Below are 224721 nucleotides of genomic sequence, written 5' to 3' on the forward strand. Positions count from 1 at the left end.
GGAACAACCGGCCGGAATAGGGCCGATCGTTCACAGCGTCCTCGCTGATGCGCCTGCCGGACAGTGCCCGGCAGGACTTTTTCAAAGGAACCTCCACCCACCACGATGTGGTGGACGGGGTATCAACATATCTGGCGTTGATTTTTGGCACGCTGTTGAGTTCTCAAGGAACGGACGCTTCCTTTGTACTCACCCTCTCGGGCTTTCCTCCGGGCGCTTCCCTTCGGTCTTGCGTTTCCGACTCTATCAGACCGTTTCCGGCTCCGATTTCCTCGGTGCTTTCCAGGTTTCCGCTTTCGCGTTTCCCTTTCCGGCGGTTCCGACTCTACCAGATCCTTTCGGGCCTGATTCCCAGTCAGTGGGGGTTGCCTTCACGGCTGTTGGGCCGTTCCGACGAGTGAGACTTTAGCGGAATCCTCGCCCCCGAGCTAATCGGGGTCGCGCCCTTTCGAACGCGGATTCCTCATTTCGCAAACGCGCATGAAAACCGACCGACGACGGATCGTCGATCAGTGTCTGCTTGTTGCGGAATGGCTGTCCGGGGACCAACCGAAGTCGGCGCTCACGTCGGACAACTCGGAGAACACTACGTATCGGCGTGGGACGTGTCAACCTCCGGCCGGGAGCCACCCGGGAGGCGTACGCTCGGTGCCATGACTACGCACGCGTGCACCCAGCTGTGGTGGGCCGCCTGACGGCGGCCGTACATACGCGTGTACACGACGGCCGCCGCCTCGGCGGCCGTTCTCGTATCTCCCTCCTGGAGACCCGGCCGGCCTCGGTGGCGGCCCCGACCAGGAGGTAGAGGGATGAAGAGGGTCTTCAGCGGGGTCAAGCCGACCGGGCATCTGACACTGGGGAACTACCTGGGTGCCATGCGGCGGTGGAGCACGGTCGACCAGCACCGGGCCGACTCGCTGTTCTGCGTCGTCGACCTGCACGCGCTCACCGTGGAGCACGATCCCGGGCGGGTGCGCAGACTCAGTCACCAGGCGGCCACGCTGCTGCTGGCCGCCGGACTCGATCCACAGGTGTGCACCGTCTTCGTCCAGAGCCATGTGGACGAGCACGCGCGGCTGTCGTACCTGCTGGAGTGCGTGGCCACCGACGGCGAGATGCGGCGGATGATCCAGTACAAGGAGAAGGCCTCGGCGGAACGGGACCGGGGCGGGTCGGTGCGGCTGTCCCTGCTGACCTATCCCGTACTGATGGCGGCCGACATCCTGGCGTACGGGACCGACGAGGTGCCGGTGGGGGACGACCAGGCGCAGCACGTGGAGCTGACCCGGGACCTGGCGGTGCGGTTCAACCAGCGGTACGGGCACACCTTCGTGGTGCCCCGCGCCACGCATCCGGAGGTGGCGGCCCGGGTCATGAACCTCCAGGAGCCGACGTCGAAGATGGGGAAGTCCGACGACGTGGGGCCCGGGATCGTCTATCTGCTCGACGAACCCGCTGTGGTCCGGAAGAAGATCATGCGCGCGGTGACGGACAGCGGGCAGGACGTGGAGTACGACCGTGAGGCGCGGCCGGGCGTCTCGAACCTGCTGGAGATCCTCGCCGCCTGTGAGGGTGGGAACCCCGAGGCCCTGGCCGGTGTATACGAGTCGTACGGATCTTTGAAGAAGGACACCGCCGAGGCCGTGGTGGAGCTCCTCCGACCCGTACAGCAGAGGCACAAGGAGTTGTGCGCGGATCCTGCGTACGTGGAAGGGGTGTTGCGGGACGGAGCGGCGAGGGCAAGGGAGATGGCGAGGCCGACCGTGGACGGGGCGTACCGGGCGATCGGGCTGCTGCCGCCCGCGTGAGGGGCGGGCGTTCCGGCGCCACACCGTGGCGCCGGCCGGCGTCAGCTGTTGCCCGAGGCGAGTTCGCGGCTGCGGTCGCGGGCCGCTTCCAGGGCTGCGATGAGGGCAGCCCGTACGCCGTGGTTCTCGAGTTCGCGGATGGCGTTGATCGTGGTGCCCGCGGGGGAGGTGACGTTCTCCCGGAGCTTCACGGGGTGCTCGCCGCTGTCGCGGAGCATCACGGCGGCGCCGATCGCGGACTGGACGATGAGTTCGTGGGCCTTGTCGCGGGGCAGCCCGAGCAGGATGCCAGCGTCCGTCATGGCCTCGACCAGATAGAAGAAGTACGCCGGACCCGAGCCGGAGAGGGCGGTGCAGGCGTCCTGCTGGGACTCGGGGACGCGGAGCGTCTTGCCGACCGCGCCGAAGATCTCCTCGGCGTGGGCCAGGTGCTCGGCGGTGGCATGGCTGCCGGCGGAGATGACGGACATGGCCTCGTCGACGAGGGCCGGCGTGTTCGTCATGACGCGGACGACGGGGGTCCGCCGGGCCAGGCGCTCCTCGAAGAAGGAGGTGGGGATGCCCGCCGCGCCGCTGATGACCAGGCGGTCGGCGGGGATGTGCGGAGCCAGTTCGTCGAGGAGGGTGCCCATGTCCTGGGGCTTCACCGTGAGGATCAGGGTGTCGGCGCTCTTGGCCGCCTCGGCGTTGCCGACGGGTGTCACGCCGTGGCGCTCGTGCAGTTCCCTGGCGCGTTCGGGGCGGCGGGCCGTGACCAGCAGATCGGCGGGGGCCCAGCCGGCTCGGATCATTCCGCTGAGCAGGGCTTCGCCGATCTTGCCGGTGCCGAGCACTGCGACTTTCTGGGTCATGTTCGGTTGCCCTCCGGGGGTGCGTCGTCCAGGAGCCATCCTCGCACCGGGGGCACGACGACGGGCCGCGTTGTCCGGTGGGCGGGACGGGATGGTGGACCGGGCCGTCCGGGTCGGGCTGTCCGGTCGGGCTGTCCGGTCGGGCTGTCCGGTCGGGCTGTCCGGACGGGGCCGCCGTCCGGAGCGGGCGTCCGTCAGGTGGTGCGGCGGCGGAGGGTCGCCGCGCCGAGGGTGAGGACGAGCAGGGCGCAGGCCGCGACGATCAGCGCGTCACGGATGAACTGGGCCGTGACGTCGGTGTGCACGAGCACTTCGTTCATGCCGTCGACCGCGTACGACATCGGGAGGACGTTGGAGATGCCTTCGAGGACGGGGTGCATGTTCGGGCGCGGGGTGAACAGGCCGCACAGCAGGAGCTGGGGAAAGATCACGGCCGGCATGAACTGGACGGCCTGGAACTCCGAGGAGGCGAAGGCCGAGACGAACAGTCCCAGAGCGGTGCCCAGCAGGGCGTCGAGCAGCGCCACGAGCAGCAGGAGCCACGCCGAGCCCGTGACGTCGAGGCCGAGGAACCAGACGGCGAGACCCGTGGCGAGGACCGACTGGACGATCGCGAGCGCGCCGAAGGCGAGGGCGTAGCCGGCGATCAGGTCCCCCTTGCCGAGAGGCATGGCGAGGAGGCGTTCCAGGGTGCCCGAGGTGCGTTCGCGCAGGGTCGCGATCGAGGTCACCAGGAACATCGTGATCAACGGGAAGATGCCGAGCAGCGAGGCGCCGATGGAGTCGAAGGTGCGCGGGCTGCCGTCGAAGACGTAGCGGAGCAGCAGGAGCATCACGCACGGGATCAGGATCATCAGCGCGATGGTGCGCGGGTCGTGGCGGAGCTGGCGCAGGACCCGGCTCGCGGTGGCCGTGGTCCGGGCGGGGCTGAGCGCCCTCGGCCTCGGGGGCGCGACCGGGCTCGTACGCGCGGTGGTGGCGGTGGTGCTCATCGGACGGACTCCTTGCGTGACTGGTCCCCGGCCGCGATCGCCTCGTCGACCAGGTGGAGGAAGGCGGCTTCGACGGTCTCCGAGGCGGTCTGCTCGCGCAGGGCGTCCGGGGTGTCGTCGGCGAGGATCTCGCCCTCGCGCATCAGGAGCAGGCGGTGGCAGCGCTCGGCCTCGTCCATCACGTGGGAGGAGACGAGGAGCGTGGCGCCGCGTTCGGCGGCGATGGTGTGGAAGAGGTTCCACAGGTCGCGGCGGAGTACGGGGTCGAGCCCGACCGTTGGTTCGTCGAGGACGAGCAGTTCGGGGGTGCCGAGGAGGGCCACGGCGAGCGAGACGCGGCTGCGCTGGCCGCCGGAGAGGTTGCCGGCGAGGGCGTCGGCGCGGGAGCCGAGGTCGACGTCGGCGATCGCGCGGGTGACCGCTTCGCGGCGGCGGTCCGCGGCGGAGCGGCCGGGGTCGAGGATCGCCGCGAAGTAGTCCAGGTTCTGGCGGACGCTGAGGTCGTCGTAGACGGAGGGCGCCTGGGTGACGTAGCCGATGCGGGAGCGGAGGGTGGCGTGTCCCGCGGGGAGTCCGAGGACGTCGAGGGTGCCGGTGACCTTCGCCTGGGTGCCGACGATCGACCGCATAAGGGTCGACTTGCCGCACCCCGACGGGCCGAGCAGGCCGGTGATCCGGCCGCGGGGGACGTCGAAGCCGAGTCCTCGCAGGACGGGGCGGGTGCCGCGGACGACGGTGAGTCCGTCGGCGTGCACGGCCGGTGCGTCAGGGGTCCGCTGCGGGGTTTCGGACGGACCCGGAGAGTAATTCATCATGTGATGAATAATGCTCCTGTGAGGTGGGGTCGTCAAGCCTGTTCGCGTTGCCACGACGGTCGTGATTACGGCGGGATGGGCAGCGGGTGGCGGGCAGCGGTGGGCGCCGCGGCGGGATGCGGCGGGCGCTGCGCGGGATGCCGTGGAGTGCGGTGGGGCGAGCGTTCCGGAGTGCCGGGCGCCGGATTGCCGGGCGTCGTGATGCCCGGCCTCGGGCGTCACCCCTCGGGCCTCTCATCTCACCCCTCGCGGCTCGGGCGTACGGGACTCACCGGGGGCGGGATGTACGGGCGCACTCGGGCCCGTGACTTGCGGGCGCGCTCTCCGGCCCCTGACTTGCGGGCGCGCTCGGGCGTACGGCCGGGGCGGGGCCGTGGTGGCAGCGGGGCGGGGCGGGCGCGGCGAGGGGCAGCCGCGCATGCGGGCGCCCGGACCGGACGGAGGGCGGGGGCGGGGGCGGGGCGCCGACACCGGGCGGCCGGACGGCGGCGCGGTGTGTCCTTCGCAGGGGGCGAGGGGGCCTCGGAGCCCCGGGCCCCGGGGGACGCGCGAGGTCCCGGGGCCGGGGTCAGGGGCGGAGCAGCACGAGGAGGTCGGCGTCGTAGGTCTCCTCGACCATCCCGTCGGGGAACACCTCCAGCAGGTGTCCGCGCTCCTCGGACAGGAAGGACGCCGTGCCCTCCTCCCCGTGGACGAGGAAGATCGAGTGGCTGCCGATGTTCGCGAGGTGGGTGTCCAGGGAGACGGTGCGGCTCCAGCGGACACTGCGCGCCACGACCTCCGGGACGACGCCCGCGTCGGTGAGGGCGACGGCCGCGCGCTGCGTGGCGCCGCCCTTCCTGCCGACGGCGTCGCCGCCGAAGTACCGGGCGACGCGGGCTTCCTGCCGGGCGATCCAGGGGATGTCGAGGGCGTCCATGTTCCACCAGAGGGCGAGCGCTCCGCCCGGGCGCAGGACCCGCATCGCCTCCGGGACCGCGCGGGCGGGGTCGGTCCAGTGCCAGGCCTGTGCGTACGTCACGAAGTCGGCGGTGGAGTCGGCGAACGGCAGGGCGTTGCCGTCGCCGCGCACGAGCGGGGTGTGCGGCAGCGCGGTGCGGAACTGCCGCGCCATGCCGTCGCCGGGCTCGACCGCCACGACGTGGGCGCCCCGGTCGCGCAGGAGGGCGGTGGCCATTCCGGTGCCGGCTCCCACGTCGATCGCCCGGGCTCCGACGAGCGGGCGGCCCGCCGTCTCCTCCAGCGCGTCGAGGAGTGCCGGCGGATAGGAGGGGCGGTTGGCGGCGTACTGGGCCGCCGCCGCGTTGAAGGAGTGTGCCCGGACCTGGTGACGCGTGCGGGAGGAGGCGGTCATACGGCCATGGTGGCCGGGGCGGGGCGGGGAGCGACAGGGGGCACCGGGGATCGGGCCCGGTGCCCGGGTGTCGAGAGGTGCCCGGCCGGTGGATCGGCCGGAAGGGCCCGGCGCCGTCGCCGGACTGGAGGACGGCTCAGCGGGAGCGCTTGCGGGACGGGTTGCCCGTACGGCGTGAGGTGCGGCGCGTGTACTGCTCGCGGGCCGTCTCGAACTCCTGGCGGCGCAGCTTCTCGCCGGGGGCCTCGGTGAGGGAGCGGAAGAAGTACGCGAGGAGGGCGCCGATGAAGCCGATCGTCAGCAGGCCCCGCAGGGAGGCCTGGGTCTCGGGGTCGGGGCGGCTGCCGAAGCCCTCCCAGGTGCGGCGGAAGGCGATCGCGCTGCACACCGCGAACATCACGACGACGAGCAGGCTGACGAAGCCGCCCACGGCCGCGATCTCCAGGCCCTCGTAGCCGAAGCGCAGGACCAGGCAGCTCGCGGCGGCGGCCGCGAGCGAGCCCACGGCGACGCCCACGCGGCGGGCCGCGTAGCCGTTGTCGTGGTTCACCCAGGTCGTCCCGAAGAAGCGGATCGGTTCGGGGCGGGGGCCTGCGGGGGTACCGGTCTCTTCGCTCACGGCTCGATTATCACCCCGGACGGCGCGGGCACGAAGAGTCGCGGGCCCGCCGGCCGTCCGGCCCACCGTCGGCGGGCCCGCCGACCGGCGGCCTGCCGAGTCGTCCGCCACCGGGCGGTGGCGGACGGTGGCGGACGGACGGGTCCGAGCGGGTCGGGGGTCAGGTGCAGCGGGCCGCCACATAGCCGTCACTGCCCGTGTTCACGTACGCGTCCGAGACGTACTGCCCGTTGGCGATGTTGTCCCAGAGGTTGGTCGTGCCGTAGGTGCCGGTCACCCACTCGCCGGGCTTCTGGCAGTTGATCGGCACGCGGGAGCCGAGCGGCAGCACCTTGACCAGCGCGTACTGCGTGCCGGGTCCGCTGCGGACCTTCAGCCGGACCCCCGGGGCCACCGGGTAGCGGACAGCGAGGGCCTCCGCGCTCCCGGCCTCCGCCGCCTCCCCGGCCGCCTCGTGCTCCGCGACGTCCTCGACCGTGTTCGTTCCGTCCCCAACAGCCATTCGGATCTCCCCCGTTGAAGTCTTCATGTCCTGTGCGCGTCTTTCCCACGCGACTCGCGAAGGCTAGCAAGCACGTCCGACATCGCACGCACCATCGACTAGGCTCCGTGCGTCGCGCTCGCGGACACAGACACGGGGGTGGGCCATGGCCCCGATGCGCAGTTTCGGTCCCGGCAAGGAAGCGGAACACCCGGAGTACGCCGGGCAGTACCGCCTTGAGTCATGCCTGGGCGCGGGCGGCATGGGCGTGGTGCACCTCGCCACCTCCGCCTCCGGACTCCGCCTCGCGATCAAGGTGGTGCACGCCGAGTACGCGGCCGACCCGGAGTTCAGGGCACGCTTCCGCCAGGAGGTGAGCGCCGCCCGCCGAGTGAGCGGGGCGTTCACCGCGCCCGTCGTGGACGCGGACCCGGACGCCGAACTGCCCTGGATGGCAACGCTGTTCATACCCGGGCCCACACTCGCCGAGCAGGTGAAGCGGAACGGCGCGATGCGGGCGGCCGAGATACGCAGGCTCGGGGCGGGACTGGCCGAGGCCCTGCGCGACATCCACCGCGTCGGCGTGGTCCACCGGGACCTCAAGCCGAGCAATGTGCTGCTCGCACCGGACGGGCCCAAGGTCATCGACTTCGGCATATCCCGTCCGACGGACAGCGATCTGCGCACGGAGACGGGCAAGTTGATCGGTTCGCCGCCGTTCATGGCACCCGAGCAGTTCCAGCGTCCGCGGGAGGTCGGACCGGCTGCCGACGTGTTCGCCATGGGCGCCGTGCTCGCCCACGCCGCCACGGGACGCGGCCCGTTCGACTCCAACAGCCCCTACATCGTCGCGTACCAGGTGGTGCACAACGAACCCGACCTGGCGGGTGTGCCCGACGACCTGGTGCCGCTGATCCTGCGCTGCCTCGCGAAGGATCCCGACGAACGTCCCCTGCCCGCCGAGGTGATGGACGCCCTCCGGCAGCCCTCGACCGACTCGGCTCCCCGCATCCCCGCCCAGCGCGGGTCCTCCGACCGGACGCACGTCGCCGAGAGACCGGTGCCGGCGCCGGACAGTGGCGGACAGTCCCGTCGCCGGCTCCGCCGCGTCGCGACCGTCGGCGCCGCGCTGGTCGTGGCGGCCGGAGGCGGCCTGTGGGCATGGGAGTTGGCCTCCTCCGCCGTACCGTCGGCCGCCCCCCGCACCGCTCCCGGCACCGGAGGCGAAACGGGTACCGGAACCGACGGGCCCCGGCCCCTGCGGCCCTGGACCACGACCTTCGGCGGCGGCCGCGTCTCGGACGCGCTCCCGGCCTGCACGTCGGGCAAGGGCGCCCTCTACTGCTCGGCGCCCGGCATCTCGGCCGCGCGGCTCGCCCCCTCCGACGGCCGTGTCGTCTGGACGCACAAGGCCCGGGCGGGCGCCGGCAGGCCCGCCGGGGACGGGGCCGCGGACGCGAACCCGGCGCCCGAGCTGTCCGGCGGTCTGCTGCACACCGAGTCCGGCGGCAGGCTCAGCGCCCTCGATCCCGCGACGGGGAAGCGGCGTTGGGACGTCGACGTGTCGAAGTACGGGGCCGTCGTGCACAGCGGGGACACCACCCTGCTCGCCGAGGAGCAGGGCACGGTACGGGCGCTGGACAGCGCGACGGGCGACGAACTCTGGAGCGAGCGCGTCGGGCGTCTGGGCACGCAGTGGACCGGCGGCTCGGGCCGGACCGGCGTGTTCTACGCGGCGACGCCCTCGGCCGACGGGTCCGCCACCCGTGTGAGCGCGGTGTCGGCGGAGAAGGGGTCCGTGCTGTGGACGCGTACCGCGACCGGCACCCTGAGCCCCTTCGCCGCACCCGACGGGGCCGTGTACCTCACGTCGACGAACACGGACCAGCTCGTCGACGCGATCGTCCGGATCGACGGCGGGGACCGGAAGGTCCACCGGATTCCCCTGGCGACACCGCTCGACCGGGCCTCGGCCGCGGAGAGCGGGGGGATCACCTATCTGAGCGACGTCGCCGGTTCGCTCGTGGCCGTGGACACCCGCCGGGCCGGGAAGGGCGTACAGCTCTGGCGTCTGGAGACCTCGGTCAGCCGACCGTCGCAGCCGCTCGTGTCCGGCGGCCGGGTGTACCTGGGCGCGCCCGACGGCCGCCTCCTCGCCGCGGACGCCCGCAGCGGCGAGGCACTGGGCCAGACCCGGCCGCGGCTGGGCGGCAACCCGGCGCGGGTCGTGGGCCTGCTGCCCGCGCCCGTCGCACTCGGCGACCGCGTCCACGCGAGCGCGCCCGACGGCAGCGTCTTCGCCGTGGACGCCCGCGACCCCGCCGACTGGTGACGGGCGGGTCCCGGACCCCGGGCCCGCGAACCCGGCCGTAGGCGCGACCGCACGCCGAAGCCCGGCGAGGGGCGCCCGAAGGCGGAGGCCCACGCACAGCGCTTGCGCGCAGGTCCACACACAACCCGTGCGCGAAGGCCCACACACAGCCCTTGCACGCTGGTCCACGCAGGACCCCGTACGCACGGTCCCGAGCTGCGCCCGTACGCGCGGGGGCGGAATCGCGGGGCGAGCCCGTGCCGACGAAGGGACTGGCGGCGCCCGCACGCGCGGGGGACGGAAGTCTGCGGCTGCTCCGGCCAAGCCGTGCCGACCGGGGCGCCCGTACGCGCGGGGGACGGGAACGGCGAACCCGCCCGGTGGTGAGGACCGGGCGGGTCCATGTCCCGTGTTCCGTCGCCGCGTCGGGCGGACGGGTGGGGTCAGCCGAGCTTCGAGACGTCCCGGACCGCGCCCTTGTCCGCGCTCGTCGCCATCGCGGCGTACGCGCGCAGCGCGGCCGAGACCTTGCGCTCGCGGCCGACGGGCGCGTACACACCGCCGAGGGCCTCGCGCCGGGTCGCCAACTCCTCGTCGGAGACCAGGAGTTCGATGCTCCGGTTCGGGATGTCGATACGGATGCGGTCGCCGTCGCGGACGAGCGCGATGGTCCCGCCCGAGGCCGCCTCCGGGGACGCGTGGCCGATGGACAGCCCGGACGTGCCGCCGGAGAAGCGGCCGTCGGTGATCAGGGCGCAGGTCTTGCCCAGGCCCCGGCCCTTCAGGAAGGAGGTCGGGTAGAGCATCTCCTGCATGCCGGGGCCGCCCTTGGGGCCCTCGTAGCGGATGACGACGACGTCGCCGTGCGTGATCTCCTTCTTGAGGATCTTGTCGACGGCCTCGTCCTGCGACTCGCAGACGACCGCGGGTCCTTCGAAGGTCCAGATCGACTCGTCCACACCGGCCGTCTTCACGACGCATCCGTCGACCGCGAGGTTGCCCGTCAGGACCGCGAGTCCGCCGTCCTGCGAGTACGCGTGCTCCGCCGAGCGGATGCAGCCGCCCTCGGCGTCCACGTCGAGGGCCTCCCAGCGCTCGGACTGGGAGAACGCCTCGGCCGAGCGCACGCAGCCGGGCGCCGCGTGCCACAGCTCGACCGCCTCCGGGGAAGGCGATCCCGCGCGCACGTCCCAGGTCTTCAGCCAGTCGGACAGGGACGGGCTGTGCACCGAGTGGACGTCCTCGTTCAGGAGGCCCGCGCGGTGGAGTTCGCCGAGCAGGGCGGGGATGCCGCCGGCCCGGTGGACGTCCTCCATGTAGTACGTGCGGTCCTTCGCCACGTTCGGCGCGACCTTGGCGAGGCAGGGCACCCTGCGCGAGACCTCGTTGATCTCCTCCAGGCCGAACGGGACGCCGGCCTCCTGGGCCGCGGCCAGCAGGTGCAGGATCGTGTTGGTCGAGCCGCCCATGGCGATGTCCAGGGCCATGGCGTTCTGGAAGGCCGCGAACGTGGCGACGTTGCGGGGCAGGACCGTCTCGTCGTCCTGCTCGTAGTAGCGCCGGGTGACGTCCATGACCGTGCGCGCCGCGTCCTCGTACAGCCCCTTGCGGGCCGTGTGGGTGGCGAGCAGCGAGCCGTTGCCGGGGAGGGAGAGGCCGATGGCCTCCGTCAGGCAGTTCATCGAGTTGGCGGTGAACATGCCGGAACAGGAGCCGCAGGTCGGACAGGCGTTCTCCTCGATGCGGAGGATGTCCTCGTCCGAGATCTTGTCGTTCACCGCGTCGGAGATCGCGTCGACCAGGTCGAGCGTGCGGACCGTGCCGTCGACGAGCGTGGCGCGGCCGGACTCCATGGGTCCGCCGGAGACGAAGACCGTCGGGATGTTCAGGCGCAGCGCCGCCATCAGCATGCCGGGGGTGATCTTGTCGCAGTTCGAGATGCAGATCAGGGCGTCGGCGCAGTGGGCCTCGACCATGTACTCGACGCTGTCGGCGATCAGGTCGCGGGACGGCAGGGAGTAGAGCATCCCGCCGTGGCCCATGGCGATGCCGTCGTCCACCGCGATCGTGTTGAACTCGCGCGGGATGCCGCCGGCGGCCGTGATGGCCTCGCTCACGATCCGGCCGACCGGCTGGAGGTGGGTGTGTCCGGGCACGAACTCCGTGAAGGAGTTGGCGACGGCGATGATCGGCTTGCGGCCGATGTCCGCGCCCGGTACACCGGAGGCGCGCATAAGGGCGCGTGCGCCCGCCATGTTGCGGCCGTGGGTGACTGTGCGGGACCTCAGCTCGGGCATCGTCGCTCGCTCCTTCGGAGAGTACTGACTTCTGTCGAGCGTACGCCGCCCCTCCAGGATCCGGACAGACCGTCCGGAATGCGGGACGGATGTCTCGGTGAGCGGCCGTCCGCCCCGCCGCCGCGCTTCGGCCGCCGAGGGCGTCGGGCCCTCGGGAGGGAGCCGCGTCGAGCCCCGGGAGGGAGGTGCGTCGAGCCCCGGGAGGGAGGAGCGTCGGGCCCCGGGGCAGGGCCCCGTCAAGGACCCGTCAGATGCTCCTGGACCACCGGAGCGACCCGTGCGACGAGCAGTTCCGCGTCCTCCGAGGCCAGCGGCTCCACCTTGATCACGTAGCGCAGCATGGCGACCCCGACGAGCTGGGCGGCCGCGAGTTCGGCGCGCAGCTCGGCGTCCGGGCGGTCGAGCTGTCCGGCGACGCGGCTCAGCACCTGTGTGAAGACGAGCCGCCGGAAGACCGTGGCGGCCGTCTCGTTGGTCACGGCCGAGCGGAGGATCGCGAGCAGCGCCCTGCGGGTCCCCGGGGCCTCCCAGACGCCGAAGAAGAAGCGGGCCAGACGCTCGCCGACCCCGTCCATCGGGCCGTCGGTGATCGAGCCGGGCGCCTCCAGGACGGGCGCGAAGGCACCTTGGACGGCCGCCTCGAAGACCTGCTCCTTGGTGCCGAAGTAGTGGTGCACGAGAGCGGGGTCGACGTCCGCGGACTTCGCGATGCCGCGCATGGAGGTCTTCTCGTAGCCGCGCTCGGAGAACTCCTCGCCGGCCGCCGCGAGAATGCGGTCGCGGGCGGCCGGACCGGCTGCGGAGTCCGTACGGGAGGGGCGTCCCCTGCGGCGGGGCGCGGCGGCGGTCATGACCGGGGGACCCGGAGCGCCGAGGCCAGGTGGAGCCGGGTGAAGGCGAGCGCCTCCGCGAGGTCGGCCTCGCGTTCGGCGCTCGACATCGCGCGGCGGGTGTTGACCTCGATCACGACATGGCCGTCGAAGCCGGACCGCGCGAGCCGTTCGAGGAGTTCGGCGCAGGGCTGGGTGCCGCGGCCGGGGACGAGGTGCTCGTCCTTGCTGGAACCGTTGCCGTCGGCGAGGTGGACGTGGCCGAGGCGGTCACCCATGCGGTCGATCATCGCCGTCGCGTCCGTACGGGCCGTCGCGGTGTGGCTGAGGTCGATCGTGAAGTGCCGGTAGTCGTCCTTCGTGACGTCCCACTCGGGGGCGTACGCCAGCATCTCCCGGTCCCGGTAGCGCCAGGGGTACATGTTCTCGACGGCGAATCGCACGTCCGTCTCCTCGGCCATCCGCCAGATCCCGGTGACGAAGTCCCGGGCGTACTGGCGCTGCCACCGGAAGGGGGGATGGACGACCACGGTGCTCGCGCCGAGCTTCTCGGCCGCCGCGCGGGCCCGCTGGAGCTTCACCCACGGGTCGGTGGACCAGACGCGCTGCGTGATCAGCAGACACGGGGCGTGGATCGCGAGGATCGGGACCCGGTGGTAGTCGCTGAGCCGGCGGAGTGCCTCTATGTCCTGGCTCACCGGGTCGGTCCAGACCATGACTTCCACGCCGTCGTAGCCGAGGCGCGCGGCGATCTCGAAGGCCGTCGCCGTCGACTCCGGGTACACGGAGGCCGTGGACAGTGCGACCTTCGCATCCGGGATGCGCACCACTGGTTCTGCCACGGGGACAGGTTACGGGGTGCCTCTGCCTGTTGTGTCGGGGTGGTGGCCTTTGGCCGGGGGGCGCCCTCCGGCCGCCGTGCCCCTCGACCGGGGGTACGGGGTGGCCTCCGGCCGGGTCGCGGAGGCGGGGGCTCGGGCGCCGGGAGGGGCCCGACGGGGTCACCGCGGCGGGGAGCGACGGGGGCCGGGAGTCGTCCCGGCGGGGTCACTGTGGCCGGGAGCGACGGGCGCCGGGAGGCGTCCCGCCGGGGTCACTGTGGCCGGGGTCACTGTGGCCGGGAGTCACGGGGGCCGGGAGTCACGGGGGCCGGAGGCGTCCGGCGGGTGCAGGGGGTGCGCGGGTTACGGGCGGGGCAGGCCTGGTGGCGGGTCGCACGCCGTCCGGCGATAGCCGGAGTACGGCCCCCGGCCCGTGACTCCGTACTCCCGTGCCCCCGGCGCGGGCGGCACGGGAAAGCCCCGTACCCGGGCGGACGGGACCTCGCCGGTGGCGGGCGCCCCCGGACCCCGGGCACGGCGGCCCGTACCGATCGGCCGGCGCGCCCCGGACCGTACCGACAGCCCGTACCGGCGGGCCCGCACGCGGCGGACCGTACCGGCGGCCCGAGCTCCGTGGCCCGCACCGACAACCCGAACCGGCGGGGTCCGGGCCCGCGCGGAGGTGCGGGACCCACCGGCGCGGGGCTGGCCCCTACGCCGGTGCCATCTGGTCCAGGCGGCGCAGGATGACGCCCTCCCGCAGGGCCCACGGGCAGATCTCCAGGGTCTCGACGCCGAAGAGGTCCATCGCGCCCTCGGCGACGATCGCACCCGCGAGGAGTTGCCCGGCACGGCCTTCGGACACCCCGGGGAGTTCCGCGCGTTCGGCCGCGGTCATCGAGCCGAGGCGGGGCACCCAGTCCTCCAGGGAGCGGCGCTTGAGCTCGCGCTGCACATAGAGGCCCTCCGTGGAACGGGCGGCGCCGGCCAGCCGGGCGAGCTGCTTGAACGTCTTGGACGTGGCGACCACATGGTCGGGCGGGCCGAACCGGCTGAACTCCCCGACCGTACGGGCGATCTGCGCCCGCACATGGCGGCGCAGCGCCCTGATGTCCCCCGGGTCCGCCGGGTCGGCGGCCAGCCAGCCGGCGGTCAGCCGTCCCGCGCCCAGCGGCAGGGAGGCCGCCGCGTCCGGCTCCTCGTCGATGCCGTACGCGATCTCCAGGGAACCGCCGCCGATGTCGAGGACGAGGAGCTTCCCGGCCGACCAGCCGAACCAGCGGCGGGCTGCCAGGAACGTGAGCCGCGCCTCCTCGGCCCCGGTCAGCACCTGGAGCTCGACACCCGTCTCGGCCCGCACCCGGGCCAGCACGTCGTCGGCGTTGCCGGCCTCACGCACCGCGGAGGTCGCGAACGGCAGCAGCTCCTCCACGCCCTTGTCCTCGGCTGCCTCCAGGGCGTCCTGGACGACTGCGATCAGCCTGTCGACCCCTTCGGTGTCGATCGCGCCGCTCTCGTCGAGGAGTTGGGCGAGCCGCAGCTCCGCCTTGTGCGAATGCGCGGGCAGCGGGCGCGCGCCGGGATGTGCATCCACCACCAGCAGATGCACCGTGTTCGAACCCACGTCCAGGACACCGAGTCTCATGTACGGCACGCTACTGCGCGCGGGCCGCCCGGCCGGTCCCGGAGTGGTCTCGGGCGACTTACCCTGGACCCGTGCCAAAGACGAAAAAGGCGAAGAGCGACAAATCCGCCACGGGTTCCGTACAGGGTTCTTCGCAGGCGAAGGCCTCCCGGTCCAAGAAGTCCCCGGAGCGGGGGGACGAGAAGGGGCTGGACTTCGCGCGTGCCTGGGTGGAGTTCCCTGACCCGTCCGACGACGAGCAGGTCTTCCGCTGCGATCTGACATGGCTGACCTCTCGCTGGAACTGCATCTTCGGAAGCGGCTGCCAGGGGATCCAGGCGGGCCGGGCGGACGACGGGTGCTGCACGCTCGGCGCCCACTTCTCGGACGAGGACGACGAGAAGCGCGTGGCGGGCCATGTGGCCAGACTCACGCCCGAGATCTGGCAGCACCACGACGTGGGCACGGAGACCGGCTGGGTCTCCGAGGACGAGGACGGCGACCGCCAGACGCGTCCGTACGAGGGTTCGTGCATCTTCCAGAACCGCCCCGGCTTCGCGGGCGGCGCGGGCTGCTCGCTGCACATCCTGGCGGTCAAGGAGGGGCGCGAGCCCCTGGAGACCAAGCCGGACGTCTGCTGGCAGCTGCCGGTCCGGCGCACGTACGAGTGGATCGACCGGCCCGACGACACCCGGGTGCTCCAGGTCTCGATCGGCGAGTACGACAGGCGCGGCTGGGGGCCGGGCGGGCACGACCTGCACTGGTGGTGCACCTCGGCGACCTCGGCGCACGGCGCCGGCGACCCGGTGTACGTGTCGTACCGGCCCGAGCTGGTCGAGCTGATGGGCAAGGCCGGGTACGACCGGCTGGCCGAGCTGTGCGAGGAGCGGCTGGCCTCGCAGCTCCCCCTGCTGGCACCGCACCCGGCGGACCCCGCGCGCTGACGGGCGCCCGGCGCTCGGGGCCGGTGGCGGGGCCGCCCCTGTGACGGCTCGGCCCTGCGACCGGCCGTCCGGCGGCGGGGGTTCTCCGGCCGAGGCACGGGGTCCGGAGCGAGGGACCCGGTTCGGGCGAGGGGCGGGGTCCGGGGCGGGGCGATCGGTCCCGCCGGGTGCGCGGCCGGGCGCGAGGGACCCGGTTCGGACGGCCCGGTTCGGACGGGCCGGTGCGGACGGCTCGGTGCGGACGGGCCGGTGCGGGCAGCCCGGTGCGGACGGGCCAGTGCGGACGGCCCGGTCCAGGGCGGTGTGCGGTCCAGGGACGCGTCCCGGTCTCCGGGCGGGCCGCGTCGCGGTCTTCGGCAGGGCTCCGGCCCTGGGACACCCCCGCCTCGTGGCCCGCCGGCGGCGAGTCCTCCGTACGCGGTCCCCGTGCGCCCCGCCCCGTCCGGGGTGCCCGTACGGGGCGGTCGGACGCCGGTATGGAGTGGTGGACGGCTGCCGCGAGGTGGACGACGGCTGCCGCGAGGTGGACGACGGCTGCCGCGGGGTGGACGACGGCTGCCGCGGGGTGGACGACGGCTGCCGCGGGGGCGCCGGGAACCGCCGCGGGACGGCCGGTGGCACCGGCGGGGCGGCCGTGGGATTCCGCGTGGGATGCCGGGGGTCGGCAGGCGGCAGGGCACGGCCGGTGCGGGCGGACTGGTGCGGTGGCGCGTGAGGTACGGGCCGAGAGCAGGCCGTGCCGGCCGGTGGTGCGTGAGGTGCCGACCGGGGGCGGACCGTGCGGGCCGGTGGTGGCAGGGGCGTTCTTCACGCCGGGTCCGCGGGCCGGTCCCCCGAGTCGCTCGGGGCTCCGCTGCCGGTGGGCGGCGTCGGGTCCCCGGAACTCCCGGAGTCAGTGGAGTCAGTGGAGTCAGTGGGGTCCGCGCGATCGGGTGGGGGCTCCGGTTCCGCCGGGGTCGGGTTCCCCTGGGTGGGGTCCGGATCGGGTGTCGGGGTGGCCGGGTCGCTCGGTGTGGGCTCCGGTTCGGAGGGCCCCGGGTCCGGGGTGCCCGAGTCGGACGGCGTGGGGTCCGACGGAGCCGGCGGATCGGGTCGGGGACCGGGATGCGTCGGACCCGCCGAGCCGTAGCCGTCGATCGTGACCACCGCGCCCGCGGGCGCGATCGCCACCCGCGCGCTCCAGGGCCCGATCGGCTCGCGCAGATGGTCCACGAACACCTTGACCGTCACGGACTCCCCCGGTTCGAGCGTTCCCGAGGAACGGCTCAGGTAGAGCCAGGACGCCCCGGTGCGCGCGGACCAGGCGACCGGTGAACTCCCCGACGCGGTGAGCGTGACGAGCGTCGTGTCGCCGCTGGAGTCCGCGGTGACGGCGAGGGCTCCCTTGCGTCCCCCCGAGGTGACGTCGACCACTTCCACGGACACGTCGGGCGAGTCTCCGCGCTCCGGGGAGCGGGGTCCGGGCCGTGTACTGGCGTTGCCGGCGTTCTCGTAGCCGGGGGCCTCGCCGCCGAGCGCGTCCGGGTCCTGCGTCTCGCTCGCGGTGACGGGACGGCCGTCGGTGCCCTCACCGATGAGGGGCGCGCCCCGGTAGGCGGCCCACAGGGCGAGCACCGGGGCCGCGACGACGGTGGCGACGACCGTCGTGGTGACGGCACGCGCGCGCAGCCGGTCACGACGGGCCGCACGGTCCTTCGGGTCCATCGGGAAACCCCGCCGGTCGAACCGCGGACCGCCGCCCCGCGCGCGGGACAGCCGTGCCATCGCCGTGTGCAGCGCGGGGCGCGGCGCCTCGAGGACGGGCAGCGCCGCGGGCGTGACGCTGGTGCCGGGCCAGGAGCCGGGGACCGCGCGCTCGGCGGTACGGCGGCAGCGCGGGCAGTCGTCGACGTGCCGGACCAGCTCGCGGCGCAGGGCCGTGCTGAGGACGAGGTGGTTGTCCCCGGTCAGCCGGGCGACACCGGGGCAGGCGCCGGTCCCGACGACGGCGAGGGCGGCCCGGGTGCGCTCGACCTCGCAGGCCGCCGTCGCGAGCAGTTCACGTGCCGCTGCCGGGTCCATGCCGAGCACTGCGGCCACCTCGTGGGCGTCGAGCTGGTGCCGCACGGCGAGTTCGAGCGCCTCGCGCTGCTCGGGGGTCGTACCGGCGGCCTCCGGCCAGGCCAGCAGGGCGAGTTCGCGGCGGCGCCGGTCCTCGTCCGCGGCTGTGGCTGCCGCTGTGGCTGCGGGTGCCGCTGCGGCTGCGGCTGCGGCTGCGGCTGCCGGGAGGTCGCCGGCGGACACCGCGGCGGGCACGCCCGCGTGGCGTTCGGGCGCCGGACCGGCGGGACGCCCGGCGATCGGGCCGGCCCCTCCGGTGGCCGGGGACGGACCGCCCTGATCGGCACCGGACGGCGCCCGGCCCCCGGTGTCGGTGCCGGACGGGCGCTCCCCGGCGTGCGCGCCCCCGGAGCGGCCCTGCGCGTGCGCGCCATGGCGCTTCTGCCTCGCCTCGGCCAGCTTGCGCAGACAGGCCCAGCGCGCGAGGGCGTACAGCCATGCCCGGCGGTCGCCGGACGACTCCGGGCCGCGCCGGCCGCGCCGCTCGGCGAGCGCGAGGACGTCCGCGAGGGCGGCGGTCGCGGTGTCGTGGTCGCACAGGACGGACAGACAGTAGGTGAACAGCCCGTCCAGGTAGGGCTCGTGGCGCGCGGACGGGCGCTGCGCCAGCGTGCGCGCCGCCGCCCGGTCGCGCGCCTCGCTGTGCGCCCGGTGTGCGCCGGTGGTGCGGGTCGAGGTCTCGGGACTGCGGCTCTTCACCCGTGCGACCGTAGGGGCCGGGCGGTGGCCCCTTCTTCCTGCTTGAGCACATTTAATCCGTACGGGTGAAACGATCCCTCAAAAGGGGACGGCAGGTCGGAGCCCTTCCGGCGCGTCCCCGGCGAACCCCGGTGCGGTCCGACCGATTTGCGGCCAGTGCCCCACTACGCGCACGGGGCGCGCGGCGGCCCGGCGACGGCCCGGCCCGGGCCCGGCACCGGGCTGTCAGTGGCGCCGGTTACGGTTCGTGTCATGGCTGCCCGTACGAAGACCGCGAAGGACCGTCCGTCCTACCGCTGCACCGAGTGCGGCTGGCAGACGGCCAAGTGGCTCGGCCGCTGCCCCGAGTGCCAGGCGTGGGGGACGGTCGACGAGTACGGCGGGGCGCCCGCGGTGCGCACGACGGCCCCGGGCAGGGTCACCACCTCGGCGCTGCCCATCGGCCAGGTCGACGGACGGCAGGCGACCGCCCGCTCCACCGGCGTGCCCGAGCTGGACCGGGTGCTCGGCGGCGGCCTGGTGCCGGGCGCGGTCGTGCTCGTCGCGGGCGAGCCGGGCGTCGGCAAGTCCACCCTGCTGCTGGACGTGGCGGCCAAGGCGGCGGACGAGGAGCACCGCACTCTCTACATCACGGGCGAGGAGTCGGCGAGCCAGGTCCGGATGCGCGCCGACCGCATCAAGGCGATCCACGACCATCTGTACCTGGCGGCCGAGACGGACCTGTCGGCCGTCCTCGGCCACCTGGACGCGGTGAAGCCGTCGCTGCTCGTCCTCGACTCCGTGCAGACGGTGGCCTCCCCCGAGATCGACGGGGCGCCCGGCGGCATGTCCCAGGTCCGCGAGGTGGCCGGCGCCCTCATCCGCGCCTCCAAGGAGCGGGGGATGTCCACCCTGCTCGTGGGCCATGTCACCAAGGACGGCGCCATCGCGGGCCCGCGGCTGCTCGAGCACCTCGTGGACGTCGTGCTGAGCTTCGAGGGCGACCGTCACGCGCGGCTGCGGCTGGTCCGCGGCGTGAAGAACCGGTACGGGACGACCGACGAGGTCGGCTGCTTCGAGCTCCACGACGAGGGCATCACCGGGCTCACCGACCCCTCCGGCCTCTTCCTCACGCGCCGCGCCGAACCCGTCCCCGGCACCTGCCTGACCGTCACCCTCGAAGGCCGGCGGCCCCTGGTGGCCGAGGTCCAGGCGCTGACCGTGGACACCCAGATCCCCACCCCCAGGCGCACGACCTCCGGCCTGGAGACCTCCCGCGTGCAGATGATGCTCGCCGTCCTGGAGCAGCGCGGGCGGATCAGCGCCCTCGGGAAGCGGGACATCTACACCGCGACGGTCGGCGGTGTGAAGCTCTCCGAGCCCGCCGCGGACCTCGCCGTCGCGCTCGCGCTGGCCAGTGCCGCGAGCGACACCCCCCTCCCCAAGAACCTCGTCGCGATCGGCGAAGTGGGCCTGGCGGGCGAGGTCAGACGGGTCACGGGCGTCCAGCGGAGGCTCGCCGAGGCGCACCGGCTGGGCTTCACCCACGCCCTGGTACCGGCCGATCCCGGCAAGGTCCCGCCGGGCATGAAGGTGATCGAAGTCGCGGACATGGGGGACGCCCTGCGGGTCCTTCCGAAGTCGCGTCGGCGAGAGGCCCCACGGGAGGACGGAGAGCGCCGGTAGACTTTGCCCAGGTCTCGCCCGTCCGTACGAACCCAGGGCGCCCCAAACACCTGCGACCGGAGGAGTGCAGTGGCAGCCAACGACCGGGCAGCAGCTCCCGGAAAGTCCGGCGGGAGTTCCGGTGCCGATGGCCTGATGCGCACGTCCCTCAGCGCCGTGGCCCCCGGCACAGGACTGCGTGACGGCCTGGAGCGCATCCTCCGCGGCAACACGGGCGGGCTCATCGTGCTCGGCTGGGACAAGACCGTCGAGGCGATGTGCAGCGGCGGTTTCGTGCTGGACGTCGAGTTCACCGCGACGCGGCTGCGCGAGCTGTGCAAGCTCGACGGCGGCATCGTCCTGGACAAGGACATCACCAAGATCCTGCGGGCCGGTGTGCAACTGGTGCCCGACCCGACGATCCCCACCGAGGAGACGGGCACCCGGCACCGCACGGCGGACCGGGTCAGCAAGCAGGTCGGGTTCCCCGTCGTCTCCGTCTCCCAGTCCATGCGTCTGATCGCGCTGTACGTGGACGGGCAGCGCCGCGTCCTGGAGGACTCGGCCGCGATCCTGTCCCGCGCCAACCAGGCGCTGGCCACGCTGGAGCGCTACAAGCTCCGCCTCGACGAGGTCGCGGGCACGCTGTCCGCGCTGGAGATCGAGGACCTGGTCACCGTGCGGGACGTCTCGGCGGTGGCCCAGCGGCTGGAGATGGTGCGCCGGATCGCGACGGAGATCGCCGAATACGTGGTGGAGCTCGGCACCGACGGGCGTCTGCTCGCCCTCCAGCTCGACGAGTTGATCGCGGGCGTGGAGCCCGAGCGCGAGCTGGTCGTCCGGGACTACGTTCCCGAGCCGACCGCGAAGCGGTCCCGCACGGTCGACGAGGCGCTCTTCGAGCTGGACGCGCTCAGCCATGCGGAGCTTCTCGAAATGCCCACGGTGGCGAGGGCGTTGGGCTACACGGGCTCGCCCGAGGCGCTCGACTCGGCGGTGTCGCCCCGCGGGTTCCGGCTGCTCGCCAAGGTGCCGCGGCTGCCCGGTGCGATCATCGACCGGCTCGTGGAGCACTTCGGTGGGCTGCAGAAGCTGCTCGCTGCCAGCGTGGACGACCTCCAGACCGTCGACGGCGTCGGGGAGGCGCGGGCCCGCAGTGTGCGGGAGGGGCTTTCCCGGCTGGCGGAGTCTTCGATTCTGGAGCGGTACGTGTAGCCTCCGGCGGTTTGGCGGGGGTGTGTTCGGTTCCTTTGCCGTGGCGGGTGGCTGCGTGCCTGGGTTCTCGTGCGCGGTTCCTCGCGCCCCCTGTTCGTGGGGGTGGCTCGGCAGCCGTGCCGCTTGCCCGGGGTCTCGTGCGCGGTTCCTCGCGCCCCCGCAGTTCGTGGGCGTGACTTGGCTCCCTCGCCGCTTGCCCGGGGTCTCGTGCGCGGTTCCTCGCGCCCCCGCAGTTCGTGGGGGTGGCTCGGCTCCCGTGCCGCGTGCCTGGGATCTCGTGCGCGGTTCCTCGCGCCCCCCTGTTCGTGGGCGTGACTTGGCTCCCGTGCCGCTTGCCCGGGGTCTCGGTGGGTGGGGGTCAGTCTGTTTTGAGGACGAAGGATGTCTGGGCCTTGGGGAGGCCCGGGGTCTTTGCTTCCACCAGGTAGGTTCCCGCGGCGGCCGGGCCGGGCGGCGGGGTCGCGCACTTGGCGGCGCTGGGCTCGCGGTCCCACCCGACGGTACGGGTGACCTGGTCGTTCGCCGGGACGCGGAAGACGAAGCCGGTGGCACGCTTCGGGCAGTGGTCCGAGGACCAGATCTCGTCGTCACTGCCGGCCTGAGTGATCGTCAGAACCGTGTGCTTCGGACCCAGATCGAGCTTGCAGTCGCTCCCCGAGGAGTTCTTGGCGGTGAGGACGAGCGAGGGGTCCTCGTCGGGCGCGTAGGAGTTCTCGACGCTGCGCAGCGTCAACTTCACAGCGCCCGAGGTGCAGTTGGGGACCTTGGAGCCCGCGGGAAGCGTGTCGCCCGTGTACGAGCCCGCACCGGAGCCGCCCGCTCCCGCGCCACCCGAGCCACCGCCCGCGCCGCCGTCGGAACCCGAGCCACCGGAACCCGAACCGGCGGAGCCTGCCGAGTCGCCCGAGCCCGACGAGTCGCCGGAGTCCCCTGACGCGCCGTCGTCCCCGCCGCCCCCGTCGCTCGACTCGTCGCGTCCGCCCGGGGCTTCACTGATCGCCGACTCGGAACCGGAGGGGCCCGGTGTGATCGACGCGGTGGGATTCTTGTCGTTGGAACCGTCGGAGCCGTTCCTGCCGCCTCCTCCACCCCCGGAGGTGATCACCCAGGTGATCAGCAGCGCCATCAGGGCGACCATGGACAGCAGAACAGCCCTCCGTCGCCAGTAGATGGAGGAGGGAAGCGGCCCGACCGGATTGCGCATAGATCCCACGGCGCAAACTGTACGAGAGATCCGGTGCTTCTCCGGCCCCACCCGCCGCCCTGGGCACCATCTTTTCCGGATCATCATTCCGGGAGGCGCGCGCCCCGCCCCGCCGCTCGCCGCACCGGCCCTCCCTCGGTCGCTGCACGTGACGAACGGGGCCAGTCAGCCACCCTCCGTGACCGCCTCCACGAACGTCCCGCAGCGGACGCACGGCACGCGGACAGGGCGTACGGGCGCGTGGACGGAGCCCGGGCCCGCCGCGTCCTCCCGGCACACCGGCGCGCGACGGCCTCCCCCACCACCCAGGCGCACAACCTGCGCACCACGGCCTCCCGCACCCGACCCGCCCCGCCGCTGCCCGCACGACACCCCGCCCGCATGGCAGGATCGGACGTGCCATGACTGTGCCCACGAAGCCCACATCCAGCGCCCAGGCCGACGCACTCGGCGCCCTCGGCGCCGACCTGCACGCCCCCGTCATCGACTGGTTCGAGGAGAACGCGCGCGACCTGCCGTGGCGGCGGGCCGAAGCGGGGTCGTGGGGGGTGATGGTCAGCGAATTCATGCTCCAGCAGACGCCGGTGAACCGGGTGCTCCCGGTGTACGAGCAGTGGCTGGCCCGCTGGCCGCGCCCTGCCGACCTCGCCGCGGAGGCTCCGGGCGAGGCCGTGCGCGCCTGGGGCCGGCTCGGCTACCCCCGCCGCGCCCTGCGGCTGCACGGGGCGGCGGTCGCCATAACGGAACGGCACGGCGGGGACGTACCCGCGGAGCACGCGCAGTTGCTCGCGCTGCCGGGCATCGGCGAGTACACGGCCGCCGCCGTGGCCTCGTTCGCGTACGGGCAGCGGCACGCGGTCCTCGACACGAACGTGCGGCGCGTCTTCGCGCGGGCCGCCTCGGGAGTCCAGTACCCGCCGAACGCCACGACCGCCGCCGAACGCAAGCTCGCGCGGGCCCTGTTGCCCGACGACGAGCGCACCGCCTCGCTCTGGGCCGCCGCGTCCATGGAGCTCGGCGCCCTCATCTGCACGGCGAAGAACGAGAGTTGCGTACGCTGCCCGATCGCGTCCCGGTGCGCCTGGCGGCTCGCGGGGAAGCCCGCGCACGAGGGCCCGCCGCGCCGCGGCCAGACGTACGCCGGAACGGACCGGCAGGTGCGCGGGCGGCTCCTCGCCGTACTGCGCGAGGCGGTCGCCCCCGTACCGCAGTCGGTCCTGGACCGCGTCTGGGAGGAGCCCGTGCAGCGCGCCCGCGCACTGGACGGGCTGGTCGCCGACGGCCTGGCCGAACCCCTCGCGGGCGGCCTCTACCGGCTCCCGCTGGCCTGACCCGCCGCACCGGCCCACCGCACCGGCCCTCCACGCCGGCCTTGTGCGCCGGCCTTGTGCGACGGCCTTGTGCGACGGCCTTGTGCGACGGCCTTGTGCGACAGCCGTCCGCGACGGCTTCCACGACAGCTCCCGGACCCGGTCCGGGCCGGCCGCTCCGGACCCGCCCGCCGGGGCTCCCCCCGGCGGGCGCCGCGCGCCACGGGGCTCGTACGTCACGAGGGCTCGTACGTCACGGGCGCCGCACCTCGCGGACGCGTCCGCCGGGAACGCGCGCCCTCCCGGCGGACGCGCCCTCCCGGCGGACGCGCCCTCCCGGCGGACGCCGGAACGGGCGGATGCCACGCGGCCGGATGTCACAGCGGGCGGACAGGCGGCGCCCCGGTCCGTCACAGGGCCGCGGCGCCTTCCGCGGCCGCCAAAGCACCCATAACCGCCCCAGCCGCCCCAGGGCTTTACTCGTCTCCTACTTCCGTTACACAACCGACGGACAGCCGAGCGTTCGCCGCAGGCTCGCTCGGACAACCCCGTGACAACAGCTCCGTAGCTTCAGTGCCGTACCGCGCGGCAGTGGTACGGCAGGCAACGGACAACCGGCAGCACTCGGGTCGGAACGGGGACGGAGGCGGTTGGCATGGCGGACGGCGAGGTGCTCGAGTTCGAGGAGTACGTACGGACCCGGCAGGACGCGCTGCTGCGCAGCGCCCGCCGATTGGTCCCCGACCCGGTCGACGCCCAGGACCTCCTGCAGACCGCGCTGGTGCGTACGTACGGCCGCTGGGACGGCATAGCGGACAAGCGCCTCGCCGACGCCTATCTGCGCCGCGTCATGATCAACACGCGGACGGAGTGGTGGCGGGCCCGCAAGCTGGAGGAGGTCCCGACCGAGCAGCTCCCGGACGCGAGCGTCGCCGACTCCACCGAACAGCACGCGGACCGCGCGCTGCTGATGGACATCATGAAGGTGCTGGCTCCCAAGCAGCGCAGTGTCGTCGTGCTGCGACACTGGGAGCAGATGTCCACGGAGGAGACGGCCGCGGCCCTCGGCATGTCGGCCGGAACGGTCAAGAGCACCCTGCACCGGGCGCTCGCCCGGCTCCGTGAGGAGCTGGAGCGCCGCCGCCTGGAGGAGTCGGGCGCCGGGGCACCGGAGCGTGAGGAGCGGGAGCGTTGCGCGGCGTAGACACAGGGGGCCCGCGGCCCCGCGGCGCACGGCAGGCGGTGATCACGGCGGGGGCCGTGCTCACCGCCCTCGGCCTTTCCGTGTCCGCCTGCGGTACCGGCGGCACCGGCGCCCGGGACGAGGGGCCTGCCTCCGGTTCGGTGGCCGGCGGCGCCGCGACCACCGCCTCCCCCACGGGTGCCGCACCCCCGACGAGCCGGCAGCGGGTGGACGCGATCTCCCTCGTCAGGACCGACCCCGAGGTCAGCGCCGCGGTCAAGCGCGACCTGAAGCCCTGCGTCGGCGACGAGTACCCGGTCGACGTGTCCTACGGCAATCTGACCGGCGGCTCCGCGAACGACGTCGTGATCAACGTGATGACCTGCGGCGACGCGGTCGGGGTCGGTTCGTACGTCTACCGCGAGAACGGCGGCCGGTACTCGAACGTCTTCCGCGCCGAGGAGCCCCCGGTGTACGCGGAGATCGACCGGGGCGACCTGGTCGTCACCCAGCAGGTGTACGAGAAGGGCGACTCGGTGGCGTACCCGTCCGGCGAGGAAGTGATCACGTACCGCTGGGCGGGGGGCCATTTCGCCGAGCAGGCCCGCACGCGCAACGACTACAGCAAGGTCGTGGGCGGCGGGACGCCCGCCCCCGCCGAGGGGTAGCCGGGAGCGGCACCCGGCGGCGGCGCGGGCCGCACCTCCCGGTCAGGAACCCACCGCCCACAGCCCGATCGGACAACCCGGCCGATCGTCCGACCGACCGAACTGAGAGCACCGGATGGCAGAGCAGACCCATGTCCTGTTCGTCGAGGACGACGACGTCATCCGCGAGGCCACCCAACTCGCGCTGGAGCGCGACGGCTTCGTGGTCACCGCCATGCCCGACGGCCTGTCCGGCCTGGAGGCGTTCCGCGCGGACCGGCCCGACATCGCGCTCCTCGACGTGATGGTGCCGGGGCTCGACGGTGTGTCCTTGTGCCGCCGCATCCGCGACGAGTCGACCGTGCCCGTGATCATGCTGTCGGCCCGGGCCGACTCGATCGACGTCGTGCTGGGTCTCGAGGCGGGCGCGGACGACTACGTCACGAAGCCCTTCGACGGAGCCGTGCTGGTCGCGCGCATCCGGGCCGTGCTGCGGCGGTTCGGCCACGCGAGCGGTCCGCGCGGCGCCTCCGAGCCCGAGCCCGCGCGGTCGGCGGCGGGCGGCGGTGTGCTGTCCTTCGGCGACGGCGAACTGGAGATCGACACCGAGGGCATGGAGGTGCGCAGGGGCGGCGCGCAGGTGGCGCTGACGCCCACCGAGATGCGGCTGCTCCTGGAGTTCTCGGCCGCGCCCGGCACGGTCCTGTCGCGCGACAGGCTCCTGGAGCGGGTGTGGGACTACGGCTGGGGCGGTGACACCCGCGTCGTCGACGTCCATGTGCAGCGGCTGCGTACGAAGATCGGCCAGGACCGCATCGAGACGGTCCGCGGCTTCGGCTACAAGTTGAAGGCCTGAGCGGACCATGCGGGGGACGAATCGGAAGCCGGTGGACGGCGGCGGGACCGCGGGGCCCGGCACCGGCGGGCAGGGCGGTCGGGGCGGTCAGGACGGTCGCGGCGGTCGCGGCCAGCACGGGGAGTCCGACCGGCCCGGGGCGTTCCGGGGCCGGCCCGGGGCGTTCCGGGGCCGGGGCGGGGCGTTCCGGGGCCGGGGCGGGGCGGACGCGTTCCCGGAGCAGCGCGGACTGCGGGACGGACGCGGCGGGCGGGAGCGGCTCGAACGCCTCGTGCCGCGTACGGGACTGAGGTGGAAGCTCAGTGCCGCGATCGCGGCGGTCGGCGCGCTGGTCGCCGTCGCGCTGAGCCTCGTGGTGCACAACGCCGCGCGGGTGTCGATGCTCGACAACGCGCGCGACCTCGCGGACGAGCGCGTCCAGATCGCTCAGCGCAACTACGAGACGTCGGGGCGGCCGAACTTCCCGGGCATCCGGATCGACGACCCCGGGCTGCCGAAGGACCTGCTGGTGAAGGCCACGGCCGGGCGCCGCGCGACCTATGTGACGGAACGCCCGAACGGCGTTCCCGACATCTGGGCCGCCGTGCCGCTCAAGGACGGGCGGATCCTGTCGCTGCACACGAACTTCACCGACCGCAGCACCACCGTCCTCAAGGATCTCGACGAGGCGCTGCTCATCGGCTCGATCGCGGTGGTCTTCGGCGGCTGCGCGCTCGGCGTGCTCATCGGGGGCCAGCTGTCCCGGCGGCTGCGCAAGGCGGCCACGGCGGCCCGGCGGGTCGCGCAGGGCGAGACCGAGGTGCGGGTGCGGGACTCCATCGGCGGTGTCGTACGCGACGAGACCGACGACCTCGCGCGGGCCGTGGACGCCATGGCGGACGCGCTCCAGCAGCGGCTGGAGGCCGAGCGGCGGGTGACCGCCGACATCGCGCACGAGCTGCGCACCCCGGTGACCGGGCTGCTCACCGCGGCCGAACTCCTGCCGCCCGGACGGCCGACGGAACTCGTACGGGACCGGGCGCAGGCCATGCGCCAACTGGTCGAGGACGTCCTGGAGGTGGCCCGGCTGGACAGCGCGTCCGAGCGGGCGGAGCTCCAGGACATCATGCTGGGCGAGTTCGTGACCCGGCGGGTGGCGGTGCGGGACGCGGGGATCGTCGTGCGTGTCGTGCACGAGTCCGAGGTCACCACGGACCCGCGCCGACTGGAGCGGGTGCTCATCAACCTGCTCCTGAACGCGGCCAAGCACGGCAGGCCGCCGGTCGAGGTCACGGTCGAGGGCCGGGTCGTCCGGGTCCGCGACCACGGGCCGGGCTTCCCCGAGGCGCTGCTCGCCGACGGACCGAGCCGGTTCCGCACCGGCAGCAGCGACCGGGCGGGGCACGGGCACGGCCTGGGGCTGACCATCGCCGCCGGGCAGGCCCGGGTGATGGGCGCGCGGCTCACCTTCCGCAACGTACGGCCCGCGGGGGCGCCCGAGGGTGTACCGGCGGAGGGGGCGGTCGCCGTGCTGTGGCTGCCGGAGCACGCGCCCACGAGCACGGGAAGCCATCCGATGCTCCCGGCGTAGGCCCCCTCCGGAGGCCCCGGGCTCACCGACGCAGCACCCTCCGGAGGCCCCGGGCTCCCGGCCCGCGCGTGCCGCGCCTGCCTGCCTGCCTGCCGCACGAGGTGCCGGTCCGGGGCACCGCGCGCCCCGCCCCGGACCGGACCGGTTGCACGGGGAGCCCGGCTCCCCGGCGACGCCCCGCACCGGCCCTACCGGGAGGTCCGGCTTCCCGGTGGCGGCGCCCCGCACCGCCCGAACCCGGTGGCAGGCCTCCCCACGACCGCAGCCCGGCCCCGCCGTACCCGGGGGGCGGGATTGCGGTCACCGCGCGCCGGACCGCCCGTACCCGAGGGCAAGGCCCCACGACCACCCGAACCGGGAGGCGGGACCGGGCAGGGCAAGCCAGGGATGGGCCCCCGGACCTCTGTCGGCCGGGACCGGACCGGGTCCCCGCGGGGTTCCGGAGCCCCGCGGGCGGGAGCCGGGGGAGAGGTGCCGCCGGGACGCCGAAAGAGGCCCCCGGCCTCGGACGGTGTCCGGGACCGGGGGCCTCTCGGCCCGGGGAATCAGGGCGGATTCGGCGGCCTCTGCAACCGCCTACACCGCGCCCGCGGCGTCCCCAGCCGCATCCCCGGCCGTCTTCTCCCCGCCGGGACCGCCGGAGGCCTCCGGGGCCCCGCGCAGGGGAACCTCCTTGACGAACAGCGCCGCGACGAGAGCCACCACGGCGACGACGGACCCGAGCAGGAACGCCCCGTGCGTGCCCGAGGCGACCGCGTGCTGGTACGCCTCCCGCGCGGCCTCCGGCAGCTTCGCCAGGCTCGCCGCGTCCAGTTGCGCGGACCGCTCGGTGACGCCGGCCCCGAGGGCGCCGGCCCGCTCGGCCATCACGTCCTGGACCCGGTGGTTGAACAGCGCGCCCATGATCGCGACACCGAAGGACGAGCCGAGCGTGCGGAAGAGCGTGCTGCTGGACGAGGCGACGCCCATGTCCTTCATCTCGACGCTGTTCTGCGAGACGAGCATCGTGACCTGCATCAGGCAGCCCATGCCGGCGCCGACCACGGCCATGTACACGCCGGACATCAGCCGCGTGGTCTCCGTGTCCATGGTGGAGAGCAGGAACAGCCCGATCACCATGAGCACGCTGCCCACGATCGGGAAGACCTTGTACCGTCCGCTGCTGGTGGTGATCCGCCCGGCGACCATCGAGGTGACGAGCATCGCGAGCAGCATCGGCAGCAGCAGGAGCCCGGAGTTGGTCGCGGACGCGCCCTGCACGGACTGCTGGTAGAGCGGCAGGAACAGCACCGCTCCGAACATCACGAACCCGGCGATGAAGCCGACGACGGACATCAGCGTGAAGTTGCGGCTCCGGAAGATGTGCAGCGGCATGACGGGCGCGGCGGCCCTGGTCTGCACGAACACGAAGCCGACGAGCGCGGCGACGCCCACCCCGACCAGCTCCATGATCATGGCGGAGCCCCAGGCGTACTCGGTGCCGCCCCAGGTGGTGACGAGCACGATCGAGGTGATGCCGACGGTGAGCAGTGCGGCGCCGAGGTAGTCGATGCGCCCCTGCGCCCGCTTCTTCGGCAGGTGCAGTACGGCGGTGACGGCGATCAGTGCCACGATGCCGAGCGGCAGGTTGATGTAGAAGGACCAGCGCCAGCCCCAGTGGTCGGTGATGGTGCCGCCGACGAGCGGTCCGCCGATCATGGCGAGCGCCATGACGCCGGCCATCATGCCCTGGTACTTGCCCCGCTCACGCGGCGGGATCAGGTCGCCGATGATCGCCATGACGCCGACCATCAGGCCGCCCGCGCCGAGCCCCTGGACGGCCCGGAACCCGATGAGCTGCCCCATGTCCTGGGCCATGCCGCTGAGTGCCGACCCGATCAGGAAGATCACGATCGAGGTCAGGAAGACGCCCTTGCGCCCGTACATGTCGCCGAGCTTGCCCCAGATCGGGGTCGAGGCCGCGGTCGCGAGCGTGTACGCGGTGACCACCCACGACAGGTGCTCCAGCCCGCCGAGCTCTCCCACGATGGTCGGCATCGCGGTGCCGATGATCATGTTGTCGAGCATCGCGAGCAGCATCGCGATCATCAGTGCCAGCAGGACGACGCGCACGCTCCTGGGCTGCGCGCCCCCGTCCGCGGCCGCTCCGGACTGCGCGCCCGCGTCCTCCACCGGGACGTCGGGCCCCTCCCCCACCTGCACTGCTCCGGCCGCATCGGCCGTCCTGGCGTCCGCCACTGTCCCTACTCCCCTGGGTACCGCGTTGCTACTTACTTGCCGACCGGCAAGCTGACTACACTTGGGGAAAGTAGACCCGTAACTAGCCGGGCGTCAAGTAAGTAATTCTTTACCCGCGCCCGGGTGCGTACGGCGAGAAGCGAGGAGCGGCGAGGATGGACGGCAGCAGGCAGCGGCGGCGCGGGGACACCCGCCAGCGCATCCAGGACGTGGCCGTCGAACTCTTCGCGGAGCAGGGGTACGAGAAGACGTCGTTGCGGGAGATCGCGGAGCGGCTGGACGTCACGAAGGCGGCCCTCTACTACCACTTCAAGACGAAGGAAGACATCCTCATCAGCCTCTTCGAGGACCTGACGAGGCCCATGGACGAGCTGATCGAGTGGGGCAGGGGGCGGCCGCACACGCTCGACACGAAGCGTGAACTGCTGGGCCGCTACAGCGTGGCGCTCACGAACGCGGCCCCGCTCTTCCGCTTCATGCAGGAGAACCAGGCGACGATGCGGGAGCTGAGCATCGGCGAGTCCTTCAAGGACCGCATGCTCTCCATGCTGGAGATCATCAAGGAGCCGGACGCCCCGCTCACGGACCAGGTCCGGTGCGTGAGCGCCCTGTTCACGATGCACGCCGGGATGTTCGCCCTCAAGGACATCGAAGGCGACCCCGAGGACAAGCGCAAGGCCGTCCTGGAGGTCGCCGTCGAACTGGTCACGCGGGCGCACGGCGGAGCCGGCGGCCGCGAGTCCTGAGCCCGGACCCCGGGCGCGGGACGCCCCGGTGCGAACCCTGGCACGGGTCCGGGCCGGTGGTCCGGTACTAGACCGTCACGCCCTTGCCGCGCAGGAAGGAGACCGGGTCGATCGCGGTGCCGTAGTTCGGCGAGGTGCGGATCTCGAAGTGCAGGTGCGGGCCGCTGGAGTTGCCGGTGTTGCCGGACAGCGCGATCTGCTGGCCGGTCTTGACGACCTGGCCTATCTTCACCTCGACGCGGGACAGGTGGGCGTACTGCGAGTACGTGCCGTTGCCGTGCTTGATGACGACGGCGTTGCCGTACGCGGGACCGTCACCGGCGCCGTTGCCGCCGGCCTTGACGACGGTGCCGCCGTGGGCGGCGACGACCTTGGTGCCGGAGGGGACGGCGAAGTCCTGGCCGGAGTGGTTGTGCGTCCACATGCCGCCGGCCTGGGCGAAGCTGGCGGAGAGCTTGTAGCTCTTGACCGGGTCGACCCACGAGGCGGCCTTCTTGGCGACCGTCTTCTTGACCGCGGCCTTCTGCGCCGCCTTCTTCGCCGCGGCGGCCTTGGCGGCGGTCGCCTTCTGCGCGGCCGCGGCCTTGGCCTGGCTCGCGGCCTTCGCCTGAGCGACGGCCTGCGCCTGGACGGAACCGGCGGCGGTCGCGCCGGCGGCGGTGTCGAGACCGGTGCTTGCGGCGACCGCTGCCCCGGTTCCGAGGACGGCCGTCGCACCCAGGCCGACGGCCAGGACGGCCGCACGGTTACGGAGCGGGGACGTACGGAACTTCAGGGACTTGGTGCGCTGCGACATGCGTACAACCTCCGGGGGGGGCGGGTATCGGCACACCCGGCACGTGGTCGGTGCACCGGGGTGATGCATCAGTGGTAACCCGCCGCCCCGCTGTCGCACAAAGTCCCCATCTACGACCCGAAGTCGTACTTGAGCACCAGACATCCAGGTTCTTGACAGATAAACCATCAAGGCCGAAATGCTCCGGGTTTTTTCCGTGAAGTCGGGTTTACCCCCACTTCAAGGCCGCCCACCAAGGCCTCCGCCCTCTCGGCCCCGCCCGCTGCCGAGGTCCCGGGACCCGGCCTCCACCCCCAGGGCCAAAGGTCCCGTTTGTCCGATTCGCCACATCCACTATGCGCCCTAGTAGGGCTCGGAGGGCCTGTGCGGCTTGTCACCGGAGGGCATGATCCAAAGGGTCCCGAATGTGGCGCGGGCTACACGGGGAAGCGGCTCGGAAAGCCTCCCGAACCGCCCTTCGGAGGTCACCTCGAACCGCCCAACGGCCCCTCGCCCCAAGCGAAGTGACCTGGCTCACCCGCGACTGCGCGCCACTACGCCTCCAACGGCAGAGCGCCGAACACGTGCCCCTCCCAGAGCCGCCGCGAAGCCTCCTCCGGATACGGGACGACCTCCGGCACCACGTCGAACAGCCGCACCTCCCTGCGCCCGGCCTCGTAGGCCCCCCAGCCGGGCCCACGCCCCGCCGCGAACCCGGTCCAGGCCGCCCGGAACGACTCCGACAGCGCCTCGGCCTCGGCGGGCGGCTCCTCCCCCAGCAGGATGGACGGCAGCCCGCCCCGGAGGTTCCCGAACACCAGTGGCACATCGAGCCCGTGGCAGGCCCCGAGCGCCCCGCCCATGGCCGGCGCGGGCCACGTCAGCTCGTAGAAGTGGGCACGGCCGCCACCCGAGAGCTGCGCCTCGGCCAGGTGGAGCGACGGCATGCGGAACAGCCAGTCGGAGCGCACGAGCCCGTAGACCTCCTCGGGGCCCGCGTCCGTGAACGCCTCGCGGTAGGAACCGGGCGCGAACACCCGCACCGCCTCGTCGGCCTGCTCCGGCGTGACCGCGCCCAGGGTCCCGGCGAACGCCATGAACAGCCGGTACTCGTCCCGGGTGTGCCCGACCAGGAGGTCGACGTCCCGGGCCGCTCCCGAGGACAGCGCCTCCCAAGGGGCGACCGGCAGCACCTCCCCGTCGACCACGGGCGAGATCGCGACCGACGTGTGCGCGAGCACCCCCCACCGGTCCGCGTACCCGCCCAGCCGTGCCCCGACCGAGTCCGCCGCCGAGGGCAGCCGGGCCGGGGCCACGGTGGCCAGGTCGGCGGCCGTCGGCCGCAGCGCCAGTTCCGCCGCGAACTCCACCGCGACCTCAGCCGCCAGTTCCGCGGACAGGAACGGCGCCGGGACGCTCTGCGCCACGGCCCGCCGGAAGAGCCCCCGGGCGCGCGGCATCGCCAGCAGCGCGGCCACGCACCCCGCACCGGCCGACTCGCCGAACAGCGTGACCCGCCCGGGGTCGCCGCCGAAGGCGCGGATGTTGTCCCGCACCCACTCCAGGGCGGCGACCTGGTCGAGCAGCCCGCGATTGGCCGGAGCGCCCTCGATGAGCGCGAACCCCTCCACGCCGAGGCGCTGGTTGAGCGTCACGACGACGACCCCCTCCCGGGCCAGCCGTCCGCCGTCGTACTCCGGAAGCCCGGACGTCCCGATCGTGTACGCGCCGCCATGGAGCCACACCATCACCGGCAGCCCGGCGCCGGGGCCCGGGTCGGGCGTCCAGACGTTGAGGGTCAGCCAGTCGCCGCTGGTGTCCCCTGCCGACAGCGCGTCCATGCCGAAGGCCGAGGACTGCGGCGGAGGGGGCCCGAACTCCAGCGCCGGGCGCACGCCGTCCCAGCTCCTGGCGGGCCTGGGCGCCGCGAACCGCAGTGCGCCGACCGGGGGTTCGGCGAAGGGGATGCCCCGGAAGACGGCCGCTCCGCCCGCCGCCGCTCCTCGTACCGCTCCCGCCTTCGTCCGGACCTCGGGCTCCTCGGCGCTCATCACGGCTCCCTCCGCGGGCAGTTCGGGACACCGCGGATCGTCCCGCCCCCGGGGCCGAACGGCCAGACGCCCTACGGCCACACGGCAATAGGGCGATACGGCGATACGGCCACCGATACGGCGAGCGGTCCGGCGGGCGATACGCGGCCCCTGGGACCCGGCGACCCTCGCGGCCTGTGCGCCCGCGACGAAGGCAGGTACCGCATCTAGCCCAACCCCGCCTGGGCACCCTACAGTTACCAGCCAGTAATCCCTTCGCCTCCCGGCAGCCCCACCCGCCCAGGAGCATGTGCCACGACCCATGTCCCGCAGCGCTCCGATGCGAGAGGAACCCCCCACCCATGACCGGAAGCAGACTGCAGCGCCTGTTCGGCGTGACCGCCGTCGCCACCGCCGCCATCGCCGCCCTGATGACCCCCGCCTCGGCGGCGCCCGCCGCCGCGCCGGCCGCCGTCGCCTTCTCGTCCGCCGTGACCGTGTCCGCCGCGGCGGACGTGGGCTACGAGACGTGGCAGAAGGACTGCCGGGCCGTGATGGCCGAGGCACTCCCCCAGGTGAAGGCACGCATCGACGCCGCCGTCCCGGGCGAGAAGCAGGCCATCGTGCTCGACATCGACAACACCGCGCTGGAGACCGACTTCGGCTTCAGCTTCCCGCAGCCCGCCAACGCGCCCGTCCGCGATCTCGCCACGTACGCCCAGGGCCGCGGCGTCGCCCTGTTCTTCGTCACCGCCCGCCCCGGCATCATCAAGTCGGTGACCGACTTCAACCTCAAGCACGTCGGCTACAAGGTGTCGGGGCTGCACGTCCGCAGCTTCATCGACCTCTTCGCCGACGTGGCCGACTACAAGACGGCGCAGCGCGCGTCCATCGAGGCCAAGGGCTACACGATCATCGCGAACATCGGCAACAGCTCCACCGACCTGTCGGGCGGGCACGCCGAGAAGACGTACAAGCTCCCGGACTACGACGGCCAGCTCTCCTGACGGACGCGGCGTCCCGGCGCGCACGTGCCGGTCCGCCGACGAGGTCCGGACACACCGATGGGGCCGGTGCTCGAAAGCACCGGCCCCATCGGTTCACCGCTCAGGCGTACCCGAAGGTCACGCCTCCTTGCTCAGGTTCGGACCGGCGCCGCCGGCAGCCTGCTCGATCGGCGGGACGTCCGGCAGGGCCGACTTCTCCTCGCCGCGGAAGGTGAAGGTCTTCGCCTCGCCCTCGCCCTCGGTGTCCACGACCACGATGTGACCGGGGCGCAGCTCGCCGAAGAGGATCTTCTCCGACAGCGTGTCCTCGATCTCGCGCTGGATGGTGCGACGCAGCGGACGCGCGCCCAGCACCGGGTCGTAGCCCTTCTGGGACAGCAGCTCCTTGGCCGACTGGGAGAGCTCGATGCCCATGTCCCGGTCCTTCAGGCGCTCGTCGACCTTGCCGACCATCAGGTCGACGATCCGCAGGATGTCCTCCTGCGTGAGCTGCGGGAAGACGACGACGTCGTCGACACGGTTGAGGAACTCGGGCCGGAAGTGCTGCTTGAGCTCGTCCGAGACCTTGTTCTTCATGCGCTCGTAGTTGGTCTTCTTGTCGCCCGAGGCCGCGAAGCCCAGGTTGAAGCCCTTGGAGATGTCCCGCGTGCCGAGGTTGGTCGTCATGATGATGACCGTGTTCTTGAAGTCCACGACCCGGCCCTGGGAGTCGGTCAGGCGACCGTCCTCCAGGATCTGCAGCAGCGAGTTGAAGATGTCCGGGTGTGCCTTCTCGACCTCGTCGAAGAGCACGACGGAGAACGGCTTGCGGCGGACCTTCTCGGTCAGCTGGCCGCCCTCCTCGTAGCCCACGTAGCCGGGGGGCGAACCGAAGAGGCGCGAGACCGTGTGCTTCTCGCTGAACTCCGACATGTCGAGGGAGATCAGCGCGTCCTCATCGCCGAAGAGGAACTCGGCGAGCGCCTTGGACAGCTCGGTCTTACCGACGCCGGACGGACCGGCGAAGATGAACGAGCCACCAGGACGCTTCGGGTCCTTCAGACCGGCGCGCGTACGGCGGATCGCCTTCGACAGCGCCTTGACGGCGTCGACCTGGCCGATGACCCGCTTGTGGAGCTCGTCCTCCATGCGCAGCAGGCGCGAGGACTCCTCCTCGGTCAGCTTGAAGACCGGGATGCCGGTGGCGGTCGCGAGGACCTCGGCGATCAGCTCGCCGTCGACCTCGGCCACGACGTCCATGTCGCCGGCCTTCCACTCCTTCTCCCGCTTGGCCTTGGCGGCCAGGAGCTGCTTCTCCTTGTCGCGGAGGGAGGCGGCCTTCTCGAAGTCCTGCGAGTCGATCGCGGACTCCTTGTCGCGGCGGACGCCGGCGATCTTCTCGTCGAACTCGCGCAGGTCCGGCGGCGCGGTCATCCGGCGGATGCGCATCCGGGAGCCGGCCTCGTCGATCAGGTCGATCGCCTTGTCCGGCAGGAAGCGGTCCGAGATGTACCGGTCGGCGAGCGTGGCCGCCTGCACCAGGGCCTCGTCCGTGATGGACACCCGGTGGTGCGCCTCGTACCGGTCGCGCAGACCCTTGAGGATCTCGATGGTGTGCGGCAGCGACGGCTCCGCGACCTGGATGGGCTGGAAGCGGCGCTCCAGCGCGGCGTCCTTCTCCAGGTGCTTGCGGTACTCGTCGAGCGTCGTGGCACCGATCGTCTGCAGCTCACCGCGGGCCAGCATCGGCTTCAGGATGGAGGCCGCGTCGATGGCGCCCTCGGCGGCACCCGCACCGACCAGCGTGTGGAGCTCGTCGATGAACAGGATGATGTCGCCGCGGGTGCGGATCTCCTTGAGGACCTTCTTCAGGCGCTCCTCGAAGTCACCGCGGTAGCGGGAGCCGGCGACCAGCGCACCGAGGTCCAGGGTGTAGAGGTGCTTGTCCTTGAGGGTCTCGGGCACCTCGCCCTTGACGATCGCCTGCGCGAGGCCCTCGACGACGGCGGTCTTGCCGACGCCGGGCTCACCGATCAGGACCGGGTTGTTCTTGGTGCGGCGGGACAGCACCTGCATGACCCGCTCGATCTCCTTCTCGCGCCCGATGACCGGGTCGAGCTTGGACTCGCGAGCGGCCTGGGTGAGGTTCCGGCCGAACTGGTCGAGGACCAGCGACGTGGAGGGAGTGCCCTCGGCAGGACCGCCGCTTGCGCCGGCGGTCTCCTTGCCCTGGTAACCGGAGAGCAGCTGGATGACCTGCTGCCGCACCCGGTTGAGGTCTGCGCCCAGCTTGACCAGGACCTGGGCGGCGACGCCCTCGCCCTCGCGGATCAGGCCGAGCAGGATGTGCTCCGTGCCGATGTAGTTGTGGCCCAGCTGAAGGGCCTCGCGGAGCGACAGCTCCAGGACCTTCTTGGCACGGGGGGTGAAGGGGATGTGGCCGGAGGGCGCCTGCTGGCCCTGGCCGATGATCTCCTCCACCTGCTGGCGGACCGCCTCGAGCGAAATCCCGAGGCTCTCCAGGGCCTTAGCGGCGACACCCTCACCCTCGTGGATCAGGCCCAGGAGGATGTGCTCGGTGCCGATGTAGTTGTGGTTGAGCATCCGGGCTTCTTCCTGAGCCAGGACGACAACCCGCCGCGCGCGGTCGGTGAACCTCTCGAACATCGTTAATCGCTCCTCAGAGCGGTCAGGCAGTAAGGGGACGCTCCCCTCCCTGTCCTTCCGCAGCTTAGTCCCGCAAGCGGGGACCGCTCATTCCAACTGCCGACACCGGACCGACAACCGGCACTGCCTCCGGGCGCCGAACGCCGACATCTGCTCCAACCTGATGGTGCGAGACGATGTTCCCGCAGGCCAGGCAGATACCCCCACCATCTGTACGCCGATGGCGAACGTGAGATGCCCGAGCCTTGCGTGTCGCCCCTCCCACTAGGGATGTCTTACCCGCACGCGGTGACACTCCATGCCGAGCGCACCGGTTCCCTCCGCTATGGGCGAACACCCCTGCCCCGCCGGCCGCCCGCGGACGCACCGATTCCGGGCACCCGTCGCACACGCCGGACCACCCAGCGTAACTCCGGCGCCCTCGGGACGGTTGGTCCTGCATGGTTCCCACGGTCCCCTTTCCCCGCCGGCCGTCCGGGGCGGACGACCCGAGCGACACGATCCGGCGTTGGTACGAGAACGAACTGGACTGGCCCACGGTGCCCGGTCCGCCGGTGGAACTGCCGACGGGGCGGCGTTTCGACGTCCTGGACGTGCCCGCCGAGGCGGGGTACGCGGCGATGCGCCACCTGGGACCCGCGTCCCCGGTGTCCATGTGGGGCGGCCGCATGCGGCTCTTCGTCGCCGCGGGGAGCGCGGACGAGCTGCCGGGGCTGCTCGACTGGCTGGAGTGGGGAGGCATCCCGCTGGACCTCGGGGCGATCGGCGCGGGCGGACGCGTCGTGGCGCCACTGCCGCCGGGCCTGGCCCGTGCGCGCGGAAGGCGGACCCGCGAGGGTGCCGAGCGTGCCGAGGGCGCCGAAGGCGCCGAAGGCACCGGGAACGCCACGAGCGCCGAGGGCACAGCCCACGGGATCAAAGACCGGGGCGACCGGGGCGGCACGGGTGGCACGGACCCCAGCGACCGCGAGGGCCGGGGGCCCTGCCGGGAGGACCGGGGCGCGGGCCGGGACGGCGCCGGCGCTCCCCTGATCCGCCGCGCCTACGGCCCGCAGGGGGCCGCCGTGTGGCTGCGGCCCCCCGTGCCGGGCCGCGAGGTGGAACCGTCGCTGCCGACGCTGTCGGCACTCGGTGGGGGCGGTGGGGGCGCCCCCGATCTCGTACGACTCGTGGACACGATGGCCGCGGAGTGCCACCGGATCCGGCTGCGCCGTTCCTGCGCTCAGCCGTTGGCCTTCTCGTAGGCCTCGCGAATGGACGCCGGAACACGGCCGCGGTCATTGACGTCGTGGCCGTTCTCCTTGGCCCACGCGCGGATCAGAGCGGTGTCCTGGCTGCCGCCGGACGCCGCACGGGCCTTTCCGCGGCTCCCCGAGGCACGGCCACCGGTACGACGACCGCCCTTGACGTACGGGTCGAGAAGTCCACGAAGCTTGTCCGCATTGGAAGTCGTGAGGTCGATCTCGTACGTCTTGCCGTCCAGCGCGAACGTCACGGTCTCGTCAGCCTCGCCACCGTCGAGGTCATCGACAAGAAGGACCTGAACCTTCTGTGCCACCGGATTTCCTTTCATCGATATCTACGGGCCGAGGGTCCGCGGCATCCGCCACTGTTTCACGCCCCTGTTATATGCAGTACTGCAGTACGTCGGAAAGCAAACCGCTTTTGCCGGAAAAACACAAACCCCTGGCGGAGACCGATGGGAGACGGGAAGCCCGGAAACATGCGCGTTTCGGACATAGGACCCCTGGGCAAGGGCGAGCGGTGCACTTCGGGGGTTTTACCCGCCGGCGATCACAGATGCAGAAGCATCCGGCTGTTGCCCAAGGTGTTGGGTTTCACCCGTTCGAGACCCAGGAACTCGGCCACGCCCTCGTCATAGGAACGCAACAGCTCCGCGTAGACATCGGTGTCGACCGGCGTCTCACCGATCTCCACGAAGCCGTGCTTGGCGAAGAAGTCCACTTCGAAGGTCAGGCAGAATACGCGGCGAACGCCCAGCCAGCGGGCGGTCTCCAGCAACTTCCCCAGCAACTGGTGGCCGACGCCCGCGCCCTTCATGGCCGGGTCCACGGCGAGAGTGCGGACTTCCGCGAGGTCTTCCCACATCACGTGCAGAGCGCCGCAGCCCACGACCTCCGCACCCGGACCCGTGCCGCGTTCCGCGACCCAGAACTCCTGGATGTCCTCGTAAAGGGTCACCGTCGCTTTGTCGAGCAGGATCGAGCCGCGGACGTACGCGTCGAGGAGACGGCGAACGGCCGGGACATCGCCGGTCCTGGCCCGGCGGACGGTGACGGCATTAGTGCTGACTTCGGGCTGCTCTGCTGGCATGACCGGACGCTATCGCCCGGTCTCGCCCCCGTCGGCGGCGGGGTTCTCGCGGGGCGGGTTCTCGGCGGGGTTCTGCTCCGGGTTCTGCGCGGGAGGCGTTTCCGGTCCTTGGACCATACGCACGGCATCGCTCAGCGCTTCACGCTGTTCCGGCGACATCATGCCGAAGAACGCGACGAGAGCGGCCGCCTGGTTGTCGCTCTGCGACCAGGCCTCGTTCATCAGCGCGGCCGAGTACGCCGCCCGCGTGGAGACCGCCTCATATCGATAGGCCCGGCCTTCCGCCTCGCGGCGCACCCAGCCCTTCTGATGGAGATTGTCCAAAACGGTCATCACCGTGGTGTAGGCGATGGTCCGCTCCTGCTGAAGGTCTTCCAGGACTTCCCGAACGGTCACCGGGCGGTTCCACTTCCACACCCGCGTCATGACCGAGTCTTCGAGTTCTCCCAATGGGCGAGGCACAGTTCAGAACAATAGGGGGAGATGTCGCCAATCACGTGGTGGACGTGGCTTTGAGTGGCAAACGGCAACAAAAAGGGCGTACGACTCGGAAATCCGATGAGTCGTACGCCGGTGCGGGGCGTCCGCCGCCGGGGTCCGGGCCCTCCGTTCGGGGCGCCCGGGTCCCGGGGCTCAGGCGGTGCCGTCGCGGGGGGCCTGGCGGGTGTTCTCGGCACGGGCGAGGGCCGCGTCCACGGCGGCGTCCTCCTTGGCCTTGTTGGCGCCGCCCTGGGTCTTCACGATCGTCACGATCAGACCGCCGAAGAACACGGCCATCACTACCGGGGGCACGAGCGCGGAGACGTATTCCATGCCGTCCAGGGTAGCCAGGCCCCCTCCGCGGTCCCGTACGCGGGTCGGGTCAGACCGCGGCGAGCTGCTGCGGGGGGCCCGCGGGCGGGGCCGCGGGTTTGCGCCTCGGCGGGAACACCTCTCCGGGGGTGGGGATGGGGCGCTCCCTGCGCGGGGTGTCCGGGCGCGGTTCGGGAGCCGGCTTCTGCGCGGGCTTCCCGTCGGGTCCGGGGTTCCCGGTGGCGTCGGCCGCGGCCGCGAGGCCGCCCCGGATCGCCGTCAGGCGCGTACGGGAGCGGGAGGCGGGGACGCTGCGCAGGGCGAGGCGGGTGCGGACCTCGCGTTCCGCCAGGTCCTGGCAACGGGCGAGGAGCGCGGCGGCGACGGGGTTGCCGCTCAGCGCGCGCAGCGCGGACAGGTCGTCGGCGCCCGGCAGGTAGCCGGAGGCGAGGGCCTCCTCCAGCAGCGTCAGGAAGCCGGCCGCCGTCCCGGGCAGGGCCGCGCGGTAGCGGGCGAGGTCGGCCAGCAGGAAGGCGCGCAGCCGGGCGCCCTCCCGGGACGCCTCGTCCACCGACTCGGCGAGACGGAGGCAGTCCTGGACATCCTCGGGCGGGGCGGGGCTGGGCTGAAGGGCGAGGGCGAGCGCGCGTCGGAGCACGCGCAGCTCCTCCGCACCGAACGCCATGCCGCCGCGGGATCCATAGGGCGTGGGCATGATCGTGACGATACGCGCTAATCAGACAAAATCCGCAGATTGCCGTTCGGCGGTTTGGTTGCCGGGGCCCTCCGGGGGTGGGGCCGGGGGCGGGGGTGCGGGCTCTGACCCGGGTGCGCGTGGGTCGTGGTTGCGCGCGCCGTTCCCCGCGCCCCTGACGGGGCGGGGGCCGCAGGACTTGACTCGGGTGCGCGTGCGCTGTGGTTGCGCGCGCCGTTCCCCGCGCCCCTGACGGGGCGGGGGCCGCAGGACATGACTCGGGTGCGCGTGCGCTGTGGTTGCGCGCGCCGTTCCCCGCGCCCCTGACGGGGCGAGGACTGCGGGCCTTGACCCGAGTGCGCGTGCGTCGTGGCTTGGCGCGCCGTTCCCCGCGCCCCTGGCGGGGCGGGGGCCGCAGGGTTGCGCGCGCCGTTCCCCGCGCCGCTGGCGGGGCGGGGGCCGGGGGTCAGGTTCGGGAGATGTTGCGTTCGTAGACCAGGCGGAGGCCGATCAGGGTGAGCCACGGCTCGTGCTCGTCGATGACCGAGGACTCGCCGAGCACCATCGGGGCCAGACCACCGGTGGCGATGACCGTGACGTCCTCGGGGTCGTCCGCCAGCTCCCGGGCCATCCGGCCCACCACTCCGTCGACCTGTCCCGCGAAGCCGTACAGGATGCCCGCCTGCATGGCCTCCACCGTGTTGCGGCCGATGACGCTGCGGGGGCGGACGAGTTCGATCTTGCGGAGCTGGGCGCCGCGCACCCCGAGGGCCTCGACGGAGATCTCGATGCCGGGGGCGATCGCGCCGCCCGCGTACTCCCCCCGAGCGGACACGGCGTCGAAGGTCGTCGCCGTACCGAAGTCCACGACGATCGCGGGGCCTCCGTACAGCTCCACGGCGGCGACCGCGTTGATGATGCGGTCGGCGCCGACCTCCTTGGGGTTGTCCGTGAGGATCGGGACGCCCGTCTTGATGCCCGGCTCGACGAGGACGGCGGGTACGTCGCCGTAGTGGCGGCGGGTCACCTCGCGCAGCTCGTGGAGGACCGAGGGGACGGTCGAGCAGATCGCGATGCCGTCGATGCCGTCGCCCAGCTCGTCGCCGAGGAGCGGGTGCATGCCCATCAGCCCCTGGAGGAGGACGGCCAGCTCGTCCGCGGTGCGGCGCGCGTCCGTGGAGATGCGCCAGTGCTCGACGATGTCCTCGCCGTCGAAGAGGCCCAGGACGGTGTGGGTGTTGCCGACGTCGATGGTGAGCAGCATGCCTACTCAGCCCCGCTCGTGGACGCCTCGGAGGCGTCGCGGAGGTCGAGGCCGATGTCCAGGATGGGCGCGGAGTGCGTGAGGGCGCCCACCGCCAGGAAGTCGACGCCCGTCTTCGCGTACGACTGCGCGCTCTCCAGCGTGAGGCGGCCGGAGGCCTCCAGGAGCGCGCGGCCGGCCACGAGGGCCACGGCCTCCTCGCACTCGGCGGGCGTGAAGTTGTCCAGAAGGATCAGGTCGGCGCCGGCGTCCACGACCTCGCGGAGCTGGTGCAGGGTGTCGACCTCCACCTCGATCGGCACGTCCGGGAAGGCTTCCCGGACGGCCTCGAAGGCCTGGGTGACGCCGCCCGCGGCGACCACGTGGTTGTCCTTGACGAGCGCCGCGTCCGAGAGGGACATGCGGTGGTTGACGCCGCCGCCCGCGCGGACCGCGAACTTCTCCAGGGAACGCAGCCCGGGCGTCGTCTTGCGGGTGTCGCGCACCCGCGCGCCGGTGCCCTCCAGGACGTCCGCCCACGCGCGCGTGGCGGTGGCGATGCCGGACAGGCGGCACAGCAGGTTGAGCGCGCTGCGCTCGGCGGTCAGCAGGTCGCGGGTGCGCGTGGTGACGCTCAGCAGCTTCTGGCCCGCCTCGACGCGGTCGCCGTCCTCGACATGCCGCTCGACCTCGAACTCGTCCGTGCAGACCACCGAGACGACCGCCTCGGCGACCCGCAGGCCCGCCACGACCCCGGCCTCGCGGGCCGTGAAGTCGGCGGTGGAGACGGCCTCCTCCGGGATCGTCGCGACCGTGGTCACGTCCACGCCGTGGTCAAGGTCCTCCTCGACGGCCAGGTTCGCGATGTCCTCCACCTCTACGGGGTCGAGCCCGGCGTCCGTGAGGAGCTGCGCGAGGGCGGGGTCGAGCCCGCACTCGGCGTAGGCCGCGTACTCGTCGGGGGTGATGCCGTACTCCCCTTCGGCGCCGCAGCCGCAGCCGTCGCCGCAGCCACCGCCTGAGAGGAGGGGAAGGTCGGGGGTGCTCACGTCTGTCACTGCTCCTGGGGACGGGGCTGCTGGGTCGAGGGGAAGTCTGGGGTGTCGGTGGTGTGCACGGCGAGCGTCCGGTCGGGATTCAGCCGTACGACGATGTGGCGCCGCCAGTTCACGTCGTCCCGGTCGCCGTGGTCCTCGCGCCAGTGGCAGCCGCGGGTCTCCTCGCGCAGCCTGGCGGCGGCGACCAGCACGCGGGCGACGCACAGGAGGTTGGTGGCCTCCCAGGTGTCGACACCCGGTTCGGCCGTCTTGCCGTTCTCGTCGAGGGCGTCGCGTGCCTCGCTGTGCAGCCGCTGGAGGCGGTCGGCGGCGGCCTCCAGGGAGGACGCGGAGCGCAGCACCCCCGCGCCGTCCGTCATGATCCGCTGGATCGCGAACCGGGCCTCGGGGGCGAGCAGCGGGTGCGCGGGCCTGTCGGGCCGCGCGACCGGCGCGGGCACGCGCGCGTGGAGGCCGTCCTCCGCGTGGCGGCCGGTGATGTCGGCGGCGATGCGCTCGGCGTAGACCAGCCCTTCCAGGAGCGAGTTGGAGGCGAGCCGGTTGGCGCCGTGGACGCCGGTGCAGGCGACCTCGCCGCACGCGTACAGGCCGGGGACCGTGGTGCGCCCGCGGGAGTCCGTACGGACGCCGCCGGAGGCGTAGTGCGCGGCCGGGGCGACGGGGACCGGCTCGGTGACCGGGTCGATGCCGTGGGCGCGGCAGGCGGCCAGGATCGTCGGGAAGCGGTGCTCCCACATATCGGCGCCGAAGTGCCGGGCGTCTAGGTACATGTGCTCGGCGTCCTGCTCCTGCATGCGCCGCATGATGCCCTTGGCGACGATGTCGCGGGGCGCGAGTTCGGCGAGCTCGTGCTGTCCGACCATGAAGCGCGTTCCGTCGGCGTCGACGAGGTGGGCGCCCTCGCCGCGGACGGCCTCGGAGACCAGCGGCTGCTGGCCCTCGGCGTCCGCGCCGAGGAAGAGCACGGTCGGGTGGAACTGGACGAACTCCAGGTCGCTGACCTCGGCCCCGGCACGCAGCGCGAGCGCGACGCCGTCGCCGGTGGACACGGACGGGTTGGTCGTCGCGGAGAAGACCTGGCCCATGCCACCGGTCGCCAGGACCACCGCGGGCGCGTGGACGGCTCCCACGCCGTCGTGCTGGCCCTCGCCCATGACGTGCAGGGTCACTCCGGCCGTACGCCCCTCGGCGTCCGTGAGCAGGTCGAGGACGAGTGCGTTCTCGACGGTGCGCAGGCCGCGGGCGCGGACCGCCTCGACCAGGGCCCGGGAGATCTCGGCGCCGGTGGCGTCGCCGCCGGCGTGCGCGATGCGGCGGCGGTGGTGGCCGCCCTCCCGGGTCAGCTCCAGGAGGCCCTCTTCGGACTCGTCGAAGTGCGCGCCGGTCTCGATGAGGCGGCGTACGGCGTCCGGGCCCTCGGTGACGAGGATGCGGACCGCCTCCTCGTCGCACAGGCCCGCGCCCGCCACCAGGGTGTCGTCGAGGTGCTGCTCGGGGGTGTCGCCCTCGCCGAGGGCCGCGGCTATGCCGCCCTGCGCCCAGCGGGTCGAGCCGTCGTCGAGGCGGGCCTTGGTGACGACGACGGTCCGCAGGCCGGCCGCGTCGCAGCGCAGGGCCGCGGTGAGTCCGGCGACTCCGGAGCCGACGACCACGACGTCCGCGGCGACGGACCAGCCGGCCGCGGGCGCGTGCAGACGTATGCCTGTGCTGGTCACGAGGCGGCTCCGAAGGTGAGAGGAATGTTGTCGATCAGCCGGGTCGTCCCGACCCGGGCGGCGACGGCGAGGACCGCCTCGCCGGTGAAGTCTTCCGGGACCTCGGTGAAGTCGGACGGATCGACCAGCGCCAGGTAGTCCAGGGCGAGCGGGGGCACGAGGCGGGCCGCCTCGTCCAGGACCAGGCGGGCGGCGGCACGGACCGCGGCGGGGCCGCCGGGAGCGGCCTTGGCCACGGCGTGCGCGTCGGCCGCCGCACGGGACTCGCCGATGGCGCTGAGGGCCTGGGCGCGGGCGTGCGTGGCGGGCACCTCGCGGGCCCGCGCGCGCAGCGCCTCCTGCGCCGCGTGCCGGTCGCCGCCCGCGAACAGGGCCCGCGAGAGGGCGAGGGCCGTGCGGCGCTCGGCGGCCGACAGGTAGCGGTTGCGGCTGGACAGGGCGAGGCCGTCGGCCTCGCGCACGGTCGGGACCCCGAGGATCTCGACGCCGAAGTTCAGGTCGCGTGCCATGCGGCGGATGAGGGCGAGCTGCTGGGCGTCCTTCTGCCCGAACAGCGCCACGTCGGGGCGGGTCAGGTGCAGCAGCTTGGCGACGACGGTGAGCATCCCGTCGAAGTGGCCGGGCCGGACCGAGCCCTCCAGTCGCCCGCCCATGGGGCCCGCGGAGATCCGCACCTGCGGCTCGCCGCCCGGGTAGACCTCGTCCGTGGACGGGGCGAGGACGACGTCGGCGCCGGACTGCTCGGCGAGCTTGACGTCGGCGTCCAGGGTGCGCGGATAACGGTCGAGGTCCTCGCCCGCTCCGAACTGGAGGGGGTTCACGAAGACGGTGACGACGACCTCGCCGTCGTCCCCCGCGATCTCGCGGGCGGTGCGGATCAGAGTCGCGTGGCCCTCGTGCAGGGCGCCCATCGTCATCACGACGGCTCGGCGGCCCGTGGGCACGCGCGCGTGGAGCCCGTCGGCGGTGTGCAGCAGGACGGGGGTCATCGGACGGCTCCGTTCTCCGGGGCGCGCGTCATCGGGCGTCCCCCTCGGTCCCGTTGGCGAGCACTCCGAGCAGGTCCTCGGCCAGCTCCGGCTTGAGGAGCCCGTGGGCCAGCGCGCGGTCGGCGGTGGCGCGGGCCATCGCGAGGTAGCCGGCGACGGTCTGCGGCGCGTGCTTGCGCAGCTCGGCCACGTGCGCGGCGACCGTGCCCGCGTCGCCGCGCGCCACCGGGCCGGTGAGGGCGGCGTCGCCCGACCTGAGGGCGTTGTCCAGGGCGGCGCCCAGGAGCGGGCCCAGCATCCTGTCGGGGGCCTCGACGCCCGCGGCGCGCAGCAGCTCCATGGACTCGGCGACCAGGGTCACCAGGTGGTTGGCGCCGAGGGCGAGGGCCGCGTGGTAGAGCGGGCGGGCGGCCTCCTCGATCCACTCGGGCTCGCCGCCCATCTCGATGACCAGCGCCTCGGCGGCCAGCCGCAGCTCCTCGGGCGCCGTGACCCCGAAGGAGCACCCGGCGAGCCGCTGGACGTCCACGGCCGTCCCGGTGAAGGTCATCGCGGGGTGCAGCGCGAGGGGCAGCCCCCCGGCCCGCAGCGCGGGGTCGAGGACCCTCGCGCCGTACCGGCCGGAAGTGTGCGCGATCAGCTGTCCCGGCCGTACGGAACCGGTGTCGGCGAGTCCCTCCACGAGGCCAGGCAGGGCGTCGTCCGGGACGGTCAGGAGCACCAGGTCGGCCCTCTCCAGCACCTGCGCGGGGGTGACCAGCGGCACGTCGGGCAGGAGCTGCGCGGCGCGGCGCCTGGAGGCGTCGGAGACGCCGGACACGGCCACCGGACGGTGTCCGGCGAGCTGGAGCGCGGCGGCGAGCGCGGGGCCGACACGGCCGGCGCCGACCACCCCCACGGTGAGGCGTGCGGGGCGGTCCTTCGGGTCTGGCTGGGGGAATGTACTCACTCGACGGCGGCCTTCCGTTCCAGTCCGCTCGGGGTACCGGACGCTTTCTCGTCATGTTAACGCGATTGGTACGAGGGGCGTTTTCCCGTCCACAGGCTGTGGGGAATTCGTATGACCGGCCGGTCCCGCGTCCTGCATGATCCGGGCATGAGCGATACGACCGGGCAGGGTGCGCAGGAGCCGGCGGGCGAGCCGTCGGCGGAGGAGCGGTGGGCACGGCGCAGAGCGGCCTGGCGGGCGGCGGAGCGCACGCTGTGGCGGCCGTGCTTCACCTCCACCGTCGGCGAGCGGCTGGCCCGGCTGACGGCCGCGGCACCGCACGTGTACGACCTGGACCAGCCGACGGACATGTACGGGGACCGGATCGTCGAGACGCTGGAGGAGCGGGTCGCCGGCCTGCTCGGCACCGAGGCCGCCGCGTTCTTCCCCACCGGCACGATGGCCCAGCAGGTCGCCCTGCGCTGCTGGGCGGGCCGTACGGGCAGTACGACGGTGGCGACGCACCCCCTCTCGCACCCCGAGGTGCACGAGCGGGACGCCCTCTCGACCCTCGGGGGGCTGCGGACCGTGCACCCGACGAAGGCGCCCCGCATGCCGTCCGCCGCCGAGGTCCGGGACCTGGACGAGCCCTTCGGGACGCTCATGGTCGAGCTCCCCCTGCGCGAGGCCGGCTTCCTGCTGCCCTCGTGGGAGGAGCTGGTGGCGGTGACGGACGCGGCGCGCGAACGCGACGCCGTGGTGCACTTCGACGGGGCCCGCCTGTGGGAGTGCGCCACGCACCTCGGCCGGCCCCTCGACGGGATCGCCGGCCTCGCGGACAGCGTCTACGTGTCGTTCTACAAGTCCCTCGACGGGCTCGGCGGCGCCGCGCTCGCCGGACCGCGGACCCTGGTCGACGAGGCGAAGGCCTGGCGCCACCGGTACGGCGGCCAGGTCCTCCAGCAGTTCCCCACGGCCCTGTCCGCGCTGATCGGCCTGGAGCAGGAGCTCCCAGGCTGCCGGAGTACGTGGCCCACGCGCGCGTGGTCGCGGCGGCGCTGCGCGAGGGTTTCGCCGCGGCCGGTGTGCCCTGGGCGCGGGTCCACCCCGAGGAACCGCACACCCACCAGTTCCAGGTCTGGCTGCCGTACGACGCCGAGCTGCTGACCGACACGGGGACCCTGCACGCCGAGGGGACCGGCACCTCGCTGTTCCCCCAGAGCTGGGCCGCGGGCGGACCCGGACTCGCGTTCACCGAGGTCACGGTGGGCGCGCCGGGGCTGGAGTGGACGGCCCGGGACGTCCGCGAGGCGGTCGCCGGGTTCGTGGCGCTGCTCCCGGACCGAACCGGCTGAACCGGCTGAACCGGGCGGGGCGGCCGGCGCAGCCGCTCCGCGGTCGCGGTCGCGCGCCCTGGTCGGCGCCCCCGGGCAGCCCGGCCGGTGCCGCCCGCGACCGTCCCCGGGCGGGGCGGCCGGCCGGGACCGCGCGAAGCGCCGGTGGCCGCGCGGCTCGCGCACCACGAGCCGGTCGTGGATGCCCGGGGCGTCGTTGTCGGTGGCGGGGTGCACCATGAGGGCATGAGCGTGGACATCGACATCACCGGGCTGCGGCGGGAGAGGATCGCCGTCGTGCCCTCCCCCCTGGCCGAGCTCGGGATGGCGCTGCACACGCTCGCCGAGCCGGGGCACCACCCCGGGCTCCAGGGCTGGGCGACCGGGGTGACCGCCGGGCTCGACGCCCTGCTCGCGGACCGGATGTGCGAGGCCGACTTCCTGTGGCGCACGACGTTCTCGGACCTCTTCCTGCCCTGCTCGGGCATCGCCGGCGGGGTGCTCCCGGCCGCGACGCTCACCGAGGAGCTGGACCTGTTGGACAGGCTGTCCGACGAGCAGTTCGTGGACGCCGCGCTGGAGTTCACGTGCGCGCTCACGTACGACTCCCAGGGGCCGCAGGCGCTCTCCGATCCCGCGGTGCGCGTGCGGGCCCTGGAGCTGGCCGCCTCCCGGGGACCCCAGCAGGTGCGCTTCACCAAGCGGCTGCTGGAGGACCCGCCGAGCGTACGGACCTGGTTCCGGCAGTTCCTGGAGGACTGCGACGAGGCGTTCTTCGCGGAGACCTGGGCGCGGCTGCGCCACCAGCTCGCGGCGGACGCCCGGCACAAGACGGACCTGCTGCGGCAGAAGGGGCTCGCGGAGGCGCTCGCCGCGGTGTCCCCGATGGTGACGCTGGACGAGGAGGCCGGGCGGATCACGGTCGACAAGCTCACCACCGGGCGCACCGCCACGGCGGACGGCGGCCTGCTGCTCGTGCCCACGAGCCTGGGCCGCCCGCACCTGATGGTGCTGCACCGGTACCGGTGGCAGCCCGTGCTCCACTACCCCGTCGGTTCACCGGAGTGGGCCGCGCCGCCCTCGGTCGAGCAGCTCACGCTCCGCATGTCCGCGCTGTCGCATCCGGTCCGGATGCGGTTGTGCCGGCATCTGGCGCGCAGCGCGTTCACGACGGGCGAGCTGGCGAAGGTGCAGGGGATGACGGCACCGGAGATATCCCGGCACCTGGGCGTCCTGAAGAAGGCGGGCCTGATCACCACGCGGCGCCGCGGCCGGTACGTGCTGCACCAGCTCGACGTGTCGATGGTGGCCCGGCTCGGCAGCGACTTCCTGGAGGGAATCCTGCGCTGAGCCGGGCGGCCCCGCGTCGCCGGTCAGTCGAGGCGGATGTGCCGGGCTCCCGTCCAGGCCCGCCGCAGCCGTCCCCTGAGCGGGCCGTCCCGGTTCGGCACGAGCTGGAGGCCGGCCAGGACCGCGATGCGGTCGGCGGTCTTCGCGACGGTCGTGTGGTCCGTCCACAGGTGCTCGGCGAACTCCGGTTCGCGCAGCCGCTCCAGGCAGTGGTCCAGCCGCCCGACCGCCCAACTCTCCCTGCGCAAAGGGGTGTCCCTGCCCGCGACGTACCGCAGGAGGCGTCCGAAGCCGCGCTCCCGCAGCCGTCCCAGCACGGTCTCCCGCTCGGCGAGCAGGGTGAAGTGGCGTACGTCGTGGCCCTTTTCGCGCAGGATGCCGACCGTCTCGTCGAAGTGGCCGAAGTCCGTGACCGTCATGGGCGCGATCACCACGCCGTCGTGCCGGGTGAGGGCGAGGTCGAGCACCTCGACCACGCCCTGCCGCCACGACACCAGGTCCTGGAAGTCCCCGCGCAGTTCGGGCGGAAGCATGCGGCGCAGGCCGAAGCCGACGTGTTCCGGGTCGCACACGACGCTGCCCGGCAGCCGCCGCCGGATCTCGTGTGCGGTCTGTGTCTTGCCGCCCCCGAAGGGGCCGTTGATCCACAGGAGCATGCGCAGACCCTAGTGGTCGCCGGTCACGCCGCGGTCACGCACCGGCACCGCCTGATGACACGTCACGTACGGTCCTTCCGGGCTCGGGCAGTAGGCCTGCGCCGGGCCCCGGGCCCCGCCCGCGCACCGAGTCCGCCGGCCCCCCGAGCCCGCCAGCGCCCCGAGCCCGTCCGCGGGCCCCGAGCCCGTCCGCGGGCCCCGCACCTCCGCGGGCACCGGAGCCCGGTGTGCCGGAAGCCCGGCCGGCGGATCTGCCGGAAGCCCGGTGCCCGGCCTCGGTCGCACCCCGGAACCCCCGCCTCGGTCGCACCCCGGAACCCCGGCCTCGGTCGCACCCCAGGACCCGCGAAGAGGGGGGCGCCGCGGGTCAGCCCTGTCCGCCCGCCCGTACGAGGCCCGTCTCGTAGGCGAGGACGACGACCTGGACGCGGTCGCGCAGGCCCAGCTTGGTGAGGATGCGGCCCACATGGGTCTTGACCGTCGCCTCGGAGAGCACCAGCCGGGCCGCGATCTCGCCGTTCGACAGCCCCTGGGCGACCAGGAGCATCACCTCGCGCTCGCGGTCGGTGAGCCGCCCCAGCTCCTTGTGCCTCGGCTCCTTGCCCGCGTTGGGCAGCAGCGGCGCGAACCGGTCCAGGAGGCGGCGGGTCGTCGAGGGCGCCACCACCGCGTCGCCGCTGTGCACGGAACGGATCGCGGCGAGGAGCTCCCCCGGGGGCACGTCCTTGAGCATGAAGCCGGAGGCACCCGCCTTGAGGCCCGAGAAGGCGTACTCGTCGAGGTCGAAGGTGGTCAGGATCAGCACCTTCGGCGGGTTCGGGTCCGAGCAGATGCGGCGGGTGGTCTCGACGCCGTCCAGCTTCGGCATCCGGACGTCCATGAGGACCACGTCGACCTCCGCCGCCCGCAGCACCTCCAGGGCCTCCACCCCGTCGCCCGCCTCAGCCACGACCTGCATGTCCGGCTGGGCGTCGAGCACCATCCGGAACCCGGTGCGCAGCAGCACCTGGTCGTCGACGAGCATCACGCGGATCGGCATGGGGAGGTCCTCCGGTCGGTTCATGGGACGTGCACGTGTCAGTGGGCGGGCTTGAGCGGAAGCAGGGCGCTGATGCGGAAGCCGCCGCCCGGACGCGGCCCCGCGTCCAGGGTGCCGCCGACCATGCCGACGCGCTCGCGCATCCCGATCAGGCCGTGGCCGCGGCCGTCGGCGCCGCCCTCCTCGTACAGCTCGTGCGGCGCGCCCTTGCCGTCGTCCTCGACGAGCAGCCCGAGGCCGTCGTCGAAGTAGACCAGGCGCACGCTCGCCCCCGTGTTCGGCCCACCGTGCTTGCGGGTGTTCGTCAGCGCCTCCTGCACGATGCGGTACGCCGTGAGCTCCACCCCGCTGGGCAGCGGACGCGGAGTGCCCTCGATCTTGTAGTCGACGGGCAGCCCGGAGGTGCGGCACTGCTCGATGAGGTCGTCGAGCTGCTCCACGTCGGGCTGCGGCACGTACTCGCCGGACTCCTGGTGCTCTCCGGTGCGCAGCACGCCGAGCAGGCGGCGCATCTCGGCGAGGGCCTGGCGGCCCGTGCCGGAGATCGTCTCCAGGGCCCTCCTGGCCTGGTCGGGCGCGGAGTCGAGGACGTACGCGGCGCCGTCGGCCTGCACCACCATCACGGAGACGTTGTGCGCGACCACGTCGTGCAGTTCGCGGGCGATCCGGGCGCGTTCGGCGGCGACGGCCACCTTGGACTGCGCCTCGCGCTCCCTCTCCAGACGGGCCGCGCGCTCCTCCAGCTGGGCGAAGTAGGCGCGGCGGGTCCGCAGGGAGTCGCCGAGCACCCAGGCGAGGGCGAAGGGAACCGTCTGGAAGACCACTATGGCGACGTTGCCCGCGGCGCTCGCCTCATTGTTGGGCCACCGGAGCTGGGCCAGCGGAGCCGCGCACAGGCCGGCGGTCAGGGCGGTCCTGGACGCCCACCGGGTGCCGTTCGCCGCCACCGTGTAGGTGATCACCAGCAGGGCGAAGTCGGCCGGGACCACCGCCACGTCGAGCACGAGCTGCGCCATCCCCGTGGCGACGGCCAGCAGCAGCATCTTCTCGGGCATGCGCCGGCGCAGCGCGACGACCAGGCACAGCAGGAGCATGACCGGGACGGTGACGAGCGGGACATCGGTCCCGTCGTCGACCTGCCCGGTCGTTCCGCTCACCACCGAGAGCCCGAACAGGACGACGGCCCAGAAGCTGTCGAACCACGTCGGGTGCCTGCGGAGAAAGTCATAGAGGCGCTGCACGTGACCCAGCGTAGGGAAGCGTGCTGTGTGCAGGGGTCAACCGGAGGACCGATCCGTAACCCGTGCTCGTACTCCCCAAGGTGGAGACCGCCCCGCGATCGGCGCCTAGCCTGGCGCGACGGGTTCGGCGGGCGACAGGGGTGAGCGCAGTGGGGCGTGAGGCGGCGGACGAGGGGCGGGGGTGGCGCCCGGCGACCGAGGAGGCGCTGTACGGGCCCTGCGGCTTCTACCGCAGGGCCGAGGGTCCGGCGGGTCATTTCCGTACGTCGGTGCACGCGTCGGCGCTCTTCGCGCGGGCCGTGGCACGGCTCCTCTGCCTGGTCGACGAGTCGCTCGGCCGCCCCGCCGAACTGGCCTTCGTCGACATGGGCGCGGGCCGCGGCGAGCTGGTCACCGGCGTCCTCGGAGCGCTTCCCGCCGAGGTGGCGTCCCGCGTGCGCCCGTACGCGGTCGAGCGGGCCGCGCGGCCCCCGGGACTCGACCACCGGATCGAATGGCTGGCGGAGCCCCCGGCCGGGGTCACGGGGCTGCTGTTCGCCAACGAGTGGCTGGACAACGTGCCCGTGGACGTGGCCGAGGCCGACTCGGACGGGGTGGTGCGGCTGGTGAGGGTGCGCGCGGACGGGAGCGAGTTCCTCGGGGCGCCGGTGACGGGTGCGGACGCCCGCTGGCTGGCGCGTTGGTGGCCGCTCACGGCGCCCGGCGGCCCGGCCGCCCCCACCGGACCGACACCGGCCGCCCCCTCCGACCTGGGCGGGCCCGGCGACTCCGGCGACTCGGGCGGCCCGGGCGCCCTCGGCAGATCCGCCGTCCCGGGCGGCCCCGGGGACCTCGACGGACCCGGCACCGCCCATGAGACCGACGTCCTCGGCGCTTCGGGCGGCCCCGGCGATCCCGAGCACGGCGGGGGCGCCGGACACGGCGGGGGAGCCGGAGGGCCCGGAGGCGTCGGCCGCGTCGGACGCGTCGGACACGGCAGGGAAATCGGCGCCGGCGGACGCGACGGGGGCGGCGGCCTCGGGGGCGGGCACCCCTCCGAAGGGTTGCGGGCCGAGATCGGGCTGCCCAGGGACGTGGCCTGGGCAGCCGCCGTCGCCTGCCTCGACCGGGGCCTGGCGGTCGCCGTCGACTACGCGCACTCGGCCGGCGCCCGGCCGCCCTTCGGGACGCTGACGGGCTTCCGGGACGGCCGGGAGACGGCCCCCGTGCCGGACGGCTCCTGCGACATCACCGCCCACGTGGCGCTCGACGCGTGCGCGCTGCCCGGTGCCCGGCTGCTGAGCCAGCGCGAGGCGCTGCGCGCGCTCGGCGTGCACGGCGGGCGGCCACCGCTCCGGCTGGCCTCCACGGACCCGGCGGCGTACGTACGGGCCCTCGCGGGGGCGGGCGAGGCGGCCGAGCTGACCGCCCCGGGCGGACTGGGCGGGTTCGGGTGGCTGCTCCAGCCGGTGGGCATCGCAGACCCCCTCGCCCACGACCTCGGCCACGACTCGGACCCGTCGCTCCCGGACGCGCCGGACGCCCGCCGGAACGGGCCGGCCGGTCCGTGAGCCGAGGGAGACGACTACGGGCCGGCGGGTCCGTGAGCCGAGGGAGACGGCTCCGGCCCCCGGGTCACTTGTCGATGTCGCCGACCACGAAGAAGAGCGACCCGAGGATCGCCACCATGTCCGCGACCAGGGTGCCCGGCAGCAGCTCGGTGAGCGCCTGGATGTTGTTGAACGAGGCCGAGCGCAGCTTCAGCCGGTACGGGGTCTTCTCGCCCTTGCTGACGAGGTAGTACCCGTTGATGCCGAGCGGGTTCTCGGTCCACGCGTACGTGTGGCCCTCCGGGGCCTTGAGGACCTTGGGGAGCCGCTGGTTGATGGGCCCCGGCGGCAGCTCCGCGAGCCGGTCGAGGCAGGCCTCGGCGAGGTCGAGGGCGTTGTGCGTCTGCTCCAGGAGGCATTCGAAGCGGGCCAGGCAGTCGCCCTCGCTGCGCGTGACGACCCTCAGCGTGTCCTGGAGCTCCCCGTAGGCGAGATAGGGCTCGTCCCGCCGCAGGTCGAAGTCGACACCGGAGGCGCGGGCGATGGGGCCGCTCACGCCGTACGCGTGCACGGCCTCGGCCGCGAGGACGCCGACACCGCGCGTGCGCCCGCGGAAGATCTCGTTGCCGAGCACCAGGTCGTCGAACCGGTCCATCCGGGAGCGCACGCCCGAGACGGCGGCGCGCACGCGTGCGGTCCAGCCCGCCGGGAGGTCCTCCTTGAGCCCGCCGACCCGGTTGAACATGTAGTGCATGCGCCCGCCGGAGACCTCCTCCATGACGTGCTGGAGTTCCTCGCGCTCGGTGAAGGCGTAGAAGATCGGGGTGATACCGCCCAGTTCGAGGGGGTACGAACCCAGGAACATCAGGTGGTTCAGGACGCGGTTCAGTTCCGCGAGAAGGGTGCGGGTCCACACCGCGCGCTCGGGCACCTCCATGCCGAGCATCCGCTCCACACCGAGGACCACCCCCAGCTCGTTCGAGAACGCGGAGAGCCAGTCGTGGCGGTTGGCCAGCATGATGATCTGACGGTAGTCCCGCGCCTCGAACAGCTTCTCCGCACCGCGGTGCATGTAGCCGATCACCGGCTCCGCGTGCTGGATCCGCTCGCCGTCCAGGACGAGCCGCAGCCGCAGCACACCGTGCGTCGACGGGTGCTGCGGACCGATGTTGAGCACCATGTCGGTGCTCTCCGCGGCGCCGCCGATCCCGACCGTGGTCTCCGTCTGGGGAGTCATGGGAACAGTGTGTCGTACGTACGCTTGCCGCATGGAGACGGGGACCTCGGAGGACTCGGGGCGGACGACGGACAGGGCAGCGGGCGGACCGGCGTGGATCAGCCTTCCGCCGGGACTGCTGAGAATGCGACGGCTGCTGCTGGTGGTGTGGATGGGGCTGCTGACCGTTGCCACGGGACTGCTGACCGGGCTGCTCGCGGGACCCGGCTGGGCCGCGTTCGCGCTGCTCCCGCTCGCGGTGCTGCTGTGGGGGTGGCCGATGCTGGGCCGCAACTGGCGGTCCTGGCGGTACGCCGAGCGTTCGGACGACCTGCTGATCAGCAAGGGTGTCCTGTGGCACGAGGAGACCGTCGTGCCGTACGGGCGGATGCAGCTGGTCGAGGTGACCTCCGGTCCCGTGGAGCGCCACTTCGGGCTGGCGAGCGTCCAGCTGCACACCGCGGCGGCGGCCACCGACGCCCGCATCCCGGGGCTCGACCCCGCCGAGGCGGAACGTCTGCGCGACCGGCTCACGGAGCTGGGCGAGGCCCGATCGGCCGGACTGTGACACCGCCGGGCGCCCCGGAGGGCGTACGGGACGACGGCGTACGGGACGACGGCCTGCGGGACCGGGCCGCGGACGTGTCGCGCGGGATGCCGGACGGGCGCGCCGCCGCGCCGGCGCCGGACGAGCGGCGGCTGCATCCCGTGACACCGCTGCGCCGCGCGTGGGCCCCGGTCGCCGTGATCGCCGGCTGGGCCGTGCACGACCCCGACCAGGCGCAGCGGCACCTGACCCGGCTGACCATGACGACGCTGCTGGTCGCACTGGCCGTGCTGATCCCGGCCGCGGCCCTCTACGGCTTCCTGAGCTGGTGGTTCACCCACTTCTCGGTGACCGGGACGGAGTTGCGGATCCGTACGGGCCTGGTGTTCCGGCGCACCGCGCACATCCGGCTCGAACGCCTCCAGGCCGTGGACGTCACCCAGCCGCTGCTGGCCCGGGTCGCCGGAGTCGCCAAACTCAAACTGGACGTCGTCGGGGCCGACAAGAAGGACGAGCTGGCCTACCTGGGCCAGGACGAGGCCCGCGCGCTGCGGGCTGAACTCCTCGCCAGGGCGGCCGGTTTCGCCCCCGAGACGGCCCACGAGGTGGGCGAGGCGCCGGTCCGGCGGCTGCTGCACGTCCCGGCGGGCGTCCTCGCCGTCTCGCTCCTGCTCACCGGGGCCACCTGGGGGACGCTGGCCGCCGCCCTCGTCGTACCCACCCTGCTGTGGTTCGCCACCCACAGCCTGTGGACGGTGCTCGCCACGGCCGTGCCGCTGATCGGCGCGGCGGGCGCCGGCAGTGTGGGCCGGTTCGTCGGCGAGTACGACTGGACCGTGGGCGAGTCGCCCGACGGCCTGCGCATCGACCACGGCCTGCTCGACCGCGCGCACGAGACCGTGCCGCCCGGACGCGTGCAGACCGTGCGCGTCGTGGAACCCCTGCTCTGGCGGCGGCGCGGCTGGGTCCGGGTCGAACTGGACGTGGCCGGGTCCGCCAACTCCGTACTGCTGCCGGTGGCTCCCCGCGAGGTCGCGGAGTCGGTGATCGCCCGGGTGCTGCCGGGGGTGACCGTGCCGGGGACGGTCCGCCCGCCGCGCCGGGCCGGCTGGTGCCTGCCCCTGTGGTGGCGGGGCCAGGGACTGGCCGTGACGGACAGCGTCTTCGTGGCGGGGCACGGGCTGCTGCGCCGCAGCGTCGCGCTCGTCCCGCACGCGAAGGTGCAGAGCGTGCGCCTGGAGCAGGGGCCCTGGATGCGCCGCCGGGGGCTGGCCCACGTGCGGGTCGACACCGGGGCGAACAAGACGGTGACGGCCCGGCTGCGGGACGCCTCGGAGGCCGCGGAGCTGTTGTACGCGCAGGCGGACCGGTCCGACACGGGACGGCGGGAGGCCCGGCCGGACCGCTGGATGGCCTGACCCGCCGCCGGGACGGCCGGCCGCCGGGTGGCCCGTGCGACGTACGAGAGGGCAGTGGCACACCGCCACTGCCCTCTCGTACGTCGCACGGGCCTCTCCCGGCTACCACCACGCCCAATCCGGGGTCCGGGATCCCCGGGGTCAGGGTTCGGTGCGGCTAGGAGACCGCGCTCCGGAGCTGCTTCAGGTCGACGTGCTCCGTCTCGTCGTGCTCGGTGAGGTCGATGACCTGGCCGACGGCACGGGACTCCTCGGTCGCGGGCTTGAACTCCGCCTCGGCCTCGGCCTTGTGGACGGCCAGCGCCTCCTCGCCCACCACGTCGGCGAGGTCCTCGTTCTGCACGGCCTCCAGCGGCTCCTCCTCCTGGGTGCCGAAGAAGTCGAACCCGCCCTGTACGGAGGGGCGCCGCGAGGGGGAGGCCGGTACGACCGCCACGGCCGTGGGCACCGTGAAGTGCCCGGAGGGCCGCGAAGCACGCGGTGCGGGGCCCGGAGCGGCCGTGCCGCCCGCCGCGGGCTCGTCCCCGGCGGGCCGTCGCCGTACGCGCGCGACCTCCGACGGAGTGGGCCTCGCGAGAGCGGTGCCGGGCGACCGGGTCGGGGCGCCACCGGGCCTTACGGCGCCGGGGCCTTCCTCGCCGGACCCTTCGGGAGCTGCGTCGGCCGCGTCCGCCGCGGCCGTACGGGTGCGTACCCGGGCGGTCCCGGTGGACCGCCTGGGCGTCGCGGCGGTGGCGGCCGTGCGCTCGTGTCCGCCGACCGCCTCGGAATTCCCCCGCGGGCCGTCCTCCTGCCCGGCGTCCTCCGTGACGGTGACGCCCGCCGCGGACGTGCTCTTCGGGGACGCGCTCTTCGCGGGTGTGCTCTTCGCGGACGAGCCGCGGGCGGGCGCTCCGCCCGGACCGCCGGACGTGGACGAACCGCCGAGGGTGCCGCCCTTCGCGGTCCGCCCGGCGGTGCCCCCCTTCGGGGAACGGTCTGCGCCGGAGCCGTCCTCGGACGCCCCCGTGTGCCCCGCGGCCCCGTCGGCGGAGTCCGACCCGGCCCTGCCGGTGCCGCCCCTCGGCGGGTCGCCCTCACCGGTCGGGTGGCCGTCCGGCCCGGGAATGTCAGTGGCGGAGGGGCCGGCCCCGTCGGTCCCCTCCGGGGTGTCCTCACCGGAACCGCCGTGGGAGGAGTCGTGCGCCGGGCCCGTCCCGCGGGACCCGGGGGCACCGCCGGTGAGCCGGTCCAGTGCCGCGTTGGCCCTCACGTAGAGGACCGAGGCCGCGGAGGACGCCGCCAGGGCGGCCTGCACGGTGGCCGCGGTCGCCTCGGGAACGGCGGGCGGCTCGGGCGTGGTCTCGACGGCTCCGGCGGGCACCGTCTCCTCGACCGCCGAACGGGCCGGCGGCAGGGCAGGACGCACCGGAGCCGTCGCCTCTATCTCCAGGAGCCGGCGGCCCTCCAGCGCGGTGGCCCGCTCGGTCTCCGCCGTGGCGTACCGGCGCAGCAGCGAGGCGTGCTCGTTGCGCAGTCCTGCCAGCTCGGCGCGCTTGGCACGGAGCTTCTGCTCCAGCTTCGTACGCAGTTCGCGCGACTCGTCCAGATCGGACTCGAGTTCGGCGACGCGTTCCTCGAAACGCCACTCGTCGCTCGCCCGCGCGCGCGTCAGGTCGGCGACGCGCCTGCCCGCCGAGGCGTCCCAGCGGCGCATGACGACCGCGCCCAGGACAGCCGTCCCCGCGGCGGCCGCGGCCAGCCCCCGGAGCACGAGCATGTCGGAGAACAGCCATGGCCCCGTGGCGCAGACGACGGACACGCCTGCGATCGTCGAGGCGGGCAGCAGCCGGTGCAGAGGCGGGGAATGACGGTGACGTCCTCGTGGCATGGCCAGAAACTTACCGCGCGTAGGCGAATGATGGTGCCCCCCACGGTAAAAACACAGCCACACCGAAACCTTCTCACCGCCCCAACACCGGGCATTCCACGCACCGGCCGCTTTCGGGTCACCACTTCACCCCGTCATCGCCCGCCTCACCGGCCCCACACCGTCCGCCGATTCACGGCGACCGGACCGCGGCGGCATCCGTCACTTCTTGATCGATCCCTTCTTCTCCGGATACACCGCAAGCGTCATCCGGTCCCTTTTCCGGCGCCTGTCACCCGCCTTCGGCACGGAGTTCCGCGGGACCGTCCACGGCGACGGCTGCGGCTGAAGTGCCCCGAGCGAGGGCCGTCCTCCCGGCACGGGTCCCGCGCGTGCGCCACGGGCCGTCGGGCGTACCTCCCGCCCCCCTCCGGGGAGCGCCGCGCCCCGTCCCCCCGCGGCACGCCGGCGGGACCGCCGGCGCCCGCCCGGCGCCACCTCGCAACGCCCGTCCCCCCAACGCCCGCTTGGCCCGCGCCGTACGGGACCCGGCGGACCGCTTCCGGTGCGGGCGGCACCGTACGGCTCCCGCAGCGCCGAGGCGGAGGGGCCCGGTGGAAGCTGCGTCCGCCGAAAGGGCGTTCGCGCCCGGACCGCCGTCGGCAATGGCCCCGGCGTGCGGCTCCCGGCGAATTCGGCGCCCACGGCGAACGCCTTCCCCCCGGACCTCCGCACCGGTCCGGGAGACCTTCGCCTCCGCCGGGTCCTTCGGTCGCACCGGCTCCGCGAAACATCCCGGGGATCGTCACCGTGACGCACCCGTCATCGGAAGAGCCGGCCTTCGCCTTCGGGCCGTTCCACCGCCTGGCCGGGGAATTCCGCGAACGCCGCCGAGTAATTCGGGCGCGGCGCCGAACCCGTCCTTCTCCTCATGCCCTTCACCGGTCGCGGTTCGTGGATCTCCCGGTTCACGGCGGACCGGGCCGCCGCACCGCGACCGGCTTCCGCGCAAACCCGCTTGTAGCGCACACCGAGTGCCTCCCGCCGGTGAATCCGGCACGCCCTCGCGCACCGCGGCCCGGCGAACCGGGAATCCGGCCCGGAACACGGCCCGGACGTCCGGCGACCACCCGGCAGACACCCCGCCGGCGCACCCCTGCGCCCGGCACCCGGTCCCCGGCGCCGGACTGCCAGGATGTGCCGTCCGCCGCACGGCACGGGGACCCGCGCCCGGCGCGCCCGGCGCTCCGTCCCGGACGCCCCGTCAGCCGTCGGCGATCCGGCCGCTCATCCACCTCAGGGCCGCCGGGATCTCACGGCGCCAGGTGTTGAAGTTGTGACCGCCGCTGCCGAGGATGATCGACGAGATCCGGGTCGGCTTCCTGTCCCGTACGAGTTCGATGAACCGCAGCGTCTCCCGGTAGTTGCCCTCGCCCCTCCGGCTGCTCGTGACCAGCAGGGACGTGTCGGGCGCGGGCCGGTGCTCCAGATACCACACCAGGTCGGCACCGCTGCGGAGTTCCTCGTCCCCGTGGAAGAGATCGCCCGTCGTGGGATCGACCGGGGCCCGGTAGTACGGCGAGAGACCCGCCCCCGCGGCGTACGTGCCGGGGTGGTGGATCGCCAGCTTCAGCGCGCAGTAGCCGCCCGTGGAGTCACCGATGACGCCCCAGCCGCGCGGACCTCCGGCCGCCCGGTAGTGCCGCGAGACGGCGTACGGCAGGTCCTCGGCGAAGAACGTCTCGGCCTGCGGGCCGCCGGGCACGTCCACGCACTCCGTGTCGCGCGGCGGCGCCACGGTCGGCCGGAGCATGACGAGGATCATCGGCCGCATCCTGCCCCCGGCGGCCAGCGCGTGCGCGGTCTGCGGGTAGCGCAGGCCCTTGACGAGCGCCTCGGCCGTGCCGGGGTAGCCGGTGAGCACGACGGCCACCGGGAAGGCGCGGGCACGGTGCCCGGGCTGGAAGTACTCCGGCGGCAGGTACACGTACGCCGGTGTCACGAGGTGTGTCCGGCGGCCCACGATCTCGACCTTCTGCAGCCGGCCGCCGATCTGGGGCCGCTCCCCTCCCGGCACCTCGATCCGCCCGGTGGAGACGACCTGGACCGGACCGCGCGGGCCGCCGCCTCCCGCGGTGTCGTGGTCGACCACGACACCGCGCGCCGACTCCCGTCCGAACAGGTCGGCCCAGCCGGCGTAGAAGCCGAAGGTCTGGTTCGCGGCGAGGCAGACCGCCGTGAGGACCGCGCACTGAGTGGCCGTCAGGAGGACGACGCGACCGGCCACGAAGCGCGGTCCGCGGGACGCCAGGCGCGGCCAGCACACCACCGTCCCGCCGAACAGCAGCGCCCCGAGGACGATGACGAGAGCCAGCGGACCGCCGCTCGTGAGACCCATGGGCCGCTCCTGCCTGCGCTGTCCGGCCGGCGCCCGACGCCCGGTCCTTCACGGCGCCTTGCCCCGGTCTTTCCTTGATCTTTGAATCGGTTTTCCGGAAGGGAGTGAACCTGGCCTCCCAGGACACCGTCCTAGAGGGCGCAATGTCGCCGGATGCCGGATTGGCACCGGATTCACGGTCTCTCGCAGAACCACGGGATGCGATGCCTGTCAGGATAGATGCGGAAAAGTCCGACGAGGCTCCGTACCGGACGCGGCGGCTGCGGGGCGTACTCCGGGGCCCGCGGCCGGAGGCCGTCCCCGCCCTGGTCGCCAGGGCCTGCACACTCGTCGGACTCCTCGACATCGCCGCGGGTGTCTTCCCGCGCTTCCGGCACAGCCGGGTGCACACGCTCGCCGAGGTGCTGCCGGGCGCCCTCGGCCCGTTCGCCGCCGCGCTGTCGCTCAGCACCGGCGTCCTGCTGCTGCTCCTCGCCCACGGCCTCGGCCGCCGCAAACGGCGGGCCTGGCGGGCCGCCGTGGTGCTGCTCCCGGCCGGTGCCCTCGCCCAGTTGACCTACCGTCACTCCCTCGTCGGCGCAGTGGTCTCGCTGGCGCTGCTCGCCCCGCTGCTGCGCCACCGGCGGGAGTTCGCCGCGCTGCCCGACCCCGGCAGCCGCTGGCGCGCGCTCGCCAACTTCGTCCTGATGGGCGCCGGTTCCCTCGTTCTCGGCCTGGTCGTCGTCAGCGTCCACCCGGACCGGATGGTCGGCGACCCGAGCCTCGCCGACCGCATCGGCCATGTCCTGTACGGCCTGTTCGGCTTCGAGGGGCCGGTCGAGTACCGGGGCACGACCTCCTGGACGGTCTCCTTCTCCCTGGGCGCGCTCGGCCTGCTGACCGCCGTGACGACGATCCACCTGGCGTTGCGCCCCGAACACCCCGCCGCCCGGCTCACGGAGGAGGACGAGGCGAGGCTGCGGGCCCTGCTGGACAAGCACGGCGGCCGCGACTCGCTCGGCCACTTCGCCCTCCGGCGCGACAAGGGCGTGGTCTTCTCACCGAGCGGCAAGGCGGCCGTGACCTACCGCGTCGTCTCCGGAGTGATGCTGGCCGGCGGCGACCCGATCGGTGACGTCGAGGCGTGGCCCGGCGCGATCGAGCGCTTCATGGACGAGGCGAACGCCCACTCCTGGACCCCGGCCGTCATGGGCTGCTCGGAGAGGGGCGGTGAGGTCTGGACGCGGGAGACGGGCCTGGACGCGCTCGAACTGGGCGACGAGGCGGTGGTGCACACCTCGGATTTCTCCCTGGCCGGGCGGGCGATGCGGAACGTGCGCCAGATGGTGCGGCGCATCGAGCGGTCCGGCTACGAGACCCGGGTACGGCGCGTCCGTGACCTGGGCGAGGGCGAGCTGGACCGGATACGGACCGCCGCCGACGCGTGGCGGGGCACCGACACCGAACGCGGCTTCTCCATGGCCCTCGGCCGCATCGGCGATCCGGCCGACGGCGACTGCCTGCTCGCGACGGCCCACCTGGTGGACGCCGTACCGGGACCCCACGGCGACCTGAGGGCCGTACTCCACTTCGTCCCCTGGGGCGCCGACGGCGTCTCCCTCGACCTGATGCGCCGCGACCGCTCGGCGGACCCGGGGATGAACGAACTCCTCATCGTGGCCGCCCTCCTCGCGGCCCCCCGGCTGGGCATCACCCGCGTCTCCCTGAACTTCGCGATGTTCCGCTCCGCCCTGGCCCGGGGCGAACGGCTCGGCGCCGGCCCGGTGCTGCGCGCGTGGCGCGGACTGCTGGTCTTCCTCTCGCGGTGGTTCCAGATCGAGTCGCTCTACCGCTTCAACGCAAAGTTCCGCCCCCGCTGGGAACCACGCTTCGTCGTCTACCGCTCCTCCCGCGACCTGCCGCGCGTCGGCCTGGCCGCCCTGCGCGCCGAGGGATTCCTCACCCTCGGCCTGCCCCGTGCCCTGCGCCTGCGCACGACGGCGCCCCTGCCCTGCCCGCACCGGGTCCCGGACCACGCTGTGCGCACGGCGTGACGACGCAGCCCGCACACCGTGCCCGGTACGCCCCGACCGGCACCCCGTACCCCGTACCCCGTACCCGGCGAACCGCATCCCCTCCCCACCGGCGCCGACCACCCCACCGACACCGGCCGCCCCGCGACGCACACCCCCGCGCCGCGCGGCGGCCGGCCCCGCTCCGCGGGGGCGGCGCCCGCGGGCCCGCGGAACCGCTCGGGCCCGTCCCCTGAGGGCGGCCGACCATGAACCGCGGTGGGCCTAGGCTGGACGCATGAGCAAGAAGAGCGGGCGAGGCCAGGTGGCAGGACTCCCGGCGTGGGACCGCTGCGCGGTCATGGGCGTGGTGAACGTGACCCCCGATTCCTTCTCCGACGGCGGCCACTGGTTCGACACGACGGCCGCGATCAAGCACGGCCTCGACCTGGTCGCCGAGGGCGCCGACCTGGTCGACGTGGGCGGCGAGTCCACCCGCCCCGGCGCCACCCGCGTCGACGAGGCGGAGGAGCTCAGGCGGGTCGTCCCCGTCGTGCGCGGCCTCGCCTCCGAGGGCGTCACCGTCTCCGTGGACACCATGCGCGCCTCCGTCGCCGAGCGCTCGCTCGCCGCGGGCGCCGCCCTCGTCAACGACGTCAGCGGAGGGCTCGCCGACCCGGACATGGTCCCGGCCGTCGCGGCGGCCGGCGCCCCCTTCGTGGTCATGCACTGGCGCGGCTTCCTGGAGGGCGGGAACGTACGCGGCTCGTACGAGGACGTCGTCTCCGAGGTCGTCGACGAGTTGCACGCGCGCGTGGAGGCCGTTCTGGCGGGCGGCATCGCGGCGGACCGCGTCGTCGTCGACCCCGGCCTCGGCTTCTCCAAGGAGGCCGAGCACGACCTGACCCTCCTCGCCCACCTCGACCGGCTCAGCGCGATCGGCCACCCCGTACTGGTCGCCGCCTCCCGCAAGCGGTTCCTCGGGCGGGTGCTGGCGGGGCCCGAGGGCGCGCCGCCGCCGGCCCGTGAGCGCGACGCCGCCACCGCCGCCGTCTCCGCGCTCGCCGCCCACCAGGGCGCCTGGGCCGTCCGGGTCCACGAGGTCCGCGCCACCGCCGACGCCGTCCGGGTCGCCCGGGCCGTCGAGGGCGCGCGGACCGTCGAGGGCGCGCGGACCGCAGAGGGGACCCGGTGAGCGCGCCCCACACGGACGTCGAGCAGGTCGAGCTGGCCAACACCTCCTTCTACGAGGCGCTGGAACGGGGCGACTTCGAGGAGTTGTCGTCGCTCTGGCTGACCCCCGCCGACCTGGGCCACGACGAGGAGGTCCACGACCCGGCCGACGCCGGGGTGGTGTCCTGCGTGCACCCCGGCTGGCCGGTCCTCAACGGCCGCGGCGAGGTCCTCAGGTCGTACGCGCTGATCATGGCGAACACCGAGTACATCCAGTTCTTCCTCACCGATGTGCACGTCTCCGTCACCGGTGACACCGCCCTGGTGACCTGCACGGAGAACATCCTCAGCGGCGGCCCGGCGCCCGCGGAGGGCGACGAGCTCGGCCCCCTCATGGGCCAGCTCGTCGTCGCCACGAACGTGTTCCGCCGCACCCCGGTGGGCTGGAAGCTGTGGTCGCACCACGCCTCGCCCGTCCTGGCCGAGTCCACCGAGGACGAGGACGACGAATCGCCCGCATGAGTGGGCGGGGGCCCGACGTGGATTGAGATCACCGGACTGGGGTATGGGCCGCTACCAACCCGAGAGCCGCCGCGTTCCCCCAGGGAAACACTCGATGAATCCTCCTGATCCCACCGCGCCCTCCCCCCTGCGGGCGAGTGCTGTCAGTGCGCGCAGGTAGATTCCATGGAGGCTGGTGTGCCGACCGCACTCGGGACGACCCCGCCGTTACCGACAATTGCAGGAGTGATTCGCGTGGATCGTGTCGCGCTGCGCGGCCTCAAGGCCCGCGGGCACCACGGTGTCTTCCCCAAGGAACGCGAGGAGGGCCAGACCTTCATCGTGGACCTCACACTGGGCCTCGACACCCGGCCGGCCGCGGCCGACGACGACCTCACGAAGACCGTGCACTACGGCATCGTGGCCGAGGAGGTCGTCGCCGTGGTCGAGGGCGAGCCGGTGAACCTCATCGAGACGCTCGCCGAGCGGATCGCCCAGACGTGCCTCAAGCACGACGGGGTCCAGGAGGTCGAGGTCTGCGTCCACAAGCCGGACGCCCCGATCACGGTCCCCTTCGACGACGTGACCGTGACGATCATCCGGAGCCGAGTATGACCGCCTACACCGAGGGCCAGAGCGACCCGACCGTCCAGCCGGTTCCCGCCTCCGTGGTGGAGCGCGTGGACGCAGCCGACACGACCCTGCAGAACCCGCGCCGCGCCGTGCTCTCGCTGGGCTCGAACCTCGGCAACCGCCTCGAGACGCTCCAGGGGGCCATCGACGCCCTGGAGGACACCCCGGGAGTGCGCGTCAAAGCGGTCTCCCCGGTGTACGAGACGGAGCCGTGGGGCGTCGAGCCCGGCAGCCAGCCGACGTACTTCAACGCGGTGATCGTCCTCAGGACCACCCTCCCGCCCTCCTCGCTCCTGGAGCGGGCGCACGCGGTCGAGGAGGCCTTCCACCGCGTGCGGGACGAGCGGTGGGGCCCGCGCACCATCGACGTGGACATCGTGGCGTACGCCGACGTGGTCTCCGACGACCCGGTCCTGACCCTCCCCCACCCCCGCGCCCACGAGCGCGCCTTCGTCCTCGCCCCCTGGCACGACGTGGAGCCCGAGGCGCAGTTGCCCGGGCACGGTTCCGTGGCGCAGCTGCTCGCAGCCGTCCCCGACGAAGGTGTCGCGCCCCGCGCCGACCTGGAACTCCGACTGCCCGAGTAGTCGTTAAGGTCGAGACGCCCCCGGGGGCCCGGTCCGGTCCACGGGCCGGACCCACACGGGCCGGGGACACTCAAGCGCGAGGGGAACAGAGTGAAAGAGCTGCGCATCAGGACGCTGGCCGCGGTGTTCGCCGTCGCAGGTGTGCTGTCCTGGGCGGGCGCCCGCCTGTGGAACTCGGTGGGCACGCTCCCGAGCGTCCCGTTGGCCGCCCCCATCGTGCTGGCCCTGATCGCCGTGGTCCTGCTGGCCACGGCACTGTCCTTGCGGGCCCGTCTCAAGGCCCAGCGCGAGCGCCGCCCCGGTGCCAAGGGCGTCGACCCCCTGATGGCCGCCCGCGCGGTCGTCTTCGGCCACGCCAGCGCCCTGGTGGCCGCCCTCGTGGCCGGTCTGTACGGCGGCACCGGCATCTTCCTGCTGGAGTCGCTGGACATCCCGGCCCGCCGCGACCAGGCCATCTACGCGGGCTTCTCGGTCCTGGCCGGCATCGCCGTCATAGCGGCGGCCTTCTTCCTGGAGCGCGTCTGCAAGCTCCCCGAGGACGACGACACGAACGGCGGCACGGCCCCGGCCTCCTGACCCCCGCCACGGCCGCGCGAGGCGCCCCGATCCGCGATCCGCGCCCCCGGTCCCACGACCGGAGATCCGCGCCCCGCGGCGCGTTTCCCACCACCGGGTCCGACGCGACCCGCCCCGACACGACCGCACCCCGGCGGAGGCACCCCGACGGAGGCCGACCGCGGCGCGGGTCCGGGCACGGCAGGACGAACGAGCCGCGCCCCGGTGGACCGGCGGGGTCCCGGCACCGGCCCGATCCCGTGGCGCGCTAGCGCGCCATGATGAGGCTCATCGCCTCGTTCCGGGTGGCCGCGTCGCGCAGCTGACCGCGCACCGCCGACGTGATGGTCTTCGCCCCCGGCTTGCGGATGCCGCGCATCGACATGCACATGTGCTCGCACTCGACGACGACGATCACGCCCCGGGGCTCCAGGATCTCCATGAGCGAGTCGGCGATCTGGGTGGTGAGACGTTCCTGCACCTGCGGACGACGGGCGTACACGTCCACGAGCCGGGCCAGCTTGGAGAGTCCGGTGATCTTTCCGGTGAGCGCCGGGATGTAGCCGACGTGCGCGACCCCCCTGAACGGGACCAGGTGGTGCTCACAGGTAGAGAACACCTCGATGTCCTTCACCAGGACCATCTCGTCGTGCCCGAGGTCGAACGTCGTCGTCAGCACCTCCTCGGGCTTCTGGTACAGCCCCGCGAAGATCTCCTTGTAGGCACGGGCCACCCGACCGGGGGTCTCCCTCAGCCCCTCCCTGTCCGGGTCCTCCCCGACCGCGATCAGCAGCTCCCGTACGGCGTTCTCGGCGCGCTTCTCGTCGAATTCGCCTATCGAGCCCTCGCCGTCCAGCGTCACAGGGTCGGTCATCTGGTGCCTCGTTTCTGTGCCTCTCACGCGTACGGACCGCGCGTGCGTGTACGGGCATACGAAGATGCCGCGCCCCCCAGGCTAGAACCTGGGGGGCGCGGCAGTCATTCCGGGCCTGGTGAGGCCGCCGGAGGTCAGCTCTCGGAGCGGTCCTCGGGGGCGGTCTCGGTCACCGGCAGCGCCTCGGTGGAGGCGCCGGCCTTGGCGGTGACGGCCGAGCCGATTCCGTTGGCCCCGTTCGTCAGCGACAGCTCCTTGGGGGAGAGCACCGGCGGACGGGTGGACGGGGTGCGGCGGGAGGAGCCGGTCCACGCGGGGCGGGCCGGGCGCTTGATGATCGGAGCGAAGACCTCGGCGATCTGCTCCTTGTTCAGCGTCTCCTTCTCCAGCAGCTGGAGGACCAGCGCGTCGAGCACGTCACGGTTCTCGACCAGGATCTCCCAGGCCTCGTTGTGCGCGTTCTCGATGAGCTTCTTGACCTCTTCGTCGACGAGCGCGGCGACCTCTTCCGAGTAGTCGCGCGGGTGCGACATCTCCCGGCCCAGGAAGGGCTCGGTGTTGTCGCCGCCGAACTTGATCGCGCCGAGGCGCTCGGTCATGCCGTACTGCGTGACCATCGCGCGGGCCGTGGTGGTGGCCTTCTCGATGTCGTTCGCGGCACCGGTGGTCGGGTCGTGGAAGACGAGCTCCTCGGCCGCGCGCCCGCCCAGCATGTACGCGAGCTGGTCGAGCATCTCGTTGCGGGTCGTGGAGTACTTGTCCTCGTCCGGCAGGACCATCGTGTAGCCCAGAGCACGGCCCCTGGAGAGGATCGTGATCTTGTGCACCGGGTCGGAGTTCGGTGAGGCCGCCGCGACCAGGGCGTGTCCGCCCTCGTGGTACGCGGTGATCTTCTTCTCCTTGTCCGACATGATCCGGGTCCGCTTCTGCGGGCCCGCGACCACACGGTCGATCGCCTCGTCCAGCATGTGGTTGTCGATCAGCTTCTGGTTGCTGCGCGCGGTGAGCAGCGCGGCTTCGTTCAGCACGTTCGACAGGTCGGCACCGGTGAAACCGGGGGTCCGACGCGCCACAGCGGAGAGGTCGACGTCCGGGGCGACCGGCTTGCCCTTCTGGTGGACCTTGAGGATCTCCAGACGGCCCTGCATGTCCGGGCGGTCGACCGCGATCTGGCGGTCGAAGCGGCCGGGGCGCAGGAGGGCCGGGTCGAGGATGTCGGGACGGTTCGTGGCGGCGATCAGGATGACGCCGCCCTTCACGTCGAATCCGTCCATCTCGACGAGCAGCTGGTTCAGCGTCTGCTCGCGCTCGTCGTGACCGCCGCCCAGTCCGGCGCCGCGATGGCGGCCGACCGCGTCGATCTCGTCGACGAAGACGATCGCCGGGGCGTTCGCCTTGGCCTGCTCGAAGAGGTCGCGGACACGGGAGGCACCGACACCGACGAACATCTCGACGAAGTCGGATCCGGAGATCGAGTAGAACGGGACGCCCGCTTCTCCCGCGACAGCGCGCGCGAGGAGCGTCTTGCCCGTACCGGGAGGCCCGTAGAGGAGCACGCCCTTGGGGATCTTCGCTCCGACGGCCTGGAACTTCGCCGGCTCCTGGAGGAACTCCTTGATCTCGTGGAGTTCCTCGACCGCCTCGTCCGAGCCCGCCACGTCGGCGAAGGTCGTCTTCGGGGTGTCCTTGGTGATGAGCTTCGCCTTGGACTTCCCGAAGTTCATGACCCGGGAGCCGCCGCCCTGCATCTGATTCATCAGGAACAGGAAGACGACGACGATGAGGACGAAAGGAAGCAGGGACAGCAGGATGCCGACGAAAGCGTTCTGCTTGGTCGGCGAGACCGTGTAGCCGTCCGGGATCTGCTTGTTCTGGTACTTCTCCTGGAGGGTGGAGGCCAGGTTGACGCCCTGGTCGCCGATGTAGCTCGCCTGGATCTTCGAGCTGCCCTCGATCTTTTCGCCGTCCTTGAGCTCGACCTTGATGATCTGCTCGTCGCCGGTGGTGATCTTGGCTTGTTGGACCTTGTTGTCACTGATCGCCTGGACGACCTGGCCGGTGTCCACCGTCTTGTAGCCGCCGGACGAGCCGACGACCTGCATCAACACGACCACGGCAAGGACGGCCAGCACGATCCACATGACCGGCCCACGGAAGTATCGCTTCACGTCCATCCATACGGAGCGATGCCGCCCCGTCCCTCCTGCCATAGTGAGTTTGATAAGACTGTTCTTCGGACGGTACCCCAGCATTGTCACCCGAAGCCGCACGGTCCGGCTGACAACTCCGCCTTCGTATGCTCCAACGGCGCGAACCCTGCTGGGGTTCCCGGTCGTCGCCCCCGTCCTGTGTGGGCGGGGCCACTCGTGGCGGGCCGCTGCCCCGACTGGGCGTCAGCCGCCGTACACGTGGGGCGCGAGCGTACCGACGAACGGGAGGTTCCGGTACTTCTCGGCGTAGTCGAGGCCGTACCCGATGACGAACTCGTTCGGGATGTCGAAGCCGACCCACTCCACCTCGATCGCGACCTTCGCCGCCTCCGGCTTGCGCAGCAGCGTGCACACCTTCAGGGAGGCGGGCTCGCGCGAGCCGAGGTTGGAGATGAGCCAGGAAAGCGTCAGCCCCGAGTCGATGATGTCCTCGACGATCAGGACGTGCTTGCCCTTGATGTCGGTGTCGAGGTCCTTGAGGATCCGCACCACTCCGGACGACTGGGTGCCCGCGCCGTACGACGACACGGCCATCCAGTCCATGGTGACGGGGGTGGACAGGGCGCGAGCCAGGTCCGCCATGACCATGACGGCGCCCTTGAGGACACCGACGATCAGCAGGTCCTTGCCCGCGTATTCCGCGTCGATCTTCGCCGCCAGCTCAGCCAGCTTCGCGTCGATCTCTTCCTTGGTGATGAGCACCGACTTGAGGTCGGTGCCCATGTCTTTCGCGTCCACCCGCATCACTTTCGGTCGTCCCACCGGCTGCGTCCCGGACCTCCGCGACAGGAGCCGCTCCCCGGAGTACCTGCCTCCGGTGGAGTCGCTCCCCGAAGGAGGGACCCTTTTTCAGCCTTGCCGGATCACCAGTCTGCCACCCTGCCGCTGAGCCACGACTTTGCCCGGGAGATTGATGGCGCCCTGGCCCCGCCAGCCGGTGATCAACCGGTCGACCTCTTCGATGTGCCGGGCGAACAGCGAACCTGCGGGCGCACCGGCGTCGATGGCGGCGCGGCGCAGGATGCGGCGGCGCACGGCGGGCGGCAGGGCGTGGAGCTTCGCGCACTCCAGGAGGCCCGCCGCGTCGCGCACGGTGGCCTCGGCCTGACCGGCCCAGGCGTCGAGGGCGTCGGCGTCGTCGCGGGACAGTTGGGCCGTACGGGCGAGGGCCTCGACCACCCCTTTGCCGAGCGCCTTCTCCAGCGCGGGCAGGCCTTCGTGACGCAGCCGGGAACGTGTGTACGCCGGGTCCGCGTTGTGCGGGTCGTCCCACACGGGCAGCGACTGGACCATGCAGGCCTTGCGGGCGGTCTGCCGGTCGAGGTGCAGGAACGGCCGGCGGTAGCGTCGGGCGGCCCCCGCGCCCCCGGACACGGCGGCCATGCCGGACAGGGAGCGGATGCCGGAGCCGCGGGCCAGCCCGAGCAGGACGGTCTCGGCCTGGTCGTCCCGGGTGTGGCCGAGCAGCACCGCGGCGGCGCCGTGCCGCTCGGCGGCGCCGTCCAGCGCGGCGTACCGGGCGTCGCGGGCGGCGGCCTCGGGGCCGCCCTCGCGGCCGACGGTGACGGTGACGGACTCCGCCGGACGGAGTCCGAGTTCGGTGAGGCGCAGCACGACCTCGCCGGCGCGCAGGTCGGAGCCGGGCTGGAGCCCGTGGTCGACGGTGATGCCGCCGGCGCGGATGCCGAGTTTGGGGGCTTCGAAGGCGAGGGCGGAGGCGAGCGCCATGGAGTCGGCGCCGCCGGAGCACGCGACCAGCACGAGCGGCGGCGTCGCGGGCACGCGCGTGCCCGAGGGGGCGCGCGAGCCGGGAGCGGGCTCGTACGGGGACTGCTCGGGGGCGTGGTCGGTGAGGACGTCGTGGAGTACGCGGCGGACCGCCAGGCGTATCGCCGCGACCGCAGGATGGGGACCCATGTCCGGTTCCCTTCATGAAATTGTCGGGGGCTGAGCCCGAGGTCGGTCACTCAGAGTGTGTAGATGGTGACAGAACCGGGCCGTTCCCCGAGCATTGCACGCCTACCCATCGCTCACGGTCCCTCGGACGGGTGATTGGAGGGGCGTTCACCTGCCGTCGGCCGGATTCGTTTCACGACTCTGCCTTACGGTGCACCCGCGCGACCCAGTCCGCCGGTTTGGAGATCTCCGCCTTGGTGGGCAGCGTGTTCGGTGAGGTCCACACGCGGTTGAAGCCGTCCATGCCGACCTGGTCGACGACCCCGCGCACGAACCGCTCCCCGTCCCGGTACTGACGGAGCTTGGCGTCGAGGCCCAGCAGCTTGCGCAGGGCCAGGTCGAGCCGGGAGGCGCCCTTGGCGCGGCGCTGCTGGAACTTCTCGCGGATCTCCGCGACGGACGGGACCACGGAGGGGCCGACACCGTCCATCACGAAGTCGGCGTGTCCCTCCAGAAGGGACATCACGGCGGTGAGCCGGCCGAGGATCTCGCGCTGGGCGGGTGTCTGCACGATCTCGACGAGGGAGCGCGTGTCGTCGCCCTCCTCGCCCTCGGGGCGGCTGCCGGCCAGCGACTGGGCGGCCTCGCGAATACGTTCGAGGACGGTCATCGGGTCGACCTCGGTCTCCGCCAAGAACGACTGGATTTCGCCCTCCAGGTGGTCGCGCAGCCAGGGCACGGCCGTGAACTGGGTGCGGTGGGTCTCCTCGTGGAGGCAGACCCAGAGCCGGAAGTCGTGGGGCTGGACGTCGAGTTCCCGCTCCACGTGCACGATGTTCGGCGCGACGAGCAGGAGCCTGCCGCCGCCGTCGGCGCCGGCCGGGAGTTCGCGGGTGGCCGGGGCGAAGGTCTCGTACTGGCCGAGCACCCTGGAGGACAGGAAGCTGAGCAGCATGCCCAGTTCGACGCCGGTGACCTTGCCGCCGACGGCGCCGAGGACGGCTCCGCCCGGGGTGCCGCCGCGACGTTCCTGCATCTTGTCGAGCAGGGGTTTCAGGATCTCCCGGAACCCGGCGACGTTCGCGCGGACCCAGCCCGGGCGGTCGACGACGAGGACGGGCGTGTCGCGGAGGCCGTCCCCGCCCATCCGTGTGAAGCCGCGGACGTGCTCCTCGGAGGCCTTGGCGTGGCGGCGCAGTTCGGCGACGACGGCCCTGGCCTCGTCACGGCTCACCTCCGGGCCCGGCCGTACGAGCCGGGTCGCGGTCGCCACCGCGAGATTCCAGTCGACCATCCCAGCAGATGCGGCACCACCGATGCTCGTCATGCGTCAACCGTACGTGAGCGCTGCCGCTTGGGGCAGGGAGCGCGGGGGCGGGAGGTTCCGCCGTGCGGCGGCCCACGGGTACCGGCGGGAGTCCGGGGCCCGGGAGCGCGGGGCCCGGGAGCGCGGCGCTCCGCGCCCCAGCGGGCGGCACCCGCGCTCAGCGGCAGCCGCAGCCCGCGAGGGCCGACGCCAGGCGGTCCAGGGCCCGCTGGGTGGCCGTGGGTTCGGTGGGCGGGTCGGAGAACGACAGGAAGGCGAAGGCCAGGAGGCGGCCGTCGCTGTCGACGACGGTGCCGGCGAGGGCGTGCACGCCGGTCAGGGTGCCGGTCTTGGCCCGTACGACTCCGGTGCCCGACTGGCCGGCGTACCGCTTCGTCAGGGTGCCGGTGAAGCCGGCGACGGGGAGTCCCGTGAGGGCGGGGCGCAGTTCGGGGTGGTCGGGGTCGGCGGCCTTCGCCAGCAGGGCGGTGAGCAGGTCCGCGGTGAGTTTGTCGGCACGGTCCAGGCCGCTGCCGTCCGCGAACTTCGCTCCCTTGAGGGGGAGTTCGAGCTTCTTGAGTTGTTCGCGGACGGCGGCCGAGCCGCCCTGGAAGCTGGCGGGTCCGCCGCCGACGACGGCGGTCCGGCGGGCGAGGGCCTCGGCGATGTCGTTGTCGCTGCTGGTCAGCATGCGCTCGACGAGCGCCGACAGGGGCGGGGACGTGACGGCGGCGAGTTCCTTCGCCCGGCCGGTGGCCTTGGAGGGGCCCGGGACCGTCGTACGGACGCCGCGGTCCTTCAGGAACCCGGCGAACGCGCGGGCCGCGTCGGCCGCGGGGTCCGTGCTGCGCGCCGCCGGTCCGGCGGTCGAGTCGTTCTTGCGGCCCTCGTCGGCCATCAGGGCGACGACGGGGGCCAGGTTGGGGTTCGGGCCGATGGGGTGCACGGTGGGGCCCTCGTACAGCGAGGTGTCGTAGGAGAGCGTCACCTCGCCGGACGTGCGGCCCCGCAGTGCGCGGGCGGTGGCGTCGGCGAGGTCGCGCAGGCTGGCGTTGCCGTCGGCGTCCTTGCGGGCGGTCAGCGTGGGGTCGCCGCCGCCGACCAGGACGACCTCGTCGGTGCCGGGTTCGAGGACGACCCGGGTCTCGATGCGGTGGTCGGGGCCCGCCGCGGCGAGGACCGCGACGGCCGTGGCGATCTTCGTGGTGGACGCGGGTGTCAGCGCGTCGCCCGCGCCCTTGCCGTACAGGCGCTCGCCGGTGGCCATGTCGACGACGGCGGCCGACCGCGAGGAGCCCAGGGACGGGTCGGCCAGGAGAGGGCCGAGCGCGTCGGCGAGGGCACGTTCGGTGGGTGCCGTGCCGGCGCCCGCGAGGCCGGCGAGAACGGACGCGGCGCTCGGCGCGGGCGCCGGCGCCTTTCCGGACGTACCGGACACATGGCCGTGATCTGCGCCACCTGAGTCCTCACGCGATGCGGCCCAGTCCCGCTCCGCCGTACGCTGACCGGTGGAGTCCCAGGGTCCGGCCGCCGTCACCACAGTGGCCGCCACGATGAGTCCGAGGGTGGCGGCCCCCGTCGTGAACTGCACGGTCGAAGGCCGTGTGACCAGCGGTTTCACGGCTCCGGCGGCCCGGACGAGCGGTGACTTCACGGCTCCCACGGCCCGCACGAGTTGCGGTCCCACGGATCGCGCGACCCGCATCACCTGCGGTCTCGCGGACCGCCAGGCCTTCAGCTCCGGCACGACCCACCAGCCCCTTTCGCGATCACCCACCTGCGTGAGGGACACTTAACCACCAGAACTATGTGCTGATCATGGAGGAGCCACCGGTGGAGTTCGACGTCACGATCGAGATTCCGAAGGGTTCGCGGAACAAGTACGAGGTGGACCACGAGACCGGTCGGATCCGCTTGGACCGTCGCCTCTTCACCTCGACCAGTTACCCGGCCGACTACGGATTCGTCGAGAACACCCTCGGCGAGGACGGCGACCCGCTGGACGCGCTGGTCATCCTGGACGAGCCGACCTTCCCGGGCTGCCTCATCCAGTGCCGCACCATCGGCATGTTCCGGATGACGGACGAGGCCGGCGGCGACGACAAGCTGCTGTGCGTGCCCGCGCACGACCCGCGTGTGGAGCACCTGCGCGACATCCACCACGTGTCGGAGTTCGACCGCCTGGAGATCCAGCACTTCTTCGAGGTCTACAAGGACCTGGAGCCCGGCAAGTCCGTCGAGGGCGCCAACTGGGTCGGGCGCACCGACGCCGAGGCCGAGATCGAGCGCTCGTACAAGCGATTCAAGGAGACCGGCGGTCACTGACCCCCGCTCCGGCTCCGAACGGGCCGCGTGACCCCCAGGGTCACGCGGCCCGTTCGTGTATCCGTACGCATACTGAGGCATACGGAAGGTACGGGGGAGACGCAGGGGAACAGGAAAGGCGAGGCAGGCACTGGTGGCGCAGCCGGAAGCGGAAGACCGCAAACCGCAGTCGGACGACGCGCGGAGCGCGTTCGTCCAGCCGACGGGCGTGGTGGCGCCACCGCCGGCGGTCGAGGACGAGTCGTCGACGACGTCGGAGTTCCTGGTCCCCGACGGGCTGGACGTCACGCCGATGCCCGCGGAGGGCGAGGGCTCCGCGTTCAGCACCCCGCGGACCTACAGCGCCCGGCACGCGCCTCCCGCGTTCACCCCGCCGGCCGGGATACCCAGGGTCGACCTCACCAAGGACGCCCCCTGGCAGGACCGGATGCGCACGATGCTGCGCATGCCGGTCGCCGAGCGGCCGGTTCCCGAGACCGTGCAGAAGTCCGAGGACGAGGGCCCGGCCGTACCGCGCGTGCTCGACCTGACCCTGCGCATCGGCGAGTTGCTGCTCGCGGGCGGGGAGGGCGCCGAGGACGTGGAGGCGGCGATGTTCGCCGTGTGCCGCTCCTACGGCCTTGACCGCTGCGAGCCCAACGTCACCTTCACCCTGCTGTCGATCTCCTACCAGCCGTCCCTGGTGGACGACCCGGTGACCGCCTCCCGGACGGTGCGCCGCCGCGGGACGGACTACACGCGGCTCTCGGCGGTGTTCCGGCTCGTCGACGACATCAGCGACGACGAGACCGAGGTCTCGCTGGAGGAGGCCTACCGGCGGCTCGCGGAGATCCGCCGCAACCGGCACCCGTACAACGGCTGGGTGCTGACCGCGGCCACCGGGCTGCTCGCCGGCGCGGCCTCCGTGCTCGTCGGCGGCGACCTGGTCGTGTTCCTGGCCGCGGCCGTCAGCGCCGTGCTGGGCGACCGTCTGGCGTGGCTGTGCGCGGGGCGCGGGCTGCCGGAGTTCTACCAGTTCACGGTGGCCGCGATGCCGGCGGCCGCGATGGGGGTGGCGCTCACGCTCGCCGACGTAGACGTGCGCGCGTCCGCGGTGATCACCGGTGGGCTCTTCGCGCTGCTGCCCGGGCGGGCGCTGGTGGCGGGGGTCCAGGACGGCCTGACCGGCTACTACATCACCGCCGCGGCCCGCCTCCTGGAGGTCATGTACTTCTTCGTGGGCATCGTCGTCGGCGTGCTCGTCGTCCTGTACTTCGGCGTGAAGCTGGGCGCCGAGCTGAACCCGGACGCGGCCCTTCAGTTCGCCGAGCGGCCGGTGTGGCAGATCGGCGCGTCGATGCTGCTGTCGCTCACCTTCGCGGTGCTGCTCCAGCAGGAGCGGTCCACCGTGCTGATGGTGACCCTCAACGGCGGCGTCGCGTGGAGCGTGTACGGCGCGATGCACTACGCGGGCGGGATCTCGCCGGTCGCCTCGACGGCCGTGGCCGCCGGCCTGGTGGGCCTGTTCGGGCAGTTGATGTCGCGCTACCGGTTCGCGTCCGCGCTGCCCTACACGACGGCCGCGATCGGGCCGCTGCTGCCCGGTTCCGCCACGTACTTCGGACTGCTGGCGATCGCCCAGAACAACGTCGACGGGGGGCTGGTGTCGCTCACGAAGGCGGCCGCCCTGGCGATGGCCATCGCGATCGGGGTGAATCTCGGGTCCGAGATCTCCCGGCTGTTCCTGCGGATTCCGGGCGGCTCCTCGGGGGCCCGCCGCGCCGCCAAGCGGACCCGCGGCTTCTGACCGACCCGCCCCGGTCGGGACGCGCGCCGGGCGGCCCCGGGGCCCGACACACGGACGCGCCCGCACCCGCGTCCCCGGTGGGGTGCGGGTGCGGGCGCGACCGACGGTTCAGCCCTGCGGGTAGTCCTGGCCGTACGGGTACTGCTGGTGCTGGGGGTTCTGCGGGTGCTGGGGGTTCTGCGGGTGCTGGGGGTTCTGCGGGTGCTGGGGGTTCTGCGGGTGCTGGGGCTGCGCGGGGCCCTGCTGCTGCGGGTTCTGCGGGTACTGCTGGTGCTGCGGGTACGGCTGGGTCTGCGGGTACTGGTCGGCCTGCGGGTACGGCCGGTCCTCCTGGTAGCCCTGCGGGTACTGCTGCGCGTACGGCCGGCCCTGCGGCTGCGGGTGGCCGTAGGGCTGGTCCCCGTAGGGCTGGTCCCCGTAGGGCTGCGGGTGGCCCTGGCCGCCGTACTGCTGGTTGCCGTCGCCCCTGCCGCCGTACTGCTGGTTGCCGCCCTGCTCCCCGCCGTTGCCATTGCCGTCGCCGTACCGCTGGGTGTCGCCGTAGGGGCGGCCGTGTCCGCCGCCGTCGCCGTACTGCTGGTCCCGGCCGTACTGCTGGTCCTGCGGGACGCGGCGGAGCTGGGCCGTGCGGTCGTCCATGACGGGGGCCGCCGGGGGCGTGTGGGCGTCCGGGGTCCGCGGCTCGGTGTCCCCGCCCTTGCTCCTGCCGCCCTTACGGGCCCGCAGGAACTCGATGAGGATCGGGACCACGGAGATGAAGACGATCAGCAGCAGGATCGGCTCGATGTTCTTCGCGACGAAGTCGATCCGCCCGAGCCAGGAGCCCAGCAGGGTCACACCGGCGCCCCAGAGGATGCCTCCGAGGACGTTGAAGATGACGAAGGAGCGGTACTTCATGCCGCTGACGCCCGCGATGATCGGCGTGAACGTGCGCACGATCGGTACGAAACGGGCCAGCACCAGCGACTTCGGGCCGTACTTCTCGAAGAACTCGTGGGCCTTGACCACGTTCTCCTGTTTGAAGAGGCGGGAGTCCGGGCGGGTGAAGAGGGAGGGGCCCACCTTCTTGCCGAACATGTAGCCCGCCTGGTCGCCCAGGATGGCGGCCACGCAGATCAGCAGGATCGCCCCCCACAGCGGGAAGTCCAGCTGGCCCGAGGTGATCAGCAGACCCGCCGTGAACAGCAGGGAGTCACCCGGCAGGAAGAAGCCGATGAGCAGGCCCGACTCGGCGAAGACGATCAGGAGCAGGCCCCAGATGCCGAACGAGTCGAGAAGGTAGTCCGGATCCAACCAGCTTGGACCGAGGGCAAGCGTCGTCACGGTTCCGGGCTCCTGAGGGGTGGTGGATTCGGTGGCGGGCGAGGTGTGGCCGACCAAAGTTACCAACGCGGCACGACGCGCCCAGGTTCCACCGGCTCCTCCAGGATGCACTGTGCCCCGACTGGGACAAAGCTGTGGGCCATGGGAATCGAAGAGTACGGCGGGGGTCAGAGCCCCCGGCCCGATGTGCTGGTCGTGACGACGAACGACGTGCCGGGCCATCGCGTCGAACAGGTCATCGGTGAGGTCTTCGGGCTCACGGTGCGCTCCCGGCATCTGGGCAGCCAGATCGGCGCGGGTCTGAAGTCGATGATCGGCGGCGAGCTGAAGGGCCTCACCAAGACGCTCGTGGAGACCCGCAACCAGGCGATGGAACGCCTGGTCGACCAGGCGAAGGCGCGCGGCGCCAACGCCGTCCTGATGTTCCGCTTCGACGTGAGCGAGGCGGCCGACGTGGGCACGGAGGTGTGCGCCTACGGTACGGCCGTGGTGATCGTCAAGGAGTAGCGCGACCCGGGTGGGGCCGCCCGTCACCGCGGGCGGCCCCACCGGACTTCGACGCCGTCAGGCCCCGTGGCGGGCCGCGTTCGCCGTGATCGCCTCCCTGAGGTGCTCGGCCAGGCCGGGCCGCACGGACTCGTAGAACTCCTTGAACCGCCCGTCCGCCACGTACATGTCGCCGAGCCCCCGGTGGATCTCGTACGAGCAGTCGTAGAACCACCGGGTGATGTGCAGCCGGTGCTCCTCGGCCAGGTCCATGGCCCTCTCCCCCGCCGCCGGTTCGCCGGCCGCCATCAGGGAGCCGTAGCGCTCGCCCCAGGCGGTGGTCTCGGCCCGCATGCGCTGCCAGTCGTCCTTGCCGTAGCGCGCGACGCGGCGCTGCGACTCGGCGTAGGCGTCCGTGCCGCCCCAGCGGCGCTCGGCCTCCCGCGCGTGCTCCTCGGGGTCCTGGTCCCCGAAGACCTCGAACTTCTCCTCGGGTGTGAGATCGATACCCATCGTGCGTGCCTCCATCGCGTGTTCCACGGCCTCGGCCATCTTCCGCAGCTTCTCGATCCGGTCGGTCAGCAGTTCGTGCTGGCGGCGCAGGTGCGCGCGCGGGTCCGTGTCCGGGTCGTCGAGCAGGGCCGCGACCTCGTCGAGCGGGAAGCCCAGCTCCCGGTAGAACAGGATCTGCTGCAGCCGGTCGAGGTCGCCGTCCTCGTAGCGCCGGTGCCCCGCGTGGCTGCGTCCGCCCGGTACGAGCAGCCCGATCTCGTCGTAGTGGTGCAGCGCGCGCACCGTCACACCGGCGAAACCGGCGACCTGTCCCACGGTGTAGCTCATCGCCCCCGCTCCCTTCCTTCCGTTGCGCACCCAGGCTGAGGCCTTACGCCACGTGAGGTGCAAGCGCGAATCCACGGGGCGCGCGATGTCTGTTTTATCCGCTTATGGTGATTCAGGGCCCGCGCATGGAGGCCCGACCCCACCGACCGGAGGCGCCATGCCGCTCCACACCGGCCACCAGGAGCCCGACGATCACCCTGTGACCGTCAACCCCTTCTACGCGGGTGCGAACCCGGTCGGCGGAATGACCGAGGCCCCGCCGAAGCACCGGCTGCCCGACGGTCCGCTGCCGCCGGCCACCGCCTACCAGCTCGTGCACGACGAGCTGATGCTCGACGGCAACTCGCGTCTGAACCTGGCGACGTTCGTCACCACCTGGATGGAACCGCACGCCGCGATGCTGATGGGCGAGTGCCGCGACAAGAACATGATCGACAAGGACGAGTACCCGCGCACGGCCGAGCTGGAACGGCGCTGCGTGGCGATGCTCGCCGACCTGTGGAACGCGCCGGACCCGTCCGCCGCCGTGGGCTGCTCGACGACGGGGTCCAGTGAGGCGTGCATGCTGGCCGGCATGGCGCTGAAGCGCCGCTGGGCCCAGCGCAACGCCGACCGGTACCCGGGCGCCCGGCCCAATCTGGTCATGGGCGTCAACGTGCAGGTCTGCTGGGACAAGTTCTGCACGTTCTGGGAGGTCGAGGCCCGCCAGGTGCCCATGGAGGGCGACCGCTTCCACCTCGATCCGCAGGCCGCCGCCGAGTTGTGCGACGAGAACACCATCGGGGTCGTGGGCATCCTCGGCTCCACCTTCGACGGCTCGTACGAGCCGATCGCCGAACTCTGCGCCGCGCTCGACGCGTTGCAGGAGCGCACCGGGCTGGACATCCCCGTCCACGTCGACGGCGCGTCCGGCGCGATGGTCGCCCCCTTCGTGGACGAGGAGCTGGTCTGGGACTTCCGGCTGCCGCGGGTCTCCTCCATCAACACCTCGGGGCACAAGTTCGGGCTGGTCTACCCGGGCGTGGGCTGGGCACTGTGGCGCACGGCCGCCGAACTGCCGGAGGAGCTGGTCTTCCGCGTCAACTACCTGGGCGGCGACATGCCGACCTTCGCGCTCAACTTCTCCCGCCCCGGGGCCCAGGTGGTGGCGCAGTACTACACCTTCCTGCGCCTCGGCCGCGAGGGCTACCGGGCCGTGCAGCAGACGACACGGCAGGTGGCGACGGGGCTCGCCCGGCGGATCGAGGCGCTCGGCGACTTCCGGCTCATCACCCGGGGCGACGAACTGCCGGTGTTCGCCTTCACCACCGCGCCCGGGGTCGAGGCGTACGACGTCTTCGACGTGTCCCGGCGCATGCGGGAGAACGGCTGGCTGCTGCCCGCGTACACCTTCCCCGCGAACCGCGAGGACCTGTCGGTGCTGCGCGTGGTGTGCCGCAACGGCTTCTCCTCCGACCTCGGCGACCTCTTCCTCGACGACCTGGGCCGCCTGCTGCCCGAGCTGCGCCAGCAGCCGCACCCGCTGACCAGGGACAAGTCGGCGGCGACCGGTTTCCACCACTGACGGCGCCCCTGCCGCCCGCGGCGGGTCCACGGATGGGCCGGGCCCCGCCCGGGCCCGGCACCGGCGGACCGGCCGCGGACGACGGCGGAACGCCCCGCCGGGCCCGGCCTACTTCGCCGGGGCCGCGAACCTCCGTACGGCGAGCGGGAAGAACACCGCGAGCAGCGCCAGGGGCCAGGCCACCGCGGCCCAGACGTGCCCGGCCTCGCCGCCAGGACCGCCGAACAGCTCGCGTACGGCCGTGGCGGTCTGCGACATCGGGTTCCACTCGACGACGGGGCCGAGCCAGCCGGGCATGGAGTCCGGCGTCGCGAAGGCGTTGGACAGGAAGCCGACCGGCCAGACCAGGATCTGCACGGCCTGCACCATCTCGGGCCGGCCTGCGACCAGCGCCAGGTGGATTCCGATCCACAGCATCGCGAAGCGGAGCAGCAGAAGCAGCCCCACCGCGCCCGCGAAGGCCCCGGCGCTCCCCCGCGGACTCCAGCCGATCGCGAGGGAGACCCCGATCAGCACCGCGAGGCCGAGCGCCGACTGGAGCATGTCCGCGGCCGAACGGCCCACCAGCACCGCCCCGTTGGCCATCGGCATCGACCGGAACCGGTCGATCACCCCCTTGTTGAGGTCCTGGGTGACGGCCAGCATCGTGCCCTCCAGGCCGAACGCCATGGTCAGCGCGAGCATGCCGGGGACCAGGAAGTCGACGTACTCCCCGTCGACGCCCCGGCCGCCGCCGATCAGGAAGCCGAACATCAGCAGCAGCATCACGGGGAAGACCAGACCGACCACGACCTGCACCGGTTGCCGTGCCCAGTGGGCGAGTTCACGGCGGGTCATGGTCCAGGAGTCACTCAGCGCGTACGTGTTCACAGCGCCTCCTTCACACGGTCGCCGCCCTCGGTGAGGCGCAGGAACACCTCGTCCAGCGTGGGCCGCCGCAGCGCGACGTCCTCCGCCACTATCCCGGCCTCCTCCAGGGCCCGTACGACCCCGGAGAGCGCCGCCATGCGATCGGTGACCGGAGCGCTCAGCAGCCGCCGGTCGGCGTCGACGGAGATCTCCGAGCGGGCGAGCGGCAGCAGGACGACGGCCGCGCCGAGCTGCCCCGCGTCCCGCAGCACCACGTCGATGCGGTCGCCGCCCGACCGGGCCTTGAGTTCGTCCGCCGTGCCGTCCGCGACCATCCGCCCCCGGTCCACCACCGAGATCCGGTGGGCGAGCTGGTCGGCCTCCTCCAGGTACTGCGTGGTCAGCAGCACGGTCGTACCGCCCCCCACCAGGGAGCGCACCGCGCCCCAGACCTCCGCGCGGCCGCGCGGGTCGAGGCCCGTGGTCGGCTCGTCCAGGAACAGCACCTCCGGTTCGGTGATGAGCGAGGCGGCGAGGTCCAGCCTGCGCCGCATGCCGCCGCTGTACCGCTTCACGGCCTTGCGGCCCGTGTCCGCGAGGCCGAAGCGCTCCAGCAGTTCGTCGGCCCTGGCTCCCGCCCGGCGCGCGCCCAGGTGGTGGAGCCGGCCGAACATCTCCAGGTTCTGCCGTCCGCCGAGCTCCTCGTCGAGCGCCGCGTGCTGGCCGAGCAGGCCGATGCGCGGGCGCACCTCGCGGGCGGCCGTGAGCACGTCGTGCCCGGCGACCTCGACGCGGCCCCCGTCGGGCCGCAGCAGGGTGGCGAGGACCCTCACCAGGGTCGTCTTGCCCGAGCCGTTGGGGCCGAGCACCCCGTGCACCGTGCCGCGCCGGACCGTCAGGTCGAGCCCGTCCAGGGCGGGCCTGTCCCCGTACCGCTTCCGTACGCCCTCGACCACGATCGCGTCGGTCATCGAGCTCCCTCCATATCTAGGTAATCAAACTTGACTACCAACAGGAAGGCGGAGGGTACACCCGCGTCGGGGGTTGGTCAAACTTGATTACTGCCAGAGTCCGGACAGCCGTTCAGCGGGCGTCGCCGGGGTGCCGCTCCTGGGTGGCGTACGGATTCTCGGCGCCCTCGGCGAGGACCCCGACGAACGGCTCGCCCTCGCCCGCGAAGGTGTAGGCACCGCCCCTGATCCGCTCGATGAGCCCGCGGGTCCACCGGGCGCCGGTGTCGGCCGAGGTGACCCAGAAGTTCATAATCTCGCCGATGTGGCCGAGCTGACCGGGGCCCTCCTCGGGCGTGTAGCTCTCGGTGACGGCCGTACGCCACTGCTCGATGACCCGCACCCGCTCCTCCAGGAGCCGGACCGCCTCGGAGCGCTCAAGGTCCACCAGGAATCCGAGCGCCGCGGAGAGGACGTCCGGCTTCTGGTCGTACGCGGTCAGCGACTCGCGGAGCAGGGCGAAGAACTCCTCGGTGCCCTTCTCGGTGATCTCGTACTCGGTGCGCGGCGGACCGCCGACCGTGGAGGGCGCGATCTCGTGGGCCACCAGCAGTTCCTGCTTCGCCATCTGCTTGAGCGCGTGGTAGATCGAACCCGGCTTGGCATTGGACCACTCGTGGGCGCCCCAGAACTCCAGGTCGTTGCGCACCTGGTAGCCGTGGGCCCGGCCGTGCTGGCGCACGGCACCCAGGACGAGGAGACGAATCGCTGACATACGGACCAGCGTAGGACGCGCCGGCCCGCCCCGGGCACCTGCCCCGGACGGCGCCTCAGCCCCAGCCCTGCGCCTGGGCCACCAGCTCGAAGGCGGTCCGCCCGTCCAGGGACTCCCGGACGATGTCGGCGTGGCCCGCGTGCCGGGCCATCTCCGCGATCAGGCGGAGCATCAGCCACCGCATCGACACGGCCTCGTCGTCCGGGAACCAGGGCTGGTCGGGGAGCGGGAAGGTGTCGTTCAGGCTGGGCACGGACCGGATGAACTCCTCGGTCCCGCGGGCCACCTCGTCCCAGTACGCGAGCACGGACTCGACCGTCTCGTCGCCGGTCAGCCGGAAGCTGTCACCCCAGTTCTCCTCGGAGCGCTGGGTGTCCGGCGCCACCTGGCGGGCCCGCGACAGCCAGCCCTGCTCGGTCTCCGCCACATGCTTGAGCAGCCCCGAGAGCGACAGCTCGCTGGCGCTCGGACGGCTCGCGGCCTGCTCGTCGGTCAGCCCGAGGAGGGTCCGGCGGATTCCTCCGCGCTGTTCGTCCAGGAAGGCGAGCAGCGCGCCGCGCTCGTCGCCGTGGGCCTCTGCGTGCACGTGCATGACCATGGGGGGGCCGCCTTTCGTGGGTGCCGCTTGCCTGACACCGACGAAGCTACGGGCCCTTGCGGACAGCTGCTGTCCGCAAGGGCCCGACACGACGCGAGGAGAACCGGGAAGGCTCAGAACGGGAAGAAGCTGCGGCCGTGCTGCACCGAGATCCACTTCTGGGTGGTGAACGCCTCGACCGTCGCCTCGCCGTTCAGCCGACCGATGCCGGAGGACTTCTCGCCGCCGAATGCGACCAGCGGCTCGTCGTGCACCGTGCCGTCGTTCACGTGGAACATGCCCGTGTCGATCTGCTTGGCGAAGGAGACACCGCGCTCGACGTCGGCGGTGTGCACGGCCCCGCTCAGTCCGTACGGGGTGTCGTTGACGAGCCGTACGGCCTCCTCCTCCCCGTCGAACGGGACGAGGAGGGCGACCGGGCCGAAGATCTCCTGGCGCAGCACGGCCGAGTCGGCGGGCAGGCCTGTCAGTACGACCGGCTCGATGAGGTTGTCGCGGACGGTGCCGCGCACCAGGGCGGTGGCGCCCTCCGCGAGCGCCTGCTCCACGGTGGCCGAAAGCGCGTCCGCCTGGCTGGAGTTGATGACCGGACCGATCACGGTCTCCGGGTCCCGCGGGTCGCCCGTCTTCAGCGTCCTGACCTTGGCGACGAACTTCTCGGTGAACTCCGCCTCGACCGACCGGTCCACGAGGATGCGGTTCGCGGCCATGCACACCTGGCCCTGGTGGACGTACCGGCTGAACACGGCGGCGTCCACGGCGTAGTCGACGTCCGCGTCGTCCAGGACCACCAGCGCGCTGTTGCCGCCGAGTTCGAGGACGGAGCGCTTGAACTGCGCGGCGCACACGGTCGCGACATGGCGGCCGACCTTGTCGGACCCGGTGAAGGAGATGACCTTCGGGACCGGGTGCTCCAGGAAGGCGTCGCCGATCTCCGCGATGTCGGTGATCACGACGTTGAGCAGTCCGCCCGGCAGGCCGGCGTCCTCGAAGATCTTGGCGACCAGCGAACCGCCGACGATCGGGGTGTTCTGGTGCGGCTTGAGGACCACGCCGTTGCCGAGGGCCAGCGCGGGCGCCACGGACTTCAGCGACAGCAGGAACGGGAAGTTGAAGGGGCTGATGACCCCGACGACACCGACCGGGACGAGGTAGAGGCGGTTCTCCTTGCCGTCGACCGGCGACGGGATGATCTTCCCCTCGGGCCGCAGCGCCAGGTTCACCGACTCGCGCAGGAACTCCTTGGCGAGGTGCAGTTCGAAGGCGGCCTTCAGGCGCGTCCCGCCGAGCTCCGCGATGATCACCTCGGCGATCTCCTGCTCGCGCTCCTCGATGATCCGAAGCGCCTTCTCGAAGACGCCCCGACGCGTGTACGGGTTCGTCGCGGCCCATTCCTTCTGGGCTCCGGCGGCGGCCCGGTAGGCCTGATCCACCTCGTCGACCGTGGCTATCGTGATCGAGGCGAGCTTCTCACCGTCGTACGGGTTGAAGTCGATGATGTCCCAGGAACCGGTGCCCGGACGCCACTCGCCGCCGATGTACTGCTGAGCCAGGTCGGTGAAGTAGGACGACATGTGATCCCTCAATCCCTTGCTGCCGAAGCAGAGACACGATCGTCTTCACGGTCTGATCACGCGTCATCGTACTTGTGTTTCAAGAGAGTTGGAGCAGTCCCCTGAGCAAGTCACGGCTCTCGTCGGGACCCGGACTGTCGTCCTGGAGCTGCTTCATCGCCTTCTCGTACTGGGTGACGTCCTCGCGCTTGTCCAGATACAGCGCACTGGTCAGCTGCTCCAGGTACACCACGTCGGACAGATCGGACTCGGGGAAGCTGAGGACCGTGAAGGCCCCGCTCTCGCCGGCGTGCCCGCCGAAGCTGAACGGCATGACCTGAAGACGTACGTTGGACCTCTGGGACACGTCGATCAGATGCTGCAACTGCCCCCGCATCACGCCGCGGTCGCCGTAGGGGCGCCGGAGCGCCGCCTCGTCCAGCACGACGTGGAAATCGGGGGCGTTCTCGGACACCAGGTACTTCTGGCGCTCCAGGCGCAGCGCCACGCGCCGCTCGATGTCGGCGGCGCTCGCACCCTTCATGCCCCGCGCGACGACCGCGTGCGCGTACGCCTCGGTCTGCAGCAGGCCGTGCACGAACTGGACCTCGTAGGAGCGGATCAGGGCCGCGGCGCCTTCGAGGCCGACGTAGGTCGGGAACCAGCTGGGCAGGACGTCCGAGTAACTGTGCCACCAGCCGGCGACGTTGGCCTCCTTGGCAAGGGAGAGCAGCGAGGTGCGCTCCGCCTCGTCGGAGATCCCGTAGAGCGTCAGCAGATCCTCGACGTCCCGCGTCTTGAAGCTCACCCGGCCCAACTCCATACGGCTGATCTTCGACTCGGAGGCTCGGATCGAGTAGCCGGCCCGCTCTCTGGTGATGCCGCGCGACTCGCGGAGCCGCCTCAGTTGAGAGCCGAGCAGCATGCGCCGTACCACCGATCCCGACTCCTGCGCGCTCACGTTCGTCCGCCTCCCCAACCTGTCCTCAAGGGCCGCAGTCTGCCACTAAAACACTTCAAGCAGTACTCGTTCGATTACAGAAACAGCAAGCTTTCAACGTAGACACACAGGAAGAGGCAAGGAGAAGACAAGCCAGACCCTGAAAGGTGGCAGGAAGACGGCGGAAAAAATGACCCAGAAGCGGTATGGGAAGGTCCAATTCGGGCGCGTGCACGTGCATCTGCCCTTGCATCTGGTGAATGCATTCGGAACGATGGTCTCGCGCCACCGCTGCATCGCCACGACCGCGAACCCCGGGAGTGCCTCGCATGGGGACGAATGGATCGACCATGCTCGAGCCGTTACGGCAGGGGCTTCCGCCACTGGACCCCGCGGCAGTGTCCAACGCCGCCTCCTGCGCCCTGCCGCCCCGCTACGAAGCGGTGCGCGACGCGCGGCAGTTCACCCGTCGCACGCTGGACCAGTGGGACACCGGCGACCGCTTCGACGACGTCTGCCTCGTGGTCTCGGAACTCGTCACCAACGCGCTCCGGCACGCGCTGCCCGCGGACACCCCGCGCGCGGCGGAGCAGGACCCGCCGGTGCGGCTGCACCTGATGCGCTGGACCGACAGGGTCGTGTGCGCGGTACGGGACCCCAGCCACGACAGCCCGGTCGCCGGCGACTCCGAGGACTTCTCGGCGGAGTCGGGGCGGGGCCTCTTCCTGGTGGACTCGTTCGCCGACAGCTGGGGGTGGCACCCGCTCGCCGGCACGCTCAACGGCAAGGTCGTCTGGGCGCTGTTCCGTCTGCAGTCCGGCACGTGAGAACCGCGGCGCTCTTTTCGCGCCGCGGTTCTACGCGCGTTACGTTCCGTCCTCCCCCCGAATGCCGAGCGTGACCGGCGGACCTCGGGGGTGCCGCCGCGGGGCGCGCGCCGGGGAGACCGGGGGCAGGGAGCGCCCCGTGGTCCGCGGGCGCCGCGAACGGCCCCGGTCAGCCCGCGATCAGGTGGTCGAACTCGCCGTCCTTGATCCCCAGGAGCATGGCCTCGATCTCGGCGCGCGTGTAGACGAGGGCGGGTCCGTCGGGAAACCGGGAGTTGCGGACCGCCACCTCACCGCCGGGCAGCCGGGCGAACTCCACACAGGATCCTTGCGAGTTGCTGTGTCTGCTCTTCTGCCAGGCCGCCTCGTGCAGCTCCGTGGCAGCCATGCCGTTGTACACGTCGTGGTCCACAGGTCGCTCCCCGGTGGTGCATTGGCTTCTGTTGCCATTGATGCAGTGGTCAACTGATCCGGATCATAGCTGTCTTCACATGCAGATGCATGGGCAGATGCACGTGCACGGGGGGTGGTCCTGCGATTACACCTTCGACGGACACGCCGTCCCAATCGTTCCGATCGGTCCACAGTCTTCCCCCGTTTGAGGGAGAGACGCTCGCCGGGCCCTTCCTGTTCCCTTCAACCACCTTGCCCTGCCCGCGAATTGGGCCGGAGGCCCGAGTCGTGGTGGCCGAGGGGCCAAGGCGCCGCACGGGACGGAACGGGGGTGGGAGCCGGGCGGGGGTGCACTCCGGTGGGGCCGGGAGCGACTCCGGTGGGACGGGGGGACTCCGGTGGGACGGGGGGACTCCGGCGGGACGGGGGGACTCCGGTGGGACCAGTGGGACCCGGGAGCGGCTCGGGTGGGACGGGAGCACTCCGCCGGGGACCCGGAGGAGTCCCGTGGGACCGGGGAGACGGAAGCCGACCGCACGGGACAGAGGGCGGCGGACCGCACGGGACAGAGGGCGGCGGACCGCACGGGACAGAGGGCGGCGGACCGCACGGGACAGAGCGTGGCGGACCGGACGGAAGCACCGCAAGGGCCCGGTATGCCGTTCGTACCGCCTGGTAGCTTGCTGCCGTCGTTCCGGTGTCACCGGCGGCACCGGCGGTACCCGCGGGGTACCGGCGACTCGTCCGGCCAGACCCTTGGGGGGCTTCAGTGACTTCGGCGACCTTCTCCCGCAGGCAGGTGCGGATCTCGGCCGCGGCGGCGGGGCTCGCGGCCGCGCTCGTCCTCACCGGCTGCAGCGGCGACGACGGCGACGGCCCGCCCTCCTCGGCGACCGCGAAGCCCACGGGCTCGGCGGACACCGGCGGCGGCTCCGGGGACCCGTCGGGCGGCAGCGCGTCCAAGGCCGGCCCCCTGGAGGGCAGTTGGCTGGCCACCAAGGAGGGCAAGGCCGTGGCACTCGTGATCACCGACGGCCGGGCCGCGCTCTTCTCCACCGGCGGCTCCGTGTGCAGCGGTACGGCGGGCGAGAAGTCCGGCATGCGGATGATCGAGCTGAAGTGCTCCGACAAGAACAAGGACCGGTCCGAGGGAATGGTGGACTCCGTCGACGCCACGACCCTGAAGGTCACCTGGGAGGGCTTCGGCGAGGAGACGTATACGAAGTCGGAGGGCGGGAAGTTCCCGACCGGGCTGCCGACGGCGGACCTGGGCTCCTGACGTTCTCGGGGGGCGCGCACGGCCCGGCTCGGGGGCGCGCACGGCCCGGCTCGCGGGTGATCCTCGGCGCCGGGCTCCGCGAGGATTCGCCGATCGTCCGCCCGTGGGCGGAACCACGGCGCGCAAGGACGCATGATGATTCTTGAGCCGTCGTCCCCGAGGGACGACCCCGAGGCCAGAGGACACCCATGCGCACCCTGCCCGTAGCCGCCACCGCACTCGCGGCGGCCCTCGCCCTGACCCTGACCGCCTGTGACAGCGGCGGCAGTGGCACCGGCAAGAACAGGAAGAGGTCCGGCTCCGACTCGGCCGACTCCGGCAACGGCTCGAACGGCACCGGCGGCGGCTCGGCCGCCGGCGGTTCGTCGGCCCGTGCCTGCAAGCCCGGCCAGTTCACCCAGGAGGTCGCCGCCAACGAGGCGCCGGCCGCCGGCGACACCGGGAACGTCTCCGTCACCCTGACCAACACGTCGAACGCCGGCTGCACCCTGAACGGCTTCCCGGAGGTCGGCCTGACGGGCGGCGGCGGCTCCTGGACGGTCGGGCGCGAGCAGTCCGCCCAGCCGGAGAAGCTGACCGTCAGGCCCGCCGAGGCGGCGACCTTCACGCTCACGTACGTCCGGGGGCCGAAGGGCGACGCGCAGAAGGGCGCCGCCGTCCAGGACGCGGCGTTCAAGCTGCCCGGCGCGGGCACCGAGCTGTCCTTCCCGTGGAAGTTCGGCGAGGTCGCCCTGCGTGCCGCGGGCGAGCCCGACGCGACCGTGACGCCCTTCCAGCGCGCCGGCGACTGAGCCCGGCCGGGGAGGTCGCCGCGGCGCCGGCCGGGGCGGCCCGCCGACCCGCGGACGTCACCGCAGCGGTGGCCGCGCCCTCACCTGGGCCCGGTCCGCAGCGGCGGACCCCTCCTGCCATCCGGCCTCGTCGGTGATCCCCCGCATCCGGGTCGTGACCGTGTCGGGGAACATCCGCTCGGCCCGGTCCGTCACCGCGACGTCCCGGGCCGCGAGCACCGGCAGCAGCGCCCCCTCCGCGACCGCGCCGGGGTCCCGCGCCGCGGACGCCTCGGCCGCGGCGGCCACCTCGGCGAGCCGGTCGCCGATCCGGTGCGCGTACGCGGCGAGGAAGGACTGCCGGAAGGACTTCGTGCGCTTCCTGCCGCCGGCCCGCTGGGCCGCCTCGGCCTTCGTCATCGCCGCCGTGGCCTGCACGAGCAGCGAGGTGTAGAGGAGTTCGACCGCCTCCAGGTCGGGGTCGAAGCCGACGACCGTGGAGAAGCCGAGGGCCTCGTTCCACACCGCGCGGCACCGGTTCGCCCCGGCCACGGCGTCCAGGAGCACCGCCTTCGCCGTCTCGTACGGCGGCTCGACACCGATCCGGCAGGCTCCGGGCGCGTCCGCGGCGTGCGTACGGGCGGCGAGCAGCGCCTCGTCGATGCTGTGCCGGGCCATCAGCTCCTGCGCCTTCGCGCTGAGCGCCTCCGCCTCCTCCGGGAAACCGGTCGCCTCCGCCTTGGCGAGCAGCGCGCGGATCCGGGAGAGCATGCGGGTGTCGTGCGGGGCCGCGGCGGCCCGGGGCCCGTTCCGGTCGTCCGGTGCGTCCAGCGGCTCGATGGAGGGCAGACGCAGCAGCAGCCGGTACAGCTCCAGCACGGCGGTGGCGTACGAGAAGCGGTCCGTGCGGGGTGCCCGCTCCCCCGCGCCGGCCTCCGCGAGCTCCGCCAGCTGCGCGGTCCAGCGGCGGTCGCGCGGCCGGCGGTCCCGGCGGCTCTCGTCGAGGACCAGTCCGCCGGCCAGTCGTACGTGGACGTCCTCCAGCTCGCGCCGCACCACGCGCACGAGGTCCGCGGGCTGCCAGCCGCGGCGCCAGGCAGCGGCCACGAACTCCTCGCCGCGCCGGGCGAGTTCGGTGTCGGAACCGGGGTCGGCGGCGAGCAGCGAGGCGCCCGTGTCGAGGGCGGAGTCGGAGGCGGCGTAGAGGGCCGCGGCGAAGGCGCGCTCCACGGCGCCGGACGTACTGCTCATCCTCCGATCGTGCCACGGACGGGCGGCGGGCCACGGGGGTGGGGCGGGCCCCACCCCCGGGACACCCCCTGGTGGTCGTGTGCGCGCCGGCCCGCGACGGTTCGCTGGTACGCATGACCACCACAGCCGTACGCATCCGATCCCTGCGCCGCCGCTACGGCGCCGTCACCGCCCTGGACGGGGTCGACCTCGACTGCGCCGCCGGCACCTTCACGGCGGTGATGGGCCCCTCCGGCTCGGGCAAGTCCACCCTGCTCCAGTGCGCCGCGGGTCTGGAGCGGCCGACGTCCGGCAGCGTGGCGATCGGCGGGACCGAGCTGACCGGGCTGGGCGAGCGCGGGCTGACGCTGCTGCGCCGCGAGCGTGTGGGGTTCGTGTTCCAGTCGTACAACCTGCTGCCCTCCCTGACGGCCGCGCGCAATGTGGCGCTGCCGCTGCGGCTGGCGGGCCGCGGGCCGTCGCGGCAGGCGGTGCGGGAGGCGCTGGAGCGGGTCGGGCTGGCGGACCGCGCCGGGCACCGGCCCGCGCAGTTGTCGGGCGGCCAGCAGCAGCGGGTCGCGCTGGCCCGGGCGCTCGTCACCCGGCCCGCGGTGCTGTTCGCCGACGAGCCGACAGGTGCCCTCGACACCTCGACCGGCCGCCATGTGCTGGGCCTACTGCGGGAGTTGGTGGACCGGGACGGCCGTACGACGGTCATGGTGACGCATGATCCGGTGGCGGCCTCGTACGCGGACCGGGTCGTCTTCCTCGTCGACGGCGCGGTGAGCGGCGAGCTGGCCTCGCCGTCGGCCGAGCGGGTCGCCTCACGCATGACCGAGCTGGAGGGCGTGCCGTGCTGACCCTCTCCTCGTTGCGCACGCGGTGGGCGTCCTTCGCCGGGTCCTTCGTCGCCGTCGCGCTGGGGGTGGGCGTGATGACGGCGATGGCCCTCGGGCTCGCCGCCTCGCTGGAGGCGCCGGAGCGGCCGCCGGAGCGGTTCGCCGCGTCGTCCGTGGTGGTCACGGGCCGGGACACGCTCACCATGGAGGTGCGGCGGGGCCCCGGGACCGCCGAGGCCTCCGAGCCGCTCGCCCATCCACAGCCTGTGGACAACGAACTGCTCGCCCGGCTCCGGGCGCTCGGTCCCGTGCGTCTGGACGGCGGACGACGGGACGCGGTCGGAGTGACCGCCCCCGTCGCGGCGGTACGGGAGGCCGTGCGCGAGGTGACCGGTGACGGAGCGCGGGTCCTGACCGGCGACGCGCGGCGACTCGTCGACCCCGCGACCGCCCGTGACGCCGAGGCGCTGGTCGCGGTGAACGCGCTCCTCGGGACGGCCGCCGGGGTCGCGGCCTTCGTCTCGGCCTTCGTGACGGCTTCGACCTTCGCCTTCGTCGTGGCGCTGCGCAGAAGGGAGTTCGGGCTGCTGCGGACGGCCGGGGCCACGCCCGGCCAGGTGCGCCGGCTGCTGCTCGGGGAGGCGGCCGCGGTCGGTCTCACGGCGTCGGCGGCGGGCGGTGCGCTGGGCTCGTGGGCTGCGCCCCTGCTCGGGCGCGCCCTGGTGGACGGCGGGGTGGCCCCGGCGTGGTTCGCCGTGCAGGAGCGGCCGTTGGGGCACTGGAGCTGCCAACTCGCCTTCTGGACAGGCGTGTCGGTCGCCCTCGCGGGCGCCTGGACGGCCGCGGGGCGTGCGGGGCGCACCGGCCCCGCCGAGGTTCTGCGCGATGCGTCCGCGGACACCGGGGTGATGCCGCGGGCGCGGTGGATCGCGGGCGGGGTGCTGCTGGCCTGCGGGCTGGGGCTGCTCGGCTGGACGCTGGTGTCGGACCCCTCGGACCTGCTGGGGCGCAAGTCGTACACGACCCGGCCGATGGTCCTGGTCACGGCGGTCGCGGTGCTCGCTCCCGCCCTCGTCCGCCCGCTCGTGCGGCTGCTGCGGCTGCCCGGCGCGGGCGGGATGCTGGTCCGAGAGAACGCGGCCGCCTCGGTGCGGCGCACGGCGGCCGTGGCCGCGCCCGTGCTGCTGACGGTCGGGCTGGCCGGGTCGCTGCTGGGCGCGGCCGGGACGGTGGCGGCGGCGAAGGGGGCCGAGGTCCGGGAGCGGACCCGGGCCGACCTCGTGGTGACGGACCTGCCGGACGGCGGGGCGGGTGCGCGGCGCGCCGCCCGCGCGGCGGGGGCCGCCGCGACCGGGTCCGCCCCGACGGCGGTGTTCGTCCGCGAGGACGGCACCGCGCTCGTACGGTCCGCGGCCCGGGCCGTGACGGACGTGGCGGGCTTCGCCGCCGTGACCCGGCTGCCGGTCGTGGCGGGGGACGTGCGCGGTCTCGACGACCGGTCGATCGTCGTGAACGAGGAGTGGGCGCGGCACGAGGTCGGCTCGGTCGTACCGGTCGTGCTGGGCGACGGACGGCGGGCCCGGCTGCGCGTCGCGGCCGTGCTGGCGCGCGGGACCGGGGACAACGGGGCGTACGTGACCATGGCGAACGCCCGGGGCGCGGTCGTCGACCGGGTGGACGTACGCGCCCCCCGGGCGGCCGGACGGGCCGGGCGGGACCGGTTGGCGGCGGCCCTCGAAGCCTCGGGCGGGACCGTGCTGCCGGCCTCGGAGTGGGTCTCCTCGACACGGCCGCGCGCCGGTGCGCAGACCCGGCTCGGCCTGTTCGTGGTGCTCGGCATCGCCTTGGCGTACGCCGCGATCTCGCTGGCCGGGACCCTGCTGATGGCCACGTCGGCGCGGTCGGCGGAGCTGCGGTCGCTGCGGCTGGCGGGGGCGACGCGCGGACAGGTGCTGCGGGTGGTGGTCGGGGAGTCGGTGGCGGCGGTCTGCCTGGGCGTCCTGCTCGGCGGGGCGGTCGCGGCGGTGAACCTGGCCGGACTGGGCGCCGCGCTCGGCCGGCTCTCGGCCCCGGTGGCCGTCGCCGTGCCGTGGGAGGCGCTCGGGATCTGCGCGGCGGCTTGCGTGGCCGTGGGTGCGGCGGCCTCGGCGGCCGGGTGCCTGCGACAGCTCGGGACGGGGCACGGGGGTGTGCGGACAGCCGCCTCCCGACTGTCAACTGACGGTTGACAGTGTCGCAGTGTCAACTTACGGTTGACACATGACCTCGAACCCTTCCGTGAGCACCTCCATCCGTCTCGACGACCTCATCGACGCCATCAAGAAGGTGCACTCCAACGAACTGGACCAGCTGGAGAACGCGGTGATCGCCGCGGACCACCTCGGTGACGTGGCCGACCACCTCATCGGCCACTTCGTGGACCAGGCCCGCCGTTCCGGCGCCTCCTGGACCGACATCGGCAGGAGCATGGGAGTCACCCGGCAGGCGGCCCAGAAGCGGTTCGTGCCGAAGGCCGAATCGGACCTCGACCCCAGCCAGGGGTTCGCCCGCTACACCCCGCGGGCCAGGAACGTCGTGGTCATCGCCCACAACGAGGCGAAGACCGCCGGCAACGACCGGACGCGGACCGAGCACCTGGTCCTCGGCCTCGCCGCGGAGGCCGACGGCCTCGGGGCGAAGGCGGTCGTCGCGCAGGGCGTGACCCTGGACGCCCTGCGCGAGGCGGCGACCGCCGCCCTGCCGCCGCGCGCGGAGTCGGTCCCCGAGCTGATCCCCTTCGACGCGGCGGCGAAGAAGGTCCTCGAACTCACCTTCCGCGAGGCCCTGCGCCTGGGGCACAACTACATCGGCACGGAGCACGTCCTGCTCGCCCTGCTGGAGCACGAGGCCGGTACGGGACTGCTCGCCGGACTCGGCATCGACAAGGCGGCGGCCGAGCAGAACATCGAGAAGGCGCTGGCCGGACTGGCGGCGGCGCGGGAGGCGGCGGCGGGAGCGGCGGGAGCGGCGGAGGCCGAGGAGGAGGAGGGGAAGGGCTAGGTCCCGGGGGTCCGGGACCCGACCCCCGGCCCGCCCGCGTCGCGCTTGTCCGAGTCGCGCCGCCCCATCCCGAGCCACGCCGCCCCGCGCCGTGCCGACCCGCTTCGGGGAGGGCTCCGGCGGGAGGGGCGCCCGCCCCGCCCGTGGAGGCACGCACACGCGGCTCCGCCGGCGCGGGTGCGCAGGTCACGGCCGTTGTCCGACCCTCCTGCGAGACTCGGGGCATGACCGGAAGGTGGGCTCTCGCGCCGACCGAGGACGGCGGCGCCGAGCTCGCCCCCCTCGGGTCCGACGGGCTGCCCGCCGGACCCGTCCTGCGCGAGCCCGACCTGGCCGGGGCCGTCCGCTCCCGGCCCGACGTGACCCGCTGGGTGTGGCGGGCGACCGCCGAGGTCCACCCGCGGCTGCACGCCGCGGGTGTCCACGTGGAGCGGTGCTACGACGTGGAGGCCGCCGAGACCCTGCTCCTCGGCCACGAGGGCCGGCTCGGCGAACCCCGTTCGGCCGCCGCCGCGCTGGCGAGGCTGCGCGGCGGGCCCGTACCGCCCGATCCCCGACAGCGCGCCGCCGAGCCCGGCTCCCAGTCCTCCCTCTTCGAACCGCGCCCCGTCCACGTACCGCTGGAACAGATCATCGAGGTGTACGCGGACCAGCAGCGGCGGCACGACGCGAGCGCGCACCCCGGGCGGATGCGGCTGCTGACGGCCGCCGAGTCCGCGGGCATGCTGGTGGCGACCGAGATGAACGCGTCCGGGCTGCCCTGGAGCACCGACGTGCACCGCGAGGTGCTGCACGAACTGCTCGGCGAGCGGTACACGGGCGGCGGTGAGCCCCGCCGGCTGGCCGAGCTGACCGACGAGGTGTCCGCGGCCTTCGGACGCCGGGTCCGGCCGGATCTGCCCGCCGACGTCGTCAAGGCCTTCGGGCAGGCCGGCATCAAGGTGCGGTCCACGCGCCGGTGGGAGATCGAGACCGTCGACCACCCGGCCGTGAAACCCCTCCTCGAATACAAGAGGCTCTACCGCATCTGGGTGGCCCACGGCTGGTCATGGCTCCAGGACTGGGTGCGGGACGGACGCTTCAGACCCGAGTACCTGCCGGGCGGCACGGTCACCGGACGCTGGGTGACCAACGGGGGCGGGGCGCTGCAGATCCCCAAGGTCGTGCGCCGCGCCGCGGTCGCCGACCCCGGCTGGCGGCTCGTCGTGGCCGACGCCGACCAGATGGAGCCTCGCGTGCTGGCCGCGATCTCCCGCGACCCCGGCCTGATGGAGGTCGCCGGCCGGGAGACCGACCTCTACCAGGAGGTCTCCGACCGCGCCTTCTCCGGCGACCGCGCGCAGGCCAAGCTCGCCGTGCTCGGCGCGATCTACGGACAGACCTCGGGCGACGGCCTGAAGAACCTCGCGCTGCTGCGCCGCCGCTTCCCCCTGGCGGTGGCGTACGTGGACGACGCGGCGCGGGCGGGCGAGGAGGGCCGTCTCGTACGGACCTGGCTGGGGCGCACCTGCCCGCCCGCGGTCGGGTCGGAGGCCTCGGGGGAGGAAGCGGGGATTCCGCAGGACGGACCGGCCGGGAGCGGCGAGAACGGCACCCCCGCGACGGACGGCGACGAGTGGGTCCCGGGCTACGCCTCCACCAACTCCCGTGCCCGCGGCCGCTTCGCGCGCAACTTCGTCGTGCAGGGCAGTGCCGCCGACTGGACGCTGCTCGTCCTCGCCGCGCTCCGCCGCTCCTGCCGGGACCTCGCCGCCGAACTGGTCTTCTTCCAGCACGACGAGGTGATGGTGCACTGCCCGGCCGAGGAGGCCGAGGTGGTGGTGGAGGCGATCCGGGAGGCCGCCGAGCTGGCGGGGCGGCTGACGTTCGGCCCCACGCCGGTGCGGTTCCCCTTCACGACGGCGGTGGTGGAGTGCTACGCGGACGCGAAGTGAGCGGCGGCCGGGCGCGGCCCAGGAGGTTCCGCAGCTCCTCCACGACCGGGGTGTCGGTCCCCTCCAGTGCGTCGAGAGCCAGCCGCCACTGCTCGTGGGCGTCGTCGGCGCGGCCCGCGGACCGGTGGAGGAGTCCCCTCTGGTGCCGGGCGAGACCGGTCGTGTAGCGGTCGGCGAGCCGCTCGGCACGCTCCAGCAGCAGGGCGCACTCCCGCTCCGCCCGCTCGGTGCGGCCGAGCCCGCGCAGCGCCCTGACCAGGCCGAGCCGGGTCTGCGAGCCGCTCTGCCAGTCCACCCCGTCGGACACGCTCAGCGCGCGGTCGAAGTGCTCCAGCGCTCCGCCCGGCTCCCCGAGCGACAGGTGGGCGAACCCGATGTTGCAGTGCCCCGACTCACGGATCCGGGAGTCGCCCATGACCTCGCCCAGGGCGAGACTGCGCTCGTGCCACGCGACGGCGGCCCGCGGATCGCTGTGCTCGTACAGGTTGCCCAGGTTGCTGTAGGCGATGGCCTCGCCGTCCATGTCACCGAGTTCCCGGGCGAGTTCCAGGCTCTCCCGCAGCGCTGACTCGCACTCCGCGTACCGGCCGAGGCTCTCCAGGAGCAGGCCGCGGTTGTTCAGGCAGCGCTGGATGCGCGACACCACGCCGAGACCGCGCCAGCGCGCGAGAGCCTGGTCGGTCAGGGCGAGCGCCTCGCCGGCCCGCCCCTGCATGAAGTGCAGGCCCGCCAGGTCGGAGAGCGCGATCGCCTCGGCGGCGTCGTCCCCCAGCCGCCGCGCGACCGTCAGGGCCTGCCGTCCCAGCGCCGCCAACTCACGCAACCTGCCCCGGCGTTGCAGGTAGGGGAAGAGCGAGCGCACGAGGACCGGGACAAGAGGGGACCCGCCCGCGGGCCCCTCGACGAGCGCGAGGACGTTCGCCACCTCCCGGTCGCCCCACGCGACGGCCTCCGCGGCCGAGCCGAACGGGGGCGCCTCCTCGCGTCCCGCGTACGCCCGCTCCCGCTCGATCGGTGTCGCGCCGAGCCGGTTGTCCCGGTCCACGCCGGAGGGGGTGAGGGCGAGTACGCACTGCCGGGCCGAGGCGATGTACCAGTGGAGGGCGGTCTCCGTGGGATCGCAGGCACCGGAGCGGGTGCCACCGCCCGCGCCCACCTCCGCGCCTGCCTGTCCTGCCGCCGCGCCTGCCTGTCCTGCCTCCGTGCCTGCCGTTCCTGCCGCCGCGCCGGGAGCCGGGGCGGGCTCCTCGGTGTACGAGTGCGGGTGCGGGGGCCGCGAGGAGTGCGCGGGCTCCCGGGGGCCCGTCCCGTCGCCCGCCTCCCGGGCGACCTCGCGCGCGAAGTCCCGTACGAGGTCGTGCGGGGCGTACCGGCCGAACGCCGTCTCGTCGAGCAGCGCGACGTCGACCAGCCTGTCGAGGGCGGCCTCGGCCCGCCGTTCCCTCGTGCCCAGCAGCCTGGCGAGGAGCGGCACCCCGTAGGTCGGCAGATCGAGCGCGCCGATCCGGCGCAGCGCGAGCGCCGCGTCCCGGTCCGCCTCCCGGTCCGAGGCGCGCAGGGCGTCCAGGGCGACCGCGAGCGAACGCCGCACGCTGAGGTCGTCGTACTCCAGGTGGTGCAGACGTTCGCCGCAGCGGGCCAGCTGACCGGCGAGGGCGTCCGGGGTGAGCACCCGCCGGGCTGCGAGACGGGCGGCGACGATCCGCAGCGCCAGGGGCAGCCGCCCGGTGAGCCCGACCAGGGGGTGGGCGCCGTCGAGCCCGTCCCGCCCGGACACGGCCCGGAGCAACGCGGCGCTCTCCTCCCCGGAGAGCGGCGCCAGCGGGAAGCGCGTCACCCCGTCGAGGGCGGTGAGGGGCGAGCGGCTGGTCACGATCACCGCGCACCCGGGTCCCGCCGGGAGCAGCGGCCGCACCTGCGCGGCACTCGCGGCGTCGTCGAGCACCAGCAGGGTGCGGGTGGGCGCTAGGAGCGAGCGGAGCAACGCGCTTGCCGCGTCGGGGTGTTCGGGCACACCGCAGGACTCCACGCCCAGATCGCGCAACAGCGAGGCGAGGGCCTGCCCGGGGGCGAGCGGCGGTACGCCGGGCGTGGCACCGTGCAGCCGTACGTAGAGCTGCCCGTCCGGGAACTCCGCCCGCAGGCCGTGCGCCACGTGCACGCCCAGCGCGCTCTTGCCCACCCCGGCCATGCCGCTGACGACGGCCGCACGGGGGGCGCCGGGCCCGCCGCCGCTTCCCTCGGGGGCGAGCGCGGCCCGCAGGTCGCGGACGGTCGCGGCGCGCCCGGTGAAGCAGACGGGGGCGGGGGGAAGTTGGGCGGGCCGGGGCGGTGAGGTGTCCCGCCCGGCCGCGGCGTCCCCCGGCCCGGCCAGGTCGGCCCCCGGCTGATCGGGACCCGCCCGATCGGGACCTGCCCGATCGGCGACAGCCGGTTTCGGGGCCGGGCCGGACTGACCCGTGTGGGGCCGACGCGTGTGGGACTCAGCCGTAGGTGACTGACCCGTGCGGGCCGAGTCCAGTTCGGTCGACTCCGGGCCGGCCGCCTCCGAACCGGCCGCCTCCGGACCGGCCGAGTCCCGTTCGGTCGACTCCGGGCCGGCCGAGTCTGCGCAGGGGTACGGGTCCGGTTCCGCACCCGGCGGCTCGACGGACGCCTGACCGGCCCCGATCGACCGTGCGGCAGGGTCCACGTCCGCACCGCGCGGCTCGGCGGACGCCGCCGCAGTCCGGGACGAGCCGGAAGCCGTACCGGCCCCGGGCGAACCGGTCGAGCCACCGCCGACGGACGGCGGACCGGCGGGCAGGGACTCGTCCCCGCGCGACCGTGCGGCAGGCGCGGCGAGTCCGGTGGACAGGGCAGCCGGGGCGGTCGGCGCGGGCGGAGCGACCGGCGTCCGCCCGTACGGCGTCCCGGGGCCCCGGCCCACGGCTCCCGCCCCGGTCCCCGGCTCCCGCAGGATCTCCAGGTGCGCCTCCCGTACCGCGAGCCCGGGTTCGACACCGAGTTCGCGTACGAGCGTGCGCCGCAGGTCGCGATGGACGGCCAGCGCCTCCGCCTGGCGGCCCGTCCGGTACAGGACCAGCATCAGCTGCCGGTGGAAGGCCTCCCGGAGCGGGAACTCCGCGGTCAGGGCCGCAAGCCCGGGGGCGAGCCCGGCGAGGCGTACGACCCGTTCGGGGTCCCGGCGGCCCAGCTCCAGTTCCGCGTCGTAGCGGCACTCCAGCGCGAACAGCCGCGCCTCCTTGAGCCGCTGCGCGAGGGCGTGCCCGCCGGCCTCCGGCGGCAGGCCGCTCAACGGGGTGCCGCGCCACAGCGCCAGCGCCGACGCGGCCCCGGCCCCGGCCCGCTCCCAGTCGCGCCGCGCGTGCGCCGCGCGCGCCGACTCGACCCGGCTCTCGAAGACCCGTACGTCCAACTCGCTCTCGGCGACCCGCAACCGGTAGCCGGGCGGCACCGACCGCAGCCGGTCCGGGTCGTCCAGGAGCCGCCGCAGCCGGGTCACGTGGTTGTGCAGGGAGGCGTGCGCGGAAGCGGGCGGCGACCCGCCCCAGAGCGCGTCCTTGAGCAGATCGACGGAGACGACCCGCCCCGGTTCCAGAAGCAAAGCGGCGAGCAGCACCCGCGCCTTGGCGCTGCCGACGGGCCTTGGCGTGCCCCCCGCGTCGTACAGGACGGTCGGCCCGAGCAACCCGAATCGCAGCCCGTCCCCGGGCTCCGACCGCCTACCGCCGACCACTCGTCCGCCTCTTCCCACCAGCGGCTACGACGGCCTGATCCAGTCGCTCCGCGGCCTTTCAGGCGAAACTCCGTGCCCCGCCACACCGTTCGTCCCATGTTAGCGATCCGTTGGTGTGGCCTGATTTGATCACTGCGTCGGACCCGGTCGCTCCGGTACGCGGTTGGCGTCCACGGTCGCCGCGACTCGGGGGAGTGTCGCCGTCGTGACCGGGTCCGAGAACACCTACTGGCGCGCGCGCGGCACGCGCGGTGAAGAACGCCTCCCCGCGACGTCCCCCCTTCGCCTTCACGCGGTGTACGGACTCGGTTCACCTGGAATTTCCCCAGAGTTCCCGTCAGCAAAAGCGCCGCGCGGCCCGGCGTCCCGGACCGGACGGCGCCACGCCGGACCGCCGGACTCAGAGGACGGGCGGCCGCCCGAGGCGCGTCAGCCGCCACACCGTCCGCCACCGCATCGGACGCCGCTCCCCCGCCGGGGCCCGCAGCCCCTCGGCGAAACCGCCGAACCACGCCCGCAGCCCGGCTCCGGACCTCGTCCGTACGAGCGTCAGGGCGATCCACACCGCGAGGTGCACCGGGATCAGCGGGAGCGGCAGCCGGCGCCGCACCAGCCAGACGCGGTTGCGCGCCGTGACGCGGTGGTAGATGGCGTGCCGGGCGGGCGAGGTCTTGGGGTGCTGGAGCAGCAGTCCCGGCTCGTAGCGGATCGTCCAGCCGGCGTCGGCGGCACGCCACGCCAGGTCGGTCTCCTCGTGTGCGAAGAAGAACTCGGCGGGCCAGTCGCCGGTACCGGCGAGCATCTCCATGGACAGCGCGTGGCCGCCGCCGAGGAAGTACGTCACCTCACCACCCCGCATGGGGTCCTTGGCACCGAGCCGGGGCACGTGCCGCCGCTGGGTCTCGCCGCTCTCGTCGGCGATCCTGAATCCGACGATGCCGAGGCGCGGTTCGGCGGCGTAGAGGCCGCGCACCTGCCGCAGTACGTCCGGGTCCACGAGCAGTCCGTCGTCGTCGAGTTCGACCACGACGTCCACGTCGCCGAACTCGCGCAGCCGCCGCAGCGCGACGTTCCGGCCGCCCGGGCAGCCCAGGTTCTCGTCGACCTCGATCGCGGTGACCTCGCCGGGCAGTCCCAGCCGCTCGGCGAACTCCGGGAGCGGGCAGCCGTTCCCGACGATCACGATGCGTTCGGGCGCCACGTCCTGCTTGGCGACCGACGCGAGCAGCGCGTCCACTTCCTCCGGCCGGTTCCCCATGGTCACCACGGCGACCGCGATGCGTGGCTCCTGCGGCACGACGCCCACCCCACCCACTCGACGACAAGGCTCGACAACAAGGGGCGATGCTAGCCGTTCACGGCGGGGTCGCCCTGCGTCCACCAATTCTCTTTGCCGCATACGGACTTCGGCGGAGTTCGGCGGCTCTCCGGCGTCCGCCCCGCACGGTCCGCACCGCACAGTCCGCCCCGCACGGTCCGCACCACGCCGGGCCCGGCACGCGGGGGTCCGTCAGGGCGGGGGGGTCCGTCAGGGCGGGGGCCTCGCGGGTGCGCGCCCTGCGCGTCGGAGGGGAACGCGTACACGCGGACCGCCCCATATCCCGGGCCGCACCGCCCACCTCCCGGGCCACACCGGCCACCGCCCACCGGCCACCTCCCACCGCCCGCCGCTCACTGCCGCGTGGGCCCCGACGGCGGGTAGCGTGTTCACCGCCACACCCCGCCCCACTTCCCGCCCGGCACCCGCACCGGCTCAGCGCGAACCCGGCCGACGTGCCGGAATCGCGGAGAGGGGGCCGGAGCGCCGGAGAGCCCGCCGGGGACAGAGCCGCCGAGGAGAAGGAGCCCCGAATGACCGTGTCCGTCTCCCTCCTGCTGATGGCGGCCGTCGCCCTGACCGCCGCGGTCGCGGCCCCGCGCGTCCTGACGGCCGCCGCCTGGCCCGACCGGGAACCCGTGCTCGCTCTGTGGGTGTGGCAGTGCCTGGTCGCCACCGTCCTGCTGTGCTGCCTGACCTCACTCGTACTGAGCGCCTCGGCGGTCTTCCACACGGTCCGCGTCCGCGTCTTCGCGCCCGCGCCGCCGTCCGTGACCAGGGCGTACGACCTGACGGCCGCCCCGCCCTGGACGACGGCACTGGCCCTTCTGCTGGCCGGCGGCGCGGCCTGGACGACGGCCATGCTCGCCCGCGAGCTGACGGAGGCGCACCGGCGCGGTCGCGCGCGCAGGGCGCACCTGCGCGAACGCGCACCCGAGCTGCCGGCGGGCCTGCCCGCCTCGCGCGGCCCGCTCCTGGTGCTCGAGGAGGAGTACCCGGACGCCTGGTGGATGCCGGGCCACCCGCCCCGGCTGGTCGTCACGACGGGTGCGCTGCGACGCCTCACCGGCCGCCAACTCGACGCCATCCACGCCCACGAACTGGGTCACGCGCGCGCCCGGCACGACTGGCTGCTGCACCTCTCCCAGGCGCTGGCCGCCGGCTTCCCCGGCATTCCGCTGTTCACGCACTTCCGCGACCAGACGCACCGCCTGGTCGAGCTCTCCGCCGACGACACGGCCTCCCGCCGCTGCGGGCACCTCACCACCGCGCTTGCGCTGATCGAGCTGAACCAGCACCGGGGCGTCCTGTCCTGCGCGACACCGCGGCCGCTGCTCCACCAGCGGGTGGAACGCCTGCTGGACCCGCCGCCCCGCCTCCCGCGAACCCACCGCCGCGGCACCACCACGGCCGCCGCCCTGGCCCCGCTGCTCCCCCTGCTGATCGCGTTCGCCCCGGCGCTGACGACCCTGACCGCGTAGCGCGACCGCCCGCCGCCGGGGCACGGGCCGCACCGGCGCGGGCGTGGGACGGGTGTTCGCGACGCGCAACCGACGCCGACACCGACACGGCCGCGTACGACCTCGTCCAGCCGCGTCCGGACAAAGCAAAAGCCCCAGATCACGGCGAGTGAGTTCTGGGGCTTCCACAGAGCCGCCTTCGGGATTCGAACCCGAGACCTACGCATTACGAGTGCGTTGCTCTGGCCATCTGAGCTAAGGCGGCACGCTGCCGACACCATGGTGCGATCGGCAACGTCGGTAAGTCTACACAGTTTCCGGGGGTGCTCCGCGCACACCTCGGGAGCACCCCCGGAGGGGCCCGCCATCAGGCCTCCGAGCAGCGCTTTCCGTCCTTCGGAGGGGTGCCCGCGACGAGGTACTGGTTGATCGCGGAGTCGATGCACGCGCTGCCTCGCCCGTACGCCGTGTGGCCGTCGCCCTCATGGGTGAGAAGCGTGCCGGAGGAGAGCTGGGACGCGAGCGACTCCGCCCAGCGGTAGGGGGTCGCCGGGTCGCGGGTGGTGCCCACGACCACGATCGGGGCCGCACCCCTCGCCTCGATGCGGTGGGGTCCGCCACTCGGGGCCACAGGCCAGTACGCGCAGTTCAGGGAGGCCCACGCGAGGCCCTCGCCGAAGACCGGGGACGCCTTCTCGAAGGCGGGCAGGCCGTCCTCGACTGCTTCCGGGGAGGAGAAGGCGGCGGGCAGGTCGAGGCAGTTGACGGCCGCGTTCGCGAACATCAGGTTCGAGTACTTCCCCTCGGCGTCCCGCTCGTAGTAGCTGTCGGACAGGACGAGCAGCCCGGCGCCGTCCTTGTCCTTCATCGCCGAGGTCAGCGCCTCGCGCAGTTGCGGCCAGGCGCCCTCGTCGTACATCGCCGCGATGACACCCGTCGTGGCCAGCGCCTCGCCCAGCCTGCGGCCGTCCGCGTCGCCCGCGTCGATGGGGTCCGCGTCCAGCTTGCGGAAGAAGGCCTTGAGGTTCTTCCCGACCTGTTCCGGCGAGGTGCCCCTGCCGCCCAGCGGGCAGTCGGCACGCCGCACGCAGTCCTTCGCGAAGGACTGGAACGCCGTCTCGAACCCGGCCGTCTGGTCCCGGTTCAGGGTCCGCGCGGGCAGCGAGGGGTCCAGCGCGCCGTCCAGCACCAGCCGGCCCACCCGGTCCGGGTACAGACCCGCGTACGTCGCCCCGAGGAACGTGCCGTACGAGGCGCCCACGTACGTCAGCTTCTCGTCGCCGAGCGCGGCGCGCACGAGGTCCATGTCCCGGGCGGCCTCGACCGTGGAGACGTGCGGCAGCAGCTTCGCCGAGTGCCGGCCGCAGCCCTCCGCGAACGTCTTGAAGGCGTCGACCAGTTCCCCGGTCTCACGCGCGTTGTCCGGAGTGGTGTCCGTCTGCGTGTACGCGTCCATCTCGCGTCCGGAGAGGCACTCGACCGGCTCGCTGCGGGCGACCCCGCGCGGGTCCACCGCCACCATGTCGTAGCGGGCGCGGACCTCCGCCGGGTAGCCGATCCCCGCGTAGGACTGGAGGTAGCCGACCGCCGAGCCGCCCGGTCCGCCCGGGTTGACGAGCAGTGATCCGAGCCGCTCGCCGGGGCCCGTGGCCTTCTTCCGTGAGACCGCCAGCCGGATGTCGCCCTTGGCGGGGTCCCCGTAGTCGAGCGGCGCCTTGAGCGTGGCGCACTCGAAGCCGGGGACACCGCAGGGCCGCCAGTTCGGCCGCTGGCCGTAGTAGGGGAGCAGCGCCGAGGGCGTGGGCCCGGGCAGCGCGCTCAGTCCCGCCGACCCCGCCGGGCTCGCGGAGCTCGTGGAACTCCCCGCGGAGCAGGCGGAGACGAGCAGTCCCGCGACGGCGAGCAGCGTGCCGCACGCCCGAAGGGATCGGTGGGCCCGGGATGCCCCGGGCCGGCGCCTGATGTACATCGGGCGAGCGTAACCCTGTGCGATGCGATGATCGCGCAGAGTTGTCGACACGCCTCGTACGAGTGATGCCGTCAATCGAGCGCGCCCCGCCCGGGCGCCCGCTCGGCCACCCGCCGCCCCCGCCGGGTCGCGCGGCGCCCGCCGGTTCCGCTCGACACCAGTCGGGTGCTCGCGCCCGGCACTCGTCGGGACGCCCGCCGGTCTCACCGCCATCGGCCCCCCAGGGCCACCCCGTCGGCGCGCTCCAAGCCCGGCCGCTCCAAGCCCGGCCGCTCTCCAGCCCGGCCGCTTCGGCCGTGGGGCCGTCCGGCCTCAGCCCGCCCGCAGGGCCATCGTCATCGCCTCCACCGCCAGGAGCGGGGCCACGTTGCGGTCGAGGGCGACGCGGCAGGCGGCGATCGCCTCTATGCGGCGCAGTGTGGCCTCGGGCGAGGAGCCGCGCGCCAGCCGGTCCAGGGTGTCGAACATCTCGGTGTTGGCGAGGGCGAGGTCCGTGCCGAACTGGAGCGCCAGCACGTCGCGGTAGAACGCCGTGAGGTCGATGAGCGCCAGATCGAGGCTGTCTCGCTGTGTACGCGTCCTGCGGCGCTTCTGCCTGTCCTCCAGGTCCTTCATCACCCCCGCGGTGCCGCGCGGCATACGGCCGCCCTGGGCCGCGCCGAGCGCGGCCTTCATGTCCTCGGTCTCCTTGCCGTCGGACTCCTCGGAGACCTGCTTGGCGTCCTCGGACGCCGCGTCGATCAGCTCCTGGGCCGCCTTGAGGCAGCCCCCCACGTCGTCGACGCGCAACGGCAGCCTGAGGACGGCCGCGCGCCGCGAGCGGGCGCGCTCGTCGGTGGCGAGGCGGCGGGCCCGCCCGATGTGGCCCTGGGTGGCACGGGCCACCGCGTCCGCCACGTGCGGCTCGATGCCGTCGCGGCGCACCAGGACGTCGGCCACGGCGGCGACCGGCGGCGTCCGCAGGGTGAGGTGGCGGCAACGGGAGCGGATGGTCGGCAGCACGTCCTCCAGGGACGGCGCGCACAGCAGCCACACCGTGCGCGGCGCGGGCTCCTCGACGGCCTTCAGCAGGACGTTGCCCGCGCCCTCGGTGAGGCGGTCGGCGTCCTCCAGGACGATGACCTGCCAACGGCCGCCCGCCGGGGACAGCTGGGCCCTGCGGACCAGGTCGCGGGTCTCCTTCACACCGATGGACAGCAGGTCCGTACGGACGATCTGCACATCCGCGTGGGTGCCGATCAGGCTCGTGTGGCAGCCGTCGCAGAAGCCGCAGCCGGGGGCTCCGCCGAGGGCGCGGTCCGGGCTGACGCACTGGAGGGCCGCCGCGAAGGCGCGTGCCGCGGTGGAGCGGCCCGAGCCGGGCGGACCCGTGAACAGCCAGGCGTGCGTCATCTTGGACGCCTCGGGCGGCGGGGTGTGGGCCGCCACCGCCGTGACCAGGGCGTCGGCGTCCCGGGCGGCGGCGTCGAGTTGCCCGCTCACCTTCTCCTGGCCCACCAGGTCGTCCCATACGGACATGGGATGCCGCCTTCCGTCGCGCACGTGCCTGCTGCCGCGTCCCATTGTGCGGGAGGGCACCGACAACGGGGGCCGCGCCGACCTCCGTGAGCCCCCGGCCGCCCGGCGCGGCAGCCCGACGGCACTGCAGCCCGACCGCCGGACCTCATCCGCCTGCCCTCGACCGCCTGCCCCGCCCGGCGCCCGACGACCCCGTCGACCCGCCCGGCGCTCCGTCCGACCCGCCCGGAGCGCTGAGGTCGGAGTGCCCCGGAGCAGCGCGGGCCGAAGCGCACCAACCCGTCGCGCTCCGGCCCGTTTCGCGCCGATCCGAAGCGGACCAACCCGCTCCGACCCGGAGCACTCAGGACCTCAGCGCTCCGGACGTCAGCGCCTGCGGCGCCCCCGGCCCTCGTCGCGCTCGTCGTCGTCGCGGGACCCGAGCAGTTCGTCCGCCAGCGTCGGAAGGTCGTCCAGCGGGGTCTCCTCCGCCCAGTCGGGACGCGGGCGGCGCCGGGGCGTGCCCTCCTCGTCGACCTGCGGCAGCTCACGGGTCCCGGCGTCGGAGCGGCCGTCGTCCGCGGGCTCGTCCCGGAAGTACCCGGGCGGCACCCGGTCCTCGGCCGTGCTCCCGCGCTCGTCGCCACGCGCGCCGCCGGCGTCCCGTACGGGAGGAAGGACAGCGGTCTCGTCGGCTGCGGGCCCGCGCCCCACGGGAGGCAGCACGGCCGTCTCGTCAGCGGCACCCTGCGGCCCAGGGGTCCGCGGCAGCACGGCCGTCTCGTCGGCGGGCGCCCCACCCGGTCCGCGCGAGGACACCGGAGGCAGCACGGCCGTCTCGTCGGCCCGTCCACCGGACAGGTCCCCCGGCTTCACGACCGGCGTCGGCACGGTGCTGTCGGTGTCACGCGCGGCCGGCTTCGAACGGGACGCCGCCGCCCCCGACGCCGCCCCGGAGGGCGCTCCCGTGCCCCAGGAGACCTCCGGAGTCCCACCGGCACCACCAGTACCAGCACTGGCGGCGGCCGCCTGGGCCTCGGCCGCGGCACGCCGCGCCTCCTCGGCCCGCAGCAGCGCCTCCTCGGCCTTCCGCTGCTTCTCCAGCCGCCGCTCCTCGGCCTCGGCCCGGAGCCGCGCCTCCTCCTCGGCCTGCTTGCGGCGGCGCTCCTCCTCGGCCGCGCGGGCCTGCTCCTCGGCGAGGCGGCGGGCCCGCTCCTCCTCGGCGCGCACACGGGCGGCCTCGGCGCGCTGCCGCGCCTCCTCGGCCTGCCGCTCGGCCTCGCGCCGCTGCGCCTCCTCCAGCTCGCGCTGCTTGCGCTCCTCCTCCTCGGCGCGCAGCCGGGCGAGCTGCTCCTGGCGCTCGCGCTCCAGCCGCTCCTCCTCGGCCTTGCGGGCGGCCTCCTCCTCGGCGCGCCGCCTGGCCTCCTCCTCGGCCGCCTTCCGCGCCTCCTCCTGGGCCTTCACCTCGGCCTCGGAGAGGGGCAGCACCACGTCGAGGCGGTGGCGGATCACGGTGGTGACGGCCTCGGGCTCCTGGGCCGCGTCGACGACCAGGTAGCGCGTGGGATCGGCGGCGGCGAGGGTCAGGAACCCGGACCGCACGCGCGCGTGGAACTCGGCGGGCTCCGACTCCAGCCGGTCGGGTGCCTCGGTGAACCGCTCGCGGGCGGCCTCGGGCGACACGTCCAGCAGGACCGTCAGGTGCGGGACGAGTCCGTTCGTCGCCCAGCGGTTGATACGGGAGATCTCCGTCGGGGACAGGTCGCGGCCCGCTCCCTGGTAGGCGACCGAGGAGTCGATGTACCGGTCGGAGATCACGATCGCGCCCCGCTCCAGCGCCGGCCGCACCACGGTGTCCACGTGCTCCGCGCGGTCGGCCGCGTACAGCAGGGCCTCCGCTCGGTGCGACAGGCCGGCGGACGACACGTCGAGCAGGATCGACCGCAGACGCTTGCCGACGGGCGTGGCTCCCGGCTCGCGCGTGACCACGACCTCGTGGCCCTTGGCGCGCACCCAGTCGGCGAGCGCCTCGGCCTGCGTCGACTTCCCGGCCCCGTCGCCGCCTTCGAGCGCGATGAAGAAGCCGTTCACGGCGGGGGTCGGAGCCGGGTCGTCGCCGCCGCGCAGCGCGTCGCGCAGGTCGTGCCTGAGCGGTACGCCGGAACGGTCGTCGGCCTTGGCGAGGACCAGCGCGGCGACCGGCAGCAGCAGCGCGCCGACCAGCATCAGGGTGAAGGCGGCACCGCCGTGCGCGAACACGAACTTGCCGTTCTCCAGGCGGTGCGGCCCGATGGCGGCGGCCACGAGGGGGGCCACCAGCGCGCCGAGCGCCACGGAGACCCGTACGACCGCGTGCAGGTGCTCCGTCGTCCGCGCGCGGCGGTAGTCCTCCGCCTCCTGGTCGAGCAGGGCGTGCCCGGTGTTCGCGGCGACACCCGCGCCGACGCCCGCGAGCCCCTGGATCAGGAGCACGGTGGTGACGTCGGGGACGAGGCCCGCGGCGAGGAGCGCCACTCCGGTGAACGCGATCGCGAGCGCGAGCAGCCTGCGGCGGGACAGGGAGGGCAGCAGCCTGGGGGCCGTGCGGATGCCGATCACGACACCGCCGGTCAGGGCGAGCGTCAGCAGCCCGTACGTCACCGGCCCGCCGCCCAGGTCCTTGGCGTGCAGCACGGAGACGGCGACGGCCGCGGCGACGGCCCCGGCGACGGAGGCGCAGGCGAGCACCAGCAGCGGGATGGCCCCGGTGCGGCCCTTGTCCACGCCGGTGCCCGTCCTGGGGCGGCGCAGCCCTTCGAGCGGGGACCGCGCGCGAGGGGTCCGCGTGTCGGGGAGTTCGAGGAAGGTGAGCACCGACAGGGACGCGGCGAACAGGCCGGCGGCGACGTACGAGGCGAGCGCCGCCTGGTGCTGCGCGAACCACGCGAGCCCGGCGCCCAGCAGGTTGTTGACGAGCGCGGCGGCGATCAGCGTGGCGGCCGCGAGGGGCACCGCCGCGAATCCCGTACGCAGCGACAGGCGCCGCAGCGTGTCCATGTGGTCCGGCAGCGGGCGGACGGTGGCGCCCTCCAGCGGCGGCGCGGGCAGCAGCGCGGGCGCCGCGCTCTCGCGGCACACCGTCCAGAACCGCTCGGCGACACCGATCACGAACGCCGTCACCAGCAGCACCGCGAGGGCGTTGTCCGGGGTCCAGTCGATCCACAGGGGCGCGACGATCAGCAGCGCGGCCCGCAGCCCGTCCGCGCCGACCATGGTCCAGCGCCGGTCGAGCGGGCCCTCCTGCGAGGTGAGGGACGTGAGCGGGCCGAGGAGCACGGCTCCGAACAGCAGCGTCGCGAGGATCCGCGCGCCGAAGACGGTCGACACGGCGAGGGCCGCCCCGCGGTAGCCGCCGCCGAAGGCACCCTCGGAGACCGCCGCCTGGAGCGCGAGCAGCACCAGCACAAGCAGGGCGAGCGCGTCGCCGATGCCTCCCACCAGTTGGGCGCTCCACAGGCGCCTCAGCTGCGGTACACGCAGCAGCGCCCGGACGGCGCGCTCCCGTGAATCTGCGACCAGGGCGTCGTCGGGGGCCGGATTGTGGGCCGTTGGCTGCTCGGCTCGCGTCATCCTGACAGCCTATCCGGACGTGACGCGTCCCCGTAGGGCCGCCCGAACATGCGAACGCCCCCGACATCAAGTGATACGGGGGCGTTCGTTTCGCGAACCGGAGGTGAAGGTCCTGTCCCGCCGGACCGGCCCGTCTCCGGGAGGTGAGGGCTCAGTCCTCGGCGGGCGCCTGCGAGGCCGTCGCCTTCTTGGCGGCCGTCTTCGCCGTGGTCTTCTTGGCCGCCGTCTTGGTCGCCGTGGTCTTCTTGGCGGCCGTCTTCTTCGCCGGGGCCTTCTTCGCGGGCGCCTTCTTGGCAGGCGCCTTCTTCGCGGTCTTCTTGGCCGGGGCCTTCGCGCGCTTCTCCGCGAGCAGCTCGTAGCCGCGCTCGGGCGTGATGTCCTCGACGCTGTCGCCGGACCGCAGGGTGGCGTTGGTCTCGCCGTCGGTCACGTACGGGCCGAACCGGCCGTCCTTGACCACGACGGGCTTCGCGCTGACCGGGTCCTCGCCCAGCTCCTTGAGCGGCGGCTTGGCGGCCGCGCGGCCCCGCTGCTTGGGCTGCGCGTAGATCGCGAGGGCCTCTTCGAGGGTGATCGTGAAGAGCTGGTCCTCGCTGGTGAGGGAACGCGAGTCCGTGCCCTTCTTGAGGTACGGCCCGTAGCGCCCGTTCTGCGCGGTGATCTCCACGCCCTCGGCGTCCGCGCCCACGACACGCGGCAGCGACATCAGCTTGAGCGCGTCCTCCAGCGTCACCGTGTCCAGGGACATCGACTTGAAGAGGGAGGCGGTCCGCGGCTTCACCGCGTTCTTGCCGGTCTTCGGGGTGCCCTCGGGGAGCACCTCGGTGACGTACGGCCCGTAGCGGCCGTCCCTGGCGATGATCTGGTGGCCCGACTGCGGGTCGGCGCCCAGCTCGAAGTCGCCGCTCGGCTTGGCGAGCAGCTCCTCGGCGAGGTCGGCGGTCAGCTCGTCGGGTGCCAGGTCCTCGGGTACGTCGGCGCGCTGGTGGTTCTCGGAGTCCTTCTCGCCCCGCTCGACGTACGGGCCGTAGCGGCCGACGCGCAGCACGATGTCGTTGGCGACGGGGAAGGAGGACACCTCGCGGGCGTCGATGGCGCCCAGGTCGGTGACGAGTTCCTTGAGGCCGCCCAGGTGGTCGCCGTCGCCGTTGCCCGCCTCGGCGGCGCCGGTCGCCTCGCCCTCGCCGAAGTAGAAGCGCCGCAGCCACGGCACGGCCTGCGCCTCGCCCCGCGCGATGCGGTCGAGGTCGTCCTCCATCTTGGCGGTGAAGTCGTAGTCGACGAGCCGCCCGAAGTGCTTCTCCAGGAGGTTGACCACGGCGAAGCTCAGGAAGGAGGGCACCAGGGCCGTCCCCTTCTTGAACACGTACCCGCGGTCGAGGATCGTGCCGATGATCGACGCGTACGTCGACGGGCGGCCGATCTCGCGCTCCTCGAGCTCCTTGACCAGGCTGGCCTCGGTGTAGCGGGCCGGGGGCTTGGTGGCGTGGCCGTCGACCGAGATCTCGTCGGCGGACAGCGCGTCGCCCTCGGTGACCTGCGGCAGCCGTCGCTCGCGGTCGTCCAGCTCGGCGTTCGGGTCGTCCGCGCCCTCGACGTACGCCTTCAGGAAGCCGTGGAAGGTGATCGTCTTGCCGGACGCGCTGAACTCGGCGTCGCGGCCGTCGGAGGAGGTGCCCGCGATCTTCACGGTGACGGAGTTGCCGACCGCGTCCTTCATCTGGGAGGCGACGGTCCGCTTCCAGATCAGCTCGTAGAGCCTGAACTGGTCACCGGTCAGGCCCGTCTCGGCGGGGGTGCGGAAACGATCGCCCGAGGGGCGGATCGCCTCGTGCGCCTCCTGCGCGTTCTTGACCTTGCCGGCGTACGTACGCGGCTTGTCCGGCAGGTAGTTCGCGCCGTAGAGCTGCGTGACCTGGGCCCGGGCCGCGGAGACCGCGGTGTCCGAGAGGGTCGTGGAGTCCGTACGCATGTAGGTGATGAAGCCGTTCTCGTACAGCTTCTGCGCCACCTGCATCGTGGCCTTCGCGCCGAAGCCCAGCTTGCGGCTGGCCTCCTGCTGGAGGGTCGTCGTACGGAACGGCGCGTAGGGCGAGCGGCGGTACGGCTTCGACTCGACCGAGCGCACCGCGAAGTTCGTGTCCTGGAGGGCGGCGGTGAGCGCGCGGGCGTTCGCCTCGTCCAGGTGGAGCGTGTTGGCGCCCTTGATCTGCCCCAGCGAGTCGAAGTCGCGGCCCTGGGCGACCCGCTTGCCGTCGACGGCGGTCAGCCGGGCGACCAGGGTGGACGGGTCGCTCGCGTCACCCGTGCGGCCGGTGCCGAAGGTGCCGGTCAGGTCCCAGTACTCGGCCGATCGGAAGGCGATGCGCTCGCGCTCCCGCTCGACGACGAGACGGGTGGCCACGGACTGGACGCGGCCCGCCGACAGCTTCGGCATGACCTTCTTCCACAGGACCGGCGAGACCTCGTAGCCGTAGAGGCGGTCGAGGATGCGGCGGGTCTCCTGGGCGTCGACCATGCGCTGGTTGAGCTCGCGCGGGTTGGCGACGGCGCTGCGGATCGCGTCCTTGGTGATCTCGTGGAAGACCATCCGGTGGACGGGGACCTTGGGCTTGAGGACTTCGAGGAGGTGCCACGCGATGGCCTCGCCCTCGCGGTCCTCATCGGTGGCGAGGAAGAGCTCGTCGGAGTCCTTCAGCAGGTCCTTGAGCTTCTTGACCTGGGCCCTCTTGTCGGCGTTGACCACATAGATCGGCTGGAAGTCGTTGTCGACGTCCACGCCGAGGCGGCGGACCTCACCGGTGTACTTCTCGGGCACCTCCGCGGCGCCGTTGGGGAGGTCACGGATGTGCCCGACACTCGCTTCGACGACGTAGCCGGGGCCGAGATAGCCCTTGATCGTCTTCGCCTTGGCAGGCGACTCGACGATGACGAGTCGGCGGCCGCCGTGTGCGGTCTCGCTGGTCGGGGACAACTTCGCTCTTCTCTCCGGTCGACGCAGGGGGTCTGCCCCAGGCCTGGATCCCGGGGGTCGGGTCGTGCTGACGCTGCGGAGTGTGACGGTACATCCCGCCCCCGTGTCAAACGGGAAAAGCCCGCAACGGCCACTCGAACGGTAACCCGACTCCCGCCATTCCTGCCGCCCGGAGTGCCGACCTGCCGGTTCGGACCTATCCGGAGGGTGACTTCCCAGTTACCAGAAGGCACCGTTCCCCCTGGTCCCCGACCACCTCGCGGGCCGCCCGCCGGTGGCGAATCCGGGACCGCGGAAGCGGCCGTTCCAGGTGGGGCGGAGAGAGGAGGGGGAGAGGGGGAGCAGGTCGTTCCCGCCCGCGAGCGGGGAACGGCGGCGGCCCTGTCGGGACCGGGCGCGGCAGGGTTCGCCGGGCCGTGGAAGGCGGGGTCCGCCGACCGCTTCGTACCCGGCCCGCGGACCGCGGAACCCATGGAGTCCCTGGGCAGGACGCCCGCGGCGGGAGCCGGGCGCGGCGTACGCCGGACGCCCGGGCGCACGGCCGGCGCGGGCATCGGCCGGAACTTCGCGCGGGGTCCGGGCGCGCCACTGGCCGAACGGCCCGCGCATCGGTGGAAGGGCGGCGGTACCGCACCCGCGGACGGGCTCCGGGGACACGCCCCGGGAGCCGTCGGCCCGGCGTCGGCGAGCCGGCCGCCGGCCTCCCCGCGGGGAGGCCGCGGAAATCAGGTACGAGTGAAACACCACACGGCGAGAAGCAGCGCGGCCGTCCCGGCGAACGCGGCGACCGCCGCCGAGACGGCCGGGTTCGTGCCGTGGGCGACGGGTGCGCCCTGCCGCAGCCGGACCGCCGTCCACAGCACCAGCGCGGCGCCGAACACGGCGAACACCGACCCCGTGAAGATCGCGGGTCCGCTCTCCATGGTTCGTTCCCTCCGCCGTCGGGTGCTCCGGACCGGGACGCTGGCACCTCGGGAAGACCGGCACGCGAACCCCGGGTGAACGGGGGACGCACAGGACCGGTGCGTCCCCCGTACGGCCCCCGGCACGGCAGCCCGCGCGTCGCGCCGGGGGCCCCGATTCCCCCGTCCGCCGCGCGGATGCCAGGCGGATGCCAGGCGGATGCCGCACGGGACATCGGCGGGCCGCGGACCACTGAGCCGGCCATGCCGGGCCGCGCCTTGCCTGGCCGTGCGGGGCCTTGCCCCGCCGGGCCCAGACCTGTGGGGCGGCCGTGCCAGGCAGTGCCTTGCCTGTCGGCTCGCGGTGCCTTGCCGGGCCGGGGCCACGTGGAGGTCGTGCCCCGCCCCGCGTATCGCGGCGTGCCGGGTCGGCCGGTCGGGCCGCGGCCCGTCCCGGTCCATCCCGTCGCGGCACGTCCCGTCGCGGCACGTCGGGTGGGCCCGGCCGGAATCGCGCGGCCCGGAGCACCCGGCGGAGGCGTGTCGGCGCACCCCCGGGGAGCCCGGCTCCGGTCGGACCCGTGCCCGCCCACGCTCCGGGCCGCCCGGCGGGGAGGCCGCCCGGTGGGGAGGCCGCCCGGTGGGGAGGCCGCCTGGTGGGTCCTCACGCCGTCCCGGGCGTCGGTATCCGGCCGCTCGTCCGCGTGCCGTCGGTCCGGCTCACCGTGCACACCGCCTTGGTGAACCCGTCGTTCCAGTCGTCCTCGTCGGCCACCCAGCCGTAGACGGTGCGCTCGGGACCGGACGCCCAGGCGGACTCGTACCGGTTGCCGCAGAGCTTGTTCGCGCTGTCGACGCCCTTCTTGTAGGCCATGTCCTCCGGAGCCTTGACGGTGCCTATCACCTGATCGCTGTGCGAGCGGGCGCAGTCGGTGAGCGGTGCCTTGTAGCCGTCGTCCACTTCCTTGTAGACCCAGCAGTCGCCGACGCTCATCTGACCGACCCACAACTCCGTGCCCTCGTCGCGGAAGCGCCCCACCTCACCCCCTATCGCCGCATGACGTCCCAGTACGAGACACGCCGTGGCTCCCCCGGCAGCGTCGAACCCCCGCCTCGTCGGTGTCACGGCGTAGACCCCCGCGTCCGGCAGCGCCAGCGCCGTCGGCCTGCTCCGCACCGCGCAGCGTGCGGCACCGCCGTCACGGGCGTCCGTGTAGTCGCTCGCCCTGTCGACGGCGACGACCTGGCCGTCCGGCCACTCCTCCGCGCAGTCCACGACACCCAGGTTCGGCACCGACGTGAAGGGCTCCCCCGACCAGACCGCCTTCACGCAGTCCCCGGTCTTCAACGGCTCGGTGAGTCCGACCTGTTCGCCGTACGGGTGGCCGGGGCCGCCGCGGTCGTCGGACGTTCCGCCGTCGTCGGCCGAGGACGTGCCGCCGCCGGCCGTGTCGTCCTTCGTGCCCCCTCCGAGCGAGACGACCGCCCACACCCCGCCGCCGATCGCCAGCACCAGGGCGAAGACGATCGCGACGACGGCCCCGGCCGGCAGCCCCCGTGACCGCGTGCCCGGGGCGCCGCCCGCGTACGGCGGAGCGACTCCACCCCCTCCGTGCGGTGCGGGGAGGCCGACACTCCCGAAGGCGAGGGGCGGAGAGCCGCCCGCGTACGGCGAGGGATGCGGTCCGCCCGCGTACGGATTCCAGGGGTCGTACGGGCTCCGGGCGCCGGGCCCCTGCCAGGAGTCAGGCGTCGCGCCCGACCGCGCGGGAGGGCTGCCCTGGACCAGCGGGGTGTTCGGGGTCTGCGGCGTCTGTTGGCGTGTCTGCGGGGTCTGGGGGGCCTGGGGGGCCTGGGGGGCCTGTGGAGTCCGGGGGGTGCCGAAGCCCTCCGGGCCGCCCCGCGGAGGGTTCGCCGGAGTGCCCTGCGGGGTGTGCGGGGTGTGCGGGGTGTGCGGGGTCCCGTGTCCGGGAAGGCCGCCCGGCGCCGGGCCCGGCGTCTCCGCGGGCTGCCACGGCCCCGGCCCGCCGGGCGGGTGGGCGGGGGCCGGCCACGGAGTGCCGCCCGCGGCGGGGCCCGCCCCCGGTGGAGAGCCGGGGAGCCGGCCCGCCCGCGGACCCTGCGCCACCCGCTCCAGGCCGCGCGCCACCGCCTCCGGCGGGAGCCTGCGCACCGGGTCCTTGATGAGCAGGCCGTGCAGCACCGGCGCCAGTTCACCGGCCCGCTCGGGGATCGCGGGCTCCTCGCTCAGCAGGGCCGTCAGCGTGGCGTACTCGCCGTGGCGGTCGAACGGACCCTGCCCCTCGACCGCCGCGTACAGCGTGGCGCCCAGGGAGAACAGGTCGGCCGCCGGTGTGGGCGGCTCGCCGCGCGCCCGCTCGGGCGCGAGGTAGCCGGGTGTGCCGAGGATGCCCGCCGTGGCGGTGAGTCTCGGCTCCCGGGACTCGGGCCGGAGCGCGATGCCGTAGTCGGTGAGCAGCACGCGCGCGTACGGATCGGCCGAGGCGCCCGGCGCCAGAAGGATGTTGGCCGGTTTCACGTCCCTGTGGAGGATCCCGATCCGGTGCCCCGCGGTGAGCGCGTCGAGCACGGCGAGTCCGATCCGGGCCGTCTGCTCGGGCGACAGCGGACCGGAGCGCCGGACGACGGCCTGGAGGTCGACCGCGTCCGGCACGAACTCCATGACGATCCACGGCAGCCCTTCGTGCATCAACACGTCGTGCACGGTGGCCACATGGGGATGGCCCCGCAGCCGCGCCGCGTTCCTCGCCTCGCTGCGGGCCCGCGCGATGCGCTGTGCGGGCTCGGCCGCGTCCACGGGCACCTCGGGCAGCGCGATCTCCTTGATGGAGACCTCGCAGTCCAACTCCTCGTCGTACGCCAGCCAGACCCGGCCCATGCCCCCCGCGCCCAGGGCGCGCAGCAGCCGGTACCGCCCGCCGATCAGCCTGCCCGCGCCCCGGTCCGGTGTGCCCCCCGACATACGGCCTCCCCCGAGACAGCGCGCCTCCCCCGAGGACGCGTGCGTTCTGTCTCTTGAAAGGTAGCCTCGCACGCCCCACTGACAGGAGCCCTTTTGACGGCCGATCCCGTCGGAGCGGACACACGCGCCCCAGTGGTACGAAACAGCCCCTGCCGTACCCGGCGCCGACCGCACCCCACGAGGACGGCCCCCGCAGGGCCGGGCTCCGCAGGGCCGGGCTCCGCGACGGGACGGGGCAGGGCGCGCCGGTCCGACCACCCGGCGCGCCACGGCCCGGGGCTCAGGAGACCGGTTCGAGGAACCCCTGCTCGACCAGCAGCCGGATCTGCGCGGGCGTCCGGTCCCTCAGCAGGACGGGGTCCTCCCCGACGAGTTGGGCGATGGCGTCCAGGATGCGGCCCGCGCTCAGCGTGCCGTCGCAGACACCGGTGAAGCCCGCGCCGACCGTGTCCACCTTCGTCGCACGCCGCATCCCGCGGTGCTGCCGCAGCACGACGTGCTCCGGGTCCTCGGCGCCGGGCAGTCCCACCTGCTCCTGCACGATCTCGCCGGCGAGCCTGAAGTGCCCGGCCAGCAGGGCCGCGTCGTCGTGCGACCGCAGGTAGTCGACCCGCCTGAAGTGGTCGCGGACGGTGTCGCCGAGCGGCTGCTCGACGGAGTGCGGCCATTCCTCGACGACGATCGAGGGCTCCGCGGCCCCCGTCCTGTGCAGGCTGATCCAGCCGAAGCCGACGGCCTTGACCTTGCGGGCCTCGAACTCGTCCAGCCAGGCGTCGTACCGCTCCCGGTACTCCTCGGGGTCGCTCCGGTGGTCGCCCGCGTCGCGCAGCCACAGTTCCGCGTACTGCGTGACGTCCTGCACCTCGCGCTGCACGATCCACGCGTCGCAGCCGCGGGGCACCCAGGACCGCAGCCGGTCCTGCCACTCCTCGCCCTCCACGTGCTGCCAGTTGGCGAGGAACTGGGCGTAACCCCCCTCGTTCAGGCGCGCGCCCGACTCCTGGACGAGCGTGCGGCACAGGTCGTCGCCGCCCATCCCGCCGTCCCGGTAGGTGAGCCGGGCACCGGGAGAGATCACGAAGGGCGGATTGGAGACGATCAGGTCGTACGTGTCCTCGCCCACCGGCTCGAACAGGGAGCCCTCGCGCAGGTCCGCGGCGGGGGCGCCCGAGAGGGCGAGCGTGAGCGCGGCGATGTGCAGCGCGCGCGGGTTGAGGTCGGTGGCCGTCACGCGCGTGGCGTGCTGGGCGGCGTGCAGCGCCTGGATCCCGGAGCCGGTGCCGAGGTCGAGCGCCGAGGCGACGGGCTCGCGCACGGTGATGCCCGCGAGGGTCGTGGACGCGCCGCCCACGCCGAGCACGACGCCCTCCTCGTGGCCGGCGGCGCCACCGGCCCCGCCGACCGCGCAGCCCAGGTCCGAGACGATGAACCAGTCCTCGCCGTCAGGTCCGCCGTACGGCCGTACGTCCACGGCCGCCGCGATGCCGTCCTCGCCGTCCGTGGTCAGCCAGCCGGCCTCCAGGCACTCCGCGACCGGCAGGACGTCCGCCACGCGCGCGCGGGGCACCGGCCGCTGGAGCAGGAACAGCCGTACGACGGCCGCCAGCGGCGAGTCTCCGCGGGTCGCCCGGAGCGCGGGGACGGTCTCGCTGCGCGCCAGCGCCGCGTACGCGGGGGCGCCGAGCAGTTCGAGGAGCCCGTCCGCGCTGAAGGAGACGGCCAGGAGCGCGTCCCGCAGGCGCGCGGTGACATCGGGGCGGTCGGACGAGGGCAGCGGTGCCAGGCTGGTGTGACTCACTCCCCCATTGTGTCCGCTCCCGGGGGCGCGCGCAGAGGGCATGCGTGCGCGAGGGGCCCGGCACGCGCGTGCCGGGCCCCTCGCGCACGGACCGGTCGGCCGGTCGGCCCGGGATCAGGCCTTGCGCCGGGATCAGGCCTTGCTGGCCGACGGGGCCGTCGAAGCCGACTTGCAGCTCTCCTGCTCGGCCATCGCCTTGCCGACGTCGCCCTCCTCCAGCTTCGCGAGGGCGTCGTTGCCGCTCTGGCTCAGCTTGTCGAGCTGGGTGGCGATGCCCTTGAGGCCGTCGGCGAACTTCGCCTGGTCCTTCGTGTCGAGGTCGTCGACCTGCTTCTTGAGGTCGGCGTACGACGAGGAGATGGTGTTCAGCTCCTTGACGGCGTCCGTCTGCTTCTTCTCACCGTCCTCGACGTCCGGCGCTCCGGCCTTGTCCACGGCCGTGCCGATCGCCTTGTAGGCGTCGGACATGTCCTGGAACGCCTGGGAGTCGGTCTTCTGGACGTCCTCCGGAGTGCTGTTGTCCGAGGTCTGGTTCTGGATCGCGGTGTTGGCGGCCTCGATCTTCTTGGCCTGCGGCTGCACGGCGTCGCAGACCTGCTTGGCCCAGGAGTTCAGCTTGTCGTTGCTGCCGTCGTCACTACTGCATCCCGACAGCGCCAGTACCAGTACCGCACCGCCGGACAGCGCGGCCGCGAGCTTCTTGTTCACCGGATTGGTCCCTTCCATGGCTCTCGGCCCCGGAACATACACGCCAATCGGGGGACACCCGCGAGACAAGGGTCCGGTTCATCCGTTATTGAAGCCATTTGCACCAAGCGAGAGAAGGCTCACGAACAGGGGTGCGCGGACGCGGGCGGGCGGACGGCACGCGCCAATGCGCGCCGTCCGCCCGCCCGTTGACCGGAGGCCTTCCGAGGGCCGGCCTCCGGGCTACGAAACCACCGCCGGATCCGACGACTTGGCCGTCGGTTCGGGATCGTCCTCGTCCCCCACGACGATGCCTCGCCGCTTGGACACGTACACCGCGCCGATGATGACGGCGAACGACAGCACCGCGATGAGGACCCGTACGCCGACGCTCTCGTCCTCTCCGTAGCTGAATTTGACGACCGCGGGCGCGATGAGCAGCGCGACCAGGTTCATCACCTTCAGCAGAGGGTTGATCGCGGGGCCCGCGGTGTCCTTGAAGGGGTCGCCGATCGTGTCGCCGATCACCGTCGCGGCGTGGGCCTCGCTGCCCTTGCCGCCGTGGTGGCCGTCCTCGACGAGCTTCTTCGCGTTGTCCCACGCGCCACCGGAGTTGGCGAGGAAGACGGCCATCAGCGTGCCCGTGCCGATGGCCCCCGCGAGGAAGGCGCCGAGCGCCCCGACCCCGAGGGTGAAGCCGATCGCGATCGGCGTCAGGACCGCGATCAGACCGGGTGTGGCCAGCTCGCGCAGCGCGTCCTTGGTGCAGATGTCGACGACCCGCCCGTACTCCGGCTTCTCGGTGTAGTCCATGATCCCGGGATGCTCGCGGAACTGCCGCCGCACCTCGTAGACCACCGATCCGGCGGACCGCGAGACCGCGTTGATCGCGAGCCCCGAGAAGAGGAAGACGACCGCGGCGCCCGCGATGAGTCCGACCAGGTTGTTGGGCTGGGAGATGTCCATCATCAGGTTCAGCGGCGCACCGGCGCCCGAGACCTTCTCCCCCACGTCCGTCGCGGCGGTGAAGATCGCGTCCCGGTACGAGCCGAAGAGCGCCGACGCCGCCAGTACGGCGGTCGCGATGGCGATGCCCTTGGTGATGGCCTTGGTCGTGTTGCCGACGGCGTCCAGGTCGGTGAGCACCTGCGCGCCCGCGCCCTCGACGTCACCGGACATCTCGGCGATGCCCTGCGCGTTGTCGGAGACCGGCCCGAAGGTGTCCATGGCGACGATCACGCCGACCGTGGTGAGCAGTCCGGTGCCGGCCAGGGCCACCGCGAAGAGCGCCAGCATTATCGACGTACCGCCGAGCAGGAAGGCCCCGTACACGCCGAGGCCGATCAACAGGGCGGTGTAGACGGCCGATTCGAGCCCGATGGCGATTCCGGCGAGGACGACGGTGGCCGGACCGGTCAGCGAGGTCTTGCCGATGTCCCGCACGGGACGGCGGGTGGTCTCGGTGAAATAGCCGGTCAGTTGCTGGATCAGCGCGGCCAGCACGATGCCGATGGCCACGGCGACGAGCGCGAGGACCCGCGGATCGCCGGAGTCGCCCAGCACGGCCGGGTCGGTGACACCGTCCAAGTCGGCGTACGAGGACGGCAGATAGGCGAACACGGCCACGGCCACCAGGGCCAGCGAGATCACCGCGGAGATGAAGAAGCCCCGGTTGATGGCGCTCATCCCGCTGCGGTCCGTGCGGCGGGGGGCGACCGCGAAGATGCCGATCATCGCGGTGAGCACGCCGATCGCCGGCACGATCAGCGGGAAGGCGAGCCCGGCGTCCCCGAAGGCGGCCTTGCCGAGGATCAGCGCGGCCACGAGCGTCACGGCGTACGACTCGAAGAGGTCGGCGGCCATTCCCGCACAGTCTCCGACGTTGTCGCCCACGTTGTCGGCGATGGTCGCGGCATTGCGCGGATCGTCCTCCGGAATGCCCTGCTCGACCTTGCCGACCAGGTCGGCGCCGACGTCGGCGGCCTTGGTGAAGATGCCGCCCCCGACACGCATGAACATCGCGATCAGCGCGGCGCCGAGACCGAAACCCTCCAGGACCTTCGGCGCGTCGGCCGCGTACACCAGCACCACGCAGGAGGCGCCCAGCAGACCGAGCCCCACCGTGAACATGCCGACGACGCCACCGGTACGGAAAGCGATCTTCATGGCTTTGTGCGAGACGGCGGTGAGATCCTTTTCGGGCTCGCCCTCCGCCGGAGTCGCTTCCCGGGCCGCGGCGGCCACGCGGACATTGCTGCGTACAGCGAGCCACATGCCGACATAGCCGGTGGTCGCCGAGAACGCCGCGCCGATCAAGAAGAAGACCGATCGTCCGGCGCGCTGATTCCAGTCGTCCGCGGGCAGCAGCATGAGCAGGAAGAACACCGCCGCGGCGAAAACCGCGAGGGTGCGCAACTGCCGTCCCAGATAGGCGTTGGCGCCCTCCTGGATCGCCGCCGCGATCTCCTTCATGCTCTCGGTTCCCTCGCCGGCGGCGAGCACCTGGCGCACCAGGACGCCCGCGACGGCAAGCGCCGCAAGGGCCACGACCGCGATGACCATCACGATGAGGCGGTTGTCGTCGGTCAGTACTGCGGCTGCGAAGGTTGTGGGCTGATCGAACTGATGAGGGGTAGAAAGCCCCGCCATTCGTCCTCCTTGACGCTTGGACCGAGCTCAAGATGTGGACGGATTGTAGGTACCGGAACCTGATCAAAACAGTGTGCGGTAAGCGGAATTAGCCTTCACCTCCTCAACAGCAAATGATCCACTGAGCGCCGCGGGACCCGAAAGCAGTAATGCCCCGGAACCATTGACGCTCGCCCCTTCGCCTCACACCCTGCGTAAAGCCGATCTTATTGTTGATCGTAATCCCGATCGTGAATTGGTTCACGACTCCGCGGGGCGCGTTCCCCGACTGACCGGAACATGTGTCGACCGGAGTGGAAAAGAGGCCGCCGGGGAGCGGGAACACGCCGCCGGGAGGCGGCACGGCCGAACGGACTGGCCACGTGTCGGCCGGGACGGGGCGCCCAGGGGCCGGGGCCGCGCTGGGCGGGTCGGGTCGGGTCGGGTCGGGTCGGGTCGCGGACGGCCGGGGCGGGGATGCGGGTTGCCGGAGTGAGTGCGCACGGCTGAGGTGGCCGGGCTGCCGGGGGATTGCGCGGCTGCCGGGACGGCCGCGTTCGGCTGGATGGCGGGCGCGGCGCGGGCGGCCTGCCGGGGCAGGAGGCAGCGGCTGTCGCCGGGGCGAGCGGCCGGAGCGGGGGCGAGCGGCCCGAGCGGGGGAGGCCCGAGCCGGCCGGGCGAGGTCGGGCGGGGCAGCCGGAGCCGGGCGACCGGAGTGGACAGCCGGAGTCAGGCGACCGGAGTGGCGCGGCCAGCGTCGGCGCCCAGAGCCGGCGGCCGGAACATGCGAAAGGGTCCCGCAGCGCGGGACCCTTTCGCACATCATCGTGCGGGTTCGTACAGGTTGGAGCAGTACCAGGGGGCGGATCAGGGAACGAGCACGGCCGGCGGCGTGGTGGGCCAGCTCATCCTGATCAGGCCGCCGTGCTCTCCGGCGGTCACTTCCACGTCGTCGACGAGGCCGCTGATGACCGCGAGGCCCATCTCGTCCTCCTCGACATCGCTGTCGTCGGCTCCACCGCGGGCACCCGACGACTTGCCGCCGGGAACCGCGTGCGGCGCGTCGTCGCCGACCTCGATGGAGAACTGCTTCTCCTCCTCGATCAGCGACACCCGCACAGGCTCCGTGATTCCGGCGCTCTGATGCAGGCCGACGGCCCGGGTGCAGGCCTCGCCCACGGCGAGCCTGACCTCGTCGAGGACGGCCTCGTCCACTCCGGCCCTGCGCGCCACCGCTGCCGCCACCAGTCGGGCGGTCCTGACGTGCTCGGGCAGCGCGCTGAAGCGGAGCTCAACGGTGGCCATGCATCCCCCTCGGGACTACGCGCGTGCGGTCGGGGGCCCGGGTAGCCGAGACCCGAACCCCCCTCCATTGACTTCTGCCTCCCGGGCACCGCCCGGGATCCGGGTGTCGGCCGCCGACCGGCCTGTCGGGGACGGGCCGGCCACCGGGCGGCACCCGGTCAGTCGGTGGCCGCCACCGCTTCCTCGACCGAGGTGTGGATCGGGAACACCTTGGTGAGACCGGTGATGCGGAAGATCTTCAGAATGCGCTCCTGGTTGCAGACGAGACGGAGCGAGCCCTCATGGGCACGCACCCGCTTGAGGCCGCCCACCAGAACGCCGAGACCGGTGGAGTCGAGGAAATCCACGCCCTCCATGTCGACGACAAGGTGGAAATTGCCGTCGTTCACCAGCTCGACCAGCTGCTCACGCAGCTTGGGCGCGGTATATACATCGATTTCGCCACCGACCTCGACGACCGTACGATCGCCGACGGTACGGGTCGACAGGGACAGGTCCACGGATCCTCCAGCACCTTGCTATCGAGCGGTCATCCCAAGGGACACCTCGGCAGAGCCCCCGGGACGGTTCGCCAGCCGCGATGGCATTCAATCACTTACCGGCAGGCGTGCACGACGCCTTGGGTCCATTGTCCGTCACGCCAGTGACACACTCGATGCCGATGGCCAAGAATCACCGATCCGATCGAACCTCGACGGACACTGCTTCCCGCCCTTCGCCGGGCGAGATCCTGGACCGGCTCGCCTCGGGGCCGAGCCGGTCTTCGCGCATCACTCATACGGAGCACTTGCCCCCGCGTGCGGGTCGCCATGCCGTGTGGCCCGACCGGATCCGTTCCGAGGTCATCTCCGCCATCCAGTCCGCGGGCATCGAACATCCCTGGACCCACCAGGCACTGGCCGCCGAGCACGCCCTGGACGGCGAGTCGGTGATCGTGTCCACCGGCACCGCCTCCGGAAAGTCGCTCGCCTATCTCGCGCCCGTCCTGTCGACCCTCCTGGACGGCTCGGAGGCGCCGAACGGCCGCGGCGCCACCGCGCTGTACCTCGCGCCCACGAAAGCCCTGGCAGCGGACCAGCGGCGATCCGTGAAGGAACTTTCACAACCGCTGGGCAATGCCGTGCGCGCCGCGGTCTACGACGGGGACACGCCGGTCGAGGAACGCGAGTGGGTGCGCCAGTACGCCAACTACGTCCTCACCAACCCCGACATGCTGCACCGCGGGATACTCCCCTCGCACGCCCGGTGGTCCTCCTTCCTGCGCGCTCTGCGCTATGTCGTCATCGACGAGTGCCACACCTACCGGGGCGTCTTCGGCTCCCATGTCGCCCAGGTGCTCCGCAGACTGCGCCGGCTGTGCGCCCGCTACGGCTCCTCGCCCGTCTTCCTGATGGCCTCGGCCACGGCGGCCCAGCCCTCGGTCGCCGCCTCCCGCCTCACCGGTCTGCCCGTCGTGGAGGTCGCGGACGACGCCTCCCCGCGCGGGGAGATGGTGTTCGCCCTCTGGGAGCCGCCGCTGACCGAACTCCACGGCGAGAAGGGAGCCCCCGTCCGACGCACCGCCACCGCCGAGACCGCCGACCTCCTCACCGACCTCACCGTCCAGGGCGTCCGCTCGGTCGCGTTCGTACGGTCCCGCCGGGGAGCCGAGCTGATCGCGGTGATCGCACAGGAACGCCTCGCCGAGATCGACCGCTCCCTCGCCCGCCGCGTGGCCGCCTACCGCGGCGGCTACCTCCCCGAGGAACGCCGGGCCCTCGAACGCGCCCTCCACTCCGGCGAACTCCTCGGCCTCGCCGCCACCACCGCCCTCGAACTCGGCATCGACGTATCGGGACTGGACGCCGTCGTGATCGCCGGCTATCCCGGCACCCGGGCCTCCCTGTGGCAGCAGGCCGGCCGTGCCGGACGCTCCGGCCAGGGCGCCCTGGCGGTCCTGGTGGCCCGGGACGACCCGCTTGACACGTTCCTTGTCCACCATCCCGAGGCACTGTTCGACCAGCCGGTGGAGTCCACGGTCCTCGACCCGGACAATCCATACGTCCTGGCACCCCACTTGTGCGCCGCCGCCTCGGAACTCCCGCTGACCGAAGAGGACTTCGCCCTCTTCGGTCCCGCCTGTGCCGACCTGCTCCCGCAGTTGGAGGCGGCCAAGCTGCTGCGCCGACGCACCGCGGCCTGGCACTGGACGCGCCGCGAGCGGGCCGCCGACCTGGCCGACATCCGCGGCGGGGGCGGGAATCCGGTGCAGATCGTGGAGTCCGGCTCGGGACGGCTCCTCGGCACGGTCGACGCCGCGTCCTCGCACACCACCGTCCACGAGGGCGCGGTCCACCTCCACCAGGGCCGCACCTATCTCGTGAAGGCGCTCCACCTGGAGGACTCGGTCGCCCTGGTCGAGGAGGCCAACCCGTCGTACTCGACGGTCGCCCGCGACACCACGGCCATCTCGGTCCTGGAGACGGACGTCGAAGTCCCCTGGGGGGACGGGCGGTTGTGCTACGGATCGGTCGAGGTCACCAACCAGGTGGTCTCCTTCCTGCGTCGCAGGGTCATCACCGGCGAGGTGCTCGGCGAGACGAAGCTCGACCTCCCTCCCCGTACGCTCCGCACGCGTGCCGTCTGGTGGACGGTCACCGAGGACCAGCTCGACGCGGCCCGGATCAACCCGGAGATCCTGGGCGGCGCCCTGCACGCCGCGGAGCACGCCTCGATCGGCATGCTGCCGCTGTTCGCCACGTGCGACCGCTGGGACATCGGCGGGGTGTCCGTCCCGCTCCACCCGGACACCCTGCTGCCCACCGTCTTCGTGTACGACGGACACCCTGGCGGCGCGGGCTTCGCGGAACGCGCCTTCCATACGGCCCGCGAGTGGCTCACCGCGACCCGCGAGGCCATCGCCTCCTGCGAGTGCGAGGCCGGCTGCCCGTCGTGCATCCAGTCCCCCAAGTGCGGCAACGGCAACGAGCCGCTGCACAAGCGGGGTGCTGTGCGCCTGCTGACGGAACTGCTGCGAGGAGCACCGTCCGACCCGCCGGGTGAGCCCGCCCCGACCCGGCCGCCCGGACCCACCGAGCCCGACGGACCCGGTGGACCGGATGGGCCGGGTGCTCCGGGTGCTCCGGGTGCTCCGGGTGCTCCGGGTGCTCCGGCAGTGGAACCCACCGCGGTGCCGCCCGTGCCGCCCGTGCCGCGCGGCCCCGAGCCGGTGCCCCCGGTCGCCAAAGCCTCGGCGGAGGACCGGACCCCGAGCACGGAGGAATCACGGAGGAATGAGGACTGAGGGCCGGGGCCGGGAGCCGCACTGATCCCTCACCCGATCAACCCGGCTCGGCAACACCCCCGACTCGACCGACACCCGATCCGGCCCGACCGGTCTCGCAGTTCCCACGGGACCCGCAGGTGCCACGGGTGACGCAGGTGCCGCAGAACCCGTAGGTCCCGCAGGCGCCGAAGCTCCGCCCGTCCCGCCCGTCCCGCCCGGCGCGGAGGCCCCCGTTCCGGCGTGGCTGACTCCGCCCGGCGCACCCGGGACCGCCGGCCCGGGAGGTCCCGCCCTCGACCTCACCTTCGCCGTCAGCGGCCCCTTTCCCGCCGCGACCGTGACGTCCGAGATCTCGCCCCGTACCGCGCACCGCACGACCCGGGCGTCCTGGGCGCCCGCCACCCGCGCCGCCGAGGCACAGGCGGCCACGCTGCCGTCCGCCCAGTGATCGGCCGCCGCGAGCGCCGCCAGATCGGCCGCACCCCCGGCACGGTGACGGACCACCACCGCCTGACCCATCGCGAGAACGGCCCCGAACACGACGCACAGCACCGCGATCGCGCCCACCGCCCAGACGGTGGCCGACCCCCGGTCCGAGGCGAGGTCGGTCGAGCGGGCGCTGTGACGCATCCGCAACCGCACCCACAGCGCCACCCCCACCCGCACCCACCACGCGCCTCCGTCCCAAGGAACCCGTCGCGCCCGCCCCCGCCACCCCACCGGCACCGGCACCGGCACCGGCACCGGCACCGGCACCACAACCTCCGCTCCCAGGTGAACGCCTCCCCTCCTCATCCGCCGGCCCCCACGGTCTCCTCGGCAAGTGCCGTGGCCTCCTCCACCAGGTCCAGGGTCAGCGCGTCGGGCCCGGGCGTCCTCGCCTCGACCCGTACCCGTACCAGGTCTCCGTCGCGCCGGACGGTGATCCGAGCCCCGTCGGGCGCTGTCGCGCGAGCCGCCGCCGACACCACGGCGGGCGGGTCCTGCCGGGCCGCCGCGCGGGCTCCCGCCCTGGCCGCGTCCACGCACTGGATCAGTGCCGCCGCGGCCGTCAGCGCCCAGACCAGCACCATCGAGAAGGCGACCAGCACGGGCAGCGCCACAGCCGCCTCGGCCGTCACGAAGCCCCGGTCACCGGCGGGCGGAGGGCCGTGGCCCCCGCCCCGCGGCGGTTCGGGTGCACGAACCCGCCGCGGGCCGGACCCCGTCTCAGAACTGCCCACCGAGTGCCTTCCCCACCATGTCCTGCAGGGCGCCCCGCACCTGTGCGCTGGTCAGCACCTCGTAGAGCAGCGCGGCGAACCCCACCGCCGCGATCAGCCCCATGGCGTACTCGGAGGTGACCATCCCCGCGTCCCGCCGCGCCGGCCCGCCCCTGCCCACCAGACTCCGGACACCGGTCCGTACCCACACCCGCGTCCAGGTCCGTGCCCTCGTCCACACCGACTTGCTCATTCCGACCCCGTACCTTCCTGTTGTCTCGACATCGATCACTCGTCACCCACGCCCCCCGGCGAACCCACGCGAACCCGCACCGGACCCGCGCCCGATCCGCACCGGCCCGGACCGGACCCGCACCGGGCCCACCTGCGAGCCGTCACCCGCCCGACGTCATCGACCGCCTCCTCCCAGGACCCCGTCCGCGAGCCCGATCACCACGGGCAGCACCCCGATGGCGATGAACGCAGGCAGGAAGCACAGCCCAACGGGCGCCGTGACCAGCACGCCCGCCCGGCGGGCCCGGACCGTGGCCAGGCGGCCCCACTCGGCGCGGGCTCCCGCGGCGAGGCGGGCCACGGGGACCGCCGCCGGGACACCCGACTCACCGGCCCGCTCCAGCAGCCGGGCCAGCTCCCCGGCACCCGGCAGGGACGCCAACCCGCTCCACGCCTCCGCCGGTTCACCCCCGAGCCGTACCTCGGCGGCGCCCCGGGCCAACCGCTGTCCCACAGGCCCCTCCAACGCCTCGCCCACGGCCCGGGCAGCCGCCACGGGACCGGCCCCTGCCGCGATGCAGGCCGCCAGCAGATCGGCGGCCAGCGGCAGTTGGCGCGCCGCGAGTTCCGTGTCGAACTCCGCCACCGGCGCCGGTCTGCTCCGCCACCTCCACATCCCGAACCCGGCCGCGAGCCCCAGCACGATCCCCGGCACCCCTCCGACGAACACCCAGCAGGCAGCCACCGCGCCGACGGCGGGCAGCCACGCCCCGATCCGAGCGCGGACCGTCGGGATCCGGCCGTCGGCGGCCGGCCCCACGACCGGCAAGGGCTCCACGGGCAGCACCACCGCCGAACGGCCACGCGCCCGCCGCTCGCGCCGCGCCGAACCGAGGGCCCGCGCCAGCGACCACACCGCCGCGACCGCGCACAGCGTCACCCCCAGCCTGTGGACAGCCTCCGCGCTCATCCCGCCTCCGCCCGCGTGACGATCCGCAGCGCCCACCAGAGCCCCGCGCACTCCAGCGCCCCTCCGACCAGCAGGCAGGCCAGGCCCGGACCGGTGTGCAGCACGACCCGCAACGGATCGGCGCCGAGCGCGGTGCCGAGCAGCAGCCCGAGCACCGGCAGCCCCGCCAGGAGCACCGCGGTCGATCCGGCCCCGGCCAACTGGGCCCGCAGATCGGCCCGCTGGTCCCGCTCCGCACGCAACGCCCCTTCCAGCCGGTCGAGTCCGGCGGCCAGCCCCGCTCCCCGGTCCACCGCGACCCGCCAGCACGCGGCGAGGCCCAGCAGTCCCTCGGCGCCCGGATGCCGAGCGGCCCCGATGAGCGCCGCGGGCACGTCCCCGCCGAACCGGGCCGCCGCCAGCACCACCGCCTGCGCGTCGCCGAGTCCTCCGGAGTCCCGGGCGGCACCCCGCAGCGCCTCACCCGGCTGCCTCCCGGCACGGACCTCGGCCGCGAGCGCCCCGCACAACGCGACCACCGCCCCGGCCCGCCGCTCCGCCGCCCGCCGCTCGGCCCCGGCCGACCGGGCCCGCCGTACCAGGGGAACGGCGAGCGCGCCCACGACCAGCGGCAGCACGGACTCCCCCAGCAGCCCGACCGCCAGGCCCGCGACCGGCGCCCACCACTCGCCCCGCGTCCGGTGCAGTCCCCGCAGCGACTCCCGGGCACCCACCACCCACGTGCACACGCCCGACCACGTCCACGACCGTGTCCATGACCAAGAGGGCGGCCCAACCCTCTTTGGCCCAACCCCCTTTGGCCCAAGGCCCGTCGACACGCCTCCGTCCCCGACACCACCCCCGGCAGCCGCCCCACCGGCGCAGACGAGCCTCGCCCGTCGCACCCCCGGGCCCCGCCCGCCCATGAGCCAGGCCGCCACCCCGGCGGCAGCCACCGCCACGCCCACGGACACCTCGCCGAATCCGGCCGTCCCCGCCATGCCCGCCACCTCTGCCACCCCCGTCGTGCCCGCGTCACCCGCCATCGCCATCGGCCCCGTCCTCCACATCGGCCCCGTCACGGCCCCTCACCGCCCCACCGCGCGCCCTGGACGGCTCCCGCGTCGCCCGGGCCGTCGACAACGTCCGGGCCGCCGACACCGCCGAGCAGTGCCCGCAGCCGCTCCCACCCCGGCCCGTGCGCGAAGGCCTCGGCACCCCAGCGCAACGCGGGAACCGTCACGACCAGGCCCGCCCTGTCCCGCTCCAGCACATGCACCTCGGCGACCCGGCGGCGTCCGGCCCGGTCCCGGGTCAGATGGATCACCACCGAAAGGGCGGCCGCCACCTGGCTGTGCAGCGCGGCCCGGTCGAGCCCCGCCGCCGTGCCGAGGGCCTCCAGCCGGGCCGGCACTCCGGAGGCCGCGTTGGCGTGGACGGTGCCGCAGCCGCCCTCGTGGCCCGTGTTCAACGCGGCCAGCAGGGCGACCACTTCGGGTCCGCGCACCTCGCCGACGACGAGCCGGTCGGGCCGCATCCGCAGCGCCTGGCGCACCAGGTCCTGGAGCGTGACGAGTCCGGCGCCCTCCTGGTTGGCGGGCCTGGACTCCAGCCGGACGACGTGCGGATGGTCGGGGCGCAGTTCCGCCGAGTCCTCGGCGAGCACGATCCGTTCGCCCGGTCCGACGAGACCGAGCAGAGCGCTGAGGAGCGTCGTCTTCCCGCTGCCCGTACCGCCGCTGATGAGGAACGACAGCCGTGCGTCGAGCAGCGCGCGCAGCAGCCGGTCGCCGCCCGGGGGCAGCGTGCCCGCCGCCACCAGTTCGCCGAGTGCGAACGCCCTCGGCCTGACGACCCGCAGGGAGAGGCAGGTGGAGCCGACCGCGACCGGGGGCAGCACCGCGTGCAGCCGGGTGCCGTCGGGCAACCGGGCGTCGACCCAGGGGTGCGCGTCGTCGAGCCGTCGTCCGGCCACGGCCGCGAGCCGCTGCGCGAGGCGTCGTACGGCCGCCGCGTCCGGGAAGGAGACCCCGGTCAGCTCCAGGCCGCCGCCGCGGTCCACCCACACCCGGTCGGGCGCCTGGACCAGCACGTCGGTCACCGAGGAGTCACCGAGCAGGGGCTCCAGGGGCCCGGTCCCGACCAGCTCGGACCTCAGCCTCTCCGCCGCGCCCAGTACCTCGGTGTCCCCGAGCACCCGACCCTGTTCCCGCAGGGCCTGCGCCACGCGTGCCGGGGTCGGTTCGGCGCCACTGGCGGCGAGCCACTGCCGGACCCCGTCCAGCAGCCCGGAGTCCGCCGACGCCCCGGCGCCCGCTCCCGCAGCTCCGGGCGCCCCGCCGGACGGCACGGCGGCCACAGGAGGCGCAGGAGGCGCTGAGGGCGGGTAGAACACCCTGGCCGCCGGGCCGCGCGCACGCGTGCCGCCGCTCATACGCCCCCTCCGGCGAGCGCGGCCCGCTGCCAGAAGGCCGAGCAGAAGCGCGCGAGCGGTCCGCGTCCGTCCCCGCCCGGCGGGTCCCCCCGCTCCTGGGTCGCCGGCAGCCCCGCCTCCACCGGCACCTCGCCCGCAAGGGGCAGCCCCAGCAGCCGGGCGACCTCCCTGTCGTCCAGGCCGGGCGCGTACGGTCCGCGCACCGCGACCCTGAGGTCCCGCAGGACCATGCCGACCGCCGAGGCCACCCGCCGGGCGGCGGCGACGGCCCGCAGTTCGGCGGGGACCACGAGCAGGCCCAGGTCGATCTGGGCGAGGGCCTCCGCGACGCCCTCGTCGACGCGGCGCGGCAGATCCACGACCACCGCTCCGCCGCGGCGGCGCGCCGCCGCCAGTACGGCGCGCACAGCCTCCGGCGGGACGGTCACGCAGTCGCCGCGGTCCCAGCTGAGGACCCGCAGGGCGTGCAGCTCGGGCAGCGACTCCTCCAGCGCCCCGCCTCCGACGCGTCCCCTGGAGCCGGCGAAGTCCGGCCACCGCAGGCCTTCGGCGCCCTCGCCCCCGAGGAGTACGTCGAGTCCGCCGCCCAGCGGATCCGCGTCGACGAGGAGGGTGCGCCGTCCCTGGCGCGCCGACGTGACGGCCAGGGCGCAGGCGAGCGTGGACGATCCGGCGCCCCCTCGGCCTCCGATCACACCCACGGTGAGGGCGGGCGGGCCGACCCCCTCCGCCACGTCGGCGATCCGGTCGACCAGCCACTGCTCGCCGTCGGGCAGCAGCAGGACGTGGTCGGCGCCGATCTCGACGGCCCGCCGCCAGACACCGGAGTCGTCCTGGTCCCGGCCCACCAGCACCACTCCGCGTCTGCGCGCGGCCCCCCTCACCCGTGGTGCGGCGTCGTCCCCGACGAGCACCAGGGGTGCCGTCTCCCAGCCGCCGCGCTCCGGCACCCCGTGGTGGACCTCGGGGCGGGCGCCCGCGGCGGCGCACAGCCGCAGCAGGTCGTCCAGCAGGTCCGCGTCCTCGGTGACGATCAGCGGTCCGCCCCGCCGCCCCTCGGCGGCCGACGCCCGGTCGTGCGTGATGGCTCCTGCCACGATCCCCAGCCCCTTCGCTGCTTGCCCGCGAGGCCCCTCGGCCCCGCGATTCCCGTGCGCGGGAAGAACCGGCAACCGGCCCTCCATATGAACCGCCGATACGGACCGTCCATGGCCGCCGGACAAACGGAACCGGCCATGAACTTCCGCGAGCGGTGCGCGCCGGAATCACGGTGCAGCGATCCGGGAAATCGTGTGGATCTTGGTCGATAACTGTGGACAACTCAACGGTTGTGAATATCGCCGGTACCCAAACTGATGAGCGTTGTACGAGTTCCACCAGGGGGCGTTGGGCGACTTCCTTAGCACATCCCCACGACTACCCACGGTGACGAATCCTGTGGTGGGCATGAAGAAATCCGGAGCCCGTACGACGGGTCCGGCGATCGGTGGAACGAGGGAGAAAACCCACCCGGACATGCGACGACCCCCGCCGGGGGGGAGAGCGGGGGTCGTCCCCACGGCCGACTCGGGGGGGGAGGAGTCGGACCGGGTTAGCACGGTCGCGAACGATCCGTGACTTCCATGGTGTACCCGAGAGCCTTCTCAGGCAAACCCACGCGCCCCACACTAGCCCGAATGGCGGGCGCATATGCTCAGGCCGTGGAAAACCACTCCTTGCCTCGCACAGCAGCCTTCTTTGACCTGGACAAGACGGTCATTGCGAAGTCGAGCACGCTCACGTTCAGCAAGTCGTTCTACCAAGGCGGCCTGATCAACCGCCGGGCGGCCCTGCGCACCGCGTACACCCAGTTCGTGTTCCTCGCGGGCGGCGCGGACCACGACCAGATGGAACGGATGCGCAAGTACCTGTCCGCGATGTGCCGCGGCTGGAACGTCCAGCAGGTGAAGGAGATCGTCGCCGAGACCCTTCACGACCTGATCGACCCGATCATCTACGACGAGGCCGCGTCCCTCATCGAGGAGCACCATGTCGCGGGGCGCGACGTGGTGATCGTGTCCACGTCCGGGGCGGAGGTCGTCGAGCCGATCGGCGAGCTGCTGGGCGCGGACCGGGTGGTGGCCACCCGCATGGTGGTCGGCGACGACGGCTGCTTCACCGGCGAGGTGGAGTACTACGCGTACGGCCCGACGAAGGCCGAGGCCGTCAAGGAGCTGGCCGTGTCCGAGGGCTACGACCTCGAACGCTGCTACGCCTACAGCGACTCGGCGACCGACATCCCGATGCTGGAGGCGGTCGGCCGCCCGCACGCCGTGAACCCGGACCGCGCGCTGCGGCGCGAGGCCATCGCGCGCGGGTGGCCCGTTCTCGACTTCAACCACCCGGTCCGGCTCAAGCAGCGGCTGTCCGTACCTCCGAGGCCGGCCCTCGTGGCGGCCGCCGCGATAGGAGCGGCCGCGGCCACGGCCGGCCTGGTCTGGTACGCGAGCCGGCGCCGCTCGGCGGCGAGCTGAGCCATCGGGCGCCCCTCACGTGCGACGGGCGCCCGAATCACTCCCCTTTGAACCCAAAAGTAAAGAACTACGGCCAGGGGTTCCGCTTCCTCGGGACCAGGAGTACAAAGGTTTTAACGGCCCGCGAGACCAAGGACATCCGAGAGGATCACCTTAAGAACGCAACCGAGGCCCCACGGACCGAGCATGGACACCAGGCACCCACGCGACGTCGACCCGTCGATTACGGGCCAGCCGCACCAGGTGACGGGCTGCAGTTCCCGACCTGATGGGCAATATTCCGAGGACGCTTGGTAACCAGGTGAACATGCCAGCGGCGGTACGAGTCCTCGTACCGCCGCAACCCTGTCCGGGGACCTACGCGGCGCCGCGCTGGAGCGCCTCGCACACCGCCGTCGACTCCCGGGCGCCGAGTTCGACCGCCCTGCCGCAGTGCGTGATCCAGGCGGCCATGCCCTCCGGGGTACCCGACACATAGCCTTCGAGGGCCGCCGCGTAGGCGGCCCGTCCCAGTTCCGCGTGGCCGACCTCGGCCGGGCAGACCGACTTGGGGTCGAGTCCGCTGCCGATCAGGACGATGCGTTCGGCGGTGCGGGCGACCAGGCCGTTGTGGGAGCCGAACGGCCGCAGCGCGAGCAGTTCGCCGTGCACGACGGCGGCCGTGACCAGGGCGGGCGCGGAACTTCCCGCGATGACCAGGCGCGCGAGTCCGTCGAGGCGCCCCTCGACCTCGGCAGCGTCCGGCAGCGGCAGTTCGACCAGCGGTCCCGCGGCGCCGGCCGCGGAGGTCTCCGTGACGCCCTCGCCCGCCCGCCGCGGCCGGCCGACCGACTCGCCCTTGTCCGCGGCGGCCACCAGGTGCAGCCGCGCGAGGACCCGCAACGGCGACTGGCGCCAGATGGAGAGGAGTTGGCCGGCCTCGGCGGTCAGCCTGAGTGCCGCGCCGACCACACGGGCCTCGTCGTCGCCGCTGAAGTCGGTCCGCCTGCGCACCTCTTCGAGCGCCCAGTCGGCACCGGACAGCGCCGCGGAGCCGCGGGCCCCGCGCAGGGCCGCCTCTCCGGTGATCGCGTTGCTGCGGCGCCGCATGACGCGGTGTCCGTAGACCCTGTCCACGGCCTTGCGGACGGATTCCACGGACTCGGCCACACCGGGCAGCGAGCCCAGCGCCACGAGCGGGTCGGCGTGCGCACCTGTCGTACTCATGAGTACGACCCTACGCACACCCGGACCGCACCCCACGTTGGAGTGGTCTTCTTCACGTCCGGTCGCCCTTCGGCCCCGTACCGCGACTACGCTTACTGAACATGAAAATTGCTTTCGTTGGGAAGGGCGGCAGCGGCAAGACCACCTTGTCCTCGCTCTTCGTCCGCCACCTCGCGACCACCGGGGCGCCCGTCGTCGCGGTGGACGCCGACATCAACCAGCACCTCGGGCCCGCGCTCGGCCTCGACGACGCGGAGGCCGGGCGGCTGCCCGGCATGGGCGACCGGCTGGGACTGATCAAGGACTACCTGCGCGGCTCCAACCCCCGCATCACGTCCGCCGCCGCGATGATCAAGACGACCCCGCCCGGCGAAGGGTCCCGGCTGCTGCGGGTGTGCGAGGACAACCCCGTGTACGAGGCCTGCGCGCGGCCCGTGGAGCTGGAGGGCGGCAGCATCCGGCTGATGGCCACCGGACCGTTCACCGACGCCGACCTCGGGGTGGCCTGCTACCACTCCAAGACCGGCGCGGTCGAACTCTGCCTGAACCACCTCGTGGACGGCCCCGGCGAGTACGTCGTCGTCGACATGACCGCGGGTTCGGACTCCTTCGCGTCCGGCATGTTCACCCGCTTCGACATGACGTTCCTGGTCGCCGAACCGACCAGGAAGGGCGTCTCCGTCTACCGCCAGTACAAGGAGTACGCGCGCGACTTCGGCGTCACCCTGAAGGTCGTCGGCAACAAGGTGCAGGGACAGGACGACGTCGACTTCCTGAGGAGCGAGGTCGGCGACGACCTGCTGCTGACGGTCGGGCACTCGGACTGGGTACGCGCCATGGAGAAGGGCAGGCCGCCCCGGTTCGCCGACCTGGAGGACCACAACCGCCGCGCCCTCCAGGACCTGCTGGCCGCCGCCGACGCCACGTACGGGCTGCGCGACTGGGAGCGCTACACGCGCCAGATGGTGCACTTCCACCTGAAGAACGCCCAGTCGTGGGGGAACGAGCGGACGGGCGTCGACCTGGCTGCCCAGGTCGACCCCGCGTTCGTCCTGCGCGAGGCCGCGGCCGCCACGGCCTGACCGGCCGCGGCTCCCCGCCCCGCGCCCGCCGCTACGGCTGCGCCGCCGGAGCGCCCGGGACACCCTTCGGGGCCGGGGCGGGGGAGCCGGACAGGAACGGCGCCCAGCCCTTGGCCGGCGCCTCGCCCACGCCGAGGCTGCGGAGCTTGTCCAGGGTCTCCGGGTCCTGCGCGTCGAGCCAGTCGGCGAGCTGCCGGAAGGAGACGCAGCGGACCTCGCTGCGGGTGCAGACGCGTTCGACGGTCTCCTGGACCGCCCGCATGTACGTGCCGCCGTTCCAGGACTCGAAGTGGTTGCCGATGATCAGGGGCGCGCGGTTGCCCTCGTAGGCGCGTTCGAAGCCCTTGAGCAGGCCGTCACGCATCTGGTCGCCCCAGTACTGGTGCTTGGCGGGGTCGCCCTTGGACGTGGTGCCGGACTGGTTGACCATGAAGTTGTAGTCCATGGTCAGCGTCTCGAACTTGCGGCCCGGCACCGGGACGAGTTGGAGCGAGAGGTCCCACAGCCCCTGCTTCTTCCTGGGCCACACCTGGTTGTTGACGCCGCTGGTGTCGTACCGGAAGCCGAGTTCGCGGCCGGCCTGCATGAAGTTCTGCTGCCCCTCCAGGCAGGGCGTGCGGGCGCCGACCAGTTCCTTGTCGTAGTCGAAGGGCAGCGGGGAGGCGTCCTTCGTGCCCGTGTTGGTCTTCCACGACTTCACGAAGGACTTGGCCTGGGCGATCTCGTCCTTCCACTCCTCGACGGACCACTCGCCCACACCGCCCCCGGCACCGCAGAAGTGGCCGTTGAAGTGGGTGCCGATCTCGTTGCCCTCGAGCCAGGCCCCGCGCAGCTGCCGCACGGTGTCCTTGATGCCCTGCTCGTCGTTGAAGCCGATGTCGGACCGGCCCGGGGAGTGCTGCGGCGGCCGGTACAGGTCCCGCTTCTCCTCCGGCAGCATGTACACGCCGCTCAGGAAGTACGTCATCTTCGCGTTGTTGGCCTTGGCCACCTTGCGGAAGTGCGAGAACAGCCGCTGCCCGTCCTCGCCCGCCCCGTCCCAGGAGAAGACCACGAACTGGGGCGGCTTCTGACCGGGCTTCAGCCGCTCGGCCCGGGGCATGTGGGGCTGCGCGCCGGTGAAGGCGGTGGAGCCGTCGCCGATCAGCCGGACCGGGCTCTTGGGGGCCGGAGCGCCCGGGGGCTTCTTCGCACCCTGTGCCCCTTCCTCGCGCGCGCCCTGCCCGGTCGCCCGGTCGGCGCCGGAGCCGCCGGTCGAGCAGCCGGCGAGCGCGGCGGCACAGGCCGCGACGGCGGTGACGCCCGCGGCGATCCTCTGAATGGCGGCCATGTTCCGCCCACCTACTTCCTTCAGTCAGGCCAACGCGGAGGGGACTGCCGCGCGGGAGAAGCCCCGAGAACCAACAGAACCGATGAGGTCGCCAAAGCCGGCAAAGCCGAGACAGCCGATAGAGCCGAGACAGCCGGGAAAACCAACAAAGCCGACAAAGGCGACAGCCCCATCAAGGTCGCAGGGGTTCGGGAGGAAGTAAGTACGACAAGCCGATCGAAATGCTTAATCACTCTCCGGCATGAAGACTTGACCCATTTGCGCTACTTTTTCACCTATCCCCTTTACTCTCCATTACGATTCATTTACCGAGCGTTGATAATCCCGCCGCTGTACGCCCGTGACCCACGGCCGCGCCCCCAAGCGACCGCGTAGCCCCGGAGGAGACGGGAACCATGCCTGCCTGCGTCCCCACCCGCACCGACGACTCATCGCACGCCCCCGACGAGGGGCGACCCCACAGCCCGCCGCCGCCCGGGCGGTCACCCCGGATCCGCTCGATCCAGGGCGCCGACCTGTCGGCCTCCATCGCCGTGTTCCTGATCGCCCTGCCCCTGTCCCTGGGCATCGCGCTCGCCACCGGCGCCCCGCTCCAGGCGGGGCTCGTCGCCGCCGCCGTCGGCGGACTCGTCGTCGGCCGGCTGGGCGGCGCCCCGCTCCAGGTGAGCGGGCCCGCCGCGGGGCTGACGGTGGTCACCGCCGACCTGATCCAGACCTACGGATGGCGTACGACGTGCGCCATCACCGTGCTCGCCGGCCTCGCCCAGCTCGGCCTCGGCCTCCTGCGCGTGGCCCGGTCCGCCCTGGCCGTCAGCCCCGCGATCGTGCACGGCATGCTGGCGGGCATCGGCCTCACCATCGCCGTCGCCCAACTGCACATCGTGCTGGGCGGTTCACCGCGCAGCTCGGTCGTCGCCAATGTGCGGGAACTGCCCGCCCAGTTGGCCCACCCGCAGATCGCGGCCCTGTCCATGAGCGCCCTGACCCTGGTCCTCCTGCTGGCCTGGCCCCGGATCCGCGGACGCGCCGGGCGTGTCCTGCGCACCGCGCCCGCCCCGCTCGTGGCCGTGGCTGTGGCCACCGCCACCGCCTCGCTGGCCGGGCTCAGCCTGCCCAAGGTCGACCTGCCGTCCTGGCGCAGCCACGCGCTGGCGGGGCTGCCCGAGGGTCCGGTCCTCGGTCTCGTCGCCGCCGTGCTCACCGTGACGCTGGTGTGCAGCGTCCAGTCCCTGCTCGGCGCCGTCGCCGTGGACAAGGTCACGGCCAGGCGGCCCACTCCGCCGCCGCGCTCCGACCTCGACCGCGAGCTGCTCGGGCAGGGCGCCGCCAACATCGTCTCCGGGACGCTCGGCGGACTGCCGGTCGCGGGCGTCGCCGTGCGCAGCTCGGCGAACCTGCAGGCGGGCGCCCGCACCCGGAACTCCACGATGCTGCACGGAGCCTGGGTCGTGGTGGCCGCGCTGCTGATGGTCCCCGTCCTGGAGCTCATCCCGCTCGCGGCCCTCGCCGCCCTGGTGATGGCGGTCGGCATCCAGATGGTGTCCCTGCACCACATCCGCACGGTCACGCGCCACCGGGAGGTCCTGGTGTACGCCGTCACCACCCTCGGCGTGGTCCTCCTCGGCGTCCTGGAGGGCGTCGCCCTGGGTGTCGCCGTCGCGGTCGGGGTGGCCCTGCACCGCCTGGCCCACACCCGCATCACGCACGAGGAGGCCGAGGGCGTCCACCACGTCCGCGTGCGCGGGCAGTTGACGTTCCTGGCCGTTCCGCGGCTCAGCCGTGCGCTGCACCTGGTGCCCGCCGGGTCCGACGTGGTGGTCGAGCTGGACGGCTCCTTCATGGACCACGCGGCGTACGAGTCGCTGCACGACTGGGAGAGCGCCCACACCGCGCGGGGCGGCTCCGTGGAGCTCACCGGGCGCACCGGCGGCCGGCTCGCCGAACCGCACGCCGACGACGGCCTCAAGCAGGGCGCGCACTGCCACTGCCGGCCGTGGACGCCGTGGCGCAACCACCACTGCGAGCGTCCGGAGTCCGAGCCGTCCGGCCCGCGTCCCAGCGGGCACCGGCTGGCCAGCGGGATCAGCTCCTTCCAGCGCAACACCGCCCCGCTGGTGCGCGGTGAGCTGGCCCGGCTCGCCCGGGAGGGGCAGCGGCCCTCCCAGCTCTTCCTCACCTGCGCCGACTCCCGTCTGGTCACCTCGATGATCACCTCCAGCGGTCCGGGCGACCTGTTCGTCGTACGGAACGTCGGCAATCTCGTACCGCCCCCCGGCGAGGAGAGCGGCGACGACTCGGTGGCCGCGGCGATCGAGTACGCGGTCGAGGTACTGGGCGTGCGGTCCATCACCGTCTGCGGGCACTCCGGATGCGGGGCGATGCAGGCGCTGCTGAACAGCGAACCGGGCGGCGCGCGGACTCCGCTGAAGCGCTGGCTGCGGCACGGGACGGCGAGCCTGGAGCGGATGGCAGCCAAGGAGCGGCCGTGGACGCGGATCGCCGGGCGGGCGCCCGCCGACGCCGTCGAGCAGCTCTGCCTGACCAACGTGGTGCAGCAGTTGGAGCATCTGCGGGCCCACGAGTGCGTGGCACGCGCGATGGAGGCGGGCGCGCTCGAACTCCAGGGAATGTACTTCCACGTGGGCGAGGCCCAGGCCTATCTGCTCACCGGGACCGCACCCCACGGCGACCCGGCCGGCGAGCTGTTCGACCGGGTCGCGGCGACGGCCGGGCACGGGACGAGTCCCGCGCCTTCCCTGCCCTGACCTCGTACGACACCCGCCCCGGACGCCCGGGGCGGGTGTCCGGCCCGCCCGCTCCCGCGTGCCCGCCCCGCCCGCGAGCCTGAACCGGCGCCCTCCCCGGTCCGTGAGAACGTGTGGCCCCCCTGCTCGGCCGGGGGCCGCACGCACACCCGTTCCACACACAGGTCTAAACCAATTGTCGGACGGCCCTTGTCACCAGGGGTCCCCGTCTGATGAGCTGTGGCCTGGGACACAACGGACACCCTGGGAAAGGGAGATGTCGTGAGCAACGAAAGCCTGGCCAACCTGCTGAGGGAGGAGAGGGGATAGTGAACGAGCCCAACGAGCGTTCCTCCCTCTCCAACCTGCTCAAGGAAGAGCGCAGGTTCGCGCCGCCCGCCGACCTGGCCGCGAACGCCAACGTCACCGCGGAGGCGTACGAACAGGCCAAGGCTGACAGGCTCGGCTTCTGGGCCGAGCAGGCCCGCCGGCTGACCTGGGCCACCGAGCCGACCGAGACACTGGACTGGTCCAACCCGCCGTTCGCGAAGTGGTTCGCCGACGGGAAGCTGAACGTCGCGTACAACTGCGTCGACCGGCACGTGGAGGCGGGGAACGGCGACCGCGTCGCCCTGCACTTCGAGGGCGAGCCCGGCGACAGCCGGACCATCACCTACGCCGAACTCAAGGACGAGGTGTCGCGGGCCGCGAACGCCCTCACCGAACTGGGCATCGGCAAGGGCGACCGCGTCGCCGTCTACCTGCCGATGATCCCCGAGGCCGTCGTCTCGATGCTGGCCTGCGCCCGCATCGGCGCCGCGCACTCCGTCGTCTTCGGCGGATTCTCGGCCGACGCCATCGCCACCCGCATCCAGGACGCCGACGCCAAACTGGTCATCACCTCGGACGGGGGCTACCGCCGCGGCAAGCCGTCCGCGCTCAAGCCGGCCGTCGACGAGGCGGTCTCCCGGGTGGACGGCGTCGACAAGGTGCTCGTCGTGCGCCGCACCGGCCAGGACGTCGCCTGGACCGAGGGCCGCGACGTGTGGTGGCACGAGATCACCGGCAAGCAGTCCGCCGAGCACACCCCCGAGGCGTTCGACGCCGAGCACCCGCTGTTCATCCTCTACACCTCGGGGACGACCGGGAAGCCGAAGGGCATCCTGCACACCTCCGGCGGCTACCTCACGCAGGCCGCGTACACCCACCACGCCGTCTTCGACCTCAAGCCGGAGACCGACGTCTACTGGTGCACGGCCGACATCGGCTGGGTCACCGGGCACTCGTACATCACGTACGGGCCGCTGGCGAACGGCGCGACGCAGGTGATGTACGAGGGCACGCCCGACACCCCGCACCAGGGGCGCTTCTGGGAGATCGTCCAGAAGTACGGCGTGACGATCCTCTACACCGCGCCGACGGCCATCCGGACGTTCATGAAGTGGGGCGACGACATCCCCGCGAAGTTCGACCTCGGCAGCCTGCGAGTGCTGGGCTCGGTCGGCGAACCGATCAACCCCGAGGCCTGGATCTGGTACCGCAAGCACATCGGCGGCGACCGCACCCCGATCGTGGACACCTGGTGGCAGACCGAGACCGGCGCGATGATGATCTCGCCGCTCCCGGGTGTCACCGAGACCAAGCCGGGATCGGCCCAGCGGGCGCTGCCGGGCATCTCGGCGACCGTCGTCGACGACGAGGCGCGCGAAGTGCCCGACGGCGGCGGCGGATACCTCGTCCTCACCGAGCCGTGGCCGTCGATGCTCCGCACCATCTGGGGCGACGACCAGCGGTTCCTCGACACGTACTGGTCGCGCTTCGAGGGCAAGTACTTCGCCGGCGACGGCGCCAAGAAGGACGACGACGGCGACATCTGGCTCCTCGGCCGCGTGGACGACGTGATGCTCGTGTCCGGGCACAACATCTCCACCACCGAGGTCGAGTCCGCGCTCGTCTCGCACCCGTCCGTCGCCGAGGCGGCCGTCGTGGGCGCGGCCGACGAGACCACCGGACAGGCCATCGTGGCCTTCGTGATCCTGCGCGGCACCGCGTCGGAGACCGACCAACTCGTGGGCGACCTGCGCAACCACGTCGGGACGACCCTCGGCCCGATCGCCAAGCCGAAGCGGATCCTGCCGGTGGCCGAGCTGCCCAAGACCCGCTCCGGCAAGATCATGCGCCGTCTGCTGCGCGACGTCGCGGAGAACCGCCAGCTCGGTGACGTCACCACGCTCACCGACTCCGCGGTCATGGACCTCATCCAGGAGAAGCTCCCGGCGGCGCCCAGCGAGGACTGACACACGGGCACAGAACCCGCGTACGGCACGAAGGGGCATCCGGCGGTGAACGCGCCGGATGCCCCTTCCGCGTCTACCGTGAAGATCACCGGACGGGTCCGTCCGCATCTTGGGTAGGGTGGAAAAAGGCGTCCACGACGCGACAAGTGAACTCCGAGATCTCAAGGTGCGCCGGGAAGTCTGGTCGGCATGTGCTGCGTCCTGCCCACCGACCGGAGGTCGTCCCGTGTCCGCCCCCACCCCCGCACCCCGCAAGGACCGCAAGGTCCTCGGACGGCTCTCGCTCCCCGAGCGGACCTTCGTCACGGACGCCCTGCGGGCCGAGACCGTCGGCGGAGTGCTCCTGCTCCTCGCCGCGATCGCCGCACTGATCTGGGCGAACGCCCTGCCGGGAAGTTACGACGCCGTCCGGGACCACCACATCGGACCCGCGGCCCTCGGCCTGGACCTCTCCGTCGAGCACTGGGCGGCCGACGGCCTGCTCGCCGTGTTCTTCTTCGTCGCCGGCATCGAACTCAAGCGTGAGCTGGTCGCCGGCGACCTCCGGGACCCCAGGGCGGCCGCGCTCCCGGTCGTCGCGGCACTCAGCGGCATGGTCGTGCCCGCGCTCGTGTACACGCTGGTCAACGTCGTCGGCGGCGGCGCCACCGACGGCTGGGCCGTACCGACGGCGACCGACATCGCGTTCGCCCTCGCCGTGCTCGCCGTCATCGGCACCTCTCTGCCGGGCGCCCTGCGCGCCTTCCTGCTCACCCTCGCCGTCGTCGACGACCTGTTCGCGATCCTCGTCATCGCGGTCTTCTTCACCGACGACCTGAACTTCGCCGCCCTCGGCGGCGCCGTCGCCGGACTCGTGCTCTTCTGGCTGCTGCTGAGGCGGGGCGTGCGCGGCTGGTACCTGTACGTGCCGCTCGCGCTCGCCATCTGGGCGCTGATGTACAACAGCGGCATCCACGCCACCATCGCCGGTGTCGCGATGGGGCTCATGCTGCGCTGCACCACCCGCACGGACGAGGAGCACTCGCCCGGCGAACGCATCGAGCACCTCGTGCGCCCCGTCTCGGCGGGCCTCGCCGTTCCGCTGTTCGCGCTGTTCAGCGCCGGGGTCGTGGTGTCGGGCGGAGCGCTCGGCGCGGTCTTCACCCAGCCGGAGACCCTCGGAGTCGTCCTCGGACTCGTCGTCGGCAAGGCGGTCGGCATCTTCGGCGGCACCTGGCTGGCGGCCCGCTTCACCAGGGCGTCGCTCTCCGACGACCTGGCCTGGCCCGACGTCTTCGCGGTGGCCACGCTGGCCGGTATCGGCTTCACCGTCTCGCTGCTCATCGGCGAACTCGCCTTCGACGGCGACCCCCGGCTCACCGACGAGGTGAAGGCCGCGGTCCTGACGGGCTCGCTGATCGCGGCCGTCCTGGCGACGGTCCTGCTGAAGGTGCGCAACGCCAAGTACCGCGCGCTCTGCGAGGACGAGGAGCGCGACGAGGACCTCGACGGCATCCCGGACATCTACGAGCAGGACAACCCGGCCTACCACCTGCGGATGGCCGAGATCTACGAACGCAGGGCCGCCGAGCACCGGAGGCTTGCCGAAGTGACGGGCGGGGCAGGCGAGGAGCACACCGGTCCGGCATGATCTGACACGTACGTCCGACACGACGCGAAACGCCCACGGCGACAAGACAACAGGGAGAAACGCGATGAGCGCACCCGACGGCAGCCCGGTCGGCGCCGAACGCAGCATCGGCCAGCTGTTCGCCTCGGCGACGACCGAGGTGTCCGCGCTGGTGCACGACGAGATCGCGCTGGCGAAGGCCCAGCTCAAGAGGGACGTCAAGCGCGGAGCGGTCGGCGGTGGTGCCTTCATCGCGGCCATCGGGGTACTGATCTTCTCCCTGCCGATGCTGAGCTTCGCCCTCGCCTACGGCATCCGCACCTGGAGCGACTGGAACCTGGCCGTCTGCTTCCTGCTGTCGTTCGCCGGGAACGTCCTGATCGCCGGGGTGCTCGCGCTGATCGGCGTGGTCTTCGCGAAGAAGGCGAAGCAGGGCCAGGGCCCGCAGAAGACGGCGGCCTCGGTCAAGGAATCGGCGTCCGTACTGCAGAACGTGAAGCCCCACCCCCGACAGGTGACCGCGGCCGACCGTGTCGGCGACGGCGTCGAGGCTGTGGCACGCTCGTCCTCATGACGGACCCCGCCACATCATCGGCGCAACCCACCTCGGTCGTACGACTCGACGTCCCCGGCGGGAAGGCAGTGACCCACCGGGACGTCGCCGCGAACGGCGCGCGCTTCCACATCGCCGAGATGGGCGACGGCCCGCTGGTCCTGCTCCTGCACGGCTTCCCGCAGTTCTGGTGGACGTGGCGGCACCAGCTCGTGGCGCTCTCCGACGCGGGCTTCCGCGCCGTCGCGATGGACCTGCGGGGCATCGGCGGCAGCGACCGCACCCCGCGCGGCTACGACCCGGCCAACCTCGCGCTGGACATCACCGGGGTCGTACGGTCCCTCGGCGAGCCCGACGCCGCGCTGGTCGGTCACGACCTCGGCGGCTACCTGGCGTGGACGGCCGCGGTGATGCGCCCCAAGCTGGTCCGCCGGCTCGTGGTCGCCTCCATGCCCCACCCCCGGCGCTGGCGCTCGGCGATGCTCTCGGACATGCGCCAGACCGCCGCCGGCTCGTACGTCTGGGGCTTCCAGCGGCCGTGGCTCCCGGAGCGGCAACTGGTCGCCGACGAGGGCGCCCTGGTCGGCCGGCTCATCCGGGACTGGTCCGGGCCCCGGCTGCCCGAGGACGAGGCCGTGGAGACCTACCGGCGCGCGATGCTGATCCCGTCGACGGCCCACTGCTCCGTCGAGCCGTACCGCTGGATGGTGCGCTCGATGGCCCGCCCCGACGGCATCCAGTTCAACCGGCGCATGAAGCGGCCGGTGCGGGTGCCGACACTGCACCTGCACGGTTCGCTCGACCCGGTGATGCGCACCCGCAGCGCCGCGGGCTCCGGGGAGTACGTCGAAGCCCCGTACCGCTGGCGGCTGTTCGACGGGCTCGGCCACTTCCCCCACGAGGAGGACCCGGTGGCGTTCTCCTCGGAACTGGTCAACTGGCTGAAGGACCCCGAGCCCGACCGCTGAACCCGGGACCGGCCCCTCGCGCCTCACCGGACGGCCGAACCCGTCGCGGCTCCCCGCGACCGCCGTCCGGGCCGCCGCCCCGGGCCGCCGGGGCGGGGCCTGGGGGCGCCCGCGGACCACCCTTGGAACGCATGTCCTACGAACGGCCAATTGCCTCGCGCATAGGCCAATTGAGGGGCGCGGGGGTGGTTATCGACCTTGGGGCAGGGGCAGACGTCCGGGTATGGGCTGGACGCACGACTACAGTGACGCCACACGAAACCGCCGCTCGGCCAGTGGCCTGAGCTCCCACCAGAGGGGCGCCCCGCAGTTGCAGGGCACGGATCCTCGCCTGGGAATCCCGCACATTCTGAGGCGCCGGGCCCGCTGGGTCTCGGCGCGACTGCGCCATCCTCGCGGCTGACCCCTCACGACCCCGCCGGACCGCGGTACCGGTACCGGCTACAGCGCGCAGCTGTCGCTGTCCACCTGCTGGTTGGCGGTCCGGCCCTTCACGATGTCGGGCTTGACCTCGTCCGCGGTGAGCGCGTACCCCGTGTCGGGGTCGTCGAGGGACTTCGCGAACACCACGCCGTACACCTTGCCGTCCGGAGTGAGCAGCGGGCCGCCCGAGTTGCCCTGCCGCACCGTCGCGTACAGCGAGTAGACGTCCCTGCGCACGGTGCCGCGGTGGTAGATGTCCGGGCCGTTCGCGGTGATGCGGCCGCGCACCCGCGCCGCGTTGACCGTGTACGCGCCGTTCTCCGGGAAGCCCGCGACGATCGCGCCGTCACCGCTCGACGCGTCCTTGCCCGAGAACTCCAGGGCGGGCGCCCGCAGATCGGGGACGTCCAGCACCGCGATGTCGCGCTCCCAGTCGTACAGGACGACCTTCGCCGCGTACCGCCGGCCCTCGCCGCCTATCTGGACGTACGGCTCGTCGACGCCGCCGACCACATGGGCGTTGGTCATCACCCGGCGCTGCCCGAAGACGAAGCCCGTGCCTTCGAGGACCTTGCCGCAACTCTGGGCGGTGCCGGTCACCTTGACGATGGACCGCTGGGCGCGGGTCGCAACCGCGCTGGTCGCGAGGCCCGGGTCGGGCGCCCGCACCTCGTTGATCGGTTCGTTCGAGAAGGGGCTGAAGACCTGCGGGAAGCCGTTCTGCGCGAGCACCGAGGAGAAGTCCGCGAACCAGGTGTCCGCCTGGGCGGGCAGGGCCCGGGAGACCCCGAGCAGCACCTTGGAGCCGCGGACCTCCTTGCCGAGCGTGGGCAGTGTCGTACCCGCCAGCGCCGAGCCGATCAGCCAGGCGACCAGGAGCATCGCCACCACGTTGACCAGGGCGCCGCCCGTGGCGTCCAGCGCCCGGGCCGGGGACCACGTGATGTACCGGCGGAGTTTGTTGCCCAGGTGCGTGGTGAGGGCCTGGCCCACCGAGGCGCACACGATCACCACGACCACCGCGACGACGGCGGCGGTGGTGCCCACCTTCGCGTCGTCCGTCGCCGCGTCCCACACGACGGGCAGGAGGTAGACGGCGACGAGACCGCCGCCCAGGAAGCCGATCACCGACAGGATGCCGACGACGAAGCCCTGGCGATAGCCCACGATCGCGAACCACACAGCGGCGACCAGCAACAGGATGTCCAGCACGTTCACGGGTGCCACCCTGTCATGCGCGCCAGTCGAGCGGGACCTGCTTGTCACGGTCCCAGGGCTGCTCCCAGCCCGCGTAGTGCACGAGGCGGTCGATGATTCCGGCCGTGAAGCCCCAGACCAGGGTCGATTCGACCAGGAATGCCGGACCCCGGTGGCCGCTCGGATGGACCGTCGTCGCGCGGTTGGCGGGATCCGTGAGATCCGCCACGGGGACCGTGAACACCCTCGCGGTCTCGTTGGGGTCGACCACTCCGACCGGTGTCGGGCGGCGCCACCAGCCGAGGACCGGGGTGACCACGAAACTGCTCACCGGGATGTAGAGCTTCGGCAGCACGCCGAAGAGCTGGACGCCGCGCGGGTCGAGCCCGGTCTCCTCCTCGGCCTCGCGGAGAGCGGCCCGCAGCGGCCCGTCGGCCGTCGGGTCGCCGTCCTCGGGGTCGAGGGCTCCGCCGGGGAACGACGGCTGGCCCGCGTGCGACCTGAGCGAGCTGGCGCGCTCCATCAGCAGCAGCTCGGGGCCGTCGTCGCCCTCGCCGAACAGGACCAGCACGGCCGACTGGCGGCCCCCGCCGTCCTCGGGCGGCAGGAAGCGGCTGAGCTGGAGGGGCTGCACCGTCTCGACGGCCCGCACCACCGGGTCCAGCCAGCCCGGCAGGCCGTCCTTGCTCACGGCCAGATCGCCGTCCCGCCTGTCGTGCGTGTGGCTCGCGCGCGTCATCGCCACCCCCGTTCTGCTGCTCTCAACGCCCGCGGGACCGCGGATCGTTCCGTCATCCCGCGCCCCGGGCGGGTGAATCGGGGGCGGGGGCGCCCAGCGGCGGGGCGGCGATGCCGCCCGCGTCGAGGTACGCCTGCGGCGGGTTGAGACGCTGGCCCGGGAAGCCGCCCTTCTCGTACTTCAGGAGCTTCCTGGCCTTCTCGGGGTCCGTCTCGCCCTCCCCGAACGACGGGCAGAGCGGTGCGATGGGGCAGGCGCCGCAGGCGGGCTTGCGGGCGTGGCAGATACGGCGGCCGTGGAAGATCACATGGTGCGAGAGCATCGTCCAGTCGCTCTTCGGGAAGAGCCCGCCGACAGCCGCCTCGATCTTGTCCGGCTCCTGCTCGTCGGTCCACCGCCAGCGCCGTACGAGCCGCTGGAAGTGGGTGTCCACGGTGATGCCGGGCCGGCCGAAGGCGTTGCCCAGCACCACGAAGGCGGTCTTGCGGCCCACACCGGGCAGTTTGACCAGGTCTTCGAGGCGGCCGGGGACCTCGCCGCCGAAGTCGTCCCGCAGCGCCCTGGCGAGCCCTATGACCGACCGGGTCTTGGCCCGGAAGAAGCCCGTGGGCCGGAGGATCTCCTCGACCTTCTCGGGATCGGCCTCGGCCAGGTCCTCGGGGGTGGGGTACCGGGCGAAGAGGGCCGGCGTCGTCTGGTTCACCCTCAGGTCGGTCGTCTGCGCCGACAGGACGGTGGCGACCACCAACTGGAAGGGGTTCTCGAAGTCCAGCTCCGGATGGGCGTACGGATACACCTCGGCAAGCTCGCGGTCGATCCTGCGGGCGCGCCGGACGAGAGCGGTACGGGACTCGTTGCGGGGCGGCACGGCGGAGGCCTTCGCCGTGCCGGCGGTGGCGGCCGGCTTCTTCGCTGCGGCCTTCTTCGCGGCCGGCTTCTTGGCCGGCGCCTTCTTGGTCGTGGTCCGAACGACCGCGGCCTTCTTCGCTGGTGCTGTCTTCTTCGCGGCGGTCGTCTTCTTCACTGCCGCCGTCTTCTTCCCTGCCGTCGTCTTCGCGGCGGCTCTCTTCGCCGTCGCCCTCTTCGCCCCGGCGCTCCCAAGGGGCTCTGCGGTCCCGGCGGCCGGGGCACTCGGCGCGGCGGCGCCCCGCGCGGCGGTCTTCTTCACGGCGGCTCCGCTCTCGGCGGTGGGTTTCTTCACGGCGCGGACTTCTTCACGGTCGGAACGGACGTCTCTGACGTGTCGGGCCCGACACGTGGGACGGACGTCCCGGCCGCGGCGGACCTCTCGACGGGGAACCTCTTCCCCGCCGCGGCGGTTTCCTTCGCCGGGATCGTGGAAGGCGTGTTTCCAGCGGCCCCGACCGTCACTCGGCCCTCCGCCTCCGCAACCGTCCCGTCCGTCCCGGCAATCCCCGTCGTCCGCCTCACCGATCCCGGAGCCGCCGCTTTTGTCGCTTTGTTCGCTCCGCCGGAGGTGTGTTCGCCCACAGCGGAATCACGACGTACAGCCACCCGCCCAACCCCCTTGGCCTGTGCTCTCACCGGCGATTTGGACACTCGGCCAGCCTAGAGCCCCCCACTGACATCCGCCCCGGCCCTCGAAGATCAGCCCCCAATTGGCCCCCTGCCGCACTGCCGGACACGCCGGTGCGGCAGACTTGTGACTGATCACACTGTTTGGACCGTCCGGCAAGATGGGGAGCACGGTCCCCTGATGCAGGTCGACAAGGAGAGAACTCGTGGACGACGTTCTGCGGCGCGCCCCGCTCTTCGCGGCGCTCGATGACGAGCAGGCCGCGGAGCTCCGCGCCTCCATGAGTGAGGTGACCCTCGCGCGCGGTGACGCGCTCTTCCACGAGGGTGACCCCGGTGACCGCCTGTACGTGGTCACCGAGGGCAAGGTGAAGCTCCACCGCACCTCGCCCGACGGGCGCGAGAACATGCTGGCCGTCCTCGGCCCCGGCGAGCTGATCGGCGAACTCTCGCTGTTCGACCCGGGCCCGCGCACGGCCACCGCCAGCGCGCTGACCGAGGTGAAGCTGCTCGGCCTCGGCCACGGCGACCTCCAGCCCTGGCTGAACGCGCGGCCCGAGGTGGCCGCCGCCCTGCTGCGCGCCGTCGCCCGGCGCCTGCGCAAGACCAACGACCAGATGTCGGACCTGGTCTTCTCCGACGTGCCGGGCCGTGTGGCCCGCGCGCTCCTGGACCTCTCGCGCCGCTTCGGCGTGCAGTCCGAGGAGGGCATCCACGTCGTGCACGACCTGACCCAGGAGGAACTGGCCCAGCTGGTCGGCGCCTCCCGCGAGACGGTCAACAAGGCCCTCGCCGACTTCGCGGGCCGCGGCTGGCTCCGCCTGGAGGCCCGCGCGGTGATCCTGCTGGACGTCGAGCGCCTCGCGAAGCGCTCCCGGTAGTCCCGACCCCGTACGACGAGAAGGACCCCGCCGCAGCCCGGCGGGGTCCTTCTCTTCGTACGGGGAGACCGCGGAAGCCGGGCCGCCGGTCACGTCTCGCCGATGAGTCCGTGCTCGCGGAGGTAGTCCAGCTGCGCGCGCACCGACAGTTCGGCCGCGGGCCACAGGGAGCGGTCGACCTCGGCGTAGACGTGGGCGACGATCGCGGACGGGGTCGGGAAGCCGTTCTCGAACGCCGTCTCGACCTGGGCGAGCCGGTGCGCGCGGTGGGCGAGGTAGAACTCGACGGCACCCTGCGCGTCCTCCAGCACGGGTCCGTGGCCCGGCAGGACCGTACTCACCCCGTCGTCGACCGTCAGGGACCGCAGCCGCCGCAGGGTGTCCAGGTAGTCGCCCAGACGGCCGTCCGGGTGTGCGACGACCGTGGTGCCCCGGCCGAGCACGGTGTCGCCCGTCAGCACGGCCCGGTCGGCGGGCAGATGGAAGCACAGTGAGTCGGCGGTGTGCCCCGGCGTCGGCACGACCCGCAGCTCCAGGCCGCCCGTGGTGACCACGTCACCGGCCGCGAGGCCCTCGTCGCCGAGCCGCAGCGCCGGGTCGAGCGCCCGCACCTTCGTGCCCGTCAGGTCGGCGAACCGCGCGGCGCCCTCGGCGTGGTCGGGGTGCCCGTGGGTCAGCAGCGTCAGGGCCACCCGGCGGCCGGCCCGCTCCGCGACGCGTACGACGTTCCGCAGGTGCCCCTCGTCCAGCGGGCCCGGGTCGATCACCACCGCGAGGTCCGAGTCCGGTTCGGCGACGATCCAGGTGTTCGTGCCGTCCAGGGTCATCGGGGACGCGTTGGGCGCGAGCACGTTGACGGCTCGCGCGGTGGCCGGACCGGAGAGCGCGCCGCCGCGCGGCCGGCCGGGGAGGGCTGCGGCGTCGGTCATGCGGAGGCTCCACCGGTCGGGATGTGCTTGGTGAACTCGTCGTGCCCGGGCCAGCTGAGGACGACCTCGCCCTCCTCCAGGCGGGCCCGTGCGAGCACGGGCGTCATGTCGCGGCCGGGTGCGGCGCCGAGGGCCTCGGCGGCGGTGGCGTACTCGCCGATCTGGCGCAGGGTCGCGATCGTCGGCGGCATCATCAGGAGGTCGCCCCTGTCGTACCCGTCCGTCGCGTCCGCGGGACGGATCCAGACGGTCCGGTCGGCCTCCGTGGAGGCGTTGCGGGTGCGCTGGCCCTCCGGGAGCACGGCCACGAAGAACCAGGTGTCGTAGCGGCGGGGTTCGAACTCGGGGGTGATCCAGCGTGTCCAGGCGCCGAGCAGGTCGGAGCGCAGGACGAGCCCGCGGCGGTCGAGGAACTCCGCGAACGAGGCCTCGCGGGCGACCAGGGCGGCCCGGTCGGCCTCCCACTCGTCCCCCGTGGTGTCGCCCACCACCGTGTCCGGCGTGGGCCCGGCGAGCAGGACGCCCGCCTCCTCGTACGTCTCCCGGACGGCCGCGCAGACGATCGCCTGGGCCGAGGTCTCGTCCACGCCCAGCCGGGACGCCCACCACGCGCGCGTGGGGCCCGCCCAGCGGATCTGCCGTTCGTCGTCCCGCGGGTCCACCCCGCCGCCCGGATACGCGTACGCGCCCCCGGCGAAGGCCATGGAGGCGCGTCTGCGCAGCATGTGGACGGCGGGGGTCGAGTCGGTGTCCTTGAGCAGCATCACGGTGGCCGCCCGCCTGGGGGTCACCGGTGCGAGCGTGCCCTCCGCGAGCGCGCGGATCCTCTCGGGCCACTCCGGGGGGTACCACTGCCCATTCGCCATGGGCGGAGGCTATCCCGGAGCGGGCTGATGTTCGAGGGGCGGCCGCCCGATCACGCGGACACCACGCGAACGCCCCGGCCGTGCCGCCGCGGACCGGCTCAGGCCTGCGTCAGCTCCACCTGGATCTCGACCTCGACGGGGGCGTCCAGCGGGAGCACCGCCACGCCGACCGCGCTGCGCGCGTGCACGCCCTTGTCGCCGAGGACCGCGCCGAGCAGCTCGCTCGCGCCGTTCAGGACGCCGGGCTGGCCCGTGAAGTCCGAGGCCGAGGCGACGAAGCCGACGACCTTCACCACGCGGGCGACACGGTCGAGGTCACCCGCGACCGACTTGACGGCGGCGAGGGCGTTCAGCGCGCAGGTACGGGCCAGTTCCTTGGCCTCCTCCGCGGTGACCTCGGCGCCCACCTTGCCGGTGACGGGGAGCTTGCCGTCCACCATCGGGAGCTGGCCGGCCGTGTACACGTACACGCCCGACTGCACCGCGGGCTGGTACGCGGCCAGCGGCGGGACGACGGCCGGCAGGGTCAGCCCGAGTTCCGCGAGCTTCTCCTCGACGGCGCTCACGCGGCGCGCTCCCGCTTCAGGTAGGCGACGAGCTGCTCGGGGTTGTTCGGCCCGGGCACGACCTGGACGAGCTCCCAGCCGTCCTCGCCCCAGGTGTCCAGAATCTGCTTCGTGGCGTGGACGAGCAGAGGCACAGTTGCGTATTCCCACTTGGTCATGAGGGCGACTGTAGCCGCTGGCCCGGGCCGCTCCCCGCGCAGCCCGCGTGCGGCTTCCGGGCCCGCGTCCCGGGCGGCGTACGGGGTGGCGGGCGTCGTCGCGCGGGGGTCCGCGGGCCTGCGGGGAGGACTGGGCGGGGCTCTCCCTGGGCACCCGTACTCCAGGGCGTGCCGTCCCGGACACCCCGGCAGGCCCACCCACAGCCACCGCACCACCCAGTGAGGAATTAGGCTCGAAGACGTGAGCAGGTTCCAGGTCGTCAGCGGCAAGGGCGGTACCGGCAAGACCACGGTCGCCGCAGCCCTCGCGCTCGCCCTCGCGACCGAGGGAAAGCGCACCCTCTTGGTCGAGGTCGAGGGCAGGCAGGGCATCGCGCAGCTCTTCGAGACGGAGGCGCTGCCCTACGAGGAGCGGAAGATCGCGGTCGCTCCGGGCGGCGGGGAGGTGTACGCCCTCGCCATAGACCCCGAGCTGGCCCTTCTGGACTACCTCCAGATGTTCTACAAGCTCGGCGGTGCCGGACGCGCGCTCAAGAAGCTCGGCGCCATCGACTTCGCGACCACCGTCGCGCCCGGCCTGCGGGACGTCCTCCTGACGGGCAAGGCCTGCGAGGCCGTGCGCCGCAAGGACAAACGCGGACAGTTCGTGTACGACCACGTCGTCATGGACGCACCGCCGACCGGGCGGATCACCCGCTTCCTGAACGTGAACGACGAGGTGGCCGGGCTGGCCAAGATCGGCCCGATACACAATCAGGCGCAGGCCGTCATGCGGGTGCTCAAGTCGCCCGAGACCGCCGTGCACCTGGTGACGCTCCTGGAGGAGATGCCCGTCCAGGAGACCGCCGACGGCATCGCCGAGCTGCGTGCCGCCCGGCTGCCGGTCGGGCGGATCGTCGTGAACATGGTGCGGCCCGCGATCCTCGACGAGGCGGACCTGCTGCTCGCCCGTGAGGCACCGCGGACGGCCATCGCGAAGTCGCTGTCGGCCGCGGGGCTGGGCGGCGCGCGCCGCGGCGGCCTGGCCGAGCGGCTCGTCGATCCGCTGCTGGCCCAGGCGGACGAGTACGCCGAGCGGTACACGCTGGAGAGCGAACAGCGGGCCGTACTGCAGGACCTGGACCTCGACCTGCACGAACTCCCCCTGCTCGCCGAGGGAATGGACCTCGGGGGCCTGTACCACCTCGCCAAGGAACTGCGTCAGCAAGGGATCTCATGAGCCAGGACCCGGCCCGCGCACACGATCCGGCCCAGGCGCACGACCCGGCCCGCGCCCTCACCTCCGCCCCCGTACTGGACGTCGACCCGCTGATCGACGATCCGGAGACCCGCATCGTGGTCTGCTGCGGCTCGGGCGGTGTCGGCAAGACCACCACCGCGGCGGCCCTCGGGCTGCGCGCGGCCGAGCGCGGTCGCAAGGTGGTCGTCCTGACCATCGACCCGGCGCGCAGGCTCGCGCAGTCGATGGGCATCGACGCGCTCGACAACACCCCCCGCCGGGTGAAGGGCGTCGACGACTCCGCGGACGGCGAGCTGCACGCGATGATGCTCGACATGAAGCGCACCTTCGACGAGGTCGTCGAGGCGCACGCGGACCGCGAGCGGGCGGCCACGATCCTGAGCAACCCGTTCTACCAGTCGCTCTCGGCGGGCTTCGCGGGCACGCAGGAGTACATGGCGATGGAGAAGCTGGGCCAGCTGCGGGCCCGCGGCGAGTGGGACCTGATCGTCGTCGACACCCCGCCCTCGCGCTCGGCGCTCGACTTCCTGGACGCGCCGAAGCGGCTCGGTTCGTTCCTCGACGGCAAGCTGATCCGGCTGCTGACGGCGCCGGCGAAGCTGGGCGGCCGGGCGGGGATGAAGTTCCTGAACGTCGGGATGTCGATGATGACGGGCACGCTGGGCAAGCTGCTCGGTGGTCAGCTCCTCAAGGACGTCCAGACCTTCGTGGCCGCGATGGACACCACGTTCGGCGGATTCCGCACCCGCGCGGACGCCACGTACAAGCTCCTCCAGGCGCCCGGCACGGCCTTCCTCGTCGTGGCCGCCCCAGAGCGGGACGCGCTGCGCGAGGCCGCCTACTTCGTGGAGCGGCTGGCCGCGGAGGACATGCCGCTGGCGGGTCTGGTGCTGAACCGGGTCCATGACAGCGGCGCCTCGCAGCTGTCCGCCGAGCGGGCGCTGGACGCCGCGGAAAATCTTGCCGAAGCCCGCATTGTGGATCAGGTGGACGGGAAAGCTGGACTTCGTAACTCTCCCGACACGCACGGCAGTTCAGAATCACCCGCTACCGAGACCACCGCTCCCGAGGCTCCCTCACCCGACGCAGGCTCCCCCGCCGCGGACCGGACGACCGCCGACGGAGCCGGGACGGACCGCACCGTCGAACAACTCACCGCAGGCCTGCTGAGGCTGCACGCCGAGCGCATGCGGCTGCTCTCCCGCGAGCAGCGCACGCGTGACCGCTTCGCGGCACGCCACCCCGAGGTGGCCGTCGCCGAAGTGGCCGCGCTCCCCGGCGATGTGCACGACCTCGCGGGGCTGCGGGACATCGGGGACCGGCTCGCGGCCGGTACCTCGCCGACCGGAGCCGTGCGGGGCGAGCCGTAGCCCGCCCGCCCGGAGGCGCGGTGGCCCTGTCATGACCGGACCGCGGCAGCCCCGTTCCGTGGCGGGCCGCGGTGGCCCGGTCGCGCACGGGGCCACGATGGCGTCGGCGCGCGGGCCGCGGTGGCCCTGCCGCGTGCGGGAGCCCGTGCGGGCTCCTGACGCGCACGGGGCCGCTCGGGCCCGGTCGCGTGCCTCGTCGTGCCGCCGGGGCCGCTCGGGCCCCGGAGCGGGGCCCGTGGCCCCGGTGCGCGGAGGACGGTCAGCCCACCGCCGCGTAGTTCTCGTACACCTCTTCCTCGTCGAGAGGCAGAATCCCCGCCCCTCGCTCGTACTCCGTACGCGCTGTCTCCAGCAGCCGGCGCCAGGAGGTGACGGTCGGACGCCTGCGCAGCAGCGCGCGGCGCTCCCGTTCCGTCATGCCTCCCCACACGCCGAACTCGACGCGGTTGTCCAGCGCGTCAGCCAGGCATTCCGTGCGTACCGGACATCCGGTGCACACCGCCTTGGCCCTGTTCTGCGCTGCTCCTTGAACGAACAGTTCATCCGGATCGGTAGTGCGGCAGGCCGCCTGCGCACTCCAGTCGGTTACCCAGCCCATACCGGCGCCGTCCTCTCCCGAATCGAGGCTCCCCCACGGCGGCAGCGGCATATTCACCGCCGCCAGTTGAGGACGTTACGGAAGGCGGGCAGAGTCAACCAGCCCCTTCGGGCCCAATCTTGAATGGCCCGAATGGACTATGCGTACGCGGCAGATCACCCAACGGAGTGACCTGGCGACATACGTGACCTTCCCGGCATACCGGGACAGTTGAGTTGAGTCACAACGGACACCGGGTGACGCATGAGGTGGATTCGGACACGTCCTCAACAAGAAGTCGAGTACCGACCGGAACGATTCGGGGTCGCCGGACGTATTGATACGTGGCCCTACTGCTGTGACAGTTGAGAGCAGCTTAGGCCAAGGCCTTTACGTGTGTCCGGCGAATGAGAACGTAGGCTGCCCTCATGCCAAAGAAGCGCTCGGGCGGTGGTCTGTCGCCAACGCAGCAGGCCGCCAAGTTCCTCGGTGTCAGCGTGCTCGCTGGAGCCGTCATGGCCGGAATCGCCGTGCCGGCGTTCGGCGCCCTCGGTCTCGCGGCCAAGGGTTCGGTGGAGGGGTTCGACGAGATCCCGGCCAACCTGAAGCGGCCGCCGCTGAGCCAGCGCACCACGATCCTGGACAACAAGGGCGGCCTGATCGCCACGGTCTACTCCCGTGACCGCACGGTGGTCGACCTCAAGGACATGTCGCCGTACATACAGAAGGCGATCGTCGCGATCGAGGACGCCCGGTTCTACGAGCACGGCGCCGTGGACCTCAAGGGCGTCCTGCGCGCCCTCAACAAGAACGCGCAGAGCGGCGGCGTCTCCGAGGGCGCCTCCACGCTCACGCAGCAGTACGTCAAGAACGTCTTCGTGGAGGAGGCCGGCAACGACCCGACGAAGGTCGCCCAGGCCACCCAGCAGACGCTCGGCCGCAAGGTTCGCGAACTGAAGTACGCGATCCAGGTCGAGGAGGAGCTCGGCAAGAAGAAGATCCTCGAGAACTACCTGAACATCACGTTCTTCGGCCAGCAGGCGTACGGCGTCGAGGCCGCCTCGCAGCGCTACTTCTCCAAGTCCGCCAAGGACCTGAAGCTGGAGCAGGCCGCGCTGCTCGCGGGCATCGTCCAGTCGCCGAGCCGGTACGACCCCGTCAACGACGAGGCGGAGGCCGTGAAGCGCCGCAACGTCGTGCTGCAGCGCATGGCCGACGTCCACGACATCACCCGGGCGGAGGCGGAGGCGGCCAAGGAGAAGCCCCTCGGCCTGAAGGTCAGCCAGCCCAAGAACGGCTGCATCACCGCGGTCAAGGGCGCCAGCTTCTTCTGCGCGTACGTCCGCGAGGTCTTCCACGCCGACCCGGTCTTCGGCAAGACCAAGGAGGCCCGCGCCAAGATCTGGAACCGCGGCGGGCTGACGATCCGTACGACGCTCGACCCGCAGGCCCAGGAATCGGTCCAGGCGTCGATCAAGAACCACGTCAAGAAGAAGGACAAGGTCGCCACGGCGTCCACGCTCGTCGAGCCCGGCTCCGGCAAGGTGCTGGCGATGGGCCAGTCGAAGCCGTACGGCTACGGCAAGAACGAGACCGAGATCAACTACTCGGTCGACCAGTCGATGGGCGGCTCGAACTTCGGCTTCCCGACCGGTTCGACGTTCAAGCCGTTCCTGGCCGCCGCCGCGCTGGAGCAGGGCCGGCCCCCGACGCAGTCCTACCCCGCGCCGTACGACATGCCGTACCCGGCCTCGGTGGCGGCGTGCGAGGGCAAGACCTGGCGCAACAGCGAGAACGCGACGGTCGAGAACGAGGACGAGTCGGAAGTCGGCCCGTACGCGCTGAAGGAGGCGATGGCCAAATCGGTCAACACCTACTTCGTGCAGATGATCGAGGACATCGGGATGTGCCCGGTGACCGAGATGACCGACAAGCTGGGCGTCGTGCAGGGCAACGGCACGAAGCTGCCGCAGGTGCCTTCCTCGCTCACCCTCGGCTCCACCGGCATCTCCCCGCTGACCATGGCCGGCGCCTACGCGGCCTTCGCCAGCCGGGGCACGTACTGCACGCCGATCGCGATCGAGTCGATCAGCCAGAAGATCGGCGAGTCGAAGAAGTCCCTGGAGGTGCCGAAGTCGACCTGCACGCGGGCGATGTCGGAGACCACCGCGGACACGGTCAACACCCTCCTCAGCGGCGTGATCGACTCCGGTACGGGTCAGCAGGCCGGCCTCACCGACCGCGCCAACGCGGGCAAGACCGGTACCACGGACTTCCGCAAGAACGCCTGGTTCGTGGGCTACACGCCGAACATGTCCGGCGCGGTCTGGGTCGGCAGCGCGACCCAGAAGGTCAAGATGGAGAACATCTCGATCGGCGGCGTCTGGCACGCGAAGGTCTACGGCGGCCAGGTACCGGGTCCGATCTGGAAGGACGCCATGACCGGCGCCCTGGCCGGCAAGGACTCCCCCGGCTTCAACCTGGTCAACATCCCCGACGCCAAGGACGACGAGGACGAGGACCGGGACCGGGACCGCGACCGGGGCAGGGACCGCGACGACAACGGCAACGGCGACGACCGCGGGAACAACGGCGGCCCCGGCGGCGAGGTGCCGATCCCGGACCCGACCATCTCCCTCCCGGGGGACTGGACGACGATCGGCGGGACCGGCAACAACGGGGGCGCCGCGAACGGCGGCCCCGGAGGCGACGACGGGGGCGGCACGTTCCCGTAGTCCCGCTGTCCCGGTGATCCCGCCGTCCACGCGCGGCACACACGAAACGGGGCGCCCCCTCTTCCGAGGGGGCGCCCCGTTCGCGTACGGAGTCGAGCGGGAGCCGGGTCGGGCCGCGACCGTGCGGCTCCGGCTCCGGCCGGGTCAGCCCGCGAGGAGCTGCTTGACCACCGCGGCGACCCGGCCGCCCTCGGCGAGACCGGCCACCTTCGGGTTCACGATCTTCATGACCTGGCCCATGGCACGCGGGCCCTCGGCCCCGGCCGCCCTGGCCTCCTCGACCGCCTGCGCGACGATCTGCCGGAGCTCGTCGTCCGAGAGCTGCTTGGGCAGGTACTCGGCGAGGATCACGCCCTCGGCCTTCTCGCGCTCGGCGGACTCGGCGCGACCGCCCTGCGCGAAGGCGTCGGCCGCCTCGCGACGCTTCTTGGCCTCCTTGGAGATCACCTTCTGCACCTCGTCCTCGGAGAGCTCGCGCTTCTCCTTGCCCGCGACCTCCTCCTTCTGGATCGCGGCGAGGGTCAGCCGGAGCGTCGAGGAGCGGAGCTCGTCGCGCCCCTTGATCGCGGCGTTGAGGTCTGCCTGCAGCTTCGACTTGAGCGTGGTCATGAGGTGATTGTCGCAGGTGTGGTGCGGCAGTTGCCCGATGATTTCCGGCGGGGGCTCCCCCGGGGTCCGGGACCGGCGGGGTCTGACACCATGGGGTCATGCGCGCGCGATACGGAGTACCTCTGGGAATCGCGGCGGCTGGCGCCGCCGGTCTGCTCTACTCGGCGGGCTTCGAAGCCCGTTCCTTCCGCCTCCGGCGGGTGACGGTCCCTGTGCTGCCGCCCGGGATGCGTCCGCTGCGCGTGCTCCAGGTCTCCGACATCCACATGGTGAGCGGCCAGCACAAGAAGCAGCGGTGGCTGCGCTCGCTCGCCGGCCTGCGGCCCGACTTCGTCCTGAACACCGGGGACAACCTCTCCGACCCGGAGGGCGTACCGGAGGTGCTGGACGCCCTGGGCCCCCTGATGGAGTTCCCCGGCGCGTACGTCTTCGGCTCGAACGACTACTACGGGCCCAAACTCCGCAACCCCGCCCGGTACTTGCTCGAAAAGGTCCAGGGCAAGCACGGGCTGAACGGCAACGCTCCGGTCAGCGGAGCGATCCACAACCCGTGGGAGCCGATGCGCGACGGCTTCGACGCGGCGGGCTGGCTCAACCTGACGAACGTCCGCGGCACGCTGAAGATCGACGGCTGCGAGATCGAGCTGACCGGGCTCGACGACCCCCACATCAAGCGCGACCGGTACGCGCGGGTGGCGGGCGGCCCGTCCTCCTCGGCCGACTTCTCCATGGGGGTCGTGCACGCGCCGTACCTGCGCACGCTGGACGCCTTCACGGCCGACGGCTACCCGCTGATCCTGGCCGGCCACACGCACGGCGGCCAGCTCCGCATCCCCTACTACGGGGCCCTGGTCACCAACTGCGACCTGGACACGGACCGTGCGCAGGGGCTGTCCACCCACACGGAGGCGGACACCGGGCAGACGGCGTTCCTGCACGTCTCCGCGGGCTGCGGGACCAACCGCTACACGCCGGTACGGTTCGCCTGCCCGCCGGAGGCGACCCTGCTGACGCTGGTCGAGGGGCGCTAGCCGGGGGCTCCTGACGGGTGGGCTTGCTCCTGACGGGCGGGCTCCGGGGCGTGCCCCGCCTGATGGGGTCGCCCGGGCCGGTGGGGCCTTCGGTCGGGTGGGGTCTGTTCGGCGCGGTGGCTTGTTCGGTGCGGCGGGTCGCTCGGCGCGGCGGGTCGCTCGGCGCGGCGGGTCGCTCGACACGGTGGGTCTGTTCGGCGCGGTGGGTCTGTTCGGCGCGGTGGGCGGGCCACTCGACCGGTGCAGTCCGAATAGCCCGTTATGCCCCGTCTGCTTAGCGTGTGGGCATGACCGCTCCCATACCCGCGGACCTCCCGGACATACCCGCGATCCCCGGCATGGCCGCCAACGCGTCGGCCGCCCTCGTGCCCGTCGTGCCGGCCGACGCGGTCGTACCGCGTGTCCGCCGGCCCCTGGTCGCCGTCTTCCGCCTCCTCGTCGCGCTGACGGCCGCCGGAGCGATCACGATCGACCTCCTGCTGGGCTCCCCGCCGCGCGTGCTGAGCCACTTCACGATCCTCGCCGGCGGGCTGGTGGCGGTGGTCTTCACCGCCACCGCCTGGCGCGCCTGGGCGGCCCGCCGCCCCCTGCGCCCCTCGGTCACCGCGGGCACGCTGCTGTACATCGTCGGAGCGGGCCTGGTCCACCACCTCCTCCTCGCCGACGACACGAGCCCGTACTCGATGACCGGCCAGACCGGGGCGCTCACCGGCTGGCAGGCGCTCACGAACCAGCTGCTCCACACGGTGGTCCCCGTCGCGGTGGTCCTGGACTGGTTCCTGCTGACCCGGCCGGGCCCGCTGCGCCTGTCCAACGCCGCCACCTGGCTGGTCCTCCCCTCCGCGTACCTGGCCTTCATCCTGCTCCGCGGGGCGGTCCTGCCCGCGGACGCTCCGGGGCGCTACCCGTACCCGTTCCTCGACGTGGCCCGGCACGGGTACCTGGACGTCCTGGGCAACGCGACCGTCCTCGGCCTCGCCTGCTACGGCCTGGGCCTCCTCCTCGTCGCCCTGGACCGCGTCCGCCCCGGCCCACGCCACCGGCGACGCCCCGAAAACCGGATTTCGTCTCCGGCCACCAGTGGGCTAAAGTAAACGACGTCGCCACGACAGACCCCACGAAAGTGGCCTGCCGACCAGCGACATCGGGGTGTAGCGCAGCTTGGCAGCGCGCTTCGTTCGGGACGAAGAGGTCGTGGGTTCAAATCCCGCCACCCCGACAGCTGAAACAGCAGGTGGACCACCTAGGAATGTTCCTAGGTGGTCTTCTTGGTTCTGTCTGCGTATCCATCTGAGACCTCCTCGGTCACGGCGGTGCCCGAGTGGCCGACGAGCCGGGAGATCTTCCAGGGGCGCGCCGCCGTCGGACAGCAGCGACACGAAGCCGTGCCGGAGCTCCCGGGGCGTCCACTGGTCCGCGTTGATCCCCTCAGCGTCCTTGAGCGCCACCCGGAAGGCACGACGAACGTTGGCCGCGTCCAGCGCGGCCTGCCGACGGCCGACGGCCGACGGCCGAGGAGAATGCCGAGCCCGTTCTCCTCCCAGTCGTCACCGGCGGCGAGACGCTCCCATCCCTGGGCCTCGAACTGCGCCGACAGGGCGTCGACGCACCGTGCCGGAAGGGCGAGCGCGCGCCGGGACTCCCGCGTCCTGGTGTCCCCGCCGTGCCGAACCGACCGCCACACAACGATGTGCGGAGGCGGTGTGGCAGCGCACCGACCAGCCCCGGGCCCAATCCGTTGGCCCCTGTCTCGTACATGGCACGATGCCTGATCGCGGATGAGCACAAGGAGAGCCCATGACGGATCAAGGCACCCCCGTTCCGGTAGATGGCTTCAGGGCCGTCGCCATTGATGCCGACTGGCCGGAATCACGGCAGTTCATGGGGAGCGGCTACAACCGAGTCACCGGCGACATCCATGTGCACCTGTGGTTTGGCTCTGCGTCCCACGACCCCGAGGTTGAGCACGTCATCGTCTTCAGCGCCTCATCCGGCAACGCGAAGGCCAGAGAGGCACTGGAGGACGCTTTGGAGGACTACTGCTATCCCGACGAGGGACTTCCGGCCGGCCTGCCTGCCTCCGAACCCGTCACTGTCACCGCAGACGGGGAACCCGTGACGTTCGAACTCTGGCGGAACAGCAGCACCCCTTACTGGGTCGCCCGGGGCCGTGTCGGGAGTACCGAAGTGGTCCTGTCCGGCTCCGGGACGGAACCCGGCGAGCTGCGCCTGGTCCGCGTGAACGACCTGTCCGCGTACTCGGCCCCGATCGCGTCCCTCCCGGCCCGGGAAGCGATCTCCGTTGCCATGGGAAGCGATCTCCAGGCGACGCCCAGCAGGCAATTGCAGGTCGAGGAGGCGGACACCGCGCTGCGGACCCTGCGCGACATCGCCGCCCGGAACGCCGCTCTTGGGGGACCCGGCCGGGAATTGCACGGCGAGGAGGCGGACACGACGATGCGCGCCCTGCGCCACATCGCCCAGAACGCCGGCCCTGCGGGACAGTTGGGAGCAGAGAGCTGATCAGCTCCCGCCGCCCTGGCCCACTCCTGGAAGGCCGATCAGAGGCATCTGCCAGATCTCGTAGGTGCCTCCGATTCGTTGTGCGGGACCTCGCCGAGCCCTCCTGGGGCCTCGCCGGGAGGGGTGGGCCCCCTCCGGGTCTCGGCCGCTGCTCGGGAAATCCCGTGCGGCCGTGAACTCTTCGCGGGGCAGCGGGGAACAACGGGTGACACGCTCGACCCGACCCGCTGACGGAGGACCCGTGACCGGACCACCGGCGCCCGACCCCGGCGACGAGCACGACGGCCGTGTCGTCGCGCGGTCACTGGAGCATCCGGAGCTGTTCGCCCGGCTGTACGACCGGTACGCACCCGACATCCACCGGTACGCCGCCCGGCGCCTCGGCGGCCACGCGGCGGACGACGTCACGGCCGACACGTTCCTGACCGCGTTCCGGGTGCGTGCCCGCTACGACGTCTCGCGGGCCAGTGCCCGGCCCTGGCTGTACGGCATCGCCGCGCACCTCATCGGCAGACAGCGCCGGAAGGAGGTACGCGGTCTGCGGGCGCTGGCCAGGACCGGCCGGGACCCCGTCGCGGCCGGCTGGGTCGAGGACACCGCGGACCTGGTCGCCGACCGTGCCCCGCTCGCGGACGCGCTCGCCGCGCTGTCCGCCGCCGACCGGCATGTTCTGCTGCTCGTGGCCTGGGCCGACCTCACCTACCAGGAGGTCGCCGAGGCGCTCGGCATACCCGTCGGGACCGTGCGGTCCCGGCTCAACCGGGCCCGCCGCAAGGTACGGGCCGCGCTGGGTGCCGACCCGGCGCTCGTGGGCGGAGTGACGGAGGTGGTCCGGCTGTGAACGTGGACGAGATGAGGGACGTACGCGAGTTCCGGGCCGGGGCGCCGACGCCCGACCGGGCACGGCTCGCCGAGGGGCGGGACCGGCTGAGCGGCGCCGCGGCGCGTGGCCGGGGGCGCCGGCTTCGGGCCGACTGGCGGTTCGCCGCGGTCGGGGCCGCCGCCGCGCTCACCGCGGTGGCCGTGCTGGCCGCCGGCCTCGGAGGGGGCGGCCGCGACGGTGCGCGGCGCACGGTGCCGGCCGCGCCGGGTTCGGCGCGGGAGGTGCTGGAACGGGCCGCGTCCGCGGTGGAGCGGGCCGATCCGCCGCCCGCGCCGCACGCGGGCCAGTGGGTCTACGAGAAGAGGATCTCGGCCGATCCCGGGATCTGGCCCAAGAGTGCCGCCCCGCCCGAGCCGGAGCCGGAGCCCCGGGAGCGCTGGGTGCGGTACGCGGACCCGCGCTTCGAGAACGGCAGGGAGGGCGACGACCGCTCCCTGCGCGAACGGCTCCGTTTCCTCGACGAGCTGCCGGACGACCCGGCCGCCGTGCTGAAGGAGGTCCGCGCCTACTACCCGTCCGGGAAGGGCGGCCTCGAGTCCGAGGGGGAGCAGGACATGGGTGCGCTGCATGTGATGTTCAAGTCCCAGCCCATGCCGCCGCAGGCGCTCGCCAAGCTGTACCGCGCACTGGCCGCGGTCCCCGGCGTCGAGGTCACCGACCACGTGCGGGACCTCGCGGGCCGGGACGCCCTCGCGGTCGGGCACCACGAGAAGGGGCAGGTGGTCCGCCGCGAGATCCTGATCGACCCGAACACGTACCAGTACCTCGGCGACCGGCAGATCGTCGTCAAGGACTACAAGCGTTCGTACCCGGGCGCCGAGGACACGCCCGACCGGCCGTGGAACGCGGGCGACCTCATGTCCCAGAACGCGCTCCTGGCCACGGGCGTCGTCGACCACAAGGGCGACCGCCCCTGACATCCGGTGGGGGCGGCGGCTGTCCGCCCGCACGACGGGATCGCGCGGGTGACCGTCCGGGGAGGGGACGGCCCCGGCCCCGGCCGGGGTCCCCGCGACGGGGCCGCGACCCGGTGCCCGTCCGGCTCGGATCCGCCGCCGGTGCCCGGGCCGTGACACCCCGCCAGGCGCGTGTCCACGCCGACGGCCGACAGACTCGGCCCACCTGGGTGATCAGCGGTGGCGGGCCGCATCACCCGCTCCTAGCTTCGGCATATGACCAAACGACAGATGGCATACCTGGCCTGCACCGCGGCAGTCATGGTGTCGGGGCTGGGTGCCGCACCTCCGGCGAACGACCGGACGGTTCACGTAGTACGTCCCGGCAAGACGATCCAGGCGGCCGTGGACGCCGCGAAACCGGGGGACACGATCATCATCGCCCCCGGTACCTACAAGGAGAGCGTCAACATCACCGTGCCGGGCCTGACCCTCCAGGGCGCCGGCGCCCGATCCACCGTCATCGTGCCCGGCGAGGCCTCCGCCGGCACCTGTGCCAAGACCGGCAACGGCATCTGCGTCACCGGCACGGCCGACCGTCCCCTGCAGCGCGTCACCCTGCGCTCGCTGACACTCAGGGGCTTCACCAAGAGCGGCCTGTGGGCGACGAGGACCGACCGCCTGAGGGTCATCGGCGTCACCGCCGAGAAGAACGGCACGTGGGGCCTCGCCCAGGAGCGTTCCGTACGCGGCCTGTTCAGCCACAACACCGCCGTGAACAACGGCGACGCCGGGCTGTTCGTGGCCAACACCGTGGACCGGGAGGAGGGGGCCCAGGACGCCAGGGGCACGGTGCTCCGGCACAACCGCGTGCTCGGCAACCGGATCGGCGTCACCGTGAGGCGGCTGCGGAACGTGACCGTCGACCACAACGAGGCGATCGGGAACTGCGCCGCGATGTTCGTGGTCGGCGACGAGGGCAAGCCGCGCGCCGGAGCGATCGCGGTGCGCCGCAACAACGTCCGCGCCAACAACAAGCTCTGCCCCGCGACACCCCGGCTGCCCTTCCTCCAGGGCTCGGGCATCGTCCTCACCGGCGTCGAGAGGACGACGGTGACGGGCAACAGGGTCGTGGACAACGTCGGCAAGTCCCCGCTGTCGGGCGGCATCGTGCTGTTCAAGAGCTTCGTGGGGGCCGTCAACGAGAACAACGAGATCCGCGACAACGTCGTGCTGCGCAACAGCACGGACCTGGCCAACCGGGACGTCGGGACGGGCAACACGTTCCGCAGCAACCGGTGCGCGGTCTCCGAACCGGCCGGGCTGTGCCCGCCGGCCGTGCCCACAGCCGGTGCGTCCGGCACGACCACCCAGGCGAGGCACTAGATGACAACCGTCGATCCCGCTCCCCCGGCACCCATGCGGCTGAGGGAGATCGTTTTCGGGGCGGCCTGCGCCGCCGCCGTACGAGCCGCCGCCCGCCTCGGTGTGGCGGACGCCCTCGACGAGACGCCCATGTCCGTGGAGGACCTGTCGGCGGCGGTGAAGACCCAGCCGCAGACACTGCGCCGGCTGCTGCGCGCGCTGTCCTGCCAGGGTGTCTTCACCGAACGCCCCGACGGCAACTTCGCGCACACCGAGATGTCCCGGCTCCTGCGCGAGGACGATCCGAACAGCCTGCGGTACATCGCGCTGTGGTGCACCGAGCCGTGGACGTGGAACGTCTGGCCCAAGCTCGACGAGGCCGTGCGCTCCGGCACGAACGTCTTCGAGGACGTGTACGACAGGGAGTTCTTCACCTATCTCAACGAAGAGGCCCCCGAGTCCGCGTACGTGTTCAACCGCGCCATGACGACGTCCAGCGAGCAGTCGGCGCGGGACGTCGCGAACCTCCTGGACCTGACCGGGGTGTCCTCGGTCGCCGACATCGGCGGCGGTCAGGGGCGCGTCGTGGCGAGCCTGCTGGAGAAGCACCCCGGGCTGCACGGCACACTGCTCGACCTGCCGGGCGTGGTGAAGAACGCCGACCTGCGGCTGTGCGACGGCGGCGCGCTCGCGCCGCGGGTGGACATCGTGGCCGGCGACTGCCGCGAGGACATTCCCGTCCAGGCGGACGTGTACATCATCAAGAACATCCTGGAGTGGGACGACGACAGCACCCGCAGGGCGCTGGCGAACGTCCGGCGCGCGGCGCGGCCCGGTGCCCGTGTCGTCGTCATCGAGAACCTCGTGGACGACACCCCGTCGATGAAGTTCACGACGGCCATGGACCTGCTGCTGCTCCTCAACGTGGGGGGCGCCAAGCACACCAGGCAGAGCATGGTGGACCGGCTGACGGACGCGGGGCTGGTCATCGAGGCGATCAACCCTGTCAACGCGTACCTCCACGCCTTCGAGTGCACCATCCCCGGCTGACCGGACGACACCGAGGCCGCCGGTTCCGCGTATGTCGCGGAGCCGGCGGCCTCGTGGTTCTCCGGGTGGCCCCTCAGGACCTGGCGTCCCGCTCCCAGCGGTAGAAGCAGTGCGCCATGGCGTCCTTGGGGCTGCGCCACGTCTCGGGGTCGTACGCGCTGACGTACGCCGACAGCTGCTCGCTGACACCGCGGAACTCGGGGTGCCCGGCCAGCTTCGCGATGGCGGGCGCGGGGTCCTGGTCGGATTCGATGAGGTGCATGTACACCTCGCCGAACTGGAAGAGGCTGCGCCGCCTGACGCCGATCAGGTGCGGGAGCTCACCGCCGTCGGAGGCGGCGAACACGTCGGCGATCGCCGGTGCCGAACCGGGCGCCATGCGGGCCACGATCAGGGCGTGGTGCATCGGGTCTCCTTCCTGGGCCGGCGGTCAGCCGGGCGTGACGGGCGCCTTGCGGCGGTCGCGGGCGACCTGCTCGATCCGGTCCCGGATGAGGGCGAGCTGCGTGCGGGAGTTGCGGTTGATGTTGTCCGTCATCCAGGCGTCGTCGACCGGGGCGTCGGGCTTCATCGCGAAGTCCTGCACCCAGCGCATCCGGGTGCCGCCGGGCAGTTCCACGTACTCCCAGAAGATGTCCATGTGCGCGAAGGGGCCGGTCTCGACGCGGCGGGCCCGGACGGTCCGCGCGACGCGGTCGGGCGTCCGCTCCGACACCCAGCTCCAGACCTTCCCGTTCTCGTCCGGGTGCATGGTCAGGCGGAACGTCGTCGTGTCGCCCTCGCGGCGGAGCACTTCGACGGACGCGTACTCGCTGAAGAGCTCCGGCCAGTTCTCGATGTCGTTGGTGATGTCCCAGACGAGGTCGAGGGGGGCGTCGACGGTGATGCTGTTCTCGGTGTGTCCTGCCACTTCAGGCTCCAGCCTTGAGGGTGCTGTTGACGAGGTCGAGGAACTCGCGGGGCGACTTGCAGCGCTCTGCGTCGGGAGGGAGCGGCCGGCTGTACCGGTTCTCCAGCTCGCCGACGATGCCGAGGAGGCCGAGCGAGTCGAGGCCGAACGAGGCGAAGGGCGTCTCCGGCGCCTGTTCGAGCTCCCGGGGGTCGACCGTGACACCGGCCGACTGCTTCATGAGGGTGGCCAGCTCGTGGAACGTCACTTCGGTGGTGATCATGCGGGTGTTCTCCTTCCCGCCCGGTCCTGTCGGGCGGAGTCGCCGCCGCGGCGCAGTACCAGCGCCGCGTTGGAGCCCATGAGTCCCCGGCTGAGGACCAGGGCCGTGCGCAGCTCGGCGGGGCGAGCGCGGGACATCACCAGATCGAGGTCGTGGCAGATGTCGAACACGTTGGGAGTGGGGGGTACCTGGCCGTGCTCCATCGCGAGTACCGCGGCCGCGATGTCCAGCACGGGCGCTCCGCAGTAGGCGCGGCCCGTACCGGTCTTGGGCGCCGTGACGGGTACCCGGGTGCCGTGCGCGCCCAGGGCGTCGGCGATGGCCAGCGCCTCGGCGCGGTCCGCCTCCGGCACGCCCAGGGCGTCGGCGAACACGACGTCGACCTCCTCGGGCGCGCAGCCCGCCTCGTCGAGGGCGCCGCGGATCGCGCGGGCGAGCCCTTCCCTGGACCGTTCCCAGCCGGAGACGCCGGTGAAGGTGGAGGCGTGGCCGGCGACCGTGGCCCGGACGGTCGCTCCGCGGTCGCGGGCGCGGTCCTCGTCCTCGACGACGAGCATGGCGCCGCCCTCCGCGGGCACGAAGCCGCAGGCCCCCGTGGTGAACGGGCGGTAGGCGCGGTCGGGGTCGTCGACGGTGCTGAGCCCGGGGTATCCGAGCTGGCAGACCATCGAGTACGGGGCGAGGGGTGCCTCCGCGGCGCCGACGACGACCACGCCGGTGCCGCGCCGTACCGCTCCGGCGGCGTGCGCGACGGCGTCCAGGCCGCCCGCCTCGTCGCTGGCGACCACTCCGCACGGCCCCTTGAAGCCGCTACGGATGGAGATCTGGCCGGTGCTGGCGGCGTAGAACCAGGCGATGGACTGGTACGGGCCGACGAACTTCGACCCCTTGCCCCACAGCTTCTGGAGTTCCCGCTGTCCGAACTCGCCGCCGCCCGACCCGGCGGCGGTGACCACGCCGACGGAGAACGGCTCAGCGGGGTCGCCGCTGCCGATCCCTGCGTCGTCGAGGGCGTGCGCCGCCGCCGTCATGGCGAAGTGGCTGAACCGGTCGGTCTGGACGAGGAAGTTCTCCTCGACGACCGTCGAGGCGTCGAACGCCCTCACCTCGCCCGCCACGCGGAGCGGCAGGTGCCCGCATCCCTCGCGGGTGATCCGGTCCAGGACGTTGAGGCCTTCGCTGACGGACTTCCAGTACGCGTCCGTGTTCAGGCCGTTGGGCGCGATCACACCGATTCCGGTGACGGCCACGCGCCGCGGGTGCTGAGTGCTCATCGTGTCCTCCCGCCCGGCCCGGTCAGCAGTACCGCGGACTGGAAGCCGCCGAAGCCGCTGCCGACGGAGAGCACGTTCTTCAGCTTCCGCGGGCGTGCGGTGCGCGGCACGTAGTCGAGGTCGCAGTCGGGGTCGGGGGTCTCGTAGTTCGCCGTCGGCGGCACCACCTGGTGCTTCAGGGCGAGGACGCAGGCGACCAGCTCGATCGCGCCGATCGCGCCGAGGGAGTGCCCCACCATGGACTTGATGGAGCTCATGGGCGTGTCGTGGGCGTGGGCGCCCAGGGAGCGCTTCACCGCGGCGGTCTCGTGCCGGTCGTTCTGCCTGGTGCCCGAGCCGTGCGCGTTGACGTAGTCGATCTCGGTCGGGTCGAGACGGGCCTGGTCGAGCGTGGTGTCGATCGCCCGGGCCATCTCCAGCCCCTCGCCGGTCAGACCGGTCATGTGGTACGCGTTGCCGTAGGTGGCGTAGCCGCTGATCTCGCAGTAGATGTGCGCGCCGCGGGCCCGGGCGTGCTCGTACTCCTCCAGGATCAGCACCGCCGCGCCCTCGCCCATGACGAAGCCGTTGCGGTGGGCGTCGAAGGGCTTGGAGGCGTGCTCGGGGTCGTCGTTGCTGTCCGAGGTCGCCCTGATGGCGTCGAAGCAGGCCATGGTGATCGGTGAGATCGGCGAGTCCGACGCCCCGGCGATGCAGACGTCGGCGCGGCCCTCCTCGATGGTGTGGAAGGCGTAGCCGACCGCGTCGAGTCCGGAGGTGCAGCCGGTGGAGACGGTCTGCACGGGTCCGTGGACGCCGTGGCGCTCCGCGACGACCGAGGCGAGCGTGCTCGGCGAGAACGCCATGTGCAGTTTCGGGCCGGCCGCGCGGTGGTCCACGTCCCACCGCTGCCCGCCCTCGCTGACCAGGACGTAGTCGCGTTCCAGGCGGGTGGTGCCGCCGACGGCGCTGCCCAGGGAGACAGCGGTGCGCCAGGGGTCCGCCCACTCGGTGTCGAGGCCGGAGTCGCGTACCGCCTCGTCGGCGGCCACCACGGCGAACTGGATGTACCGGTCCGCGTGTTCGCCGAGCTCCGGGTCGAGGCCGTGCGCGAGCGGGTCGAAGTCGCACTCGGCGGCGATGCGCGAACGCAGTCCCGCCGGATCGAACAGCGTGATGCCGCGGGTCGCGGTACGGCCTCCGGAGAGGAGGTCCCAGAACGCCGTCGCCCCGATGCCGCCCGGTGCGACCACGCCGACGCCCGTGACGGCCACCCGCCGGGTCACCGTATGACCCCGCTTCGCTCGGCCGGCTTCCCGTGGTCCGGGGGAGCCAGGTCGGGGCCGCCGACTCCGAAGTCGGCGCCGTGCACGGTGCCGTCGGTCGCCTCCGTGTCGACGTGGCCGAGGCTCGGCCGGGGCGCGAGCGGGCCCAGGTGGAAGACCATGCGGGCCTCCACGTCGCCGACGTTGCGGAAGCGGTGCCGCACGTTGATCGGGATCAGGAGGCCCTGATCGGTGCGGAGCCCGTGCGTCTCGCCGTCCAGGTCGACCTCCAGGGCGCCGTTGACGACGTAGACGAACTCCTCCGAGTACGGGTGGTAGTGCTCGCCGATGCGCTCGCCCGGCCGGACGATGGCCAGGCCCATGAAGCCGCTGGTGGAACCCACGGTGGCGGGCGTGAGCATGGCCCGCAGGTCGCCTCCGCGCCTGCGGTTGGGTTCCGTCTCGCTCAGGTCCACGATGTGCGGATGCTGCTTGTTCACGGTGCTACCTCCGGGTGGGACGGTGAGGTCCGAAGGGGGGAGAGGGGAACGGCCGCGGACACCCCGGGGCTGTCCTCAGGAGTCCGCCGAGCGGTCGGTGACGGGCATCATGTCCGCGTGCGACAGGAGCCGGTTGACGTTGCGCTCCGTGTCCAGGGCGCCCTCGACGCCGATCGCGGCGCCGTCGAGCAGGCGCTGCAGCTCCGCGGCCTTCCGGTCGCCCTTGAGGCCGAGGGAGGCGAGGGAGTCGCTGTCGAGCTCGCGGTCGATGTCGATGAGGCGCACCACGATGTCGTCCCGCTGGAAGACGGTGCTGCGGTACACGGGGCCGTCCGGGTCGCCCGCCGCGGCCTCGTCCTGGTGGGCGAGCAGCCGGGCCAGCTCCATCCCGTGGCCGGTCTTGGCCGGGTAGTACAGCGCGTGGCGCCGCAGGTCGGCGGGTTCCGGCCGGTCGGCGACCACATGGTGCACGGCCGGGAGCGCGGCCCGGGTGAAGAAGACGCGCGCCGAGTCGGGGTCGGACAGGTCCCGGTCCTGCTCCAGGTGCGGGTTGATGGCCTCCTCGACCGCTCGCACCTCGGGCTGGCGGGCGACGTGGCGCAGGGCCGCGAGCAGGTCGCCCTCGACCTCCACGGCCCGCACCACGCGGTTGCCGTGCATGAAGAGCGAGGTGCGGCGCAGCCGCGTGTTGTCGTCGACCTGGGCCTGCGGCGACGTGTACCCGGCCAGGATCTCCGCGACCTTCGACTCGGAGCCCGGCTTGACGGTGAAGGTGAGGGCGTGGCGTGCCACGCCGTCGCCCACGCGGGCCGCCACCTGCAGTCCCGTCGCCGCCGACTCCGGAGTGAGCGGCTGGGAGGGGCTCGTCTCCCGCAGGATGCTGTAGCGCATCGAACGGGTGTCGCGGACGCAGCTGTGCATCGGCCTGACGGTCTCGACGTGCTCCTCGCTGTTCACCCAGGCGAGGAAGGGCGGGGCGCTCTCCCACTCGCTGGTGATGAGCCACTGCGAGGGGTTCTCGATCGACTGGCAGAGCTGGTCACTGATGTGACCGGGCACGGACGCGACCTGGTTGCGCATGAGCTCGTACGCGTCGAGGAACTGCTGCTGCGCTCCTTCGTACAGGTCGAGCAGCAGGATCACCCGCAGCCTCGAACCGTCGAACGCCGACTGCGATATGCGTCCTGAGATGGTCATCCGGCACACCTTTCTTCTTCGCGGACCTTCTTCGTCGCGGGCCTTCTTCTTCGCGGACCTGCTCGGTCGCGCCACATCCGTCGCGGCACATTCGTCGCGGAAATCGGGACACCGCCGTGCCCGAAAGGCCGGGGGCGCCGATGAGCCGATTGTTGGCGGGCACCCCGACACGCGCGAGCCCCACGCGGCGGGCGGGTGAACGTCCGTCGTCCGGGCGCCCAAAGTTCGCGTACCGGGTGGTGGAGGGCGTGGAATGTGCAGGCCATCCCTGGCTCACGACGCAGGAGACGCTGGAGGCAGTCAATGAACCGAATCGAAGCGGCCGGCGAGACCGGTCACCGCACGCCCGTCCTCATCGTCGGCGGCTCGCTGGTGGGCCTGTCCACGTCCCTGTTCCTCGGCCGCCTCGGCGTGCCGCACACACTGGTGGAACGCCACTCGGGGACCTCGATCCATCCGCGCGGGCGCGGTAACAACGTGCGCACGATGGAGCTGTTCCGGGTGGCCGGGATCCACCGTCGCATCGAGGAGGCCGCGTCGGTCCTGGCGGACAACCACGGCATCCTGCAGACGCCGACCCTGGTGGGCGACGCCGGCGAGTGGCTGTTCAAGGAGATCGACCCCGGAGGCGGGCTCGCCCGCTTCAGCCCCGGCGGATGGTGCCTGTGCAGCCAGAACGACCTCGAACCGGTGCTGCTGGAGAGCGCGCGCGCCCTGGGCGGGGATCTGCGGTTCTCCACGGAGATGATGTCGTTCGAGCAGGACCCGGACGGGGTGACCGCGCGGGTCAAGAGCCGGGAGACGGGTGAGCACACCACCATCCGGGCGGACTACCTCGTCGCGGCCGACGGTCCGCGCAGCCCGGTCCGCGAGCACCTCGCCATCGGGCAGAGCGGCCCCGGGGACCTGTTCCACAACGTGAGCATCACCTTCACCTCCCGCGGCCTGGCGGAAGTCGTCGGCGACCGGCGCTTCATCGTCTGCTACCTGACCGACCCGGACGCCGACGGGGCACTGCTGCCGGTCGACAACCGGGAGCACTGGGTGTTCCACGCCCCCTGGCACCCCGAACACGGGGAGACACTGGAGGAGTTCACCGACGAGCGGTGCCGGGACCACATCCGGCGGGCCGTCGGGGTACCGGATCTCGATGTGGAGATCACCGGCAGGGCCGCCTGGCACGCGGCCGAGCGGGTCGCCGAACGGTACGCGCGGGGCAGGGTCTTCCTGGCCGGCGACTCGGCCCACGAGATGTCCCCCACCGGGGCGTTCGGCTCCAACACCGGTATCCAGGACGCGCACAACCTCGCCTGGAAGCTGGCCGCCGTACTGGGCGGCTGGGCGGGCCCCGGCCTGCTGGAGTCCTACGACGCCGAGCGCCGGCCCGTCGCGGAGGCGACCAGTGCCCGCGCGTCGTCGCGCTCCGTCGAGCACAGCCACCCCGGGTACACCCCCTCCCCCGAAGCCGTGGGTGCCGTCGGCCTCGGCGGGCCGGGGCGTCCCGCGGGCGCCGGAGGCCCTGCAGGCGCCGGGGCTCCCGGAAGCACGGGCGGAGCCGGCGGCCCGGGCCGTCCCGGCGGACCCGACGGAGCCGGGCGTCCCGACGGAGCCGGGCGTCCCGGCGGGCCGGGCGGGCCGGGCGGCAGGAAGGGCGGGATCCTCAACGTCGCGCTGGCCTACCGGTATCCGCGCGGCGCGGTCCTGGGCGCCGACCCGGCGGTGCCCGTCGTCCCGGACGGCGTGCGGCTGACGGGCGAGCCCGGGAGCAGGGCACCCCACATGTGGCTGCACCGTGCCGGCACCCGGATCTCCACCCTCGACCTGTACGAGAGGTCCCTGGTGCTGCTCAGCTCCGAGGACGGCGCGGGCGGGTGGCACGCCGCGTCGGCCGGGGTCGCGAGGCGGCTGCTGGTGCCCCTGGACTCCTACCGGATCGGCGGCGGCTCCGGCGCGGACCTCACCCCCGCGGACGACGCGGACTGGGCGGAGGTCCACGGGGTCACCGCGGACGGCGCCGTGCTGGTACGTCCCGACGGGTTCGTCGCCTGGCGGTCCGAGGGGGCGGCCGCCGACCCCGGGGCGGCGCTGCAGGAAGCCCTCACGGCGGTGCTGTCCCGCGACTGAGGCGCGGCGGCCGGCTCTCGCGCCCCGGCGAACGACCTGTGCGGTGTGCCGGCTCCAGGGCCGGCACACCGCACGCGGTTCGGACGGGCCGCCTCTCAACTCGGCCGCGGGACGAAGGGGTTGTCGTGGTGGTGGCGCGGCGGGGCCGCGCTCGGATCAGGGGCGGTTGTTGCGGTCCTGACCGGGACGGTCCTGACCGGGACGGTCGTTGCCGGGACGGTCGTTGCCCGGGCGGTCGTTGCCGGGACGGTCCTGACCCGGGCGGTCGTTGCCCGGGCGGTCGTTGCCCGGGCGGTCCTGACCCGGACGCTGCTGGCCCGGGCGGTCGTGACCGGGACGGTCGTGACCCGGACGGTCGTGACCAGGACGGTCGTGACCAGGACGGTGCTGACCCGGACGGTCGTGACCCGGCCGGTCGTGACCCGGCCGGTCGTGACCGGGGCGGTGCTGACCCGGACGGTCGTGACCCGGACGGTCGTGACCGGGACGGTCGTGGCCCGGGCGGACGTGGCGGTGGCCCCAGGACTCGTTGTCGACGAACCGGCCGCGCCGGTCGGTGAGGGTCGCGGTGTCGGAGTCGTCCCACACGTAGTTGCGGCGGTCCTGGAAGACATCGCGGTGGGTGTCGCGGCCGATCCCGGTGTGCACGCGGACCGAGGAGCGGCCGTCGAGGCTGAAGTGGCGGAAGGTGTAGGTGCGGCCGTCGCGGTCCGACAGCTTCCAGCCGCTCAGGTTCACGTCGTGGCGGCCCCGGTTGGTGATCTGGACCCATTCCCCGTTCAGGGAACGGTTGGAGCGGTCGTCACGCCCCGGGGAGTCGTACTGAACGGCGCTGATGACGACACGCGAGCGGTCCCTGTCACGGCCCGGACCGTCGGGGGCGGCGTTGGCCGGCAGTGCCGCGGAACCGAGGGCGGCACCCGCCGCGAGGACGACGGCGACGGAACGGCGGATGGAACGAGAAGACATGACGTCCCCCTTGTACGGGGCTCTTCGCCTGAACCGGCCCTGACCGGGCAGGCGGTGAGCGGTGCGCGATTCCCGGCTGGTGCCGAGGACCCACAGCTTGGTCAACTCACGAGGCCCATGGAAGATGTCCACTTTGGCGTTACTGTATGCGGATATTTCCGTGACGGACGAGTGCACGCACCATCGACCGGAACCCGCCACCGCCCGCGATTGGCGAGCCGGTACAACCATCCGCCACCCATCGCCCCGGAAGCGGTTTCCCGGCCCCTCACGCACCGCGAACCACACCCCTGCACCCGGGCATCCGGCCGGTAATCGGATGTAACAAGCCAAACGCCTCTCTTCTCGAACATGCGTGAGAAGAGAGACAGAAGGTACGTATCCGGGAGGCGCGGACCGGTCAGATCGGCACCGCGACGCCCGTGAACGTCGTCTCCGGCGTCTGAGGGCTCGTGAAGCGGGCGTTGACCAGGTAGAGGCGGTCGCCGAACCGGGCCGCCGTGGTCGGGACGTCGAACCGGGGGTCCGTGATCGTGCCTGTCAGGGTGGCGGTCGTGGCCCTCGCGTCCAGGCGGAACACGGTGACCAGGTTCAGACGGTTCTGCACCACGTACAGGGTGCGGCCGATGCGGTACAGGCCGTCGCCGTTCACGACGTTCTCCGCGCCGACCAGCGTGATCCTGGTGGTGCGGCCCGTCCTGAGGTCCACGTTGTGAAGTTCGCCCGGGGTGCTCTTGACGACGATCAGGGCGTCGCCGCCCGGCGCGCCCACGATGCCGTTCGCGTTGTTCACGTCGGGGAGCTGCACCCAGTCGCCGGTGAGCGGCAGGGTGCGGATCCCCCCGCCGCGGCCGCGGGGCACCCCGTACAGGGCGGCGGCCCGTGAGTCCGTGAACCAGGCCCGGCCGCCGAGCAGGGTCACGTCGTTGATGAAGTGGCCGGCGGCCGGGCTCAGCCGGTGCGTGGTGACGACCTCACCGGTGCGGGAGTCGTGGACGCGGGCCACCCCGGTGTTCCCGGCGACGTACAGCAGGCCGTCGTCGTCCAGCTTCAGGCCCACGGCCACCAGGCCCGTACCGCCGGGGAAGAGCACCGATCCCCTGCCGGTGCGCAGATCGGTGCGGTACAGGGCGCCGTTGGCACGGGAGCCCATGTAGGCGTACGGCCTCCTGCCGATGGCGATGCCCTCGGGGAGGAAGCCGTCGGGCAGCGGGAACCCGGTCGGCCACGGCGCGGACCGTGCGGCTCCGGCGGTGGCGGCGGACGCCGTGCCGGTGCCGGTCGCCGCCAGGGCGGCGAGGGCGGCGCCGCCGAGGAGCGCGCGCCGGGAGGGCTGGGCGGACGAGGAGCGGGGGTCGGTCCTTCTCATGGTTCCGGGCCTCCGTGCGCGGTCGGGGAGGGATCGGGCGTCCATCCTGGCCCAACTCGCCGCGTACGTAACGCCGTTGCCCGGTATCGACAGAGGATCGACAGCTTGCCCGACCGGACCGCCGGGGCGCCGGGCCGCCGTCAGTCACCGGTCACCGGTCACCGGTCGTCAGCCTTCAGTCGTCAGCCGTTCCAGCTCTCGTCGTACGGGTCGCGCGGCGCCTCGACGGGCCTGGCCTCGGTGACCTCGAAGAACGGGATGACGCCGTTGTTCACCGGGTCCCTCGTCCGCTTGGCGGTGTAGGTTCCGGTGACCTCCAGCCAGGCGTCCGGCTGCAGGACCGGGGGCGTCCGGCCGGTCAGGCCTATCTTCACCGGCTGGGCGTCGGCGGCACAGCAGTTGAGGGCCATGCGGACCAGGTACGGGCTGCCGTCGCGGTCCAGGGCCACGAACCCGGCGATCCTGATCCGGCGCCCGTCGAGGGAGTGGCCCTTGTCGTAGGCGGCGCGGCCCGCGTAGTCGACCAGGCTCAGCCGGACCGGGTCACCGGCGGGCAGCGCGGAGAAGCCCCAAGGCTGTTCCTGCAGAGCCGTGCCGGTCCGCATCGCGCTGTACGAGCCGAGAGCGGGCGGGGCCACCAGGATGAGTGCGAGCAGCGGCAGGACGAGCAGCCAGGCGATACGCGGCTCGTGATGGGCGTGCGCGGAATCGTGCGCGTAATCGTGCACGGAATCATGCGCGCCATCGGTCTCGGAGGAGGCCGCGGGGGCGGTCGCGCGATCGGTCGCGGGAGCGGAATCGGTCGCGGGGGCGGGATCGGCGGCGGGAGCGGAATCGGTCGCGGGAGCGGAATCGGCGGCGGGAGCGGAATCGGCGGCGGGCGTCAGGGAACGCGCGCTCCGCCGCTCGTACCAGACGGTCGCGACCGCCGTGGCGATCAGGACGACACCCGCCGCCAGCAGCAGCGGCCTCAACCCCGCCTTGACGTACCGCAGGTAGAGGTCGGTGAGACCGGCGTGCAGGATCGATCCGCCGGTGAGGAAGAGGACGGCCGCCTGGGCCTGACGGTTCACAGGAGCACCGCCCCGACCAGGACCGACACGAGGACGGCGAGCGCGAACGTGGCGGGGGCGAAGCGTACGGCGAACTCGCGGCCGAACGTGGCGGTCTGCATCGCGAAGAGTTTCAGGTCGATCATCGGGCCGACGACCAGGAACGTGAGTCTGGCCGTGAGCGAGAACTGGGTCAGCGACGCCGCCACGAACGCGTCCGCCTCCGAGCAGATGGAGAGCAGCACGGCGAGGACCGCGAGCGCGAGGACGGCGACGACCGGGTTGTCGGCGGCCATGCCCAGCCAGGCCGCCGGGACCACGGCCTTGAGCGTGGCCGCGGCCATCGCGCCGACGACCAGGAAACCGCCCGCGTGCATCACGTCGTGCCGTACCGACCCCCAGAACGCCGCGCCCCTGCCGAGCCCTTCGGCTCCCGGGCGCGACGGCGGACGCAGCCAGTCGGCGCGGCCCACCCGCTGCCACAGCCAGCCCATCACGCAGGCCACGACCAGGCTCGCCACGAATCGGGCCAGTACCATCCGCGGCTCCCCGGGGAACGCGACGGCGGTGGCGGTCAGCACGATCGGGTTGATCGCCGGCGCCGACAGCAGGAAGGCCAGTGCGGCCGCCGGTGTGACCCCCCGGCGCACCAGCGCCCCCGCAACCGGTACGGACGCGCACTCGCAGCCCGGCAGCACGGCCCCCGCCATGCCGGCGACCGGCACCGCGAGGGCGGGCCTGGCGGGCAGCGCGCGGGCGAAGAACGACGGCGGCACGAACACCGCGATGACCGCCGACAGCAGCACACCCAGGACGAGAAAGGGAAGTGCCTGCACCATGACCGCGACGAACACGGTCATCCAGCTCTGCATGACCGGCTCGGCCAGCACGCGGCGGATCGGGTCCTGCACCACCACCGCGCCGAGGAGCAACAGGGTCAGGACGAGGGGCGAGTTGAAGTGCCAGCCCCGCTGGTCGTCCGGCCCACGGCCTTCGGCCCTGGGAGGAGCGGCGTCGGTCGTGGTCACGGGCGGGTACCTCCGGTGGCTCCGGGCGTTCCGGTGAAGAGGGCGGGAGGGGGCGGGGACGGCAGGAGAAGGGGTGGGGAGGGGCGGGAAGGGCTCAGGTGAGGTGACGTGTGAGGTGACGTGGGGTGGGTGAGATGAAGGGCTGAGAAGAGGGGCTGAGAAGAGGGGCTGAGAAGAGGGACGAGGAACCGCGGGTTTCCTCCCGCCCCCTTCAGTACGCCGGTTCGGGCCCAGCTTCTCACCCGTACCGGCGACGGATCGCGCCGGTCGGTTCGATCGGACCCCGTGCAACCGGTGCCACCCGTGGGGCAGTCTGTGCTGTCGTGGGGAGCCTTCCGAATCAGAGCGGGCCTGACGACCGTGCCGCGCACATGGTGGTGTGCGGGGACGACGCCCTCGCGCACCGCCTGGCGGCCGAACTGCGCGGTGTGTACGGGGAGCGGGTGACGCTGGTCGTGCCGTCCGCCGAGCGCACGGTACGGCCGCCGGTCGTCGGCCGGGCCCGCGCCTCGGCCCTGCTCGACCGTGTGTCGGCGGCGGTGACACGCGCCGCGGGCAACGGCGGGAGCAGCCCCCCTGCCGGCGGCGGCAGCGGTGAGGGCACGGGTGTCAGGACATCCGGCGGCCCCTCCGGACGGGTCACCGCCCCGTCCAACCGGGCGGCGGCGCCGTCGAGTCGTACGTCCGCCGACGAACCCCCCGCCGCACGGGTGCTGGAGGCGGCCGCTCTCACGGAGGCCGTGCTCGCCGAGGCCGGTGTCGAACAGGCCGCCGCTCTGGCGCTCGTCCATGACGACGACGAGACCAACATCCGTGCCGCGCTCATGGCCCGCAGGCTCAACCCCCGCCTCCGGCTGGTCGTCCGGCTCTACAACCGCCGCCTCGGCCAGCACATCGAGGCGCTGCTCGACCAGGCCGCCGCGCTGGCACTGGCGGGCGCCGGGGACTCCGGCGGCCCGCTCGAACCCGGTGTGCTGGACGCCTCCACCACCGTGCTCTCCGACGCGGACACCGCCGCGCCCGCGCTGGCGGCGACCGCCGTCGCCGGGACCAGCAAGGTCGTACAGACCGACGGGCTGATGCTGCGGGCCGTCGAACGGCAGCCGCCGGGTCCCGGAGAGGTCGCCGACCCGGGCCTGTGCACGCTCGCGCTGCTCTCGGCCACCACCAACGACCCCGCGGGCGCGGACGGTTCGGAGAGCAGCGGCGAGAACGGCCCCCGGCTGCTGCCCGACGAGCGATCCGTGGCCGCCGCGACCGGACGCGGCACCGTCGTCCTGGAAGCCGTGTCCTACGCCGGCCCGCCGCTGCCCGCGGGGCGCAGCGTGCTGCCCTTCGGCCGGCTGTTCTCCCGGCGGCTGCGGTGGTCGTTCGCGGGCCTAGTAGCCTGTGTCGTCGCGCTCGCCGTCGCCTCCATGGCGACCACGGGCGCCCACCCGCTGCACGCCACCTACCTCACGCTCCTCGACCTCTTCGCCATCAACGACCCGGCCCTCGACGAACCGCTCGGCCGCCAGATCCTCCAACTCCTCTCGGGTCTCGTCGGGTTGCTGCTGCTCCCCGTACTGCTGGCCGCCGTCCTGGAGGCGCTCGGCACGTTCCGCAGCGGGTCCGCGCTGCGCAGACCGCCCCGGGGTCTGTCCGGCCACGTCGTGCTGCTCGGACTCGGAAAGATCGGCACGCGGGTCCTCGCGCGCCTGCGGGAGCTCCAGATCCCCGTGGTGTGCGTGGAGGCGGACCCCGAGGCGCGGGGACTTGCCCTGGCGCGCCGGCTGCGCGTCCCGGTCGTGCTCGGCGACGTGACCCAGGAAGGCGTCCTGGAAGCCGCCAAGGTGCACCGGGCGCACGCCCTGCTCGCCCTCACCAGCGCGGACACCACCAATCTCGAAGCGGCCCTGTACGCCAGGTCGGTGCGGCCCGACCTGCGTGTCGTCCTGCGGCTGTACGACGACGACTTCGCCACAGCCGTCTACCGCACCCTGCGTGCCACCCACCCGCAGGCGCTGACCCGCAGCCGCAGCGTCTCCCATCTCGCGGCCCCCGCCTTCGCCGGAGCGATGATGGGCCGCCAGATCCTGGGCGCGATCCCGGTCGAACGCCGGGTACTGCTCTTCGCGGCCCTGGACGTGGCCGGACACCCGCACCTGGAGGGCCGCACGGTCGCCGAGGCGTTCCGAGCCGGGTCCTGGCGGGTCCTGGCACTGGACACCGCGGCTCCGGAGGTGCGGCGCCGCGGCCGCCCCGCACCCGACCCTTCGACCGCGCCGGTTCCGGGAGGCACGCCGGGGACGCCCCCGGGTCCGGGCCCGGGCGCGGGGCCCGACGGTGCGGTGGGCACGCCGGGCCGGGCGGTGGGGCCGGGTCCCGCTGGGGTCCCGCAGGGCCGTCCCGCGGGACCGGACCGCGGAGCGCCGGGCCCCGACCGTGCGTCGGGCCTGGTCTGGGACCTGCCGCCCACCTACGTCCTCGGCGCGGAGGACCGGGTGGTGATCGCCGCCACCCGGCGCGGGCTCGCGGAACTGCTGGGGCGGCACACCCGGGACCACGCGGAACCCCGCCCGGGCGGGTAGCGGCCGCCCCGACCGGGCGGCCGGCGGCCCGACCGGTCGGCCCCGGGTGGTCAGCCGCGGGCCGCCGACTGTCCCCGTGCCGAGGGAGGTTCGTACGGCTCGGGCCGGCACTCCCGGTCGACCCGCACACGTCTCTCCCGGACCCGCACACGCTTCTCCCGCTCCCGCGTCCGGGACGGGACAACGCCCTCGGCGCCGGGTTCGGCAACGGGCCCCACGAAGGGTTCGGCGCGGGACTGCCGGTCCCGGGCCCCGGACGGGACCCGGCGGCGCTCCACCGTCAGATGCGGATCGGTCGACGAGTTCATGCCCCGATCGTGCACCCGGCCACTGACAATCCGCTCTGACCTGCAACGACGCATATTTCGGCGCTTCGGGCCCGGCGAGTTTTCCACAGGCTGGGGCCCCCGTCGGCGGATCGTCCGCGGATGCGGGCAGTATGGGGCCATGACTGAGAGCAACGGGGCCATCCCGCAGGAGGGGACCACGCCTGGTGGCGGGTCCGGCACGGACGACACGACCATGCCGGGCTGGGAGAAGCGCTTCCGGGCGCCGCGGGTGTCCCTGCCCGACTGGGCCGAGGACGCACCGCACCGATCGCTGTTCGTGTCGAACGCGACGGGGACGTACGAGTTGTACGCCTGGGACCGCGAGACGGGCCACCAGCGGCAGGTCACGGACCGGCCCAACGGGACCACGGACGGCGTGGTGTCGCCCGACGGGGCCTGGATCTGGTGGTTCGACGACAAGGACGGCGACGAGTTCGGGATCTGGCGGCGCCAGCCGTTCGCCGGGGCCGGGAGAGCCACCGCGGCTCCGGACGAGCCGGCGGCCCCGGGGCTCGACGCCTCCTATCCCGCGGGCCTCGCGCTCGGCAGGGACGGGCGCACCGCGATCGTCGGCCGGTCGACCGACGAGGACGGCTCGACGATCCACGTCAGCCGGACCGGCGAGGACCCTGTGGAGATCTACCGCCACCGCGAGTCGGCCGGCGTCGGCGACCTCTCGCACGACGGCTCGCTCATCGCCATCGAGCACACCGAGCACGGCGACGCGATGCACTCCGCGGTGCGGGTGCTGCGGATCGACGGCTCGAAGGTCGCGGAGCTGGACGACACCGAGGGCGGCACTGCCGAACTGGGCCTGGAGGTGCTCGGCTTCGCCCCGGTCGACGGTGACACCCGGCTGCTCGTCGGGCACCAGCGTCGCGGCCACTGGGAGCCGATGGTGTGGGACGTGGCCTCCGGCGAGGAGACGGACCTCGCCCTCGCCGGGCAGTTGGAGGGGGACCTCAGCGCCGAGTGGTACCCGGACGGTTCCGCGCTCCTCGTGGTGAACAGCTACGAGGCCCGCAGCGAGCTGTGGCGGTTCGACCTGTCCACCCGCCGCCTGGAGCGCGTGGACACCCCGAAGGGCACGGTGTCGGGGGCGACCGCCCGCCCGGACGGCAGCGTGGAGTACCTCTGGTCGTCGGCGGCCGAGCCGCCGGTGGTCCGCTCCACCTCCGGCGGAATCGTCCTCGACCCGCCGGGCATGCGGGCACCGGAGTCGGTTCCCGTCGAGGACGTGTGGGTGACCGGCCCGGGCGGCCGCATCCACGCGCTGGTGCAGCGGCCGGCGGGGGCGGACGGCCCGCTCCCCACGGTGTTCGACATCCACGGCGGCCCGACCTGGCACGACAGCGACTCGTTCGCGGCGGGCCCGGCCGCCTGGGTGGACCACGGGTACGCGGTGGTCAGGGTGAACTACCGCGGCTCCACCGGGTACGGGCGCGAGTGGACGGACGCGCTCAAGCACCGGGTCGGCCTGATCGAGCTGGAGGACATCGCGGCGGTGCGGGAGTGGGCGGTCTCCTCGGGTCTCGCCGACCCGGACCGGCTGATCCTCACCGGCGGCTCCTGGGGCGGCTACCTCACGCTTCTCGGCCTCGGCATGCAGCCCGAGGCGTGGGCGCTCGGCATCGCTGCGGTCCCGGTCGCGGACTACGTCACGGCGTACCACGACGAGATGGAGGCCCTCAAGGCGATGGACCGCACGCTGCTGGGCGGCACACCGGAGGAGGTGCCCGAGCGCTTCGAGGCGTCGTCCCCGCTGACGTACGTCGACGCCGTGAAGGCCCCGGTCTACATCTCCGCCGGGGTCAACGACCCGCGCTGCCCGATCCAGCAGGTCGAGAACTACGTGACCAGGCTCGCCGGGCGGGACGCCGTCCACGAGGTGTACCGCTACGACGCGGGGCACGGTTCCCTCGTCGTGGACGAGCGGATCAAGCAGGTCCGGCTGGAGCTGGAGTTCGCGGAGCGGCACCTGGGCCGGTAGCGGGCGGAGAGGGAAGCAGGTCCGGGCGGAGGGCGGGCCGGGGCCGGGGCGGGGACAGGCACCCCCCTCGGCCCGGCCCCCGCGAGGGACCCGTACCTTTGACGTTGTGTACCGGTTCCTGCTGACGCCCCGCTGGTGGGGGATCAACGTCTTCATGCTGTTGGCCATCCCCTTCTGCGTCTTCATGGGGTCGTGGCAGTTGAGCCGGTTCGAGGACCGGGTCCAGGAGCACCAGGAGGCGGGCGAGCAGGCCACGGCGGCGGAGACCGCGCCAGCCCGGCCGCTGGCGGAGCTGCTGCCGGTGGACAAGAAGACGTCGGGGAACCAGGCCACGGCGACGGGCCGGTACGGGACGCAGTTGCTCGTGCCGGACCGGGAGCTGGGCGACGACACCGGGTTCTACGTCCTGACGATGCTGCGGACCGACGACGGCAGGGCCCTGCCCGTGGTGCGCGGCTGGCTCCCGGGCGAGGCGGACGCCGCGAAGGCGCCGGCCGCTCCGACCGGCGAGGTCACCGTGACCGGCGCTCTCCAGGCCTCGGAGACACCCGGCTCGAACGGGGTACGGGCGCAGGGCGGACTCCCCTCGGGCCAGACGGGGGCGATCAGCGCGGCGTCGCTGGTGAACCTGGTGCCGTACGACGTGTACGACGCCTGGATCACGCTCGACAGGGCCGACACGGGGATGACGGCGGTACCCGCGAAGGCCCCGTCGGGCACGGGCCTGGACCTGAAGGCCTTCCAGAACCTCGGGTACACCGGCGAGTGGTTCGTCTTCGCGGGCTTCGTGCTCTTCATGTGGTTCCGGCTGGTGCGGCGCGAGGTGGAGTTCGCACGGGACGCGGAACTGGGGCTGACCGAGGCCCCGTCGACCGGCCCCGCCGAGAACGGCACCGCGGCAACCACCGCCACCGCCACCCCGGACGACAAGGCCGGCAACACCGGCACCTCAAGCGACACCGGCACCGCGAGCTACGCCGACGCCGATGCCGATGCCGACGGTACGAAGGTGTCGCCCTCCCCCACCGCCTGAGGCGGCCGGACCTCCGGCCCGAGCAGGGACCCGGACCCGCGGCCCGAGCAGGGACCCGGCACCCCGGCCCGAGCAGGGACCCGGCACCCCGGCCCGAGCAGGAGCCCGGACCCCCGCCCGAGGTCGATCGACTCAGCTCAGGACCCGGAGCCCCGAGCCGATGTCGACGGCTCAGGACCCGGACCCGCGGTCAGAACCCGAGGTCAGGAGCCGAGGTCAGGAGCCGAGGTCAGGAGCCGACCAGGACCCCGGTCTGGTAGACCGTCCCGGCGCACGCGTCGGGCACGGTGACCGACGCGTTGGCGGCGCCGCCCTCGGCCGTGTAGGACACCACGACCTTGCCGTCGGCCACGCCTTCGGTGCGCATCATCTGCGTACTCACGCCGTTGGTGCCCTCGGAGGACGTTCCGCTGCCGCCGTTGGTGGTGTCCGACGGAGTGGGGTCGGGTGTCGGGTCGCCGCCGCCACCGGTGGTCGGGCAGGAGTCCGACGGCACCCAGGCGAACCTCACCGTGTACGCGATGCCCGGCTGGAGCACCGGCGAGGTGGCGTAGGTCGACGGGTCGGGCAGTCCGGCGGCCGGGTCGCCCGCGGCGTGCAGGACCGTACCGAGCCTGGCCTGGTCCGCGGCGCCCTGGGCGATCGTGGACACCGAGCCCGCGCCGGCGACCGTGCAGGCGGCCGTGGACACGTTGGTGATCGTGAACGAGCCGTACACCGCTCCGGCCGCGTCGGGCGTGCCGACCGCTCCCGCTCCCCCGAGCTGGGCCGAGGTGCAGGCGGCCGCGCCCGCGGCGGAGGCCGAGGGCTGCGCGCCGGTCGTTCCGTCGGTGTCCCCGCCCGTGCCGGGCCGGGTCTTGCCGTCGCCCTTGCCCGTGCCCTTGGACGCACCGGACGAGTCGCCGGAGCCGCCCTGGGTGTCGGAGTGCTTGCCCTCGCTGGAACTGCCCTGCGTGTTGCGGCCGTTGGCCACGATCGACGGATCGGCGTCGGAGCCGGTGGCGTTCGAGACGTGGATGAGGGCCGGGACCGCCGTGCCGACGAAGAGCGCTGCCGCCGCCATGCCGACCACGGCCTGGCGCTTGCGGGCGCGTCGGGCCGGGACCGCGCGGCGCAGGTGCTCCAGCGTGCCGTCGGTCGGCTCGATCTCGTCGACGACGCGGTGCATCAGGCTCCGCAGCGCCTGCTCCTCGGCCCGGGCCGGTTCGGAGGCGGCCGTCTGCGCGCGGAGGGCGCCGACGGCGAAGCCGCCGGTGCCGAACACGTCGCTGTCGCCACCGGTGCCGCGCTCACCCGGGCCCGCGGCCTTCGCCTTCGAGAACCGGTCCGAGCCGTGCGGGTCGTCAGAGCCGTGCGGGTCGTCAGAGCCGTGCGGGTCGTCAGAGCCGTGCGAGCCGGCTCCGTCGGTCCCGTCCGCGCCGCCGGCCGTGTCTGCCGTGTCGGCCGAGGAGGCGACCGGCGGGAACGCCGCCAGGAAGCCGTCCAGATCCGAGAAACCCGACTCTTCCGGGCCCGAGTTGTCCGAGGGGCCGTGATTCACAGTTCCGTTCCCAGCGTGCTGGTCGTGCTCGTTGTCGTCGCTGTCACCGCGACCGTACTCGTCGTGGCGGGGGTGTTCGCCGAACTCGCTCATGCCGGCGCTCCCATGGCGACCCGCAGGGCCGCTATCCCGCGCGAGCCGTAGGCCTTCACCGAGCCGAGCGATATGCCCAGCGTCTCGGCGACCTGCGCCTCGGTCATGTCCGCGAAGTACCGCAGGACCAGGACCTCGCGCTGACGCCGCTGGAGCCCCTTCATCGCCCGGATCAGGGCGTCGCGCTCCAGTTGGTCGTACGCGCCCTCCTCCGCGCTCGCCATGTCGGGCATCGGCTTGGAGAGGAGCTTCAGGCCGAGGATGCGCCGACGCAGCGCCGAACGGGAGAGGTTCACGACGGTCTGCCGCAGATAGGCGAGCGTCTTCTCGGGGTCGCGCACGCGCTTGCGCGCCGAGTGCACCCGGATGAAGGCCTCCTGGACGACGTCCTCGCAGGAGGCGGTGTCGTCGAGGAGGAGCGCCGCGAGGCCCAGGAGCGACCTGTAGTGGGCGCGGTAGGTCTCGGTGAGATGGTCGACGGTCGTGCCGGCCGCCAGTACCTCGTCGGCGCCCTCGCGCTGATTCGGTACGCGGGCCGGCCGGGCCGCGGGCATGGGGGCGATCACCGGCATGCCACCGGACGCACCGGACCCGCGGGGTCGGCGGGGCGGACGCAGGCCGGTGCCGCGCGTCGCCGCTGGGGCTCCGCCCGCACGAGCGGCGCCGAACGCCGGAGAGAATTCGAGTACCTCTGCCACGCCAGTTGGACACGCGTCCCCCCGTGGGGGTTGTACGCGACAGGCATCACTTTTGCGTCAGACTGCACGCCTGGCGGTGCGCTATATGCCCTCATACGTAAAAGCTCTTCCCCTATGCCCCATATGAACGTGGCGTCCGGACGCCCCTGAAGGGCGACCGCAAAGACGCTCCCCGCCCTCCGCGCGGTTGCGGAGGACGGGGAGAAAAATCTTCGAACGCCAGAGGCTTCGATTCAAGTGGTCCGGACCATCGATCCGATCACTGAAGTCACACAGATCCTACAAAGGATCCCCGCGGGGGCCAGAAAATTTCCGGCCCGGGCACCGGGGAGCACCCGCGAACCCTTCCGGGACCGCTCACGCCCCCCGCAGCTCCGCGGCCACCAGCTCCGCGATCTGCGCCGTGTTCAGCGCGGCGCCCTTGCGCAGGTTGTCGCCGCACACGAACAGCTCCAGCGCCGTCGGGTCGTCGAGCGCGCGCCGCACCCGTCCGACCCACGTCGGGTCCGTGCCCACCACGTCGGCCGGCGTCGGGAACTCGCCCGCCGCCGGATTGTCGAAGAGCACCACACCGGGTGCGGTGGCCAGGATCTCGCGCGCCCTGTCCACGGTCACCTCGGCCTGGAAGCGCGCGTGGACGGTCAGGGAGTGCGTGGTGACGACGGGTACCCGGACACAGGTGACGGCGACGGGCAGCCGGGGCAGACCGAGGATCTTGCGGGACTCGTCCCGCACCTTCATCTCCTCGGACGACCAGCCGTCCTCGCGCAGACTCCCGGCCCACGGCACCACGTTGAGCGCCACCGGCTCCGGGAACGGCCCGGTGTTGTCCCCCACCGCCCGCCGTACGTCACCCGGGGTCGTCCCCAGGTCCGTACCCGCGACGAGCGACAGCTGCTGGCGCAGGGTCTCGACCCCGCGGCGCCCCGCCCCGCTCACCGCCTGGTACGAGGAGACCACCAGCTCGCGCAGCCCGAACTCGGCGTTCAGCGCGCCGAGGGCCACGATCATCGACAGGGTCGTGCAGTTGGGGTTGGCGATGATGCCGCGCGGCCGGACACGGGCGGCGTGCGGATTGACCTCGGGCACCACGAGCGGCACCTCGGGGTCCATCCGGAACGCGCCGGAGTTGTCCACCACGACGGCACCCTTGGAGGCCGCCAGCGGCGCCCACCGCTCGGACACCTCGTCGGGTACGTCGAACATGGCGACGTCGACCCCGTCGAAGGCCTCCTCCGTCAGGGCCACCACCTCGACCTCCTCGCCGCGCACGGCCAGCTTGCGGCCGGCCGAGCGCGGGGAGGCGATGAGACGGATCTCGCCCCAGATGTCGGCGTGCTGCGACAGGATCTGGAGCATGACCGTGCCGACGGCACCGGTCGCTCCCACGACCGCGAGGGTAGGCCTCGCGGTCCCGGGTCCCACGGTGCCGGTCATCAGCGCCCGGTGCCCCCGTAGACGACGGCCTCGTCGCTGTCGGAGTCGAGCCCGAAGGCGGTGTGCACGGCGCGCACGGCCTCGTTGACGTCGTCCTGACGGGTCACGACGGAGATGCGGATCTCGGAGGTCGAGATCAGCTCGATGTTGACGCCCGCGTCGGACAGCGCCTGGAAGAAGGAGGCGGTGACTCCGGGGTTGGTCTTCATCCCGGCGCCGACCAGGGAGATCTTGCCGATCTGGTCGTCGTAGCGCAGCGAGTCGAAGCCGATCGCGCCCTTCGTCTTCTCCAGCGCGTCGATGGCCTTGTGGCCCTCGGCCTTGGGGAGGGTGAAGGAGATGTCCGTGAGGCCGGTGGAGGCCGCGGACACGTTCTGCACGATCATGTCGATGTTGATCTCCGCGTCCGCGATGGCGCGGAAGATCACCGCGGCCTCGCCCGGCTTGTCCGGGACGCCGACGACCGTGATCTTCGCTTCGGAGACGTCATGGGCGACTCCGGAGATGATGGCGTGCTCCACGTGCTCGTCCCCTCGCGGATTTACGTTGCTGACCCAGGTGCCCGGCAGTCCGGAGAAGGACGAACGGACGTGGATCGGGATGTCGTAGCGGCGTGCGTACTCGACGCAGCGGTGCAGCAGCACCTTGGAGCCGGAGGCGGCCAGCTCCAGCATGTCCTCGGACGAGATCCACTCGATCTTCCGGGCCTTCTTCACCACACGCGGGTCGGCGGTGAACACACCGTCGACGTCCGTGTAGATCTCGCAGACCTCGGCGTCGAGTGCGGCGGCCAGCGCCACGGCCGTGGTGTCGGACCCGCCGCGCCCCAGCGTGGTGATGTCCTTCTTGTCCTGGCTGACGCCCTGGAACCCGGCGACGATCGCGATGTTGCCCTCGTCGAGCGCGGTCCTGATGCGGCCGGGCGTGACATCGATGATCCGCGCTTTGTTGTGGACCGAGTCGGTGATCACGCCTGCCTGGCTGCCGGTGAAGCTCTGGGCCTCGTGGCCCAGGTTTTTGATCGCCATCGCCAGCAGGGCCATGGAGATCCGCTCTCCGGCGGTCAGCAGCATGTCGAACTCACGCCCGGCAGGGATCGGGGATACCTGCTCGGCGAGATCGATCAGCTCATCCGTCGTGTCACCCATCGCCGACACCACGACAACGACCTGATGGCCGTTCTTCTTGGCGTCGACGATTCGCTTGGCGACACGCTTGATGCCCTCGGCATCGGCTACGGAGGAGCCTCCGTACTTCTGCACGACAAGGCCCACGTGCGCTCCTCGCTCAGTCCGTCTCGTACCGCACGACTGCGGTCGGCTCAGTCTATCGAGCGGCCGAATTCCACCCGGGTGGTATCGCATCGTGAGATGTCCCGCCCACTTGTCGATCACCGGGTGGTCCGGGTTCCGGTTGGTCCGGTACTTCGGCCGCTCCAGCACGGCACCTGCCCGCCCGGCTCCCCCCTCACTCGGAAAGTGCGCCTAGTCACACGGGTCCCGAGCGTCGGCGGCCCCACGGTCCCGGGTTCCGCTTGCGCCGCGCCCGCACCCCGCCCACGACCGGACCGGACCGAACCGAACCGCCGGATCGCACCCCACTCCCGACCGGACCGCCGGATCACCCCGCTCCCGACCGGACCGCCGCGTGCGCGCCGCGCGCCGGCCGGACCGCGCCCCCGCCGCACCGGACGGTCCGCCGACCCGCGCCACGCATGCGTGTGGGGCGCGGCGTGACCGCCGCGCCCCACAGAACACAAGAATCGCGAACCGACCCCGCGGGCCTGCCGGCAAAAACGCCTACTTCACCGTGCGCAGCCCCAGCGGGCCGGCGATCTCCTCCGCCATCACGCGGCCCGCCTCCTCCGCGAGGGCGTCCTCGCTGAGCTCCTGGTCCGTGTCCAGGCCGTCCAGCTCCTGCAGGGGCTGGTTCAGGCGGACATGGGCGACCAGGGACTGCAGGGCCCGCAGGGTCGCCGAGGCCGTGGAACCCCAGTTGGAGAAGTACGAGAACTGCCACCACCACATGGCTTCCGTGGTGCGGCCCGCGCGGTAGTGCGCCATGCCGTGCCGCAGGTCCGTGATGACGTCGGCCAGGTCGTCGGAGATACGGGCCGGGACAGGGGGCTTGCGGGGCTCGTACGGGTCGAAGACCTCGGAGTAGACGTCGACCGGGTCGAGCATCACGGCGAGGCGCTCGCGGAGTTCGTCCACGTCCGGCTCGGGTCCGAGGTCCGGCTCGTAGCGCTCGTCGGGCAGGATGTCCTCGTGCGCGCCCAGACGGCCGCCGGCCAGCAGGAGTTGGGACACTTCGAGGAGCAGGAAGGGAACGGCCGAGTCCGGCTCGTCGCCCTTCGCGACCTCGGTGACGGCTACGAGAAAGCTGCCGATCTGGTCCGCGATCTGGACCGCGAAGTCGTCGGGGTCCTGCCCCCTCGCGTGCAGCGTGGCGTCAGACATCTAGAACCCGACCTTCCTCAAGAACTCCGTCACGGACGCGGAGTGCACATTCGGACATCCGACAGCCGCCTTCGTCCGAAGGCGCCCCGGAACGGTCCCGTCAGACATCGAGGAGTCGCCTCCCCTCGAAGGCCCGGCCCAGGGTGACCTCGTCGGCGTACTCGAGGTCCCCGCCGACCGGCAGCCCGCTGGCGAGGCGGGTGACCCGCAGCCCCATGGGCTTGATCATCCGGGCGAGGTAGGTGGCGGTGGCCTCGCCCTCCAGGTTGGGGTCCGTCGCCAGGATCAGCTCCGTGACCACGCCGTCCGCCAGGCGGGCCAGCAGCTCCCTTATGCGCAGGTCGTCCGGGCCGACGCCCTCGATCGGGCTGATCGCGCCGCCCAGGACGTGGTACTTGCCCCGGAACTCGCGGGTGCGCTCGACCGCGACCACGTCCTTGGGCTCCTCGACCACGCAGATGACCGAGAGGTCGCGGCGCGGGTCGCGGCAGATGTTGCACAGGTCCTCCTGCGCGACGTTGCCGCAGGTGGCGCAGAACCGGACCTTCGCCTTGACCTCCATGAGGCACTGCGCGAGCCGGCGCACGTCCGTCGGCTCGGCCTGCAGGATGTGGAAGGCGATCCGCTGCGCGCTCTTGGGACCGACGCCGGGCAACCGCCCCAGTTCGTCGATGAGGTCCTGGACCACGCCTTCGTACACGGATTGCCTTCCTGTCCCTGCTCGTCGTGCTCGGTACGTACCGTAGTCGCGCTTGCCTTCTTCGTACGTACGGTAGTTGGCGGCCGGCCTTCTTAGAAGGGACCGCCGGGTTGACTTAGAACGGCAGGCCGGGGATGCCGCCGCCGAGCCCCTGGGTCAGCGGGCCGAGTTTCTGCTGCTGGAGCGTCTGCGCGTTCTCGTTGGCCGCCTGGACCGCCGCGACCACGAGGTCGGCGAGGGTCTCGGTGTCCTCCGGGTCGACGGCCTTCGGGTCGATGACCAGGCCGCGCAGCTCGCCGGAGCCCGTGACCGTCGCCCTCACCAGACCGCCTCCGGCCTGGCCCTCGACCTCCGTGCGCGCCAGTTCCTCCTGCGCGTTCGCGAGGTCCTGCTGCATCTTCTGGGCCTGCTGCAGCAACTGCTGCATGTTGGGCTGGCCACCACCGGGAATCACGATCAGCTCCTGGTATCCGTACGGTCGTCGTACCGCTGGGTGTGCTGCTGTCTGTACGCCTGCCGGCGGAGTTTTCCGCCTTGGCACGAGCCTACGTGGTCTACGGGGCCTACGCCCCGGCACTCTTTCGAGTGAGACAACAGGACGGCCTATACCTGATCAAGACCCACGTCCGAGCGGAAAACCCCTGAAACCGGGCCCATCGCCACCCATTGGGAGGTAATAAGGGTGCGGCGCACCAGCACCATGCGCCACACCATCGTCACGCAACGTCATAGGTAGGGAGCGTCGGGTGAGCCAGCCGGACATGCAGCCCGAGGGGTCGGCCCAGGACGGTCGGGACGACGCTGCACGGCCCGACGGCCCGCGTCCCGGCACTCCGTGGTCCGGCCGTTCGTGGTCCGGCCGTCCGGGGCCCGGCGGTCCCGGGCCCGAGGGCCCGTGGTCCGGCGATCTGCTGGGCAGGGCCTTCCCGCTCGGGGACTGGGGGGAGCCGGCCGAGCGGCTCCACGAGCTGTACCGGTGGGTGGAGGAAGGTGCGCTGAGCACGGCGTCCTGGTACCTCGCCGACCGGGTGTGGAAGCGGCGCGGGGCGCGCGCCCTGCGGACCGGGGCCGCCGTGGGCGCGCTCTCCGGGGCCGCGCTGCCGCTGCTGGATCTCGCCGGGGCGGTCCGCGGCGCCACCGCCTTGGGGTACCTGGCGCTGCTGATCGGCACCGCCTGTGTCGCGGGGGACCGTTTCTTCGGGGTGACGTCCGGCTGGATGCGGGACGTGGCCACCGCCCAGGCCGTGCAGCGGCGGCTCCAGGTCCTCCAGTTCGAGTGGGCCTCGGAGTGCGTGCGGGAGGTCCTGGGGCCCACCGAGGGGACCGCGGGTGAGGCGGCGGAGCGCTGCCTCGGGGTGCTGAGGCGGTTCTCCGAGGACGTCACGGAGCTGGTGCGGGCGGAGACGTCGGACTGGATGGTCGAGTTCCGGACCGGGTCCGCCCCGTCGGCCGTCCAGGCCGGGGCGTGCGGCGGGCCGCGCGGCGAGGCGGCCCCTCCGGGACGCCCCCCGCTGCCCCCGGGGACCCGGCCCAACATGCCCAGGCAGCGCCCGCCGGAGCCCCGTTAGCGCAACGAGGGTCCGGGCGCCCGGCCGCACGTGCGGGCCGCGCGGCAAGGGCCCCCCGGTGCGGCCGCGCGGTACGGGCCGGCCGGTCGTGGCCCGTCGCGTGGCCGGGCCCGCTGCGCCTAGGCACCGGACACCGGACACCGGCGCGACCGTGCTCGGCACCCGGTCGGCGGAGGCGGGTGCCGGACCGCCGGACCGCCGGGTGACCGGACGCCCCGGCCGTGGGCTCCGGGGGCCGTCGACACGGCGCTCGGAGTCCACGGCCGGGGCGTCCACGGCCGGTGCGGGCCGTACCGGTGGCGCGCGGTCTCAGCCCTGCTTCGTGTACGTGAGTTCGCCGTCCGTGCCGATGACCCGGCGCATGCGCCCGTCCGGGAGGAGGGTCAGCTCCGAGGCCTTGCCGGGGGTGCACGAACTGGCCGGCTCCCCGACGACGACCTGGGAGGGTCCGACGCGCAACGGCCCGCCGTCGTCCGGGGCCTCGGCCAGTTCCGCCCGGAACACGCAGTGGTACGTGCCGCCGTCCGCCGTGAGCGACAGCACCGCGTCGCCGACCTCGCCCTGCCGGATGGTGAGCCGGCGGGTGTTGTGCCCGGTGTCGTTGTCGATGGACGCGTTCCAGGTGCCCAGGTACGCGGCGGGTACGGCGCCGTCCTGCGGCGGCGCCTCCTGCCGCGTGGTCGGCGGCAGGGTCGTGGGCTCCTCCGTGGCCGGGCCCGGTGTCGTCGGCGCGCCCGTCGTCGGGGACGGGCTCACCTCACCGCCCGCGCGCTCGTCCGCGCCGTCCTTCATCAGCGCGTACACGGACGCGCCCGCGCCCAGCGCGACGACCAGCGCCACCGCGACCAGCACGGCGGTGGACCGGCCGCCCCGGCGCGGCGGTTCGGGCTGCGGGGCTCCCGGACCGTAGGGGGGCGTGGGTCCGTACGGCGGCGTGGGTCCGTACGGGGGCGTCGGGCCGTAGGGAGGCGTCGAGCCCGGGGCGGGCGCGTACCCGCCCGGGGCAGCGGACCACGCGCCGGGCTGCTGGGGCGGGTAGCCGTAGGCGCCGGGCAGCGGGTGCTGCTGCGGGTGGCCGTACGCCGGGTGCGCCGGCGCCGGACCGCGCACCGCGGCGGGTCCCGCCGGCGGGGTGGGCGCGGGGGTGGGCGGCGCGCCCGTGATCATCGTCGGCAGGTGGTCGAGCGAGGCGCCCCCCGGAGTGCCCGGCGGGGGCGGCGTACCGCCGTCGGGCGCGGGGGCGTGCTCGGGCGTCGCCTCGGGGACGGGGTTCGCCGTGGTCGGCGTGGCCACGACGGGCCCCGGCGGATCGACGGGGGCGGTGCCGCCCGGATGGTCCTCGGCCCCACCGCCCTCCGGGGCGGCGGGTACGGCCGGGACGGCGGGCGCAGCCGGCGCGTCCCCCGCAGCCCCTGCGACCCCGGCGGCCGGCGGACCGGCGACGGCCGGGGATCCGGGCAGGGCCGGCGGAACGGGTACGGCCTGCGGACCGGCGGCACTCGCGGGCGCCGCGCCCGGTTCCGCCTCCTCCGGGTCCTCCGTGTCGAGCAGCCGGACGGCGTGCCGTCCGAGCTGGGCCACCAGCATCCCGGGCAGCCAGGGGTCGCGGCTGCGGCCGTCCACGACGGTGTCCTCGGCGCCCGTGCGCTCCAGCACGTCGTCGAGGCCCGGGCGGGCTTCCGGGTCCTTGCGCAGGCACTGCCGCACGAGGTCGTACAGGCCCTCCGGGAGCGCCGACAGGTCGGGCTCCTCCTGGGCGACCCGGAACATCAGGGCGTGCACGCCGCTGTTGGCGGTGCCGAAGGGAAGGGCGCCAGTGGCCGCGTACGCGAGGACCGAGCCCAGGCAGAAGACGTCGCAGGCGGGCGTGATGCGTTCGCCGCGCACCTGCTCGGGGGCCATGAAACCGGGCGAGCCGACGAGCGCGCCGGTGCGGGTGAGACCGCCGTCGGTCACCGTCTCCAGGGCCCGGGCTATGCCGAAGTCGATGACGCGCGGGCCGTCGATGGTGACGAGGATGTTCGACGGCTTGAGGTCGCGGTGGATCAGACCGGCCTCGTGGATGTCCTTGAGCGCGTGGGCGAGACCGGCCGCGAGGATGCGTACGGAACGCTCGGGGAGCGCGCCGTGGTCGTGCCCGACGACCGTCTGGAGCGTGGGTCCGGCCACATAGCCCGTGGCGACCCAGGGGACGGCGGCCTCGGTGTCCGCGTCCAGTACGGGTGCCGTCCAGTGGCCGCCGACGCGTCCGGCCGCCTGCACCTCCTGGCGGAACCGGGCGCGGAACTCGTCCTGTTCGGCGAGTTCCCGGCGCACCAGCTTCACGGCGACGGTCCGTCCCCGGTCGGATCGCGCCAGGTACACCTGCCCCATGCCCCCCGCACCGAGCCGTGCCAGCAGTCGATAAGCGCCGATCCGCTGCGGATCGGCAGGACCGAGCTTCTCCATCGGTTGCCGCCCCTCCCCCGTACGTGTGCGACAGCCCGAGGATAGTGCGGAGGGGCACGGAGCAGGCCGCAGGTGGTGTCTACGGTTCCGTAACAGCAGGTCCGGCGCCCCGCGGCCGGCCCCGGACGCTGCCGGCACCGGCCGCGCGCCGCTCCCCGAGCCGCTCCCCGAGCCCTCCCGCGACCGCCCGCCGCACCGGGCCGGAGCCGCCCGGCGCGGCCTCACCGGCCCGTCTGCGGCTCCTGTTCGCGGCCTGGCTCGGTGAGTGTCTCCATCACGTCGGCCAGCCGCTCCAGCACCCGGACCGTCTCGGCGAACTCCCGGTCGCCGAGGGCCAGCGCGAGCCGGTCCGCGAAGGCCGAGTGCCCCGGGCCGATCCGCTCGACGGCCGCGCGGCCGTCGGGTGTCGGACGCAGCAGTTTCGCGCGGCGGTGGGCGGGGTTGGGCACGTACTCGGCCAGCCCGCGCGTGACGAGCAGGTCGGCGATCCGCTGCACGCTCTGCCGGGTGATGCCCATGGCCCGGGCGATCCCCGAGACGGACAGCGGCTCCCGCAGCACCGCTCCGAGCACCTGCCACCAGGCGGCGGTGAGGCCGGCGGGCGCGGCCAGTTCCTCGGCCACGCCGAGGAACCGGCCGTTCAGCCGGAAGACACCGAGGGCGGTGCGGCTGAACAGTGCCTGGCGTTCCCCGCTCACTGCCCGGCCGCCTCGAGGACCGCGTACGCCTCGGGGTCCGAGTCGTGGAACAGCCGGTACCAGGCGTCGAGGACCTGCCCCTCGTAGACCCCGAGCAGTCCGAAGACCTCCCGGGCGAACGCCACCGGCTCGGTCGGGCCGGCCGTGACCAGCTTTCCGTCGGTCACCGCGTCGGCGTCCACGTACCGCTCGCCGCCGCCGTATCCGGTGGCCGCCAGGTAGAAGGAGACGGCACTCGTGTGGGCCCGGTCGTCGAGCAGCCCCTCGCGGGCGAGGCCGGCCGTGCCGCCGCAGATCGCGGCGACCGGCACGTCCGCCGCGAGGAACTCCCGCGCCTTGCGGGCGAAGGGGGCCAGTTCCGTGCCGGTGTCCCACAGGTCCGCGCCCGGCAGGATCAGCAGCGCGGCGTCCTCGGGGCGTACGTCGTCGAGCGCGATGTCGGGCCTGACCGTCAGCCCGCCGATGGAGGTGACCGGGTCGAGCGAGGGCCCGACCGTGCGGATCTCGTAGCCGGCCCGCGCGAGGTACGCGGTCGTGTGTCCGGTCTCCCAGTCGGCCAGCGTGTTGTAGACGGCCAGGTACACGGGCTTGCGGGTCATGGCTCCTCCTGGGTGCTGCTCCGAAGTGCTTATGTAAGCATGCTGTCATTTCGACAGGATGCTGTCAACTGTTGCCGTGGATCGGAACCGCCGTCCACACGCGACAACCTGTCGCGTTCGCGCCCGCACCGCAGACAGGACGCCGATGTCGTACGCCCGCCCCCGACATCTACGCTCGGCCCCATGACCCCTCAGCCCGACCCTCAGGCCGGCGCCGCCGTGAAGGCGGCCGACCGCGCCCATGTGTTCCACTCCTGGTCCGCGCAGGAACTCATCGACCCGCTCGCCGTCGCCGGTGCCGAGGGGTCCTACTTCTGGGACTACGAAGGCAAGCGGTATCTGGACTTCACCAGCGGGCTCGTCTTCACCAACATCGGCTACCAGCACCCGAAGGTCGTCACGGCGATCCAGGAGCAGGCCGCGACCCTGACCACGTTCGCGCCCGCCTTCGCCGTGGAGGCCCGCTCCGAGGCGGCCCGGCTGATAGCCGAGCGGACCCCGGGCGACCTCGACAAGATCTTCTTCACCAACGGCGGCGCCGAGGCGATCGAGAACGCCACCCGGATGGCCCGGCTGCACACCGGCCGCCCGAAGGTGCTGAGCGCCTACCGCTCGTACCACGGCGCCACCAGCACCGCGATCAACATGACCGGCGACCCGCGCCGCTGGCCCAACGACAGCGGGTCCGCCGGCGTCGTGCGCTTCTGGGCGCCCTTCCTCTACCGCTCCCCGTTCCACGCGTCGACCGAGCAGGAGGAGTGCGAGCGCGCGCTCCAGCACCTCGCCGACACCATCGCCTTCGAGGGCCCGGCGACCATCGCGGCGGTCGTGCTGGAGACGATCCCCGGCACGGCCGGGATCATGGTCCCGCCGCCCGGCTACCTGGAGGGCGTACGGGCGCTGTGCGACCAGTACGGCATCCTCTTCGTCCTCGACGAGGTGATGGCGGGCTTCGGCCGGACGGGCGCCTGGTTCGCCGCCGACCACACGGGTGTCGTGCCCGACCTGATGACCTTCGCGAAGGGCGTCAACTCCGGTTACGTGCCGCTCGGCGGTGTCGCCATCTCCGGCGCCGTCGCGGAGACCTTCGCGCGCCGCCCCTACCCCGGCGGCCTCACCTACTCCGGGCACCCGCTGGCCTGCGCCGCGGCCGTCGCCACCATCAACGTGATGGAGGAGGAGGGGATCGTCGGCCAGGCCGCCCGCATCGGCGAGACCGTCCTCGGCCCGGGCCTGCGCGAACTCGCCGACCGGCACCCGAGCATCGGGGAGGTGCGGGGCACCGGCGTGTTCTGGGCGCTGGAGCTCGTACGGAACAGGGAGACCCGCGAGCCGCTGGTGCCGTACAACGCCTCCGGCGAGGCCAACGCGCCCATGGCGGCCTTCGCCGCCGCGGCGAAGGCCCGCGGCCTGTGGCCCTTCGTCAACATGAACCGCACCCACGTCGTGCCGCCGTGCAACATCACGGAGGCCGAGGCCAAGGAGGGCCTGGCCGCGCTCGACGAGGCACTCTCCGTGGCGGACGAGCACACGGTGTAGTACAGCCGGTCACGGAGGGTGCCGAATCCGGTGCGGCACCCTCCGGAAATGCGGTCAATTCCCGACCGGTTGCCCCGACGTCGAACGCGTAAGGTGACTGGCCCGTAGACATGGGCGAGCACTTACCCGATCGGGGGAGGGAACAGGACGATGGCCGGCACCGGCAGCGGCTATGGCGCCGTCACGCGCAGCACCCTGCGGCAGCAGATCGCGGACGCGCTCCGCGACGAAGTGCTGGCCGGCCGCCTCCTGCCGGGTCAGGAGTTCACGGTCAAGGAGATCGCCGAGCAGTACGGGGTCTCCGCGACCCCGGTCCGCGAGGCCCTCGTCGACCTCTCGGCACAGGGCCTCCTCGACGCGGACCAGCACCGGGGCTTCCGCGTCCACGAGTACTCGCTGAACGACTACAGGGGCATGATCGAGGCCCGCAGCCTGGTCACGGAGAGCATCTTCCACGGCCTGCTGGACGAGACCGCGTCCACCACCCGGGGCGCCCGCGCCGCGCTCGCCACCCGTGCCGACGACCCGCGCACCGGCGCCGCGCTCGCCGCGGTGCGCCGCCGCGGCGAGGAGGCCCAGCGGGCCGCCGCCGCGGGCGACCTCAACATCCTGATCGGCTACGACCTGCGTTTCTGGCGCGAACTCAGCGGGCTCTTCGGCAATCCGTACCTCGCCGACTTCCTGCACCGACTGCGCGTGCAGTCCTGGGTGTGCGCGGTCCAGCACCTGCGTCGGATCGACGATCTGCGCGGTCAGCTCTGGGCCGAGCACACCGGGCTCGTGGACGCCCTGGCGGAGCGGGACGCCCCGGCCGCGCACGCGATCGTCACCGCGTACAACGCGCACTCGCTGGCGTTGATCGAGCGGCTCGCCGCGGGCTGACGGGCCCCGGGGCCTGCGGGCCCTGGCGGGGACCTGGCGCGGTTCGTCGGGTGCGGTCCCGTCGTGGCTCGCCGCGCAGTTCCCGGTGCCCCTTCAGGGGGCTGCCGTGGTTGGCGGGTGCGCGGCTCCGTCGTGGCCGGGCGCGCAGTCCCCCGCGCCCCCCCCGGGGGGTCCGCGGAGTCTGCCGTGAGTGTGGCGCATGCGACCCGCACGGTGGGGACCCAGCGTGCCTCCAGCCATTACGCTGCCCTGACCACCGTGCTACGCGAGGAGCTCTCAGTTGGCCTGTGACCTGTGGCTGGTCCCGCTCGTCGACGTGTTGTGCCACACCCCCGACAACCCCTTCGCCGAGGAACTCGCGCTCTACGACAAGGTTCTGGGCGAGTCCGGACTTCCGCCGGTACCGGTCTACGCCTACATGCCGGGGCTCTCCGGCGACGTGGCGCCGGTCGCGGGCTTCGACTACGACGCGCTGCACTTCCTGCGGCGCGCGTACCTGCTCCAGGTCTGCGGTCTGCCCGTGACTCCCGTCGGCGAACTGGGCGGCGACTACGAGCAGTTGCTGGAGATGTTCGAGACGACGGCCCAGCAGTCGCACCTGGTCTGGCACTACGACCACGCGGGCGCCTACGTCCCCGTCGACTTCCCGCACCCGCTGTCGAGCGACGAACTCCTCGCGGGCGGCGGCCCGCTGGGCTCCTCGCAGACCCTGCTGCGCGAACTGGAACTGGTCGCGCCCGCGATCGGCATAGACCCGGCCAACCCACCCGCGCCTCCCGAGCCGCCCATGGCCCCGACCGAGTTGGAGGAGCCGGCGGCGCCCGCGGCCTTCGACGCGAGCCCGTTCGCCCGCGAACGGCACGTGTGGCTCGGGCTGCACGCGGCGGCGACGCGGAGCCTGGCGCAGGGCTCGATGATCATCTTCAGCTAGGCCGCGTCGACCCGCGGGCCGGCCACCCGCACCGGCCGGCCGCGCGGGCCGACCGCACCGGCCCGGACCGTCGCGGTCCGGGCCGGTGCGGATCGGCGGGTCAGTGGATCAGCGGGTCAGTGGATCTGGGACAGGCCCTTCTCCAGGTCCTCGCCGTTCATGATCGGGAAGATCTCGACCTCGGCGTTGAGCTGGGTGAAGAAGGGCTCCAGGGCCGGAGGCATCTCCGAGCTGTCCCGCATGTCGAAGACCAGGAAACAGGTACGCCGGCCGCCCTCGGGGCCGAAGTACGCGGCCTCGGGCCTGATGTGGTCCATGGTCTCCTTCAGCAGGTCGGCCATCTTCCCGCTGCGGAACACCTCGTTCGCCTTCTCCGTGTCCAGCTTCGCCTTGAGCATGACGCGCATCGCACTCACCTTCTTCACCCTCGGCAGATGTGCGGACGCGGTGCGGTCGCGCCTTCAGACTATGCCCGTTGCGAGAGGTGCGCCCACATCTGTCCCGGTGTGCGGTCCGGGTCCGGGCAGCACACCGCCCCCGGTCGGCGGGAGCCGGCCGGGGGCGGGAGAGCGCGTCGAACCGCCGTACTAGATGAAGGAGTTGATCTCGATCGTCTCGTCGCGGCCCGGACCGACGCCGATCGCGGAGATCGGGGCGCCGGACATCTCCTCCAGGGCCCTGACGTACGCCTGGGCGTTCTTCGGGAGGTCCGCGAAGGTCTTGGCCTTCGTGATGTCCTCCGACCAGCCCGGCAGGGTCTCGTAGATCGGCTTCGCGTGGTGGAAGTCCGTCTGCGAGTACGGGAGCTCCTCGACGCGCCTGCCGTCGATCTCGTACGCGACGCAGACCGGGATCTCCTCCCAGCCCGTGAGGACGTCGAGCTTGGTGAGGAAGAAGTCGGTCAGGCCGTTGACCCGGGTCGCGTAGCGCGCGATGACCGCGTCGAACCAGCCGCAGCGGCGGTCGCGGCCGGTGGTGACACCGCGCTCACCGCCGATGCGCCGCAGCGCGTCGCCGTCGTCGTCGAACAGCTCGGTCGGGAACGGGCCGGCGCCGACTCGGGTCGTGTACGCCTTGAGGATGCCGATCACGCGGCTGATCTTCGTCGGGCCCACGCCCGAACCCGTGCAGGCGCCGCCCGCGGTCGGGTTCGACGAGGTCACGAAGGGATAGGTGCCGTGGTCGATGTCCAGCAGCGTGCCCTGGCCGCCCTCGAAGAGGACCACCTTGTCCGCTTCGAGGGCCTGGTTCAGGACGAGCACGGTGTCGGCGACGTACGGGCGCAGCCGCTCCGCGTAGGTCAGCAGTTCCTCGACGACCTGCTCGACCTCGATGGCCCGGCGGTTGAAGACCTTGGTGAGGAGCTGGTTCTTGCCGTCGAGCGCCGCCTCGACCTTCTGGGTCAGGATGGACTCGTCGTACAGGTCCTGGACACGGATGCCGACACGGTTGATCTTGTCCGCGTAGGTCGGGCCGATGCCCCGACCGGTGGTGCCGATCTTCCGCTTCCCGAGGAAGCGTTCCGTCACCTTGTCCACCGTCACGTTGTACGGGGTGATGATGTGCGCGTTTCCGCTGATGAGAAGCTTGGAGGTGTCGACGCCACGCTCGTTCAGCCCGTTCAGCTCGGAGAACAGGACAGACGGGTCGACGACGACTCCGTTACCGATGACCGGGGTGCACCCCGGCGAGAGGATTCCGGAAGGGAGGAGGTGGAGGGCGTACTTCTGATCGCCTACGACTACCGTGTGGCCGGCGTTGTTGCCGCCTTGGTAGCGCACCACATAATCCACGGATCCACCGAGCAGGTCGGTGGCCTTTCCCTTGCCTTCGTCACCCCACTGAGCACCGAGCAGCACAAGTGCGGGCACGCGCGTACACCCCTTCCGGGCGGGGCATGTCCAAGGTCGGGGACGTACGCGGCTGCTTCTGGTACGGCTGCGTACGCCGGCGACCACCTTTGGCCGCGACCGTCGGACCGGATGCCCCGGAATAGACGAAGCCCCTGGCGCAATAGCGCAAGGGGCTCTTGCACAAAGATGCTACCCGAGGAAGCGAGGCATGACCGAGGTGGCGACTTCCGACCAGCTCCTGGTGGTCATCGACCCGGTCGCCCGTCACGGTGACGGTGAGGCGGTACGGATCGCAAAAGACGTGCTCAGCGCGGGTGCGACGACCAAAGTGTGCCTCCCTGACGGGCCCGAGGAATTCGATCGCGCACTGGCCCGGCGGGGGTCCCGCCGGCTGGTCGTGATCGGCGACGACCTGGCGCTTCTGCGCGCTGTTTCCCTTTTGCACCGACAACGGGAACTGGCCGGATGCGCACTGTCCATGGTGCCGGTGGGCGTCGACGGGGGCCCGCTGGCGCTCGCGCGGGCGCTCGGGGTGCCGACGGGTGCCGTCGCGGCGGCGCGGGCCGTGCTGGACGGCACCGAGCGGCGCCTGGACCTCCTGGTGGACGACAGCGACGGGGTCGTCCTCGGCGCGCTGCGCATCCCGCCGCTCACCGGCGCCGGGACCGATCCGTGGGCCCTCCTGGACCCGGACGGCGACCCCGCGCACGCGGGGGCCGCGCCCGGGCACCACCACCATCACTGGCTGCGCACCTGCCAGTCCCTCGTGCGCACCCTGGCGTCCCGGCCGGTGCGGGCGGCGGCCCCGGTGGCACCGGGGCCCTCGCGGCTGCGGATCGAGGTCGACGGGGTCACCCTGGTCGACCTGGACCAGCCGGTGGAGGCCGTGTGCGTCACGCCGGGCGGTGCGGGCGGCGGCGCCCGGGTGGAGGTGCGCCCCGTCTCCGTCGGGGCGGTGGCGGCTCCCCTGGAGGCGGTCGCACGGACGATCACCGTGTCCGGGGCGGACTTCCGCTACCGCGCGGACGCGCTGGTGGGCGGCCCGGTGCGGACCCGCACGTGGACGGTACGGGAGGCCGCGTGGGGGCTCACCCTGCCGGGGTGACCCCGTACGGGCGGCCCGGGGGAGGGATCGGCCCCGCCCCGGGACAGGGGGCCCGGAGCAGGGCGGACCCGGTGCGGCGCGGGTGCGGCAGGGCGTGACGGCGGCCGGGACGGGGCGGGGCACGCAGGAGGCAAACCCGGACAGGGCAAGGCAGGCGCACGAAAGGCGCACGAAAGGGCGGGGGTACGGCGGGCGGCGCGGGGTGGGGCCGTGCGGTCTAGCCCTTGCCGAAGGTCCGGTCGCGGTGCTCGCGCCACCGCGCCATCAGCTGGACCAGCTCGCCGTCCAGGTACTCGAAGAAGGCGAGCGTCTCCGCGAGCCGCTCCCCCGCGGGGGTTCCGGCGCCCAGGCTGTCGACGCCCTCGCGCAGGGACTGCTCCCAGCGCGTGAGCACGGCGTCACGGCTGGTCACCGCCTCGTACCACTGGTCGCTGTGCACGCGGTACCGCTCGCGGCGGGACCCGGGTTCGCGCTCGCGGGACACCATGTGGACCTGGGCGAGATAGCGCACGGCACCGGAGACGGCGGCCGGGCTGACCCGGAGCTGGTCCCCGAGTTCGGCCGAGGTCATGGCACCCGAGTCGGACGCGAGCAGCGCGGCGAAGACCCGGGCGGCCATGCGCTGCATCCCGGCCTCGACGAGCTGGGCCGCGAAGCCCTCCACGAATTTCGACACGGCCCGGGAGTCCCGTCCCGCCGTGCTCGGCTCCGTCATCGCCCGATCATCTCCCTGCCTCGCCGGCCGCTCCGAGTCTATCCGCCGTTCATGCGTTTCCTTAACTTCACAAATTTCTGAAACAAGCGTACTTTCTGAAGCATGACGCAGGCCATCACCGTCGCCGGACTCCGCAAGTCGTTCGGCACCACGCACGCCCTGGACGGTCTCGACCTGGAGGTCGAACCCGGTGAGGTGCACGGCTTCCTCGGCCCCAACGGCTCCGGTAAGTCCACGACCATCAGAGTCCTGCTGGGCCTGCTGCGCGCCGACGCGGGCGCCGTCCGGATGCTGGGCCGGGACCCGTGGGCCGACGCGGTCGAACTGCACCGGCGGGTCGCCTACGTACCCGGCGACGTGACCCTGTGGCGGAACCTGTCCGGCGGCGAGGTCATCGACCTGTACGGGCGGCTGCGCGGGGGCCTCGACGCGGCACGCCGGGCCGAACTGGTCGAGCGGTTCGAACTGGACCCGACGAAGAAGGGCCGGACCTACTCCAAGGGCAACCGCCAGAAGGTCGCCCTCGTCGCCGCCTTCGCCTCGGACGTCGACCTGCTGATCCTGGACGAGCCGACCTCCGGCCTCGACCCGCTGATGGAGGCGGTCTTCCGGCGGTGCGTCGCGGAGGAGCGCGACCGCGGCCGGACCGTGCTGCTGTCCTCGCACATCCTCAGCGAGGTCGAGGAACTCTGCGACCGGGTCAGCATCATCCGCGGCGGCCGGACCGTCGAGAGCGGTTCCCTCGCCGACCTGCGCCATCTGACCCGCACCAGCGTCACGGCCGAACTCAGCGGTCCGCCCGACGGGTTGGCACTGCTGCCGGGCGTCCACCACCTGGAGGTCCGGGGGAACCGCGTCGGACTCCAGGTGGAGAGCGACCGGTTGAACGCGGTGCTGCGCTCTCTCACCGAGTCGGGCGTACGCACGCTGACCTCGACGCCGCCGACGCTGGAGGAGCTGTTCCTGCGGCACTACCAGGACGGAACGGGCACTCCGGAGGTGGCGCGATGACCGGCGTGGCGGCGGACGCCCGCTTCGCCGTACGGGACGCGGGGCCCCGCCGCCACGCCGGTACGGGAACACTGCTGCGGCTCGCGCTGCGCCGCGACCGGCTGATGATCCCGCTGTGGGTCGGCGTGATCGCCCTGATGGTGCTCTCCATGCCTGGCGCGCTGGACGGCGTCTACCCGACGGCGGCCGAACGCGCCGACGTGGCACGGCAGATGCTCGCCAACAACTCCCTCCGGGCCACCTACGGGCCGGTGTTCGGGGACTCCCTCGGCGGCCTCGTCGCCTGGCGCGCCGGCGTCTTCACGGGCGTCTTCGCCGGAATCATGAGCCTGCTGGTCGTGGTGCGGCACACCCGGGACGAGGAGGAGAGCGGCCGTCAGGAACTGCTCTCCGCGGGCATGGTCGGGCGGCGCGCCCCGCTGAGCGCGGCGCTGCTCGCGGCCCTCGTCGCGAACGCGGCCCTCGCCCTCCTGATCACGGCCGGCCTCGCCGGGCAGGGCGTGGCCGGGGCGGCGGCCCTCGGGCTCGGCACGGCCGGGACGGGGATGGTGTGCGCGACGGCGGCGGCCGTGGCCGCGCAGGTCACGGAGAGCGCGCGGCTCGCCAAGGGGCTGGCGGGCGGGCTGCTGGGCGCGATGTTCGTGCTGCGGGCGGCGGGCGACTCCGCGGTGGACGACGGTTCCTCGGTGCTCACCTGGCTGTCCCCGGTCGGCTGGCTGGAGAACCTGCGGGCCTTCGCGGGGGAGCGGTGGTGGGTGCTCGTCCTGTTCGCCGCGGCCGCCGGCCTCCAGGCCGCGGTGGCGTACGGGCTCGCCGGGCGCCGTGACGTCGGCATGAGCTTCCTGCCGGCCCGGCCGGGACCCGCCACCGGCAGGCTCGGCACCGCGCACGCGCTGGCGTGGCGGCTCCAGCGCGGCAGCCTGCTCGGCTGGGGCCTCGGCTTCCTGGCCGCGGGGGCCGCGTTCGGCGGGATCACCAAGGGCGCGGCGGACCTGGTCGGCGACAACGAGCGGACCCGCGAGATCATCGAGCGGATGGGCGGGCAGTCCGGGATCACCGACGCCTTCCTGGCCACGATGGCCGGCATGCTCGGGATGATCGCCGCGCTGTACGTCGTGCAGTCCGTGCTGCGGCTGCACGCCGAGGAGACCTCCCAGCGGGCCGAGCCCGTCCTCGCGGCCGCGGTCGGCAGGCTCGGCTGGGCCGCCGGCCATCTGCTGATCGCGTTCGGCGGAGCGGCCGTGATCATGCTGCTCGGCGGGCTCGGGCTCGGCGCCGGCTACGGCCGGGACGTCCCGGCCGTCCTCGGCGCCTGTCTGGTCCAGCTGCCGGCGATCTGGACCGTGGGGGGTGTGGCGGTCCTCCTGCACGGGCTGTCCCCGCGGGCGGCGCCGGGGGCGTGGGGCGTGGCGGGCGCCGTGCTGCTCCTCGGCTGGATCGGTCCGGCCCTCGGACTGCCCGCGGCCGTGCTGGACCTCTCCCCCTTCGGCCATCTGCCGAAGCTGCCCGGCGGGGACATGGCGTGGACCCCGCCGCTGGCGCTGACGGCACTCGCCGCGTCGCTGGTCGCGCTGGGACTGACCGCCCTGAACCGCCGCGACCTGGCGACCGGCTGACCCCGGCCTCCGAATCCCCGTGCCGCAGGCCGTGAGCGGCCGGACGCGGACCTGCTTCCGGTGGCCGTGAAAGCCGGCCCGAGGCCCGCGGCCTCGGGCCGTGCGCGGGCCCGAGCGGCCGTGGGGGCGTGCCGGGTCCGGAGTCCGGGGCGCCCAACCACCCGCGGCGCGAGGGTGGTTCACAGTTCGACGAGCAGGCCCTCCATCCCACGGATGACGAAGTTCGGCTTCAGGCGCGGTTCGGCCGCGAGCCGCAGCGTCGGCGCGCGGTCGAGCAACGCGCCCATGGAAGCGGCGAGTTCGAGGCGGGCGAGCGGGGCGCCGATGCAGTAGTGGATGCCCGCGCTGAACGAGATGTGCGGGTTCTCCGCCCGGGACAGGTCGAGTTCGGCGGGCCGGTCGAAGACCGCGGGGTCGTGGTTGGCGGAACCGAAGAGCAGCGCCACCTCGCTGCCCCGCGGGATCACCGTCCCGTCGACCTCGATGTCGTCCAGCACCCACCGCTCGAACATCTGCAACGGGGTGTCGTACCGCATCAGTTCCTCGACGGCGGTGCCCACCAGCCCGCGGTCTGCACGCAGTGCCGCGAGCTGCTCGGGGTGCCGGAACAGCGCCGACCAGCCGTTCACCGTGGCGTTTACCGTCGCCTCGTGCCCCGCGTTCAGCAGGAGCACGCAGGTCGAGATCATCTCCTGCTCGGTGAGCCGGTCCCCCTCGTCGTGCGCGGCGATCAGCCCCGAGACCAGGTCGTCGCCCGGCTTCTCGCGGCGCACCGCGATCAGGTCGTGCAGGAACTCCGTGAACTCCACCGACGCGCGCACCGCCCGCTCCGCCGTGTCCTGCGGCGGATTCAGCTCGTACATCCCGCAGATGTCCGCCGACCAGGGCCGCAGCTGGGACCGTTCGGACTCCGGGATGCCCAGCATCTCCGCGATGACCGCCACCGGGAGCGGCTCGGCCACCACCGTGAGCAGGTCACCGCCGCCCGCCGCGACCAGCTCGCCGACCAGCTCGGACGCCAGCCGGTCCACGTAGGGCCGCAGCCGCTCCACGGTCCGCGGGGTGAACGCCTTCGACACCAGCCGCCGGATGCGCGTGTGGTCCGGCGGCTCCAGGTCGAGCATCCCGTGGTCGTTCAGCACGTGGAAGGGCTCGTGCTCGGCCGGCGGCGCGGTGCGGCCGAAGTCCTCGTGCGTGAAGCGGTGCTGGTAGGTGCGGCCCAGCCGCCGGTCCCTCAGCAGCGCCGACACGTCCGCGTGGTGCGGCACCAGCCACTGGTTCGTGGGCGCGTAGTGGTGCACCCGTCCCTTGGCACGCAGCTCGGCGTACGCGGGATAGGGATCGGCCACGAAGGCCGGGTCCCAGGGGTCGAAGGACTGCGGAGTCTCCAAAGCTGCCATACCCGGACGCTAGCCGCAGACACCCCCGCTGACCAGGGCCGTCCGTCCCGCCCGCCCGTCGCTAGCCCGGAGTGACGAGCCGTGCCTCGTACGCGAACACCGCCGCCTGGGTGCGGTCCCGCAGGCCGAGTTTCACCAGGATGCGGCTGACGTGGGTCTTGATGGTGGACTCGGCGACCACGAGCCGCCCCGCGATCTCGGCGTTGGACAGGCCCTGCGCGATCAGCACCAGCACCTCCGTCTCCCGCTCGGTCAGGTCCCCGTACGCCGCCTGCGCGGTGGCCGACAGACGGGGCGTCTCGGCCAGTTTCGAGAACTCCGTGATCAGCCGTCTGGTCACCGAGGGCGCGAGCAGCGCCTCCCCCGCCGCCACCACCCGCACCCCGTCGGCGAGCTGCCGGGCAGAGGCGTCCTTGAGGAGGAAGCCCGAGGCACCGGCCCGCAGGGCCTGGTACACGTACTCGTCGAGGTCGAACGTGGTCAGTACGAGCACCTTCGCCGTGCCGTCCGCCGCGACGATCTCGCGGGTGGCCTCGATACCGTTCATCTCGGGCATCCGGATGTCCATCAGGACGACGTCCGGGCAGAGTTCGCGGACCCGCTCGACGGCCTCCCGGCCGTTGACGGCCTCGCCCACGACCTCGATGTCCGGCATCGCGCCGAGGAGCACCGAGAAGCCCTCGCGGACCATCGCCTGGTCGTCGGCGATCAGAACCCGGATGGTCACGGCCGCTCCTCCGCCGGAGCGGTCGCCGCCGGAACCGGCAGGAAGACCGCGACCTCGAAGCCGCCCTCGTCCGTCGTGCCCGAGGTCATCTCCCCGTCGAGCATCGTCACGCGCTCACGCATGCCCGTGATGCCGTGGCCGGCCCCCACCGAGGGCTTGGCCAGTCCCGTCGCGGGGCCGTTCACGATCCGCAGCCCGAGGCCGCCCAGCACGTACCCGATCTCGACCCTGGCCTCGGCGCCCGGCGCGTGGCGCAGGCTGTTGCTCAGCGCCTCCTGGACGATGCGGTACGCGGACAGCTCGACGCCCTGCGGGAGTTCTCGCACCGCCCCCGTGACCGCCTTGTCCACCCGGAGTCCGGCGTCCCGCACGTTCTCCAGGAGCCGGTCGAGGTCGGCGAGCCTGGGCTGCGGGGCGTCCGGGGCCTCGTAGTCCTCGGCCCGTACGACACCGAGGACGCGGCGCAGCTCGGAGAGCGCGACGACGGCGTTCTCCCGGATGACGGCGAAGGCGTACTCCAGCTCGGGCGGCGGGTTCTCCACGCGGTAGGGCGCGGCCTCCGCCTGGATCGCGACCACCGACATGTGGTGGGCGACCACGTCGTGCAGTTCGCGGGCGATCGTCGTGCGTTCCTCCAGCAGGGTGCGCCTGGAGCGCTCGTGCGCGGTGACGGACTGCTGGGCGGTCACCTTGCGCGCCGCCTCGTGCCGCACGTGCCAGACGGTGACGAGCAGCAGCACCAGGGCGCTGACGAAGAGGAACGGCAGGGTGTTCGTGTAGTAGTGGCCACCGGAGAAGAAGAACTCCGCGAGGACGCCGTACGCGGCGGTCACCGCCCACATCCAGGCGGCCGTGCGGGGTCTGGTGCGCAGGGCGACGACCGTGAGCACCACGAGGTGGGTCGCGAAGCTGCCGGGCAGCCAGGGCCAGTCGCTCCAGGAGTCGCCGAACAGGGCGGTGACCGGGGTCGCCGCCATCGAGACCCAGAAGGCGCCGACCGGCCTGACCAGGGTGAGCAGGATCGTGGCCAGCGAGAGGAGTCCGGTGAGCAGTTGCGGGAGGTCGCTGCCGCCGTTGCCGGCGAGGGAGATGAGCAGGGCCAGCAGCCCGGCCGCCACCACCACCGCGTGGGGTATCCACACCGCCCGTTCCTTGGGGCGGTCGGGCAGCATCCGGGTCACGGTGCCGTCCACCCGCATGCGGGCCAGCGGGCGGTAGGCGAAGGCGTCGTGGAACAGGTCCTGCCGCAAACCGCGCAGGGCGTCCTTCGCCAGCTGGAACTCGGGGCTGCGCGGCCTGGCACCGCCCGCCGGTGTCGTCTGCGTCTGGGTCGTCTCGGTCACGTACAGAACGGTAGGCGTCGGACGGCTCGCGGTCGTCACCTGTGAGAAGGGTCCTCGGGGATCCCCCTCAGGTACTACGGACGGCACGGCCGCGGGGACCGCGCTGCCCCGCGGGGACCTCCGGCCCCACGGGCACCCGTCCGGCGCGGCGGAGCACGGCCCGCACAGCGGCGCGGGAGGACGGGCTGCGGCACCGACGGCACCCGGCCGGGCCGGAGGGCCTTCCTACCAGGCGAGTTGGGTGATCTCCTCGGCGACCACCGCGCACGCGTCCGCCGCCGGGTCGATCAGGGGGAAGTGGCCGACGTCCTCCAGGAGCGTCAGGCCCACCACCTCACCGGCCTTCGCCGCGGCGTCCGCGTACGCCTCGGCGACCGCCATCGGGACGACGGCGTCCCTACGGCCCTGCACGAGCGTCGTGGCGATCCCCGTCGGCAGCAGCAGCGCCGGATCGGCGTACGGTCGGCGCTCCTCGAACCGCGCGTCGCCGCCCAGGAGCTGCCGGGCGGCGCCGGAGCAGACGTCCAGCTTCCCGGCCACCTCGAAGTCGGCGATCGGGGCGAGGGCGACGACGCCCCGCAGCGGCGCGGGCCGGTCCGTGCGCCAGGGGGAGCCGGCGGGCAGCAGATGGCGGGCGGCGGCCCACAGCGCGAGCTGTCCGCCCGCCGAGTGCCCGGTCACGACCGTCCGGCCGGGGTCGGCCTGCGGCAGCGCCGTGCGCACCAGCGCGGGCAGCGCGTCGAGCGCCGCCGCGATGTCGTCGAAGGTGTCGGGCCAGCGGCCGGCCACGGGCCCCTCGCCGCCCTGTGCCGGGATCGTGCCGCCGCGCCGGTACTCCACGTTGGCCACGGCGAAGCCGCGCCTGGCCAGGAAGTCCGCGAACGGGGTGACGTGCCGGCGGTCGTACGGGGCCCGCCAGGCGCCACCGTGCAGGACGACGACGAGCGGGGCCCGTTCCTCGCCGCCGCGCGGCGCGTAGAAGTCGACGACCTGGTCGGGATGGTCGCCGTACGCGGCGGTGGCGTCGGGGTCGACCGGCGGATGCGAGAAGGCCGACTCCTCCTCCGCGGCGTCGCGGGCGTCGTCCGTCATGCTCCAGCCTCTCAGCGGTACGGGGTGCGTGTTCACCCGGGGCGGCCCGCGCCGGGACCGGCGGGCCGGGCGGCTCGCCCAACACGCTCCGGCGGGCGGACCGTTGGCGGGACGCTATCAGGCCGGTGACGTGTGTGATCACGTGGCCGTCACACAGGGTGAGGGTTAAACGGTTCTGCCGTTTCGTTACGCTGGCACCCGCAGCACCGGGTCCACCCCCACGAAGGAGCCCACCATGAGCGCCGAGCCCGGCACCGGCACCGCACCCGCCGCCGAACCCGGCACCCTGCGCCCCGGCGGACGGACCGCCCGCGTGCGTGCGTCCGTACTGCGGGCCGCCGGGGACGTCCTGGCCGAACAGGGCTTCGCCGGCCTCGACCTGGCCGACGTGGCCCGGCGGGCCGAGGTGGGGAAGACGACCGTGTACCGGCGGTGGGGATCGGTCACCGGGCTCGTCGCCGACCTGCTCGCGGACATGGCCGAGCAGTCCCTCCCCCGCACGGAGACCGGGTCGGTCCTCGGCGACCTGCGCGCCAACGCGGACCTGGTCCGGCGCACGCTGGCCGACCCCCGCCAGGGAGCCCTGTTCCGGGCGGTGATCGCCGCCGCGACCTGCGACGCGCGCACCTCCGACGCGCTGCGCCGGTTCTACGAGGTACGGGTGGCCGAGTGGGCACCGTGCGTCGAACAGGCCGTCGCCCGGGGCGAGTTGCCGACGGGCACGGACCCCGCCGAGGTGGTGCGGGCGGTCTCGGCGCCCCTCTACTACACATTGCTCACCACGGGTTCCGCCCCCGGCCCGGACGCCGCCTTCCGGGCCGCGGACGCCGCCGTCGCCGCCGCCCGGGCGGGGGTGTTCCGCCCCGCGGCCGACGTGTGACGGCCACCGTCCGGCACCGGCCGGCGCACGGGACCGGGGTGCCGGAACCGGACCGCCTAGACGGGTGCGCCGGCCGGCTCCCCGGCCAGCACCTCGGCCAGCACGCGCGCGGCGCGCTCCACGTCGCCGAACCCCACGTACAGCGGCGTGAAGCCGAAGCGCAGGACGTCCGGGGCGCGGAAGTCGCCGACCACACCCCGTTCGATCAGGCTGCGCATCACCGCGTCGGCCCCCTGGCAGCGCAGCGCGACCTGGCTGCCCCGGTCCGCGTGGGCGGACGGGGTCACCGACTCCACCGCGCCCTGCGGCACGTAGGCCGCGACGCACTCCAGGAAGAAGTCCGTCAGGGCGAGGGACTTGGCGCGCACCGCACTGACGGACACGTCGTCCCAGACCTCGAGGGCCGCCTCCAGCGCGAGCATCGACAGGATGTCGGGGGTGCCGACCCGGCCGCGCAGCGCACCGGGCGCGGGGCTGAAGTCCGGGGTCATGCCGAAGGGGTCGGCGTGCGAGTTCCAGCCCGGCAGCGGTGAGTCGAAGCGTGCCTGCAGATCCCTGCGGATGTACAGGAAGGCCGGTGAACCCGGGCCGCCGTTCAGGTACTTGTAGGTGCAGCCGACCGCGAGGTCCACCCCGTGCTCGTCGAGGCCGACCGGCAGCGCGCCGGCGCTGTGGCACAGGTCCCACACCACGAGGGCGCCCGCCGCGTGGACCGCCGCCGTCAGCGACGGCAGGTCGTACAGCCGGCCGGTGCGGTAGTCCACGTGGTTGAGCAGCACCACGGCCGTGCGCGGCCCGACCGCGCCGGGCACCTCGTCCGGCGCCACCGGGCGCAGGGTGCAGCCGGTGAGCCGGGCCGCCGACGCGGCGATGTACCCGTCCGTGGGGAAGGTCGTGGCGTCGACGAGGATCTCGTCGCGCCCCTCCCCCGCGAGCCGTACCGCCCCGACGAGGGCCTTGAAGAGGTTGACGCTGGTCGAGTCGCCGACGACCGTCTGCCCGGCCGCGGCACCCACCAGCGGGGCTATCCGGTCGCCGATCCGCTCCGGCGCGGTCCACCAGCCGCTCTCGTCCCAGGACCGGATGCGCAGCGAGCCCCACTGCCGCCGTACGACGTCCTCGACACGTCCGGGCACCGAGCGGGGCAGCGCCCCGAGCGAGTTCCCGTCCAGGTACACGACGTCGTCGAGCACGAACCGCGCCCGGACCGACGCCAGTTCGTCCGCGGCGTCCAGCTCGGCCGCGCGCTTCGCGTACGACTCAGACATGGGACCGCGCCGTCCACAGCTCGGGGAAGACGTTCTTGCGGGCGCGCTTCTCCAGCCACGCCACACCGGCGGAGCCGCCCGTGCCCGTCTTCGAGCCCATCGCCCGCCGCGTCGCCACGAGGTGGTCGTTGCGCCAGCGCCACACCAGCTCGGCGACGTCGGTCAGCGCCTCGCCCAGCCGGGCCGTCTCGGAGCTCTCGTCGCCCGCGTACAGCGCGGTCCACACAGCCTCGACCTCGGGGGACGGCTCGTAGCGCAGGGAGACGTCACGGTTCAGGACCTCGGCCGGCACCGCGTGGCCGCGCCGGGCCAGCAGCCGCAGCACCTCGTCGTACAGGCTCGGCTCCTGGAGCGCCTTCTCCAGCTCGGCGTGCACCCGGGGCGCGCCGCGGTGCGGCACCAGCATCGAGGCGGACTTCTCGCCGAGCAGGAACTCCATCCGCCGGTACATCGCGGACTGGAATCCGGAGCCCTCGCCGAGAGCGCCGCGGTACGAGTTGAACTGGGCCGGGGTGAGCTGGGCCAGCGGCCGCCACGAGGCGTTCAGCGCCTCCAGCTCACGCACCGAGCGCTTCAGGGCCGCCACCGCGACCGGCACGTCGTCGCCGCGCAGCGCACGCGCGGCGGTCTCCCACTCGTGGACGACGACCGTGAACCACAGCTCCATGACCTGGGTGGTGACCAGGAAGACCATCTCGCCGGGGTCGTCGGAACGGGTGTGCTGCAGGTGGGTCAGGACGTCCGCCTGGACGTAGTCCTCGTACGGGGTCGTGCCCTGGAAGTCGAGATGCGGGGTCTCGGGCTCCGAAGCCTCTTGGGGCTGAGCCTGCTGGGACATCGCTGTCTCCTGTTGTGTGCTCCGGGTAGCGGTCCGCCCCTGCCGAATTCCGACACGGGGGCCCCGGTCCCCACCGGCATCCTCCACAATCGTCCCCCGAAACCGCAAGGTCCGCCCGGTGTGACCCCGGGCGGACCTGCGCGAACACGGCCTGAGGCCTAGCCCAGTGTCTGGGCCGCCGCCGGCGAGGAGTCCTTCAGGAACTGCGAGCAGCGCTCGTACTCCGCCTGCTCGCCGATCGCCTGCGCGGCACGGGCCAGGCCGTGCAGGGCGCGCAGGAAGCCGCGGTTCGGCTCGTGCTCCCACGGCACCGGGCCGTGGCCCTTCCAGCCGCCCCGGCGAAGGGCGTCCAGACCGCGGTGGTAGCCGGTGCGGGCGTACGCGTACGACTCGACGACGCTGCCGCGCTCGTACGCCTCGTCGGCGAGCTGCGCCCAGGCGAGTGAGGACGTGGGGTACTTCGCGGCGACATCGGCGGGCGCCGTGCCGTTCGCGAGGAGCTCACGCGGCTCCGGATCGTCGGGCAGGTGGGTCGGGGGCGGTCCCCCGAGCAGGTTCTCGTGAATGGACATGGGTTCCAGTCTGCCTGGCCCGGGGCCCCCGGCGGGCACCGCGGGCCGTCCCGGCCGGGCGCGGTGCCCGCCGGGCCCGCTCACTCCAGACGTGCCCGCGCGCGGTTCGGCTCCAGCGGCGGTGCCGTCACACTGCCGTGCGTGAGGCACTCGGGGCGCAGGCAGTCCGGCGGCGGCTTGCGCACGGTCGTGAAGGCGATCACCGCGCCCACGACCAGGATGCCCGCGCACAGGGGCATCGCGCGCCGGAACGCCTGGTCGAAGGCGTCCGCGGAACGGTAGGCCTCCTCGCCCATCCCGACCAGCAGGGGCAGCGCGGCGACCGCGACGAGACCGGCCGCACGGGCCGCCGCGTTGTTGATGCCGCTGGCCAGACCCGCCCGCCCGGCGTCCACGGAGGCGAGCACCGTCGCGGTGAGGGGTGCCACCAGCGCCACCATGCCGACGCCGAGGACCAGCACGGCGGGCAGGACGTCCGAGACGTACGAGGCGCCCTGGCCCACCCGCAGCATCAGCAGCATTCCGGCGGCCGCCAGCAGCGGGCCCACCGTGAGCGGGATGCGCGGGCCGATGCGCTGGCCCAGCTCGCCCGAACGGGCCGACAGGAACAGCATCAGGACGGTGGTCGGCAGCAGGGCGACCCCCGCTTCGAGGGCCGAGTACCCGGCGACGACCTGGAGCTGGAGCGTGCACAGGAAGAAGAACCCGCCGAAGGCGGCGTACACGCACACGGTGACCGCGTTGACCGCCGAGAACTGGCGGGACGAGAAGATGCCGAGCGGCATCATCGGGTCGGCCCGCCGCCGCTCCACGGCCACGAAGGCCACGCCGGACGCCACGCCCGCCGCCGCCGAGACGCCGACCACGACCGGCGAGCCGACGGGCGCCTCGATGAGCGCGTACGTCACGAGCGCCAGGGACAGCGCGCCGAGGAACGCGCCGAGCACGTCGAAGCCGCGGCCGTGCACCTGGTCGTCCTTCGACTCCGGCACGTGCCGCATGGCGATCGGGGCGCACAGCAGGGCGAGCGGGACGTTCAGGAGGAACACCCAGCGCCAGCCGGGGCCGTCCACGAGCCAGCCGCCCAGGAACGGGCCGATCGCCGCGCCGACCCCGCCGAAACCCGACCACAGGCCGACGGCCCTCGCCCGGTCGTCCGGGTGGAACGACGCCTGGATCAGGGCCAGCGAGCCGGGGGTGAGGAGCGCGCCGCCGACGCCCTGGAGCGCGCGGGCCGCCACCAGGACGCCCGCGCTCGGCGCGAGCCCGCACAGCAGGGAGGCCGCGGCGAACCAGACCACGCCGACGACGAAGACCTTCCGCCGCCCGAAGCGGTCGCCCAGCGCACCGCCGAGGAGGATCAGCCCGGCGAGGGTCAGCATGTACGCGTTGACGGTCCACTGGAGCGCGGCGAGGTCCGCGTCGAGGTCGCGGCCGATCGTCGGCAGGGCGACGGTCACCACCGTCGAGTCCAGCATCGCCATGCTCGACCCGAGCACGGTGGTGAGCAGGATCCACTTCCCGGTGGAACTGGAGATCCTTACGGACGGGGACTCCTGCGCGGGGGCAGCCATGGTCGGAGCATACGGACAACGCGGGGGCCCGGCCCCCCGAAGGAGGCCGGGCCCCGGCCGGTCGGGCCGCCGCGCGGGCGCGGCGGCGCCGCCGGTGGCGCTACTTGAGCCTGGTGCCCGTGGAGCGCAGGGCGGCGCAGGCCTCGGTCACCCGCTGGGCCATTCCGGCCTCGGCGAGCTTGCCCCAGGTGCGGGGGTCGTACTTCGACTTGGTGCCGACCTCGCCGTCGACCTTCAGGACCGCGTCGTAGTTGCGGAACATGTGGTCCACGACCGGCCGGGTGAACGCGTACTGGGTGTCGGTGTCGAGGTTCATCTTCACGACGCCGTTCTCCAGCGCGGTGGCGATCTCCTCGGCGGTGGAGCCGGAGCCGCCGTGGAAGACGAAGTCGAACGGGCTCGCCTTGCCGTACTTGGCGGCCACGCCCTCCTGGAGGTCCTTGAGCAGCTCGGGGCGCAGGACGACGTTGCCCGGCTTGTAGACGCCGTGCACGTTGCCGAAGGACGCGGCGAGCAGGTAGCGGCCCCGGTCGCCCAGGCCGAGGGCCTCGGCGGTGCGCAGGGCGTCGTCGACGGTCGTGTACAGCTCGTCGTTGATCTCGTGGCTGACGCCGTCCTCCTCGCCGCCGGTCGGGGTGATCTCGACCTCGAGGATGATCTTCGCGGCGACGGCCTTGGCGAGCAGCTCCTGGCCGATGGCCAGGTTGTCGGCGAGGGTCTCGGCGGAGCCGTCCCACATGTGGGACTGGAACAGCGGGTTCTCGCCCTTGGCGACACGCTCGGCGGAGATGTCGAGCAGCGGACGCACGTAGCCGTCCAGCTTGTCCTTGGGACAGTGGTCCGTGTGCAGCGCGACCGTGATGTCGTACTTCGCGGCGACGATGTGCGCGAACTCGGCGAGCGCGACGGCGCCGGTCACCATGTCCTTGTTGTGCTGGCCGCCCAGGAACTCCGCGCCACCGGTGGAGATCTGGATGATGCCGTCGCTCTCGGCCTCCGCGAAGCCGCGCAGCGCAGCGTGCAGGGTCTGGGACGAGGTCACGTTGATGGCCGGGTAGGCGAACTTGCCTGCCTTCGCCCGGTCGAGCATCTCGTTGTAGACCTCGGGGGTTGCGATGGGCATCTGTCCGCTCCTTGTATGTGCGGGTCTGTGTACTGCTGCTGCTGCCGCGGTACGACGGGGACTGGTGCTTATGGCCCTGACCTAGGGGGGCGACGTCATCGTCGGCCCCATCCTTCCAGACGTCGCCGGATGCTCCCGACCCCCTGTCCGGCATGCGGGACCGGGCCGTCGGCGGGGTCCCGCGGGCGCTACCTCAGTCGAGCCCCAACTCGCCCTTGGAGTAGGCGAAGAGGTACGGCACGCCGGCACCGGCCTCGATCTTCTCGGCGGCGCCGGTGGCACGGTCGACGATCGTGGCGACGCCCACGACCTCGGCCCCGGCCTCCCGGACGGCCTGGACGGCCTCCAGCGGGGAGCCGCCCGTGGTCGAGGTGTCCTCGACGACGAGGACGCGGCGGCCCTCGATCCCGGGGCCCTCGACACGGCGCTGCAGACCGTGCGCCTTGGCGGCCTTGCGGACGACGAACGCGTCCAGCGTGCGGCCGCTCGCGGCGGCGGCGTGCAGCATGGCCCCGGCGACCGGGTCGGCGCCCATGGTCAGCCCGCCGACGGCGTCGAACTCCAGGTCGGCGGTGAGGTCGAGGAGGACCTGGCCGACCAGCGGCGCGGCCTCGCCGTCCAACGTGATCCGGCGCAGGTCGACGTAGTAGTCGGCCTCGAGACCCGAGGAGAGGGTCACCTTGCCGTGCACCACGGCCTTGTCCTTGATCTGCTGCAGCAGCGCGCCGCGTACGTCCGTCATGCCTGTCAGCTTAGAGGCGCCGCCAGGTCCAGGTCGTGGCGGCTTCCAGCGGCTCGATGGGCGTGACGAGGCGGGGCGCGGTGTTCAGGCCGTTCGGCGGGCCGGTCTGCGGCTCCACGCACACGGCGGCCTCCTGCTCGTCGTAGACGACGACCCACTCCTCGCGGGAGGCCACCTTCAGCTCCAGCCGGCCCGGCCAGGTGAGGGTGACGTCGACGCCGCCGGGCATCCCGAAGCAGTCGTCCCAGGGGCCCGGCAGCGGGTCGACGCGGCGGCCGGTCGGCAGGTGGTCGTCGCCCCGCTCCTCCTGCCAGGCCGCGGTGAAGTCGATGCGGACGTCCTGAGCGCCGTCGCCGCCGAGGGAGCGGTTGAACCAGGGGTGCCAGCCGATCTGCGCCGGGAAGGAGACGTCGTAGGTCTCCACCGACATGGTCAGCGACAGGTTGTCCTCGGTCAGGGTGACCGCCTGGGTGACCCGGCCGGAGTACGGCCAGGGGTCGACGAGGTCGTACGTGATGACGGCCTCGTCCGCGCTCTTGCGGGCCGTGCTCCAGACGCCGTCGCGGGCGGTGCCGTGGATGGCGTGCGGCGGGGCGTTGAGGGGGAGGGCGTGCGGGGTGCCGCCGTTCAGGAAGCGGCCCTCGCGGGTCCGTCCGCACCAGGGGACCATCGGGAAGCAGCCGAACTTGTCGCCCTGCCGCAGCAGTTCGGTTCCGGAGACTCGGAGGCCGGTGACCCGGCCGCCGGCTGCGGGGGACACGGTGGCTTCCGCGTCTCCCGCGGTCAGGGTGATGTCTTCGTTACTCACGCGAAGACCCTACTGTCCACGGCACCCGCCCCGCGCCCCTGCCCGACCCGGGCCCCACGATCCCGTCCGCCCGCGACCCGGCCGGGGGACTCGGGCCCACCCGAACCCCCTGTCTGCGGCCCAGTGGGGGGCGGATCGCGCAGTTCCCCGCGCCCCTGAGGTGACTGAGGCCCACCCCGAGCGCCCTACAGGGGCGCGGGGAACTGCGCGGGCAACCACCGGCCCGCCGCACCCGGCAGCGAAACCGCCCACTCCGGGACGCGGGGAAAGGCGGGCGGCGTCAGCGACGGCGGCGGAGGGCCCGGCCCACCACGATGGCCGAGGCCAGCGCGACGGCGGCGGCAGGCGCGGCCCACCGCAGAGCGGCCCCCGTCCCCGTGGTCACCGGCGCAGGCACGGGCGCGTACCGCCCCCGCGGAGGCGCATGGTCGACCTCCTCCGCACTCCGGCCGATCATCGTCCGCCGCGCGTGCGCGGCCTCCGCCGGAGCGTCCGGGGCGGGCACGACACCCCCGCCGTCCTCCGCATCGACGGCATCGACGGCATCACCGGCATCCGCCTCGAACCCGCCGGCGAAGTCGCCCTCGGCGAAGGGAGCGGGCGCGGACGGCGGCGGCGGCTCACCCGGCTCACCCCCGCCAACCGAGTCGGCCCCGCCCCCGTCGTCGGAGGCACCTCCGCCGGACCCCGTCACACCCTCATCGGCCGCGACCACGGCCGACAGTCCTTCCGCGAAACGGTCGAGCAGCCGCGTGCCCGCGGACGACACCGCGTCCGGCGGCAGTTCCGTGACCCGGCCGTCGGCCGAGGCGCTGCCCGAGACCACGACGGTCGAGCCCTCCTCCGCCGGACGGAGGACCAGCGTCAGTGCCAGCTTCACCGATCCGCTGCCGCGGGCCTCGGTGGCGTCGGCCTCCACGGCGTACGACCCGTCGTCCCGCGCGGACACCCGCAGCGTCCCGCGGTACGTGATGCTGTGCCCCCCGACCCGCACCTTCAGGCGGCCGGAGACGGGCGCCGTCCCCGCGTCCTGCTGGAGCCCGGGCACCGCCCGGGCCACCCGCGCGGGATCGGCCAGAGCCTCACGGAGGGACTCGACGGGAACCGGAACGAACACCTCATGCTCCATGTCGGCCGAGCCTACCCAGACGGCCCGCGACGCGCCCCCGTATGACGGGATTCTCCCGGATCCACCGGCGGAGGGACTCAGTCGGCGTACCTCGGGTGCACGAGCGTCGACACGGGCAGGCCGGTCAGCCGGGTCCGCTCCGCGGCACGCGCCCCCGCCCGCAGGGACGGCACGTGCGGCGCGCCGGGCGGCGTCCACAGCCGGGGCCGGGCGCGGGACGCGAGGACGAAGCCCCAGTCGTGCGCGGCACGCGCCGTGCCCGCCCGCGCGCGGTCGTGCCCGCCGACGGAGTACGGCACGGTCCGCAGCCCGGTCGCCCGGACCGTCGCATCGACCGTCCAGAAGACCCGCGGGCGCGACGCCACGGGCCCGGCGTGCACGACGAGCCGCCCGCCGTCCGCGAGGACCCCGCGCGCGAGGCCGTAGAACTCCTGCGAGTACAGCTTCGTACTCGACGTGGCCCCGGGGTCCGGCAGGTCGGAGACCACCACGTCGTACGTGTCGCGCGGCGCCCGGCGCAGCCAGCCGAACGCGTCCGCGGCGGTCACCCGCACCCGCGGGTCCCGGAACGCGTGGCCGTTCAGCGCCGAGAGCGCCGGATCGGTGCGGGCCAACTGCACGAACTGCGTGTCGAGTTCGACGACGTCGACCCGTCGCACGTCCCGGTGCAGCAGCACCTCGCGCACGGCGAGACCGTCGCCGCCGCCGAGCACGAGCACGCGGGTGTTGCGGCCGTTCATCGCCGGCTGCACGAGGGCCCTGTGGTAGCGGCGCTCGTCCCCGCCGTCGGCCCAGAGCCGTCCGTCGAGGTAGAGGCCGAGCGGGCGGCCGTCGGTGTCACCGGTGAGGACGACCTCCTGGACGTCGGTGTGCAGCGCGACCCGTACGTCCTTGCCGTACACCTCCTGCCGCGCGGCGCGTTCGAAGTCGTCGACGAGGACGGCGGCGGAGCCGAGCACCCCCAGCACGGCGAGGTTGGCGGCGACCAGCAGCCAGCGGGCGCGACGGGTCAGGTCCTGGCGGAACAGGCCGAGGACCAGCGCGCCCCCGGCGATCGCGTTGACCGTGCCGGTGACCAGCGTCGCCGTCAACTGGCCGAGCAGGGGCAGGAGAAGGAAGGGGAAGGCGAGACCGCCGGCCAGCGCGCCCACGTAATCGGCGGCGAACAGGTCGGCCACCGCGCCGCCCGCGTCCTGCCGCCGGATGCGCTGGATCAGCTCCATCAGCAGCGGCACCTCGGCACCGATGAGCAGGCCGATGGCGAGCGAGAAGGCGACCAGGACGTAACTGGAGCCCCCGGTCCACGCCCCGCCCCAGTCGCCGGTCCAGGCGAAGGCCGCGTACAGGGCCATGGCGCTGCACCCGCCGACGAGGGCGAGCAGCGCCTCGACGGCACCGAACCCGGCGGCGGCCCGGCAGCGCAGGCGTTTGGCGAGGAGGGAGCCGATCCCCATCGCGAAGACCATCACGGACAGGACGACGGAGGCCTGGGTGACCGAGTCCCCGATCAAGTACGAGGCGAGGGCGACAAGTTCGAGTTCGTACACGAGTCCGCAGGCGGCGCAGACGAAGACACCCACGAGGACGAGGAACCGGCCGGTGGCCGGCCTGACCGGCAGACCCGCCGGGCCCGGACCGCTCCGGGGCGGCGCGGTGCCGGGTGGGGCCGGGGCGTGCGGTTCGATCACTCAGGGAACGCTACGTCACGGCCCAACCGCTTCCTGTCACCCACACGTGTGGAAACCGCGCACCGGACGCATACGCCTCTCCCGTCCCGGAGCCGGCCGGCCCCGGACACGGCCGATGCGCGGCGGTCAGGCCGGTGCCGCCACCCGTACGCCCACCCGCGTCCGGGTGGCGACCAGTTGGCCGTCCTGCGGATACGCGTGCCAGGTGCGCCAGTGCACCTGGCCGTCGTGCCGCTGCGCGAGCATCGCCGTGAACGCGTGCGGGCTGCCGGGGAACACTCCGGCGAGGCCGTGCGGATGGTCGGCGACCAGTGCGAGCAGTTCCTGCGCCCGCCCGGCGAACGAACCGCGCGACAGCGTCTCGACGCGCGCCGCGAACTCGTACTCCCAGTCGCCGACACGCTCGGCGACACCGAGCGGCAGCGGGCTGCTGCTGCCGGCGATGCAGGCGACCGTCTCCGAGCAACTGCCCCTCTCCTCCTCCAGAAGCACCTGGTGGGACGCGCCGAGCAGTCGCAACTGCAGCTTCGCGCCGGAGAGTTCGAGGTCGAGCGTCGCGAGCGCGGACAGCGGCTCGCGCCCCAGGGCCCAGGCCAGATCGGCCGCGCGTGTGTCGGTGTAGGCGGTGTTGAGGGTCGTGAGCATGGGTCGGCTCCGCTGCACGCAAAAGAGTGGGGTCGGTCCGCCGCACCCCGGTCGGCGCCGGGCGATTTCGGCCCGGTCGGCCAGGTCAGAAGGAAGGTCCGGGGTCTGCGTCGGCGAATACGAGGGAATCATGAACAGCGCGTCCGCCACAGCGTTTTTACCCAACTTCGTAGGGTTTCCATCCCCCCGAGGGCCCTACAGCTCAACTGTTCACGTAGGAAGTGCGCTCATCCCGCACGTGCGCGCCCTCGCGCCCCTCGGCACGCTCGGCGCCCACCGGGCCGCCGGGCCCGCACGATCCCCCGGAAAACCCCGGCACACGGGCGCGGCTCCCGGGCCACTGGCAC

General features: G+C 73.0%; 181 protein-coding genes, 2 tRNA genes and 5 pseudogenes. 69 read left to right on the forward strand and 119 right to left on the reverse strand.

Features of this window, described 5'->3' with window-relative positions:
• Window positions 1–809: 809 nt before the first annotated feature.
• The gene (trpS, locus tag IE265_RS17035) at window positions 810–1808 is read left to right on the forward strand and encodes a tryptophan--tRNA ligase (RefSeq protein ID WP_190036442.1); all 999 of its coding nucleotides are present in this window, start codon (window positions 810–812) and stop codon (window positions 1806–1808) included.
• Window positions 1809–1849: 41 nt separating this feature from the next.
• Here the strand turns inward: trpS and proC are convergent, their stop codons facing one another.
• The 6 genes from proC to IE265_RS17065 form a co-directional block, all read right to left on the reverse strand.
• Window positions 1850–2659 (reverse strand): pyrroline-5-carboxylate reductase, encoded by an 810-nt coding sequence (gene proC, locus IE265_RS17040; RefSeq protein WP_190036443.1) that lies wholly within the window; start codon window positions 2657–2659, stop codon window positions 1850–1852.
• Between the two features lie 194 nt (window positions 2660–2853).
• A complete protein-coding gene (locus IE265_RS17045) occupies window positions 2854–3651 on the reverse strand; it encodes an ABC transporter permease (RefSeq protein ID WP_190036444.1) in 798 nt (265 codons plus the stop codon).
• Window positions 3648–4466: an ABC transporter ATP-binding protein gene (locus IE265_RS17050; RefSeq protein ID WP_190036445.1), complete on the reverse strand. Its 819-nt coding sequence runs from the start codon at window positions 4464–4466 to the stop codon at window positions 3648–3650. Before IE265_RS17050 ends, IE265_RS17045 begins: the two co-directional genes overlap by 4 nt.
• 568 nt (window positions 4467–5034) lie before the next feature.
• Window positions 5035–5820 (reverse strand): class I SAM-dependent methyltransferase, encoded by a 786-nt coding sequence (locus tag IE265_RS17055; RefSeq protein ID WP_190036446.1) that lies wholly within the window; start codon window positions 5818–5820, stop codon window positions 5035–5037.
• A gap of 136 nt (window positions 5821–5956) precedes the next feature.
• Window positions 5957–6439, reverse strand: a complete 483-nt coding sequence (locus IE265_RS17060; RefSeq protein WP_190036447.1) for an EamA/RhaT family transporter — start codon at window positions 6437–6439, stop codon at window positions 5957–5959.
• A 160-nt stretch (window positions 6440–6599) separates the two neighbouring features.
• Entirely contained in the window at window positions 6600–6941 is a 342-nt protein-coding gene (locus tag IE265_RS17065) for a peptidase (RefSeq protein WP_190036448.1), read from the reverse strand.
• A gap of 145 nt (window positions 6942–7086) precedes the next feature.
• Between IE265_RS17065 and IE265_RS17070 the strand changes: the two genes are divergently transcribed.
• Complete coding sequence (locus IE265_RS17070; RefSeq protein ID WP_190036449.1) at window positions 7087–9252, forward strand: serine/threonine-protein kinase; 2166 nt, start codon at window positions 7087–7089, stop codon at window positions 9250–9252.
• Window positions 9253–9674: 422 nt separating this feature from the next.
• On the opposite strand, the gene ilvD is transcribed toward IE265_RS17070, so the two are convergent.
• From ilvD to IE265_RS17090, 4 genes are all read right to left on the reverse strand, one after another.
• The gene (gene ilvD, locus IE265_RS17075; RefSeq protein WP_190036450.1) at window positions 9675–11528 is read right to left on the reverse strand and encodes a dihydroxy-acid dehydratase; all 1854 of its coding nucleotides are present in this window, start codon (window positions 11526–11528) and stop codon (window positions 9675–9677) included.
• Window positions 11529–11764: 236 nt separating this feature from the next.
• Window positions 11765–12379 (reverse strand): TetR/AcrR family transcriptional regulator, encoded by a 615-nt coding sequence (locus IE265_RS17080; RefSeq protein ID WP_190036451.1) that lies wholly within the window; start codon window positions 12377–12379, stop codon window positions 11765–11767.
• Complete coding sequence (locus tag IE265_RS17085) at window positions 12376–13200, reverse strand: sugar phosphate isomerase/epimerase family protein (RefSeq protein ID WP_190036452.1); 825 nt, start codon at window positions 13198–13200, stop codon at window positions 12376–12378. Before IE265_RS17085 ends, IE265_RS17080 begins: the two co-directional genes overlap by 4 nt.
• 691 nt (window positions 13201–13891) lie before the next feature.
• Window positions 13892–14824, reverse strand: coding sequence for a Ppx/GppA family phosphatase (locus IE265_RS17090; RefSeq protein ID WP_190036453.1), 933 nt, complete (start codon window positions 14822–14824; stop codon window positions 13892–13894).
• Window positions 14825–14895: 71 nt separating this feature from the next.
• Here IE265_RS17090 and IE265_RS17095 point away from each other — a divergent pair, with 71 nt between their 5' ends.
• Window positions 14896–15747, forward strand: a complete 852-nt coding sequence (locus IE265_RS17095; protein ID WP_190036454.1) for a DUF3109 family protein — start codon at window positions 14896–14898, stop codon at window positions 15745–15747.
• An 807-nt stretch (window positions 15748–16554) separates the two neighbouring features.
• Here IE265_RS17095 and IE265_RS17100 read toward each other — a convergent pair.
• The gene (locus tag IE265_RS17100) at window positions 16555–18546 is read right to left on the reverse strand and encodes a BACON domain-containing protein (RefSeq protein ID WP_229916240.1); all 1992 of its coding nucleotides are present in this window, start codon (window positions 18544–18546) and stop codon (window positions 16555–16557) included.
• 252 nt (window positions 18547–18798) lie between these two features.
• On the opposite strand from IE265_RS17100, the gene radA reads away from it, so the two are divergent.
• Together radA and disA are read left to right on the forward strand one after the other, a co-directional pair.
• The gene (gene radA / locus IE265_RS17105; protein WP_190036455.1) at window positions 18799–20211 is read left to right on the forward strand and encodes a DNA repair protein RadA; all 1413 of its coding nucleotides are present in this window, start codon (window positions 18799–18801) and stop codon (window positions 20209–20211) included.
• Window positions 20212–20280: 69 nt separating this feature from the next.
• On the forward strand, window positions 20281–21405 hold the full coding sequence (disA, locus tag IE265_RS17110) for a DNA integrity scanning diadenylate cyclase DisA (protein WP_190036456.1): 1125 nt from the start codon (window positions 20281–20283) through the stop codon (window positions 21403–21405).
• 358 nt (window positions 21406–21763) lie between these two features.
• Here the strand turns inward: disA and IE265_RS17115 are convergent, their stop codons facing one another.
• Window positions 21764–22618 carry a hypothetical protein gene (locus IE265_RS17115; protein ID WP_190036457.1) on the reverse strand — a complete coding sequence of 285 codons (855 nt, stop codon included), beginning with the start codon at window positions 22616–22618 and terminating at the stop codon, window positions 21764–21766.
• Between the two features lie 392 nt (window positions 22619–23010).
• On the opposite strand from IE265_RS17115, the gene IE265_RS17120 reads away from it, so the two are divergent.
• The 5 genes from IE265_RS17120 to cseC all read left to right on the forward strand — a co-directional run bounded on the left by IE265_RS17120 (window position 23011) and on the right by cseC (window position 28175).
• Window positions 23011–23940, forward strand: coding sequence for an HhH-GPD family protein (locus IE265_RS17120; protein ID WP_190036458.1), 930 nt, complete (start codon window positions 23011–23013; stop codon window positions 23938–23940).
• A 634-nt stretch (window positions 23941–24574) separates the two neighbouring features.
• A complete protein-coding gene (locus tag IE265_RS17125) occupies window positions 24575–25123 on the forward strand; it encodes a SigE family RNA polymerase sigma factor (RefSeq protein WP_190036459.1) in 549 nt (182 codons plus the stop codon).
• Window positions 25111–25770 (forward strand): hypothetical protein, encoded by a 660-nt coding sequence (locus IE265_RS17130; RefSeq protein ID WP_190036460.1) that lies wholly within the window; start codon window positions 25111–25113, stop codon window positions 25768–25770. Before IE265_RS17125 ends, IE265_RS17130 begins: the two co-directional genes overlap by 13 nt.
• Window positions 25771–25885: 115 nt before the next feature.
• Window positions 25886–26605 carry a two-component system response regulator CseB gene (gene cseB / locus IE265_RS17135; RefSeq protein ID WP_190036461.1) on the forward strand — a complete coding sequence of 240 codons (720 nt, stop codon included), beginning with the start codon at window positions 25886–25888 and terminating at the stop codon, window positions 26603–26605.
• Between the two features lie 7 nt (window positions 26606–26612).
• On the forward strand, window positions 26613–28175 hold the full coding sequence (gene cseC, locus IE265_RS17140; RefSeq protein WP_229916241.1) for a two-component system sensor histidine kinase CseC: 1563 nt from the start codon (window positions 26613–26615) through the stop codon (window positions 28173–28175).
• A gap of 576 nt (window positions 28176–28751) precedes the next feature.
• Here the strand turns inward: cseC and IE265_RS17145 are convergent.
• Window positions 28752–30347, reverse strand: a complete 1596-nt coding sequence (locus IE265_RS17145) for an MDR family MFS transporter (protein WP_229916254.1) — start codon at window positions 30345–30347, stop codon at window positions 28752–28754.
• 221 nt (window positions 30348–30568) lie between these two features.
• Between IE265_RS17145 and IE265_RS17150 the strand changes: the two genes are divergently transcribed.
• Window positions 30569–31159, forward strand: coding sequence for a TetR/AcrR family transcriptional regulator (locus tag IE265_RS17150; protein ID WP_190036462.1), 591 nt, complete (start codon window positions 30569–30571; stop codon window positions 31157–31159).
• A 67-nt stretch (window positions 31160–31226) separates the two neighbouring features.
• Here the strand turns inward: IE265_RS17150 and IE265_RS17155 are convergent, their stop codons facing one another.
• Both IE265_RS17155 and IE265_RS17160 read right to left on the reverse strand, forming a co-directional pair.
• Complete coding sequence (locus IE265_RS17155; RefSeq protein WP_190036463.1) at window positions 31227–31955, reverse strand: M23 family metallopeptidase; 729 nt, start codon at window positions 31953–31955, stop codon at window positions 31227–31229.
• A 533-nt stretch (window positions 31956–32488) separates the two neighbouring features.
• Window positions 32489–33985, reverse strand: coding sequence for a carboxylesterase/lipase family protein (locus IE265_RS17160; protein ID WP_190036464.1), 1497 nt, complete (start codon window positions 33983–33985; stop codon window positions 32489–32491).
• A 341-nt stretch (window positions 33986–34326) separates the two neighbouring features.
• Between IE265_RS17160 and IE265_RS17165 the strand changes: the two genes are divergently transcribed.
• Window positions 34327–34971 carry an HAD family acid phosphatase gene (locus IE265_RS17165; protein ID WP_190036465.1) on the forward strand — a complete coding sequence of 215 codons (645 nt, stop codon included), beginning with the start codon at window positions 34327–34329 and terminating at the stop codon, window positions 34969–34971.
• A gap of 117 nt (window positions 34972–35088) precedes the next feature.
• Here the strand turns inward: IE265_RS17165 and IE265_RS17170 are convergent, their stop codons facing one another.
• Window positions 35089–37617, reverse strand: coding sequence for an ATP-dependent Clp protease ATP-binding subunit (locus IE265_RS17170; RefSeq protein ID WP_190036466.1), 2529 nt, complete (start codon window positions 37615–37617; stop codon window positions 35089–35091).
• Window positions 37618–38057: 440 nt separating this feature from the next.
• Between IE265_RS17170 and IE265_RS17175 the strand changes: the two genes are divergently transcribed.
• A complete protein-coding gene (locus IE265_RS17175; RefSeq protein WP_190036467.1) occupies window positions 38058–38861 on the forward strand; it encodes an SCO3374 family protein in 804 nt (267 codons plus the stop codon).
• Here the strand turns inward: IE265_RS17175 and IE265_RS17180 are convergent.
• The 10 genes from IE265_RS17180 to IE265_RS17225 all read right to left on the reverse strand — a co-directional run bounded on the left by IE265_RS17180 (window position 38840) and on the right by IE265_RS17225 (window position 47391).
• A complete protein-coding gene (locus IE265_RS17180) occupies window positions 38840–39175 on the reverse strand; it encodes a histone-like nucleoid-structuring protein Lsr2 (RefSeq protein WP_190036468.1) in 336 nt (111 codons plus the stop codon). The genes IE265_RS17175 and IE265_RS17180 overlap by 22 nt on opposite strands.
• 236 nt (window positions 39176–39411) lie before the next feature.
• The gene (locus tag IE265_RS17185) at window positions 39412–39951 is read right to left on the reverse strand and encodes an amino-acid N-acetyltransferase (protein ID WP_190036469.1); all 540 of its coding nucleotides are present in this window, start codon (window positions 39949–39951) and stop codon (window positions 39412–39414) included.
• A 9-nt stretch (window positions 39952–39960) separates the two neighbouring features.
• Complete coding sequence (locus IE265_RS17190; RefSeq protein ID WP_190036470.1) at window positions 39961–40413, reverse strand: BlaI/MecI/CopY family transcriptional regulator; 453 nt, start codon at window positions 40411–40413, stop codon at window positions 39961–39963.
• A gap of 171 nt (window positions 40414–40584) precedes the next feature.
• Window positions 40585–40764, reverse strand: coding sequence for a hypothetical protein (locus tag IE265_RS17195; protein ID WP_190036471.1), 180 nt, complete (start codon window positions 40762–40764; stop codon window positions 40585–40587).
• 49 nt (window positions 40765–40813) lie between these two features.
• On the reverse strand, window positions 40814–41428 hold the full coding sequence (locus tag IE265_RS17200; RefSeq protein WP_190036613.1) for a hypothetical protein: 615 nt from the start codon (window positions 41426–41428) through the stop codon (window positions 40814–40816).
• A 475-nt stretch (window positions 41429–41903) separates the two neighbouring features.
• Window positions 41904–42701 (reverse strand): type III pantothenate kinase, encoded by a 798-nt coding sequence (locus IE265_RS17205; RefSeq protein WP_190036472.1) that lies wholly within the window; start codon window positions 42699–42701, stop codon window positions 41904–41906.
• Window positions 42702–42703: 2 nt separating this feature from the next.
• Window positions 42704–43729 carry a carboxylating nicotinate-nucleotide diphosphorylase gene (gene nadC, locus IE265_RS17210; protein WP_190036473.1) on the reverse strand — a complete coding sequence of 342 codons (1026 nt, stop codon included), beginning with the start codon at window positions 43727–43729 and terminating at the stop codon, window positions 42704–42706.
• A gap of 5 nt (window positions 43730–43734) precedes the next feature.
• Complete coding sequence (locus tag IE265_RS17215; RefSeq protein ID WP_190036474.1) at window positions 43735–45453, reverse strand: L-aspartate oxidase; 1719 nt, start codon at window positions 45451–45453, stop codon at window positions 43735–43737.
• A complete protein-coding gene (gene panC / locus IE265_RS17220; RefSeq protein WP_190036475.1) occupies window positions 45450–46442 on the reverse strand; it encodes a pantoate--beta-alanine ligase in 993 nt (330 codons plus the stop codon). The genes IE265_RS17215 and panC overlap by 4 nt, the downstream gene beginning before the upstream one ends.
• A gap of 28 nt (window positions 46443–46470) precedes the next feature.
• Window positions 46471–47391 carry a Rossmann-like and DUF2520 domain-containing protein gene (locus IE265_RS17225; protein ID WP_190036476.1) on the reverse strand — a complete coding sequence of 307 codons (921 nt, stop codon included), beginning with the start codon at window positions 47389–47391 and terminating at the stop codon, window positions 46471–46473.
• Window positions 47392–47538: 147 nt separating this feature from the next.
• Here IE265_RS17225 and IE265_RS17230 point away from each other — a divergent pair.
• Window positions 47539–48725, forward strand: a pseudogene (locus IE265_RS17230) (threonine aldolase family protein).
• Between the two features lie 225 nt (window positions 48726–48950).
• Entirely contained in the window at window positions 48951–50054 is a 1104-nt protein-coding gene (locus IE265_RS17235; RefSeq protein ID WP_190036477.1) for a DUF5937 family protein, read from the forward strand.
• Window positions 50055–50077: 23 nt separating this feature from the next.
• On the opposite strand, the gene IE265_RS17240 is transcribed toward IE265_RS17235, so the two are convergent.
• The 3 genes from IE265_RS17240 to IE265_RS17250 form a co-directional block, all read right to left on the reverse strand.
• Window positions 50078–50710, reverse strand: a complete 633-nt coding sequence (locus tag IE265_RS17240) for an AAA family ATPase (protein ID WP_190036478.1) — start codon at window positions 50708–50710, stop codon at window positions 50078–50080.
• Window positions 50711–51077: 367 nt separating this feature from the next.
• Window positions 51078–51749, reverse strand: a complete 672-nt coding sequence (locus tag IE265_RS17245; protein WP_190036479.1) for a response regulator — start codon at window positions 51747–51749, stop codon at window positions 51078–51080.
• A gap of 38 nt (window positions 51750–51787) precedes the next feature.
• Window positions 51788–52990, reverse strand: coding sequence for a sensor histidine kinase (locus tag IE265_RS17250; RefSeq protein WP_190036480.1), 1203 nt, complete (start codon window positions 52988–52990; stop codon window positions 51788–51790).
• Between the two features lie 149 nt (window positions 52991–53139).
• On the opposite strand from IE265_RS17250, the gene IE265_RS38385 reads away from it, so the two are divergent.
• Window positions 53140–54540: an SAM-dependent methyltransferase gene (locus IE265_RS38385; RefSeq protein ID WP_373302978.1), complete on the forward strand. Its 1401-nt coding sequence runs from the start codon at window positions 53140–53142 to the stop codon at window positions 54538–54540.
• 64 nt (window positions 54541–54604) lie between these two features.
• Here the strand turns inward: IE265_RS38385 and IE265_RS17265 are convergent, their stop codons facing one another.
• Window positions 54605–55756: an NADH-quinone oxidoreductase subunit D gene (locus tag IE265_RS17265; RefSeq protein WP_190036481.1), complete on the reverse strand. Its 1152-nt coding sequence runs from the start codon at window positions 55754–55756 to the stop codon at window positions 54605–54607.
• 31 nt (window positions 55757–55787) lie between these two features.
• Between IE265_RS17265 and IE265_RS17270 the strand changes: the two genes are divergently transcribed.
• Together IE265_RS17270 and IE265_RS17275 are read left to right on the forward strand one after the other, a co-directional pair.
• Window positions 55788–56303, forward strand: a complete 516-nt coding sequence (locus IE265_RS17270) for a PH domain-containing protein (protein ID WP_190036482.1) — start codon at window positions 55788–55790, stop codon at window positions 56301–56303.
• Window positions 56300–57700 (forward strand): PH domain-containing protein, encoded by a 1401-nt coding sequence (locus tag IE265_RS17275; protein ID WP_506005198.1) that lies wholly within the window; start codon window positions 56300–56302, stop codon window positions 57698–57700. Before IE265_RS17270 ends, IE265_RS17275 begins: the two co-directional genes overlap by 4 nt.
• 157 nt (window positions 57701–57857) lie before the next feature.
• On the opposite strand, the gene IE265_RS17280 is transcribed toward IE265_RS17275, so the two are convergent.
• Together IE265_RS17280 and IE265_RS17285 are read right to left on the reverse strand one after the other, a co-directional pair.
• The gene (locus tag IE265_RS17280; protein ID WP_190036483.1) at window positions 57858–59570 is read right to left on the reverse strand and encodes a hypothetical protein; all 1713 of its coding nucleotides are present in this window, start codon (window positions 59568–59570) and stop codon (window positions 57858–57860) included.
• Window positions 59571–60813: 1243 nt separating this feature from the next.
• Window positions 60814–61947 (reverse strand): alpha/beta hydrolase, encoded by a 1134-nt coding sequence (locus IE265_RS17285; RefSeq protein WP_190036484.1) that lies wholly within the window; start codon window positions 61945–61947, stop codon window positions 60814–60816.
• 203 nt (window positions 61948–62150) lie between these two features.
• Here IE265_RS17285 and IE265_RS17290 point away from each other — a divergent pair, with 203 nt between their 5' ends.
• The 6 genes from IE265_RS17290 to IE265_RS17315 all read left to right on the forward strand — a co-directional run bounded on the left by IE265_RS17290 (window position 62151) and on the right by IE265_RS17315 (window position 67408).
• Window positions 62151–63980: a phosphatidylglycerol lysyltransferase domain-containing protein gene (locus IE265_RS17290; protein WP_190036485.1), complete on the forward strand. Its 1830-nt coding sequence runs from the start codon at window positions 62151–62153 to the stop codon at window positions 63978–63980.
• A gap of 256 nt (window positions 63981–64236) precedes the next feature.
• Window positions 64237–65133 carry a dihydropteroate synthase gene (gene folP / locus IE265_RS17295; protein ID WP_190036486.1) on the forward strand — a complete coding sequence of 299 codons (897 nt, stop codon included), beginning with the start codon at window positions 64237–64239 and terminating at the stop codon, window positions 65131–65133.
• Window positions 65130–65633: a nuclear transport factor 2 family protein gene (locus IE265_RS17300; protein WP_190036487.1), complete on the forward strand. Its 504-nt coding sequence runs from the start codon at window positions 65130–65132 to the stop codon at window positions 65631–65633. Before folP ends, IE265_RS17300 begins: the two co-directional genes overlap by 4 nt.
• Window positions 65634–65867: 234 nt before the next feature.
• The gene (gene folB, locus IE265_RS17305; RefSeq protein WP_190036488.1) at window positions 65868–66227 is read left to right on the forward strand and encodes a dihydroneopterin aldolase; all 360 of its coding nucleotides are present in this window, start codon (window positions 65868–65870) and stop codon (window positions 66225–66227) included.
• A complete protein-coding gene (gene folK / locus IE265_RS17310) occupies window positions 66224–66832 on the forward strand; it encodes a 2-amino-4-hydroxy-6-hydroxymethyldihydropteridine diphosphokinase (protein WP_190036489.1) in 609 nt (202 codons plus the stop codon). Before folB ends, folK begins: the two co-directional genes overlap by 4 nt.
• A 90-nt stretch (window positions 66833–66922) precedes the next feature.
• Window positions 66923–67408 (forward strand): DUF3180 domain-containing protein, encoded by a 486-nt coding sequence (locus IE265_RS17315; protein WP_190036490.1) that lies wholly within the window; start codon window positions 66923–66925, stop codon window positions 67406–67408.
• A 247-nt stretch (window positions 67409–67655) separates the two neighbouring features.
• Here IE265_RS17315 and folE read toward each other — a convergent pair whose 3' ends face one another.
• The 6 genes from folE to dacB all read right to left on the reverse strand — a co-directional run bounded on the left by folE (window position 67656) and on the right by dacB (window position 75378).
• Window positions 67656–68261 (reverse strand): GTP cyclohydrolase I FolE, encoded by a 606-nt coding sequence (folE, locus tag IE265_RS17320; protein WP_190036491.1) that lies wholly within the window; start codon window positions 68259–68261, stop codon window positions 67656–67658.
• A gap of 134 nt (window positions 68262–68395) precedes the next feature.
• A complete protein-coding gene (gene ftsH / locus IE265_RS17325; RefSeq protein ID WP_190036615.1) occupies window positions 68396–70435 on the reverse strand; it encodes an ATP-dependent zinc metalloprotease FtsH in 2040 nt (679 codons plus the stop codon).
• 219 nt (window positions 70436–70654) lie between these two features.
• Window positions 70655–71215, reverse strand: a complete 561-nt coding sequence (hpt, locus tag IE265_RS17330) for a hypoxanthine phosphoribosyltransferase (RefSeq protein ID WP_190036616.1) — start codon at window positions 71213–71215, stop codon at window positions 70655–70657.
• A 105-nt stretch (window positions 71216–71320) separates the two neighbouring features.
• Complete coding sequence (gene tilS / locus IE265_RS17335) at window positions 71321–72388, reverse strand: tRNA lysidine(34) synthetase TilS (protein WP_190036492.1); 1068 nt, start codon at window positions 72386–72388, stop codon at window positions 71321–71323.
• A gap of 172 nt (window positions 72389–72560) precedes the next feature.
• Complete coding sequence (locus IE265_RS17340; protein WP_190036493.1) at window positions 72561–73694, reverse strand: Rv3626c family coenzyme F420 biosynthesis-associated protein; 1134 nt, start codon at window positions 73692–73694, stop codon at window positions 72561–72563.
• A 157-nt stretch (window positions 73695–73851) separates the two neighbouring features.
• Entirely contained in the window at window positions 73852–75378 is a 1527-nt protein-coding gene (gene dacB / locus IE265_RS17345) for a D-alanyl-D-alanine carboxypeptidase/D-alanyl-D-alanine endopeptidase (protein WP_190036617.1), read from the reverse strand.
• Between the two features lie 128 nt (window positions 75379–75506).
• Here dacB and IE265_RS17350 point away from each other — a divergent pair, with 128 nt between their 5' ends.
• Entirely contained in the window at window positions 75507–75998 is a 492-nt protein-coding gene (locus IE265_RS17350; protein WP_033321679.1) for an inorganic diphosphatase, read from the forward strand.
• Between the two features lie 133 nt (window positions 75999–76131).
• On the forward strand, window positions 76132–77784 hold the full coding sequence (locus IE265_RS17355) for a threonine/serine exporter family protein (protein ID WP_190036494.1): 1653 nt from the start codon (window positions 76132–76134) through the stop codon (window positions 77782–77784).
• 270 nt (window positions 77785–78054) lie between these two features.
• Here IE265_RS17355 and IE265_RS17360 read toward each other — a convergent pair.
• Window positions 78055–79107: pseudogene (locus tag IE265_RS17360) on the reverse strand (DedA family protein); the annotation flags it as partial.
• A gap of 141 nt (window positions 79108–79248) precedes the next feature.
• On the opposite strand from IE265_RS17360, the gene IE265_RS17365 reads away from it, so the two are divergent.
• Window positions 79249–79614 carry a YbjQ family protein gene (locus tag IE265_RS17365; protein ID WP_190036496.1) on the forward strand — a complete coding sequence of 122 codons (366 nt, stop codon included), beginning with the start codon at window positions 79249–79251 and terminating at the stop codon, window positions 79612–79614.
• Window positions 79615–79671: 57 nt separating this feature from the next.
• Here the strand turns inward: IE265_RS17365 and IE265_RS17370 are convergent, their stop codons facing one another.
• Window positions 79672–80433 (reverse strand): MerR family transcriptional regulator, encoded by a 762-nt coding sequence (locus tag IE265_RS17370; protein WP_190036497.1) that lies wholly within the window; start codon window positions 80431–80433, stop codon window positions 79672–79674.
• A gap of 157 nt (window positions 80434–80590) precedes the next feature.
• On the opposite strand from IE265_RS17370, the gene gad reads away from it, so the two are divergent.
• Complete coding sequence (gene gad / locus IE265_RS17375) at window positions 80591–81997, forward strand: glutamate decarboxylase (RefSeq protein WP_190036498.1); 1407 nt, start codon at window positions 80591–80593, stop codon at window positions 81995–81997.
• Between the two features lie 108 nt (window positions 81998–82105).
• Here the strand turns inward: gad and IE265_RS17380 are convergent, their stop codons facing one another.
• The 6 genes from IE265_RS17380 to IE265_RS17405 form a co-directional block, all read right to left on the reverse strand.
• On the reverse strand, window positions 82106–82867 hold the full coding sequence (locus tag IE265_RS17380) for an ABC transporter permease (protein ID WP_229916243.1): 762 nt from the start codon (window positions 82865–82867) through the stop codon (window positions 82106–82108).
• A complete protein-coding gene (locus IE265_RS17385; RefSeq protein WP_190036499.1) occupies window positions 82864–83817 on the reverse strand; it encodes an ATP-binding cassette domain-containing protein in 954 nt (317 codons plus the stop codon). Before IE265_RS17385 ends, IE265_RS17380 begins: the two co-directional genes overlap by 4 nt.
• 112 nt (window positions 83818–83929) lie before the next feature.
• On the reverse strand, window positions 83930–84571 hold the full coding sequence (locus tag IE265_RS17390; RefSeq protein WP_190036500.1) for a PadR family transcriptional regulator: 642 nt from the start codon (window positions 84569–84571) through the stop codon (window positions 83930–83932).
• Window positions 84572–84626: 55 nt separating this feature from the next.
• On the reverse strand, window positions 84627–85169 hold the full coding sequence (locus tag IE265_RS17395; RefSeq protein ID WP_190036501.1) for a DinB family protein: 543 nt from the start codon (window positions 85167–85169) through the stop codon (window positions 84627–84629).
• 113 nt (window positions 85170–85282) lie between these two features.
• Complete coding sequence (locus IE265_RS17400) at window positions 85283–86743, reverse strand: aldehyde dehydrogenase family protein (protein ID WP_190036502.1); 1461 nt, start codon at window positions 86741–86743, stop codon at window positions 85283–85285.
• 79 nt (window positions 86744–86822) lie between these two features.
• A complete protein-coding gene (locus IE265_RS17405) occupies window positions 86823–87659 on the reverse strand; it encodes a Sco1979 family transcriptional regulator (protein WP_494486031.1) in 837 nt (278 codons plus the stop codon).
• A gap of 353 nt (window positions 87660–88012) precedes the next feature.
• Here IE265_RS17405 and IE265_RS17410 point away from each other — a divergent pair, with 353 nt between their 5' ends.
• Window positions 88013–88489: an ATP-binding protein gene (locus tag IE265_RS17410; protein WP_229916244.1), complete on the forward strand. Its 477-nt coding sequence runs from the start codon at window positions 88013–88015 to the stop codon at window positions 88487–88489.
• A 169-nt stretch (window positions 88490–88658) separates the two neighbouring features.
• Here the strand turns inward: IE265_RS17410 and IE265_RS17415 are convergent, their stop codons facing one another.
• The gene (locus IE265_RS17415) at window positions 88659–88901 is read right to left on the reverse strand and encodes a DUF397 domain-containing protein (RefSeq protein WP_079103477.1); all 243 of its coding nucleotides are present in this window, start codon (window positions 88899–88901) and stop codon (window positions 88659–88661) included.
• A 750-nt stretch (window positions 88902–89651) separates the two neighbouring features.
• Here IE265_RS17415 and IE265_RS17420 point away from each other — a divergent pair.
• Window positions 89652–90161 carry a hypothetical protein gene (locus IE265_RS17420; RefSeq protein WP_190036504.1) on the forward strand — a complete coding sequence of 170 codons (510 nt, stop codon included), beginning with the start codon at window positions 89652–89654 and terminating at the stop codon, window positions 90159–90161.
• A gap of 188 nt (window positions 90162–90349) precedes the next feature.
• Window positions 90350–90952, forward strand: a complete 603-nt coding sequence (locus IE265_RS17425; RefSeq protein ID WP_190036505.1) for a DUF4232 domain-containing protein — start codon at window positions 90350–90352, stop codon at window positions 90950–90952.
• Window positions 90953–91009: 57 nt separating this feature from the next.
• Here IE265_RS17425 and IE265_RS17430 read toward each other — a convergent pair whose 3' ends face one another.
• Entirely contained in the window at window positions 91010–92182 is a 1173-nt protein-coding gene (locus IE265_RS17430; RefSeq protein WP_190036506.1) for a DUF2786 domain-containing protein, read from the reverse strand.
• Window positions 92183–92295: 113 nt separating this feature from the next.
• Between IE265_RS17430 and IE265_RS17435 the strand changes: the two genes are divergently transcribed.
• The 4 genes from IE265_RS17435 (at window position 92296) to IE265_RS17450 (ending at window position 97973) form a co-directional block, all read left to right on the forward strand.
• Complete coding sequence (locus IE265_RS17435) at window positions 92296–93021, forward strand: ABC transporter ATP-binding protein (RefSeq protein WP_190036507.1); 726 nt, start codon at window positions 92296–92298, stop codon at window positions 93019–93021.
• Entirely contained in the window at window positions 93015–95228 is a 2214-nt protein-coding gene (locus tag IE265_RS17440; RefSeq protein ID WP_190036508.1) for an FtsX-like permease family protein, read from the forward strand. Before IE265_RS17435 ends, IE265_RS17440 begins: the two co-directional genes overlap by 7 nt.
• A gap of 31 nt (window positions 95229–95259) precedes the next feature.
• Window positions 95260–96039 carry a Clp protease N-terminal domain-containing protein gene (locus IE265_RS17445; protein WP_190036509.1) on the forward strand — a complete coding sequence of 260 codons (780 nt, stop codon included), beginning with the start codon at window positions 95260–95262 and terminating at the stop codon, window positions 96037–96039.
• 224 nt (window positions 96040–96263) lie between these two features.
• On the forward strand, window positions 96264–97973 hold the full coding sequence (locus IE265_RS17450; protein ID WP_190036510.1) for a bifunctional 3'-5' exonuclease/DNA polymerase: 1710 nt from the start codon (window positions 96264–96266) through the stop codon (window positions 97971–97973).
• On the opposite strand, the gene IE265_RS17455 is transcribed toward IE265_RS17450, so the two are convergent.
• Window positions 97933–101712, reverse strand: coding sequence for an AfsR/SARP family transcriptional regulator (locus IE265_RS17455; RefSeq protein WP_229916245.1), 3780 nt, complete (start codon window positions 101710–101712; stop codon window positions 97933–97935). The genes IE265_RS17450 and IE265_RS17455 overlap by 41 nt on opposite strands.
• Window positions 101713–102112: 400 nt before the next feature.
• Window positions 102113–102970 (reverse strand): glycosyltransferase, encoded by an 858-nt coding sequence (locus IE265_RS17465; RefSeq protein WP_229916255.1) that lies wholly within the window; start codon window positions 102968–102970, stop codon window positions 102113–102115.
• Between the two features lie 599 nt (window positions 102971–103569).
• Between IE265_RS17465 and IE265_RS17470 the strand changes: the two genes are divergently transcribed.
• The gene (locus IE265_RS17470) at window positions 103570–104511 is read left to right on the forward strand and encodes a M56 family metallopeptidase (protein WP_190036621.1); all 942 of its coding nucleotides are present in this window, start codon (window positions 103570–103572) and stop codon (window positions 104509–104511) included.
• Between the two features lie 170 nt (window positions 104512–104681).
• Here IE265_RS17470 and IE265_RS17475 read toward each other — a convergent pair.
• The 12 genes from IE265_RS17475 to bldG form a co-directional block, all read right to left on the reverse strand.
• Window positions 104682–104755 (reverse strand) — tRNA-Thr (locus IE265_RS17475).
• Between the two features lie 102 nt (window positions 104756–104857).
• Window positions 104858–106459, reverse strand: coding sequence for an alpha/beta hydrolase (locus IE265_RS17480; protein WP_190036512.1), 1602 nt, complete (start codon window positions 106457–106459; stop codon window positions 104858–104860).
• 312 nt (window positions 106460–106771) lie between these two features.
• Window positions 106772–107977 (reverse strand): DNA polymerase III subunit delta', encoded by a 1206-nt coding sequence (locus tag IE265_RS17485; protein ID WP_190036513.1) that lies wholly within the window; start codon window positions 107975–107977, stop codon window positions 106772–106774.
• A 366-nt stretch (window positions 107978–108343) separates the two neighbouring features.
• Window positions 108344–111565, reverse strand: coding sequence for a dTMP kinase (gene tmk / locus IE265_RS17490; RefSeq protein ID WP_190036514.1), 3222 nt, complete (start codon window positions 111563–111565; stop codon window positions 108344–108346).
• Between the two features lie 151 nt (window positions 111566–111716).
• Entirely contained in the window at window positions 111717–114539 is a 2823-nt protein-coding gene (topA, locus tag IE265_RS17495) for a type I DNA topoisomerase (RefSeq protein WP_190036515.1), read from the reverse strand.
• A gap of 725 nt (window positions 114540–115264) precedes the next feature.
• On the reverse strand, window positions 115265–115462 hold the full coding sequence (locus IE265_RS17500; RefSeq protein ID WP_190036516.1) for a hypothetical protein: 198 nt from the start codon (window positions 115460–115462) through the stop codon (window positions 115265–115267).
• 643 nt (window positions 115463–116105) lie between these two features.
• Complete coding sequence (locus IE265_RS17505; RefSeq protein ID WP_190036517.1) at window positions 116106–118424, reverse strand: serine/threonine-protein kinase; 2319 nt, start codon at window positions 118422–118424, stop codon at window positions 116106–116108.
• Between the two features lie 280 nt (window positions 118425–118704).
• A complete protein-coding gene (locus IE265_RS17510) occupies window positions 118705–120264 on the reverse strand; it encodes a DUF7059 domain-containing protein (RefSeq protein ID WP_190036518.1) in 1560 nt (519 codons plus the stop codon).
• 90 nt (window positions 120265–120354) lie between these two features.
• Window positions 120355–120948: a small secreted protein gene (locus IE265_RS17515; RefSeq protein ID WP_190036519.1), complete on the reverse strand. Its 594-nt coding sequence runs from the start codon at window positions 120946–120948 to the stop codon at window positions 120355–120357.
• Window positions 120949–121152: 204 nt separating this feature from the next.
• Window positions 121153–123558, reverse strand: a complete 2406-nt coding sequence (locus tag IE265_RS17520; RefSeq protein ID WP_190036520.1) for a sodium-translocating pyrophosphatase — start codon at window positions 123556–123558, stop codon at window positions 121153–121155.
• 846 nt (window positions 123559–124404) lie between these two features.
• On the reverse strand, window positions 124405–124842 hold the full coding sequence (locus tag IE265_RS17525) for an ATP-binding protein (protein ID WP_190036521.1): 438 nt from the start codon (window positions 124840–124842) through the stop codon (window positions 124405–124407).
• A gap of 158 nt (window positions 124843–125000) precedes the next feature.
• Window positions 125001–125342, reverse strand: coding sequence for an anti-sigma factor antagonist BldG (bldG, locus tag IE265_RS17530; RefSeq protein ID WP_010986038.1), 342 nt, complete (start codon window positions 125340–125342; stop codon window positions 125001–125003).
• Window positions 125343–125422: 80 nt separating this feature from the next.
• On the opposite strand from bldG, the gene sftH reads away from it, so the two are divergent.
• Window positions 125423–128125 (forward strand): DEAD/DEAH box helicase, encoded by a 2703-nt coding sequence (gene sftH, locus IE265_RS17535; RefSeq protein WP_229916247.1) that lies wholly within the window; start codon window positions 125423–125425, stop codon window positions 128123–128125.
• A 237-nt stretch (window positions 128126–128362) separates the two neighbouring features.
• Here sftH and IE265_RS38390 read toward each other — a convergent pair.
• From IE265_RS38390 to ssd, 7 genes and pseudogenes are all read right to left on the reverse strand, one after another.
• Window positions 128363–128737, reverse strand: a pseudogene (locus IE265_RS38390) (Rv3654c family TadE-like protein); the annotation flags it as partial.
• A 161-nt stretch (window positions 128738–128898) separates the two neighbouring features.
• The gene (locus IE265_RS17545) at window positions 128899–129330 is read right to left on the reverse strand and encodes a TadE family type IV pilus minor pilin (RefSeq protein ID WP_373302971.1); all 432 of its coding nucleotides are present in this window, start codon (window positions 129328–129330) and stop codon (window positions 128899–128901) included.
• Window positions 129317–129562: a DUF4244 domain-containing protein gene (locus tag IE265_RS17550; RefSeq protein ID WP_190036523.1), complete on the reverse strand. Its 246-nt coding sequence runs from the start codon at window positions 129560–129562 to the stop codon at window positions 129317–129319. The genes IE265_RS17545 and IE265_RS17550 overlap by 14 nt, the downstream gene beginning before the upstream one ends.
• A gap of 156 nt (window positions 129563–129718) precedes the next feature.
• Window positions 129719–130513 (reverse strand): type II secretion system F family protein, encoded by a 795-nt coding sequence (locus tag IE265_RS17555; RefSeq protein ID WP_190036524.1) that lies wholly within the window; start codon window positions 130511–130513, stop codon window positions 129719–129721.
• Window positions 130510–131493 carry a type II secretion system F family protein gene (locus IE265_RS17560; protein WP_190036624.1) on the reverse strand — a complete coding sequence of 328 codons (984 nt, stop codon included), beginning with the start codon at window positions 131491–131493 and terminating at the stop codon, window positions 130510–130512. Before IE265_RS17560 ends, IE265_RS17555 begins: the two co-directional genes overlap by 4 nt.
• Window positions 131494–131570: 77 nt before the next feature.
• Window positions 131571–132926 (reverse strand): TadA family conjugal transfer-associated ATPase, encoded by a 1356-nt coding sequence (locus tag IE265_RS17565; RefSeq protein ID WP_229916248.1) that lies wholly within the window; start codon window positions 132924–132926, stop codon window positions 131571–131573.
• Entirely contained in the window at window positions 132923–134023 is a 1101-nt protein-coding gene (gene ssd, locus IE265_RS17570) for a septum site-determining protein Ssd (protein WP_190036525.1), read from the reverse strand. The genes IE265_RS17565 and ssd overlap by 4 nt, the downstream gene beginning before the upstream one ends.
• Before the next feature lie 579 nt (window positions 134024–134602).
• On the opposite strand from ssd, the gene IE265_RS17575 reads away from it, so the two are divergent.
• On the forward strand, window positions 134603–135439 hold the full coding sequence (locus tag IE265_RS17575; protein ID WP_190036526.1) for an HAD family hydrolase: 837 nt from the start codon (window positions 134603–134605) through the stop codon (window positions 135437–135439).
• A 357-nt stretch (window positions 135440–135796) separates the two neighbouring features.
• On the opposite strand, the gene IE265_RS17580 is transcribed toward IE265_RS17575, so the two are convergent.
• Window positions 135797–136645, reverse strand: coding sequence for a Fic family protein (locus IE265_RS17580; RefSeq protein WP_190036527.1), 849 nt, complete (start codon window positions 136643–136645; stop codon window positions 135797–135799).
• Between the two features lie 101 nt (window positions 136646–136746).
• On the opposite strand from IE265_RS17580, the gene IE265_RS17585 reads away from it, so the two are divergent.
• Window positions 136747–137727, forward strand: a complete 981-nt coding sequence (locus tag IE265_RS17585; protein WP_190036528.1) for an ATP-binding protein — start codon at window positions 136747–136749, stop codon at window positions 137725–137727.
• A 31-nt stretch (window positions 137728–137758) separates the two neighbouring features.
• Here IE265_RS17585 and IE265_RS17590 read toward each other — a convergent pair whose 3' ends face one another.
• On the reverse strand, window positions 137759–139057 hold the full coding sequence (locus IE265_RS17590) for a polysaccharide deacetylase family protein (protein ID WP_190036529.1): 1299 nt from the start codon (window positions 139055–139057) through the stop codon (window positions 137759–137761).
• A gap of 395 nt (window positions 139058–139452) precedes the next feature.
• Here IE265_RS17590 and IE265_RS17595 point away from each other — a divergent pair, with 395 nt between their 5' ends.
• From IE265_RS17595 to IE265_RS38395, 6 genes and pseudogenes are all read left to right on the forward strand, one after another.
• Window positions 139453–141822, forward strand: a complete 2370-nt coding sequence (locus tag IE265_RS17595; protein WP_190036530.1) for a bifunctional SulP family inorganic anion transporter/carbonic anhydrase — start codon at window positions 139453–139455, stop codon at window positions 141820–141822.
• Window positions 141823–142041: 219 nt separating this feature from the next.
• Window positions 142042–144098, forward strand: a pseudogene (gene acs / locus IE265_RS17600) (acetate--CoA ligase).
• A gap of 226 nt (window positions 144099–144324) precedes the next feature.
• Window positions 144325–145728, forward strand: a complete 1404-nt coding sequence (nhaA, locus tag IE265_RS17605; protein ID WP_190036532.1) for a Na+/H+ antiporter NhaA — start codon at window positions 144325–144327, stop codon at window positions 145726–145728.
• 64 nt (window positions 145729–145792) lie between these two features.
• Window positions 145793–146281 (forward strand): phage holin family protein, encoded by a 489-nt coding sequence (locus IE265_RS17610; protein WP_190036533.1) that lies wholly within the window; start codon window positions 145793–145795, stop codon window positions 146279–146281.
• Window positions 146278–147228: an alpha/beta fold hydrolase gene (locus IE265_RS17615; protein ID WP_190036534.1), complete on the forward strand. Its 951-nt coding sequence runs from the start codon at window positions 146278–146280 to the stop codon at window positions 147226–147228. Before IE265_RS17610 ends, IE265_RS17615 begins: the two co-directional genes overlap by 4 nt.
• 223 nt (window positions 147229–147451) lie before the next feature.
• A complete protein-coding gene (locus IE265_RS38395) occupies window positions 147452–147631 on the forward strand; it encodes a hypothetical protein (RefSeq protein ID WP_229916249.1) in 180 nt (59 codons plus the stop codon).
• A gap of 38 nt (window positions 147632–147669) precedes the next feature.
• Here the strand turns inward: IE265_RS38395 and IE265_RS17620 are convergent, their stop codons facing one another.
• The 3 genes from IE265_RS17620 to nth are packed head-to-tail and all read right to left on the reverse strand — an operon-like array spanning window position 147670 to window position 150788.
• A complete protein-coding gene (locus tag IE265_RS17620; RefSeq protein ID WP_190036535.1) occupies window positions 147670–148869 on the reverse strand; it encodes a MarP family serine protease in 1200 nt (399 codons plus the stop codon).
• Between the two features lie 13 nt (window positions 148870–148882).
• Entirely contained in the window at window positions 148883–149587 is a 705-nt protein-coding gene (locus IE265_RS17625) for an NUDIX hydrolase (protein WP_190036536.1), read from the reverse strand.
• Window positions 149588–149639: 52 nt separating this feature from the next.
• A complete protein-coding gene (nth, locus tag IE265_RS17630) occupies window positions 149640–150788 on the reverse strand; it encodes an endonuclease III (protein ID WP_229916250.1) in 1149 nt (382 codons plus the stop codon).
• A gap of 541 nt (window positions 150789–151329) precedes the next feature.
• On the opposite strand from nth, the gene IE265_RS17635 reads away from it, so the two are divergent.
• Window positions 151330–152004, forward strand: a complete 675-nt coding sequence (locus tag IE265_RS17635) for a Crp/Fnr family transcriptional regulator (protein ID WP_016642758.1) — start codon at window positions 151330–151332, stop codon at window positions 152002–152004.
• 89 nt (window positions 152005–152093) lie between these two features.
• Here IE265_RS17635 and IE265_RS17640 read toward each other — a convergent pair whose 3' ends face one another.
• From IE265_RS17640 to sp36, 4 genes are all read right to left on the reverse strand, one after another.
• On the reverse strand, window positions 152094–152933 hold the full coding sequence (locus IE265_RS17640; RefSeq protein ID WP_190036537.1) for an MBL fold metallo-hydrolase: 840 nt from the start codon (window positions 152931–152933) through the stop codon (window positions 152094–152096).
• On the reverse strand, window positions 152930–153799 hold the full coding sequence (locus tag IE265_RS17645; RefSeq protein ID WP_190036538.1) for an NUDIX hydrolase: 870 nt from the start codon (window positions 153797–153799) through the stop codon (window positions 152930–152932). Before IE265_RS17645 ends, IE265_RS17640 begins: the two co-directional genes overlap by 4 nt.
• Before the next feature lie 98 nt (window positions 153800–153897).
• Window positions 153898–154365: a RidA family protein gene (locus IE265_RS17650; protein WP_190036539.1), complete on the reverse strand. Its 468-nt coding sequence runs from the start codon at window positions 154363–154365 to the stop codon at window positions 153898–153900.
• Window positions 154362–154523, reverse strand: a complete 162-nt coding sequence (sp36, locus tag IE265_RS17655) for a Sp36 family protein (protein ID WP_107018142.1) — start codon at window positions 154521–154523, stop codon at window positions 154362–154364. Before sp36 ends, IE265_RS17650 begins: the two co-directional genes overlap by 4 nt.
• 241 nt (window positions 154524–154764) lie before the next feature.
• On the opposite strand from sp36, the gene bagA reads away from it, so the two are divergent.
• A complete protein-coding gene (gene bagA / locus IE265_RS17660; RefSeq protein WP_190036540.1) occupies window positions 154765–155742 on the forward strand; it encodes an ATPase BagA in 978 nt (325 codons plus the stop codon).
• Entirely contained in the window at window positions 155739–157133 is a 1395-nt protein-coding gene (gene bagB, locus IE265_RS17665) for an ATPase BagB (RefSeq protein WP_190036541.1), read from the forward strand. The genes bagA and bagB overlap by 4 nt, the downstream gene beginning before the upstream one ends.
• 259 nt (window positions 157134–157392) lie before the next feature.
• On the opposite strand, the gene wblA is transcribed toward bagB, so the two are convergent.
• The gene (wblA, locus tag IE265_RS17670) at window positions 157393–157731 is read right to left on the reverse strand and encodes a transcriptional regulator WblA (protein WP_055515737.1); all 339 of its coding nucleotides are present in this window, start codon (window positions 157729–157731) and stop codon (window positions 157393–157395) included.
• A 407-nt stretch (window positions 157732–158138) separates the two neighbouring features.
• On the opposite strand from wblA, the gene IE265_RS17675 reads away from it, so the two are divergent.
• Complete coding sequence (locus IE265_RS17675; protein ID WP_190036542.1) at window positions 158139–160445, forward strand: transglycosylase domain-containing protein; 2307 nt, start codon at window positions 158139–158141, stop codon at window positions 160443–160445.
• Between the two features lie 144 nt (window positions 160446–160589).
• Here the strand turns inward: IE265_RS17675 and IE265_RS17680 are convergent, their stop codons facing one another.
• A complete protein-coding gene (locus tag IE265_RS17680) occupies window positions 160590–161054 on the reverse strand; it encodes a GatB/YqeY domain-containing protein (RefSeq protein WP_190036543.1) in 465 nt (154 codons plus the stop codon).
• 98 nt (window positions 161055–161152) lie between these two features.
• On the opposite strand from IE265_RS17680, the gene IE265_RS17685 reads away from it, so the two are divergent.
• The 3 genes from IE265_RS17685 to IE265_RS17695 all read left to right on the forward strand — a co-directional run bounded on the left by IE265_RS17685 (window position 161153) and on the right by IE265_RS17695 (window position 163304).
• Window positions 161153–162085, forward strand: coding sequence for a metallophosphoesterase (locus tag IE265_RS17685; RefSeq protein ID WP_190036544.1), 933 nt, complete (start codon window positions 161153–161155; stop codon window positions 162083–162085).
• A 287-nt stretch (window positions 162086–162372) separates the two neighbouring features.
• Window positions 162373–163179: a Pr6Pr family membrane protein gene (locus IE265_RS17690; protein WP_190036545.1), complete on the forward strand. Its 807-nt coding sequence runs from the start codon at window positions 162373–162375 to the stop codon at window positions 163177–163179.
• Between the two features lie 51 nt (window positions 163180–163230).
• Window positions 163231–163304: transfer RNA gene (locus IE265_RS17695), tRNA-Pro, on the forward strand.
• Window positions 163305–163379: 75 nt separating this feature from the next.
• Here IE265_RS17695 and IE265_RS38400 read toward each other — a convergent pair.
• A pseudogene (locus tag IE265_RS38400) lies at window positions 163380–163784 on the reverse strand (tyrosine-type recombinase/integrase); the annotation flags it as partial.
• Between the two features lie 98 nt (window positions 163785–163882).
• Here IE265_RS38400 and IE265_RS17700 point away from each other — a divergent pair.
• The 5 genes from IE265_RS17700 (at window position 163883) to IE265_RS17720 (ending at window position 168802) form a co-directional block, all read left to right on the forward strand.
• On the forward strand, window positions 163883–164608 hold the full coding sequence (locus IE265_RS17700) for a hypothetical protein (RefSeq protein ID WP_190036546.1): 726 nt from the start codon (window positions 163883–163885) through the stop codon (window positions 164606–164608).
• A gap of 241 nt (window positions 164609–164849) precedes the next feature.
• Window positions 164850–165449 (forward strand): RNA polymerase sigma factor, encoded by a 600-nt coding sequence (locus tag IE265_RS17705; RefSeq protein ID WP_190036547.1) that lies wholly within the window; start codon window positions 164850–164852, stop codon window positions 165447–165449.
• Entirely contained in the window at window positions 165446–166408 is a 963-nt protein-coding gene (locus IE265_RS17710) for a CU044_5270 family protein (protein ID WP_190036548.1), read from the forward strand. The genes IE265_RS17705 and IE265_RS17710 overlap by 4 nt, the downstream gene beginning before the upstream one ends.
• A 255-nt stretch (window positions 166409–166663) precedes the next feature.
• Entirely contained in the window at window positions 166664–167773 is a 1110-nt protein-coding gene (locus IE265_RS17715; protein WP_190036549.1) for a right-handed parallel beta-helix repeat-containing protein, read from the forward strand.
• A complete protein-coding gene (locus tag IE265_RS17720) occupies window positions 167774–168802 on the forward strand; it encodes a methyltransferase (RefSeq protein ID WP_190036550.1) in 1029 nt (342 codons plus the stop codon). It begins immediately after the preceding gene.
• Between the two features lie 73 nt (window positions 168803–168875).
• Here IE265_RS17720 and IE265_RS17725 read toward each other — a convergent pair whose 3' ends face one another.
• The 7 genes from IE265_RS17725 to IE265_RS17755 all read right to left on the reverse strand — a co-directional run bounded on the left by IE265_RS17725 (window position 168876) and on the right by IE265_RS17755 (window position 174189).
• A complete protein-coding gene (locus IE265_RS17725) occupies window positions 168876–169208 on the reverse strand; it encodes a TcmI family type II polyketide cyclase (RefSeq protein WP_190036551.1) in 333 nt (110 codons plus the stop codon).
• A gap of 24 nt (window positions 169209–169232) precedes the next feature.
• Window positions 169233–169712 carry an SRPBCC family protein gene (locus IE265_RS17730; protein WP_190036552.1) on the reverse strand — a complete coding sequence of 160 codons (480 nt, stop codon included), beginning with the start codon at window positions 169710–169712 and terminating at the stop codon, window positions 169233–169235.
• 1 nt (window position 169713) lies between these two features.
• Window positions 169714–169974, reverse strand: a complete 261-nt coding sequence (locus tag IE265_RS17735; RefSeq protein WP_190036553.1) for an acyl carrier protein — start codon at window positions 169972–169974, stop codon at window positions 169714–169716.
• Window positions 169971–171248, reverse strand: coding sequence for a ketosynthase chain-length factor (locus IE265_RS17740; protein ID WP_190036554.1), 1278 nt, complete (start codon window positions 171246–171248; stop codon window positions 169971–169973). Before IE265_RS17740 ends, IE265_RS17735 begins: the two co-directional genes overlap by 4 nt.
• Window positions 171245–172513 carry a beta-ketoacyl-[acyl-carrier-protein] synthase family protein gene (locus IE265_RS17745; protein ID WP_190036555.1) on the reverse strand — a complete coding sequence of 423 codons (1269 nt, stop codon included), beginning with the start codon at window positions 172511–172513 and terminating at the stop codon, window positions 171245–171247. Before IE265_RS17745 ends, IE265_RS17740 begins: the two co-directional genes overlap by 4 nt.
• Window positions 172510–172992 carry a cupin domain-containing protein gene (locus IE265_RS17750; RefSeq protein ID WP_190036556.1) on the reverse strand — a complete coding sequence of 161 codons (483 nt, stop codon included), beginning with the start codon at window positions 172990–172992 and terminating at the stop codon, window positions 172510–172512. Before IE265_RS17750 ends, IE265_RS17745 begins: the two co-directional genes overlap by 4 nt.
• A gap of 75 nt (window positions 172993–173067) precedes the next feature.
• A complete protein-coding gene (locus tag IE265_RS17755) occupies window positions 173068–174189 on the reverse strand; it encodes a SchA/CurD-like domain-containing protein (RefSeq protein WP_190036557.1) in 1122 nt (373 codons plus the stop codon).
• Between the two features lie 303 nt (window positions 174190–174492).
• On the opposite strand from IE265_RS17755, the gene IE265_RS17760 reads away from it, so the two are divergent.
• The gene (locus IE265_RS17760) at window positions 174493–176313 is read left to right on the forward strand and encodes an FAD-dependent oxidoreductase (protein WP_190036558.1); all 1821 of its coding nucleotides are present in this window, start codon (window positions 174493–174495) and stop codon (window positions 176311–176313) included.
• Window positions 176314–176469: 156 nt separating this feature from the next.
• Here IE265_RS17760 and IE265_RS39315 read toward each other — a convergent pair whose 3' ends face one another.
• The 4 genes from IE265_RS39315 to IE265_RS17780 all read right to left on the reverse strand — a co-directional run bounded on the left by IE265_RS39315 (window position 176470) and on the right by IE265_RS17780 (window position 180731).
• Complete coding sequence (locus tag IE265_RS39315) at window positions 176470–177282, reverse strand: lamin tail domain-containing protein (protein ID WP_190036559.1); 813 nt, start codon at window positions 177280–177282, stop codon at window positions 176470–176472.
• 400 nt (window positions 177283–177682) lie between these two features.
• Window positions 177683–178651 (reverse strand): SMP-30/gluconolactonase/LRE family protein, encoded by a 969-nt coding sequence (locus IE265_RS17770; RefSeq protein ID WP_190036560.1) that lies wholly within the window; start codon window positions 178649–178651, stop codon window positions 177683–177685.
• A 182-nt stretch (window positions 178652–178833) separates the two neighbouring features.
• On the reverse strand, window positions 178834–179724 hold the full coding sequence (locus tag IE265_RS17775) for a TIGR03943 family putative permease subunit (RefSeq protein ID WP_190036561.1): 891 nt from the start codon (window positions 179722–179724) through the stop codon (window positions 178834–178836).
• A complete protein-coding gene (locus tag IE265_RS17780) occupies window positions 179721–180731 on the reverse strand; it encodes a permease (RefSeq protein ID WP_190036562.1) in 1011 nt (336 codons plus the stop codon). Before IE265_RS17780 ends, IE265_RS17775 begins: the two co-directional genes overlap by 4 nt.
• A gap of 371 nt (window positions 180732–181102) precedes the next feature.
• Between IE265_RS17780 and IE265_RS17785 the strand changes: the two genes are divergently transcribed.
• The 3 genes from IE265_RS17785 to IE265_RS17795 all read left to right on the forward strand — a co-directional run bounded on the left by IE265_RS17785 (window position 181103) and on the right by IE265_RS17795 (window position 186653).
• A complete protein-coding gene (locus tag IE265_RS17785) occupies window positions 181103–183301 on the forward strand; it encodes an NAD-binding protein (RefSeq protein ID WP_190036626.1) in 2199 nt (732 codons plus the stop codon).
• A gap of 447 nt (window positions 183302–183748) precedes the next feature.
• A complete protein-coding gene (locus tag IE265_RS17790) occupies window positions 183749–185620 on the forward strand; it encodes a S9 family peptidase (RefSeq protein ID WP_190036563.1) in 1872 nt (623 codons plus the stop codon).
• A 106-nt stretch (window positions 185621–185726) separates the two neighbouring features.
• A complete protein-coding gene (locus tag IE265_RS17795) occupies window positions 185727–186653 on the forward strand; it encodes an SURF1 family protein (RefSeq protein WP_190036564.1) in 927 nt (308 codons plus the stop codon).
• Window positions 186654–186882: 229 nt separating this feature from the next.
• On the opposite strand, the gene IE265_RS17800 is transcribed toward IE265_RS17795, so the two are convergent.
• From IE265_RS17800 to IE265_RS17830, 7 genes are all read right to left on the reverse strand, one after another.
• Window positions 186883–188286 (reverse strand): hypothetical protein, encoded by a 1404-nt coding sequence (locus IE265_RS17800; RefSeq protein ID WP_229916251.1) that lies wholly within the window; start codon window positions 188284–188286, stop codon window positions 186883–186885.
• Window positions 188283–188984 carry a SigE family RNA polymerase sigma factor gene (locus tag IE265_RS17805; RefSeq protein WP_373302973.1) on the reverse strand — a complete coding sequence of 234 codons (702 nt, stop codon included), beginning with the start codon at window positions 188982–188984 and terminating at the stop codon, window positions 188283–188285. Before IE265_RS17805 ends, IE265_RS17800 begins: the two co-directional genes overlap by 4 nt.
• A 357-nt stretch (window positions 188985–189341) precedes the next feature.
• A complete protein-coding gene (locus IE265_RS17810; protein ID WP_190036565.1) occupies window positions 189342–190421 on the reverse strand; it encodes an aspartate-semialdehyde dehydrogenase in 1080 nt (359 codons plus the stop codon).
• On the reverse strand, window positions 190421–191695 hold the full coding sequence (locus tag IE265_RS17815; RefSeq protein WP_190036566.1) for an aspartate kinase: 1275 nt from the start codon (window positions 191693–191695) through the stop codon (window positions 190421–190423). Before IE265_RS17815 ends, IE265_RS17810 begins: the two co-directional genes overlap by 1 nt.
• Before the next feature lie 525 nt (window positions 191696–192220).
• On the reverse strand, window positions 192221–192880 hold the full coding sequence (locus IE265_RS17820; RefSeq protein WP_190036567.1) for a DUF5063 domain-containing protein: 660 nt from the start codon (window positions 192878–192880) through the stop codon (window positions 192221–192223).
• Window positions 192881–192980: 100 nt separating this feature from the next.
• Entirely contained in the window at window positions 192981–193580 is a 600-nt protein-coding gene (gene recR / locus IE265_RS17825; RefSeq protein ID WP_190036568.1) for a recombination mediator RecR, read from the reverse strand.
• Window positions 193581–193695: 115 nt separating this feature from the next.
• A complete protein-coding gene (locus tag IE265_RS17830) occupies window positions 193696–194034 on the reverse strand; it encodes a YbaB/EbfC family nucleoid-associated protein (RefSeq protein ID WP_190036569.1) in 339 nt (112 codons plus the stop codon).
• Window positions 194035–194326: 292 nt separating this feature from the next.
• Here IE265_RS17830 and IE265_RS17835 point away from each other — a divergent pair, with 292 nt between their 5' ends.
• On the forward strand, window positions 194327–195148 hold the full coding sequence (locus IE265_RS17835) for an SLATT domain-containing protein (RefSeq protein WP_229916253.1): 822 nt from the start codon (window positions 194327–194329) through the stop codon (window positions 195146–195148).
• 309 nt (window positions 195149–195457) lie between these two features.
• On the opposite strand, the gene IE265_RS17840 is transcribed toward IE265_RS17835, so the two are convergent.
• The 3 genes from IE265_RS17840 to IE265_RS17850 all read right to left on the reverse strand — a co-directional run bounded on the left by IE265_RS17840 (window position 195458) and on the right by IE265_RS17850 (window position 198893).
• Window positions 195458–197596, reverse strand: a complete 2139-nt coding sequence (locus IE265_RS17840) for a serine/threonine-protein kinase (protein ID WP_190036570.1) — start codon at window positions 197594–197596, stop codon at window positions 195458–195460.
• A 221-nt stretch (window positions 197597–197817) separates the two neighbouring features.
• Window positions 197818–198294, reverse strand: coding sequence for a MarR family winged helix-turn-helix transcriptional regulator (locus IE265_RS17845; protein WP_190036571.1), 477 nt, complete (start codon window positions 198292–198294; stop codon window positions 197818–197820).
• Window positions 198291–198893, reverse strand: coding sequence for a type 1 glutamine amidotransferase family protein (locus tag IE265_RS17850; RefSeq protein WP_190036572.1), 603 nt, complete (start codon window positions 198891–198893; stop codon window positions 198291–198293). The genes IE265_RS17845 and IE265_RS17850 overlap by 4 nt, the downstream gene beginning before the upstream one ends.
• A gap of 183 nt (window positions 198894–199076) precedes the next feature.
• Here IE265_RS17850 and IE265_RS17855 point away from each other — a divergent pair, with 183 nt between their 5' ends.
• The 3 genes from IE265_RS17855 to IE265_RS17865 all read left to right on the forward strand — a co-directional run bounded on the left by IE265_RS17855 (window position 199077) and on the right by IE265_RS17865 (window position 202245).
• Window positions 199077–200432 (forward strand): aspartate aminotransferase family protein, encoded by a 1356-nt coding sequence (locus IE265_RS17855; RefSeq protein ID WP_190036573.1) that lies wholly within the window; start codon window positions 199077–199079, stop codon window positions 200430–200432.
• Between the two features lie 150 nt (window positions 200433–200582).
• Window positions 200583–201314, forward strand: a complete 732-nt coding sequence (locus tag IE265_RS17860) for a GntR family transcriptional regulator (RefSeq protein WP_190036574.1) — start codon at window positions 200583–200585, stop codon at window positions 201312–201314.
• Between the two features lie 280 nt (window positions 201315–201594).
• A complete protein-coding gene (locus IE265_RS17865; RefSeq protein ID WP_190036575.1) occupies window positions 201595–202245 on the forward strand; it encodes a putative DNA-mimic protein in 651 nt (216 codons plus the stop codon).
• A 116-nt stretch (window positions 202246–202361) separates the two neighbouring features.
• Here the strand turns inward: IE265_RS17865 and IE265_RS17870 are convergent, their stop codons facing one another.
• Both IE265_RS17870 and IE265_RS17875 read right to left on the reverse strand, forming a co-directional pair.
• A complete protein-coding gene (locus tag IE265_RS17870; RefSeq protein ID WP_190036576.1) occupies window positions 202362–202652 on the reverse strand; it encodes a hypothetical protein in 291 nt (96 codons plus the stop codon).
• A 180-nt stretch (window positions 202653–202832) separates the two neighbouring features.
• Window positions 202833–204116 carry an adenylosuccinate synthase gene (locus tag IE265_RS17875; RefSeq protein ID WP_190036577.1) on the reverse strand — a complete coding sequence of 428 codons (1284 nt, stop codon included), beginning with the start codon at window positions 204114–204116 and terminating at the stop codon, window positions 202833–202835.
• A gap of 190 nt (window positions 204117–204306) precedes the next feature.
• Here IE265_RS17875 and IE265_RS17880 point away from each other — a divergent pair, with 190 nt between their 5' ends.
• Window positions 204307–205203 (forward strand): diacylglycerol kinase family protein, encoded by an 897-nt coding sequence (locus IE265_RS17880; protein ID WP_190036578.1) that lies wholly within the window; start codon window positions 204307–204309, stop codon window positions 205201–205203.
• 217 nt (window positions 205204–205420) lie between these two features.
• Here IE265_RS17880 and IE265_RS17885 read toward each other — a convergent pair whose 3' ends face one another.
• Window positions 205421–205918 (reverse strand): GbsR/MarR family transcriptional regulator, encoded by a 498-nt coding sequence (locus IE265_RS17885; RefSeq protein ID WP_190036579.1) that lies wholly within the window; start codon window positions 205916–205918, stop codon window positions 205421–205423.
• 102 nt (window positions 205919–206020) lie between these two features.
• On the opposite strand from IE265_RS17885, the gene IE265_RS17890 reads away from it, so the two are divergent.
• Together IE265_RS17890 and IE265_RS17895 are read left to right on the forward strand one after the other, a co-directional pair.
• A complete protein-coding gene (locus tag IE265_RS17890; protein ID WP_190036580.1) occupies window positions 206021–206929 on the forward strand; it encodes an ABC transporter ATP-binding protein in 909 nt (302 codons plus the stop codon).
• On the forward strand, window positions 206926–208545 hold the full coding sequence (locus IE265_RS17895; RefSeq protein ID WP_190036581.1) for an ABC transporter permease: 1620 nt from the start codon (window positions 206926–206928) through the stop codon (window positions 208543–208545). The genes IE265_RS17890 and IE265_RS17895 overlap by 4 nt, the downstream gene beginning before the upstream one ends.
• 179 nt (window positions 208546–208724) lie before the next feature.
• Here the strand turns inward: IE265_RS17895 and IE265_RS17900 are convergent, their stop codons facing one another.
• The 4 genes from IE265_RS17900 to IE265_RS17915 form a co-directional block, all read right to left on the reverse strand.
• The gene (locus IE265_RS17900) at window positions 208725–209945 is read right to left on the reverse strand and encodes a cytochrome P450 (protein WP_190036582.1); all 1221 of its coding nucleotides are present in this window, start codon (window positions 209943–209945) and stop codon (window positions 208725–208727) included.
• Between the two features lie 61 nt (window positions 209946–210006).
• Window positions 210007–210672 carry a response regulator gene (locus IE265_RS17905; RefSeq protein ID WP_190036583.1) on the reverse strand — a complete coding sequence of 222 codons (666 nt, stop codon included), beginning with the start codon at window positions 210670–210672 and terminating at the stop codon, window positions 210007–210009.
• Entirely contained in the window at window positions 210669–212015 is a 1347-nt protein-coding gene (locus tag IE265_RS17910; protein ID WP_190036584.1) for a sensor histidine kinase, read from the reverse strand. Before IE265_RS17910 ends, IE265_RS17905 begins: the two co-directional genes overlap by 4 nt.
• 225 nt (window positions 212016–212240) lie before the next feature.
• Window positions 212241–213107, reverse strand: a complete 867-nt coding sequence (locus IE265_RS17915) for an alpha/beta hydrolase (protein ID WP_190036585.1) — start codon at window positions 213105–213107, stop codon at window positions 212241–212243.
• 235 nt (window positions 213108–213342) lie between these two features.
• On the opposite strand from IE265_RS17915, the gene IE265_RS17920 reads away from it, so the two are divergent.
• A complete protein-coding gene (locus IE265_RS17920; RefSeq protein ID WP_190036586.1) occupies window positions 213343–213987 on the forward strand; it encodes a TetR/AcrR family transcriptional regulator in 645 nt (214 codons plus the stop codon).
• A gap of 56 nt (window positions 213988–214043) precedes the next feature.
• On the opposite strand, the gene kynU is transcribed toward IE265_RS17920, so the two are convergent.
• The 10 genes from kynU to IE265_RS17970 form a co-directional block, all read right to left on the reverse strand.
• Window positions 214044–215255 carry a kynureninase gene (gene kynU, locus IE265_RS17925; protein WP_190036587.1) on the reverse strand — a complete coding sequence of 404 codons (1212 nt, stop codon included), beginning with the start codon at window positions 215253–215255 and terminating at the stop codon, window positions 214044–214046.
• Window positions 215248–216093, reverse strand: a complete 846-nt coding sequence (locus IE265_RS17930) for a tryptophan 2,3-dioxygenase family protein (protein ID WP_190036588.1) — start codon at window positions 216091–216093, stop codon at window positions 215248–215250. The genes kynU and IE265_RS17930 overlap by 8 nt, the downstream gene beginning before the upstream one ends.
• A 158-nt stretch (window positions 216094–216251) precedes the next feature.
• Window positions 216252–216665 (reverse strand): DUF3151 domain-containing protein, encoded by a 414-nt coding sequence (locus tag IE265_RS17935; RefSeq protein WP_190036589.1) that lies wholly within the window; start codon window positions 216663–216665, stop codon window positions 216252–216254.
• Between the two features lie 80 nt (window positions 216666–216745).
• Window positions 216746–218239, reverse strand: coding sequence for an MFS transporter (locus IE265_RS17940; protein WP_190036590.1), 1494 nt, complete (start codon window positions 218237–218239; stop codon window positions 216746–216748).
• Between the two features lie 100 nt (window positions 218240–218339).
• On the reverse strand, window positions 218340–219362 hold the full coding sequence (gene fbaA / locus IE265_RS17945; RefSeq protein ID WP_190036591.1) for a class II fructose-bisphosphate aldolase: 1023 nt from the start codon (window positions 219360–219362) through the stop codon (window positions 218340–218342).
• A gap of 193 nt (window positions 219363–219555) precedes the next feature.
• The gene (gene pyrE, locus IE265_RS17950; protein ID WP_190036592.1) at window positions 219556–220104 is read right to left on the reverse strand and encodes an orotate phosphoribosyltransferase; all 549 of its coding nucleotides are present in this window, start codon (window positions 220102–220104) and stop codon (window positions 219556–219558) included.
• Between the two features lie 10 nt (window positions 220105–220114).
• On the reverse strand, window positions 220115–220912 hold the full coding sequence (locus tag IE265_RS17955; RefSeq protein ID WP_190036593.1) for an aldose epimerase family protein: 798 nt from the start codon (window positions 220910–220912) through the stop codon (window positions 220115–220117).
• A 280-nt stretch (window positions 220913–221192) separates the two neighbouring features.
• Window positions 221193–222041 (reverse strand): SRPBCC family protein, encoded by an 849-nt coding sequence (locus tag IE265_RS17960; protein ID WP_190036594.1) that lies wholly within the window; start codon window positions 222039–222041, stop codon window positions 221193–221195.
• 77 nt (window positions 222042–222118) lie between these two features.
• A complete protein-coding gene (locus tag IE265_RS17965) occupies window positions 222119–223729 on the reverse strand; it encodes a polyamine aminopropyltransferase (protein WP_190036595.1) in 1611 nt (536 codons plus the stop codon).
• Between the two features lie 126 nt (window positions 223730–223855).
• A complete protein-coding gene (locus tag IE265_RS17970) occupies window positions 223856–224374 on the reverse strand; it encodes a DUF2617 family protein (RefSeq protein WP_190036596.1) in 519 nt (172 codons plus the stop codon).
• Window positions 224375–224721: the final 347 nt, after the last annotated feature.

Origin of the sequence: Streptomyces fructofermentans (assembly GCF_014651055.1) — a bacterium.
In the GTDB taxonomy this organism is placed as follows: Bacteria; Actinomycetota; Actinomycetes; order Streptomycetales; family Streptomycetaceae; genus Streptomyces; species Streptomyces fructofermentans.

Coding starts and splice junctions, on each gene's coding strand:
- IE265_RS17840 (WP_190036570.1), bottom strand. CDS start 197,596: ATGGAGAAGCTCGGTCCTGCCGATCCGCAGCGGATCGGCGCTTATCGA.
- IE265_RS17450 (WP_190036510.1), top strand. CDS start 96,264: ATGACCGGAAGGTGGGCTCTCGCGCCGACCGAGGACGGCGGCGCCGAG.
- IE265_RS17715 (WP_190036549.1), top strand. CDS start 166,664: ATGACCAAACGACAGATGGCATACCTGGCCTGCACCGCGGCAGTCATG.
- IE265_RS17820 (WP_190036567.1), bottom strand. CDS start 192,880: ATGTCTGACGCCACGCTGCACGCGAGGGGGCAGGACCCCGACGACTTC.
- IE265_RS17700 (WP_190036546.1), top strand. CDS start 163,883: ATGACGGATCAAGGCACCCCCGTTCCGGTAGATGGCTTCAGGGCCGTC.
- IE265_RS17810 (WP_190036565.1), bottom strand. CDS start 190,421: ATGACCGGCACCGTGGGACCCGGGACCGCGAGGCCTACCCTCGCGGTC.
- IE265_RS17290 (WP_190036485.1), top strand. CDS start 62,151: ATGCCTGTCAGGATAGATGCGGAAAAGTCCGACGAGGCTCCGTACCGG.
- IE265_RS17935 (WP_190036589.1), bottom strand. CDS start 216,665: ATGTCCATTCACGAGAACCTGCTCGGGGGACCGCCCCCGACCCACCTG.
- IE265_RS17445 (WP_190036509.1), top strand. CDS start 95,260: ATGACCTCGAACCCTTCCGTGAGCACCTCCATCCGTCTCGACGACCTC.
- IE265_RS17790 (WP_190036563.1), top strand. CDS start 183,749: ATGACTGAGAGCAACGGGGCCATCCCGCAGGAGGGGACCACGCCTGGT.
- IE265_RS17645 (WP_190036538.1), bottom strand. CDS start 153,799: ATGGCGAATGGGCAGTGGTACCCCCCGGAGTGGCCCGAGAGGATCCGC.
- IE265_RS17365 (WP_190036496.1), top strand. CDS start 79,249: ATGGGAATCGAAGAGTACGGCGGGGGTCAGAGCCCCCGGCCCGATGTG.
- IE265_RS17785 (WP_190036626.1), top strand. CDS start 181,103: ATGGTGGTGTGCGGGGACGACGCCCTCGCGCACCGCCTGGCGGCCGAA.
- IE265_RS17400 (WP_190036502.1), bottom strand. CDS start 86,743: ATGTCGTCCTACTTCACCGACCTGGCTCAGCAGTACATCGGCGGCGAG.
- IE265_RS17125 (WP_190036459.1), top strand. CDS start 24,575: ATGGCGGACGGCGAGGTGCTCGAGTTCGAGGAGTACGTACGGACCCGG.
- ilvD (WP_190036450.1), bottom strand. CDS start 11,528: ATGCCCGAGCTGAGGTCCCGCACAGTCACCCACGGCCGCAACATGGCG.
- IE265_RS17720 (WP_190036550.1), top strand. CDS start 167,774: ATGACAACCGTCGATCCCGCTCCCCCGGCACCCATGCGGCTGAGGGAG.
- IE265_RS17850 (WP_190036572.1), bottom strand. CDS start 198,893: ATGACCCGCAAGCCCGTGTACCTGGCCGTCTACAACACGCTGGCCGAC.
- IE265_RS17915 (WP_190036585.1), bottom strand. CDS start 213,107: ATGACGGACGACGCCCGCGACGCCGCGGAGGAGGAGTCGGCCTTCTCG.
- IE265_RS17120 (WP_190036458.1), top strand. CDS start 23,011: ATGACTGTGCCCACGAAGCCCACATCCAGCGCCCAGGCCGACGCACTC.
- IE265_RS17425 (WP_190036505.1), top strand. CDS start 90,350: ATGCGCACCCTGCCCGTAGCCGCCACCGCACTCGCGGCGGCCCTCGCC.
- IE265_RS17735 (WP_190036553.1), bottom strand. CDS start 169,974: ATGATCACCACCGAAGTGACGTTCCACGAGCTGGCCACCCTCATGAAG.
- IE265_RS17755 (WP_190036557.1), bottom strand. CDS start 174,189: ATGACCATCTCAGGACGCATATCGCAGTCGGCGTTCGACGGTTCGAGG.
- IE265_RS17285 (WP_190036484.1), bottom strand. CDS start 61,947: ATGGGTCTCACGAGCGGCGGTCCGCTGGCTCTCGTCATCGTCCTCGGG.
- IE265_RS17070 (WP_190036449.1), top strand. CDS start 7,087: ATGGCCCCGATGCGCAGTTTCGGTCCCGGCAAGGAAGCGGAACACCCG.
- IE265_RS17800 (WP_229916251.1), bottom strand. CDS start 188,286: ATGAGCGAGTTCGGCGAACACCCCCGCCACGACGAGTACGGTCGCGGT.
- IE265_RS17900 (WP_190036582.1), bottom strand. CDS start 209,945: ATGGCAGCTTTGGAGACTCCGCAGTCCTTCGACCCCTGGGACCCGGCC.
- IE265_RS17435 (WP_190036507.1), top strand. CDS start 92,296: ATGACCACCACAGCCGTACGCATCCGATCCCTGCGCCGCCGCTACGGC.
- folP (WP_190036486.1), top strand. CDS start 64,237: ATGAGCAAGAAGAGCGGGCGAGGCCAGGTGGCAGGACTCCCGGCGTGG.
- IE265_RS17520 (WP_190036520.1), bottom strand. CDS start 123,558: ATGGCGGGGCTTTCTACCCCTCATCAGTTCGATCAGCCCACAACCTTC.
- IE265_RS17395 (WP_190036501.1), bottom strand. CDS start 85,169: ATGGTCATGCACGTGCACGCAGAGGCCCACGGCGACGAGCGCGGCGCG.
- bagB (WP_190036541.1), top strand. CDS start 155,739: ATGAGCCAGGACCCGGCCCGCGCACACGATCCGGCCCAGGCGCACGAC.
- IE265_RS17565 (WP_229916248.1), bottom strand. CDS start 132,926: ATGAGCGGCGGCACGCGTGCGCGCGGCCCGGCGGCCAGGGTGTTCTAC.
- trpS (WP_190036442.1), top strand. CDS start 810: ATGAAGAGGGTCTTCAGCGGGGTCAAGCCGACCGGGCATCTGACACTG.
- proC (WP_190036443.1), bottom strand. CDS start 2,659: ATGACCCAGAAAGTCGCAGTGCTCGGCACCGGCAAGATCGGCGAAGCC.
- IE265_RS17065 (WP_190036448.1), bottom strand. CDS start 6,941: ATGGCTGTTGGGGACGGAACGAACACGGTCGAGGACGTCGCGGAGCAC.
- IE265_RS17760 (WP_190036558.1), top strand. CDS start 174,493: ATGAACCGAATCGAAGCGGCCGGCGAGACCGGTCACCGCACGCCCGTC.
- IE265_RS17615 (WP_190036534.1), top strand. CDS start 146,278: ATGACGGACCCCGCCACATCATCGGCGCAACCCACCTCGGTCGTACGA.
- IE265_RS17270 (WP_190036482.1), top strand. CDS start 55,788: ATGGAGACGGGGACCTCGGAGGACTCGGGGCGGACGACGGACAGGGCA.
- IE265_RS17195 (WP_190036471.1), bottom strand. CDS start 40,764: ATGGAATACGTCTCCGCGCTCGTGCCCCCGGTAGTGATGGCCGTGTTC.
- IE265_RS17880 (WP_190036578.1), top strand. CDS start 204,307: ATGACCGAGGTGGCGACTTCCGACCAGCTCCTGGTGGTCATCGACCCG.
- IE265_RS17890 (WP_190036580.1), top strand. CDS start 206,021: ATGACGCAGGCCATCACCGTCGCCGGACTCCGCAAGTCGTTCGGCACC.
- IE265_RS17510 (WP_190036518.1), bottom strand. CDS start 120,264: ATGCCCTCTGCGCGCGCCCCCGGGAGCGGACACAATGGGGGAGTGAGT.
- wblA (WP_055515737.1), bottom strand. CDS start 157,731: ATGGGCTGGGTAACCGACTGGAGTGCGCAGGCGGCCTGCCGCACTACC.
- IE265_RS17550 (WP_190036523.1), bottom strand. CDS start 129,562: ATGAGCAAGTCGGTGTGGACGAGGGCACGGACCTGGACGCGGGTGTGG.
- IE265_RS17640 (WP_190036537.1), bottom strand. CDS start 152,933: ATGACCGACGCCGCAGCCCTCCCCGGCCGGCCGCGCGGCGGCGCGCTC.
- IE265_RS17280 (WP_190036483.1), bottom strand. CDS start 59,570: ATGCCACGAGGACGTCACCGTCATTCCCCGCCTCTGCACCGGCTGCTG.
- tilS (WP_190036492.1), bottom strand. CDS start 72,388: ATGGGTCCCCATCCTGCGGTCGCGGCGATACGCCTGGCGGTCCGCCGC.
- dacB (WP_190036617.1), bottom strand. CDS start 75,378: ATGCGGGTCGCGCGATCCGTGGGACCGCAACTCGTGCGGGCCGTGGGA.
- IE265_RS17370 (WP_190036497.1), bottom strand. CDS start 80,433: ATGAGCTACACCGTGGGACAGGTCGCCGGTTTCGCCGGTGTGACGGTG.
- IE265_RS17340 (WP_190036493.1), bottom strand. CDS start 73,694: ATGACGAGCATCGGTGGTGCCGCATCTGCTGGGATGGTCGACTGGAAT.
- IE265_RS17485 (WP_190036513.1), bottom strand. CDS start 107,977: ATGTCCGTATGGGACGACCTGGTGGGCCAGGAGAAGGTGAGCGGGCAA.
- IE265_RS17580 (WP_190036527.1), bottom strand. CDS start 136,645: ATGAGTACGACAGGTGCGCACGCCGACCCGCTCGTGGCGCTGGGCTCG.
- IE265_RS17080 (WP_190036451.1), bottom strand. CDS start 12,379: ATGACCGCCGCCGCGCCCCGCCGCAGGGGACGCCCCTCCCGTACGGAC.
- IE265_RS17960 (WP_190036594.1), bottom strand. CDS start 222,041: ATGGAGCATGAGGTGTTCGTTCCGGTTCCCGTCGAGTCCCTCCGTGAG.
- IE265_RS17265 (WP_190036481.1), bottom strand. CDS start 55,756: ATGACTCCCCAGACGGAGACCACGGTCGGGATCGGCGGCGCCGCGGAG.
- IE265_RS17595 (WP_190036530.1), top strand. CDS start 139,453: ATGCCTGCCTGCGTCCCCACCCGCACCGACGACTCATCGCACGCCCCC.
- IE265_RS17690 (WP_190036545.1), top strand. CDS start 162,373: ATGACCGCTCCCATACCCGCGGACCTCCCGGACATACCCGCGATCCCC.
- IE265_RS17055 (WP_190036446.1), bottom strand. CDS start 5,820: ATGACCGCCTCCTCCCGCACGCGTCACCAGGTCCGGGCACACTCCTTC.
- IE265_RS17855 (WP_190036573.1), top strand. CDS start 199,077: ATGACCCCTCAGCCCGACCCTCAGGCCGGCGCCGCCGTGAAGGCGGCC.
- IE265_RS17560 (WP_190036624.1), bottom strand. CDS start 131,493: ATGGCGGGGACGGCCGGATTCGGCGAGGTGTCCGTGGGCGTGGCGGTG.
- IE265_RS17240 (WP_190036478.1), bottom strand. CDS start 50,710: ATGCTCCTGTGGATCAACGGCCCCTTCGGGGGCGGCAAGACACAGACC.
- radA (WP_190036455.1), top strand. CDS start 18,799: ATGGCTGCCCGTACGAAGACCGCGAAGGACCGTCCGTCCTACCGCTGC.
- IE265_RS17170 (WP_190036466.1), bottom strand. CDS start 37,617: ATGTTCGAGAGGTTCACCGACCGCGCGCGGCGGGTTGTCGTCCTGGCT.
- kynU (WP_190036587.1), bottom strand. CDS start 215,255: ATGTCTGAGTCGTACGCGAAGCGCGCGGCCGAGCTGGACGCCGCGGAC.
- cseC (WP_229916241.1), top strand. CDS start 26,613: ATGCGGGGGACGAATCGGAAGCCGGTGGACGGCGGCGGGACCGCGGGG.
- IE265_RS17525 (WP_190036521.1), bottom strand. CDS start 124,842: ATGGCCACCGTTGAGCTCCGCTTCAGCGCGCTGCCCGAGCACGTCAGG.
- IE265_RS17740 (WP_190036554.1), bottom strand. CDS start 171,248: ATGAGCACTCAGCACCCGCGGCGCGTGGCCGTCACCGGAATCGGTGTG.
- tmk (WP_190036514.1), bottom strand. CDS start 111,565: ATGACGCGAGCCGAGCAGCCAACGGCCCACAATCCGGCCCCCGACGAC.
- IE265_RS17235 (WP_190036477.1), top strand. CDS start 48,951: ATGAGCGTGGACATCGACATCACCGGGCTGCGGCGGGAGAGGATCGCC.
- IE265_RS17205 (WP_190036472.1), bottom strand. CDS start 42,701: ATGCTGCTCACCATCGACGTCGGCAACACCCACACCGTCCTGGGCCTC.
- IE265_RS17725 (WP_190036551.1), bottom strand. CDS start 169,208: ATGCACCACGCCCTGATCGTGGCCCGCATGGCGCCCGGTTCGGCACCG.
- IE265_RS17185 (WP_190036469.1), bottom strand. CDS start 39,951: ATGCCAGCAGAGCAGCCCGAAGTCAGCACTAATGCCGTCACCGTCCGC.
- ftsH (WP_190036615.1), bottom strand. CDS start 70,435: ATGGACGTGAAGCGATACTTCCGTGGGCCGGTCATGTGGATCGTGCTG.
- IE265_RS17685 (WP_190036544.1), top strand. CDS start 161,153: ATGCGCGCGCGATACGGAGTACCTCTGGGAATCGCGGCGGCTGGCGCC.
- fbaA (WP_190036591.1), bottom strand. CDS start 219,362: ATGCCCATCGCAACCCCCGAGGTCTACAACGAGATGCTCGACCGGGCG.
- IE265_RS17505 (WP_190036517.1), bottom strand. CDS start 118,424: ATGTCGGGGGGCACACCGGACCGGGGCGCGGGCAGGCTGATCGGCGGG.
- hpt (WP_190036616.1), bottom strand. CDS start 71,215: ATGCGGGTGGACGCGAAAGACATGGGCACCGACCTCAAGTCGGTGCTC.
- IE265_RS17575 (WP_190036526.1), top strand. CDS start 134,603: ATGGCGGGCGCATATGCTCAGGCCGTGGAAAACCACTCCTTGCCTCGC.
- sp36 (WP_107018142.1), bottom strand. CDS start 154,523: ATGACCAAGTGGGAATACGCAACTGTGCCTCTGCTCGTCCACGCCACG.
- IE265_RS17200 (WP_190036613.1), bottom strand. CDS start 41,428: ATGGCGTTCGGTGCGGAGGAGCTGCGCGTGCTCCGACGCGCGCTCGCC.
- IE265_RS17930 (WP_190036588.1), bottom strand. CDS start 216,093: ATGTCCCAGCAGGCTCAGCCCCAAGAGGCTTCGGAGCCCGAGACCCCG.
- gad (WP_190036498.1), top strand. CDS start 80,591: ATGCCGCTCCACACCGGCCACCAGGAGCCCGACGATCACCCTGTGACC.
- IE265_RS17860 (WP_190036574.1), top strand. CDS start 200,583: ATGGCCGGCACCGGCAGCGGCTATGGCGCCGTCACGCGCAGCACCCTG.
- IE265_RS17385 (WP_190036499.1), bottom strand. CDS start 83,817: ATGACCGACGCGATCGTGGTCGAGGGCGTACGGAAGCGGTACGGGGAC.
- IE265_RS17045 (WP_190036444.1), bottom strand. CDS start 3,651: ATGAGCACCACCGCCACCACCGCGCGTACGAGCCCGGTCGCGCCCCCG.
- IE265_RS39315 (WP_190036559.1), bottom strand. CDS start 177,282: ATGTCTTCTCGTTCCATCCGCCGTTCCGTCGCCGTCGTCCTCGCGGCG.
- IE265_RS17895 (WP_190036581.1), top strand. CDS start 206,926: ATGACCGGCGTGGCGGCGGACGCCCGCTTCGCCGTACGGGACGCGGGG.
- cseB (WP_190036461.1), top strand. CDS start 25,886: ATGGCAGAGCAGACCCATGTCCTGTTCGTCGAGGACGACGACGTCATC.
- folK (WP_190036489.1), top strand. CDS start 66,224: ATGACCGCCTACACCGAGGGCCAGAGCGACCCGACCGTCCAGCCGGTT.
- IE265_RS17770 (WP_190036560.1), bottom strand. CDS start 178,651: ATGAGAAGGACCGACCCCCGCTCCTCGTCCGCCCAGCCCTCCCGGCGC.
- IE265_RS17160 (WP_190036464.1), bottom strand. CDS start 33,985: ATGAGCGCCGAGGAGCCCGAGGTCCGGACGAAGGCGGGAGCGGTACGA.
- IE265_RS17165 (WP_190036465.1), top strand. CDS start 34,327: ATGACCGGAAGCAGACTGCAGCGCCTGTTCGGCGTGACCGCCGTCGCC.
- panC (WP_190036475.1), bottom strand. CDS start 46,442: ATGACCCCCGTCCTGCTGCACACCGCCGACGGGCTCCACGCGCGCGTG.
- IE265_RS17590 (WP_190036529.1), bottom strand. CDS start 139,057: ATGGCCGCCATTCAGAGGATCGCCGCGGGCGTCACCGCCGTCGCGGCC.
- IE265_RS17870 (WP_190036576.1), bottom strand. CDS start 202,652: ATGCGCGTCATGCTCAAGGCGAAGCTGGACACGGAGAAGGCGAACGAG.
- IE265_RS17155 (WP_190036463.1), bottom strand. CDS start 31,955: ATGTCGCAGCGCACCAAGTCCCTGAAGTTCCGTACGTCCCCGCTCCGT.
- IE265_RS17675 (WP_190036542.1), top strand. CDS start 158,139: ATGCCAAAGAAGCGCTCGGGCGGTGGTCTGTCGCCAACGCAGCAGGCC.
- IE265_RS17970 (WP_190036596.1), bottom strand. CDS start 224,374: ATGCTCACGACCCTCAACACCGCCTACACCGACACACGCGCGGCCGAT.
- IE265_RS17050 (WP_190036445.1), bottom strand. CDS start 4,466: ATGATGAATTACTCTCCGGGTCCGTCCGAAACCCCGCAGCGGACCCCT.
- IE265_RS17625 (WP_190036536.1), bottom strand. CDS start 149,587: ATGACGCGCGCGAGCCACACGCACGACAGGCGGGACGGCGATCTGGCC.
- IE265_RS17390 (WP_190036500.1), bottom strand. CDS start 84,571: ATGTCAGCGATTCGTCTCCTCGTCCTGGGTGCCGTGCGCCAGCACGGC.
- IE265_RS38395 (WP_229916249.1), top strand. CDS start 147,452: ATGGGCTGGACGCACGACTACAGTGACGCCACACGAAACCGCCGCTCG.
- folE (WP_190036491.1), bottom strand. CDS start 68,261: ATGACCGACCCTGTGACGCTGGACGGCGAGGGCTCGATAGGCGAATTC.
- IE265_RS17090 (WP_190036453.1), bottom strand. CDS start 14,824: ATGAGACTCGGTGTCCTGGACGTGGGTTCGAACACGGTGCATCTGCTG.
- IE265_RS17480 (WP_190036512.1), bottom strand. CDS start 106,459: ATGTACATCAGGCGCCGGCCCGGGGCATCCCGGGCCCACCGATCCCTT.
- IE265_RS17465 (WP_229916255.1), bottom strand. CDS start 102,970: ATGGGGAACCGGCCGGAGGAAGTGGACGCGCTGCTCGCGTCGGTCGCC.
- pyrE (WP_190036592.1), bottom strand. CDS start 220,104: ATGACGGACGTACGCGGCGCGCTGCTGCAGCAGATCAAGGACAAGGCC.
- IE265_RS17680 (WP_190036543.1), bottom strand. CDS start 161,054: ATGACCACGCTCAAGTCGAAGCTGCAGGCAGACCTCAACGCCGCGATC.
- IE265_RS17920 (WP_190036586.1), top strand. CDS start 213,343: ATGAGCGCCGAGCCCGGCACCGGCACCGCACCCGCCGCCGAACCCGGC.
- IE265_RS17515 (WP_190036519.1), bottom strand. CDS start 120,948: ATGGAAGGGACCAATCCGGTGAACAAGAAGCTCGCGGCCGCGCTGTCC.
- IE265_RS17410 (WP_229916244.1), top strand. CDS start 88,013: ATGCTCGAGCCGTTACGGCAGGGGCTTCCGCCACTGGACCCCGCGGCA.
- IE265_RS17430 (WP_190036506.1), bottom strand. CDS start 92,182: ATGAGCAGTACGTCCGGCGCCGTGGAGCGCGCCTTCGCCGCGGCCCTC.
- IE265_RS17175 (WP_190036467.1), top strand. CDS start 38,058: ATGGTTCCCACGGTCCCCTTTCCCCGCCGGCCGTCCGGGGCGGACGAC.
- IE265_RS17245 (WP_190036479.1), bottom strand. CDS start 51,749: ATGCCGATCCGCGTGATGCTCGTCGACGACCAGGTGCTGCTGCGCACC.
- IE265_RS17150 (WP_190036462.1), top strand. CDS start 30,569: ATGGACGGCAGCAGGCAGCGGCGGCGCGGGGACACCCGCCAGCGCATC.
- sftH (WP_229916247.1), top strand. CDS start 125,423: ATGGCATTCAATCACTTACCGGCAGGCGTGCACGACGCCTTGGGTCCA.
- IE265_RS17940 (WP_190036590.1), bottom strand. CDS start 218,239: ATGGCTGCCCCCGCGCAGGAGTCCCCGTCCGTAAGGATCTCCAGTTCC.
- IE265_RS17555 (WP_190036524.1), bottom strand. CDS start 130,513: ATGAGCGCGGAGGCTGTCCACAGGCTGGGGGTGACGCTGTGCGCGGTC.
- IE265_RS17500 (WP_190036516.1), bottom strand. CDS start 115,462: ATGGAGAGCGGACCCGCGATCTTCACGGGGTCGGTGTTCGCCGTGTTC.
- IE265_RS17885 (WP_190036579.1), bottom strand. CDS start 205,918: ATGACGGAGCCGAGCACGGCGGGACGGGACTCCCGGGCCGTGTCGAAA.
- IE265_RS17610 (WP_190036533.1), top strand. CDS start 145,793: ATGAGCGCACCCGACGGCAGCCCGGTCGGCGCCGAACGCAGCATCGGC.
- IE265_RS17585 (WP_190036528.1), top strand. CDS start 136,747: ATGAAAATTGCTTTCGTTGGGAAGGGCGGCAGCGGCAAGACCACCTTG.